Source organism: Ulvibacter sp. 2210JD10-4, from assembly GCF_058148525.1.
The window spans coordinates 229,963-460,648 of the sequence record NZ_JBYVJZ010000001.1; the positions used below are offsets into that span (position 1 = coordinate 229,963).

General features: G+C 36.5%; 230 protein-coding genes, 1 tRNA gene and 1 riboswitch (2 of these 232 running past the window's edge). Of the genes, 120 read left to right on the plus strand and 111 right to left on the minus strand.

From position 1 onward, the window contains the following. Both ACY2RT_RS01110 and ACY2RT_RS01115 read left to right on the plus strand, forming a co-directional pair. Nucleotides 1-613 carry the 3' portion of a hypothetical protein gene (locus ACY2RT_RS01110; protein WP_490154022.1) on the plus strand. 17 nt of this gene lie to the left of the window's left edge, so 613 of the gene's 630 nt are visible here — the last part of the coding sequence; the start codon falls outside the window, past its left edge; its stop codon occupies nt 611-613. Between the two features lie 9 nt (nt 614-622). Beyond that, nucleotides 623-1,282, plus strand: a complete 660-nt coding sequence (locus ACY2RT_RS01115) for a hypothetical protein (protein ID WP_490154023.1) — start codon at nt 623-625, stop codon at nt 1,280-1,282. Nucleotides 1,283-1,931: 649 nt separating this feature from the next. Here the strand turns inward: ACY2RT_RS01115 and ACY2RT_RS01120 are convergent. After that, nucleotides 1,932-2,180, minus strand: a complete 249-nt coding sequence (locus ACY2RT_RS01120) for a DUF1456 family protein (RefSeq protein WP_490154024.1) — start codon at nt 2,178-2,180, stop codon at nt 1,932-1,934. Nucleotides 2,181-2,257: 77 nt separating this feature from the next. Here ACY2RT_RS01120 and ACY2RT_RS01125 point away from each other — a divergent pair, with 77 nt between their 5' ends. Next, entirely contained in the window at nt 2,258-2,842 is a 585-nt protein-coding gene (locus ACY2RT_RS01125; protein ID WP_490154025.1) for a pseudouridine synthase, read from the plus strand. Between the two features lie 113 nt (nt 2,843-2,955). Then, complete coding sequence (locus ACY2RT_RS01130) at nt 2,956-3,588, plus strand: hypothetical protein (RefSeq protein ID WP_490154026.1); 633 nt, start codon at nt 2,956-2,958, stop codon at nt 3,586-3,588. Nucleotides 3,589-3,635: 47 nt separating this feature from the next. Here ACY2RT_RS01130 and ACY2RT_RS01135 read toward each other — a convergent pair whose 3' ends face one another. The 5 genes from ACY2RT_RS01135 to ACY2RT_RS01155 form a co-directional block, all read right to left on the minus strand. Beyond that, nucleotides 3,636-3,836, minus strand: a complete 201-nt coding sequence (locus ACY2RT_RS01135; RefSeq protein WP_490154027.1) for a helix-turn-helix transcriptional regulator — start codon at nt 3,834-3,836, stop codon at nt 3,636-3,638. Then, a complete protein-coding gene (locus ACY2RT_RS01140; RefSeq protein WP_490154028.1) occupies nt 3,836-4,285 on the minus strand; it encodes a hypothetical protein in 450 nt (149 codons plus the stop codon). The genes ACY2RT_RS01135 and ACY2RT_RS01140 overlap by 1 nt, the downstream gene beginning before the upstream one ends. Before the next feature lie 116 nt (nt 4,286-4,401). Further along, nucleotides 4,402-5,049, minus strand: a complete 648-nt coding sequence (locus ACY2RT_RS01145; protein WP_490154029.1) for a hypothetical protein — start codon at nt 5,047-5,049, stop codon at nt 4,402-4,404. A gap of 60 nt (nt 5,050-5,109) precedes the next feature. Continuing rightward, a complete protein-coding gene (locus tag ACY2RT_RS01150; protein ID WP_490154030.1) occupies nt 5,110-7,422 on the minus strand; it encodes a M14 family metallopeptidase in 2,313 nt (770 codons plus the stop codon). 131 nt (nt 7,423-7,553) lie between these two features. Further along, nucleotides 7,554-7,757 carry a hypothetical protein gene (locus tag ACY2RT_RS01155; RefSeq protein ID WP_490154031.1) on the minus strand — a complete coding sequence of 68 codons (204 nt, stop codon included), beginning with the start codon at nt 7,755-7,757 and terminating at the stop codon, nt 7,554-7,556. 242 nt (nt 7,758-7,999) lie between these two features. Between ACY2RT_RS01155 and ACY2RT_RS01160 the strand changes: the two genes are divergently transcribed. The 4 genes from ACY2RT_RS01160 to ACY2RT_RS01175 all read left to right on the plus strand — a co-directional run bounded on the left by ACY2RT_RS01160 (nt 8,000) and on the right by ACY2RT_RS01175 (nt 11,140). Then, nucleotides 8,000-8,842, plus strand: coding sequence for an OmpA/MotB family protein (locus tag ACY2RT_RS01160; protein WP_490154032.1), 843 nt, complete (start codon nt 8,000-8,002; stop codon nt 8,840-8,842). Between the two features lie 63 nt (nt 8,843-8,905). After that, nucleotides 8,906-9,523: a M15 family metallopeptidase gene (locus ACY2RT_RS01165; RefSeq protein ID WP_490154033.1), complete on the plus strand. Its 618-nt coding sequence runs from the start codon at nt 8,906-8,908 to the stop codon at nt 9,521-9,523. Nucleotides 9,524-9,599: 76 nt separating this feature from the next. Continuing rightward, the gene (locus ACY2RT_RS01170; RefSeq protein ID WP_490154034.1) at nt 9,600-9,878 is read left to right on the plus strand and encodes a DUF3817 domain-containing protein; all 279 of its coding nucleotides are present in this window, start codon (nt 9,600-9,602) and stop codon (nt 9,876-9,878) included. Further along, complete coding sequence (locus tag ACY2RT_RS01175; protein ID WP_490154035.1) at nt 9,878-11,140, plus strand: mechanosensitive ion channel family protein; 1,263 nt, start codon at nt 9,878-9,880, stop codon at nt 11,138-11,140. The genes ACY2RT_RS01170 and ACY2RT_RS01175 overlap by 1 nt, the downstream gene beginning before the upstream one ends. A 60-nt stretch (nt 11,141-11,200) precedes the next feature. On the opposite strand, the gene ACY2RT_RS01180 is transcribed toward ACY2RT_RS01175, so the two are convergent. Next, nucleotides 11,201-12,091 (minus strand): DUF72 domain-containing protein, encoded by an 891-nt coding sequence (locus ACY2RT_RS01180; protein ID WP_490154036.1) that lies wholly within the window; start codon nt 12,089-12,091, stop codon nt 11,201-11,203. 203 nt (nt 12,092-12,294) lie between these two features. On the opposite strand from ACY2RT_RS01180, the gene ACY2RT_RS01185 reads away from it, so the two are divergent. Continuing rightward, a complete protein-coding gene (locus ACY2RT_RS01185; protein ID WP_490154037.1) occupies nt 12,295-12,702 on the plus strand; it encodes a glyoxalase in 408 nt (135 codons plus the stop codon). Here ACY2RT_RS01185 and ACY2RT_RS01190 read toward each other — a convergent pair. The 3 genes from ACY2RT_RS01190 to ACY2RT_RS01200 all read right to left on the minus strand — a co-directional run bounded on the left by ACY2RT_RS01190 (nt 12,679) and on the right by ACY2RT_RS01200 (nt 14,885). Continuing rightward, nucleotides 12,679-13,410, minus strand: coding sequence for a DUF3307 domain-containing protein (locus ACY2RT_RS01190; RefSeq protein WP_490154038.1), 732 nt, complete (start codon nt 13,408-13,410; stop codon nt 12,679-12,681). The two genes, ACY2RT_RS01185 and ACY2RT_RS01190, sit on opposite strands and share 24 nt — an antisense overlap. After that, nucleotides 13,407-14,075: a hypothetical protein gene (locus tag ACY2RT_RS01195; protein ID WP_490154039.1), complete on the minus strand. Its 669-nt coding sequence runs from the start codon at nt 14,073-14,075 to the stop codon at nt 13,407-13,409. Before ACY2RT_RS01195 ends, ACY2RT_RS01190 begins: the two co-directional genes overlap by 4 nt. A 126-nt stretch (nt 14,076-14,201) precedes the next feature. Next, nucleotides 14,202-14,885: a DUF2461 domain-containing protein gene (locus ACY2RT_RS01200; protein WP_490154040.1), complete on the minus strand. Its 684-nt coding sequence runs from the start codon at nt 14,883-14,885 to the stop codon at nt 14,202-14,204. Between the two features lie 74 nt (nt 14,886-14,959). Between ACY2RT_RS01200 and ACY2RT_RS01205 the strand changes: the two genes are divergently transcribed. From ACY2RT_RS01205 to ACY2RT_RS01220, 4 genes are all read left to right on the plus strand, one after another. Next, on the plus strand, nt 14,960-15,391 hold the full coding sequence (locus tag ACY2RT_RS01205; RefSeq protein WP_490154041.1) for a hypothetical protein: 432 nt from the start codon (nt 14,960-14,962) through the stop codon (nt 15,389-15,391). Between the two features lie 249 nt (nt 15,392-15,640). After that, nucleotides 15,641-16,627 (plus strand): OmpA family protein, encoded by a 987-nt coding sequence (locus tag ACY2RT_RS01210; RefSeq protein ID WP_490154042.1) that lies wholly within the window; start codon nt 15,641-15,643, stop codon nt 16,625-16,627. After that, a complete protein-coding gene (locus tag ACY2RT_RS01215) occupies nt 16,624-17,199 on the plus strand; it encodes a helix-hairpin-helix domain-containing protein (RefSeq protein WP_490154043.1) in 576 nt (191 codons plus the stop codon). Before ACY2RT_RS01210 ends, ACY2RT_RS01215 begins: the two co-directional genes overlap by 4 nt. 1 nt (nt 17,200) lies before the next feature. After that, nucleotides 17,201-18,955, plus strand: a complete 1,755-nt coding sequence (locus tag ACY2RT_RS01220) for a sodium:solute symporter family protein (RefSeq protein WP_490154044.1) — start codon at nt 17,201-17,203, stop codon at nt 18,953-18,955. Between the two features lie 9 nt (nt 18,956-18,964). Here ACY2RT_RS01220 and ACY2RT_RS01225 read toward each other — a convergent pair whose 3' ends face one another. Both ACY2RT_RS01225 and ACY2RT_RS01230 read right to left on the minus strand, forming a co-directional pair. Continuing rightward, a complete protein-coding gene (locus tag ACY2RT_RS01225; RefSeq protein WP_490154045.1) occupies nt 18,965-20,458 on the minus strand; it encodes a sensor histidine kinase in 1,494 nt (497 codons plus the stop codon). Further along, complete coding sequence (locus ACY2RT_RS01230) at nt 20,455-21,165, minus strand: response regulator transcription factor (RefSeq protein ID WP_490154046.1); 711 nt, start codon at nt 21,163-21,165, stop codon at nt 20,455-20,457. Before ACY2RT_RS01230 ends, ACY2RT_RS01225 begins: the two co-directional genes overlap by 4 nt. Nucleotides 21,166-21,417: 252 nt before the next feature. On the opposite strand from ACY2RT_RS01230, the gene ACY2RT_RS01235 reads away from it, so the two are divergent. Then, nucleotides 21,418-22,326 carry an anti-sigma factor domain-containing protein gene (locus ACY2RT_RS01235; protein WP_490154047.1) on the plus strand — a complete coding sequence of 303 codons (909 nt, stop codon included), beginning with the start codon at nt 21,418-21,420 and terminating at the stop codon, nt 22,324-22,326. A gap of 89 nt (nt 22,327-22,415) precedes the next feature. Here the strand turns inward: ACY2RT_RS01235 and ACY2RT_RS01240 are convergent, their stop codons facing one another. The 12 genes from ACY2RT_RS01240 to ACY2RT_RS01295 all read right to left on the minus strand — a co-directional run bounded on the left by ACY2RT_RS01240 (nt 22,416) and on the right by ACY2RT_RS01295 (nt 34,375). Further along, entirely contained in the window at nt 22,416-23,231 is an 816-nt protein-coding gene (locus tag ACY2RT_RS01240; RefSeq protein WP_490154048.1) for a prohibitin family protein, read from the minus strand. 20 nt (nt 23,232-23,251) lie between these two features. Further along, nucleotides 23,252-25,285 carry a VWA domain-containing protein gene (locus ACY2RT_RS01245; RefSeq protein WP_490154049.1) on the minus strand — a complete coding sequence of 678 codons (2,034 nt, stop codon included), beginning with the start codon at nt 25,283-25,285 and terminating at the stop codon, nt 23,252-23,254. A gap of 3 nt (nt 25,286-25,288) precedes the next feature. Continuing rightward, a complete protein-coding gene (gene fabG, locus ACY2RT_RS01250; RefSeq protein WP_490154050.1) occupies nt 25,289-26,035 on the minus strand; it encodes a 3-oxoacyl-[acyl-carrier-protein] reductase in 747 nt (248 codons plus the stop codon). A gap of 110 nt (nt 26,036-26,145) precedes the next feature. After that, nucleotides 26,146-27,018, minus strand: a complete 873-nt coding sequence (gene sucD, locus ACY2RT_RS01255) for a succinate--CoA ligase subunit alpha (protein WP_490154051.1) — start codon at nt 27,016-27,018, stop codon at nt 26,146-26,148. Between the two features lie 71 nt (nt 27,019-27,089). Next, on the minus strand, nt 27,090-27,503 hold the full coding sequence (locus tag ACY2RT_RS01260; RefSeq protein ID WP_490154052.1) for a nuclear transport factor 2 family protein: 414 nt from the start codon (nt 27,501-27,503) through the stop codon (nt 27,090-27,092). Further along, the gene (locus ACY2RT_RS01265; RefSeq protein ID WP_490154053.1) at nt 27,500-28,438 is read right to left on the minus strand and encodes a UDP-3-O-(3-hydroxymyristoyl)glucosamine N-acyltransferase; all 939 of its coding nucleotides are present in this window, start codon (nt 28,436-28,438) and stop codon (nt 27,500-27,502) included. The genes ACY2RT_RS01260 and ACY2RT_RS01265 overlap by 4 nt, the downstream gene beginning before the upstream one ends. A 9-nt stretch (nt 28,439-28,447) precedes the next feature. After that, nucleotides 28,448-29,212 carry a class I SAM-dependent methyltransferase gene (locus ACY2RT_RS01270; protein WP_490154054.1) on the minus strand — a complete coding sequence of 255 codons (765 nt, stop codon included), beginning with the start codon at nt 29,210-29,212 and terminating at the stop codon, nt 28,448-28,450. A 10-nt stretch (nt 29,213-29,222) separates the two neighbouring features. After that, nucleotides 29,223-29,789 (minus strand): elongation factor P, encoded by a 567-nt coding sequence (gene efp, locus ACY2RT_RS01275; protein WP_490154055.1) that lies wholly within the window; start codon nt 29,787-29,789, stop codon nt 29,223-29,225. 30 nt (nt 29,790-29,819) lie between these two features. After that, nucleotides 29,820-30,605, minus strand: a complete 786-nt coding sequence (lpxA, locus tag ACY2RT_RS01280) for an acyl-ACP--UDP-N-acetylglucosamine O-acyltransferase (protein ID WP_490154056.1) — start codon at nt 30,603-30,605, stop codon at nt 29,820-29,822. Beyond that, nucleotides 30,606-32,012, minus strand: a complete 1,407-nt coding sequence (locus ACY2RT_RS01285) for a bifunctional UDP-3-O-[3-hydroxymyristoyl] N-acetylglucosamine deacetylase/3-hydroxyacyl-ACP dehydratase (protein ID WP_490154057.1) — start codon at nt 32,010-32,012, stop codon at nt 30,606-30,608. It abuts the gene before it with no gap. Then, complete coding sequence (lpxD, locus tag ACY2RT_RS01290; RefSeq protein WP_490154058.1) at nt 32,005-33,030, minus strand: UDP-3-O-(3-hydroxymyristoyl)glucosamine N-acyltransferase; 1,026 nt, start codon at nt 33,028-33,030, stop codon at nt 32,005-32,007. Before lpxD ends, ACY2RT_RS01285 begins: the two co-directional genes overlap by 8 nt. A 115-nt stretch (nt 33,031-33,145) precedes the next feature. Further along, nucleotides 33,146-34,375, minus strand: a complete 1,230-nt coding sequence (locus ACY2RT_RS01295; RefSeq protein WP_490154059.1) for an HD domain-containing protein — start codon at nt 34,373-34,375, stop codon at nt 33,146-33,148. Nucleotides 34,376-34,492: 117 nt separating this feature from the next. Between ACY2RT_RS01295 and porX the strand changes: the two genes are divergently transcribed. The 5 genes from porX to ACY2RT_RS01320 all read left to right on the plus strand — a co-directional run bounded on the left by porX (nt 34,493) and on the right by ACY2RT_RS01320 (nt 38,993). Continuing rightward, nucleotides 34,493-36,043: a T9SS response regulator signal transducer PorX gene (porX, locus tag ACY2RT_RS01300; protein WP_490154060.1), complete on the plus strand. Its 1,551-nt coding sequence runs from the start codon at nt 34,493-34,495 to the stop codon at nt 36,041-36,043. 92 nt (nt 36,044-36,135) lie between these two features. Beyond that, nucleotides 36,136-36,549, plus strand: a complete 414-nt coding sequence (gene tsaE, locus ACY2RT_RS01305) for a tRNA (adenosine(37)-N6)-threonylcarbamoyltransferase complex ATPase subunit type 1 TsaE (RefSeq protein ID WP_490154061.1) — start codon at nt 36,136-36,138, stop codon at nt 36,547-36,549. Between the two features lie 265 nt (nt 36,550-36,814). Beyond that, nucleotides 36,815-37,342, plus strand: coding sequence for a hypothetical protein (locus ACY2RT_RS01310; protein ID WP_490154062.1), 528 nt, complete (start codon nt 36,815-36,817; stop codon nt 37,340-37,342). 61 nt (nt 37,343-37,403) lie between these two features. Then, entirely contained in the window at nt 37,404-38,603 is a 1,200-nt protein-coding gene (locus ACY2RT_RS01315; protein WP_490154063.1) for an alanine dehydrogenase, read from the plus strand. 6 nt (nt 38,604-38,609) lie between these two features. Next, on the plus strand, nt 38,610-38,993 hold the full coding sequence (locus ACY2RT_RS01320) for a hypothetical protein (protein WP_490154064.1): 384 nt from the start codon (nt 38,610-38,612) through the stop codon (nt 38,991-38,993). Here ACY2RT_RS01320 and ACY2RT_RS01325 read toward each other — a convergent pair. The 4 genes from ACY2RT_RS01325 to ACY2RT_RS01340 form a co-directional block, all read right to left on the minus strand. Next, nucleotides 38,990-39,319 carry a helix-turn-helix domain-containing protein gene (locus ACY2RT_RS01325; protein ID WP_490154065.1) on the minus strand — a complete coding sequence of 110 codons (330 nt, stop codon included), beginning with the start codon at nt 39,317-39,319 and terminating at the stop codon, nt 38,990-38,992. The genes ACY2RT_RS01320 and ACY2RT_RS01325 overlap by 4 nt on opposite strands. Before the next feature lie 37 nt (nt 39,320-39,356). Further along, nucleotides 39,357-40,712, minus strand: coding sequence for a hypothetical protein (locus ACY2RT_RS01330; RefSeq protein WP_490154066.1), 1,356 nt, complete (start codon nt 40,710-40,712; stop codon nt 39,357-39,359). Nucleotides 40,713-40,748: 36 nt separating this feature from the next. Next, on the minus strand, nt 40,749-41,552 hold the full coding sequence (locus tag ACY2RT_RS01335) for a helix-turn-helix domain-containing protein (protein ID WP_490154067.1): 804 nt from the start codon (nt 41,550-41,552) through the stop codon (nt 40,749-40,751). Between the two features lie 336 nt (nt 41,553-41,888). After that, complete coding sequence (locus tag ACY2RT_RS01340; protein WP_490154068.1) at nt 41,889-43,061, minus strand: proline dehydrogenase family protein; 1,173 nt, start codon at nt 43,059-43,061, stop codon at nt 41,889-41,891. Nucleotides 43,062-43,073: 12 nt separating this feature from the next. On the opposite strand from ACY2RT_RS01340, the gene aroB reads away from it, so the two are divergent. Both aroB and ACY2RT_RS01350 read left to right on the plus strand, forming a co-directional pair. Beyond that, the gene (gene aroB / locus ACY2RT_RS01345; protein WP_490154069.1) at nt 43,074-44,204 is read left to right on the plus strand and encodes a 3-dehydroquinate synthase; all 1,131 of its coding nucleotides are present in this window, start codon (nt 43,074-43,076) and stop codon (nt 44,202-44,204) included. Nucleotides 44,205-44,283: 79 nt separating this feature from the next. Continuing rightward, nucleotides 44,284-44,577, plus strand: coding sequence for a hypothetical protein (locus ACY2RT_RS01350; RefSeq protein ID WP_490154070.1), 294 nt, complete (start codon nt 44,284-44,286; stop codon nt 44,575-44,577). Nucleotides 44,578-44,605: 28 nt separating this feature from the next. Here ACY2RT_RS01350 and ACY2RT_RS01355 read toward each other — a convergent pair whose 3' ends face one another. The 3 genes from ACY2RT_RS01355 to ACY2RT_RS01365 form a co-directional block, all read right to left on the minus strand. Continuing rightward, nucleotides 44,606-45,121 (minus strand): DinB family protein, encoded by a 516-nt coding sequence (locus tag ACY2RT_RS01355; RefSeq protein ID WP_490154071.1) that lies wholly within the window; start codon nt 45,119-45,121, stop codon nt 44,606-44,608. 62 nt (nt 45,122-45,183) lie between these two features. Then, entirely contained in the window at nt 45,184-45,663 is a 480-nt protein-coding gene (locus tag ACY2RT_RS01360; protein ID WP_490154072.1) for an Lrp/AsnC family transcriptional regulator, read from the minus strand. A gap of 65 nt (nt 45,664-45,728) precedes the next feature. After that, nucleotides 45,729-46,874, minus strand: a complete 1,146-nt coding sequence (locus ACY2RT_RS01365) for a M14 family metallopeptidase (RefSeq protein ID WP_490154073.1) — start codon at nt 46,872-46,874, stop codon at nt 45,729-45,731. Nucleotides 46,875-47,168: 294 nt separating this feature from the next. Between ACY2RT_RS01365 and ACY2RT_RS01370 the strand changes: the two genes are divergently transcribed. The 5 genes from ACY2RT_RS01370 to ACY2RT_RS01390 all read left to right on the plus strand — a co-directional run bounded on the left by ACY2RT_RS01370 (nt 47,169) and on the right by ACY2RT_RS01390 (nt 50,344). Further along, nucleotides 47,169-47,582 (plus strand): helix-turn-helix domain-containing protein, encoded by a 414-nt coding sequence (locus ACY2RT_RS01370; protein ID WP_490154074.1) that lies wholly within the window; start codon nt 47,169-47,171, stop codon nt 47,580-47,582. Nucleotides 47,583-47,625: 43 nt separating this feature from the next. Then, entirely contained in the window at nt 47,626-47,997 is a 372-nt protein-coding gene (locus ACY2RT_RS01375; protein ID WP_490154075.1) for a DNA topoisomerase IV, read from the plus strand. Then, nucleotides 47,998-48,822, plus strand: coding sequence for a TerC family protein (locus tag ACY2RT_RS01380; protein ID WP_490154076.1), 825 nt, complete (start codon nt 47,998-48,000; stop codon nt 48,820-48,822). 11 nt (nt 48,823-48,833) lie between these two features. Beyond that, nucleotides 48,834-49,301 carry a PaaI family thioesterase gene (locus tag ACY2RT_RS01385; protein WP_490154077.1) on the plus strand — a complete coding sequence of 156 codons (468 nt, stop codon included), beginning with the start codon at nt 48,834-48,836 and terminating at the stop codon, nt 49,299-49,301. Between the two features lie 128 nt (nt 49,302-49,429). Further along, nucleotides 49,430-50,344: a hypothetical protein gene (locus ACY2RT_RS01390; protein ID WP_490154078.1), complete on the plus strand. Its 915-nt coding sequence runs from the start codon at nt 49,430-49,432 to the stop codon at nt 50,342-50,344. On the opposite strand, the gene mscL is transcribed toward ACY2RT_RS01390, so the two are convergent. The 4 genes from mscL to ychF form a co-directional block, all read right to left on the minus strand. Further along, complete coding sequence (gene mscL, locus ACY2RT_RS01395) at nt 50,345-50,773, minus strand: large conductance mechanosensitive channel protein MscL (RefSeq protein ID WP_490154079.1); 429 nt, start codon at nt 50,771-50,773, stop codon at nt 50,345-50,347. A gap of 8 nt (nt 50,774-50,781) precedes the next feature. Then, nucleotides 50,782-53,460, minus strand: a complete 2,679-nt coding sequence (locus ACY2RT_RS01400; RefSeq protein WP_490154080.1) for a DNA gyrase/topoisomerase IV subunit A — start codon at nt 53,458-53,460, stop codon at nt 50,782-50,784. A gap of 2 nt (nt 53,461-53,462) precedes the next feature. Then, on the minus strand, nt 53,463-55,313 hold the full coding sequence (locus ACY2RT_RS01405) for a DNA topoisomerase IV subunit B (RefSeq protein ID WP_490154081.1): 1,851 nt from the start codon (nt 55,311-55,313) through the stop codon (nt 53,463-53,465). 156 nt (nt 55,314-55,469) lie between these two features. Beyond that, nucleotides 55,470-56,564: a redox-regulated ATPase YchF gene (gene ychF, locus ACY2RT_RS01410; protein WP_490154082.1), complete on the minus strand. Its 1,095-nt coding sequence runs from the start codon at nt 56,562-56,564 to the stop codon at nt 55,470-55,472. A 133-nt stretch (nt 56,565-56,697) separates the two neighbouring features. Between ychF and ACY2RT_RS01415 the strand changes: the two genes are divergently transcribed. After that, complete coding sequence (locus ACY2RT_RS01415; protein ID WP_490154083.1) at nt 56,698-57,183, plus strand: hypothetical protein; 486 nt, start codon at nt 56,698-56,700, stop codon at nt 57,181-57,183. On the opposite strand, the gene ACY2RT_RS01420 is transcribed toward ACY2RT_RS01415, so the two are convergent. Then, nucleotides 57,180-57,977, minus strand: a complete 798-nt coding sequence (locus ACY2RT_RS01420; protein ID WP_490154084.1) for an alpha/beta hydrolase — start codon at nt 57,975-57,977, stop codon at nt 57,180-57,182. The genes ACY2RT_RS01415 and ACY2RT_RS01420 overlap by 4 nt on opposite strands. A 1-nt stretch (nt 57,978) precedes the next feature. Further along, the gene (locus ACY2RT_RS01425) at nt 57,979-58,839 is read right to left on the minus strand and encodes an alpha/beta hydrolase (RefSeq protein ID WP_490154085.1); all 861 of its coding nucleotides are present in this window, start codon (nt 58,837-58,839) and stop codon (nt 57,979-57,981) included. A 292-nt stretch (nt 58,840-59,131) separates the two neighbouring features. Between ACY2RT_RS01425 and ACY2RT_RS01430 the strand changes: the two genes are divergently transcribed. After that, nucleotides 59,132-59,656: a hypothetical protein gene (locus ACY2RT_RS01430; RefSeq protein ID WP_490154086.1), complete on the plus strand. Its 525-nt coding sequence runs from the start codon at nt 59,132-59,134 to the stop codon at nt 59,654-59,656. A 60-nt stretch (nt 59,657-59,716) separates the two neighbouring features. Here ACY2RT_RS01430 and ACY2RT_RS01435 read toward each other — a convergent pair whose 3' ends face one another. Continuing rightward, nucleotides 59,717-60,067, minus strand: coding sequence for a 4Fe-4S dicluster domain-containing protein (locus ACY2RT_RS01435; protein WP_490154087.1), 351 nt, complete (start codon nt 60,065-60,067; stop codon nt 59,717-59,719). A gap of 64 nt (nt 60,068-60,131) precedes the next feature. Between ACY2RT_RS01435 and ACY2RT_RS01440 the strand changes: the two genes are divergently transcribed. From ACY2RT_RS01440 to ACY2RT_RS01475, 8 genes are all read left to right on the plus strand, one after another. Continuing rightward, on the plus strand, nt 60,132-61,184 hold the full coding sequence (locus tag ACY2RT_RS01440; RefSeq protein ID WP_490154088.1) for an acyl-CoA reductase: 1,053 nt from the start codon (nt 60,132-60,134) through the stop codon (nt 61,182-61,184). 65 nt (nt 61,185-61,249) lie between these two features. Beyond that, nucleotides 61,250-62,317 carry a 3-phosphoserine/phosphohydroxythreonine transaminase gene (gene serC, locus ACY2RT_RS01445; protein ID WP_490154089.1) on the plus strand — a complete coding sequence of 356 codons (1,068 nt, stop codon included), beginning with the start codon at nt 61,250-61,252 and terminating at the stop codon, nt 62,315-62,317. A gap of 28 nt (nt 62,318-62,345) precedes the next feature. Then, nucleotides 62,346-63,302: a D-2-hydroxyacid dehydrogenase gene (locus tag ACY2RT_RS01450; RefSeq protein WP_490154090.1), complete on the plus strand. Its 957-nt coding sequence runs from the start codon at nt 62,346-62,348 to the stop codon at nt 63,300-63,302. Between the two features lie 44 nt (nt 63,303-63,346). Next, complete coding sequence (locus ACY2RT_RS01455) at nt 63,347-63,982, plus strand: DUF937 domain-containing protein (protein ID WP_490154091.1); 636 nt, start codon at nt 63,347-63,349, stop codon at nt 63,980-63,982. A 117-nt stretch (nt 63,983-64,099) separates the two neighbouring features. Next, a complete protein-coding gene (locus ACY2RT_RS01460) occupies nt 64,100-64,501 on the plus strand; it encodes a DUF6146 family protein (protein WP_490154092.1) in 402 nt (133 codons plus the stop codon). Next, a complete protein-coding gene (locus ACY2RT_RS01465) occupies nt 64,498-64,800 on the plus strand; it encodes a DUF6787 family protein (RefSeq protein ID WP_490154093.1) in 303 nt (100 codons plus the stop codon). The genes ACY2RT_RS01460 and ACY2RT_RS01465 overlap by 4 nt, the downstream gene beginning before the upstream one ends. Next, entirely contained in the window at nt 64,801-65,127 is a 327-nt protein-coding gene (locus ACY2RT_RS01470; protein ID WP_490154094.1) for a hypothetical protein, read from the plus strand. 50 nt (nt 65,128-65,177) lie between these two features. Then, the gene (locus ACY2RT_RS01475) at nt 65,178-67,409 is read left to right on the plus strand and encodes a TonB-dependent receptor (RefSeq protein ID WP_490154095.1); all 2,232 of its coding nucleotides are present in this window, start codon (nt 65,178-65,180) and stop codon (nt 67,407-67,409) included. Between the two features lie 24 nt (nt 67,410-67,433). On the opposite strand, the gene ACY2RT_RS01480 is transcribed toward ACY2RT_RS01475, so the two are convergent. Genes ACY2RT_RS01480 through msrA form a run of 3 tightly spaced genes read right to left on the minus strand, consistent with a single transcriptional unit; the run spans nt 67,434 to nt 68,938 of the window. Next, nucleotides 67,434-67,742 (minus strand): hypothetical protein, encoded by a 309-nt coding sequence (locus ACY2RT_RS01480; protein WP_490154096.1) that lies wholly within the window; start codon nt 67,740-67,742, stop codon nt 67,434-67,436. A 52-nt stretch (nt 67,743-67,794) separates the two neighbouring features. After that, nucleotides 67,795-68,394 (minus strand): GTP cyclohydrolase I FolE, encoded by a 600-nt coding sequence (gene folE, locus ACY2RT_RS01485; protein ID WP_490154097.1) that lies wholly within the window; start codon nt 68,392-68,394, stop codon nt 67,795-67,797. Next, complete coding sequence (gene msrA, locus ACY2RT_RS01490) at nt 68,381-68,938, minus strand: peptide-methionine (S)-S-oxide reductase MsrA (protein ID WP_490154098.1); 558 nt, start codon at nt 68,936-68,938, stop codon at nt 68,381-68,383. The genes folE and msrA overlap by 14 nt, the downstream gene beginning before the upstream one ends. Before the next feature lie 138 nt (nt 68,939-69,076). Between msrA and ACY2RT_RS01495 the strand changes: the two genes are divergently transcribed. From ACY2RT_RS01495 to ACY2RT_RS01535, 9 genes are all read left to right on the plus strand, one after another. Next, nucleotides 69,077-71,518, plus strand: a complete 2,442-nt coding sequence (locus ACY2RT_RS01495; protein WP_490154099.1) for a DUF5916 domain-containing protein — start codon at nt 69,077-69,079, stop codon at nt 71,516-71,518. 114 nt (nt 71,519-71,632) lie between these two features. Beyond that, on the plus strand, nt 71,633-74,062 hold the full coding sequence (locus ACY2RT_RS01500; RefSeq protein WP_490154100.1) for a DUF5916 domain-containing protein: 2,430 nt from the start codon (nt 71,633-71,635) through the stop codon (nt 74,060-74,062). A gap of 59 nt (nt 74,063-74,121) precedes the next feature. Further along, on the plus strand, nt 74,122-74,781 hold the full coding sequence (locus ACY2RT_RS01505; protein ID WP_490154101.1) for an ABC transporter ATP-binding protein: 660 nt from the start codon (nt 74,122-74,124) through the stop codon (nt 74,779-74,781). A gap of 2 nt (nt 74,782-74,783) precedes the next feature. Continuing rightward, nucleotides 74,784-75,548, plus strand: coding sequence for a TIGR02757 family protein (locus ACY2RT_RS01510; protein WP_490154102.1), 765 nt, complete (start codon nt 74,784-74,786; stop codon nt 75,546-75,548). A 58-nt stretch (nt 75,549-75,606) separates the two neighbouring features. After that, on the plus strand, nt 75,607-77,529 hold the full coding sequence (locus ACY2RT_RS01515) for a BatA domain-containing protein (protein ID WP_490154103.1): 1,923 nt from the start codon (nt 75,607-75,609) through the stop codon (nt 77,527-77,529). Further along, nucleotides 77,526-78,782: a dihydroorotase gene (locus tag ACY2RT_RS01520; RefSeq protein WP_490154104.1), complete on the plus strand. Its 1,257-nt coding sequence runs from the start codon at nt 77,526-77,528 to the stop codon at nt 78,780-78,782. Before ACY2RT_RS01515 ends, ACY2RT_RS01520 begins: the two co-directional genes overlap by 4 nt. Next, nucleotides 78,782-79,093, plus strand: a complete 312-nt coding sequence (locus ACY2RT_RS01525; protein ID WP_490154105.1) for a hypothetical protein — start codon at nt 78,782-78,784, stop codon at nt 79,091-79,093. Before ACY2RT_RS01520 ends, ACY2RT_RS01525 begins: the two co-directional genes overlap by 1 nt. Nucleotides 79,094-79,142: 49 nt before the next feature. Continuing rightward, complete coding sequence (locus tag ACY2RT_RS01530) at nt 79,143-79,484, plus strand: DUF4870 domain-containing protein (RefSeq protein WP_490154106.1); 342 nt, start codon at nt 79,143-79,145, stop codon at nt 79,482-79,484. Nucleotides 79,485-79,548: 64 nt separating this feature from the next. Further along, nucleotides 79,549-80,208 carry an alpha/beta hydrolase gene (locus tag ACY2RT_RS01535; RefSeq protein WP_490154107.1) on the plus strand — a complete coding sequence of 220 codons (660 nt, stop codon included), beginning with the start codon at nt 79,549-79,551 and terminating at the stop codon, nt 80,206-80,208. On the opposite strand, the gene ACY2RT_RS01540 is transcribed toward ACY2RT_RS01535, so the two are convergent. Together ACY2RT_RS01540 and ACY2RT_RS01545 are read right to left on the minus strand one after the other, a co-directional pair. After that, nucleotides 80,205-80,702, minus strand: a complete 498-nt coding sequence (locus tag ACY2RT_RS01540) for a hypothetical protein (protein WP_490154108.1) — start codon at nt 80,700-80,702, stop codon at nt 80,205-80,207. The two genes, ACY2RT_RS01535 and ACY2RT_RS01540, sit on opposite strands and share 4 nt — an antisense overlap. Nucleotides 80,703-80,704: 2 nt before the next feature. Continuing rightward, nucleotides 80,705-81,481 carry an MBL fold metallo-hydrolase gene (locus ACY2RT_RS01545; protein WP_490154109.1) on the minus strand — a complete coding sequence of 259 codons (777 nt, stop codon included), beginning with the start codon at nt 81,479-81,481 and terminating at the stop codon, nt 80,705-80,707. 83 nt (nt 81,482-81,564) lie between these two features. Between ACY2RT_RS01545 and ACY2RT_RS01550 the strand changes: the two genes are divergently transcribed. After that, nucleotides 81,565-83,022, plus strand: a complete 1,458-nt coding sequence (locus tag ACY2RT_RS01550) for a TonB-dependent receptor (protein WP_490154110.1) — start codon at nt 81,565-81,567, stop codon at nt 83,020-83,022. Here ACY2RT_RS01550 and bcp read toward each other — a convergent pair. After that, complete coding sequence (gene bcp, locus ACY2RT_RS01555) at nt 83,015-83,467, minus strand: thioredoxin-dependent thiol peroxidase (RefSeq protein WP_490154111.1); 453 nt, start codon at nt 83,465-83,467, stop codon at nt 83,015-83,017. The genes ACY2RT_RS01550 and bcp overlap by 8 nt on opposite strands. Before the next feature lie 31 nt (nt 83,468-83,498). Between bcp and ACY2RT_RS01560 the strand changes: the two genes are divergently transcribed. Further along, nucleotides 83,499-84,155, plus strand: a complete 657-nt coding sequence (locus tag ACY2RT_RS01560; RefSeq protein WP_490154112.1) for an endonuclease III domain-containing protein — start codon at nt 83,499-83,501, stop codon at nt 84,153-84,155. A gap of 49 nt (nt 84,156-84,204) precedes the next feature. Here the strand turns inward: ACY2RT_RS01560 and ACY2RT_RS01565 are convergent, their stop codons facing one another. Both ACY2RT_RS01565 and ACY2RT_RS01570 read right to left on the minus strand, forming a co-directional pair. Further along, nucleotides 84,205-84,357 (minus strand): hypothetical protein, encoded by a 153-nt coding sequence (locus tag ACY2RT_RS01565; RefSeq protein ID WP_490154113.1) that lies wholly within the window; start codon nt 84,355-84,357, stop codon nt 84,205-84,207. Between the two features lie 58 nt (nt 84,358-84,415). Beyond that, nucleotides 84,416-85,000, minus strand: a complete 585-nt coding sequence (locus ACY2RT_RS01570) for an RNA polymerase sigma factor (RefSeq protein WP_490154114.1) — start codon at nt 84,998-85,000, stop codon at nt 84,416-84,418. Between the two features lie 256 nt (nt 85,001-85,256). Between ACY2RT_RS01570 and uvrA the strand changes: the two genes are divergently transcribed. The 4 genes from uvrA to ACY2RT_RS01590 all read left to right on the plus strand — a co-directional run bounded on the left by uvrA (nt 85,257) and on the right by ACY2RT_RS01590 (nt 91,147). Beyond that, complete coding sequence (uvrA, locus tag ACY2RT_RS01575) at nt 85,257-88,034, plus strand: excinuclease ABC subunit UvrA (protein ID WP_490154115.1); 2,778 nt, start codon at nt 85,257-85,259, stop codon at nt 88,032-88,034. Between the two features lie 25 nt (nt 88,035-88,059). Beyond that, complete coding sequence (locus tag ACY2RT_RS01580; RefSeq protein ID WP_490154116.1) at nt 88,060-88,965, plus strand: T9SS type A sorting domain-containing protein; 906 nt, start codon at nt 88,060-88,062, stop codon at nt 88,963-88,965. A 124-nt stretch (nt 88,966-89,089) separates the two neighbouring features. Then, on the plus strand, nt 89,090-89,701 hold the full coding sequence (locus ACY2RT_RS01585; RefSeq protein WP_490154117.1) for a hypothetical protein: 612 nt from the start codon (nt 89,090-89,092) through the stop codon (nt 89,699-89,701). Between the two features lie 204 nt (nt 89,702-89,905). Continuing rightward, nucleotides 89,906-91,147 carry a hypothetical protein gene (locus tag ACY2RT_RS01590; RefSeq protein ID WP_490154118.1) on the plus strand — a complete coding sequence of 414 codons (1,242 nt, stop codon included), beginning with the start codon at nt 89,906-89,908 and terminating at the stop codon, nt 91,145-91,147. A gap of 69 nt (nt 91,148-91,216) precedes the next feature. Here the strand turns inward: ACY2RT_RS01590 and ACY2RT_RS01595 are convergent, their stop codons facing one another. The 3 genes from ACY2RT_RS01595 to ACY2RT_RS01605 are packed head-to-tail and all read right to left on the minus strand — an operon-like array spanning nt 91,217 to nt 95,238. Then, a complete protein-coding gene (locus ACY2RT_RS01595) occupies nt 91,217-92,497 on the minus strand; it encodes a glycosyltransferase family 4 protein (RefSeq protein ID WP_490154119.1) in 1,281 nt (426 codons plus the stop codon). Between the two features lie 5 nt (nt 92,498-92,502). Further along, complete coding sequence (locus ACY2RT_RS01600) at nt 92,503-94,944, minus strand: YfhO family protein (RefSeq protein WP_490154120.1); 2,442 nt, start codon at nt 94,942-94,944, stop codon at nt 92,503-92,505. A gap of 30 nt (nt 94,945-94,974) precedes the next feature. Further along, on the minus strand, nt 94,975-95,238 hold the full coding sequence (locus tag ACY2RT_RS01605) for a DUF4834 family protein (RefSeq protein ID WP_490154121.1): 264 nt from the start codon (nt 95,236-95,238) through the stop codon (nt 94,975-94,977). 107 nt (nt 95,239-95,345) lie between these two features. On the opposite strand from ACY2RT_RS01605, the gene ACY2RT_RS01610 reads away from it, so the two are divergent. Together ACY2RT_RS01610 and ACY2RT_RS01615 are read left to right on the plus strand one after the other, a co-directional pair. Continuing rightward, nucleotides 95,346-96,398, plus strand: coding sequence for a transporter (locus ACY2RT_RS01610; RefSeq protein ID WP_490154122.1), 1,053 nt, complete (start codon nt 95,346-95,348; stop codon nt 96,396-96,398). 11 nt (nt 96,399-96,409) lie between these two features. Next, complete coding sequence (locus ACY2RT_RS01615; RefSeq protein WP_490154123.1) at nt 96,410-97,528, plus strand: GTP cyclohydrolase; 1,119 nt, start codon at nt 96,410-96,412, stop codon at nt 97,526-97,528. A 12-nt stretch (nt 97,529-97,540) separates the two neighbouring features. On the opposite strand, the gene capB is transcribed toward ACY2RT_RS01615, so the two are convergent. The 3 genes from capB to ACY2RT_RS01630 all read right to left on the minus strand — a co-directional run bounded on the left by capB (nt 97,541) and on the right by ACY2RT_RS01630 (nt 102,186). Continuing rightward, a complete protein-coding gene (gene capB / locus ACY2RT_RS01620; protein ID WP_490154124.1) occupies nt 97,541-98,800 on the minus strand; it encodes a cysteate-C-fatty acyltransferase in 1,260 nt (419 codons plus the stop codon). 135 nt (nt 98,801-98,935) lie between these two features. Beyond that, nucleotides 98,936-99,973 carry a cysteate synthase gene (gene capA, locus ACY2RT_RS01625; protein WP_490154125.1) on the minus strand — a complete coding sequence of 346 codons (1,038 nt, stop codon included), beginning with the start codon at nt 99,971-99,973 and terminating at the stop codon, nt 98,936-98,938. Between the two features lie 77 nt (nt 99,974-100,050). Continuing rightward, complete coding sequence (locus ACY2RT_RS01630) at nt 100,051-102,186, minus strand: S9 family peptidase (protein ID WP_490154126.1); 2,136 nt, start codon at nt 102,184-102,186, stop codon at nt 100,051-100,053. Between the two features lie 65 nt (nt 102,187-102,251). Here ACY2RT_RS01630 and ACY2RT_RS01635 point away from each other — a divergent pair, with 65 nt between their 5' ends. Next, a complete protein-coding gene (locus ACY2RT_RS01635) occupies nt 102,252-102,575 on the plus strand; it encodes a YbaB/EbfC family nucleoid-associated protein (RefSeq protein WP_490154127.1) in 324 nt (107 codons plus the stop codon). A gap of 3 nt (nt 102,576-102,578) precedes the next feature. On the opposite strand, the gene ACY2RT_RS01640 is transcribed toward ACY2RT_RS01635, so the two are convergent. Then, nucleotides 102,579-103,040 carry a thioredoxin family protein gene (locus tag ACY2RT_RS01640; RefSeq protein ID WP_490154128.1) on the minus strand — a complete coding sequence of 154 codons (462 nt, stop codon included), beginning with the start codon at nt 103,038-103,040 and terminating at the stop codon, nt 102,579-102,581. Nucleotides 103,041-103,152: 112 nt separating this feature from the next. After that, nucleotides 103,153-104,256 (minus strand): OmpA family protein, encoded by a 1,104-nt coding sequence (locus ACY2RT_RS01645; protein ID WP_490154129.1) that lies wholly within the window; start codon nt 104,254-104,256, stop codon nt 103,153-103,155. Nucleotides 104,257-104,495: 239 nt separating this feature from the next. On the opposite strand from ACY2RT_RS01645, the gene ACY2RT_RS01650 reads away from it, so the two are divergent. Next, entirely contained in the window at nt 104,496-104,813 is a 318-nt protein-coding gene (locus tag ACY2RT_RS01650) for a YegP family protein (protein WP_490154130.1), read from the plus strand. Nucleotides 104,814-104,864: 51 nt separating this feature from the next. Here ACY2RT_RS01650 and ACY2RT_RS01655 read toward each other — a convergent pair whose 3' ends face one another. The 3 genes from ACY2RT_RS01655 to ACY2RT_RS01665 are packed head-to-tail and all read right to left on the minus strand — an operon-like array spanning nt 104,865 to nt 108,937. Continuing rightward, entirely contained in the window at nt 104,865-105,887 is a 1,023-nt protein-coding gene (locus tag ACY2RT_RS01655) for a threonine aldolase family protein (RefSeq protein WP_490154131.1), read from the minus strand. An 8-nt stretch (nt 105,888-105,895) separates the two neighbouring features. Then, nucleotides 105,896-106,516 (minus strand): hypothetical protein, encoded by a 621-nt coding sequence (locus ACY2RT_RS01660; protein WP_490154132.1) that lies wholly within the window; start codon nt 106,514-106,516, stop codon nt 105,896-105,898. A gap of 12 nt (nt 106,517-106,528) precedes the next feature. Continuing rightward, the gene (locus ACY2RT_RS01665) at nt 106,529-108,937 is read right to left on the minus strand and encodes a zinc-dependent metalloprotease (protein ID WP_490154133.1); all 2,409 of its coding nucleotides are present in this window, start codon (nt 108,935-108,937) and stop codon (nt 106,529-106,531) included. Nucleotides 108,938-109,097: 160 nt separating this feature from the next. On the opposite strand from ACY2RT_RS01665, the gene prfB reads away from it, so the two are divergent. The 5 genes from prfB (at nt 109,098) to ACY2RT_RS01690 (ending at nt 114,798) form a co-directional block, all read left to right on the plus strand. Beyond that, nucleotides 109,098-110,205, plus strand: a protein-coding gene (prfB, locus tag ACY2RT_RS01670) for a peptide chain release factor 2 (RefSeq protein ID WP_490154134.1) whose coding sequence is annotated in 2 segments (ribosomal slippage) — nt 109,098-109,160 and nt 109,162-110,205 — 1,107 coding nt in all. Because the reading frame shifts where the segments join, the coding sequence is not laid out codon by codon here. Nucleotides 110,206-110,276: 71 nt separating this feature from the next. Continuing rightward, nucleotides 110,277-111,365 carry an amidohydrolase family protein gene (locus tag ACY2RT_RS01675; protein ID WP_490154135.1) on the plus strand — a complete coding sequence of 363 codons (1,089 nt, stop codon included), beginning with the start codon at nt 110,277-110,279 and terminating at the stop codon, nt 111,363-111,365. 38 nt (nt 111,366-111,403) lie between these two features. Then, the gene (locus ACY2RT_RS01680) at nt 111,404-111,880 is read left to right on the plus strand and encodes a hypothetical protein (RefSeq protein WP_490154136.1); all 477 of its coding nucleotides are present in this window, start codon (nt 111,404-111,406) and stop codon (nt 111,878-111,880) included. Between the two features lie 10 nt (nt 111,881-111,890). Beyond that, on the plus strand, nt 111,891-112,232 hold the full coding sequence (gene arsC, locus ACY2RT_RS01685) for an arsenate reductase (glutaredoxin) (protein ID WP_490154137.1): 342 nt from the start codon (nt 111,891-111,893) through the stop codon (nt 112,230-112,232). A gap of 85 nt (nt 112,233-112,317) precedes the next feature. Continuing rightward, the gene (locus ACY2RT_RS01690; RefSeq protein ID WP_490154138.1) at nt 112,318-114,798 is read left to right on the plus strand and encodes a TonB-dependent receptor; all 2,481 of its coding nucleotides are present in this window, start codon (nt 112,318-112,320) and stop codon (nt 114,796-114,798) included. A 69-nt stretch (nt 114,799-114,867) separates the two neighbouring features. On the opposite strand, the gene ACY2RT_RS01695 is transcribed toward ACY2RT_RS01690, so the two are convergent. Next, nucleotides 114,868-115,035 (minus strand): hypothetical protein, encoded by a 168-nt coding sequence (locus ACY2RT_RS01695; protein WP_490154139.1) that lies wholly within the window; start codon nt 115,033-115,035, stop codon nt 114,868-114,870. A 154-nt stretch (nt 115,036-115,189) separates the two neighbouring features. Between ACY2RT_RS01695 and fumC the strand changes: the two genes are divergently transcribed. Together fumC and ACY2RT_RS01705 are read left to right on the plus strand one after the other, a co-directional pair. Beyond that, entirely contained in the window at nt 115,190-116,584 is a 1,395-nt protein-coding gene (gene fumC / locus ACY2RT_RS01700; protein ID WP_490154140.1) for a class II fumarate hydratase, read from the plus strand. A 214-nt stretch (nt 116,585-116,798) separates the two neighbouring features. Continuing rightward, nucleotides 116,799-118,055, plus strand: coding sequence for a 7TM diverse intracellular signaling domain-containing protein (locus ACY2RT_RS01705; RefSeq protein ID WP_490154141.1), 1,257 nt, complete (start codon nt 116,799-116,801; stop codon nt 118,053-118,055). Nucleotides 118,056-118,118: 63 nt separating this feature from the next. On the opposite strand, the gene ACY2RT_RS01710 is transcribed toward ACY2RT_RS01705, so the two are convergent. Together ACY2RT_RS01710 and ACY2RT_RS01715 are read right to left on the minus strand one after the other, a co-directional pair. Then, nucleotides 118,119-121,292, minus strand: coding sequence for a cytochrome c biogenesis protein (locus tag ACY2RT_RS01710; RefSeq protein WP_490154142.1), 3,174 nt, complete (start codon nt 121,290-121,292; stop codon nt 118,119-118,121). A gap of 73 nt (nt 121,293-121,365) precedes the next feature. Continuing rightward, the gene (locus ACY2RT_RS01715; protein WP_490154143.1) at nt 121,366-121,758 is read right to left on the minus strand and encodes a group III truncated hemoglobin; all 393 of its coding nucleotides are present in this window, start codon (nt 121,756-121,758) and stop codon (nt 121,366-121,368) included. 77 nt (nt 121,759-121,835) lie between these two features. Between ACY2RT_RS01715 and ACY2RT_RS01720 the strand changes: the two genes are divergently transcribed. The 8 genes from ACY2RT_RS01720 to ACY2RT_RS01755 all read left to right on the plus strand — a co-directional run bounded on the left by ACY2RT_RS01720 (nt 121,836) and on the right by ACY2RT_RS01755 (nt 130,756). Then, nucleotides 121,836-122,603, plus strand: a complete 768-nt coding sequence (locus tag ACY2RT_RS01720; RefSeq protein ID WP_490154144.1) for a Rossmann-like and DUF2520 domain-containing protein — start codon at nt 121,836-121,838, stop codon at nt 122,601-122,603. Beyond that, complete coding sequence (locus tag ACY2RT_RS01725) at nt 122,587-123,120, plus strand: KdsC family phosphatase (protein ID WP_490154145.1); 534 nt, start codon at nt 122,587-122,589, stop codon at nt 123,118-123,120. Before ACY2RT_RS01720 ends, ACY2RT_RS01725 begins: the two co-directional genes overlap by 17 nt. 16 nt (nt 123,121-123,136) lie before the next feature. Further along, on the plus strand, nt 123,137-124,048 hold the full coding sequence (locus ACY2RT_RS01730; protein ID WP_490154146.1) for a geranylgeranylglycerol-phosphate geranylgeranyltransferase: 912 nt from the start codon (nt 123,137-123,139) through the stop codon (nt 124,046-124,048). Nucleotide 124,049: 1 nt separating this feature from the next. Next, nucleotides 124,050-124,637, plus strand: coding sequence for a Maf family nucleotide pyrophosphatase (locus ACY2RT_RS01735; protein WP_490154147.1), 588 nt, complete (start codon nt 124,050-124,052; stop codon nt 124,635-124,637). A gap of 34 nt (nt 124,638-124,671) precedes the next feature. Continuing rightward, nucleotides 124,672-125,610 carry a septum formation inhibitor Maf gene (locus ACY2RT_RS01740; protein WP_490154148.1) on the plus strand — a complete coding sequence of 313 codons (939 nt, stop codon included), beginning with the start codon at nt 124,672-124,674 and terminating at the stop codon, nt 125,608-125,610. Between the two features lie 75 nt (nt 125,611-125,685). Continuing rightward, nucleotides 125,686-128,184 (plus strand): PIG-L family deacetylase, encoded by a 2,499-nt coding sequence (locus tag ACY2RT_RS01745; RefSeq protein ID WP_490154149.1) that lies wholly within the window; start codon nt 125,686-125,688, stop codon nt 128,182-128,184. 113 nt (nt 128,185-128,297) lie between these two features. Beyond that, the gene (locus ACY2RT_RS01750; RefSeq protein WP_490154150.1) at nt 128,298-129,992 is read left to right on the plus strand and encodes a sodium:solute symporter family protein; all 1,695 of its coding nucleotides are present in this window, start codon (nt 128,298-128,300) and stop codon (nt 129,990-129,992) included. Between the two features lie 245 nt (nt 129,993-130,237). Beyond that, nucleotides 130,238-130,756, plus strand: a complete 519-nt coding sequence (locus ACY2RT_RS01755) for a hypothetical protein (protein WP_490154151.1) — start codon at nt 130,238-130,240, stop codon at nt 130,754-130,756. Between the two features lie 94 nt (nt 130,757-130,850). Here the strand turns inward: ACY2RT_RS01755 and ACY2RT_RS01760 are convergent, their stop codons facing one another. Continuing rightward, nucleotides 130,851-131,696, minus strand: coding sequence for a DUF2911 domain-containing protein (locus tag ACY2RT_RS01760; protein WP_490154152.1), 846 nt, complete (start codon nt 131,694-131,696; stop codon nt 130,851-130,853). A gap of 113 nt (nt 131,697-131,809) precedes the next feature. Between ACY2RT_RS01760 and ACY2RT_RS01765 the strand changes: the two genes are divergently transcribed. The 4 genes from ACY2RT_RS01765 to ACY2RT_RS01780 all read left to right on the plus strand — a co-directional run bounded on the left by ACY2RT_RS01765 (nt 131,810) and on the right by ACY2RT_RS01780 (nt 134,837). Continuing rightward, a complete protein-coding gene (locus ACY2RT_RS01765) occupies nt 131,810-132,472 on the plus strand; it encodes an MIP/aquaporin family protein (protein WP_490154153.1) in 663 nt (220 codons plus the stop codon). Between the two features lie 42 nt (nt 132,473-132,514). Then, nucleotides 132,515-133,819, plus strand: coding sequence for a cryptochrome/photolyase family protein (locus ACY2RT_RS01770; RefSeq protein ID WP_490154154.1), 1,305 nt, complete (start codon nt 132,515-132,517; stop codon nt 133,817-133,819). A 109-nt stretch (nt 133,820-133,928) separates the two neighbouring features. Next, a complete protein-coding gene (locus ACY2RT_RS01775) occupies nt 133,929-134,165 on the plus strand; it encodes a (4Fe-4S)-binding protein (RefSeq protein ID WP_490154155.1) in 237 nt (78 codons plus the stop codon). 90 nt (nt 134,166-134,255) lie between these two features. After that, a complete protein-coding gene (locus tag ACY2RT_RS01780) occupies nt 134,256-134,837 on the plus strand; it encodes a hypothetical protein (RefSeq protein ID WP_490154156.1) in 582 nt (193 codons plus the stop codon). 23 nt (nt 134,838-134,860) lie between these two features. Here ACY2RT_RS01780 and murA read toward each other — a convergent pair whose 3' ends face one another. From murA to ACY2RT_RS01795, 3 genes are all read right to left on the minus strand, one after another. Continuing rightward, nucleotides 134,861-136,174: a UDP-N-acetylglucosamine 1-carboxyvinyltransferase gene (gene murA / locus ACY2RT_RS01785; protein WP_490154157.1), complete on the minus strand. Its 1,314-nt coding sequence runs from the start codon at nt 136,172-136,174 to the stop codon at nt 134,861-134,863. Between the two features lie 16 nt (nt 136,175-136,190). Next, on the minus strand, nt 136,191-136,835 hold the full coding sequence (locus ACY2RT_RS01790; protein ID WP_490154158.1) for a DUF4290 domain-containing protein: 645 nt from the start codon (nt 136,833-136,835) through the stop codon (nt 136,191-136,193). Nucleotides 136,836-136,899: 64 nt separating this feature from the next. Beyond that, entirely contained in the window at nt 136,900-137,190 is a 291-nt protein-coding gene (locus ACY2RT_RS01795; protein WP_490154159.1) for a DUF493 family protein, read from the minus strand. Between the two features lie 83 nt (nt 137,191-137,273). Here ACY2RT_RS01795 and ACY2RT_RS01800 point away from each other — a divergent pair, with 83 nt between their 5' ends. The 5 genes from ACY2RT_RS01800 (at nt 137,274) to ACY2RT_RS01820 (ending at nt 141,817) form a co-directional block, all read left to right on the plus strand. Next, the gene (locus ACY2RT_RS01800; protein WP_490154160.1) at nt 137,274-137,813 is read left to right on the plus strand and encodes an AAA family ATPase; all 540 of its coding nucleotides are present in this window, start codon (nt 137,274-137,276) and stop codon (nt 137,811-137,813) included. Between the two features lie 2 nt (nt 137,814-137,815). Beyond that, nucleotides 137,816-139,717 carry a RecQ family ATP-dependent DNA helicase gene (locus ACY2RT_RS01805; protein ID WP_490154161.1) on the plus strand — a complete coding sequence of 634 codons (1,902 nt, stop codon included), beginning with the start codon at nt 137,816-137,818 and terminating at the stop codon, nt 139,715-139,717. Beyond that, the gene (gene fmt, locus ACY2RT_RS01810) at nt 139,714-140,661 is read left to right on the plus strand and encodes a methionyl-tRNA formyltransferase (protein ID WP_490154162.1); all 948 of its coding nucleotides are present in this window, start codon (nt 139,714-139,716) and stop codon (nt 140,659-140,661) included. The genes ACY2RT_RS01805 and fmt overlap by 4 nt, the downstream gene beginning before the upstream one ends. A 184-nt stretch (nt 140,662-140,845) precedes the next feature. Beyond that, complete coding sequence (locus ACY2RT_RS01815) at nt 140,846-141,118, plus strand: HU family DNA-binding protein (protein WP_490154163.1); 273 nt, start codon at nt 140,846-140,848, stop codon at nt 141,116-141,118. A 138-nt stretch (nt 141,119-141,256) separates the two neighbouring features. Continuing rightward, nucleotides 141,257-141,817 (plus strand): YqgE/AlgH family protein, encoded by a 561-nt coding sequence (locus tag ACY2RT_RS01820; protein ID WP_490154164.1) that lies wholly within the window; start codon nt 141,257-141,259, stop codon nt 141,815-141,817. On the opposite strand, the gene ACY2RT_RS01825 is transcribed toward ACY2RT_RS01820, so the two are convergent. After that, entirely contained in the window at nt 141,814-142,659 is an 846-nt protein-coding gene (locus ACY2RT_RS01825; RefSeq protein WP_490154165.1) for an aminotransferase class IV, read from the minus strand. The genes ACY2RT_RS01820 and ACY2RT_RS01825 overlap by 4 nt on opposite strands. Nucleotides 142,660-142,717: 58 nt before the next feature. After that, a complete protein-coding gene (locus ACY2RT_RS01830; protein ID WP_490154166.1) occupies nt 142,718-143,104 on the minus strand; it encodes an START-like domain-containing protein in 387 nt (128 codons plus the stop codon). A 147-nt stretch (nt 143,105-143,251) separates the two neighbouring features. Here ACY2RT_RS01830 and ACY2RT_RS01835 point away from each other — a divergent pair. From ACY2RT_RS01835 to ACY2RT_RS01845, 3 genes are all read left to right on the plus strand, one after another. Continuing rightward, nucleotides 143,252-143,325, plus strand: a tRNA-Met gene (locus tag ACY2RT_RS01835). A gap of 32 nt (nt 143,326-143,357) precedes the next feature. Next, nucleotides 143,358-143,618: a GIY-YIG nuclease family protein gene (locus tag ACY2RT_RS01840; RefSeq protein ID WP_490154167.1), complete on the plus strand. Its 261-nt coding sequence runs from the start codon at nt 143,358-143,360 to the stop codon at nt 143,616-143,618. An 84-nt stretch (nt 143,619-143,702) separates the two neighbouring features. After that, on the plus strand, nt 143,703-143,834 hold the full coding sequence (locus ACY2RT_RS01845) for a GIY-YIG nuclease family protein (RefSeq protein WP_490154168.1): 132 nt from the start codon (nt 143,703-143,705) through the stop codon (nt 143,832-143,834). Between the two features lie 76 nt (nt 143,835-143,910). Here the strand turns inward: ACY2RT_RS01845 and ACY2RT_RS01850 are convergent, their stop codons facing one another. Then, complete coding sequence (locus tag ACY2RT_RS01850; protein WP_490154169.1) at nt 143,911-144,636, minus strand: T9SS type A sorting domain-containing protein; 726 nt, start codon at nt 144,634-144,636, stop codon at nt 143,911-143,913. A gap of 274 nt (nt 144,637-144,910) precedes the next feature. On the opposite strand from ACY2RT_RS01850, the gene ACY2RT_RS01855 reads away from it, so the two are divergent. Both ACY2RT_RS01855 and ACY2RT_RS01860 read left to right on the plus strand, forming a co-directional pair. Then, a complete protein-coding gene (locus tag ACY2RT_RS01855) occupies nt 144,911-146,143 on the plus strand; it encodes a peptidase U32 family protein (RefSeq protein ID WP_490154921.1) in 1,233 nt (410 codons plus the stop codon). Next, nucleotides 146,143-146,373 carry a ferredoxin gene (locus ACY2RT_RS01860; protein WP_490154170.1) on the plus strand — a complete coding sequence of 77 codons (231 nt, stop codon included), beginning with the start codon at nt 146,143-146,145 and terminating at the stop codon, nt 146,371-146,373. Before ACY2RT_RS01855 ends, ACY2RT_RS01860 begins: the two co-directional genes overlap by 1 nt. A 98-nt stretch (nt 146,374-146,471) precedes the next feature. On the opposite strand, the gene hppD is transcribed toward ACY2RT_RS01860, so the two are convergent. The 5 genes from hppD to hisS form a co-directional block, all read right to left on the minus strand. Next, entirely contained in the window at nt 146,472-147,629 is a 1,158-nt protein-coding gene (gene hppD, locus ACY2RT_RS01865) for a 4-hydroxyphenylpyruvate dioxygenase (protein WP_490154171.1), read from the minus strand. A 23-nt stretch (nt 147,630-147,652) separates the two neighbouring features. After that, nucleotides 147,653-148,813: a homogentisate 1,2-dioxygenase gene (locus ACY2RT_RS01870; RefSeq protein WP_490154172.1), complete on the minus strand. Its 1,161-nt coding sequence runs from the start codon at nt 148,811-148,813 to the stop codon at nt 147,653-147,655. Nucleotides 148,814-149,098: 285 nt separating this feature from the next. Then, complete coding sequence (locus ACY2RT_RS01875; RefSeq protein WP_490154173.1) at nt 149,099-150,190, minus strand: hypothetical protein; 1,092 nt, start codon at nt 150,188-150,190, stop codon at nt 149,099-149,101. A gap of 57 nt (nt 150,191-150,247) precedes the next feature. Further along, nucleotides 150,248-151,051, minus strand: a complete 804-nt coding sequence (locus ACY2RT_RS01880) for a helix-turn-helix transcriptional regulator (protein ID WP_490154174.1) — start codon at nt 151,049-151,051, stop codon at nt 150,248-150,250. A gap of 217 nt (nt 151,052-151,268) precedes the next feature. Further along, nucleotides 151,269-152,642: a histidine--tRNA ligase gene (gene hisS, locus ACY2RT_RS01885; protein ID WP_490154175.1), complete on the minus strand. Its 1,374-nt coding sequence runs from the start codon at nt 152,640-152,642 to the stop codon at nt 151,269-151,271. A 95-nt stretch (nt 152,643-152,737) separates the two neighbouring features. Here hisS and ACY2RT_RS01890 point away from each other — a divergent pair, with 95 nt between their 5' ends. Next, nucleotides 152,738-153,976, plus strand: coding sequence for an ABC transporter permease (locus ACY2RT_RS01890; RefSeq protein ID WP_490154176.1), 1,239 nt, complete (start codon nt 152,738-152,740; stop codon nt 153,974-153,976). Here the strand turns inward: ACY2RT_RS01890 and ACY2RT_RS01895 are convergent, their stop codons facing one another. From ACY2RT_RS01895 to rpsF, 4 genes are read right to left on the minus strand one after another with little or no spacing between them, the layout of a single operon-like run. After that, entirely contained in the window at nt 153,977-154,453 is a 477-nt protein-coding gene (locus tag ACY2RT_RS01895) for a DUF6495 family protein (RefSeq protein ID WP_490154177.1), read from the minus strand. Between the two features lie 59 nt (nt 154,454-154,512). Beyond that, nucleotides 154,513-154,968, minus strand: coding sequence for a 50S ribosomal protein L9 (gene rplI, locus ACY2RT_RS01900; protein WP_490154178.1), 456 nt, complete (start codon nt 154,966-154,968; stop codon nt 154,513-154,515). A 15-nt stretch (nt 154,969-154,983) separates the two neighbouring features. Then, nucleotides 154,984-155,280, minus strand: coding sequence for a 30S ribosomal protein S18 (gene rpsR, locus ACY2RT_RS01905; protein WP_490154179.1), 297 nt, complete (start codon nt 155,278-155,280; stop codon nt 154,984-154,986). A 3-nt stretch (nt 155,281-155,283) separates the two neighbouring features. Further along, nucleotides 155,284-155,625, minus strand: a complete 342-nt coding sequence (gene rpsF, locus ACY2RT_RS01910) for a 30S ribosomal protein S6 (protein ID WP_490154180.1) — start codon at nt 155,623-155,625, stop codon at nt 155,284-155,286. A 225-nt stretch (nt 155,626-155,850) separates the two neighbouring features. On the opposite strand from rpsF, the gene ACY2RT_RS01915 reads away from it, so the two are divergent. Beyond that, nucleotides 155,851-156,564: a LytR/AlgR family response regulator transcription factor gene (locus ACY2RT_RS01915; RefSeq protein WP_490154181.1), complete on the plus strand. Its 714-nt coding sequence runs from the start codon at nt 155,851-155,853 to the stop codon at nt 156,562-156,564. On the opposite strand, the gene priA is transcribed toward ACY2RT_RS01915, so the two are convergent. The 4 genes from priA to nadC all read right to left on the minus strand — a co-directional run bounded on the left by priA (nt 156,561) and on the right by nadC (nt 161,450). Then, nucleotides 156,561-159,011, minus strand: a complete 2,451-nt coding sequence (gene priA, locus ACY2RT_RS01920) for a replication restart helicase PriA (RefSeq protein ID WP_490154182.1) — start codon at nt 159,009-159,011, stop codon at nt 156,561-156,563. The genes ACY2RT_RS01915 and priA overlap by 4 nt on opposite strands. A gap of 66 nt (nt 159,012-159,077) precedes the next feature. Then, on the minus strand, nt 159,078-159,641 hold the full coding sequence (locus tag ACY2RT_RS01925) for a chalcone isomerase family protein (RefSeq protein WP_490154183.1): 564 nt from the start codon (nt 159,639-159,641) through the stop codon (nt 159,078-159,080). Nucleotides 159,642-159,672: 31 nt separating this feature from the next. Then, complete coding sequence (locus tag ACY2RT_RS01930) at nt 159,673-160,593, minus strand: YihY/virulence factor BrkB family protein (RefSeq protein ID WP_490154184.1); 921 nt, start codon at nt 160,591-160,593, stop codon at nt 159,673-159,675. Beyond that, on the minus strand, nt 160,593-161,450 hold the full coding sequence (nadC, locus tag ACY2RT_RS01935; protein ID WP_490154185.1) for a carboxylating nicotinate-nucleotide diphosphorylase: 858 nt from the start codon (nt 161,448-161,450) through the stop codon (nt 160,593-160,595). Before nadC ends, ACY2RT_RS01930 begins: the two co-directional genes overlap by 1 nt. A gap of 108 nt (nt 161,451-161,558) precedes the next feature. Here nadC and rlmH point away from each other — a divergent pair, with 108 nt between their 5' ends. Next, nucleotides 161,559-162,032 carry a 23S rRNA (pseudouridine(1915)-N(3))-methyltransferase RlmH gene (rlmH, locus tag ACY2RT_RS01940; protein ID WP_490154186.1) on the plus strand — a complete coding sequence of 158 codons (474 nt, stop codon included), beginning with the start codon at nt 161,559-161,561 and terminating at the stop codon, nt 162,030-162,032. Here rlmH and ACY2RT_RS01945 read toward each other — a convergent pair. The 10 genes from ACY2RT_RS01945 to ACY2RT_RS01990 form a co-directional block, all read right to left on the minus strand. Next, nucleotides 162,029-162,796, minus strand: coding sequence for a class I SAM-dependent methyltransferase (locus tag ACY2RT_RS01945; protein ID WP_490154187.1), 768 nt, complete (start codon nt 162,794-162,796; stop codon nt 162,029-162,031). The genes rlmH and ACY2RT_RS01945 overlap by 4 nt on opposite strands. Before the next feature lie 59 nt (nt 162,797-162,855). Then, nucleotides 162,856-163,170 (minus strand): DUF6122 family protein, encoded by a 315-nt coding sequence (locus tag ACY2RT_RS01950; protein ID WP_490154188.1) that lies wholly within the window; start codon nt 163,168-163,170, stop codon nt 162,856-162,858. Further along, nucleotides 163,171-164,427, minus strand: a complete 1,257-nt coding sequence (locus ACY2RT_RS01955) for an RNA polymerase sigma factor (RefSeq protein WP_490154189.1) — start codon at nt 164,425-164,427, stop codon at nt 163,171-163,173. Beyond that, on the minus strand, nt 164,427-164,774 hold the full coding sequence (locus tag ACY2RT_RS01960; RefSeq protein ID WP_490154190.1) for a YciI family protein: 348 nt from the start codon (nt 164,772-164,774) through the stop codon (nt 164,427-164,429). Before ACY2RT_RS01960 ends, ACY2RT_RS01955 begins: the two co-directional genes overlap by 1 nt. Before the next feature lie 183 nt (nt 164,775-164,957). After that, complete coding sequence (locus ACY2RT_RS01965) at nt 164,958-165,734, minus strand: carboxypeptidase-like regulatory domain-containing protein (protein WP_490154191.1); 777 nt, start codon at nt 165,732-165,734, stop codon at nt 164,958-164,960. A 76-nt stretch (nt 165,735-165,810) separates the two neighbouring features. Beyond that, on the minus strand, nt 165,811-167,640 hold the full coding sequence (locus ACY2RT_RS01970) for a DEAD/DEAH box helicase (protein WP_490154192.1): 1,830 nt from the start codon (nt 167,638-167,640) through the stop codon (nt 165,811-165,813). A gap of 169 nt (nt 167,641-167,809) precedes the next feature. After that, nucleotides 167,810-168,382 (minus strand): non-canonical purine NTP diphosphatase, encoded by a 573-nt coding sequence (locus tag ACY2RT_RS01975; RefSeq protein WP_490154193.1) that lies wholly within the window; start codon nt 168,380-168,382, stop codon nt 167,810-167,812. A 5-nt stretch (nt 168,383-168,387) separates the two neighbouring features. Beyond that, nucleotides 168,388-168,759, minus strand: a complete 372-nt coding sequence (locus ACY2RT_RS01980; protein WP_490154194.1) for a VOC family protein — start codon at nt 168,757-168,759, stop codon at nt 168,388-168,390. A gap of 16 nt (nt 168,760-168,775) precedes the next feature. After that, nucleotides 168,776-169,300: an SRPBCC family protein gene (locus ACY2RT_RS01985; RefSeq protein WP_490154195.1), complete on the minus strand. Its 525-nt coding sequence runs from the start codon at nt 169,298-169,300 to the stop codon at nt 168,776-168,778. Between the two features lie 30 nt (nt 169,301-169,330). Beyond that, nucleotides 169,331-169,990, minus strand: a complete 660-nt coding sequence (locus ACY2RT_RS01990) for a TrmH family RNA methyltransferase (RefSeq protein WP_490154196.1) — start codon at nt 169,988-169,990, stop codon at nt 169,331-169,333. A 40-nt stretch (nt 169,991-170,030) separates the two neighbouring features. On the opposite strand from ACY2RT_RS01990, the gene ACY2RT_RS01995 reads away from it, so the two are divergent. From ACY2RT_RS01995 to purB, 3 genes are all read left to right on the plus strand, one after another. After that, the gene (locus ACY2RT_RS01995) at nt 170,031-170,711 is read left to right on the plus strand and encodes an SIR2 family NAD-dependent protein deacylase (protein WP_490154922.1); all 681 of its coding nucleotides are present in this window, start codon (nt 170,031-170,033) and stop codon (nt 170,709-170,711) included. Nucleotide 170,712: 1 nt separating this feature from the next. Beyond that, the gene (locus ACY2RT_RS02000) at nt 170,713-171,273 is read left to right on the plus strand and encodes an adenylosuccinate lyase (RefSeq protein WP_490154197.1); all 561 of its coding nucleotides are present in this window, start codon (nt 170,713-170,715) and stop codon (nt 171,271-171,273) included. A 67-nt stretch (nt 171,274-171,340) separates the two neighbouring features. Continuing rightward, on the plus strand, nt 171,341-172,684 hold the full coding sequence (gene purB / locus ACY2RT_RS02005; RefSeq protein WP_490154198.1) for an adenylosuccinate lyase: 1,344 nt from the start codon (nt 171,341-171,343) through the stop codon (nt 172,682-172,684). 71 nt (nt 172,685-172,755) lie between these two features. On the opposite strand, the gene ACY2RT_RS02010 is transcribed toward purB, so the two are convergent. Genes ACY2RT_RS02010 through ACY2RT_RS02025 form a run of 4 tightly spaced genes read right to left on the minus strand, consistent with a single transcriptional unit; the run spans nt 172,756 to nt 174,832 of the window. Then, a complete protein-coding gene (locus ACY2RT_RS02010) occupies nt 172,756-173,313 on the minus strand; it encodes a DUF4252 domain-containing protein (protein WP_490154199.1) in 558 nt (185 codons plus the stop codon). Nucleotides 173,314-173,315: 2 nt separating this feature from the next. Continuing rightward, complete coding sequence (locus tag ACY2RT_RS02015) at nt 173,316-173,849, minus strand: DUF4252 domain-containing protein (RefSeq protein ID WP_490154200.1); 534 nt, start codon at nt 173,847-173,849, stop codon at nt 173,316-173,318. Between the two features lie 16 nt (nt 173,850-173,865). Further along, the gene (locus ACY2RT_RS02020; protein WP_490154201.1) at nt 173,866-174,339 is read right to left on the minus strand and encodes a PG0215 family putative anti-sigma factor; all 474 of its coding nucleotides are present in this window, start codon (nt 174,337-174,339) and stop codon (nt 173,866-173,868) included. Further along, nucleotides 174,326-174,832, minus strand: coding sequence for an RNA polymerase sigma factor (locus tag ACY2RT_RS02025; protein WP_490154202.1), 507 nt, complete (start codon nt 174,830-174,832; stop codon nt 174,326-174,328). The genes ACY2RT_RS02020 and ACY2RT_RS02025 overlap by 14 nt, the downstream gene beginning before the upstream one ends. A gap of 146 nt (nt 174,833-174,978) precedes the next feature. Between ACY2RT_RS02025 and ACY2RT_RS02030 the strand changes: the two genes are divergently transcribed. After that, complete coding sequence (locus ACY2RT_RS02030) at nt 174,979-176,376, plus strand: S41 family peptidase (RefSeq protein WP_490154203.1); 1,398 nt, start codon at nt 174,979-174,981, stop codon at nt 176,374-176,376. Nucleotides 176,377-176,460: 84 nt separating this feature from the next. On the opposite strand, the gene ACY2RT_RS02035 is transcribed toward ACY2RT_RS02030, so the two are convergent. Continuing rightward, nucleotides 176,461-178,395: a TonB-dependent receptor plug domain-containing protein gene (locus tag ACY2RT_RS02035; RefSeq protein ID WP_490154204.1), complete on the minus strand. Its 1,935-nt coding sequence runs from the start codon at nt 178,393-178,395 to the stop codon at nt 176,461-176,463. Between the two features lie 87 nt (nt 178,396-178,482). Continuing rightward, nucleotides 178,483-178,677: riboswitch (cobalamin riboswitch) on the minus strand. A gap of 48 nt (nt 178,678-178,725) precedes the next feature. Between ACY2RT_RS02035 and ACY2RT_RS02040 the strand changes: the two genes are divergently transcribed. The 5 genes from ACY2RT_RS02040 to ACY2RT_RS02060 all read left to right on the plus strand — a co-directional run bounded on the left by ACY2RT_RS02040 (nt 178,726) and on the right by ACY2RT_RS02060 (nt 183,524). After that, nucleotides 178,726-179,862: an ABC transporter substrate-binding protein gene (locus ACY2RT_RS02040; protein ID WP_490154205.1), complete on the plus strand. Its 1,137-nt coding sequence runs from the start codon at nt 178,726-178,728 to the stop codon at nt 179,860-179,862. 35 nt (nt 179,863-179,897) lie between these two features. Then, a complete protein-coding gene (locus tag ACY2RT_RS02045) occupies nt 179,898-180,893 on the plus strand; it encodes an iron chelate uptake ABC transporter family permease subunit (protein WP_490154923.1) in 996 nt (331 codons plus the stop codon). Then, nucleotides 180,893-181,687, plus strand: a complete 795-nt coding sequence (locus tag ACY2RT_RS02050; protein WP_490154206.1) for an ABC transporter ATP-binding protein — start codon at nt 180,893-180,895, stop codon at nt 181,685-181,687. Before ACY2RT_RS02045 ends, ACY2RT_RS02050 begins: the two co-directional genes overlap by 1 nt. 118 nt (nt 181,688-181,805) lie before the next feature. Further along, nucleotides 181,806-183,128 (plus strand): DNA recombination protein RmuC, encoded by a 1,323-nt coding sequence (locus ACY2RT_RS02055; RefSeq protein WP_490154207.1) that lies wholly within the window; start codon nt 181,806-181,808, stop codon nt 183,126-183,128. 27 nt (nt 183,129-183,155) lie between these two features. After that, nucleotides 183,156-183,524, plus strand: coding sequence for a 6-phosphogluconate dehydrogenase (locus ACY2RT_RS02060; protein WP_490154208.1), 369 nt, complete (start codon nt 183,156-183,158; stop codon nt 183,522-183,524). 33 nt (nt 183,525-183,557) lie between these two features. On the opposite strand, the gene ACY2RT_RS02065 is transcribed toward ACY2RT_RS02060, so the two are convergent. The 10 genes from ACY2RT_RS02065 to rpmH all read right to left on the minus strand — a co-directional run bounded on the left by ACY2RT_RS02065 (nt 183,558) and on the right by rpmH (nt 194,698). Next, nucleotides 183,558-184,385, minus strand: coding sequence for a T9SS type A sorting domain-containing protein (locus ACY2RT_RS02065; RefSeq protein WP_490154209.1), 828 nt, complete (start codon nt 184,383-184,385; stop codon nt 183,558-183,560). A 54-nt stretch (nt 184,386-184,439) separates the two neighbouring features. After that, nucleotides 184,440-185,324 (minus strand): DUF5777 family beta-barrel protein, encoded by an 885-nt coding sequence (locus ACY2RT_RS02070; protein WP_490154210.1) that lies wholly within the window; start codon nt 185,322-185,324, stop codon nt 184,440-184,442. Between the two features lie 8 nt (nt 185,325-185,332). After that, the gene (locus ACY2RT_RS02075; protein WP_490154211.1) at nt 185,333-185,710 is read right to left on the minus strand and encodes an OB-fold protein; all 378 of its coding nucleotides are present in this window, start codon (nt 185,708-185,710) and stop codon (nt 185,333-185,335) included. Between the two features lie 13 nt (nt 185,711-185,723). After that, nucleotides 185,724-186,269: a YceI family protein gene (locus tag ACY2RT_RS02080; RefSeq protein WP_490154212.1), complete on the minus strand. Its 546-nt coding sequence runs from the start codon at nt 186,267-186,269 to the stop codon at nt 185,724-185,726. 11 nt (nt 186,270-186,280) lie between these two features. Next, complete coding sequence (locus tag ACY2RT_RS02085) at nt 186,281-186,646, minus strand: hypothetical protein (protein WP_490154213.1); 366 nt, start codon at nt 186,644-186,646, stop codon at nt 186,281-186,283. Between the two features lie 101 nt (nt 186,647-186,747). Then, complete coding sequence (locus tag ACY2RT_RS02090) at nt 186,748-187,326, minus strand: T9SS type A sorting domain-containing protein (RefSeq protein ID WP_490154214.1); 579 nt, start codon at nt 187,324-187,326, stop codon at nt 186,748-186,750. Between the two features lie 104 nt (nt 187,327-187,430). After that, complete coding sequence (locus ACY2RT_RS02095; RefSeq protein ID WP_490154215.1) at nt 187,431-189,605, minus strand: DUF3858 domain-containing protein; 2,175 nt, start codon at nt 189,603-189,605, stop codon at nt 187,431-187,433. Between the two features lie 22 nt (nt 189,606-189,627). Beyond that, nucleotides 189,628-191,547: a transglutaminase-like domain-containing protein gene (locus ACY2RT_RS02100; RefSeq protein WP_490154216.1), complete on the minus strand. Its 1,920-nt coding sequence runs from the start codon at nt 191,545-191,547 to the stop codon at nt 189,628-189,630. 36 nt (nt 191,548-191,583) lie between these two features. Then, the gene (gene carB / locus ACY2RT_RS02105) at nt 191,584-194,436 is read right to left on the minus strand and encodes a carbamoyl-phosphate synthase large subunit (RefSeq protein ID WP_490154217.1); all 2,853 of its coding nucleotides are present in this window, start codon (nt 194,434-194,436) and stop codon (nt 191,584-191,586) included. Nucleotides 194,437-194,539: 103 nt separating this feature from the next. Next, the gene (gene rpmH, locus ACY2RT_RS02110) at nt 194,540-194,698 is read right to left on the minus strand and encodes a 50S ribosomal protein L34 (RefSeq protein ID WP_114492135.1); all 159 of its coding nucleotides are present in this window, start codon (nt 194,696-194,698) and stop codon (nt 194,540-194,542) included. A gap of 156 nt (nt 194,699-194,854) precedes the next feature. Between rpmH and ACY2RT_RS02115 the strand changes: the two genes are divergently transcribed. Next, a complete protein-coding gene (locus ACY2RT_RS02115; protein ID WP_490154218.1) occupies nt 194,855-195,427 on the plus strand; it encodes a DUF2892 domain-containing protein in 573 nt (190 codons plus the stop codon). Between the two features lie 115 nt (nt 195,428-195,542). After that, entirely contained in the window at nt 195,543-196,241 is a 699-nt protein-coding gene (locus ACY2RT_RS02120; protein ID WP_490154219.1) for a TlpA family protein disulfide reductase, read from the plus strand. A 22-nt stretch (nt 196,242-196,263) separates the two neighbouring features. Here the strand turns inward: ACY2RT_RS02120 and ACY2RT_RS02125 are convergent, their stop codons facing one another. Beyond that, nucleotides 196,264-197,196 (minus strand): lytic transglycosylase domain-containing protein, encoded by a 933-nt coding sequence (locus tag ACY2RT_RS02125; protein WP_490154220.1) that lies wholly within the window; start codon nt 197,194-197,196, stop codon nt 196,264-196,266. Nucleotides 197,197-197,257: 61 nt separating this feature from the next. Then, nucleotides 197,258-197,920, minus strand: coding sequence for an alpha/beta fold hydrolase (locus ACY2RT_RS02130; protein ID WP_490154221.1), 663 nt, complete (start codon nt 197,918-197,920; stop codon nt 197,258-197,260). A gap of 95 nt (nt 197,921-198,015) precedes the next feature. Here ACY2RT_RS02130 and ACY2RT_RS02135 point away from each other — a divergent pair, with 95 nt between their 5' ends. Next, a complete protein-coding gene (locus tag ACY2RT_RS02135; protein WP_490154222.1) occupies nt 198,016-198,732 on the plus strand; it encodes a pirin family protein in 717 nt (238 codons plus the stop codon). A 15-nt stretch (nt 198,733-198,747) separates the two neighbouring features. Continuing rightward, complete coding sequence (locus tag ACY2RT_RS02140) at nt 198,748-199,047, plus strand: GNAT family N-acetyltransferase (protein ID WP_490154223.1); 300 nt, start codon at nt 198,748-198,750, stop codon at nt 199,045-199,047. Here the strand turns inward: ACY2RT_RS02140 and mtaB are convergent. Next, the gene (mtaB, locus tag ACY2RT_RS02145) at nt 199,044-200,378 is read right to left on the minus strand and encodes a tRNA (N(6)-L-threonylcarbamoyladenosine(37)-C(2))-methylthiotransferase MtaB (protein WP_490154224.1); all 1,335 of its coding nucleotides are present in this window, start codon (nt 200,376-200,378) and stop codon (nt 199,044-199,046) included. The two genes, ACY2RT_RS02140 and mtaB, sit on opposite strands and share 4 nt — an antisense overlap. 61 nt (nt 200,379-200,439) lie before the next feature. Between mtaB and ACY2RT_RS02150 the strand changes: the two genes are divergently transcribed. Together ACY2RT_RS02150 and ACY2RT_RS02155 are read left to right on the plus strand one after the other, a co-directional pair. Further along, nucleotides 200,440-202,059 carry an ABC transporter substrate-binding protein gene (locus ACY2RT_RS02150; RefSeq protein WP_490154225.1) on the plus strand — a complete coding sequence of 540 codons (1,620 nt, stop codon included), beginning with the start codon at nt 200,440-200,442 and terminating at the stop codon, nt 202,057-202,059. A 114-nt stretch (nt 202,060-202,173) separates the two neighbouring features. Further along, nucleotides 202,174-202,452 carry a hypothetical protein gene (locus tag ACY2RT_RS02155; RefSeq protein WP_490154226.1) on the plus strand — a complete coding sequence of 93 codons (279 nt, stop codon included), beginning with the start codon at nt 202,174-202,176 and terminating at the stop codon, nt 202,450-202,452. Here the strand turns inward: ACY2RT_RS02155 and ACY2RT_RS02160 are convergent. Beyond that, the gene (locus ACY2RT_RS02160) at nt 202,449-203,624 is read right to left on the minus strand and encodes a GlmU family protein (RefSeq protein ID WP_490154227.1); all 1,176 of its coding nucleotides are present in this window, start codon (nt 203,622-203,624) and stop codon (nt 202,449-202,451) included. The two genes, ACY2RT_RS02155 and ACY2RT_RS02160, sit on opposite strands and share 4 nt — an antisense overlap. Nucleotides 203,625-203,708: 84 nt before the next feature. Then, nucleotides 203,709-203,987 (minus strand): type B 50S ribosomal protein L31, encoded by a 279-nt coding sequence (locus ACY2RT_RS02165; RefSeq protein ID WP_490154228.1) that lies wholly within the window; start codon nt 203,985-203,987, stop codon nt 203,709-203,711. Between the two features lie 166 nt (nt 203,988-204,153). Here ACY2RT_RS02165 and ACY2RT_RS02170 point away from each other — a divergent pair, with 166 nt between their 5' ends. The 7 genes from ACY2RT_RS02170 to ACY2RT_RS02200 all read left to right on the plus strand — a co-directional run bounded on the left by ACY2RT_RS02170 (nt 204,154) and on the right by ACY2RT_RS02200 (nt 211,246). Further along, complete coding sequence (locus tag ACY2RT_RS02170) at nt 204,154-204,684, plus strand: DUF4199 domain-containing protein (protein ID WP_490154229.1); 531 nt, start codon at nt 204,154-204,156, stop codon at nt 204,682-204,684. Between the two features lie 12 nt (nt 204,685-204,696). Continuing rightward, on the plus strand, nt 204,697-205,650 hold the full coding sequence (locus ACY2RT_RS02175) for a glycosyltransferase family 2 protein (protein WP_490154230.1): 954 nt from the start codon (nt 204,697-204,699) through the stop codon (nt 205,648-205,650). Nucleotides 205,651-205,689: 39 nt separating this feature from the next. After that, complete coding sequence (locus ACY2RT_RS02180; RefSeq protein WP_490154231.1) at nt 205,690-207,399, plus strand: phospho-sugar mutase; 1,710 nt, start codon at nt 205,690-205,692, stop codon at nt 207,397-207,399. Continuing rightward, on the plus strand, nt 207,399-209,222 hold the full coding sequence (locus ACY2RT_RS02185; protein ID WP_490154232.1) for an ABC transporter ATP-binding protein: 1,824 nt from the start codon (nt 207,399-207,401) through the stop codon (nt 209,220-209,222). The genes ACY2RT_RS02180 and ACY2RT_RS02185 overlap by 1 nt, the downstream gene beginning before the upstream one ends. A gap of 498 nt (nt 209,223-209,720) precedes the next feature. Then, nucleotides 209,721-210,272 (plus strand): RNA polymerase sigma factor, encoded by a 552-nt coding sequence (locus ACY2RT_RS02190; protein WP_490154233.1) that lies wholly within the window; start codon nt 209,721-209,723, stop codon nt 210,270-210,272. A gap of 24 nt (nt 210,273-210,296) precedes the next feature. Next, complete coding sequence (locus ACY2RT_RS02195) at nt 210,297-210,803, plus strand: hypothetical protein (RefSeq protein ID WP_490154234.1); 507 nt, start codon at nt 210,297-210,299, stop codon at nt 210,801-210,803. A 2-nt stretch (nt 210,804-210,805) separates the two neighbouring features. After that, nucleotides 210,806-211,246: a sensor of ECF-type sigma factor gene (locus ACY2RT_RS02200; protein ID WP_490154235.1), complete on the plus strand. Its 441-nt coding sequence runs from the start codon at nt 210,806-210,808 to the stop codon at nt 211,244-211,246. Between the two features lie 76 nt (nt 211,247-211,322). Here the strand turns inward: ACY2RT_RS02200 and ACY2RT_RS02205 are convergent, their stop codons facing one another. Then, entirely contained in the window at nt 211,323-212,366 is a 1,044-nt protein-coding gene (locus tag ACY2RT_RS02205) for a WD40/YVTN/BNR-like repeat-containing protein (protein WP_490154236.1), read from the minus strand. Nucleotides 212,367-212,443: 77 nt separating this feature from the next. Between ACY2RT_RS02205 and ACY2RT_RS02210 the strand changes: the two genes are divergently transcribed. The 11 genes from ACY2RT_RS02210 to ACY2RT_RS02260 all read left to right on the plus strand — a co-directional run. Further along, complete coding sequence (locus tag ACY2RT_RS02210) at nt 212,444-213,658, plus strand: RsmB/NOP family class I SAM-dependent RNA methyltransferase (protein ID WP_490154924.1); 1,215 nt, start codon at nt 212,444-212,446, stop codon at nt 213,656-213,658. A gap of 93 nt (nt 213,659-213,751) precedes the next feature. Then, nucleotides 213,752-217,414: a phosphoribosylformylglycinamidine synthase gene (gene purL, locus ACY2RT_RS02215; protein WP_490154237.1), complete on the plus strand. Its 3,663-nt coding sequence runs from the start codon at nt 213,752-213,754 to the stop codon at nt 217,412-217,414. Nucleotides 217,415-217,476: 62 nt separating this feature from the next. Then, complete coding sequence (locus ACY2RT_RS02220; RefSeq protein WP_490154238.1) at nt 217,477-219,873, plus strand: M14 family metallopeptidase; 2,397 nt, start codon at nt 217,477-217,479, stop codon at nt 219,871-219,873. 108 nt (nt 219,874-219,981) lie between these two features. Further along, nucleotides 219,982-221,763 carry an AMP-dependent synthetase/ligase gene (locus tag ACY2RT_RS02225; RefSeq protein ID WP_490154239.1) on the plus strand — a complete coding sequence of 594 codons (1,782 nt, stop codon included), beginning with the start codon at nt 219,982-219,984 and terminating at the stop codon, nt 221,761-221,763. Nucleotides 221,764-221,934: 171 nt separating this feature from the next. Beyond that, nucleotides 221,935-222,387, plus strand: a complete 453-nt coding sequence (locus ACY2RT_RS02230) for a MarR family winged helix-turn-helix transcriptional regulator (RefSeq protein WP_490154240.1) — start codon at nt 221,935-221,937, stop codon at nt 222,385-222,387. A 1-nt stretch (nt 222,388) separates the two neighbouring features. Beyond that, on the plus strand, nt 222,389-224,797 hold the full coding sequence (locus ACY2RT_RS02235) for a 3-hydroxyacyl-CoA dehydrogenase/enoyl-CoA hydratase family protein (RefSeq protein ID WP_490154241.1): 2,409 nt from the start codon (nt 222,389-222,391) through the stop codon (nt 224,795-224,797). A gap of 72 nt (nt 224,798-224,869) precedes the next feature. After that, complete coding sequence (locus ACY2RT_RS02240; protein WP_490154242.1) at nt 224,870-226,060, plus strand: acetyl-CoA C-acyltransferase; 1,191 nt, start codon at nt 224,870-224,872, stop codon at nt 226,058-226,060. Nucleotides 226,061-226,108: 48 nt separating this feature from the next. Next, nucleotides 226,109-227,917 (plus strand): acyl-CoA dehydrogenase FadE, encoded by a 1,809-nt coding sequence (locus tag ACY2RT_RS02245; RefSeq protein WP_490154243.1) that lies wholly within the window; start codon nt 226,109-226,111, stop codon nt 227,915-227,917. A 124-nt stretch (nt 227,918-228,041) separates the two neighbouring features. Further along, the gene (locus ACY2RT_RS02250) at nt 228,042-228,908 is read left to right on the plus strand and encodes a TolB-like translocation protein (protein ID WP_490154244.1); all 867 of its coding nucleotides are present in this window, start codon (nt 228,042-228,044) and stop codon (nt 228,906-228,908) included. An 87-nt stretch (nt 228,909-228,995) separates the two neighbouring features. Beyond that, nucleotides 228,996-230,327, plus strand: a complete 1,332-nt coding sequence (locus ACY2RT_RS02255) for a M28 family peptidase (protein ID WP_490154245.1) — start codon at nt 228,996-228,998, stop codon at nt 230,325-230,327. Between the two features lie 27 nt (nt 230,328-230,354). Beyond that, nucleotides 230,355-230,686, plus strand: partial view of a M1 family metallopeptidase gene (locus ACY2RT_RS02260; protein ID WP_490154246.1) — the 5' end (the start) only. 1,297 nt of this gene lie beyond the right edge of the window; the window shows 332 of its 1,629 coding nt (coding positions 1-332); it begins with the start codon at nt 230,355-230,357; its stop codon lies off the right edge, out of view.

The window sequence follows — 230,686 nt, forward strand, 5'->3', positions numbered from 1 at the left end:
TCTTTTATTATTGCTATTATCTACTTACCTGGTTCAAGCTCAGGTAGGTATTGGAACAACTACCCCTGAAACAGATTTACATGTTGCAGGTGATATGTTAGTTCAAGATTCCTTTGCAACCAGTTCTCTTGGAGTTGTTTCGGGAACCGATGAAAACTTTAAATTGATCACACGGTCTACCAGCTCAGATCCGGTAGGTGAAATTGCAGTATTGGATGTTAATTCATTAAGTGTAGCCCCTGTAAATGTTGTAAATTATACTTTTACGAACATATCACTTGATAATCTTACAGATCTGGATCTGCAATACGATGACAGCAAGTATGTAGTTGGAGTAGCTAATTTCCAATATATAGGAGACGCGATCAAAAAAGTAAACAGCCCCGATACAAAATCCATAGGAAATTTTGTAGTGCGTACTTTTACCAGTGGAGGAACCTGGCACTTAGAAATAAAAAACAGAACCTTAGACCTGGATTCAGAAGATTCTGTAACTTATAAGGTTACATTGATCGTGTATGACAAATCTTATTATAGAAACCTGACTCCTATTACTTCAGATCTTGGAGGTAGTAATACAGGAGTAGCTTCTTCTATACCTAACCTATATTAATTTACAGTTATGAGAAATTTTAATATTACTATTCTTACATTATTAATAAGCTCTGGTGCAATATTGGCCCAGGTTGGTATCAATAATCCTTCACCAACCAGTACTCTGGATGTTATAGGCGATGTTAAAACAGATGGAAGTTTGTTCCTTGAGGACCCGGGTACGTATACCGAAATTAGAGGCTCAAAGTTATTGATCCTATCACCTACAGATAATATTATTGAATATGATATCACCGCGAGTAAATATGGCCCTATTAATTATGCTGAATTTGTTTTTAGAAACCTTTCAACAGATGGTTTACAAGATTATGACACTAAAATTTCGACAGATAACTATATTGTCACTGTACAAGGATACTATTATTTGGAAACAGTAACAGACAATACAAGTGTAATGACACATAGTAACATTACAGATGATAATATCGAGGGCTATCAAATGTATGCATATGCAAACCCCGCAACTCAGACCTGGTTTTTAAGAGCATTTGTAAATAATTCAGAATTTCACACAAAACAAGGCTCTAATTTTTCGAGCACAGCTGTAGATATGTATTTAAATTTAATTATTTACAGAAAAGGTTTTATTACTAAAGGGCTAAATTCTGTGTCTATAGATATGGCAAACTCCGAAACCGGTACCGCCCCCCTACCGGCAGGGTTCTAGAGTATTCTATAAACCAAATTAAACGGCCTCCGGCAAATTACCGGAGGCCGTTTTTTTATGTATAAAGCTCCCCGTTCAATTTCTTAAAGGTTAAAAAATAGTTAAAATAGTACTTTGCATTACACAGTACTGTAACAAAATCATATTTGTGTCGTCTATTAGATATAACAACAAAAAAACTAGAAATTATGAGAACATTAGATAGCAATCAGTTAACAGAAAGAGTAAGCACATCAAAAGCTTTTACCTGGAACAACAAAAGACGTTATAGATAGTCTTTTAAATTTATCAACCGCAAAACTAAACTAAAATGAGAACATTAGACAGCAACCAATTAACAGAAAGAATAAGCACATCAAAAGCTTATACCTGGAACCACAAAAGACGCTATAGATAGTCTTTTTAGAATTCATCAATTATAAAAAACGAACCAAAATGAGAACGCTACGAAATATTCAGAAGAGAAAAAAGATAAGTTTGCAGAATCGACCTAAACTACTTCACTTTGTAGAAAGCATTCACAATATGCACGAAGACGCTATTCCCATTAGAATTAAATGGAGCGCTCTCTAGAGAATTGTTTAATTAATGGAAAAAGCCGGCATCAAAAAGTATCTGATGCCGGCTTTTTATTTTAAATTATTTACTATTAATTTTCGGTTTTCTTCTTTGGAGGCATTGGCCCTCTAAGATGTATAACCAATCCATTTAAGAAATTTCGCAAAAACTGGTCTCCACAATCCATATATTTGGGGTGATTAGGGTTTCTGAAAATAGCACCCAATTCGCTTTTTGATACTTTAAAATCAACCAGGCTACATATTTTTACAATATCTTCATCCCGGAGCTTATGCGCCACACGTAGCTTTTTCATTATATCGTTATTGGTCAATCCCATGCTTAAAGTTTTTTGATTTAATTTTTTCTGAAAGATCAAAGATACATTTTAATTATAGGGTACATTAGCACCTATCAATGAAAGTAACAATTCACAAACATTTTAAGATACACAAGCCATGTGGTTATTTAAGTCAGTTTTTAACAAATGATGTAAAAGGCCACCGTAAAAAATTATTGAATGAATTGCACCATTTTCCGAAAGGAATTATGGCAATAGGAAGATTGGATGAAAAAAGTGAAGGCTTATTGCTTCTTACCACAGATGGAAAACTTAGCAACCTTATAAATAGCAGTAAAATAGAAAAAGAATATTATGCTCAGGTTGATGGTATAATTACAACTGAAGCTGTCAATGCATTGGAAAAAGGTGTAGAAATAGGTTTCAGCGGAAAAAAATACATCACAAAACCATGTAAAGCTGTTAAAATTGATACTCCTAACTTTCCGGAAAGGTCAAAAAAACTGAGAGATGACAGACACGGCCCCACATCCTGGGTCTCTATTTGTTTAACCGAAGGTAAATTTAGACAGGTCCGAAAAATGACTGCTGCAGTAGGGTTTCCAACACTTCGGCTTGTGAGGGTTCGAATAGGTAACCTACTATTAGGTGATATGAAATCCGGTGAGATAGAAGCATTGGAAGACATTAAAGTAAACTAAAATCCACTTTAGACCTTCAAATTACTTCAATATTTTATAGTATTACCACTGCTAACTATTTCAATTGACAAGTAATATTCATATATTGAACCCGAAAAGAAAAACTCCAAATAATGCTAAAAAAAATTGTTTTTGTCCTGTTCATAATTGTATCTCAGGCATATGCTCAAGAAGGCCCCGTTAAAATTGTTGAAGAAAAAATTCCAAATCGATTAGCTTTATACGCTGTAAATGAATCTGAAACAGATTACGATGTTATGATCACTGTTACAGGTAGTAATTTCAGACAAAGAGCCGGAAAGCCTCGACTCATGAGAGTTCCCAGTGCAACCAAAGTACTTGTAAAAACACTGATTTTAGCAAGAGGGAAACATCCAAGCTATACATATGAGTTGGTTTTAAACGACAGTTTGTCCAGACGTGCTTTACGTAAACAAGCGATTCCGATAAAGATCAAACCAAAAAAACAAATTACTCTTTATATAACGGAAGGTTGCAGAACTTGTGATACTATTGTAAATAGTCTTGAACAAAGTAAATATATATATACCTCCCATACCTTATCTGAAAAACCGGAAATTCGTAAACAAATTGCTATGGCACTTGCCAATACAAGGACACCTCTGGATTCTGTTAGCAACCCGGTAATAAGTTTAGCAGGAAAGCTATATACCGAAATAGAAGATTACGAGGCACTACTTGAAAAACTTCGTAGTAAAGAAGAAGAATCTGTTATAGAAGATTAAGCCGGAGAATAATCAACGTAATGATCAGTGTTATATAAAAGATAATACTAATCATTATCTTCTAAGGTAAAGAAATGATTTACCGGCTTACCAAATAATCTTGATAATTTCAGGGCCAATACTGTAGATGGCACATATCTGTTGGTTTCAATTGAATTAATTGTCTGCCGTGAAACCCCAATTTTTTGTGCGAGTTCATCTTGTGTAAGGTTTAATATGGCCCTCTCTACTTTGAGTGTGTTTTTCATTATTGACACTTTTTTAGCATCATCCTAAAGAAATAGATCTGCATAACCAACATAAAAAAAAGAACCTCCCAAGTACTTGTTCTAAAATCCAAAACTTCTTTTTGTAATAAAATGTCTACAATATAATTTACAAACGGAAGCAATGCTATAGAATAAATTACACCAAGTACAAATGCTATCTGATATGATTGCTGCCGTAAGTGTACAATACGCTCATCTTCAATTTTCTCTTTTGAAACCGATATTATAAGCAGTCCGACAAGTAAGCCACTTTTAATTATAGTCTTTAATAAAGCCGGTTCATTTTCAATAAATTTAAGACCAATAAGAGTAAAAAGTAGAATTAAAAAAAGGAATACTCCTATTTTTTTAAAACGATGATGTAGTTGAAATCTTTTTAATCTTTCAAAATTCCGTTTGTCCCATTCCCAAATATTCTTTAAAATCATTTTATAATAAGTATAAGTTTATTTAACAATATGGCAAATATAGTTATTATTTTGTAAAATATATTTTACATTTAAAAAATAATTATTCTAAAAGCTTATAGTAAGAATAAAACTATTTATTGCTTTACGATAATGACAGTTGCCTTATCACCGGTTAATAAGTTCCACTCATAAGCTGAAACTAATTTTCCTTCATCATCATACACATGAAGCTCGGCTGTATTAGGACCTGAGGAACCTTGATTTAGAGCCTGGAATTCGACTCGGTTTATTCCGCTTTGTAGAGGAAGATTAAAACCACGGAAGTCACTATTTAAGGTAATTCTGGATTGTACAATATCCTCATTCACAAAAACCCTAATTTGATCACCGTCAACAAATTCATGATCTCTATATTGCACATTTACTGTACCTGAAGTAGTTTTAAAATCTCCTAAATATTGATCTCCACCAACATCTTCGGTCACCGCTTTATCTTTGGTAAAATATTTTGGAGCCTTTCCGGAGTTATATTCTAATAATCCATCCCCTTTTGTAATATCCAATGGCTCCGGTTGTTCTTCTCCCAGATCTGAATATTTATCAGGGTCATTATTGGGTTTGGTTAAATTTGGTGTTTTAATTGCCGGTAACTCTAAGCCTGTAGATTCTTCAAAATTACTTTCCGAAGTTTCAAAAAGCACAGTATTATTGGGATTCTCTATTTGTGAAAAAAGGGATGCCGTACTATAAATACATATAGCAAATACCAGGAAGTGTTTCATTTTCATAGCAAATTTAATTCAGAATCTTTATAACAATAATTACACCAAAAACCAGATATTTTATTTCTTTATCAACTTTTTAACAACGCCTGCACCGCTATCATTTTCTATCTTCAGAAAATAAATACCTTTCATTAATCCACTTATATCTGCTATACGATATCCATTTGTTTTGTATACCACTTCACAATTTAATCTTCTTCCATTCAGGTCATACAGATAAAAAACAGCATTCGGTCCTTTGATCCCGGTGATTAAAATGTCTGTATCAAAGGGATTGGGGTATATTCTAACGTTAGATAGTACATCAAAATCCTGGTTACCTAAAATTCCTGTTGTGTAATCTGAAACCTCAAAATCATCAAAATAGAAGCCATCACCGGGGATGAAATTATTAGTTTGTAATGCAAATCGAAACTCAACATTTGTAAATGCCTTATAAGCAGATAGGTCTATAGAATTTATATGCCAGGATTCATTTGATGTAAATGTTCGCAGTATATCCCAATTATTTCCACCATCTGTTGATACTTGAAATGTTACATTATCTCCGGCTTCTATGGAGTATTTACTTGCAAATGATACCTGCGGATTATTGGTAGCTGTAAGATCAAATCCATTATTCAACATAAAATAATTGATCGTACTATTTAATGAATTTCCACCATTCGAATCACCAAAAGATTGAGCCCCACTATACGAATCATCAGTATTAGTGCCCCAGGAAATTCCATTGCCGGAAGCCGTCCAATCAGAATCTCCACCTTCGGCATCATCCAAAAAGATAACACCTTTCGTTCCTATGCGTACCGTTATTTCTGCGGTTTCATTTGGTACCCCATTTTGAATTGTAAAAACTGTTAAGACAAATGAACTCCCAGTAAAAGAGGGATCAATAGAAATTGAAAACGGACTCGCACTATTATCCTGTCGGGATCGAGGTGGGATATCACCATATCCGGTTGCCGTTGGCACATTTACTTCGGGTACAGAAGCCTGTATAATCACACTTGAATTGACTGCGGTATCTCCCACTCCAACATTTTTAACTTCTACTACAAGCTCAAAAGATGCTCCGGGAAGGGCATCACCAATTTGTGTGTGGGATTGTACATCCAGATAAGCACCCGCAATCCATGATTGATATAGCATTGGACGAACATTCTCCTCTACGAGACCAAAAATTTCGCTTTGCTGAGGCCAGAACCCACTCCCGTCTATTTCCGGTGTCCATCCATAAATCCCTTCAGAGTGTAAGAAGTCACGGGTAGTTCCACAAGAGGTATATCCAAGCATTTGAAAAGTAACTCCATAAGGATAATCTACTTCATCTAAAAAAGAAGAAGCCCATTCAGAATAAATTTCATAATCCGGAGGGGTTACATCAAAGCCGTATGGCATTAAATAGCTTCCGGCAGTTGAATGTATTGAAAAAGCTGTATTGGGCTCAATAAGTGCCATTAGATCGCGAACAGCTATACTTTCTAATTCTGAAAAAGGGGTTCCGCCATGGTATGTATTGGAGCATGGATCCGTACTTGCACAAGAACCATCATGAGCAAACTCATAACTATAGTTTCTATTTAGATCAACTCCTACACATCCACCCGGATCTACTTTTCGATTTTTACGCCACAAGCCTCCTCCATTAGGGTTTGTAGATTCATTGTATTTGTAACCGTCCGGATTTACAACCGGGACAAAATACAGCTCTCTGTTGTTTATGAGGAATTCAACATCGGTATCAGTAGCATAGTGTTCAAGCAGCCAGAACATATAGTTTATATTTGTTGCCATAGATAATGGCTCTCTGGCGTGATGCAAGCCATCAAAATATACTGCCGGTTCTGCTTCGTCAACATCCGGGTTGTCCGAAATTTTAACCATCCAGATCGTATTCCCTTCTATAGTTGTACCAATACTGGTTTTAGCGGTTATAAGATTCGGGTAATCGGTTTTCATTTCGTCCAATTTATCTACTACTTCATCATACGTATAAAACCCACCCATTGAACCAAAATCAAAGCCGTTTGCAACATTTCCGGATCTGGTAATACCATCTAGATTTGCCTCATCCAATAATCGCTGCTGGTTATAATATTCGTCAAAATTTGGTATGGTCACTTCAGTTGTGAAACCATACGATCGCAATCTTTGGAGTTCTTCCTGAGTGACATAAAATGAAATTCCGGATTGAGGATCTGCTTCATAGTGGTCAATATCAAAGTCCAAAGAAGCCAATCTTTGTATATCTTCTTTATCTTCAATCTGGACCCTGACTTTACTATATATTGTTTCCTGAGCCAACATTGGCAGGGTACAAAAAAATAGGAAGTAAAGAATAAGTTTTCGGGATGTATTTTTAATAACCATAAATTTTTAGATTTTTTATACAAAGAACAGGACTGCTAAAGGCAAACAATATAAGTAATTCATCTTTGAGTAGTTGGACATCCATAGAGAAATTAACAAGAAAGTAATAGGTTAATAGGTAAAAAGAGTTACTACCTCTGTTTTAGCTTTCTGCCTGTAACATATAAAACTGCAAAAAGGATTGGTATCACTATATAAATGATAACATCCACAGGATTACTAAGATCTAATGGTGAATTGTTATGTGGTTTCGGTACTCCTTCGGGAATCTGAGCTGTTACATTTAAAGAACAGAATAGCAAAAGAAGTACACGGTTAAATTTATAATTGCTCATTTCAATTTTAGTTTTAAGATACTTAAAATAAGTAAGGTGTGTATAAATTTTAACAGATATATTTTTAAACAGAGATGCTTCAACCCTTTAAACTTGGCTATTTCGCCAACATCCGATTGGCAAGCTATTTAACACTATCCAGAGAAACCACTTTTTATTTAACAAAATAATAGCAATCCATAAAGAATATTTTGGTAATTGAGTAAGCTATCTTTGCATGACAAACCTAAAAACTTATTAAAATGAAAAAACTTATTGCACTAACCCTGCTTTCCGGACTTGTAGTCACCACATCATGTGTTTCAAACAAAAAATATGCTGAATTAGAAGGACAGTATAATGATACACGGTCTGCACTGGCTAAAACTCAAATGGAAAAAGAAGAGATCGAAGCCAAGTATGCTAAAATTGAGGAACGGGTTGCCAGTTACAACTCTAAGATCCAATCACTTACAGATTCAAATAATAGCAGACTACAGCAGTTTGAAAATGTAGTCCTATCCAAAGATGATAAAGAAAAAATGAAGGCCGCCTTAAAAAATGTTGACCAAGACGAGTTGGCACAGGCAAGAACACTTGAAGATTCAATGAATCTTATTATCTCCTATAACCTAAAAAGAAATTTAGATTCAAATTTAGTAGCTGAAGGTGAAGAAGATGAAATTTCAATAGATATTGATGAGACTGTAGTAATGATAACTATTTCGGATAAATTATTATTTAAATCCGGAAGTTATCGCGTAAATCCTGATGCAAATAACCTATTGGAAAGACTGGCAAATGTTATTAACAGTGAACCAGCTCTTGAAGTAATGGTTGAAGGGCACACAGATGCCCAAACTGTAAAAAAAGGTTCTTATATCAAGGATAATTGGGATCTGAGTGTTGAGCGTTCTACTGCTGTAATTAGAGTCTTACAAGATACGTATGGTGTCGCTCCGGAAAAATTGATCGCTGCCGGAAGAAGTAGCTTCCACCCTTTGACCGAAAATGAAACTAAGGAAGGACGTGCTACCAATCGTAGAACCAGAATTGTTATATTGCCTAACTTAGATAAATTTTTGGCCTTACTTTCAGCCAATTAAAAAGAAAGTACACAATTATCAAAAAAGGGTTTTCGATGAAAACCCTTTTTTTTATCTTTCAGAATGGAAAAGTATATATACATTCCTCTTTTACTTTTGATTTTTAGCTTTTCTTCTGAAAAAAATACACAAAACGATTTGGTGGATATTTCGGAGATCTCTTCAGAATTCGAATACGAGATCAGATATGCCACACCTAATAATTTTATAGGAGAAAAGCTATACGATTGCCCTAAATGCCTATTGCGACCTAAGGTAGCTAAGGCATTGTTAGCTGCAAATCAATATTTCTGTGAACGTGGTTACCGTATAAAGATCTATGATTGCTACCGCCCTTTGGATGTACAAAAAAAAATGTGGGCCAAAGTTCCGCGTGCAACTTATGTTGCCAATCCTTATGAAAAAGGCTCCATTCACAACAAAGGAGCTGCTGTGGATATTACTTTGGTTACTTTGGAAGGCTGCTATTTAGACATGGGCAGTGATTATGATTTTTTTGGCCGTGCTGCACATATAGACAATCAAAATTTTTCAGAAGAAATACTTGCTCGCAGAAAATTGTTATCTGAAGGAATGCAAAAACACGGCTTTAAAACTGTTCGTACCGAATGGTGGCATTTCGGTTTCAAAAAAAATTGGAGCTATGAAACTTTAAACACTCCCCTACCATGTAATCAATGAAATAAAAAGATTAAATTCTTCTTAAAAGTTATTCAGCTTTAATACATAGCTTATCTTTGCAGCAAAATTTAATACGGTGGATATTTCAATACGATCATTTAAAATTATTAGCACGCTTGAAGCTATTTCATTTTTGGTATTACTGGGTATAGCCATGCCTTTAAAATATATTTGGGATATGCCACAAATGGTACAAATTGTTGGAATGGCTCATGGAGTTTTATTTATCATATACCTCATTGGTGCTTATTATATGTATGAAAAATTAAATTGGCCAATAAAAACCCTTTTAATTGTAATGGCTTGTTCTGTACTGCCTTTTGGGCCATTTTATGCTGAACGGAAATATTTATAATGGATAAACAAACAATAGAGTATTATAGTGATTGGCTACAACAGTTCTTTACAGATAAAGGAATGGAAGCCGGTTTGGCTACAGCCATTAACACTCTTTTAAAAATTGTGATTGTTTCTGCTGTTGTGACCCTGCTGGATATAGTAGTGCGCAAGATCGTAGTGCAGACATTTAAAGCCTTTAGTAACAAGACGGTAACTTCTTTTGACGATTATTTGGTAAAAAGTAATTTCCCAAGATATATTGCTCATTTTGTTCCACTATCTATTGTTTGGTACATTACTCCTTTTATTTTTTCGGCCTATCCGTTGCTTAAAGATATTGTATTTATAGTCATTGGAGTTTATCTGGTAGTCCTTTGTGCACTTGTAGTAAGAAGTATATTACGTACTACCAAAAATTATTTACAAAGTAAGGAGAAGTATAGTGACAAGCCTCTTGAAAGCTACCTTCAGGTTCTTATGATCTTTGTCTGGGGTATTTCTATTTTCTTTATCATCAACTTACTAACTGGTTACTCTATAGCAAGTGTAGCTACTTTAGGGGCAGTTTCTGCAGTGGTCTTACTTATTTTTAAGGATACTATTTTAGGTTTTGTAGCGAGTGTTCAGGTTTCGGTGAACGATATTGTACGTATTGGTGATTGGATCACATTTAGTAAATATGGCGCAGATGGTTATGTTACCGAAATAAGCCTTGCAACAGTTCGTGTTCAAAACTTTGATAATACTTTTACAACGATCCCTACGTATAGTTTGATTTCAGATTCTTTTCAGAATTGGCGTGGAATGCAGGAATCGAAAGGGAGAAGAATAAAACGATCTGTCTTTATCAAGCAAAATTCCATAAAGTTTCTCTCTCCGGAAGAAATTGAGGACTTAAAAAAAATTCAACTTATAAAGCCTTATATAGAGCATCGCCAAAAAGATATTGAAAAATACAATCAGCAAACTGAAGCAGATAAGAGTTTGTTGGTGAATGGCAGAAACCAAACAAATCTTGGTGTCTTTAGAAAATATGCTGATGCTTTTCTACATGAAAACCCGGCCATTAACAAGGATCTGTTTTTAATGGTACGGCACTTAGCTCCTACAGATAAAGGCATCCCTCTGGAAATATTTTGTTTTAGTTACGACAAGAGCTGGGTGAACTACGAGCATATCCAGGCAAATATTTTTGACCACTTATTTGCTGCTATTCCTTATTTTGGACTGGAGATTTTCGAATTACCAACTGGAAACGATTTTACAAAAATCAACTAACGGCCAAAGCTTAATTACATTTTTCCGTCTCGTTGAAATTTTCATTATGTGAAAATTTTATTAAAATAATGTTGGTTGCTTGTCTAGTACCGGTATTTTTAATTCAGTTCCAAAACGTTCATTCGCTTTTTTAATAAAATGAGCAGATAATAACGGAGATGCTTTTTCTATGTTCTGGTGTACAAAAAAGTAAATATTCTGTAATCCTTGATCCAGCCATTCCTCCAGCCTGTCTATCCAGTCGTCCAGGCGGATATAGTCGCTTTCATGATTTGCTCCGTTATAGCGTATAAAAGCAGTATCACTTGTCATTCGCATGTGTAAAAGGTCTCTCCTTCCGGCAGTATCGACAACAATATTTGTGATATTGTATTGCTCCAAAATATTATACAATTCGTTGGCAACTGTTTCATCATTAAACCAGTCTGTATGACGAAATTCTACTGCCAGGTCAATATCTTTGGGGATAGCTTTAAAAAAAGGAACAAGTCTGTCTATATTCTTAGGAGAAAAATTGCCGTGCAATTGTAAAAAAGGCATTTGTAGTTTTTCTTTCAGATTAGAAGCATTTAAAATATATTCGTTTAGGTAGGCTTCAAAATCATTCAACCGTTTCCAGTGACTTACGCCTTGAAATATTTTAGGGAAAAATCGAAAGTGATCCGGTGTTTTCTCATACCATCCTGCAAAGGTTTCTGCAGGAAAAATTCTGTAAAAAGTAGCGTTGAGCTCAATGCTGTTGAATTGTGTTGCGTAGTATTGCAACTCGTCCTTTGTTCCTCGTGGGTAAAAACCCTTTAGGTCTGCCCTATTCCATTTGGCACATCCTACATAAAGTGCAGGCGGCTTAATTTCTTTTTTAGATTTTGAGAGTATTTCCCTGGTACCCGGATGATCTTTAGGCAATGTAAAATCAATTTCTCCTGGATTGTCAACTTTTCCAAAATTCATAATGCATCAGTAATTATAATTGATATTGAATATAAACAAATTTTGTTTCTCCCAAATTTAGAACTTTAATGAACCTGCTTTTATCAAAAGCTCAAAAAAAGATATTAAGAACGAAAAAATTGTTGAAAACAACGTTTATAACTATGCTGTGTTCAGAAAAAAGCTACAAGGCAATTTATTATTTTTAATAAAACCAAAAGAACATGGACGCACGCGATACCGCTCTATTGAGTTTACGCCCCCAAATACCTTCAGCACAGTTAAATGATTCAATGTCTTCTGAAGAATCTTTTCAAAACAGAACCTTACGGCCTATTAGCAAACTGCAAAATGATTTACTTGTTGCGGTTTTTAAAAATTATGTCCGGAAGCATAAAAATGTATTTTATGACCTTTCTATTGAAAAGCGGCTTGATTATATTGAAAATGCCATTCATAAGGACATGAAATTCCGTAATTCTTTAAAAGGGATCATTATTGGCCAATTTACCATTGAAGAATACGCACTTTATATAGAGAACTCTTCAGCACTAAACAAGCGAATGATGAACATTGTAAAGGAGCGACTTAAGAGTAATATTCAACTTTTAGATTACGAGTACGCTCATTAAGAACCCAATAATAATAGTAAGTGCAAAGCTCATAAGTGTCCCAATCAACACATACTCTGTTTGCTTACGAGCCCCACTTTTGTTTTTATCGCTAAACCGTAAAATGGATTTCGCTGCAATTAAAAACCCAATGGCCGAAAAATTATGGGTAAGGATAAATGTGAGGACCAAAATACGTTCAAAGATACCTATATAACGCCCGGCTTTTTTTAGACTTGTTAATTCTCCTTCCCTGGCAATTTCATCCTGCCATCGTTGTGTTGCTTTACCAATAATAAAACCAACAGGAAAAATAACTACTAAGTATCCGGTAATGATCACTAACGTATTTTTTGATGCAAATACCGATGCCAAAAATGGAAATACTTCTTCACAATTCTCTGTGAGATACAACCAAACAACTAATAGAACTATTAAATGAAACAGTTGATCTAGCAAAAAGTATTTTAAAGAATCTTCTTTCTGGTATAGTTTCCACAGATCAATAAAGAAGTGAGTAACACTAATAATAATTGGTATGACCCACATGCTCCAATCCTGAACAATAAGAAAAGTAAGCAATCCCGCCAATAAAGCATGAACGTACAGAAACCATGACCTTAGCTTGCTTTCTCGTTTTTGAGATACAAGGCCCTGCGTTTGTAAAACAAAATCTGTAAGAATATGTGCCAGCAGTAATTGTAGCGCTAAAACTGTTTCCGGATTCATACAAAGTACTTTTGAGCTACCTGTTCATAGCGTTTTAATAATAGTTGAATTTCTTCCCACCCGGCCGCTTTTTTACGCAAATGTATAGCCGTTTGGCTTCGCTTTAACTCATCTGCAATTTGTTGTTCGGTGTAGCCTTTTAAGAGATAATAAACTACTTCTGCAGAAGCTGTTGACCACCGGTCTGTTATGGAATCCAAAAACTTGAAACTGACTTTAAACTCTTCATTGACCTCATGATTTGAAGTTGTAAGTGCCATTTTGGAGCTTTCAGATTTCATAGCGTCCAAGGTCCTGCCGGAAAACTGAAATGCCTCACCATTACTCTCCTCTAAAACTCTTTTTTCGTAAATAGCTTTTCCTATTCCAATTGAAATTCTAATATCTGCGAATGGTGCTTTGTTTTTAGAATTTTCTTTTTCAGCAACATATTTTGTGACAGCAGTTTTTATTTGCATAGCTGCCATTAGTGCAACCATTGGATCTTCTATCACTCCCTGGAAACTGTCTCCGCGATATATAGAAAATGTAATATTCGTTTTTGGATGATGATTAATAATATCCTGAAACTCTTGTTTTAAAAGCTTTATTACTGCTCTAAGTAATGATGCTTCATATTGAGAAGAATTTATAAGATCTCCACTAAGTACTGCAATTGTTTTCATAATAATTTCAAATTATAAGCCAAATGGCTTATAAAATATAATTATAAGTTTAAAGACTTATAAAAAGCAATTATAAGTTAAAAAGCTTATAATTACAAATTTTACAGCATTAATTTTTGTTAAACATCAACTTTTCAGCATTGAAACACCGTTAAGGTCGGTGGTCAATACCTCACTCATATAATCAAAATAAGGGCGAAGTAGTTCGTAATGATACAATAGATTATCTTTAAAATCTTTGGAAAGAACCTCGGCATCAGTAAAGTTATGCACTACAAAATAGCTCTTCAACCTGATAAGGTCAATATTAGGGTCTTCCTTATTAAAACCTTTCGGAGCAGTTTTTACAGCATATTCTTGAATAAAGCCATCAAATGCTTTTTTAAAATCTTTCTGATTTAAAATTTTTCGAATATCTGAAGCATCCATTTCAAATTCTTTCCGAATTCGCAACAAATCGGATGGCTCAGGGCTAAAAAAACCACCGGCCATTGCCGATTTTCCCGGTTCCAACCGTAAATAGTAGCCACCTCTCCTGTCTTCTCCTGCTCTACTAAAACTAGCGCTTCTATGAACATTATACGGTGTTCTGTCTTTACTAAAACGTATATCACGGTTGATACGGAATACTTTTAGTTTTGCAATTTTATCTGTTTTATTCAAACCTTCTTCAACCTCAGCATAAAAAGCCTTCAGTATTTTTTCATTAGCCTGATATTCCTTTTTATGTTCCTGCATCCAGTCACGGTGGTTATTTTTCTTCAGATTATTTAAAAAAGTAAAAACAGTTTTTGGAATTATAGTACTCATCTCATTTTATTTAGGAAGATAAAGATAAATTAAAAATATGTACATTTATAAGGTTCAACTTTAAACCAATCGATATGACAACAACAAATAAACCCAATACAGGATTTTGGATAATCGCTGTAATTGCTCTTATCTGGAACATTATGGGTGTTTTTCAGTATTTGTCTTCTACACTTATGAAAGATGAAATGAGGGAGCTAATGACCGAAGACCAGCTGGCATTAATGGACTCATTGCCTTCATGGTATACAGCAGCTTTTGCTATTGCAGTTTTTTCAGGGCTTTTAGGCTGTTTATTGCTATTATTAAGGAAAAAATGGGCAGTTCCGGTTTTCTTAGTATCGTTATTGGCAGTACTTGTCCAAATGGGATACTGGCTATTTGCAACAGACGCTATGGAAGTTTATGGCACTCAGGCAGTAATAATGCCATTAATAGTGATCATTGTAGCTATTTTCCTTTATTTCTACAGTAAAGGGGCATCTCAAAAAAATTGGTTGAGATAGTTAATATCATATATTCAATGAAAAAAGGCTGAATAGATTTTCAGCCTTTTTTTGGTAAATCTACAATACCTATACTTTACCCCTCTTTGTATAAAGAAATAATAAGTTATAAATGAGATCAAATTTATGTTTAAAATAATGTGGAAAAGATGTGAAATTTTGTCAATGTAAAGCCAATAATTTTTATAGATTTGTTAAGAATGCTTATATAAACCCTAAATTCATTATAAAACCGCCCTCCGCCACAAAATGAAAAATTTTTTAATTGCTTTTGCTGTATTTCTGGTGTGGTCGTTTTTTGGGTTATGGTTATATTCTAAGTTTCAACCTAATAGTACTGAAATAGCAGATAATAATTTGGATAAAGATTCTCTTATAATAGAAACTGAAAACCGTACTTCTATGGAAGATTCTGTTTTACCAATTATTACAATAGAGGATTCTTTGTTTGTTGCTCAAGAAAACCAAATTGAAATCACAGAAACTGCTTCCGGTTTAAAAGCAATTACAAATGATGGAGATATTATCTTTCTTTTCACCGAAGGTATTATAATTACAAAGAATAGTCCGGAAGTTAGTATTCCTGAGAATACAATTGATTTTAAATACAAACTGAACACATATATACTTGAACATCCCGACCGTGAAATTCATATTTCATCCATATACAGTGCCGATGAAAATATTGAATCTCCAAATCTAGGTATTCAAAGAGGGAGAAAAATTAAAAACATACTTGTACAAACTGGTATTCCTTCTGAAAAAATAGTGATAAAGCCCTTCATTAAAGAAATTGATTTTAAAGAAGACCAAACCTTTACCAATAGCTTCTCATTTCTATTTAAGCCATTGGATACCACAAGAATTGAAGCTTTAAAAAACAAAATCCCTGAATCCAGAATTGTATATCCAAGCTTTTCCACAACCGGAATTCTGGTTAATGAAAATTTAAAAACACTATTGACTGAAGTGATTCAGATTGTTAATGAAAATCCCGAAATCAAGATTGAAGTTATTGGACATACAGATAATGTAGGGAATGCCACCGATAATTATATTTTGGGGCTCCAGTTTGCAAGGCAGGTAAGGTGGTATTTAGTAAATAGAGGCAATATAGACCGTAAGAAAATAAAAGCTGTTTCAAAAGGGGAATCAGAACCTTTGGACACAAATAATACAGATTCAGGAAGAAAAACTAATAGACGAATTGAAGTAAAATTTTATATGAACAAATGAAAGACCCAATAGATTTTATAAGTCAGCACCCGGAGCTCTTAGGCATTTTCATTTTAATGTTGAGTGCATTTCTTATTGGCTATTTTTCATCTTTGTTGTTGCATAAATCAAAATACAAACAAACTGTAAAAAGACTAAAAAAAGAAGTTAATTCTCTTAGATCTCCTAAAAAGGCTCACGATATTGAAACCCTATTTACTGAAATAAAACCAAAAATCATAGAAGTAGTTAAAGAGACACAAGAAGAAATCACTCCTACACCCGCTCCACCTGAAAAGATTATTGAAAAAGCAAGAACCAGCTATGTAACCTATACAAAATCTACTCCCGAGTTAAATTTTGACAATTTTGGCTATGCTACTGCTGAAGACAGTGATGATCTTACTCAAATAAATGGTATTGGCCCTTATATTGAACAAAAACTCAATGAAATTAATATATATACCTACGATCAGATAAGTCGTTTGACCGATAGAGATATTATGACCATTACAGAGCTTATCGATTTTTTCCCGGGAAGAATCGAACGCGATAATTGGGTTGGTCAGGCCAAAGCACTTAAAGTCCATTAAGATGAAGTTAGCCTCCCTAGACTGGATTCTCATCCTTTCCTTTTTTGCAGTTTTTTTAATTATTGGGATCATTGTTGCAAAACGATCCGGTAAGGATACAAAAGAATTTTTCCTTTCCGGGCGAAATATGCCTTGGTGGTTATTGGGTATTTCCATGGTAGCTACTACCTTTTCGGCAGATACACCAAACCTGGTCACTGACATAGTACGCCAAAACGGGGTTTCAGGGAATTGGGTTTGGTGGACCTTCTTAATTACCGGTATGTTGACTGTTTTTGTGTATGCAAAGCTCTGGCGCCGGTCAAAAGTATTAACAGATCTTCAGTTTTATGAATTACGCTATAGTGGAAAAGAAGCTGCTTTTTTAAGAGGCTTTCGGGCCATTTACCTGGGTGTTTTTTTCAATGTAATGATTATGGCATCCGTATGTCTAGCAGCTATAAAGATTGGAGGGATTCTTTTTGATCTGGCTCCGTGGGAATGTGTATTATATGCTTCGATCGTAACTGTTTTGTATAGTTCAATTGGCGGCCTTCGTGGCGTTATCTTTACAGACTTTTTACAATTTATTGTAGCCATGATCGGCTCCATCTGGGCAGCATATTATATAGTGACCATGCCGGAAATTGGAGGACTTGAAGGCTTGCTCACTCACGAAAATGTTTCGGGGAAACTAAATTTTCTTCCGGATTTTAATGATACAAAATCTTTGCTCGTCTTATTGATAATTCCAATTGCTGTTCAATGGTGGAGTGTATGGTACCCGGGAGCTGAGCCCGGTGGCGGTGGTTATATTGCACAACGAATGCTTTCAGCTAAAGATGAAAAGAATGCGATAGGTGCCACCCTCCTTTTTAATGTGGCTCACTATGCGCTACGCCCCTGGCCCTGGATCATCATCGCGTTGGCATCTTTAATATTGTATCCACAACTTTCGGATATTGGAAATGAATTTCCTAATGCTGTATTGGGTCACGATCTAGGGTATCCGGCAATGCTCACCAATTTACCGGCAGGCTTACTTGGATTGGTGGTAGCATCATTGATCGCTGCATTTATGAGTACCATTTCTACACATCTGAATTGGGGTTCCTCATACATTTCTCTCGATTTCTATAAGCGTTTTGTAAAACCTGAAGCCTCCGAAAAAGAATTGGTAAATATTGGAAGACTCTCAACTGTAGTTTTAATGATCCTGGCTGCATTAATTGCACTGGCGTTGAGTAGCGCTTTAAGTACTTTTGCTATCTTATTACAAATTGGAGCCGGAACAGGACTTATTTTTATTCTAAGATGGTTTTGGTGGCGTGTAAATGCTTATAGTGAAATTACCGGAATGATCGTTTCTTTTGTGGTGGCTTTGTTTTTTGAATTTACTGAATTAGGCCTCGAAGACTATGAAAAGCTAGTCTACGGAGTAGCTATAACTACTATAAGCTGGATTGTAGTTACTTTGTTAACCCGCCCGACAGATTCCAGGACTTTAGGAAACTTTTACAATACGGTAACTCCTTATGGAAATGGCTGGAAGCCCTTTAAAAAAATCGCTTCACAGCAAAATATTGAATTAAAAACAACCAATGACGTCTTTACGATTGATCTGGCTTCCATGCTTTTGGGAATTTTGTTTGTTTATGCTTCCCTTTTTGCAACAGGTTATATTATTTATGGGAATATGACCGGAGCAATTATCCTGATTGCTATAGCTGTAACTTCTGCTTTCATTATTTTCAGGCTTTGGAAAAAGAAAAACTAACTAAATAGGTCAACTTACTGAGTATGCCGGTAAATAAAATTCGAATATACTTCCTTTATTGGGTTCACTACTAATTTTAATATTAGTCCCATGCAATTCTATTATTTTCTTTACAATTGCCAATCCCAGACCAATACCCGTTTTCTTTTCTTTTGATTCGGTTTGTCTAAATCGTTCAAAAATAAATTTCTGTTCTTCTTCGCTAATACCCGGACCAGAGTCTTTTATTTTGATAGTAACATTTTCATAATCATGATTTACGATCATATCAATTTGTCCATTCTCTGGTGTAAATTTGATGGCATTGTCCATCAAATTCTGAATAACTCGTTCTACAAGTCCTATATCTGCAAAAACTAAGGGCGTATTACCTATCACATTAGCATCCAAGTGAATATTCTTTTCCTTAGCGATAACTTTATATTTTGATTGCACATCATAAATAAGGTCGGTTATAGCAAAAGGTTCTTTTTGCGGCTTTATTTGTTTAGCCTCCAGCTTGGAGTATTCAAACAGTTGTGAAACTAGTTTTGTAAGTTGTTTAATGTTCTTTTCAATAATTTTGATATACTCCATTTCTTCCTCATCGTTTAAACTTTCTTTTTTGATCTGGAGCGTTTCAATATAACCCTGCATTATTGCCAAAGGAGTACGCAAATCATGAGACACGTTGGCTATCAATTCTCTACGAAGTACATCTACAGATTTTATTTCCTCTATATTTTGTGAAATAGTATCTGCCATCTGGTTGTATGTAATCGCCAATGTCGACAAATCAGATTTCTCCGGATTGGCAATTCTACTGTTTGTATCTCCTTCTCTGAATCGATTTACATGATAAATAATGGATCGTAGGTTCTTAGTTAAAAACCAAACACTCAGCCATCCAATTAAAATTGCGAAAATCATTGTAAGAACAGATGCTCCAACACCTAATTTCATAAAATAGCTGGAAACCAGTGAGCTATTAACTGCTTGGTACACCTCACCGGCTAAAACAATATAGATAAAGCCTTCCTGTCCATCCTTTTGAAAATATGCAGCAGAAAATATCTTCTCTTCACCAGGGTTTCGAGGGTCATTACCACGAATGTATAAGTTTCCTTTGTTTGAAATAAACTCGTTAATAGGTGTTAAGTCTACTTTCTTGACCGGTTCATTTGGATTTGAATGATCCAGAACAACAGAATATAAAACTTCTCCGTTCATATCCAACAAATACACTTCAATGCCCCTATTTACGGCCATCATATCATGCATAATATCCCCAAACAGAGGTTTATTTACACTTCCATCTTCCAGGAAAGGAGATGCATTCTGAAATTTTTCTTCGATCAGGTGATTGGCGACATTTGCATTTAATTTTTGTGCCGTTTCTTCGTAGAACTTATTACTGAAGTAAAGCGAGATCAATACATATGTGATTCCCATTAATACAATAATTAACAGAAATGAAATACTCAACTTTGTTATTAGTTTATTTGAAAGCGTTTTATTTTTCATCCTAGCATCTCTATATCTTCGTTAAATTTATAGCCAACACCCCAAGTAGTTATAATATAGGTGGGTTGTGCCATTTCGGGTTCTATTTTAGCTCGTAACCGGTTGATATGTGAATTGACCGTGTGTTCATAGCCTTCAAAATCATATCCCCAAATAAGGCTCAGTAAGTTTGATCTGCTATAGCTTTTCCCGGGGTTAGAAGCCATTAGAGTAAGTAATTCAAATTCTTTTGGGGAAAGCTCAATTCGTTGGCCATTTTGCATCACTTTTCTTTTTTCTACATTAATGGTAAGTCCCTTAAACTTTAATTCGGGACGGATTCCTTTTTTAGTTTCATCACGGTCCATTTTAGTTCTTCTGAAAACTGCCTTTACTCTTGCAATAAATTCCCGAACACTAAATGGTTTTGTTATATAATCGTCAGCACCTATTTCTAATCCAAGTACCCTATCAATCTCTTCACTTTTTGCAGTTAACATTATAACCGGAGTACTTTGCTTAGCTCTTATTTGCTTGCATACTTCAAAACCGTCCATTACCGGCATGGAAATATCCAGAATTACAAGATCCGGGTTTTCTGTAAGAGCCAGATCTAATCCATCTTTACCATTGTAAGCCTTTATAACCTCACAATCTATATCTTTAAGGTGAATCTCAATTAAATTGATGATCTCCTTGTCGTCTTCTATTATTAAAACCTTTTTCATTTAAATACGAAATGACTATTTAAGTATCACAAAAGTATCACAAAATGGTATGTTTTAGTTCAAGTTTGAAATCATTGAGAAGCCTAATATACTGGCAAAGCCCTGTAAATACAAGCTATATTGCTTCAAATCTTTCTTAAAATCTATCACAAAAAAGTTATGTTTCTGTGAACCTATCGCAATACTCCTTATGGTACTTTGTCGTAACATATTTGAAAAACAACAATAAACAATTATTAAACTATGAAAAAGATGAAAAAACTTGTTTTATTATTAATGGTAATTACAGTTGGATTTACCACCAGCTGTTCTAGCGATGACGATGGCACTCCACAAGACACAACATCTAATCTTGTATTAAGTTTATCGGGATTAGAAGATGTAGGTTCTGGATTTGCATACGAAGGATGGATATTGGTGAATGGATCACCGGTATCTACAGGGACGTTTACTGTAGATGCATCCGGAACCCCTTCTGCTACTTCTTTTGAAGTACTAACCGAAACCTTAGACGCTGCTACAAAGTTCATTTTAACTATTGAGCCTAATCCAGACCCGGACCCTGCTCCTTCGGCGCAAAAACTAATTGCAGGAGATTTTAGCGGAAACTCAGCTGCAGTATCTACAAGCGTTGCTCCTGCAATAGGTGATTTTAGTAATGCTGCCGGGACTTTTTTCCTCCGTTCCCCTACTGATGAAGCACCAGGTAGTGCAAACAATGGTAATGACGAAAGTGGAATATGGTTTGGAACACCGGGAGCTCCTCCTACTCCTAATTTTACTTTGCCCACACTGCCGGATGGATGGATCTATGAAGGATGGGTAGTAGGAGATGCAGGGCCTCTATCTACAGGAACATTTTCTTCCTTTGATACTATGGATGATAATACTGGAGCAAGTACAAGCTTTGGTGGAACAGAACAATTAGGCCCTCCAATTCCGGGAGAAGATTTCTTTAACAACGCTCCTTCCGGTGAAACATTTCCTCTGGATATACGTGGAAGAACTGTTGTAATTAGCATTGAACCGGTGCCGGACAACAGCCCAGCTCCTTTTGTACTAAAACCACTTGCTGTAGTAGCAGGAAATGGTACCGCTCCGGATATTCATACATTTAACCAAAACTTAGGTTCTTTCCCTACAGGTACAGTTACCAGATAATTTGTTTGTTTTGTCAAGTGTTGGTTAACTAAAAAGCTTCAAGGTTCCCACCTTGAAGCTTTTGTATTTATTCATAAAAATTTCTTTGTCTAATTGTTTCCTAAGATCAGAGGCAATCCACTGTCACCGGATCCAACTACCACTATTTTCGAATTTGGTGACTTTGCTAATTCCAAAGTAGCATCGATCCCTTTATCCTGTAAGATCTTATCAGTAAGAGAAGCACTCAAAATCCGGTTTGCATCTGCTTTTCCTTGTGCTTCAATGATTACTTTTTCTGCTTCTTTAGCAGCAGTTACCAACCTAAATTCGTATTCCAGAGATTCTTGTTCTTGCTTTAGTTTACGCTCAATAGCATCTTTTATAGTATTTGGTAAGGTAACATCACGCACCAGTACTTCGTTTAATTGAACAAATTGCTTATCAAGTATCTTCTTGGTTTCTGCAAAGATTTCTTCCTGTATAACATCTCGTTTGCTGCTATACAATTGTTCCGGAGTATAACGTCCTACAACACTTCTGGCAGCACTGCGAATCGCCGGCTGTATTACACGTTGTAAATAGCCTTCTCCAAGTGTTTGATGTAAGTTTCCCAAATCATTATAAATCGGTAGAAACCACGCAGAAGCATCAATTTGAATTTCAAGTCCATTGGAAGAAAGTACTTTCATTTGCTCAAATAGTTCCTGTTGCCTTACTTCATATATATAAACTTTGTTCCAGGGAGCTACAAGATGAAAACCTTCACCTAATGGTGGTTGATCTGTTACCACACCTCCACTAAAAGTTTTGTAAAGTACTCCGGCTTCTCCGGAGCCAATGGTAACGGCAGATTTTGCAATTACTACAATTAGAATGATAAGGACGATAATTACGGGGATTCCTATTTTTGGTAATTTTTCCATGAGATTACTGTTTTTTAAGGTTATATAAGTCCATTATATTTTCTAATGAACCACTCCGAAGCCAGCACAAAAACGATGAGTGCCAACAGGTATTTCCAATCGATTAAAGGTACTACTTTTTGTTCGCTTTTTTGTATTTGCTGAAACCTTTCGTCTCCAAGAAGTTCTTCTACTAATTTTTGGGTTTCGGTAATGAAAAAGGCTTTTCCGCTTGTATTAGTCGCTACTCTACCAAGTTTTGTTACGTTCGCATTTAAAAACTGTTGTTCAACATTGAAATCTAAAATTGTAAAGTTGCCACTACGTGCTACGGTTTCGTCCTGAACGGAAACGGTATATTTATATTCCCCTGCCGGGAGGCTGTTTAGGTCTACTTCGTAAAAGTTATTCTTTAACAGCATCGGGAAAACAGTACGTGTATTGTTCTCCGTATTAACCACTGTAACATTTAGTGAAGCACGAGAGTCAAACACAAAGTTTTGATCGAAATATTGGGCCGAAATCCGAATCGGATTATTATTATAATAAAAGGTTTCGCTTGTTACTTCCAGTCTGCTACGACGCTTGTTGGACGCTAGATATTGAACTAATTTCCCAACGAAATTGTCAAATTTCTGAAAATCATTATGTTCCAGGAAAGATTGCGCTCTCCATTTCCAAAGCCCTTCCCCATCCCATATAGCATCTCTCTCCCCATCTATTTCCATAGTGGCCAGCATTGTGCTTTCACTCAAAAAACCGTTAATGGATTGCTCCAAAAGTACTTCATGAGGAACTAAAATTTCCAGATCTCCAAAAAGTGTTTTTATAGGTCTGAACTCATTAAATCCAATATCCTCAACAGCAAAAGTACCGTAGTTAAGATTGAGTTCTCCGGAAACATCTTCAGCTTGATTGGTTACATTTTTACTATAGTTCTTTTGAATTGAATTTAAAAAGTTCCAGTCTGTCTGAAGGCCGGTAATTACAAAAGTATTTTTCTTTAATTTTTCAATCTCTCGATATACAGAAGAGAAGCTTCTATCCGGTTGATATAGAAGGATCAATTGATAGTCATTAATTACTGATGCTGCTTCACTTGGTCTTTTTACAGTAATTGTTCGCTGTTCGTTTGAGGTAATTGCCTTTTTTAATGCGCCCAGATCCGGATGAATTATTTTACTTACTATTAGCACATTTGTAGCCTGATCAATTACTTCTACGGCAAAACGCTTGCTATTATTCACTTTATTCTTTTCGTCATCTAAAGGAACTATCTGTGCCGTATACTTTAAAAGTCCAACACTCGAAGCCGGTAGTGTAAAGGACAATGTTTTTGTATTATCAGTTTCAGAAAAAGTAACATTTTGCCGATACACCATCGTTGCTCCCTGTGAAACTATAAATTGAGAGTTTGCCGTACTGGTTCCATTGTAAACTAAAATTGCTTCTACAGGAAACTGATTCTTTAAAAACGCATATCTATTGGTATTGAGTTGTTCAATTTTTAAATCGGTGTATTTAATAGAATCTCCAAGAATTACTGGATATACAGGGTTTTTATTTGTTACGACTGAAAACTCATAATCATTCCCCAGTGTCTGGTTGCCGTCGGTGATCAATAAAGTGGGAGCAATTTCATTTTTGAATAATTGATCTACCGAAGAAAGTGCTTTTGAAATATTGGTATTGATCTCTGTAAAAGATAAGGAGTCATTATCTCTAAAATCGCTTCCAAAGCTAAAAAAAGAGAGGTCGAACTTATCATTAAGGTCAGAATTATCCTTTAGTTGAGTAACCAATGCTGAAACATTTTGTGCTTGACCCAACTCCTTTACCGATACCGAATTATCGACCAATACAGGTAATTTTGGTTTTTGGACCGTATAGGTAGTACTTTTAAATTTTGGATTGATTAGCAGCAACAAAATAGAAAATAAAGCTATAAAACGAAGAATTCCAAACAACCATCGTAAGGCCCCTTTATACTTTGTTTTATAAACGTACATAAATAAAGCCAGCGAGAGGGAAATCACGCCGGCAATTATTATATATAGTATTGTTTCTGCGGTCATGTATTAGGTAAGCATTCCTCCATCAACATTTAAAACCTGTCCTGTTATATATGCAGACAGATCACTCGCCAAAAATACGCATGCATTAGCAATGTCTTCGGGAGACCCGCCACGCTTTAACGGAATAGCTTCTCGCCATGATTGTACTGTAGCTTCGTCCAGTTTCCCGGTCATTTCAGTTTCTATAAATCCGGGAGCAATAGCATTACAACGAATGTCTCTTGAACCTAATTCCAAAGCAACAGATTTTGTAAATCCAAGAATTCCTGCTTTAGAAGCAGCATAATTGGTCTGCCCTGCATTTCCTTTTAAACCTACAACAGAACTCATATTAATAATGGAACCTTTACGCTGTTTCAACATGGTACGTTGCACAGCTTTGGTCATATTAAAGACAGACTTTAAATTCACTTCAATTACTTTATCAAAGTCTTCTTCAGAAATACGCATCAACAGATTATCTTTAGTAATTCCTGCATTGTTGATCAATATATCAATACTGCCAAACTCTTCCAGTACTTCAGCTGCCAGTTCCTGGGATTGTTCGAAATTGGCTGCATCACTTTGGTAAGCCTTCACTTTTACACCTTCATTAGAAACTTCTTTCGCTAAAGCTTCCGCAGCTTCTGCCGAAGAGCTATAAGTAAACGCCACATTAGCGCCATGCTTTGCAAATACTTCTACAATTCCTTTACCTATGCCACGACTCCCCCCTGTAATAATCGCTGTTTTACCTTCTAATAATTTCATTGTTTGTCTTAGTTTTTGAATACTTTCAAATATAGGAAATCACTTCGGCTTTGCCATAAAAAAAGCCTCTCAACTTTGTTAAGAGGCTCCTAAATATTTTATAGCATTGTTTATCCTAAAACTTCTGCTATTTTTTTGCCTATTTCTGCGGGAGAATCTACAACGTGGATGCCACATTCACGCATAATTTTCTTTTTTGCCTGAGCCGTATCATCACTTCCTCCTACAATTGCTCCGGCATGGCCCATAGTACGCCCTGCAGGAGCAGTTTCTCCTGCGATAAAGCCAACAATTGGTTTTTTACTTCCGCTATCTTTGTACCAATTTGCAGCATCGGCTTCCAATTGTCCGCCAATCTCTCCAATCATTACTACAGCTTCAGTTTCTTCATCGTTTATCAATAGCTCTACAGCTTGCTTTGTAGTAGTTCCTATGATAGGGTCTCCCCCAATTCCTATTGCTGTAGTTATTCCCAATCCTTGCTTTACTACCTGATCTGCAGCTTCATAGGTAAGTGTTCCGGATTTAGAAACAATTCCCACCCGGCCTTTCTTAAATACAAAACCAGGCATGATACCAACTTTAGCCTCTCCGGGAGTAATTACTCCCGGACAATTAGGGCCTATTAAGCGACAATCTTTGTCTTTCAAATAGTCTGAAGCCTTGATCATATCTGCCACAGGTATTCCTTCGGTTATGGTAATGATCACTTTAATTCCGGCATTGGCTGCTTCCATAATGGCATCTGCTGCAAATGCAGGTGGAACAAAAATAATGGTGGTGTTCGCCCCCGTTTCTTTTACAGCTTCTTCTACTGTATTAAAAACAGGTTTGTCCAAATGCTCTTGACCTCCTTTACCGGGCGTTACACCTCCTACTACATTGGTTCCATACTCGATCATTTGTTCGGCATGAAAAGTACCTTCACTACCTGTAAAACCCTGTACAATTATTTTTGAATCCTTATTGACTAAAACACTCATGTTTTTTATTGATTTTTTATGATATAATAAGGCTGCAAATGTAGACTTTTTACTGAAGTTTTTAAAGGAAATTACACTTTAACCTTATGGTAAGATTCATTTGTATCGTCTTTATCCGTTACCGGTTGACTTACCTGATATCCACGATACAACTTATCGTCTTTTACTTCCCAAATCGCAATGAAATGAGCTATTCCCAGTTCTTCATCAGGGTTTTCGATAGTGCGAATATAGTATTTGTAACGAATGGTTACATGGTTATCATCTGCCAATAAATGACTTACTTCAACACGAAGATCGTGATATGTGCGGCGAATCTCGGAAAAGAAGTTTATAATGTCATCAAAATTCATGATGGTAAGTCCATCGGTACTATTCCAGATCAGTACTAACTCAGGATGAAAAAAATGTTCTAAGACTGAATCGTCCTTTAGAATATTAGAACTATAAAAATTTCTTACTACTTCTTTCGCCCTATTGCTCATTGTATCTTATCAAGTTTATCAATTATGTCAGGAATCAATCGTATAGAAGCTAATTCCTTATATTTTTTTCTGAATTCGTCTGCAGGTGTACCAAAATAAGATTTGTGTCCAGGTAAAGACTTGCTTACGCCGCTTTGTGCAGAAATAATTGCTTTCTCTCCAATTGTGATCCCACTGGTAATACCTACTTGTCCCCAAATGGTAACAAAATCCTCTATTAAAACGCATCCGGCGATTCCAACCTGAGAAGCTATTAAACAACGACTTCCAATAACAGTGTCATGACCTACATGTACCTGATTATCCAGTTTGGTCCCCTCTCCTATTATTGTGGAAGCGCTTACTCCTTTATCAATGGTACATAAGGCACCAATGTCAACATTATCTTTAATGACCACATTACCCCCACTAAGAAGTTTATCAAATTTTTCCGGGCGATTTTTATAATAGAAAGCATCGGCACCTAAAACACTTCCCGAGTGTATGGTCACATTGTCACCAATGATCGTGTGGTCATAAATACAAACATTTGAATGAATTATACAATTATCCCCTATAACAACATTATTCCCTACAAAAGCATTGGGTTGTATCACTGTGTTCTTTCCAATCACGGCAGATTCTGAAATAACTGCAGCCGCAGCTTTAAAAGGTCTAAAGTAGTTTGTTAATGTATTGAAATCCCGGAAAGGATCATCTGAAATCAATAGAGCTTTCCCTCTGGGGCAATCTACTTTTTTATTGATAAGGATAACAGTAGCCTGGGAATGCAGTGCTTTATCATAATATTTAGGATGGTCTACAAAAACAATATCCCCGCGTTGTACTACATGGATCTCATTCATCCCCAAGACAGGGAAATCTGCATCTCCCACATAATCACTCCTTATAATTGTGGCTATTTCTTCAAGTGTATGTGGATGTGGAAATTTCATAATATAAAACTACCTTTTTTTTCCGTATATGATAACTCTTGCAAATAAAAAATGTAAAAAAGGAATTTTTGAAAAAAATACATCCAAATAGTACCCAAATCTATTGATCCAATTACCATGGTTTTTATCACCGTAGATTTTTAATGCAATATAGCCAAAAATAACACTAAAGAAGTCAAAAAAATAATGGTCGAATGTAAACTTTTCTCTAATTAATTTAAAATCTTTTGAAACCAAAGCATGTTCATCGGGAGTACGCTCTTTAGGGTTTAATTTCCTGTAGATCTTATAAATAGGGTTTATGTTAAGTGGTTCGGTAAACAAGATATAACCGCCTGGTTTTAGTACTCTGTGGATGTGGCCTACGGACTTTTCGATGTCTAAATGATGAAGTATCGCACCTCCGTAGACAATATCAAAAGAAGCATCCGGAAATGTAAGGTTGTTGGCATCCATTAAATGGAAGTCAATCTCAAAAGGAAGGCTTTTAGCATTTATTGCTCCTTTATCCAGTTCTACTTCAGAAATATTGATACAAGTAATCTTCCCGGGAACTACTTTGTTTTTAATCCAGGCCATCCAGGAGTGAGAACCAATTTCTAAAAGTTCTTTATCTGTGAAGGTTTCAACAATCTCATCAATGATCTTCGCTTCACGTTTGTAAGAGTAATAAAAAGCGTGCCTTCTAAGTTTTTTAATTTTTGTACGCTCTAACTTATTTTCATTCCAGTACTCTGCTTCGGTTTGGGCAATTTCTTCAATGCTCTTTTTCATTACCGCTGCGTTATTCTTTTATACGCTCTTGGTATTGCCCCTTTTCGGTATCGATACGTATTTTATCCCCTTCATTTATAAAAAGAGGGACGTTTACTTCGGCTCCGGTTTCAACCTTAGCAGGTTTTGTAGCATTTGTAGCAGTATTTCCTTTAACTCCCGGTTCTGTTGAAATTACTTCTAAAATAACATGTGGAGGCATTTCTACAGAAAGTGGTGCATTGTCTTCAGAATTAATAATCACAGTTACCACTTCGCCTTCTTTCATTAGTTCTGGTGTGTCCAGTGTGTCTTTTTGAAGCTGTATCTGCGAATAGTCCTCTGTATTCATGAAATGATAGGTATCGCCTTCATTGTACAAATACTGGAATTTGTGAGTCTCCACACGAACATCATCAATTTTATGCCCTGCGGAAAAAGTATTATCAATAACTTTCCCAGAAGTGACACTTTTTAGTTTTGTACGAACAAAAGCAGGGCCTTTCCCTGGTTTTACATGTAAAAACTCAATTATTTTATAAATATCATGATTGTATTTAATACACAATCCTTTTCTAATATCTGAGGTAGTTGCCATATTCTTATTTCTGTTTTTTGGTGAAGTTTTCTAGTTAGAGCTAAAATACCCTTTCATAATTCCGCGCTTGGAATTTTTAATGAACTGAAGTATTTCATCTCGTTCTGGAGTTGCTTCCATTTCAGCTTCAATGATTTCAGCTGCTTGTGTATTGTTATAATTTCTTTGATACAATAATCTATAGATATTCTGAATCTCCCTGATCTTTTCAGGACTAAATCCTCTTCGGCGTAAGCCAATAGAATTGATCCCCACATATGAAAGAGGTTCCCGAGCTGCTTTTACATAAGGTGGTACGTCTTTACGGACTAAAGATCCTCCGGTTACAAACGCATGATTACCGATCATACAAAACTGGTGTACAGCAGTCATTCCTGCTAATATCACAAAATCTCCTACTGTAATGTGGCCGGCTAAAGTACTATTGTTTGAAAAAATACAATTATCACCTACAAAACAGTCATGTGCAATGTGGCAGTATGCCATGATAAGGCAGTTTTTACCAATCACAGTCTTTCCACGGTCTATGGTACCTCTGTTTACAGTTACATATTCACGAATGGTTGTATTGTCGCCTATTTCGGCAGTAGTTTCTTCGTCTTGAAATTTTAGATCCTGTGGGATTGCAGAAATTACCGCTCCGGGGAAAATATTACAGTTCTTACCTATACGAGCTCCTTCCATAATCGTCACGTTAGAACCAATCCAGGTTCCCTCGCCAATTATCACATTACTATGTATAGTAGTAAAAGGTTCTATTACTACATTTTTGGCAATTTTTGCGCCCGGGTGGACGTATGCTAAAGGTTGATTCATTTACGTGTTTTTTGTTTTAACAATTTGAGCCATTAGTTCTGCTTCAGTGACTAAACGGTTATTTGCATAAGCATTACCTTTCATATGTACAATCCCTCTGCGGATGGGTGTGATCAATTCTAGAGTAAAGATCAATGTGTCACCCGGATTTACCTGTTGTTTAAACTTTACGTTATTGATCTTCATAAAGAAAGTAAGGTAATTCTCCGGATCCGGTACCGTACTTAAAGCCAAAATACCTCCTGTTTGCGCCATAGCTTCAACAATAAGGACCCCGGGCATAACTGGTGCACCAGGGAAATGCCCCATAAAGAATGGCTCGTTCATGGTAACATTTTTAAGTCCTACCACATGTGTGTCTGAAAGTTCTAAAATCTTATCCACCAATAAAAAAGGAGGTCTGTGTGGCAACATGTCCATTATTTGGTTCACGTCCTTTACCGGAGGTATTGTCACATCGAAATGTGGAATTTTATTTCTGCTTTCAATTTTTATCAATTTTGAAAGCTTCTTGGCAAATTGAGTATTTACATAATGTCCCGGTTTGTTAGCAATTACCTTTCCGCGTATACGCGTACCAATTAATGCCAAGTCTCCAATAACATCCAATAGCTTATGCCTGGCCGCTTCATTAGGATAGTGTAAGGTCAGGTTGTCCAAAATTCCATTTGGTTTTACAGAAATTTCATCCTTTCTAAAGGCCACCCGTAGCTTTTTCATGGTCTCCGGAGAAAGTTCTTTATCTACATATACTATCGCATTATTAAGATCTCCTCCTTTTATTAAGCCATGTTCCAATAGCATTTCAATTTCATGAAGAAAACTAAAAGTACGTGCATCTGCAATTTCTTCTTTAAAATCTGAAAGATGTTTCAATGAGGCATTTTGAGTACCTAAAACTTTAGTGCCAAAGTCTACCATAGTAGTAACCTGATATTCTTCTGAAGGAATAACGGTTATTTCACTACCGGTTTCTTCATCTACATATGTAATAACTTCTTTTACAATATATTCCTCTCTGGGAGCATTTTGCTCTACGATCCCTGCCTTATCAATAGCTTCTACAAAAAACTTCGAAGATCCATCCATAATAGGTGGTTCGGAAGCATTTAGTTCTATTAAGCAATTGTCAACTTCCATACCAACCAGTGCAGCCAGCACATGCTCTGAGGTTTGTATTTTTACCCCCAATTTTTCCAGATTAGTTCCTCGTTGTGTATTAACAACATAAGAAGCATCAGCTTCGATCACGGGGTTTCCTTCCAGATCAACTCGTACAAAGGCATAGCCATGATTTTCTGGGGCAGGTTTAAAAGTTAAGGTTACCTCTTTTCCGGTATGTAATCCAACACCTTTAAGGGTTACTTCTTTATCTATCGTACGTTGTTTTACCATACAATCAGTCATTATCTATATTTTTTTCAAAAGTATTAAATCGCTCTATGATCTTGGGAAGGTTCTTAAAATGCACATAGCTCTTATTATAGTCACCGTAATTAAGTGCCGGAGAGCCTTGCAATGTTTCATTATCTTTTACATTTCTACCTATACCACTTTGAGCTTGTATACGTACATTATCACCAATAGTTAAGTGTCCTACAATACCTACCTGCCCGCCAATCATACAATTTTTTCCAATTTTAGTAGAACCAGCAATGCCTGTCTGTGCTGCAATTACAGTATTTTCACCTATCTCTACATTATGTGCAATCTGGATCTGATTATCCAGTTTCACCCCTTTTCTTATCACTGTAGAACCTAAAGTGGCCCGGTCAATTGTTGTTCCGGCCCCAATATCAACATTTTCCTCTAAAATTACATTTCCGGTTTGTGGTACTTTAGTATACTCCCCTTTGTCATTAGGGGTAAAGCCAAAACCATCTGCACCTACTATAGCTCCACTGTGGATGACACAATTTTTTCCTATAATACTTTCCGAATAGATTTTAGCACCGGCAAAAACCACCACATTGTCCCCTATATCTACATTATCTCCAATGTAAGCATTTGGAAAGATCTTTACATTGTCCCCTATTTTTACATTTTCACCTATATATGAGAAAGCACCTAAATATGTGTTCTCTCCATAGGAAGCACTTTCGGAAACAAAAACGGGTTGTTCTATTCCCGTTTTATTCATCTTTACTTGATTATAATATTCCAGAAGTTTTGAAAATGCGTTATATGCGTTCTCAACTCTAATTAAAGTTGTTGAGACAGTATTTTCCAGAACAAAATCTTTATCTACAATTGTAATAGAGGCCTGTGTTGAATAAATATAATGTGTATACTTTGGGTTTGCAAGAAAAGTAAGACTTCCGGCTGTACCTTCTTCGATCTTCGCAAGTTTAGACACTTCAACGTTTTCATTTCCGTCAACTTCACCTTCTAATATACCTGCTATCTGGGCTGCTGTAAATTTCATTAAAAAAAGTTGTTACTATTTTCAGAACGCAGCCAGACACAACTTAACCAAAAATATAGTATACTATAATGTACTTTGTGTTTTACCTGCATCCTGCAAAAATAGAAAAAAAGGTTTAGTATTTAGGTTTCGGATAGCAGAGATAATATTTAACCACTGTTTTAGAAAGTGCCTTCAAGTTTAATTGATCGCTTGCTTTTGCTACGTCCACTAACTTTCCACTTTTCGTAAAAAGATAAATTGCATCCTTATCCATCCTATAGGCAAGGTTTTCGATTTCTCCGTCAAAAACAAAATAGGACGCTTCTGCCTCTGTGAGTTGATACTTTTTACTGAGTACCTCGCGTTTCTCTTTTATTTTATCTAAACCGAATGGTTTCTTTTTAATTTTTATTTTCAGTAAGTCTCTGCTTAAAAGCATTTCCGAAATATTTCGTAGTACAAAATCCTCATGTGAGGTCCATGTTTTCATTGCTGACACAATATCGTAATCGTCCAATTTTGAAAAAGTATTTAGTACATCTTTATTAAAGTCTTCTTTTGTTATAGTGGTATTCAGAAAAAATGCCAATGCGTCACTTGCCGCCAAGGCTGCTCCTTTATGAGTAAGCTCCTTCGCACGCTTCAACAAATTCATTAATAATTGTTCTGCTACTATCCCGGTCTTATGCAGGTATACCTGCCAATACATAAAACGCCTGGCGATTATAAATTTTTCCACAGAATATATACCTTTCTCTTCAACAACTAAGGTATCCTGGTATACGTTAAGCATAGCGATAAGTCGCTGAGAGTTTACGCTTCCCTCCTGCACTCCCGTATAAAAACTATCTCTGCGTAAATAATCAAGACGGTCCATATCCAACTGCCCTGAAATAAGCTGGTGTAAAAACTTTCGTTCGTATTCATTTTTAAAGATCGTAATAGCAAGTGTCAATTTATTATCAAATTGGCGATTCAATTCTTCCATGAATAATAAAGAAATATACTCATGACTAACACTTTCTACAATACTGTGTTCCATTGCGTGAGAAAAAGGTCCATGCCCAATATCATGCAACAATATAGCAATACACAATGCCTCTTCTTCTGCCTCAGAGATCTGAACATTCTTTAAACGCAATACATGTACTGCTTTTTGCATTAGAGACATGGCCCCCAAGGCATGGTGAAAACGTGTATGGTGCGCTCCGGGGTATACCAAATAAGACATTCCCATCTGTGAAATTCTTCGCAACCGCTGAAAATAAGGATGTTCAATTAATTTAAAGATTAAGGAATTGGGTATGGTAATAAAACCATAGATAGGATCGTTTATTAACTTGAGTTTGTTGTTGGAATTCAAACTTTAACTTTTAATTAATAGTGTTACGTATTTTTATGGGGTATTTCGGAACTAATTTTGATACCAAATAAAAAATTCAGGGACATAATACACCTCCACAATAACAAATATACATATATGAGCGACATTAAAGTACTTTGGGTAGACGACGAGATAGATTTATTAAAACCACACATTATTTTTCTTGAAAATAAAAACTATAAAGTGACCACTGCCCAAAGTGGCACCGAAGCTCTAGTTGAAATAAAGAATCAGAATTTTGACATCGTTTTTTTAGATGAGAACATGCCGGGGCTTACAGGTTTAGAAACTTTGGCAGAAATAAAGGAACAAAGAGCATCACTTCCCGTAGTAATGATCACAAAAAGTGAAGAAGAATATATTATGGAGGAAGCTATTGGGTCGAAGATTGCTGATTATTTGATTAAACCAGTAAATCCGAATCAAATTTTATTGAGTTTGAAAAAGAACCTGGATCACTCAAGATTGATTTCAGAAAAAACAACTTCAAACTATCAGCAAGAGTTTAGAAAGATAGCTATGGATATGTCTATGATTAATAGTTATGAAGGCTGGTCAGAGTTATATCAAAAATTGGTGTATTGGGAACTGGAACTTGAAGATATTGAGGATAGTGGGATGTTTGAAATTTTAGAGTCACAGAAGACCGAAGCAAACAATCAATTTTGCAAGTTCATTGATAAGAATTATCCATTATGGTTTGAAAACAACAACGATGCGCCTATTATGTCGCATACTTTGTTTAAGGAAAAAATAGTTCCGCAGATAAAAGACAGGCAACAAACACTTTTAGTCGTTGTGGATAATCTGCGCTATGACCAATGGAAAGCCTTTGAACCCTTTATAAGTGGTATCTATAAAAAAACAAACGAAGAATTATTCTATAGTATTCTCCCTACTGCAACTCAATATGCCCGTAATGCAATTTTTTCGGGTTTAATGCCAAGCGATATGGAAAAATTGCATCCAAATTACTGGCTTAATGATACAGAAGAAGGTGGAAAGAATATGTATGAGGATAAATTTTTGGAAGCACAGTTAAAACGCTTAGGACTTAATTTAAATTGGAGCTATCACAAAATTTCAAGTCTGAAGCAGGGAAGAAGATTAGTCGAAAACTTTAAAAAGCATAAAAATGAAGATCTTACAGTTGTAGTATACAATTTTGTAGACATGCTTTCTCATTCAAAAACAGAGATGGAAGTGATCAAAGAGCTAGCATCAAATGATAAATCATACAGGTCTTTAACTCAAAGCTGGTTTAAAAACTCTCCTTTAATGGAAATAATTCAGCAAGCAGCTCAATTAGGATTTAAATTGATTATCACGACCGATCATGGAACGATCAATGTGAAAAATCCTTCGAAAGTGATTGGTGATAAGAACACCAGTTTAAATTTAAGGTACAAAACCGGTAAAAGTTTAACCTACGATCAAAAAGATGTTTTAGCAGCTAAAGACCCTAAAACAATACACTTACCGACAATAAATATGAGCAGCTCCTATATTTTTGCAAAAGGAGATCTGTTCTTTGCGTATCCAAATAACTTCAATCATTATGTAGGGTATTATAGGAATACGTATCAGCATGGTGGAGTGTCTCTGGAAGAGATGGTCATTCCATTTGCAGTGTTAGAGCCTAAATAAATTTGTAAGAATATTCTTCTCTTTATGCAGATAAACGGAAATTTTTGTTAATAATCGAGAAATTATTATATATTTGCTCGTAACCCAAGGATATGCAATTAACCTATACGCTTCAAGATTTACCAGATGTAGCCGGAAGAGTGCTATCAGGATTAACTAATAAGACCCTTTTACTTTACGGTGAAATGGGAGTAGGTAAGACTACGCTTATAAAAGAACTTGCAAAAAAACTTGGCGTTAAAGAAGTGCTTAATAGCCCGACATTTTCTATTGTAAATGAACATCAAACAGAAGATGACGTATTATACCACTTTGATTTTTATCGTTTGAATAATGAAGAAGAGGCAATGGATATTGGAATAGAGGATTATTTTTTTTCCGGGCATTGGAATTTAATTGAATGGCCACAGAAAGTAGAATCCCTGTTACCAGAGGAAGGCACAGCAATAAAACTAACAAAAAACTTAAACGGAAGTAGAACATTAAGTATAATGCCAGTGAAATAAATTGTAACGAAATTTCATAAAAAACTAAGTCAACTTTTAAATACTCGTCCCAAATCGCAGTACTTTTTAAGAGGTTTTTATTTGCCAAAAAGGTAACTTATAAAGATACGGAGAACTTAGTTTAAATACTTGTCTTTTTTAATACTAGGTTTGTATGATAAACCTCACAAAAAAACATGTATTATGAAATTAACTAAGTACTTTTTAATCGTTGCAATTTTCGGGGCTGGACTATTTATTTCTTGTACTCCGGAAAGCGTAGAAGATGGACAAACAGAACAGCAAGTCGATAAAAACCTCAAGCCGTTACAAAACGGATAGGAAATCATTAGTTGTTGGAGGTATAATTGTTTTACTAGTAGCAATTTCTCCATTTTTGTTCTACTCATATAAAAGTCTCCCTACTTCAAAAGTATGGGAGACTTACCTATTTACCATAACTACAAGTTTTCCTGACTGGTACTCATTTGCATGGTATTTTACAGGTAAGGCAATTCCTCTTTATTTACTTCTTTTATGGTTTTTTACTTGCAGACACTGGTGGCACTGGATCATTTTGGTCCCAATCGCCATGTATGCCTTCCAGTTATGGGGTGTAATTAACGAAAGTAATAACTTAGATGAATTAGAGCTATACTATCTCGTTCCCCTGATGTTAGTTATTGTTCCTGCAGTTTATTTGATCCGTGCTAAATTATTTAACAGAATAAGTGGTAACGATTTAACAACCTTTGAAGAAGAACTCATGGAAAAAAAATCTACCTGGCAGCAGATCAAAGACCTGTTTCGTTAATAGTTACTTTTCAAAATTCAGAATTAAATACGTAACTTGGTGCTACCAACCTTAATATCCTATGGCAAAGCCTAAGTCACCCTTTACCAAAGCACAACTCCTTCCGCAAGAAGAAACATTGGAAATTTCAAGACAAAAAGGAGAACTCTTTATTGGCATACCCAAAGAAACCTATTTTCAGGAAAAACGTATTTGCCTTACCCCGGATGCAGTAGGTGCCATTGTAGCTCATGGTCACAAAGTATTACTTGAGAGTGGCGCAGGGAATGAAGCCGGATTTAGTGATAGAGATTATAGTGATGCCGGAGCCCAAATAACAAAAGACACAAAAAAGGTATTTGGATGCCCTATCATCTTAAAAGTAGAACCCCCTAAACAGGAAGAGCTCAAACTTATCAATCCCAAAACGGTCATAATTTCTGCCATACAACTTAAAACACAGCAAAAAGAATATTTTCAGACATTGGCAAAAAAGAAGATCACAGCACTTGCGTTCGAATTTATAAAAGATGAAGACCATAGCTATCCAGCTGTCAAAGCTTTGAGTGAAATTGCCGGGACAGCTTCGGTGTTGATCGCCGCAGAACTGATGGTAAATGCCGAAAAAGGAAACGGCCTTCTCTTTGGAAACATTAGTGGTGTTCCACCGGTAGAAGTGGTAGTCATTGGAGCCGGGACTGTTGGAGAATTTGCAGTCCGTTCTGCTTTAGGATTGGGTGCTAATGTAAAAGTTTTTGACAGTTCCATCACTAAACTTAGAAATTTACAAAGCAATGTGGGGCGTACACTCTATACATCTACTATTCAGCCAAAGAATTTAATAAAAGCTTTAAGACGTTGTGATGTTGCTATTGGAGCTGTTAGAGGGAATAACCGCTCTCCTATTGTTGTTACAAAGACCATGGTAGAAAACATGAAAAAAGGAGCTGTCATCATAGACGTAAGCGTTGATATGGGGGGCTGTTTTGAAACCACCGAAATGACTTCTCACAATGAACCCACACATATTAAATACGATGTGATACATTACGGTGTACCCAATATTCCGGCACGCTACCCTAAAACCGCTTCTATATCCATAAGTAATATTTTTACTCCTTATTTGCTTGAAATTGCAGAGTGTGGAGGGTTAGAAAATGCTATACGTTTTGACAATGGTTTAAAAAATGGTTTGTATTTTTACCGTGGTATTTTAACCAATAAGGCCGTAGCCGACTGGTTTGATATGTCGTATAGCGATATTAACCTACTCATTTTTTAAAATTATATGAAACTTATTTATCGTATTGCCTACTATTTGGGAGGTTTTACTATTGGCCTAATTATCCTTTTTTTCTTTTTAGGAGGAAAAAAAGCTTCCTGCGATTACAGCCCTAATGCACGTACCCTTAAAAACATTAGGATCAAAGAACGCCATTTTTCGAAAAACACCCTACAGGTATTAGCTGACAATCAACTGGATACTTCATCCATCTCAGCACTACTTCGTGAGGGAGATGTATTATTTTCAGAGAGCAATACCCAACTGGATTCATGTAAACTATATGTTATCAAAGGAGAGGTCTTACAAAAGAACTTAAAAATTGTTATAGAGAACTGTGAGGCAAAAGCTACGGTCCAGGATGTACAGATACAGAAAGAAGGAAATTAGGCCAACTTCTTCTTAAGGCTTTTTATGTAGAATGAAGGGAATATTCCATATTTTTTATAAAAAGCTCTCGAAAAAGATTCGGCTGTTTTAAAACCACAATCATACGCAATGGCTTTAATAGAGAATTTTCTAAACAAATGATTGTTCCCAAGCTCCTTAAACGCATATTCAATTCGCAGGTCGTTAATATAATTTGAAAAATTTTTTTCCTTTTCAAGATTGATCACCCTGGAAAGATACCGGGGATTGGTTCCAAAAGACTTCGCCAGTTCCGGAAGTGAAACATCATGAGACAAAAATTCTTTTTCAGATTCAAAAGTATCCAATTTATCTAAAATTTCATTGGTAGATTCTGAAGATATCTTAGTAGTAATGATTTTTTTTTTGTTTAGCAGGTTTATCCTTTTGGAGCATCAAAACTTCGAACCTTTTCTTAAATATGTATTGTCGTCTGGCATAATAGGCCAACCCGGCTAAACTAACAACCAAAAAGAATAAAGCTACCCATCCCAGATTTTGAGATTTTTTATTCTTCTGTTCAAGATCTGCAATAAGTCTTTCTTTTTCTGCAAGTAGCCTTGGGGTTTCAAGTGTTTTTATCATGGTAGGCTCAAAATATTGATAATTGACCTTAAAAATACTGTCTACTTGAATCAATTTGTTTAAATACTCAACCCTTTTTTCTGCAATATTCTTCTTAGTATAATACTCGTATAGTTTTTCAAATAGCTTTCTATCAAAAGGCTGAAATATTAATTTAGAATTACTAAATATTGAATCTGCCTTTTTTAAAGAGACTATTCCTTCTGACTCCTTCCCTAATTCCAATAAAGAAAGCCCTTTTATTAAATGCAGATTCATTTTTGTGTCTAAATACAGGTTCTTAAAATTGGAAAACATTGTATCCGTTAAATCAATTGCTTTATAATATTCTTTATTTTGATAATACAGCTCTATTCTAGCTTCTGACAACCATCTCAAATGGTCACTTTTATCTATCCAATTATACTCCTTTATTTCTGAAGTTGCCTTTTCAAGGTAATAAGCTGTTGAATCAGTGTTTTTTATATTTAAGTAACAAAATGCAAAATTCTCTAATGAAGATATTTTCTCAATTAAATACAACTGTTCCAAATCTATTTGAGCATCTTTTCTTGTAGAATTTTTCAATTCACTTATATAATTTTCTCCTATAATGATTTCATGTCTCTTCTTTTGAAGATTTAAAGCTTCTCTCTTATTCCCCCATATAGCCTTTAAATAAATTAAGTAATACAGCATAAATACTTGTTGCTGTATATTTTCATTTTTGACTGCTAAATTATATAACTCTAAAAAATTTTCTGTAGAAAATGGTAAATTATTTAAGAGATAATATTCATGTCCTTTTATCATAAAAGCTAAAGCAGGATATGTAATATGATCCATATCTTTGGTGAGTGCAATGACACTGTCCGCAAACTGTATATTTTTTTCCGGATGGAATATTCTTGCCAATCGGTCATACCCCCTGGCCATTTTAATAGTGTCTTTTTCTTTTCGGGCCCGGTTTAAATAGGCTCTGGCTATTTTTTCCTGCTTGACAGAGTCTTCACCAACTTCGTTGAAAAAGGTCAGCAACTCTTCGTACTCCATTTTATTTAAACGTTCTTCAGAGAAATCCTGAGCATAAATCGTTATAGAGATTAAAGCTAAAACCAGGGCTAGCGTAAATTTCATAGATGTAGATTTTCTCTATAAAAATATAAAAGAACTTTAAATTGAATTCTTTTCCAGGCCTTTTAAATAATTAGAAGGGAATATTCCATATTTTTTATAAAAGGCTTTAGAAAAAGATGCATCGGTTTTAAAACCACAATCATATGCAATCGCTTTAATAGAATACTTTCTAAACAAATTGCTGTCGGCAAGCTTTTTATATGCAAATTCGGACCTAAGGTCATTAATATAATTTGAAAAGTTCTTTTTCTTTATCAAATTAATAACTCCGGAAAGATACCTGGAGTTTGTTTTAAAAGACTTCGCCAATTCCTGAAGTGAAACATCATGAGATAAAAAGCCTTTTTCAGATTCAAAAACATCTAATTGATGCAAAATTTCCTCGATTATTTGTTCCGGAATTTTATTCTTATAGGTATTGCGGGGCTTGTTAGCTATAGTAGCCTGGCTTTCACTTTGTATGATCAATTCTTCAAACCTCTTTTTATACAATAGCTGTGTTCTAAAGTAATATAACAAGCTCAAAACACTTGTAACTAATAAAATAAGTATGTTCAAGCTTATCACCTTGAAGTCTTTATGTTTCTGCAAAAGACTTGCAATCAATTTTTCTTTTTCCTCAAGAAGTTTTGGTGTTTTATGTTCTTTAGCCGGATTTATACCAAAACTGCGATCGTAGTTTTCATATGTATCGTCTATTTCAAAAAGGGTGTTCCCGGCTCTATTAAGAGAGAGAAGTATTTCTTTATCCTCCTTTTTGACTAATAAATCTTCCGGAAGACCTTGAACTTGTATCACTATAGGTATAAAAAAAATAGCTAATACCAGAAATAGTTTCATTGATATTTATTTTCCAATTAAAATTAGAAAATTTCCTTAAGGGATTTATCCATTCCTTAGGGCAAACAGGCTATTTGCGACGAACTACTCCTTAACTTCTGTTTATCTGATAATTATAAAGTATTTAAGAACTCGCCATTCATGAATTACGACTATTAATTCATGAATGGTCGGCAACTAAGCTTGTGTATACGGGAGAAAAGCAGAATTTTTGACCCGTTAAATTAATGAAAAGACAGCTAAGGGCTTTTGTAAATATAAACTGGGGAGTTCATTAAGCAAAAGCCTATTAGTTGTTGAACTTATTGTTATACTATTCTTGTTAACGTACTATATTTATAATTTCCTTCTTTCCTTCTCTTTTTTAAGTAAAGTTAACTCTCTACTAGTCTGTCCCGCTACAGAAGTATTCTCTTCGGCACGCCTTATTAAATATGGCATTACATCTTTTACAGGGCCAAACGGAATGTATTTAGCAACATTGTACCCTGCTGCTGCTGCATTATAACTAATATGATCACTCATACCGTATAATTGCCCAAACCATACCCGGGGATCTTTTTTAAGTAAACTTTTAGCATCCATAATTTCCATAGCCAAATAGCTGCTGGCTTCATTATGGGTCCCCAGGAACAAGGAAATATCTTCGAGGTTCTCAAAGATATAACGCATCACAGCATTAAAATTATCGTCTGTGTTATTTTTACTTTTGCAAATTGGTGTTGGATAGCCCTCCTCTTCGGCACGTTCATTTTCTTTTTCCATATAAGCACCCCGAACGATCTTAAATCCAAGTTTATAACCTTTAGTTTTGGCTCTCTTATGCAATTCTTTCAAATAATCCAACCGATCCCAACGATAGCATTGCAGCGTATTAAAAACAATAGCTTCTTCTTTATTATATTTCTCCATCATCTGTTCACAAAGGTCGTCTGCTGCATCCTGCATCCAGGATTCTTCTGCATCGATCAGTAATGATATACCACACTCGTATGCGCTCTTGCATACCTTATCATATCTGGCTATAACCTTCTTCCATTCAATTGCTTCTGTTTCGGAGAGGGTTTCTTTCCCCGTAACTTTTTCCCAGATTTTGAAACGTCCAAAACCGGTAGGCTTGAATACGGAAAATGGCATTGCAGATTTTTCTTCAGCAAAACGGGTAAGTTCGATAACTTTTTCAACAGTGGCATCAAATTGAGCATCTTCTTCTTTGCCTTCTACCGAATAGTCCAGTACAGAATGTACCCCTGCTCCTTCCAAATTATGTACTGTCGTCATGCAATCCTTTTCGCTAACACCACCACAAAAATGATCGAACACAGTAGATCGAATCAGGCCTTCTACCGGTAAGTGCAGGTTAAGTGCAAACTTTGTCGCTGCCGTACCAATGCGAACCAGAGGTTCATTGGCTATCATTTTGAAAAGGAAGTATGCACGCTCAAGTTCAGAATCGCTTTTAAGCTTAAAAGCAGTTTCAGTATTATCGAAAAGAGATTTTGATATCATAAATTGAAAATAATGTTCACAAATATAGTTAGATTTGACATCTCTTTAAACAACTACTTAAGTTTCACACCAATGAAAGTGATAAGAAAAGATCGTGGCTCGGTATATTGTAATGATGGTGTTTGGAATGCCTTGAATGCACAATTGCTTGAGCTACAGCCTTCCAGTTTTTTTATTCTTACAGATACCAATACAAAAAAATATTGCCTTCCATTTTTTTTAGAACGACTTACCACTAAAGGAGTTGTAGAAGTTCTTGTAATCCCAAATGGAGAAGCACATAAGAATATTGACACTTGCTTACAACTTTGGAATGAGTTATCACAAAAAGGAGCGGATAGAAAAAGTTTGATGATCAATTTAGGCGGTGGCGTGGTGACAGACCTGGGAGGCTTTGTAGCCAGTACGTTTAAACGAGGGATTGAGTTTATCAACATCCCTACTTCCCTACTCGCCATGGTAGATGCTTCCGTGGGAGGTAAAAACGGTATAGACCTGGGGCCTGTAAAAAATCAGATTGGAGTTATTAAAGATCCTTATTCGGTTTTTATTGATACTATTTTTTTAAAAACATTGCCTGAAGCCGAAATTACTTCTGGATTTGCAGAAATGTTAAAACACGGCTTAATCACTTCTGAAGATTATTGGGAACGAATACAACTGTTCGACCTTTTGAAACCGCTAGAGGCTTGTGAACTTATCTGGGAATCTGTCGGAATCAAAAATAAAGTGGTTACCATCGACCCTTTAGAAAATGGATTGCGTAAAACACTGAATTACGGGCATACATTGGGCCATGCCATAGAATCATACTTTTTGGAAACTTCAGAAAAGGAAACCTTGCTGCATGGTGAAGCAATAGCCATTGGGATGATCCTCGCAACATATATTTCTTCTGAATTGGTATTATTCCCTAAAGAAAAACTTCAGAAAATAACTGAAACCATTCTCTCACATTTCCAAAAAGTATATTTCAATACAGAAGATATTAATGCTATAGTAATGTTGCTTAAATACGACAAAAAAAACAGCAATGGAAAGGTTAATTTTGTCCTTTTAAAAGATATAGGTGAATACAAAATCGATTGTGAGGCTTCTAATAATTTGATTTTCAGTGCATTTGATTTCTATAAAAAATTTTAAAAGTTTACGTTTAAATAATTTGACATTTTTTATTTTTTAGTAGATTTAGAGTACAAAACACCAAATTACTAACCAACTTATGAAACGCGTTATTGTAGACTTTAAAAAGCTTACTCCGGAAATTCTGTCGTTGCTTGTAGAAAAATACCCGGACGGTTATGATGATGACCACATAATTACGTTTAAAAATACAAGGAATGAAACAGTAGAAGCTGTAGAGGTGCGCACGGAAGATGCCATATATTTAGTAAAAGTAAGTTCGAGATTAGAATCAACAATGGCTAACTACGATGAAGATGATTATGACAGTGAAGACTTCAACGAGCCGATTGTAGAAATTCCAGATAAAAAAAGCCTGGATGAAGAAGAATAAAAACAGCTACACTTTCTATTATTGAACCCTATAAATATCTCTCGGAGATGATACGGCAATGATGCTTTTCATGCCCTCCTATGATAAAACCGGCAGCTCGAACAGAAAGCACACTACCGTTTGCCTTTCCGGTACGTTGCAGAGACTCATCACTTAAACTGCTGAGCAATGCAATAGAAGCTTTGCGTACTGAAGTATATTCTTCAAGAATATCATCTAAACTACGTGTGTTTGCATTAGCGTTTTCAGCAAAGGTATTTTCGTCAAAACCTACAAGTTCAGCATCATTGGAACGAGCAAAAAACAGGGCTCTATAACAAAAGACTCGCTCTGCATCAATAAGATGTACTAAAATTTCTTTCGGGGTCCATTTACCATCCTCATATCTGTATTCCAATTTTTCTTCCGAAATACTTTCAAAAAAACTTCGGGTTTCCACCAGGCCATTAACCAGCGAATCTATCAAAGATTCTTCACCAACCAGGTCAACATACATTTTGTAATAAGGATTGAATTCAGTTGCGGACATTTCAGAAATTTTCATAGTATACGATTTTGATCAAAATTAAATGTTTGATTACAGACAGACCAGAATATTTTCAGAATTTAAATGTTTTTAAAAACCGAATGCATTAGTCGTTTCTTATCGTTGATACTTTCTTCTAAGGAGATCATAGTTTCCGTACGTGTAACGCCTTCAATATCATCAATTTGATAAATAATATCTTTCGCATGGCTTGTGTCCTTAGCACGTATCTTACAAAAGATATTGAATTTCCCGGTAGTCACGTGAGCAACAGTAACATAGGGAATCTCATTGATACGTTCCAATACAAATTGTGTTTGTGAAGTCTTGTTTAAAAAAACACCTACATAGGCAATAAAGGAATATCCCAGTTTTTTATAATCGAGTGTCAAGGAAGATCCGGTAATGATTCCGGCCTCTTCCATTTTCTTAACACGTACATGCACTGTACCGGCGGAAATTTGCAATTTTTTTGCAATATCGGTAAAAGGTGTTCTTGTATTCTCAATAAGCATATCAAGAATTTGATGATCGGTATCGTCTAATTTAAATTTTGCCATCGCCGGGGAAGTAAGATTGTTTTACATTGTAAAAATAATACGTTTTTAGTATTAAAAGAAGATTTTTACGGAAAAATAACAATAGAATTGTCATTTTTATTAGTAATAGTTAAAATTTTCTCTCCTTCAGAAACATATCGTTGAGAATTTATCAAAACCGATGCCCCTCCTCCGTCGATCTCTCTATGGCCGTGAAAATCTTTTAGACCTCCCAAGGTATCTATCACTGGTAAAAATATTATGGAATTATCTTCCAATACTTCGGAGTACTGTATAGCGATTGACCCCACTACATCGTTGTCGTTGTATTTTACATTTCGGATAATACAATCCTTATAGTTCACTTTATTCTCCGGTATATTGAAATAATCTTTGTAATTGACTGTAGTTTCAGTACCCCTTGTAATTTCAAATAGCTCCAGAAAAGCATAAAAAATAAGTCTCCGGGTTTCCTCTCGCAAGTAATCATTCTGGTAATGCCCTGCTTCAAATAAGATGGTTGCCACTTCTTTAGATTGGAATGTATCTCCTACACAGTTTTCGTTATACGTATCATCGTAACGCCCTATCTGACCGGGAATATATTTCTGTAGCGCCCTAGACATCCCCACGATAGCCTCCATAGAAGTTTGACGGGAAGGGGTTACACTTCTATCTATATCTGCTGCAGGTGCCAAAAAAGAAACGGTGGCGGGTAGACCGTTATCCAGACCATAAATGGTCCGTTGGTCGTGTAGATTAAGGCATAAATCCGGTTTTACATCATTAAAAAGAGTATGCAAAATTACACTTTCACGTTGTGACAAATCTTTAGCATCTCTATTTAAATCTACAGAATTAGCATTTTCACGCGTATAGAGCTGCGCACCATCAGGATTGAGCATAGGTATTGCAAAAAGTGTAAACGTATCTAAAAACTGCTTTATTTCATCTTGAAAAAAATCTTTCTGAGTCAAAAACTTAAAAAAATCGAATAATGCTTTCGTTGTTGTGGATTCATTTCCGTGCATTTGAGACCATGCCAAAACCTTCTTTTTACCCGTACCCAATTTTAGTAAAGGTATTTTTCTTCCCATTTCTGATTCGCCAAGGAACGAAATTTCGCAGATATCTGTATACGTATCCAGCAACTGAAAAATGTCTTCGTTGGTAATAAACCTGCCCTGTAATCGGGATTCAAAATACGAAGAATACCATGCGCTTATATCCATGAAGTTTAGAATCTAGTTACAAAGGTAAACAATGGCGAGTTTACAAATGTCAACAAATAAAGCATCTTATTTTGTATACTTAAGTAAACAAAGCCATGCTTATATAAAGCTAAAACTGCATTGAGAAATAAGAAATACTATATTTGTTATTTAAATATTTTATTTTCATATATTTGGATAACTCTATATAAAGTGTTAATAAAATTAATTTATATGTATTTACAGAATATTTTTGCTTTATGAAGCATAATAATTTACATTTGTAACCGTTATTTTTAAAAAGCGAATGTTACAATGGTAAACAGCCTTGATTTTGCAAAAAGACTCAAAAAAATACTCGATTATTATGGGTTATCTGCTACTGTATTTTCGGAAACCATTGACTTCAACCGCTCCACTATTTCACACTTACTTTCCGGAAGAAATAAACCCAGTTTGGAATTTGTCATGAAGGTGGTGCAAAACTTTCCGGAAGTAGAACTGTATTGGCTGCTAAATGGAAAAGGGGTGTTTCCTTCCGAAGAAAACAAAGCCACCTCTCCTACTATGCAAAAACCTGAAAAATCATCTCTGGTGGAATCTTTGTCAAAAAAGCAAAAAACTGTCGATCTTGATACATTATCTTCAGAAGTCCGGAAAATTCATTCTGATATTGAGCGTATTGTTATTTTTTACAAAGATGGTAGTTTTAAAACTTACGAAAACTGATCTATTTCCCTAAAATTTCAGAAATTCGCATAAAATTTACTCCATGCGAACTATTTCATCTCTCTTTTTACTGCTCTTACTGATAAGCTGTTATCAACCCGAACGTGATTGCTCCAAATTTAAAACTGGGACATTTGAGTTTGAAGCTGTTGTAGGCACTGAAATACTCACCACTACCTTTGTACGTAATGATTCTATAGAAATTGACTATTTTCGGGGGAAGGCAGACACTTCATCGATTCGATGGATTAATGATTGTGAATATATCGTGAAAAAACTGAAGCCTAATAATCTAGCTGAAGAAAAGGCTATTCATATGAAAATTCTAACCACCAGCGATAATGAGTATGTTTTTGAATACAATGTGGTTGGAGAAACACAAAAACAAAAAGGAACCGCTAAAAAAGTACACTAAATGTTTGAAATTTTAACCTCTCCGGATGCACTTGTCGCCCTGTTAACACTTACCTTTTTAGAAATTATTCTGGGAATAGATAATATTATATTTATTTCTTTGGCTGCAAGTAAATTACCTGCCAGACATCAAAAAAGAGCGACCAATATCGGGTTGTTCTTAGCCATGCTGATACGTATTATATTGTTGTTTGGTATTTCCTGGCTTGTTGCTATGGAAGCCCCATTCTGGCATATCAATCTATCATGGATCAAAGCCGGTGTTAGCGGGCAAGGCCTGATTCTTTTTATAGGGGGACTTTTCCTTCTGTATAAAAGTACCAGTGAAATTCATGAAAAGGTAGAAGACAAAGGCCATGATGAAAGAGAGGTGAGAAAAAGCCGTGCAACCTCTCTTAACAAGGCAATCATTCAAATATGTCTTATCAATATTGTATTTTCTTTTGATTCTATCCTAACAGCTGTAGGGATGACCAATGGTATTAGCAGTGACCCTAATGATGCACTGGTTATCATGGTCATTGCCGTAGTGATCTCTGTATTGATCATGATGATATTTGCTGCCCCTGTAGGTAAATTTGTAAATCAGCACCCTACTGTACAGTTATTGGGACTTGCATTTTTAATTTTAATAGGTTTCATGTTGATTGCAGAGGGTGCCCACCTGTCACATCTTGTAGTTTTTGGCAATGAAATTGGAGTGATTCCTAAAGGGTATCTATACTTTACCATTGCATTCTCATTGTTTATCGAATTTTTAAATATGCGTTATCGCAAAAGAACAAGTGAAATAGTAACGACGGTACCTCTGGATGATGATGAATAAGATATATGATTATGAAATTTGAACCAGATTCTTCCAATTTTAAAAAGAAGGTTGAAGATAGCTTTAACCGTCAAGAGTTCATGAAGCTCATCAATGCAAAATTAGTTGATGTAAAGCCCGGCTATTGTGAGATTCATGTCCCATATGACCGAAAGTTAACCCAACAGCATGGCTTTTTTCATGCAGGGATTGTAAGTACTGTTGCCGACAATGCAGCCGGGTATGCCAGTTTTTCTTTAATGGATGAGAACTCTTCCATATTGACCGTTGAGTTCAAACTTAATTTGATCTCTCCCGGAGACGGTGATGTACTTATCGGCAGGGCCAATGTTCTAAAAAGAGGAAAGACTTTGACCATTTGCAGGTCAGAAGTATATGTGGTGAAAAATGGAAAAGAAAAACTTTGTGCCGCTGCCCAGTCTACTTTGATAGAGCTTAAGAACAGATCTGATAAAAACGAATCTACCAATCCAAAGTAGCATTGTTAAATCAGATATTAATTCAATTTTAGTAAGAATTATAAATTAATTAAAAATAAACTTCTTCGAAGTGTAACAAACTGTTTATAAAGTTATCTTTTCATAAAGTCAATCATTAAATCGAACATATGAAAGGTATCTATAAAACATTTAATCTATTCTTTTTATTTATATCAATCCCTTTGGTCCTATCTGCTCAGGAAGGAACACTCATGAACGGTATTCAACTGGATCAATCTTTAGAAACCGTTAAAGAAAAACTAGCATCTATTTCAGAATCACACAAAATTATAACAGTAGACTCTCCCAGATTTCCTTTAGCCGAGCATAAAGAAGAACACCTTATATGCTCAAATGTTACTACTGCTAATGGCATTATCGATAAGATGATATTCACTTTTGCAGATGATAAACTTAGTTATGTGGAAGCACACGGAAATGTGACAACTGCTTTAACAAGTAAAAGAAAAGACACGGCAAGGTCCTATATGGACTATAAGTTCTATGCTAAAGATATGCTGTTTATCAATCCCAAAAAGGATATTGCCTGGGTCATGAATGAAGAAGCTTCGCATGCAAACCTGTTTACCTGGGAAAATCCATATTTAAATTTGGATTATACTCCGAAACCTATTGCTTCAACTGAAATACCGGGTTTTCTGAAAATGGGAGCTTCATTGGAGGAGTTGAAATCTCAATTGGAAGCCAATAGTAGTTTTACAACTGCTCAAGAACTGGATGGTTCAGATCCTAATGCACAATTACAAATAAACTGCTTTGGAGTAGATTACCTTGGGTTTCCCAGAAAAGTGGAAGCCCGGTTTGGGGACGGCCAACTCAACACTGTATGGATTCTGACGGCAAAAGGAGAAGAAGACCGTATTCGAAAGGCCCTCATTAAAAACTACGGAGACCCTATTTTTACAAATGATACCTGGGAAATATTTAATAATTGGCAGGTAGGTTTACGTAAGGATAAGCCGGAGATACTATTACTAACTCAAAAACTGGGTTTGCACTATAAGAACGAGTTTTCTAAGTGATCAATCTTTCTTTTTAAGTAGGTCATTTTGCTCTTCCATTAATCTTTCGATATTGGACAGCAGTTCAATGTTCTTAGGAGTTTCCACCTCAGCATTTTTAGGGTCTTCAGCCTTAGTTTTAAAACGATTCATGCCTTTGATTACCACAAAGATAGTCAGGCCTATAATCAAGAAATCAATGACTGCTTCGATCAATTCACCATATCCAATGGCAATTTCTTCAATTTCTCCTGAAGCTTCTCGGAGTACATATTTCTGCTGGGAAAAATTTACCTGATTTGTTAAGATAAGTAAAGGTGGCGTAAATATCTTTTTAACCAGAACATTGATCACCTTATTAAAAGCGGTACCCATAATAATACCTATGGCCATGTCGACCATATTTCCTTTTATGGCAAAATTTTTAAATTCCTGAAAGAAGTTTCTCATTTCAATTCTTAAAATAGTAAGGTCTGCCCTTCCTCATCTGTAGGAGGTTCTTTTTGGTTATCAATATCCTCCGGGGTTTTTTCAGAAGGAGTTTCAGCTACAATAGCTTCTTCATCAATCACATCCATTTCTTTTATGGGAATAGGCTCCGGTGCTTCATAAGGTAATGCAGGTAGTGAGTTGATTTCTAGCACTTTCTCTTTGGTCAACTGATTTCCCATAGCAGTGATTCCTTTTATAGAAATAAACTCTTCCAGATTCACTTCCAGGTTCTCCTTGCGATCCTTACCTCTTTCTTTAACAAATACAACTTCAGCCATTGGGCGGTATTCTGTAAATACACGCTCTAAGTAAGACTTTGGATGTTCTGTTATGATAGATTCATCTTTATCGGGATTGTCAATTAAAAAACGCTTTACATAAAACAATTCTTTTTCACCTTCCCAGTAAATGGCCGAAATAGGTTTTTTAGGATCCCATTTTTCAAGGACAATCATATCGTCGTCAAATCGGAGTGTTAACTCGGGAATCACAGTTTTTATAATTCCTTTCTGATTGATGATCAGCAAACGATCCTCGCTGGTAAATTCTCCTAACAGCTCACCTCGCTCATCAACGTTTAAACGTTGTACCGTGTCATCAAACCATATCTTACGTGGTTTCAGGGTAGAGAGCCCTTTTTCTTTCAGCTCAATACGCTTTACTGAGTATTTGGTGACAATATTCCCTTTAGACGCCCGGCCTTTTACCAACAGATCCGCAAAATCCAAGTCGAATTTTAATTTCTTAATACTCCCCGATTGACGTAACAATACTGTAACAACTTCTGCTTCGCCATTGGGATTAGCAGTGAAATAAAATACCTTAGATCCTTTAGTACCTGCTGTCAGGTCATACTCTTTATCTCTTGTAATGGATGTTACTGCAAAACGTTTTACATAGGTCGCACCACCGGTTCCGTCTTTGTAGATCATGTTATAGATCGTGCGTTTATCCTTCTTTTTAAAAACCGCTACATGAAGGATTCCTTTACCAACAAAGGTTTTAGAATCTACTTTGGTGACCATCATTTTACCTTCTCCTGTAAAAACAATGATATCATCAATATCACTACAATCGGTTACGTATTCATCCCGGCGCATGCTGGTACCTATAAAACCTTCTGCCCGGTTCACATATAACTTTGTATTGCGGATCACTACTTTTGTAGCTTCAATATCATCAAAAACACGGATCTCACTTTTACGTTCTTTCCCGGCTCCATAGTCTTTCTTCAATCTTTTAAAGTAATCAATGGCATAGTTGATCAAATTCGCTAAATGATGCTTCACTTGGGCGATCTGTTCTTCTAACGAATCGATCTTTTGCTGCGCTTTATCAATATCAAATTTTGAAATACGTTTGATCCGAATCTCCGTTAACCGTACAATATCTTCTTCGGTTACGGCCCGTTTTAAGTGTTTAATATGTGGCTGAAGGCCTTTGTCTATTGCTGAAATAACACCTTCCCATGTTTCTTCTTCTTCGATATCTCGATAAACTCTATTTTCAATGAAGATACGTTCAAGAGAAGCAAAGTGCCATTGTTCCTCTAATTCATTCAATTGAATTTCCAACTCGCTCTTCAACAATTCAACGGTACGGTCTGTTGACCTTCGAAGCATTTCGGAAACACCAATAAATAAGGGTTTGTTGTCTTCGATCACACAACCCAATGGTGAAATAGATGTCTCACAGGCAGTAAATGCATATAAGGCATCGATCGTTTTATCCGGTGAAATTCCACTGGGGAGGTGAATTAGTATTTCAACTTCTGCAGCAGTATTGTCTTCGATCTTTTTGATCTTAATCTTTCCTTTGTCATTCGCCTTTAAAATAGAATCGATCAAAGAGGATGTATTGGTTCCGAAAGGAATTTCGGTTACGACAAGTGTATTCTTATCCAGTTGATTGATACGTGCACGGCTTCTTATCTTCCCTCCCCGTAAACCGTCGTTATAGTTTTCTACATCTACGATACCACCAGTAGGGAAATCGGGGTATATTGTGAATCGCTTGTCTTGTAAATGCTTAATGGAGGCATCGATCAACTCAATGAAGTTGTGTGGGAGTATTTTTGTGGAAAGCCCTACAGCAATTCCTTCTGCTCCTTGTGCCAATAATAATGGAAACATCACCGGAAGATTGATAGGTTCTTTCTTACGACCATCATAGGAAGCTTGCCAACCGGTTATTTTGGGGTTATATACTACGTCTAAAGCAAACTTGGATAAACGCGCTTCTATATATCTTGAAGCCGCTGCCCTGTCCCCTGTAAGAATATTTCCCCAGTTTCCCTGTGTATCAATAAGCAGGTCCTTCTGCCCTATTTGCACCATTGCATCAGCTATACTGGCATCTCCATGGGGATGGTACTGCATGGTGTGCCCTACGATGTTGGCCACTTTGTTGTAACGACCATCATCGAGATCCTTCATAGAATGCATAATACGCCGTTGTACAGGTTTAAAACCATCTTCGATAGCAGGAACAGCCCTTTCCAAAATTACGTAACTGGCGTAGTCTAAAAACCAGTCACGATACATTCCTGTTACTTTGGTGATCGTATCGCCGGTAGTATCTTCATTTTCCCCAAGATAATCGGGGCCTGTATTTAGTTCTTCGTTGTTGTCAGGCTCTTCACTCATTATTATTCCTCAACTTTATCCAATTCAACTTTCAGGTTATTTATAATAAATTGTTGGCGGTCCGGTGTATTCTTACCCATATAAAAAGACAAGAGCTCTTCAATGCTCATAGATTTATCCAACATGACCGGGTCCAAACGAATATCTGCGCCTATAAAATGTACAAATTCATCCGGGGAAATCTCACCTAGTCCCTTAAATCGAGTGATTTCAGGTTTTGGCTTTAGTTTTTCAATAGCATTCTGGCGTTCTTCTTCGGAATAGCAATAGATGGTTTCTTTTTTATTTCGAACACGAAACAAAGGTGTTTGTAAGATATATAAATGTCCCTCTTTGATCAATTCTGGAAAGAACTGAAGAAAGAATGTAATTAACAACAAACGAATGTGCATTCCGTCCACATCGGCATCGGTTGCGATCACAATGTTATTGTATCGAAGGTCTTCCATTGATTCCTCAATATTCAAAGCTGCTTGCAACAGATTGAACTCTTCGTTCTCGTAAACGATCTTTTTTGAAAGACCGAAGCTGTTCAGTGGTTTTCCCTTTAAGCTGAAAACTGCCTGTGTATTCACATCCCGGCTCTTGGTGATGCTCCCGCTTGCAGAATCTCCCTCGGTAATGAATAAGGTTGTTTCCAGGTTTCGTTCATTCTTTAGGTCTCCCAAATGGACTCTGCAATCTCGCAATTTCTTATTGTGAAGATTCGCTTTTTTAGCACGATCCTTTGCCAATTTTCTAATTCCGGATAGTTCTTTTCGTTCCCGCTCAGCCTGCATGATTTTTCGCTGGATCTTTTCGGCAGTATCTGTATTTTTATGAAGATAATTGTCCAGTTGGGTCTTTACAAAATCATTGATGAAGGTTCGTACGGTAGGTAATTTACCTCCCATGTCTGTAGAGCCAAGCTTAGTTTTTGTCTGACTTTCAAAAACAGGTTCCATCACCTTAATACTGATAGCAGAAATGATAGATTTTCGTATATCACTGGCATCATAATTCTTACCGTAAAATTCTCGTATGGTTTTTACCAAAGCTTCCCTAAAGGCAGCAAGATGTGTTCCTCCCTGGGTAGTATTTTGTCCGTTTACAAAGCTGTGATATTCTTCGCTGTACTGGGTCTTACTATGTGTTATGGCTACTTCAATATCATCTCCCCTAAGGTGAATTACGGGGTAAAGCATGTCTTCGGAAGAAGTATTGTCCTCCAACAGATCTTTTAATCCGTTTTCTGAAAAGAATTTTTCTCCGTTAAAATCTATGGTCAGTCCCGGATTGAGATAGACATAATTCTTAAGCATTTTTGCTACATACTCACTTCTGTATTTGTAGTTCTTAAAAATACTTTCATCCGGAATAAAAATTACTTTCGTTCCTTTTCGTTTGGTAGATGTTTCAATTCCGGAATCTTCGGTAAGTTCGCCTTGATTGAATTCGGCGTATTTAATTTGATTATCACGAACCGATTCAACCCTGAAATAAGTTGATAATGCATTCACGGCTTTGGTCCCTACTCCATTGAGGCCTACAGATTTCTTGAAAGCACGGGTATCGTACTTTCCGCCGGTATTCATTTTTGAAACCACATCCACAACCTTCCCTAATGGAATTCCTCGCCCGTAGTCACGTACTTTCACCTCTTTATCCTTGATACGGATCTCAATGGTCTTACCGGATCCCATAACAAATTCATCAATACAATTATCTATTACTTCCTTAAGTAGAATATAGATTCCGTCATCCGGAGAAGAGCCATCTCCCAGTTTGCCAATGTACATTCCGGGACGCATACGAATATGCTCCTTCCAATCCAGTGAGCGTATGTTCTCTTCGGTATATTGTGTCTTTGCCATAAAAGCTTGCGAATGGTCGATAAATATAGAAGTTCACGCACAAAATTGAAACCCAAAACAGTTAAAGTAATTAACAATTGAAGGGTAAAAATTGTTAGTAAGATTAGGAGTACAAAAGTGTATGTAGAAGGTGATTAATTATGAGATACTTAAGATCTATACATTAAACCGGAAATGCATCACATCTCCGTCCTGTACCACATATTCTTTCCCTTCTACTCCAAGCTTTCCGGCTTCGCGAACTTTAGCTTCACTGCCAAAGCTCACAAAATCCTCATACTTAATAACTTCGGCGCGAATAAACCCTTTTTCAAAGTCTGTGTGGATCACACCTGCAGCCTGTGGCGCTGTAGCACCCACGGGAATGGTCCATGCTCGTACTTCTTTAACTCCGGCTGTGAAATAGGTTTGCAAATTCAATAAATTATAGGCTCCGCGAATGAGCTTTGCAGAACCAGGTTCTTCTAATCCCAGATCCTCCAGGAACATCTGGCGTTCTTCAAAAGTTTCTAATTCGGTAATATCTGCTTCAGTACCAACTGCCAATATGATGACTTCTGCATTTTCATTTTCAACAGCTTTTTTAACTTTTTCAACATATTCATTTCCGGTAGCAGCAGCATTTTCATCTACGTTACAAATATACATTACCGGCTTATCGGTAATAAATTGCATCTGGTTGATGTATTCTTCTCGCTCAGTTTCGGTAAGCTCAATCGCACGCACAGAGACACCTGCTTCCAGCCCGGACTTCACTTTCTGCAATGCAGCTTCTTCTTTCATGGCTTCTTTATTTCCGGTTCTGGCCGCTCGTTTTACCTTTTCAAGTTTCTTTTCGGTTGTTTCAAGATCCTTTAACTGTAATTCAATGTCGATTGTTTCTTTATCTCTAACCGGATCTACGCTTCCATCCACATGAACAATGTTGTCATTGTCAAAACAACGCAATACATGTAGAATAGCATCGGTCTCACGGATATTTCCAAGAAATTGATTTCCTAATCCTTCTCCCTTACTGGCACCTTTTACCAATCCGGCAATATCTACAATCTCAACGGTAGCAGGCAAAACACGTTCCGGCTGTACCAATTCTTCCAATTTAACTATACGAGCATCTGGTACATTCACCACACCAATGTTAGGCTCAATCGTACAAAAGGGAAAATTGGCACTTTGTGCCTTTGCATTAGATAAACAATTAAAAAGAGTAGATTTTCCTACGTTTGGCAATCCTACAATACCTGCTTTCATCCTTTGAAAATTTTGAGGTGCAAATATACATCTTCAAAGAAATATATAACATCTTTTATGGTAGCATTTCAGAAAATATTGAGAATATTTCAGTAACTTTATAAATGACTGTTTAATCATAAAAATTTACATCATGAAAAAAATAATTACACTAACCTTACTCGCCTGTTTTACTTTTGTTTTTACGACGCAATCTCAGGAAAATAAGACAGTTAGAGAAGAATCTACTGTAAAGCGCGTTGTTAAAAAAGAAGGCAGCAATGTGATCGTGAAAGAAGTTGAGGAAGTAAAAACCGAAACAGGTGCCGTTATTGTTGCCGGGAATGAAGAAGAAAACCAGACATTTAGCGAGGCTACCGAAAAAGATGATAAAGAAAATGTGCTGGTAGATGAAACCAATGTTGACATGAAAAATGAAGCTTTGATAGAAGCTGAAAAAAAACGTCAGGAAGACGAGCTTAAAAAATCCATAGAAGCTGCTAAGGCTGAAGCTGAGGCACAACGGAAGCTACTTGAAGAAAAAAATGCACAGCGCCTTAAAGAGTTGGAGCAAAATAGAAAAAAGCTTGAAAAGCGCAGTAAGGGAACCGGAAAACTTCAAAAAAAGAAGGATAACTAGTTGAGTAATTTGGCGATCTTCTTTTGATAAGCTGAAAATTCCATCAAATTATTATGATTCCCATGGGGAATAATAACTAACTCCAATTGCTGAGTAGGAATAAGTGCCGTAAGTTTTTTACAGGATTCTAGTGGTACTACGGTATCATCTGTTCCATGAAAAATTGTTATGGGGCAATTCACTTCTTCTATATAATTGTGAGTCGCAAACTTATATTTTAATAAATATTTTACCGGGAGAATAGGAAACCTGCTTTTAGCAACGTCTTCCATACTGTAGAAAGGGGTTTCCAGAATGAGTTCTTTTGGATTGTTCGCTGAAGCTATAAATGTTGCAAGACTAGTGCCTAATGACCTCCCGTAGATAATTATTTCATCTTCCCTATAGTTTTTTAACACATAATTGTAAAATAGCTGAGCATCTGTATAGAGTGCTTTTTCAGATAATTTTCCATTGCTTTTCCCATAAGTCCGATAATCCATTACTACAACGTCATAGTTAAACTGAGAAAAATAAGACGTGATTATACCCCAGCGCGATAAATCTCCGGCATTACCATGAAAATAAAGAATTACTCCTTTTGGGTTTTCCGTTTTAAAATGAATAGCGTTCAATCGTGCACCATCATCGGCTTCTATAAAAAATTCTTCAAAAGGCTGTGTAAAATTATAGGTATAATCTAACGGCAGTTTTGTTGGTAAGAATATAAGCTTTTCCTGCATAAAATAGGTTAATGTTAGAACAAAGGCAAACACAAAGCCAACAACTAAAATGCTTTTTTTGAGGATTCTCATGCTATCTTTTAGCTGAATGTTTTACGTGCAAACTCGTAGTGGAAAGGTCTATTTCAGTTTCTTTAGACGTAATGATCTCTTCCAGTATCTTATGATATTCTTCAAAGTTGTTTAAATTTTTATGACCACCGCCAATCACAGGATACAAACGTGTTTGTTTCGGCTTTATTTGAGATAATTTCACACTGCTTTTAAAAGGAATGAGTTTATCTTGTGTTCCATGAATGATCCGTACCGGGCAATTCACATACTTAAGCCATTTATAGGTTGGCATGGGATATCTCAAAATAACAGATAGTGGCATAAATGGCATATATCTGCCGGTAACTTTTGTGAGACTGTAGTAGGGAGCATCCAGAATAAGCATTTTTGGATTGTTCATAGAAGCCAGCTTGGTAGCAAAACCGGAACCTAAAGAACGTCCGTAGAGTATTATATATTTTTCCTGTACGCGCTCCCTTATTTTATTGTAGATATACTGAAGGTCATGTTTAATAGCTTTTTGAGAACGCTTTCCTGTACTTTTCCCAAAACCACGATAGTCTACCATAATGACGTCATACTTGTTTCGAGTAAAATCTATTGCAAACTTCCCCCATCCTTTTATACTTTTTGAATTTCCTTTCAAATACAATACAACACCCTGTGGATCCTCTACCCTGAAATGAAGCCCATTAATAATGGCCCCGTCCCGAGTCTCAATATTATACTCTTCTACAAGTTGATTTTTATATAAGAACTGAAAGTCTTTTGGAAGTTTTTCCGGTTTGAATAAAAAATATTCCTGCAAATAATACAACAGGATACTGATAACAATATAAATTACCAGAACAATAAGAAGAATACGTAACCAAACAGGCATCTGTTGCTTTTGCTTTAAAAATACAAAATTAAATAGATGTACACCTATATGTTAGAAATACAAACAAGCCAGTTTTTAGCACTTACGAAATTTAGCTAAAGTTAAATGTTCTATATAATGCAAATACAGCTATAGCCAGTGGGAAATAAGCTGAAACAGCTCTTGTTTTAAGAATCTTTAAGTTAAAAACTGTTAAATAGGCAAAGATTTAGGATAGGTTTATATAGGTGTTATCACTATTTAACACATGTTTTATATACTTTTGATCATACTAATTTAAAACATACCAAAAATGAAAAAGATTTTAATAATACTAGTATTGGCTGTAGTTCCTAATGCATTTGCACAAGAGAATATAAATGAGAAAAAGGAAACCACCATTACAAAAACCATTGTTAAAGATAGTAAAGGAATGGATGTTTCTACAAAAGCCGTGACCGAAACCGAAAAGCAAGCAATTGCGATCGAAGGTCAGGTGGACAGAACAAATTTTAATACTTCTATGACTCCTGCTACTGTTAATACAGAGGTTAATTATTTAAAAGACGGAACTAATTATAGTTTTGCAAATGAGAATAAGGGATACAAAATGCTTGAAATGACAGAAAATGGTAAAAGTGAGTTTGCCTTATTGAAACCAACCTCAAGGAATGGATATTTTATCCTTTCTCAAAAAGGAGATAACTCTTTTGGATATTTTGATGATGGTGGGAATTTTGTAGTAGAAAGTTATGATACTGAAAATGATGTTATAATTACAACTATTTACAAACTGGAAGTGAAGGAGAAAAAAATTGAAAAGAAAAGTAAAATGTAATTATATACACTCCCCCGTTATATAAAAAACGCTTCAGATAATCTGAAGCGTTTTTTGTTTCTACTCACGGTGCATGAACTTCTGTTTTCCTAAAAGTGTTTCTTCACTCTCTACGTTGTCTTCATCGGGAACACAACAATCTACAGGGCATACGGCCGCACACTGGGGTTCGTCATGAAAACCTTTACACTCGGTACACTTATCCGGTACAATGTAATAGATCTCATCACTTACGGGTTCCTGGGTCTCATTTGCATCTACAGCCTTTCCATTAGGCAAAACTACTTGTCCTTCCAGATCGGTTCCATCTGCATAGCGCCAATCATCTGCTCCTTCATAGATAGCAGTATTGGGGCATTCGGGTTCGCAGGCACCGCAATTAATACATTCATCTGTTATTATAATTGCCATCGATTTTTCTTTTTCTAACTTTGTTGCAAATTTAATGCCTACAAAGGGCATCTCCAAACTTAGTATGCAATTACAACAAAGAATTAACGCATTTGTTACTTTGGGTCGATTTTTAAGGCAATTTGCTTCAGAAAAAAACACAAAACAAATTGAGATCCCTCACAATGATTCCTTCTATGAAGGTATGCTTCAGCAATTAGATTTGGCAAAAAACCATAATGGTTGGTTCACTCATGAAAATTTAAGATTTGCCTGTAAAAGTTGGTCTGAAGTTCTTTCTGAAGAGAAACTTCAGCAATGGATATCCAGTTACTCCATACCCGAAAAAGAACCTAAAACCATCGCAGTCATTATGGCGGGAAATATTCCTTTGGTGGGATTTCACGATTTTCTTTCGGTATTGATCACCGGAAATAAAGTACTGGGAAAGTTATCTTCCAATGATGGGCAACTCCTTCCCTACCTTTCCAAATATCTGATAGCTCTGGAACCCGAGTTTGAAGAGTTCATCTCATTTACAGAAGAGAAACTGGAAGGTTTTGATGCTGTTATTGCTACCGGAAGCAACAATACGGCTCGCTATTTTGACTACTATTTTGGGAAATACCCTAACATTATTCGTAAAAACCGAAACTCTGTCGCAGTGCTTACTGGAGATGAAACCCCACAGGAAATGGAATCTCTGGCTGATGATATTTTCAGATATTTTGGATTGGGATGTCGTAATGTTTCAAAGATCTACATCCCGGAGGGTTACAACTTTGATAACTTCTTTAATGGAATGTTTTCATGGAAAGAGATTATTAACAACAATAAATACATCAACAACTACGATTACAATAAAGCTGTGTATTTAATGAGTTCTGTTGCGTTGTTGGATAATGAATTTCTTTTACTGAAAGAGGATACAGGCTTTTCTTCTCCTATTTCTGTGGTTTTTTATGAATACTACAAAGACTCTTTAGCTTTAAACAAAAAGCTTCTGGAAGCAGAGAGTCATATACAATGCATCGTTTCTAAAGACAAAATTCCTTTTGGCAGTACACAAACCCCACAACTGGAAGACTTTGCAGATGGTATTGATACTATAGCTTTTTTGATGAATTTGTCTAAATAAAATTCAATTATTTAACCAAATTTTCTTGTATAATTTACATCTTTGCAGTTAACTAATTTAGTCAAATGAAAAAACATAATTTTAGCGCAGGGCCTTGCGTCTTACCTCAATCTGTTATGCAAAAAGCTTCAGAAGCTGTAATCAATTTCAATGGCCTGAATCTTTCTCTTATAGAGATCTCCCACAGAAGCAAAGATTTTGTAACCGTAATGGAAAGTGCCAGAGAATTGGCCTTAGAACATTTAGGGCTTCAAAATAAAGGCTATAAAGCATTGTTCTTACAAGGTGGGGCCAGTATGGAGTTCTTAATGACTGCATACAATCTGTTAGAGAAAAAAGCTGCTTATTTAAATACAGGAGCTTGGTCTGATAAAGCAATTAAAGAGGCTAAGACATTTGGAGAAATAGTTGAAGTAGCTTCATCTAAAGATCATAATTTCAATTATATACCTAAAAACTACACAATCCCTGCAGATGCGGATTATTTCCACTGCACCAGTAACAATACTATTTTTGGAACACAGATGCAGAATTTTCCTGAAACCCATGTTCCATTGGTTTGTGATATGAGTAGTGATATTTTTTCACGTCGGTTAGATTTTTCAAAATTTGACCTTATTTATGCAGGAGCGCAAAAAAATATGGGGCCGGCAGGAACCACATTGGTTATTGTAAAAGAAGCAATTTTAGGAAAAGTCTCGCGAAACATTCCATCAATGCTAAATTACAAAGTACATATAGATAAAGACAGTATGTTTAATACACCAGCTGTGTTTCCCGTATATGTATCTCTGTTAACTCTGGAGTGGTTAAAAGAAATTGGAGGGGTTTCGGCGATCGAAAAAATAAATAATCAAAAAGCTGAATTATTGTATTCAGAAATTGATAGAAACCCATTATTTAAAGGTTTTGTAGCTAATGAGGGGGATCGTTCAAAAATGAATGCTACCTTTAATTTGATGAATGAAAACCACAAAGATCGTTTTGACATGTTATGGAAAGAAGCAGGAATTAACGGTTTGAACGGCCATAGAAGTGTTGGAGGTTACAGAGCGTCTATGTATAATGCACTGTCTTTGGAAAGTGTTGAAGTATTAGTAGATGTCATGAAAGAATTTGAAAGAAGAGCATAATTAAAAAACTAAATATTTAGATTATATAATGAAAGTATTAGCAAACGACGGAGTTTCACAATCGGGAATTGATGCTCTCGAAAAGGCCGGAATTGAAGTTATAACTACAAAAGTAGCTCAGGAACAACTCATTAATTACATCAATGAACATGAAATAGATGTGGTGCTGGTACGCAGTGCAACTAAAGTCCGCAAAGATGTTATTGATGCATGCCCAAGCTTAAAAATAATTGGCCGTGGCGGAGTTGGTATGGATAATATTGATGTGGAATATGCCCGCGAGAAAGGATTGAAGGTTATTAATACTCCTGCAGCATCTTCTGCTTCTGTTGCCGAACTGGTCTTTGCTCATCTATTTGGAGGAGTTCGTTATTTACACGATGCGAACCGTAATATGCCTTTGGACGGTGATAGCCGATTTAAAGATCTCAAAAAGAACTATGCCGGAGGAAATGAATTAAGAGGAAAAACAATAGGGATCATTGGTTTAGGACGTATTGGGCAGGAAGTTGCAAAAATAGCTCTTGGCTGCGGCATGAGAGTTATTGCAAGTGACAGCTATGTAGGCGAAGCAAATATTACTCTGGAGTTTTACGATGGACAAAAAGTAACTCTTAGAATTAAAACCGAGCCCATTTCAGAATTAATTAAACACAGTGATTTCATTACGCTTCACGTTCCGGCACAAAAAGATTATATCATTGGGAAAAAAGAAATTGAACAGATGAAGAATGGAGCTGCGATCATTAATGCTGCACGTGGAGGTGTTATTGATGAAGTAGCACTTATCGAAGCTTTGGATAGCGGAAAGCTTTCTTTTGCAGGTTTAGATACTTTTGAAGAAGAACCTACTCCCGCCATTAAAGTGTTAATGAACCACAAGATATCCTTAAGCCCGCATATTGGTGCTGCTACACAAGAAGCCCAGGATAGGATCGGTACAGAACTTGCAGAGCAGATCGTATCTATTTTAAATCAGGCTTAGTATATAATTTTATATATTTAGCTTTTAACACTCAAAACGAAAAAATGGCAGGATTATTAGATTTATTAAACAGTGACTTAGGAAAACAAATTATTAGCGGTGTAAGTAATGACACGCACCAACCTGAAAATAAAACGGCAGAAGTAGTATCCATGGCACTTCCCCTTTTAATGGGAGCAATGAAACGAAATGCTTCGAAGCCAGAAGGAGCGGCAGGGCTTATGAATGCTCTGAACAGCAAACACGACGGAAGTATTCTCGATAATCTGGGAGGCCTTTTTGGAGGAGGAGTCAACGAAGAAGTTAAGGTAGATGGTCTGGGGATATTGGGCCACGTATTAGGAGGTTCGCAAGACAATGTTGTAGGAGCCCTTTCAAAAAAATCCGGAATGGATAGCGGTTCGGTAATGCAGATCCTTTCTGTCATAGCTCCAATAGTACTAGGCTATTTGGGGAAACAAACAAAACAACAAAACGTACAATCACAATCCGGCCTTGACGGACTCTTAGGTGGAATGCTGGGTGGAGGCCGTAAACAACAAAATAAGCAACAAAGCCTTATCGAAACCCTTCTGGATGGAGATGGAGATGGTAGTGTTGTTGACGATATTGCCGGAATGGTTTTAAACAGCGGTTCTAAAAAAGGAGGCGGATTACTGGGCGGATTATTTGGAAGATAATACTCTACACCAGCTACAATTTTGTAAAACCACGTTTCTACGTGGTTTTTTTGTTAAAGGCCGTTAAAAAAGTACATCAAAAATGAATTGTTTTGTAACTTTATGAAAATTGATGCCATGAAGTATTTAATAGCTCTTTTAATTGTTGCTCTTGGGATTTATAGTTGTGAATCCGGCAAATCTACCATGGAGGGTGATGCAAAGATAGCAGCAACGGACACCTTGCGTATTGCAAATGATAGCTTGGAATACGAAATATTGATCATTGAACCGGGGTTTAGTTCCTGGGTACTTACACAACCTCCCAGAGGTTATAATGGAATAAGTTATCTGGAAACCAGAAACTATCAGTATGTATTGGAATATAACAACAGAGTTCGTAACACTTCTTTTTCCAGAATCTTATATCCTCAGGAAATAAATTACGATCCTTCCATTCATTACGGTTTAGAGGTAAATTATTTATTATACAACTATTTTAAATATTTTGAACAAAAATATAAGCAGAAGCTACGATGAACAAACTGAAACTTCGTTGGGGTATTGACTCCAACTGGCAACTTTTTGTGATTTTCCTTGTTTTCGCCATTACGGGAAGTACTTCTGCTAAATTTGCTGCGCCGGCAACAGACTTGGTAGGTATCACTGCAGAGATGGGATGGTATATCTATTGGCCCGTACGAATTTTAATTATTTTTCCTCTCTACCAGATATTATTAATTATTTTTGGGTGGTCATTTGGAGAATATCAATTTTTCTGGAACTTCGAAAAGAAAATGCTTCGTACTATGGGATTAGGTTTTTTGATCAAAGAATAAATGAGTTATAGGAAACAAATACTGCATAGTCTTTCAGCTTTTCTATTAACGTTGGCATTGTTGCTGCCTGCAGCTATTCAGTTTTCACATATTCTTGAAAGCCACCAGCACACTGTATGTACTAATTACACTATACATTTACACGAAAAGAAAACAGATTGCCCTATTTGTGACTTTCAGATTTCAACCTTCAATTTTAAACCGTTAGAGCCTCTTGATTTTTCAATTGTTAGTTTCTTCAATGAAATTGAAGTTACTTATACTTCCTCATTAAAAAAACAGCTTCTTACACATCCTAATTTAAGAGACCCTCCTCTATCATCTTAATATACAGATAATTATATCAGTTTATTAATATATTAAGAAGTTTATAGAAAATGAAAACCTATTATTTCCTGCTATTAGCAATATTGACCATTGCTAAAGCAAATTCGCAATATACCCTCTCAGGTACTGTAAATACAGAAAGCAACGAACCGTTATCTGCAACCGTATATTTACCACAATTGGAAAAAGGGACTGTAGCAGACCTAGACGGAAAATATGTTATTAATAATATCCCTAAAGGAACTTACACAGTAATTTATTCTCTATTAGGGTATGCCACACTTTCAAAAAAGATAAGCTTTTCAGAAAACGAAACAGTTATTGAAAACATTCAGCTAACGGAAAGTGCTGTAGAGATCGAAGAAGTGATTATCTCAACGCCCTTCCACAAGTTACAAAGTGATAATGTAATGAAAGTGGAGCGTGTATCTGTTGACCAATTAAAAACCAAGGGAGCTATGACCCTAGCCGATGGAATCACTAACATAGCAGGCGTGGAATCCATTAGCACAGGCGTAGGTATTGGAAAACCTGTAATACGGGGGCTAAGTGCAAACAGGGTGTTAACCTATTCGCAAGGAATCCGCTTAGAAAATCAACAATTCGGTGATGAACATGGTTTAGGTGTCAATGAAGCTGGTATTGAAAGCGTCGAAGTCATCAAAGGACCTGCTTCACTTCTTTATGGAAGTGATGCATTGGGTGGGGTTTTATACTTAAATCCAGAAAAATTTGCTTCCTTTGGAGCTACAAAGGCAGATGCAGGTAGTACTTTTTTCTCTAATACGCTAGGAACTGCGTCAAGTCTTGGTATTAAAGCTTCTTCAGAAAAATTTAAATTTTTGGTTCGTGGAGTATATGTAACGCATAGTGATTATAAAACCGGAGATGATCTTAGAGTAACCAATACCCGTTTCAATGAAAGTGATTTTAAGACCGGTGTTCGTTTTCAGAATTCAAAAATTAAGTCTACACTTCGATACAATTACAACCGTTCTAATATTGGTATCCCCGAAGAGATTGGTGAACAGAGTACAAATAAAGATTTGTTGCAACCGTTTCAGGAAATTGATAACCATATTTTAAGCTGGGACAATACACTTTTCTTTACCAATTCCAGTCTAAATATTAAAGCCGGCTATTTATTTAACGACCGCAGAGAGTATGAAGAAGAAGAAGAAACGAGAATAGCAGTCACAGAAGACCCGGCACTTCGGCTAAAACTCAATACTCTTAACTATGATGTAAAGTACAACCTCCCTTTGTTAGGTAAGTTTGAAAGCATTGTAGGTGTACAGGGTATGTACCAAACCAATAAGAATTTTGGTGAAGAGATCTTGATTCCTGATGCTACAACTACAGATATTGGAGTTCTCGCGACCACACATTATCATTTGGAAAAAGTGGATATTCAGGCAGGTATTCGTTTTGACACCCGGACCATTGACAGTGAAGCTGCAAGCCCTATTACTGCAGAAGACCACATCGCTGCGATCAATAAAAGTTATAATAGCTTCAATGCGGCTTTGGGTGCAAAAATAGACATCAATAAAAATATAATAGGTCGGTTGAATTTAGCGAGTGGTTTTCGGGCACCTAATCTGGCTGAATTAACTTCCAATGGAGTGCATGAGGGAACCAACCGATATGAAATTGGAAATCCAAACCTCAATAATGAGCAAAATTTTCAAACAGATGTTTCATTAGAATTCAGGAATGAACACTTTGAAGTTGTCGCAAATGGATTTTATAATTTAGTAAATGACTATATTTTTATTACCCCTACCGGAGAAGTGATCGAGGATAATATTGTCTACAATTATGTACAAGGAGATGCGAACCTGTTTGGTGGCGAGTTTGGATTGCATGTACACCCACATCCTCTGGATTGGTTGCATTTTGAGAGCAATTTAGAAACTGTAACCGGGAAATTAAAAGACGGAGGGTATTTGCCATTAATTCCCGAAAACTCCATTAGAAATACTTTTAGAGTTGAATTCAACAGTAATGAAAGAATAACAGACACTTATGCTTTTATAAGGCTCAAAAGTACTTTTGATAAAAATAATGTTAGTGAGTTTGAAACAGCCAATAAAGGGTACAATTTATTGAGTCTGGGTGCCGGAAGCAGTTTTGTTATTGATAAATTTCTTTTAAAAGCCGGTATAAATGTGACCAACCTAACCAATCAAAATTACATTTCGCATTTGTCACGGCTTAAACCGGATGGAATTGCCAATATGGGGCGGAGTATTAATGTAAATATAAAATTAGAGTTATAAAAAAATGCCCTAACGGGCATTTTTTTATTCATTAACTTCAACTTCAATTGTTTGAGGAACAGGTTTTTTTTGTGATGAGAATACATAGGTATATATCCACATTAAAGTAAACGTTGGAATAAAATCAGTGCCAGGCAATAGCTCTTCAATGAAAACTACCACAGAAGCTATTTTCCCTTGTGTCCCTTGATACATTTCACTCATCTTCTTTGCGGCATAGGGTGCCCAAAGTATATCGAGAAAAGGGCCAATAACTGGTATCAGCATTGTTAGCATACCAATAACATCGTAAATGATCCCCTTACGTAATAATTTATATTTAGTGTCTTTCATAATAATTTTCGGTTATAATTCTAAAAAATATAACGCAATAAGCCTGCCAAAATTATGCCAGATCACTACTGATAAGTTTCAGGAATTCATTTCGGGTCTCTATCTTTTCAAACTGTCCCCTGAAACCGGAAGTAGTCGTTACACTGTTCTGCTTCTGGATTCCGCGCATCATCATACACATATGAGAAGCCTCGATCACAACAGCAACACCTCTTGGTTTTAGAGTGTCATTGATACATTCCAGAATATTATGTGTTAGGCGTTCCTGTACCTGTAACCGACGTGAAAAAACATCTACTACACGAGGTATTTTACTTAATCCAACAATATGTTCATCTGGAATGTATGCAATATGTGCTTTACCAAAGAAAGGCAGCATGTGATGCTCACATAATGAATACAATTCAATATCCTTAATGATTACCATATCATGATATCCTTCTGCAAACATAGCACTACGCAATATTTCTGAAGGGTCCTGACAACTTCCCGAAGTTAAGAACTGCATGGCTTTGGCTGCTCGTTCCGGTGTCCTTAAAATTCCTTCGCGGTTTACATCTTCACCTACTCCTTTCAATATATCTGAAAAGTTATTCTTTAGATCCTCTGTAACCTCATGATTGTATTCTTCGAAAAATTTATAAGATCCCATTGGTTTTTTTTAGTTTTTCTGAATAAAATTTCTTCACTTTTTCAACCTTAGGGGTTATAATAAACTGACAGTAAGGTTGCTGCGTATTATCATTATAATAATTCTGATGATCTTCTTCGGCATTATAAAAAACATTCAAAGGAGTCACCTCTGTAATGATCGGATTCTCAAAAACCTGATTGTCCGATAATAACTTTATAAACGTTTCAGCCTTTTGTTTTTGGACATCTGTTCTATAAAAAATCGCACTTCGGTACTGAGTGCCTTTATCATTCCCCTGACGGTTTAGAGTTGTAGGATCATGTGTAGCAAAGAAAACTTCCAGTAATGTATCTGTATTCACTACTATTGGATCAAATGTAATTTCAATGGCTTCAGCATGACCGGTTCTTCCTGTACATATTTCCCGATAAGATGGATTTTTAACAGTCCCCCCGGTATAACCGGATACAACTTTTTCAACTCCGTTAATTTGTTGAAAAACTGCTTCGGTACACCAAAAGCATCCTCCTGCAAAGACAATTTGTTCTAAATTTTTACTCATTCGTTAAACAATATTACAATTTTAATACTTACTTTATAATTATGCTTCTTCTTTTTAACTTTTTGTTAATAGTTGTGCCTAAAAGAGTACGTTAGCTTTGCTATACACCACTTTCAATTCATCAATCAAATTAATCTAATGGGCAACAATTACAACTCAAAACCACACTATTTTCTTTTCTTATTTCTACTCTCATTTTCTGCACTCCATTCACAAGATAAAAAAACTATTGAAGCTGTTAGAATTGATAACACTCCAAAAATAGACGGAATCTTAGACGATGCCATTTGGCAATCATTACCTGCTTACGGAAACTTTTTTATGTACGAACCCGGGAATGAAGGAACCATTCCTGAAACGTACAAAACTGAAGTGAAAATGGCATACGATAATAAAGCGGTATATGTTGCCGCTTATATGTATGATCCTGCTCCCGAAAATATTTTGAGTCAATTCTCGCAACGAGATGAAGTCTTTGTACAGGCAGACCATTTTGCAATAGCACTAAATACCTACAATGATGGCATTAATGAAACACACTTTTTTGTAACCAGTGCAGGAACTATTGGAGATGCGAAGGCGAGTCAAAACAGATTTGATTTTAGTTACAATGTAGTCTTTGAATGTAAAATTTCTAAAGATGAAAAGGGTTGGTATGCCGAATATAAAATCCCTTACAATGCATTGCGCTTCCCTGAAGTAGATGTTCAGGATTGGAGTGTCAATTTTTATAGAAGATTAGTTGCGAAAAATGAAACCCACTCCTGGAACTTCATAGATAATAGTATGGGGCAAGAATCTCAGTACAGTGGTTTAGTGAGCGGGGTTCGGGATATAAACCCCCCGGTGCGCCTGGCGTTCTTTCCCTTTGCTCAGGGAGTAGTTACAAATTTTGACGGTGAGACCGAAACTGATTTTGCTGCCGGGTTAGACGTAAAATATGGATTAAGTGATAGCTTTACCCTTGATGCAACCTTAGTTCCTGATTTTGGCCAGGCTTCTTTCGATGAAGTTACACTCAACCTGGGCCCTTTTGAACAAACTTTTGGGGAAAACAGACAATTCTTTACTGAAGGGACAGATCTCTTTAACAAAGGAAGAATATTCTTTTCCCGAAGAGTTGGTGGAGGGCCTTCCGGAGATGTTGAAGATCTTGCAGATCATGAAATTGTAAGCGAATCACCTGAGAAAGTTAATTTATTGAATGCTTTAAAGATCTCAGGAAGGACAAAAGACAAATTAGGGATTGGTTTTTTTAACGCCATCACCGAAAAGACCTATGCTACTGTTGAAGATACAATTACGTTAAATAGACGAGAGGTTTTAGTAGAACCTCTTAGCAACTATAACATTGTAGTCTTAGACCAACAGTTCAATGACAACTCTTCTATTTCATTGATCAATACAAATGTAACACGAGATGGCCATTTTAGAGATGGAAATGCCTCAGCCTTTGTTTTTGATATTGCAGATAAAGGCAATCATTTTAGAGGCTCCGGACGTGCCATAGTTAGTAATGTAAATTCTGTTGACGGTACTAAAACCGGGTTTCTTTCAGAATTGGATATTTTCAGAATAAAAGGAAAGTTCAGATACCGGATAGGCCACGATTTTGCAAATACTACTTATGATATTAATGACCTGGGCGTAAATTTCACAAACAATTTCAATAATTTTGTAGCCGGAGTATGGTACCAGATCTTTGAACCCACAAAAACATTTAATACTTACAGAATAGAGTTTACCGCCCGTCATCGTCGTCTTTATAAACCGGACGTGCAAACTGCTAACAATTTTAACCTGGATGCGTGGTTTGTTTTAACCGAACGTTTTGCTTTTGGTACCAATATAAGTTATAACACCAAAAATGATGACTATTTTGAACCTCGTGTGGCAGGCAGGCATGTAACATATGGATCTAATGTAGGAGTGAACTCATGGATCTCTTCAGACTATAGAAAAAAATTCGCATACGATATAAATTTTGGCTATAGGGATTACTATGACGGAGACCTTCGGGAAAATTTTTATCTCGAAATTGAACCCCGTTACCGTTTTTCAGATAAGTTCCTACTTATTCTTTCTTCCGAATTCTTTCTGAGAAAAAAAGATTTTGGATATGTAGATGACACAGATGATGCTATTTTCTTTGGCCGGCGAGAAAGAACCAATATCGAAAATACTATTCAGGCCAGTTATAATTTTGACCCCTACAAAGCAATTGATTTGCGTTTCAGGAATTTTTGGAGTACCGCGGATTATAGCGAGGATGCTTTTTTTACGCTTAATGATGATGGGAGCCTACAAGAAGCTGAGTATGATATCTCTGAAGAAGACCCCAATGCAAACTTTAATATTTGGAATCTTGACCTGAGTTTTCGGTGGCGCTTTGCTCCGGGAAGTGAAGCTACCCTACTCTACCGTAACCAGATATTTAATTTTGACGAATTATCTTCCTTGAATTACGGGGACAGTATGAAGAATCTTTTTGACCAACCACAACAAAATACTTTATCACTACGCATAACCTATTTTGTGGACTACAATAATATAAAAAGTGTTTTTAGTAAAAAATCATGATTCTAATTTGTTGATCTTAAATAATATCAAAAACATAGAATCTTGTTTTGTTGATTCATCTGTAACAATTCTATAAAACACAGGTCTTTAACAAAACAACTAAAACTACCATAAATGAAGCATTCCATCATTATTCTTTTACTGTTTGCTTGCAGTTCTGTTCTTGCTCAAGAGAAAAAAACATTAGTTATAAGAAGAGTAGATAATGCCCCTAAGATCGATGGCGTTTTAGATGATGAGGCTTGGGTGAATGCTGATGAAGCCAAGGATTTTACTCAGTTTAGACCGGAAATGGGTGTTAAGGAGTTAGCACATCAAAAAACAATAGTTAAGATGGTCTATAACGACAATGCAATCTTCATATCTGCTTATTTGCATGACAAGCCTGAAGATATTATGAAACAATTTACTAGTCGCGATAATTTTGGTCAGGCCGACTTTTTCTTAGTGGCTATTAACCCTAATAACGACGCACAGAACGATACAGAATTAGTAGTATTTAGTTCCGGAACACAGGCAGATGCTGTTGCTTCCCCCAGCAGCGGTGAAGATTTTGGGTGGAATGCGGTCTGGGATAGTGCCGTTAAAATAGTAGAAGACGGGTGGATCGTTGAAATGAAGATCCCGTATTCTGTTCTTCGTTTTTCAAATAAAGAAGTACAAACCTGGGGAATTCAGTTCCATAGAAGATTTAGAAAAGATAACTCACAATATTCCTGGAACCCAATTGATCGCACTAAAGGAAATATAGGATTATACCATGGAGAGCTTACCGGTATTGAAAATATTAAGCCGCCAACACGTTTAAGCTTTTATCCTTTTGCCTCTTCTGTTGCAAAAAGATTTGATGGAGAAACAACAGATGACTATAGTCTGGGGCTGGATGTAAAGTATGGAATTACTGAAAATTTTACGCTTGACGCAACTTTAATACCAGATTTTAGTCAGGCAGGATTTGACAACATTCGGCTTAATTTAGGGCCGTTTGAACAACAATTCTCAGAACAAAGGCAATTCTTTAAAGAAGGAGTAGATCTTTTTTCTAAAGGTAATTTGTTTTACTCCAGAAGAGTTGGAGGGCGCCCTTCCGGTGAACTTGAAGTCGACGATACACTTGAAGAAATTGTTGATGAACCTAACAAGGTGAAAATGCTCAATGCGGTAAAGGTATCCGGCCGGACCAAAAATGGACTTGGTATAGGGTTCTTTAATGCTATTACAGAAAAAACGTACGCAACTATAGAAAATCTGGAGACCGGAGAAACACGTAAGGAAGTAATAGAACCTTTGGCAAATTATAACATCTTTGTAATAGACCAGCAATTCAATAAAAATTCGTCCATAAGTTTAGTGAATACGAGTGTATTAAGAGATGGTAACTTTAGGGATGCCAATGTTACAGCTGCTGTATTTGATATCACTGATAAAACAAACAAATGGAATGTAGATGGCTCCCTAAAAGTGAGTAGCCTAAATCTTCCTGATGAAACCCAAACAGGATTTAGTTCACAGATCGAGATCGAAAAAGTAAGCGGTAAGTACAGATATGGTATTGAGAATACCATAGCAGATACCAAATACGATATAAACGACCTGGGAATATTATTTAGAAATAATTACAACAATTTTAATGCTTTTGGGTCCTACAGGATCTTCGAGCCTACCGAAAAGTTGAACAATTTCAACATATATGCCTGGGCAGAATACCAAATGCTATATGACCCCAGTACCTATACCGGAAATAATTTAGGTGTTAGCATCTATGCACAAACCAAAAAATTATTGGAATACGGAGGGCATATAAGCTATCAGGCAGGGAAACAACATGATTATTTTGAACCAAGGACCGAGGGGTGGTTTTTTACCTTTAAAAATCCCTTCAACTCAAACGTCTGGTTTTCGACAAATAATGCAAAACAATTTTCCCTATTCGGAAATACCGGCTTCGTAACTTTATTTGATACGGAGCGAGACCTATTTGAATATTGGGTGGGTATAGAGCCTACTATGCGGTTTAACGACAAGTTCTCTCTTGGTTATGACCTTTTCTATCAGGACGGAAAAGGAAGCAGAGGTTATGTGGAAGATATTGATGAAGACATTGTATTTGGGCAACGGGCACAAACAACAATTGTAAATAGTATTTCAGGAAACTTTAGTTTCAATTCATTTCATACATTATCACTGTCATTTAGAAATTACTGGGCTACTGTAACCTATGATAATGGATTATTTACTTTACAAGAAGATGGCACAGTTTCTACGAATGATAATTATACGTTAGCCGATCTGGAAGATGACCCTAATGTAAATTTCAATACATGGAATCTCGATTTTGGATATTCATGGCAGTTTGCTCCCGGGAGTCAATTAACTGCTTTGTATAGAAATTCATTGTTTAATTCGGATACTGCTTCATCAGACACATATTTCGACAGCCTTGAGACCTTATTTAAACAACCTATCGAGCATGTTTTTTCGCTTCGCTTGGTATATTTCATAGATTACAATAGCCTAAAAAGTGTATTTCGTAAAAGCTCTTAAGCAACTTCTGTTGTTTTATCAATTCTAATATATTACTTTCACGTTGAAATTCAATTTGCATGATAGTAGCTAAAAATATTCACAAGCACTACGATGAATTACACGTCTTAAAAGGCGTGGATCTCCAAATCAATAAAGGAGAGATTGTATCTGTTGTAGGGGCCTCCGGGGCTGGAAAGACCACATTACTTCAAATATTGGGTACTTTGGATACTTTTGAAAATGCAATAGGTTCTCTCCAAATAAATGCCACAGATATTTCTACTTTAAATAGACGACAGTTGGCAAAGTTCAGGAATGAAAATCTGGGCTTTATTTTTCAGTTTCACCAACTATTGCCTGAGTTTACTGCTCTGGAAAATGTTTGTATTCCTGCATTCATTAAAAATACATCCAAAGCCGAGGCTGAAAAAAAAGCTAAAAGTCTTTTAAGTTTTTTAGGACTGTCCCATAGAGAAAGCCATAAGCCCAATGAGCTTTCGGGGGGAGAACAACAACGTGTTGCTGTTGCCAGAGCACTTGTCAATGACCCATCTATTATTTTGGCCGATGAGCCCAGCGGAAATCTGGATACCGAAAGTGCTGAAAACCTTCACAGCCTGTTTTTTAAACTTCGGGATGAATTTGGGCAAACCTTTGTTATCGTTACTCATAATAAAGAATTAGCCGCCATGGCAGATCGTAAATTAGTGATGCAAGACGGAAAAATTATTCAATAGGTATGAAACAGCGTGAGCTGAAAGAATTTCTCGATGAAAAGGCTACTTTTTACAATCATCCAAAATTTATAGAAAGTGACCCGATCCAGATCCCACACCGGTTTTCAAAAAAAGAAGACATAGAAATTGCTGCATTTCTGGTGGCAACCATAGCATGGGGAAATAGAAAAAGTATTATTAAAAATGGCGCCAGATTAATGCAAATGCTTGGGAATTCTCCTTATGATTTTGTAATCAATTTTTCTGAAAGAGATAAAAAATACTTTTCCGGTTTTGTACACCGAACCTTTAATGACATCGATCTAGACTATTTTATAAGGTCACTTCAAAATATCTACTTGAATATGGATGGTCTTGAAAATGCATTCTCCACACATGCCAAAAAAGAAACCCTCCAACCGGCAATTCATAGCTTTAAGGAACTCTTTTTTAGCCTTCCGCACCCCGCCAGAACAGAAAAGCACCTAAGCGATCCACTAAAGAATTCTGCTGCCAAGCGAATTAATATGTTCCTGCGGTGGATGGTAAGAAATGATAATGCAGGAGTAGATTTTGGAATATGGAAATCCCTTTCTCCGGCACAACTCTCCTGCCCTCTTGATGTGCATAGTGGCTCTGTTGCAAGGAAACTAAATCTCCTCACACGAAAGCAGAATGACGGAAAAGCACTGCTGGAATTAGATACCTCATTACGAAAATTAGACAAAAATGATCCTGTAAAATATGATTTTGCTTTATTTGGATTAGGTGTCTTTGAAAAATTTTAGGAAAATTTATAAAAAATCATATCCCTACTTTACATATCTTTGAATAATTATTTTTGGAATGCAGTTTAAACACCCTGAATTACTTTACGCACTTTTCTTATTAGTCATTCCAATTATTATTCACCTTTTTCAGTTAAGGAAATTCCAAAAGATCGATTTTACCAATGTTGCTTTTTTAAAGAAAGTGACCATCCAAACACGTAAAAGCTCACAACTAAAAAAATGGCTGACGCTTTTTACACGACTACTTGCTTTTGCTTGTATTATTATTGCTTTTGCACAACCTTTTACTGCTTCAAATTCTGCATTAAATACACAAAAAGAGACCGTGATCTATGTTGATAACTCTTTCAGTATGCAAGCTAAAGGGGCACAGGGTCCTTTATTGCAACGAACACTACAAGACCTATATACAAAAGTAGACGGAGCTGAAAAAATAAGCTGGTTTACCAATGATCTTGACCGAAAGAACACATCGGTACAGGATTTTAAAACTGAAATACTTTCTGTTTCCTATACTCAAAAACAATTAGACCCTTCTGAAGTGCTACTGAAAGCAAATCAATTATTTTCAAAAAATGAGAATAGTGAAAAACGACTGATCTATATTTCAGACTTTCAATTAAAAGGAGCATTCCCGGATGTACAGCAAGAGCTATTGATAGATGCCGTTCAATTAAAACCGGTCAATGCTTCCAATATTTCAATAGACTCAACCTATATCTCCTCAAAATCTGCAGAGATCATTAAGCTGAATGTGGAACTTTCTTCAACAGGAGAAGTGCCGGAAAATATCCCGGTATCTCTTTACAATGGCAATACGCTTATCGCAAAAAGCGGGATAAATTTTTCAGAAAGTAATAAAAATACACTCACGTTTGATATTGAGAACACAAGTGATTTTAGAGGTAGGCTGGAATTGAATGAATCTAACCTCCCTTTTGACAATATCCTCTATTTTAGTATTAATACACCTAATAAAATCAAGGTACTGAGCATCAATGAAGCAAATGCAAATTATTTGCAACGATTATTTGGGCAACCGGAATTTGAATATACCCAACAAGCATTCAACCAACTGAATTACAATGTAATTCCGGAGCAAAACTTTATCATTTTAAATGAATTAAAAACCATTCCGGCATCACTTACCACAGCTCTTAAATCCTTTAGTGACAATGGAGGAAATATATTGGTAATCCCTTCTAAAGACGCAAACCTTTCCGGTTATAATTCATTGCTTACAAATTTCAGGGTTGGAAGTTTTTCAGAAAATATTGAGCAGGAAAAGAAAATCACACAAATTATCTTTGACCATCCATTATACAATGAAGTTTTTGAAAAACAGGTAGTCAATTTTGAATACCCCAAAGTCAATTCATATTTTGGTACGAACTCCAATGCAACACCAGTATTAAATTTTGAAGATGGAAAACCGTTTATTCTACAATCTGAAAACATATATGTGAGTTCTGCCCCCTTCAATACCGAGAACTCTAACTTTCAAAGTTCTCCGCTTATTGTACCAGCATTATACAATATGGCACAACAAAGCCTGCAGCTTCCAAAGTTGTATTATACTATAGGGAAAGCAAATAATTTTTCAGTCCCTGTTCAATTAAAACAGGATGAAATCTTAACATTACGAGATAGTACTATAAATTTTATTCCACTGCAACAAACAAAGGCAAATAAGGTAGATATTGCTACTGTAGATGAACCCGCAAATGCCGGAACCTATCAAATTGAAAAAGAACAACAGTTCATTGAAAACATAAGTTATAATTACAGTCGCAATGAAAGTGTATTACAATATGTAAATCCGGAAGATTGGCAAGGTGTTAAGATACATACCAATGTTGAAGAACTGTTTGATACTATTGCCGAAATAAATTCAATTAACAGCTTTTGGAAATGGTTTGCTATTTTTGCATTATTATTTCTCATACTGGAAATGCTTATCTTAAAATTCTATAAATGAACGTACTACTAAAATCAGCCATTATTGTTGACCCTACAAGTGAGCATCATTTAAAAAAGAGAGATGTGTTTATTGAAAATGGAAATATCTCAAAAATTGCAGCTTCCATTTCAAATTCAAAAAAAGTAAAGGAAATTTCATTAAAAAATTTACACATTTCACAAGGGTGGTTTGATTCCAGTACTTCTTTTGGAGAACCGGGCTTTGAAGAACGTGAAACTATAGATAACGGTTTAAAAACAGCTGCTCATAGTGGTTTTACACACGTAGCGGTTAATGCAAATACATTTCCGGTAATCGATAGCAAAGCGACCATTAAATTCTTAAAATCAAAAGCAGAAGGAAACCCGGTAAACCTCTACCCTGTTGGCGCACTAACTTTAGGAAGCAAAGGAATAGATCTGGCAGAGTTATACGATATGAAAAATGAAGGAGCCATCTCCTTTTATGATTATAAAAAACCTATCGAAAATGCCAACCTGATGAAGATCGCATTACAATATTCTCAAAATTTTGACGGACTGGTACAATCGTTCCCTTTTGAAAAATCTGTTGCCCGTAATGGAATGGTGAATGAAGAGATTAACAGTACCATGTTGGGCCTAAAAGGAATTCCAGCGCTGGCCGAAGAGCTTCAGATTACCCGTGACCTCTATATTCTGGAATACACCGGAGGTAAACTACACATTCCTACAATTTCCACTAAGAAATCGGTTTCGTTGATAAAAGCTGCAAAAAAGAAAGGACTGAATGTGACATGTAGCGTGGCTATTTCCAATTTATTTCTAACAGATGATACCCTGGAAAGTTTTGACAGTAATTATAAACTGATGCCCCCCTTAAGAACTAATGAAGATACCAAAACATTATTAAAAGGTCTTAAAGAAGGTGTTATTGATGGCGTGACAAGCGACCATGACCCTATTGATGTAGAAAACAAAAAGACAGAGTTCGACCATGCCAGTTTTGGCAGTATCGGCCTCGAGAGTTGTTTTGGGGCTCTCAATAAATTGACGGGTGTCGAAACATCTGTGGAAGCATTAACAAGACTAAAAAATGTATTTGGCATTGCTTCAGCTACAGTTGCAGAAGGTACTCCGGCTAACCTTACACTCTTCAATCCAGCCCATGAGTGGATTTTCTCTGATGAAGATATTGTCTCCACTTCAAAGAATGCAGCACTTTTAAACTGTGAGTTGAAAGGAAAAGTCTATGGTATCTATGCTAACAAAAAACTGGTCCTCAATAACTGATGAGTAAAATACCTCCCGGAAAGAACAAAGCCATAATAGCATACATCACCTTTATTGGGATGTTGATCGCTTATTTCATGAATAGAGATGAAAAACATGAATTTGCCACATGGCACATTAAGAATATGTTTGGGTTAGTGATCTTGTTATTTTGTTCACTTGCACTTCAAAATTATGCCGTTGGGTTTTATATTTACTGGATATCGGTGGCTCTATGGGTCTTCTCTTTGCTAATGGCTTTAACAAACAAACGACAAGCAATTCCTTTTTTAAGTGAGAAATTTCAGACGTGGTTTACATTTTTGGATTAGATATGGTATCTTTAAGAAATCTAACTTAATACTAACGTAAATTTTTATTATGACAGAAACTTCTTCAGACAACGGAAAAACAGTAGGTATTATCGCTTATTTGACTCTAATTGGATGGATCGTCGCTTTGGTGATGCATAATGGCAACAAAACCGAATTTGGAGCCTTTCATATTCGACAAATGTTAGGTATACTAATATTAGGGTTTGCTTTATACATTCTTAATATGGTTCTTACAATAACTCTTAACATTGGACTTTTGGCGTGGATTATTCAATTGGCCATATTTGTACTTTGGCTACTTGGGTTTATTGGTGCGGTTCAAGGGCAGAAAAAGTTAATCCCGGTTCTTGGAGCGCAATTTCAGGATTGGTTTAAAGGAATTGGATAAAAATTTATAAAACATTTAATTTGAAAGATGCTGCTTTTTAAGTGGCATCTTTTATTTTTGGGCCATGGAAAAACAGACCCTGCTTTTAGAGCATAATTATAAAGCTCCTGAAAAAAATTCTGAAAAATCACCGGCTATTATTATGCTACACGGATTTGGAAGTGATGAGAACGACTTGTTTTCGTTTGCAGCTGAGTTACCTACCGATTATCATATCATTTCATTAAAAGCCCCCATTCCAATGCAGCCTTATGGAAATGCCTGGTACAATATCTATTTTGATAACACCAACGGGAAATTTAGTGATACAGAACAAGCCATTAACTCTCGTGACCTTATTGCAAACTGTATAGACGAGATAGTATCAAAATACAATGTCAATAAGAACAATATCACTTTATTGGGCTTTAGCCAGGGAACTATTTTGAGTTTTGCAGTAGCACTCAGCTACCCGGAAAAAGTTAAAAATGTAATAGGATTGAGTGGTTATATAAATGGAGACCTGCTAAAAAAAGGTTATGAAACATATAACTTCAACCATTTGAATATTTATTCTTCGCACGGAAGCGTAGATCAAGTGATCCCTGTAGATTGGGCACGCAAAACGAAACCATTTTTGCAAAAGCTAAAAATTGATTGCTCGTATTCTGAATTTCCTGTAGGCCACGGTGTTGCTCCACAGAATTTTTATGAATTTAAAGAATGGCTAATACAACATTCTTAGTACGATGGATATAATAATGAGGCTAATGTATTTAGCTCCATTTTATTCTCATCATTAAATGTGTATTCCAGCACCATTTCGCCCCAATAAGTACCGTCTGTGAAGTCTGCCAGTAACCACTTATGATTTAAAAACTTAACTTTATTTATCCGCATTTCACCTTCCATTCCTTCAAAAGGTACCAAAGGATTTCCTCCTTTTACAATATTCTGCTCGTATATGGCATCGCTTACTAATGCTTCAACTGCTGCTGCTTCATACCCCGAACTTTCCAAATAGACCATCGCATTTTCGTTGCCCTGTAAAGTAAAATAATCAAGTTCTGCCACTCTTTCTGAAAGTGTGTTGATAGAGTCTTTGAATTTTGTAACTTTTCCGGTAAGTGAATTAATCTTCTTCTCTTGCGATTCGAAAATAGTTTTCTCATTCATGTATTGAAATAGAATATACAGAAGAGCGAAAAAGAACAGGTACATAAATATTTTATTCTTCATAATTACAGCGTTATTTTAAGTGTGTCATACGCTAAAAATACATTTTTAGGCAATTGCTTAGACACTTCGTCGTGAAAGCCCAACAAATGGCTTATATGCGTTAAATAGGCTTTTTGAGGGTTTACTTTCTTAATAAAAGCCAATGCTTCAGATAAACTAAAATGTGAATGATGCGGTTGTTCGCGTAGTGCATTTACTACCAGAACTTTTGTGTTCCTTATTTTTTCAATCTCTTCTTCAGCCATTGTTTTTACATCGGTCAAATATGTAAAACCATCTATACTAAACCCCAAAATAGCTAATGTATTGTGAAAGGCTTCAACTGGGATCACTTTCTTTCCTCCAATAGTAAATGAAGTTTCCTTATCTATTTTAACTTCAGTAATAGTAGGAGCCCCAGGATATTTATTTTCAGTTTCAAAAATATAGGCGAAGCGTTGGTGTAATGACCTGAATACTCTCTCATGTGCATAAAACGGAATATCTCCATGCTTAAAATAAAATGGGCGGATATCATCAATGCCGGCCGTGTGGTCACTATGTTCATGTGTGAGCAATACGCCATTTAAACTTGTACAATGCTCTCGTAACATTTGCTGGCGAAAATCCGGGCCTATATCAATTACATAATTAAATTCATCCCAACTCAACAAAACAGAAACCCGTAAGCGTTTATCCTTTATATTATCACTTTTACAAACCGGATGCTCGCTTCCAATTACCGGTATTCCCTGCGAAGTTCCTGTACCTAAAAAAGTAATAGTGAGTGGTGATTTCATTGTCACAAAAATAGTAGTATTTTTTTTGTTTGCCTATTGTATTTGTTACCTTTGTTATCAAAGATATCTAATAGAAAATTGCTATGCCGGAACACATTTTAGGAGATAAAGATTTTGAAAATATCCCTTCCATAAGAAGTAAGGCCCTTCGAATTAATCTTAACGAAAATATCTACGGAACTTTTGCTGAAATTGGTGCCGGGCAAGAGACCGTACGTAATTTTTTTAGGGCTGGTGGCGCTTCCGGAACTATTGCAAAAACAATGTCTGCTTACGATAAAGATTTTAGCGATGCTATTTACGGGGAAGAAGAGGATGGCCGTTATGTTACGGAGTCTCGCCTTAAAAAAATGCTTTCGCATGAAATGGAATTAATAGAAAAGCGTATTAATAGGGAAAAACACCCCAATAAGTTATTTTTTGCCTATGCCAATACAGTAACTACTATAGATTTTGCTAAAAAATACAAAGGCCACGGCTGGATAGGAATTCGGTACCAGGTAGCTCCGGACGAAGATTATAACGAAATTATACTGCACATTCGTTTTCATGAAAATGATGCGGTTACACAGCAGATCACACTTGGAATATTAGGTGTAAACTTAATATATGGCGCTTATTACAAATACGACGCCCCTAAAAAACTACTTCGCTATTTGTACGATCATATTGATAAGGACAAAATTGAAATTGATACTATTAATTTTTCCGGACCACAGTTTGAAAAGGTTGATAATAGGTTAATGAGTTTACAACTTATTAAAAATGGAATGACTGATGCCGTTATGTTTGGACCGGATGGAAATAATATCCTTGCAGCTCGTATCCTTTACAAGAAAAACATTTTAGCTCTCCGGGGAAGTTTTCGCCCCGTAACCAAAGTAAATATTGACATGTATGAGAAGTCATACGAAATGTTCTTAAACGAAAATAAGGTAGAAAAAGAGCGTACTGAAGTTATTTTTGAGATCACACTCTCTAACCTTCGTGCAGAAGGCGAAATAGATGAAAAAGACTTTATGAACCGGGCCAGGTTACTTTGTTCTCTGGGACACACTGTAATGATCTCCAATTTTCAGGAATATTATAAACTGGTTGAGTATTTCTCTCGCTATACCAAAATGCGCTTAGGACTTGCGATGGGTGTCAACAACTTAATTGACATTTTTGATGAAAAATACTATCGCCATCTAAGTGGTGGAATTCTGGAGGCTTTCGGAAAACTATTCTTTAAAGACTTAAAAGTGTATCTATACCCAATGAAAAACATTGGAAGCGAGGGTTATACCGATAGTGAAAACCTTAAGGTACATCCTCGTATGAAAGAATTGTATAAATTCTTTAAATACAACGGAAAAGTTGTAGATATTAAAGACTATAACCCGGAAACACTGAATATTTTCTCTCGCGAAGTACTCACTATGATAGAAAAAGGAGAAAACGGTTGGGAAGAAATGGTTCCTGCCGGAGTTTCAGAAATAATAAAAGAAAAACGTTTATTCAGCTATACTTCTAAAGAAGCCAAACAAGCATCTAATTAAGAATTTGTGCCGCGTGTTCTTTGCTTTTTACTTTGTCGATAACACGAGTAACTATACCTTCTTCATTTATAACAAAAGTTATACGGTGAATTCCATCAAAGGTCCTGCCCATAAATTTTTTAGGCCCCCAAACACCAAAGACATTGATAACTTCTTTATTAATATCTGCTAAAAGAGGATACGGAAATTTGAACTTTTCTCTAAAATTATTCTGTTTTCTTTGTGTATCCTTACTCACCCCAAGTATTTCATACCCCTCATCTTGCAATTCCTTATAATTATCTCTAAGATTACAGGCCTCTACAGTACAAGTAGGAGTATTTGCTGCCGGATAGAAAAAAACAATTAATTTCTTTCCAGAATAGTCTGACAGTGATATTGTATTCCCGTTTTGGTCTGTTGCTGTAAAATCTGGAACCTTATCTCCTGCTTTTAATGTTTTCATTTAGCTTATTTTTGCGTAAAAGTAAATAAAAATGACCAAGCAGGAAAAGGTAAATTTTGTTATTACAACATTAAACCAATTATATCCGGAAGTTCCGGTTCCATTAGAACATAAAGACCCCTATACCTTACTGATTGCAGTACTCTTATCGGCACAAAGTACAGACGTACGTGTAAATCAAATCACACCCCTATTATTTAAGATAGCAGATAATCCCTATGATATGGTAAAGTTATCTGTAGAAGAGATCAAAGAAATTATAAAACCTGTCGGGTTATCTCCTATGAAATCAAAGGGAATTCATGGTCTTTCTAAAATTTTAATCGAAAAATACGATGGAAAAGTTCCGGCCAATCTTGAAGCTCTCGAGTCATTCCCTGCTGTCGGTCATAAAACAGCAAGTGTCGTGATATCACAAGCTTTCAATATTCCTGCATTTCCGGTGGATACACATATTCACAGGTTAATGTACCGTTGGGGTCTTTCTAACGGTAAGAATGTGGTTCAGACTGAGAGAGATGCAAAAAGATTATTTCCAGAAGATTTATGGAATAAATTACATCTACAGATAATTTGGTATGGAAGGCAATATTCACAAGCTCGCGGGTGGGATCTGGAAAAAGATATCATCACAAAAAAAATTGGACGGAAATCTGTTCTTAATGAATATTACAAAAAGAAAAAATGAATTTTTTGATAAAAAAACCCCGAAAATATTTTCGGGGTTTTTCCAAAGTTTAGTTTAGAAGTGCTTCAAACTTCAATTTATTATAATCTATAACACTTAAAGCCTTCGAATAATCCAGAAGAAATCTAATTGTTTCCTCTTTTGGAAGCATTTCTTTATTCACGCGCTCCAGACGTGAGGTTTCAGAGTACATTTTTTGCATAGAACGTAATTTTGAGGTTAATGTTACCTAATAACGCCGCAAAAAATGGTTTATTGTATTAATTTGTTAATATAATATTGTGTTTATCAATAACTTTGCGTAGGTTGATAAGTGCATATCGCATTCTACCCAGCGCAGTATTAATACTCACTCCTGTTTGTTCACTAATTTCCTTAAAACTCATGTCTTTGTAAATACGCATTACAAGCACTTGTTTTTGGTCTTCGGGCAGCTCTTCTATTAAGCGCCGCACATCACTTTCAACCTGTCCTTTTATCATCCTTTTCTCTACATTTAAAGCACCGTCTGAAAGCACCGAAAAGATATTGAAATCATCATTGTTTTCAAATTTCGGCATGCGATTGTTCTTTCTGAAGTGATCTATTACCAAATTATGAGCTATACGCATTACCCACGGAAGAAACTTTCCTTCTTCATTGTAAGCACCGCGTTTTAAAGTTTTTATAACCTTAATAAAGGTATCCTGAAAAATATCTTCAGCAACATCGCGATCAAATACTTTAGAATAGATAAAACTGTAAATTCTTTGTTTGTGACGGGTAACCAGTTCACAAAGAGCAGATTCATTGCCATTCATATAGGCGCTTACTAAAAGCGCATCTGTAGTGGGACTTTGCTTCATATCAATACTTTTTAAAAATAAACAACTATCGTTTTTTGGTTGCTTAGTTGTTATGTTTTTAGAATTTTAAAAGTAGTAATATGCTATAGGCGATTTCTTTTATAAATGACGTTAAGTGGGGTAAATATAACAACAAAGAATATACAATTCCAAAAAAAAGGGCGTTTTTTCTTAAAAAAAATATAATATCCAGAAGTGTGTATTCCCGAAATCTATATAGTATCTTTGCAAAATTCTACCAAATAACTAGGGAAAATTGAATACCGATACAATAGATACAAAAAAAAACATCCTGGTCCAGGGTGCAAAGCTTCATAACCTAAAAAATATTACCGCTGTCATTCCGCGTAATAAATTAGTTGTTATAACAGGACTTTCCGGAAGTGGTAAATCAAGTTTGGCTTTTGATACACTATATGCTGAGGGACAACGAAGATATGTAGAGAGTCTATCTTCGTACGCGCGTCAATTCTTAGGAAGGTTAAATAAACCAAAGGTAGATGCCATAAAGGGTATTGCTCCCGCAATTGCTATAGAACAAAAGGTAAATGCTACAAATCCACGTTCTACAGTAGGTACTTCTACAGAGATCTATGATTATCTGAAACTCCTGTACACACGTATTGGACGTACTTATACCCCTGTTTCAGGTAAAGAAGTGAAAAAAGATACGGTAAGTGATGTAATGAATTACATCAAACAATTTCCCGAAAATGAAAAACTTCTCCTCCTTACCCCTATTCATCTAGAGGAAGGCCGCACTATGGAAAACAAATTGCAGGCTCTTGTACAACAAGGATATGCGAGGGTAAAAGTGGAAAATAAGGTTATTCGCATTGATGAACTGAAAGGAAAATCATTTCCGAAAAATCTCCAATTAGTGATCGACCGTGTAATCACCAAAAACGATGAGGACTTTTACAATCGTTTAGCCGACGCTACACAAATTGCTTTTTTTGAAGGAAAAGGAGAATTATATATCGAAAAACTTTCGGATAATAGTATACAAGAATTTAATAATAGGTTTGAGGCGGACGGGATCACATTTGTAGAGCCTAATGTACACTTATTTAGCTTTAATAACCCTTATGGAGCCTGTCCTACCTGTGAAGGCTATGGAGATGTAATAGGTATTGATGAAGATTTGGTCATTCCTAATACCGCACTTTCAATTTTTGAAAATGCGATCTTCCCGTGGCGTGGAGAAAGTATGAGTTGGTATCGTGACCAATTGGTAAACAACGCTTATAAATTTGATTTTCCTATTCACAAACCCTGGTTTGAACTTTCGCCAGAACAAAAACAACTGGTTTGGGAGGGGAATAAGTATTTTGAAGGTTTGAATAGTTTCTTTAATTTTTTAGAATCGAAAAGTTATAAAATTCAGAACCGGGTGATGCTATCCCGCTACCGTGGAAAAACTAAATGTAGTACCTGCTATGGCAAAAGATTACGTCCTGAAGCCAGTTATGTGAAAATAAACGGAAAAGCAATTCAGGAACTGGTAGAGCTTCCGCTTGATAAAGTAGCTCATTTCTTTGCCAATTTGAAATTAACCGAATATGAACAAAAGGTCGCTAAGCGGCTTTTACTTGAGATCAATAACCGACTTTCGTTCTTGATGAACGTTGGCTTGAGCTACTTAACTCTAAACCGAAAATCGAATACACTTTCCGGAGGAGAATCCCAGCGAATTAATTTAGCCACTTCGTTGGGAAGTAGTTTAGTAGGCTCTATGTATATTCTTGACGAACCTAGTATCGGCCTGCACCCAAAAGATACCGAAAGACTGATAGGCGTTTTAAAATCTTTACGAGATATAGGAAACACTGTCATTGTAGTTGAACACGATGAAGATATTATGAAAGCCGCTGATGAGATCATTGATATTGGCCCCGAAGCGGGAACATTTGGCGGTGAAGTAGTAGCTACAGGAAGCTTTGATGTAATATTAAAATCCAATTCCTTAACTGCTAATTACCTAAATGGAACCATGGAAATTGAGGTCCCCGAAAAACGTAGGAGCTGGAAAAATGCAATTGAAGTAAAAGGTGCCCGGCATAATAACTTAAAAAATATTGACGTTACTTTCCCTCTGGGAGTATTTACTGCTGTCACCGGGGTATCCGGAAGTGGAAAAAGTACTCTGGTCAAAAAGATCTTATATCCGGCAATGCTTAGAGAGATTGGTGGTTATGGCGAAAAGCCCGGACAGTTTACAGCACTGGAAGGAGATTTCAGTACCATAAAAAATATTGAGTTCATAGATCAAAATCCAATTGGCCGTTCCAGTCGTTCCAATCCGGTAACCTATATTAAAGCATACGATGATATTCGTAATTTGTATGCTTCACAAAAAATATCGGATATAAGAGGCTATAAAGCCAAACATTTCAGTTTTAATGTAGACGGAGGACGTTGTGAAACATGTAAAGGAGAAGGCGAGGTAACTATTGAGATGCAGTTTATGGCCGATGTGCATTTGGAATGCGATACCTGTAACGGAAAACGTTTCAAAAAAGAAATTCTGGAAGTTACTTATGCCGATAAGAATATCAATGACCTGCTTACTATGACCGTTGATGAGGCCATTGCTTTCTTCAAAGAAAATAATGTATCTAAGATTGTAAATAAGTTACAACCTCTGCAAGACGTAGGATTAGGATATGTTCAATTGGGGCAAAGCTCCTCTACTCTTTCCGGAGGTGAAGCACAGCGTATAAAATTAGCTTCATTTCTGGTGAAAGGAATTACAAAAGAAAAAGCGCTTTTTATTTTTGACGAACCTACCACCGGACTGCATTTTCATGATATTAAAAAATTATTGGCCTCTTTCTATGCCTTGCTCGACAAAGGACATACGGTCATTGTGGTAGAGCATAACCTGGACTTGATCAAGTGTGCAGATCATATTATAGATCTTGGGATAGATGGTGGTGAAAATGGAGGTCAGGTAATTGTACAAGGTACACCGGAAGAGATAGTAAATAATACCAGGTCCTATACGGCAGCCTATTTGAAGGAGAAAATTTAGTATCTTTATAGGAAATGCTATTCCTATGAAAAGATTAGTACTGCTTTTCACAATTATATTTTTGAATTTCTGCTATGCGCAGCCCTACCTTCCTATGTTGGAAGAAGATCATACCTGGAGCGTAGATGTTTACTTTAACCCTTTTTCTATTCCTCCTGAGCCTCCTCACACGGTTACATATCAGATAAACGTATCTGGGTCCTATGAATTCAATGGTAAATTATATAAAAGAGTGTTTTCAGACGATTCAGCAACTTTCTGTTATGTTCGAGAAGAAAATGGAATTGTTTACAGATATGAAGAGTCTGGCAACCAAGAGTTTGTTCAATATGATTTTAATCTTAATATTGGTGAGTTTTTCTCTTTTCAAAATATTAGGTATTGCTCTTATGGGGGTGATAATAATACCGGTGTGGATCTTCTCGAAGTAGTTAATGTTGAAACACAGTTTATTGCTGGAGAGAATAGAAAAGTAATTGAGTTTGAGTTTCAGTCTACCGATAACCCTACACATTTTCCGGAAGTTTGGATAGAAGGAATTGGTTCTATCCGAGGTTTTGATCCTTTGGGAGAAACTGTTGATATTACAGATGGAACTGCTTTGGTGTGTTTTGATATAGCAGGAACGAATTACTTTTTTAATAATGCTACTTCCTGCGATAATACTACTTTAGGAGTAAATGATGTTTCTTCGGAAGAAATTATCCTCTACCCTAACCCGGTGGCCAATACATCAATTCTTAAATTGCCGGAAGCAGCTTCAATAGATCTGTTAAAAGTTTTTGATCTAAACGGAAAGCTGATCAAAGAAAAAACTATTACCAAAGATCATGCTACCATCAATCATATGGATTACGCATCAGGACTTTATTTTTACCGGGTTTTTTCAGAAAGTAAGCTCATTAAAACTGAAAAGTTTGTTATAAAATAATTCATAGGCTTTCATCTTTTTCATAATCAAATACTTACGTTTTTGGCACGTCCTTTGGTTTATACAAATCAAATAGCGTAAGCCAGCACCGCTAATGTGTGGCATAACCCAAATACATTTTATTATGAAAAAAGCAATTCTATTAGTAGCTGTTTTCCTTATTGGAAGCACTACGCAGACTTTTTCTCAACGTAACCACAATGTAGTTACAAAAAAGGGTGAGAAACATCGCTATTACAATTCGCAGGAAGTTCGTTTTGTAGAAAATGGTGTTCTCTATTCTGTTACTACAGATGGAATCTTTGATTTCGAAATTAGTAACGAATCATACCGATACAATAGGGGTAGAAGAAACCACAAAGTGATCTACTATCCAAGTACCCCCGGAGCAGTGCAATACAAAAGAGAGAGACATATGTATCGCCCAAATATTGTTTTAGACCGATTTGGAAGAGTCCGTTCAGTAGGTTCAACATTTATTACTTATAAACGCAATGGAAAAGTAAAATCTATTGGGTCTGTTACTCTGAAATACCAAAAAGGTTTGCTGAAACAGGTTGGTAACATGTATATATTATATAATCGTTTCAGAGAAATAAGAGATACTCATGGTTATGTAAATCGTTACAATAAAAAATATTGGCACGATGATTGGTATATACAATATGAATACGATTGTGAACAAGAAGATGTGTATGAAGAATGGGGCAATCGTAAACGAAAAAGAAATATTTAATAATAGTTTTTTGGTTGGTTAGTTTAAAATCCGTCACACCGGTAAAATGGTTAGGCGGATTTTTTTTGAACACATCAAATTCTAATTTTAATATGATTATACTGAAAACCAGTTATTTACATTTTTGGCACGGTCGTTGTTTTAAGTAAAGCTGTACAGAGCTGACCAAAAAGATAAAGCAAGTACAACCTAAATTTTAGTATTATGAAAAAAATAACAGCATTAGTAATCACCATCCTTTTGATGGGTTTTACAAACAACACAACCGCTTCAGTTTCTGAAGGGCCATCTAACTATTCGTATGACGGTTCTGCGTACATATTTGTAGAAGGTGGTGTGGAATTTTCGGTGTTTCCGGATGGTCAGTTCGATTTTGTGTATTTAGGTCACGATAGCAACGGAAATGTAAACGTGAACATCAATACTCCTAACGTGAGTATAAACTTTAACTCAGGACATGATTATGATACCTATGTCCAGTACGATGATTATGGTGCCGTTATTCAGGTAGAAAATGTAGAGATATACTACGATGAGTATGGACGTATAGTTCAGGCTGGTAATACTGAAATACGCTACAATGACAGACGTATTGTTCGTGTAGGAGGCCTACGGGTTTTCTATAATCATTATGGGTATTTCTCACATTGTACAGGATATATAAATCTTTGGACTCCACGATATATTTACCGTCCATGGCATGTATATTATGCCCGTCCTTATTACTCAAGTTGTATAGTGTATGATTATCCGTACAGAAGATATTACACCCCATACCGTTACAGCTATCATCATCACAGACAATACTATAATAACAGATATCGTGTAGCTTATGCCAACGGAAGGAGAAGTTTCCACAGACCCGGAAGTCGTGTACATTACAAAGATGGCCGTGTTGCAAAAAGAAGAGATTATAATCCCAATCATAGAAATTCTTTTGCCTCTGCAAATCCTAGAAGAGATAAAAGTACATCCAGAGTTCGTAATACCAGAGGAATTGCTAAAACAGACCGTACAATTTCAAGCAACAGAAAATCTAACTCACGAGGTATTGCTAAGAGAAATGATAAATATACCAGCAATACAACCTCAAAAGGAAATGCCAAAAAGGGCAATACGATTTCCAGTAACAAAGGGAAGCCAAATACTTCTCGTGGAATTGCTAAACAAAGAAGTAGCAAAGTCTCAAATACTAAGGCTAAGTCGTCAAGTTCACGTGGTATTGCAAAAAGAACCAAACCGAAAGTTTCATCACAACGAGGAATAGCCTCAAAAGGAAATTCGGTAAAACGTTCTCAACAGAAAAAGAAAACATCTGTATCAAATAAGAGTAGATCTAGAAAGCAGATCGCTAAACGCAGTAACACATCAAGATCTTCTTCAGGAACCAGAAAAGGGAACTCCAACTCCCGTGGTTCATCTTCAAGAAGTGGAAGGGGATTATAAAAAGTTTTTGGTTGGTTAGTTAGAAATCCTCGTAAGGCATTATGTCGGGCGGGGGTTTCGCTTTTGTATTTATAGCTTCTTTATCAAGTTTGCCATTTTTGAAGTGAGCTCCCTCCTACTGTATTTTTCAATTTTTGAAGAAACGGCAATAAGTGAACCGTTTGTGTATTTTATATAATACTTAAGAATTTGTTCTTTTAGCTCTTCTTTATCACCATAGGTAAAATAGCTTCCGCTATAGGTTTCAGAAATAATCCCCGAAATATCACTCCCTTGAGGGCCCAAAGCAACAATAGGACGTTTTGCTGCCAAATATTCAAACAACTTACCCGGAATTATAGAACGTGTTTCAGGGCGGTCCATTTCAACCAGTAATAATATTTGGGCATTTTGCTGTAGCTGTAACGCTTCGGAATGAGAGACATATCCTGTTAATTCTAAATTATCGTACAATCCAAATTTTGTAATACTGTCAATTACATCCTCACTTACCGTTCCGACAAACTTTAACTGCAGGTCATTTTTAAAAGTCTCATTTTCCGAGGAGATCTCAGAGAGTACTTCCCACAATACTTTTGGATTGCGTTCACTTAATAAGGAGCCAATGTGAGCAATAGAAAATTTCTTATCTAAGATTGGTATAATTTTTTCAGAAATTTCGTAACCGTTTGTAATTACCTCAATAGGTATATTGGTAATCAATTTAAACTCTTTTTTTGTTGTAGGACTCGTCACTACTACTATATCTGCACCGGTAAGCACCTTTCTCTCTAGTTCTTTATGCTTTCTTTTGGAACTTTTTGTAAGTCGCAATGAATCATGATAGTGAATTGTAGTCCATGGATCTCTAAAATCTGCTATCCATTTAATTTGCAATAGGTGTTTTAAATGCAATCCTATAAGATGTAGACTATGAGGTGGTCCCGTAGTAACAATTGTATCGACAGGGTTTTCAGAAAGATATTTGTGTAAAAAAATTACAGAAGGTTTTACCCAGCCTATTCGAGCATCCGGAATAAAATAATTACCGCGAATGTATAATAAAAGCTTTTCGGTAAAAGAAGGTTTTTTTTTGGTAATTATCCCGCTACTTATTTGTTTGGTCTTTTTTTTAAAGAGAAAACCTGCAAATCGATAGGGTTCTTTAACAGGAAACTTCAGAATTTCAATATCAGATGGTACTTCATCTAAAAAACTATTGTCCTCTAAAGGGTAATACGGATCTTTTGGAATATACACTACCGGATTTATTCCAAATTCCCGAAAATATTTTACAAAGTTAAGCCAGCGTTGTACTCCAGGGCCTCCAGCCGGTGGCCAATAATAGGTAATAATAAGTACACGCTTCATCCGGATTATGCTTTAGCTTCTGTTCCTTTATTTCGGTACGTATAAAAAATTACACCTAATATAACCAAAAGCAAGAGGATACTACTTGCTAGACTAATGGTACTCCCGGTTTTTACAACAGATGGTTCGAACTTAAATTCAATTTTATTATTGCCAGACGGAACTGGGATTGCTCTTAAAACATAGTTCACTCTAATGTGTTCTGCCGGCTCACCATTGATATAGGCATTCCAACCTTTTGGGTAATATATTTCGGAAAATACAGCAAGTTGCGCCGTTTTTGTAGAAGCTTCGTATACTAAATGGCTAGGCTGTTGTTGTACCAACTCAATGGTAGCAGTAGAGTCTCTTTCAATTTTTTCGAGTGGGATTTTATCAAGAAAGTCATTATGAATTACTGCGGTTTTTTTAGTGTTCAAACTATCTAACAACCTGATTTCTTCATCAGCATTCTCAGCCAACATCACATTTTCGACAAACCAGGCATTACCATTGGCATATGGGTTACGTTGTGCCACAGCTCCTCCGTTTTTCCCTTGCGTAATGATATAGCGTACATTCATCATATTTAATATCCCAATATCTCCCTGACTTAAATAAAACTCATCTATATCCTGAATTCTACCCGGTTTGGCAGCATGGTATCCTCCTAATGCATTATGGTAATAGCTGGCTCGTCCACTGGTAAAAGGATTGGTTGTGGCATCATATACCCTAAAATGTTCGTCATCTTCCAAGATCTGAATATCTGCTCCATTTTTTTGAAAAGGCGCATCAACCATTCTGGCAGATACAAAATTGTCATTATTAACATAACGTTTATTTACACTTACCAGATCAATAACAACTAATAGAGTAAGTACAACTATAGCAGCAGTTTCTTTTATTTTTGCTTTTAGGAAAAGCCACAAGGCTCCGGCAGTTAAGAGTACAAAAACCAAAGAACGAAGGGTGTCCATGGTCATTAAAGACATTCTGTCTTCACGAACAGCTTCAATAAATGGGAGTCCCAGTTCTTCGATGAAAAATTTATCGTAAGGGCTGGCAAAATCAAATAATGTTGACTTAAAAAGAATAAAAATTATAGCAATACCTGCAGTAATCCCGGTTGTATATAGCAACGCTTTCTTTTTGACCTCTTCTTTTTCAAAGTTGCTGAAAAATTGGTGTAAGCCTACTACAGCAAGAATAGGTAGCACCAATTCGATAATTATCTGAATAGAAGAAACTGCTCTAAACTTGTTGTATAAAGGAACATAATCAATAAAAAAATCGGTTAAAAAACTAAAATTTTTACCCCATGATAAAAACAAACTCAATAAAAAAGCCACAACAGCCCACCATTTTAATCGGCCTTTCACCAAAAATAAAGCCAACAAAGCCAGAAAAATGACTACAGCTCCAATATATGCGGGAGCAGCAACAATAGGCTGATCTCCCCAATACACCGGTACTTGATTTAATATTTGATTAGCATCCTGAGGGGAAGCCCCGATGCGGATTAATGCATCAATTGTTTCAGAATCTTCAGGAAGTGGGTCACTTGAACCTCCTCCCATAAAACGAGGGATAAACAGATTAAAGCTTTCCAGCTTTCCATAACTATACTCGGTAATATAATCATAATCAAGCCCGGTAGTTTCTGCTTTTGGAGTTCCGTCGGGGTTAATCGTTAATTCTGTTTTACCACGCGTGGATGCATCGGCATATTCTTTAGTAGCCATGATATTCGTAGCATTTAGACCTACTGCAATTAGCACTCCTAAAGCCATTATTGCCACAGATTTGAAGAAATGTGGCAGTAATCCTTTTTTAAATGCATCTATAAAGTAGACTATCCCAATTACAATCACAAGCAATAAAAGATAATAGGTCATCTGAAAATGATTTGCTACCAGTTCCAAAGCCAGTGCTATTGTCATTAGAATAAATCCATAAGCATATTTTCTACGGAAAGTGAGTATAATTCCGCTTAAAACCAAAGGCATATAAGCAATTGCATGAGCTTTTGCATTATGCCCTACCCCCAGAATAATAATAAGGTAGGTAGAAAAACCAAAGGCCAAAGCTCCAAGAAAAGCCAGTTTATAATCAACTTTCAACACCAAAAAGAGTATATAAATTCCTATAAAATATAGAAAAAGGTAATCTGCTGGTCGAGGCAGAAAACGTAAAGTAAGATCTAATTTCTTTATGTAATTGTGAGGGTATTTGGCACCTAATTGATAGGTAGGCATCCCCCCAAAAGCTGCATCTGTCCAGTAGGTTTCTTCTCCGGTGGCTCTACGGAAATCATTCTGTTGTTTTGCCATACCTGTATACTGGACAATATCACTTTGAAAGATCTTTTTTCCCTGTAGAACCGGACTAAAATAGGCCAATGAAGCAATTATAAATAATAAAAGAACAACTAGATGTGGAAGAAAATCCTTAAATGAACGCTGCATAGGCTGTAAGTGAATTATGAAGTTTGAAAATTAATCAATTTCTTCGTAATCCACATACTCACCAACCGTAGACTTGGATTTATTTTTTGTGGAAGGCATTTTATCAATACTTATACTACCTTCTTTTTGTGTTTTGGGAGATTGGTGCGAAGCATTACCAAAGGCTTGTTCAAACTTCTGTCCGGCTTTCTTAGCAATATACCGCATAAAATAAGGTGTTAAAAATTTTACAAGAAACTTTAACCCGTAATATACCAGAAGGATGATTAATAACGTTTTTAAAAATGTCATCATAGTGATAGCAATCTTTGTCAAAAGTACAAATTGAAGTAGAAAAAGACGAAAATCAACTATTAAATAAATGATAAAATCTTATATCTTTGAACTAAACTCAATATTCTATGAATACCCGAAACTACCTCCTATTTTTTCTCCTTCTATTTCCTTTCTTATATGTTTCGGCTCAATATACAGACGAACTAAATTCTAACAGGCCCGGTGCCTCACAAGGTGCGTTTTCAGTAGGAAAAAATGTACTTCAGTTTGAAGGTGGTATAAGTTTAGGGAAAGAAAAACATAGTCTTTTACAAACAGAGACCAACGCCTTTCTATTAGATTACAGTGTACGTTATGGCTTTTTAAAAGAAGAATTAGAGGTAAGTTTGATTGGAGAATATCAATCAAACACAAATACGTTTCTACAGTTTTCTCCTGTTGAAGAAAGAAAAGTGAGTAACTTTAGAAGTAATACTATCGGTGCCAAGTATTTAATTTATGACCCCTATCGAAAGATGGAACAAGAAGGGCCAAATTTATACAGTTGGAAGGCAAATTTCAAGTTTCAATGGAAAGACTTAATTCCCGCTGTTGCTGTCTATGCCGGGGCCAATTTTGATTTCACTGAAAACCCGATAGATAAACTCACAAACCCTTTTTCCACTTCTTTAGACGATATGACCATTAGTCCCAAGCTAGTTCTGTCTACACAAAATAATTGGATTGGAGGTTTTGTATTTGTAACCAATATCATTGTTGATAGAGTGACTACAGACGAACCTCTATATTCTTATGTTCTAACTTTGACCCATACTCCAACTGACTGGTTTTCTGTATTTGTAGAGAATCAAGGTATTAAAAGTGATTTTTATGCAGATCAATTATTTAGAGGTGGAGTTGCAATCCTTGTCAATGAAAATTTTCACGTTGACGCGTCTGTAATTGCTAATTTTAAAGATACTCCTTCCCGCCTCTATGGAAGAATTGGAGCTGCTTATCGTTTTGATATGCACGACACAGACGAATACATCGAAGAAAAAGGAAAGGCAGGGCGCGAAAACAGAAAGCAAAGAAAAGGAAAAGCGAAAGAGAAGAAAGAAAAGAAGAAGAAAAAGAACAAACGAAAAGATGGTTTTGAAGATGACGGTGGTGAAGAGGGTGGCAATGGTGGTTTTTAGCAGATTAGCGTATGATTAAAATAATACAAGTAACCAACAAAAAAGAATTAAAACAGTTTGTAACCTTCCCGTTCCAACTGTACAAGGGTAGTAAATACTGGGTTCCGCCGTTAATAAAAGACGAAATGGAAACCTTGGATGCTACAAAGAATCCGGTGTTTAAAAATGCCGATGCTTCTTATTATTTAGCCCATAAAGATGGGAAAATAGTAGGTAGGATTGCAATTATTATCAATCATTTAGAGGTAGAAGAAATAGGGAAGAAAAAAGTTCGCTTTGGTTGGTTGGATATGATAGATGATATTGAGGTTACTAAAGCATTACTTGAAGAAGCTTTTGAAGCTGGTAGAACTAATAATCTGGAATATGTGGAAGGCCCTGTGGGTTTTTCCAATATGGAAAAAGCCGGAATACTTACAAAAGGTTATGATGAGCTAAATACCATGATCACTTGGTATCATCATCCTTACTATGTCAGGCATATGGAGCAATTAGGCTTCAAAAAACAAGCCACCTGGGTGGAATACAGCCTTAGCATTCCAGATGAAGCTTTCGAAAAAGTAAAGAAGTTTTCAAAATTAATTCGTGAACGTTATGAATTGACCGTTATTCGGTTTAAAAATAAAAAAGAGATCTTGCCTTATGTAGATGCAATGTTTGGTCTATTGAACAAAACATATAATACCCTCCAGACATTTGTTCCTATTCAACAATATCAAATTGATTATTATAAAGAGAAGTACTTCAGTTTTATACATCCTGATTACATCACTTGTATTAAGGATAAAGAAGGAAAGCTAATTGCTTTTTCAGTAGTGATGCCTTCTTTTTCCAAAGCACTTAAAAAAGCCAATGGAAAACTAATTCCTTTTGGGTGGTATCATATTTTACAAGCTCAGAAGAAGAATCACAAAGCTGCATTTTATTTAATAGGTATTGATCCCGAATATCAGGGAAAAGGTGTTACTGCCGTCATTTTTGAAGAAATGCAACAGCTGTTCAATGCTAAAGGAATTCATACGGTAGAAACTAATCCAGAGCTTATTGAAAATACTGCTGTACAACTTTTGTGGAAAGATTATAGCCCTGTACAACACAAAGAGCGCAGTACTTTCAGAAAAGATATTTAGAAAAAGTATAAACTATTCTCCCATTGCAGCTGCAACAGCAGCGGAAAGTCTTTTATAAGTTCCATTTTCCAAACGTTCACGTATAGCTGAAAATGCATCTAAAGTTTCAGATACATCTTGTAAAATATGAGATGCGGTTGGAATCATACGAAGTAAAATAAGTCCTTTTGGAATTACGGGATAGACCACGATCGAACAGAAAATTCCATGGTTTTCACGTAAGTCTTTCACTAATGCCATTGCTTCAGGAATACTTCCTTTTAAGTATACCGGAGTAACACAACTTTGTGTAGTTCCAATATCAAAGCCACGTTCTTTTAAACCATTTTGTAGTGCATTGACATTCTCCCACAATTTCTCTTTTAACTCTGGCTTTGTACGGAGCATATCCAAACGCTTTAATGCACCTTTTACCAATTGCATTTGCAATGATTTTGCAAACATTTGTGAGCGTAAATTATATTTTAAGTAATTTATAATTTCTTCATCTGCAGCAATAAAAGCACCGGTACTAGCCATTGATTTGGCAAAGGTTGCAAAATATACATCTATGGCATCTTGTACACCCTGCTCTTCACCAGCTCCGGCTCCTTTTTTACCAAGTGTTCCAAAGCCATGTGCATCATCAACAAAAAAGCGGAAATTATATTTTCTTTTTAAAGCAGCTATTTCTTTCAGTTTCCCCTGCTCTCCCCTCATTCCAAAAACACCTTCAGAAATCAAGAGGATTCCACCACCGGTCTTTTGAGCTACCTTTTCTGCACGTTTCAGGTTTTTCTCGATACTTTCCATATCGTTGTGCTTATAGGTAAAACGTTGCCCTAAATGCAAACGAACTCCATCGATAATACAAGCATGTGCATCCACATCATATACAATCACATCATCCTTTGCGACCAGAGCATCTATAGTGGAGACCATACCTTGGTATCCAAAATTTAAAAGATAAGCAGCTTCTTTATTAACAAAAGCTGCTAATTCCTCCTGCAATTGTTCGTGAAGGTCTGTATGGCCACTCATCATACGAGCTCCCATTGGATAAGCCGAACCATATTCTGCGCCTGCTTCTGCATCTACTTTTCGAACTTCAGGGTGATTGGCAAGACCTAAGTAATCATTAATACTCCAAGTGATCACTTCTTTACCTCTAAATCGCATTCGGTTTGAAATAGGCCCTTCCAGTTTTGGAAAAACAAAATATCCTTCTGCTTGTTCTGCCCATTTACCCAAAGGTCCTTTATCCTTGTATATCTTATCAAATAAATCTTTCATCAATACAGCTTGTTTCTTTGTAAGGGGCAAAAATACTTAATTTTACTATGAAAACATATAAATTTTCTTTCAGAAGATAGAAATAAAAAAACCGTCACTTTATGCGACGGTTTTCAATATGTTAGTATTCTGTATTTATTTAATATATTCTATAGATGCTCCTTTTTCAGTTTTAGCATCAAAAAATCCTTGTTGGCTCATCCAATCATCACTGAAAACTTTGCTCATATAGCGTGATCCGTGATCCGGAAAAATAACAACGATATTACTATTTGTCATAAATTCACCTTCTTCTTCCAGTTGCTTAAGCCCCTGCATTGCTGCACCACTGGTATATCCTACGAATAATCCTTCGGTTTTTGCAAGTTCACGGGCTGTATGCGCACTACTTTCGTCTGTTACTTTAATAAACTTGTCAATAACCTCAAAATCTGTCGCAGTAGGAATTAAATTTTTTCCAAGGCCTTCAATACGATATGGGTAAATTTCGTTTGCATCAAACTCTCGGGTTTCATGATATTTTTGTAACACCGAACCGAATGCGTCTATTCCAATGACTCTTATATCCGGATTTTGCTCTTTCAAAAATCTAGCTGTTCCTGAAATAGTTCCTCCGGTACCACTACAAGCTACTAAATGGGTTATTTTACCATTTGTTTGATTCCATATTTCAGGCCCGGTAGTAGTATAGTGGGCATCCATATTCAATTCATTAAAATATTGATTGATATAAACAGAACCTTTAGTTTCATTGTGGATCCGCTTTGCAACTTCATAATACGAACGTGGATCATCAGCACTCACATGGGCAGGGCAAACATATACTTTTGCTCCCATGGACTTCAACATATCAATTTTGTCATTTGAAGATTTTGAACTTACGGCCAGAATACATTCATACCCTTTAAGAATACTTACCATTGCAATACTAAAACCGGTATTTCCGCTGGTAGTTTCAATGATAGTATTGCCGGGTTTTAATATACCTTTTTTCTCGGCTTGTTCTATAATATAAAGTGCAATACGGTCTTTGGTAGAGTGCCCCGGATTAAAAGCTTCAACTTTGGCGAAATAGTTGCCATCCATTTGTGAGGTAATGTTGTTGAGTTTAATTAATGGTGTGTTACCAATAAGATCCAACACATTATTATGGGCTTGTATTCCTTCTTTCATATAAGGGAGTTTTTTATAAAACTTAAGCGATTATTCTTAAATTTAAAAACCGTACAAAGTTACATTAAATATTTTAATTACTCTTCTATACCTTCCAGATCGAGTAAAAAAGCATAATCCATCGCGACTTCCTTTAAAGCCTCAAAACGTCCGGAAGCCCCACCATGACCAGCATCCATATTGGTATGAAAATATATATGGTTATCTCCTTTATTTAATTCACGTAATTTTGCCACCCATTTTGCAGGTTCCCAATACTGAACCTGTGAATCATGATAACCTGTTGTTACAAAGATATTTGGGTATTCTTTTGCCAAAACATTATCGTAAGGGGAATATGATTTCATATAATTATAATATTCCGGTTCATTAGGGTTTCCCCATTCATCGTATTCACCCGTAGTTAATGGTATACTATCATCTAACATGGTAGTTACTACATCTACAAAAGGGACCGATGCGATTACCCCGTTATAAATTTCGGGAGCTATATTCAATACTGCTCCCATTAACAAGCCTCCGGCAGAACCTCCCGAAGCATACAAATGGTCTTTGGAAGTATATCCTTCGGAAATTAAAAATTTTGAAGCATCAACAAAGTCTGTAAAAGTGTTCTTCTTTTTCAATAATTTACCATCTTCATACCATTGTCTTCCAAGGTACTCCCCTCCTCTAACATGAGCAATAGCAAATATAAAACCACGGTCCAAAAGACTTAATCTTGAAGATGAAAAATAAGGGTCTATCGTAGCCCCATAGGATCCATATCCATAAATAAGCAATGGGTTGCTACCATCTTTTTTAATTCCTTTACGGTATACCATTGATATTGGTATTTTAGTACCGTCTCCTGCTGTGGCCCAAACGCGTTGTGATTCATAATTATTTTTATCAAATTTACCTCCTAAAACCTCAACTTCTTTTTTGATCGTCTTATCACGAGTCTCCATATTGAAATCTATCACAGAAGCCGGTGTTGTCAAAGAATTATACCTGTACCGAAGTACTTTTGTATCAAACTCAGGGTTTTGTGTTGTATATGCTGTATAAGTTTTATTATCGAACGGTAAATAATAATCATCTGTATCATCCCATCGCATAATGCGTAGTTTGTTCAATCCATTACTACGCTCACTTACAACTAAATAGTCTTTAAAAATATCAATGTCCTCCATTAAAACATCATCTCTATGCGGAATCACATCTTTCCAATTCTCTTTTAAGGTGCTTTTTTCCGGAGTTTTCATCAACTTAAAATTGGTAGCATCATCTTTGTTTGTAAGAATGTAGAAGCTGTCTCCATAATGCGAAATGCCGTATTCCAAACCTCTTTCACGAGGTTGGAAAATAGTAAACTTACCTTCCGGAGTGTTGGCATCTAGTATTTGAAATTCTGAAGTTAAAGTGCTATAACAACCAATTATCAGGTATTTATTAGATTTTGATTTGTATACATAGGTACTAAAAGTCTCATCGTCTTCCGTAAAAATTAATTCATCTATAGACGGATTTGTTCCACGTGTATGTTTAAATATCTGATTGGAACGTAGGGTCTGTTCATCTTTTCGGGTATAAAACAACGTTTTATTATCATTTGCCCAAGTAGAACTTCCGGTAGTAACCCCTATTGATTGTGGTAAGATCTCACCCGTTTCTAAGTTTTTTATGTAGATCGTATATTTTCTCCGGCTCAGGGTATCTATTCCAAAAGCTGCCCATTTATTATCCAAACTTATATTGATGCCTCTAAGGTTATAAAAGGAATGGCCTTCGGCCATTTCATTGACGTCGAACAGCACTTCTTCTTCTGCATCTAAAGAACTCTTCTTACGAGTATAAACCGGATAATCCTTTCCGGTTTCAAAGCGTGTAATATAATAATACCCATTATAGAAATAAGGTACAGATTCATCATCTTCTTTTATACGGCTTTTCATTTCTTCAAAAAGGTCTTCTTTGAATTTCTTAGTGTAAGCCGTCATTTTATCGTAATAATCATTCTCTCGTTCCAAATAATCGATTACTTCAGGTTCGTCTTTTTGATTGAGCCAGTAATAATTGTCAACACGTACATCGTTGTGTATCTCCAGGTGTTTGGCAATTTTATCGGCTTTAGGAGGAGTAATATCCATAGTTGGCTTTGAAGTTTCTTTAGTATTGCACGAAGCAGCAAAAATAGTAGAAACAATGGAAATAGCTATTAAATTTTTCATATACGAAAGGTTGATTTGTATAATTGCAAAGTAGTAAATTTGCACCGAATAAAAAATACAAAACAATGTTTGGAGATCTTATGGGAATGATGGGTAAATTAAAAGAAACCCAAGAAAAGGTAACGTTAACAAAAAAAAGGCTTGATACAGTATTAATTGACGAACAAAGCAATGACGGGCTACTAAAAATAACACTCACGGCAAACCGTGCTATTAAAGAGATTAGTATAGATGATTCTTTGTTAGATGATAAGGAGCAATTGGAAGATTATCTTATTCTAATACTAAATAAGGCTATAGAAAAGGCAACAAGTATCAATGAAGCTGAAATTGCATCAGTTGCCAAAGAGGGAATGCCTGATATCCCGGGTATGGACCTGTTTAAATAGGGTTTATCTATAGTTTTCTAGGTGGTGGTCGACAAAAGCAAAATGATTGCTGGTATCTCTCAGGGAACTGTAACCGGAGAGTCTCCCTTTTTGTTTTCCATTGGAATTCAAAATCATTAATTTAGGAAAGGTTTTCTCTTTATTGTATTTGGCGATGATCTTTTTATTATAGGCTAGTTGTTCTTCACTAAGTATATCTATTCTGCGTGGCAGGTCGATCATTACAAGTACCATTTTCTTTGCACGTGATTCAAATTCCGGATTGTGAAAGAAATCTTCTTTTAGCATTTTGCAGGGACTGCACCAGTCGCTTCCCGTGAAATAAACAAGTATGGGCTTATTTTGTTCTTTTGAAGTCTTTTTTGCTTCCTGAAGGTCTGTCAGCCAGTTAAGTTTTGCAGCATCATCTTGCGCATAAGATATACCGGTGAGTAGTAAAAAAGTAAAAATCAAAAAGTGCTTCATACCTAATTTATTTTGATCTCTAGCAGCATAATTTATGCCAAAGATCCTAAAAATAAAAGAATTCCCAAAAAAGGGAATTCTTTTAAAATTGTTAATGGTCTTGTGTGTATGTTTAGTTATTTATCAATCTAAACTCCGTTCTACGATTAACCGCATGCTCGCGTTCTGTACATGATACTCCGTCTGCACATCTGTTCTTTAATCTATTTTCTCCATATCCGTTTGCGACTAACAAACTACTGTTGATGCCCTTTGTCTTAAGGTAATTAACAACTGCTTGAGCTCTTCTTTCAGAAAGGTCTTGATTTGAAACATCTGTACCTCTTGAATCCGTATGAGAAGCAATCTCTAACTTCACTCCCGGATTTTGAGCCAATACAGGTAATAAACGTGTATCAATAAGATTTCTTGCCTGTGCAGTTAAAGTAGCACTGTTTAAATTCCAGTTAATAGGTAGTGCCTGGTACTCTACTAAAGCACACTCAACTTCTTTCCAGGTAGTTAAGCCTCCTTTGGTTTTTAAAACTTCTTTTGTAACCGTTTTGTATTCAGCCGGAACAGTTTCTTCAATTACCTGAGCATCTTTTACCATTACTGTTTTTGTAATAGTTGCATATTCAGCAGGAATTTCTTCTTCAACTACGCGGGCAGGTTCTGTAACTACCCTTTTGGTATAAGTTCCTGCTTTTTCCGGAATAGGATTTCTGTTAGTAGAAGCATCGTTTGCCAAACGTGTAACATTTACAGTAGTATATTCGGCTGGATATCCTTTATAACACCAGTAACGACAATCATTTGGGTCACTGGAAGCGCAATCCGGTGCAGGAGCACCTAATTCCCACTGGGCATAGGCCGGTTTAATTTCAATGGTTTCTGAATCATTTGAAAAGGAAGCGGGTATTACATTTAAAGTTGAAGCACCTTGTTTTTTGACGTAAGTAATAGTTTCTGTTCCCCATTTTTCAGGAATGACTCTTAGTTTTTTTCCTGTAGCTTTTACCATTACTCGTTCTGTTTGAGTTTCGTACTGTGCAGGAACAGTTCTCAACTTTTTATAAGCAGGCTTCGTCATGACTTGTACTGTTTCATTTACATATACGTCTGGAGTAGTACAGCGCACATAACATTTACCAGGCTCTGGGTTTGCAGGAAGGTCCTGTGCAAAAGCTACTGAAGTAACTAATAGTGAAAGACCTAAAAGGAAAAATTTTTTCATGTTTGTTAATGTTTAATTATAAATATTTCGAGGACAAAACTAGTTGATGGGTTTCTAATTCTGTTAAAGTTTTGATAGCAAATTCTTAAAGTGACCCTGTGTTTTCGACAACTAATTGCAATTATCCGATGAAAAACACAAAAAATTCCAAAATGAAGTAAGCATAAAATTTATAGACAATTATTTTTTTGCGATCTTTAACTTCTGAAATTTCAAGTCTAACTTTTAAACTTAAAAATATGTTTGAACTAAAGAAGAGTGGTGATAAATATCACTTTGTTTTAAAAGCCGCGAATGGCCAAGTAATCCTTTCCAGCCAGATGTATGCTACCAAAGCCTCTGCTATGAATGGTATCGAATCTGTAAAGAAAAACTGTGGTGATGAGAAATGTATTGAAAGAAAAACGGCAAAAAACGGTAAATTCCATTTTAATGTGAAGTCCACCAATGGTCAAATTGTTGGTAGTAGCCAAATGTATGCAGGTGAATCCGGAATGAACAATGGGATTACTTCTGTTGCAAAAAATGCACCCGGAGCAGAAGTGAAAGAAGTATAAAGTTTTGTTTACTTTTTAAAAATAAAAAACCTCCTTACTTATGGAGGTTTTTTATTGATATGACATTAATACATCTAAAAAGTGTTGGTGCATTTCATTTGTATAATCCAAATGCGTCACTATACGAAGCTTTCCTTGCCCCATATTACTAATTTTAATATTTTTTTGGAATAGATCATTTATAAATTTTTCTTCGGAATGATTCTGGGCTAGGTAGAAAATTACAATATTGGTCTCTGTAGGTTCCACTTTCTCTACATAAGATTGTTGCATTAACACCGAAGCAATTTCCGAAGCTTTTTTGTGATCCTCCTCCAATCTATTTACATGATGTTCCAGTCCATATAATCCGGCAGCTGCCATATATCCTACTTGCCGCATTCCCCCACCTAAAATTTTTCGAATACGTATGGCATTCTTCATGAGTTCTTTCTTTCCTAACAATACGGTCCCCAATGGAGCTCCTAAGCCTTTGCTTAAACATATAGAAACTGTATCAAATAATTGCCCGTATTGCTTTGGTTCTTCATTTTTTGCCACAATAGCATTCATTAACCGCGCACCATCTAAATGCATCCCTAAATGATGTGTATCACAAACCTTTTTAATTTTTTTTATTTCATCCATATCATAACATGCCCCGCCTCCTTTATTAGTAGTATTCTCAATACAGACCAGAGAGGTTAACGGGCTATGATAAAAGTCGGGTGGATTAATAGCTTCTTCAACTTGAGATGCGGTAATCATCCCATGTTTTCCATCCAGTAACTTGCATGAAACTCCACTATTAAATGAAACACCTCCTCCTTCATAATTATATACATGTGCCCATTTATCACAAATTAATTGTTCTCCCGGTTGTGTATGTAATTTTATAGCAGCTTGATTTGCCATACTCCCGGTAGGAAAGAACAACGCATCATCCATCCCAAACAATTCAAGTAAATACTGCTCCAGCTTATTTACGGTTGGGTCTTCTTTATAAACATCATCTCCGGTTTGGGCATTTAGAATAGCTTGTAGCATTCCGGGTGTAGGCTTGGTAACCGTATCACTTCGCAGATCAATAATCATATATTCTATTAATTTTGTCTTCGGAATTTGGGTTCCATCTCCGCTATAAAACTATCCAGTAATTTATCAAGCCTTACTACTTCAAGGTTATTATTGTATTCAAAGTGTGTATTGGGGCTTTCAGAATCATTGGTAAGATCAAATAAATTATAGCTCTGTCCAAAAGAATTTTCTTCTATGGTAAACTCAAAATCCCGAAAACAATTATGTACTTCGGTTCTTAATTTTGGTATGCCGTCCAAGGATTCTGAATTGTATTTTTTTACAATTCCGTCTTTGAGTTCAGAAGCATTAGTATGCATAAACTCCATAGCTTCGGCATTACTCAACTCCAAAGAATAATACATCCCGCAATTGTCAAATTTTTTAATCATTGGCTTACCATCATCATTCCAAAATAAATAGGCTTCAACATAGGTCCCTTTTGAAGTACACATACTACCATCCTCTAATCGAAACATTTCAATAGTACCGGAACAGTATCGTTTATTTACAAACCAGGAATTGATATTTCGGTTTTCTAATTTAGATGTAAATTCCGAAACCAGACTTTCTACATAAGCCTCATCGTTTTGAGCCAAACTCAATGTAGAGAACACAAGTGCAAAAACAATAATTACGTTTTTCATTTTTAAAAATTTTTACGGGTCTACCTTAAAACACTGGTAACTCCCTATTGGGCTTCCATCTGGAATTTTTGGTGCGGAAATTACCTTAAACTCTTCAGGATCCTTCCTAAAAGTAGTGATTTCTCTTGTTAATTGTCTGGAAAAAACATCCTCTTTTCCGGACAGGTCTTTTGCAAGGTCATCTATAGTTTGATTTACAATACCTTTAGTTTGTGGAATACTTTGTTTACTTAGTGCCAGATTCATTAAATGCTGTAATGTTTCAAACTGAATGGTCCTTTGCACTTCTTTTACATAAGAGGAGTTTTCCGAAGTACTAAACGTAGTTTTCACTAACTCATCTAAAACTTCTTCTAATCCAAGGTTTTTAGAATCTGTCGCTTTTTGTTGCACCAGACGATTGGCCCTGTAAGGGTGAAGCAATAACTTTAATGTCATATCACTTGCAGTCGCAGCAGCTCCCAGAGCATCAAACGCTACACTCATATTACTTTTAAAAGATTCTCTTGATCGCCAATAGCTATATGCACGTGGTGGGAACAATTTCAATTTATCTTCGGGAATCGCAAGGGTTTTGGAATCTAATGTTTTTAATACCGCTTCTAAAGCATCTTTTTGTGTTTTCTTCGGAAGATTTTTCACAATAAGACCATTACCTCCTTTTACAGCATAATTATAGTCTAGTCCCCCTATGAGCTTTACAGCTGCCTCTGTTTGAAAACGATGATAAAAATACAAAGGGACAAATACATCTTCCAATACTGTATATGCTTCTCCTGTACGGATATTATCTTCCGAAAAATTAGCCAATGCAACTTCTCTTATTTTCAAGAGGTTTTCTAATTCTTCCGAAGCACTTGCACCATTATCCCACAAATGTGCTTTCGCATGTGCGCCTCCCTGTGCATGAGCATCTCCATCAGATATATACCGAAGCCCTTCTGCAAAAGCTGCATCCAAAATAGAACTCAAGGCTTTTTTTTCTGCAACTCCATCAGGAATATCACTATAGCTGTATGCGACCGTTACCTTATCCCACTCTCCTATTCCGGTAGCATAGGCATTACTAAAATCCAGTTGTCCATCCTTTAAAGTCAAAGTCGGGTGAGGGTAGTCCATTACACTTGCCCTGTGATTGGTGCTCGCTGCAAAGTTATGAGCAAAACCAAGTGTATGTCCAATTTCATGTGCAGATAATTGTCTAATTCGCGCCAGGGCCATATCCAACATTTGTTGATGATTGTCATCTCTTTCGGCAAAAGGCTTGTTCATTAAAGCCTGTGCTATCATAAAGTCTTGCCGGATTCTAAGGCTTCCCAGGCTTACATGCCCTTTAATGATCTCACCGGTTCTTGGGTCGGTAATAGTAGATCCATAGCTCCAGCCACGTGTAGAGCGATGTACCCATTGTATCACATTATACCGAACATCCATAGGATCTGCATCTGCAGGTAAAAGCTTTACCTGAAATGCATCTTTATAACCTATAGCTACAAAGGCCTGGTTCCACCAGCTGGCACCTTCCATTAATGCAGAACGTATGGGTTCCGGGGTTCCGGGGTCCAGATAATATATGATGGGTTCTACAGCTTCACTAATGGCTTCGTTTTTATTCTTTTTTTCTAAATAATGCCTGGTAATAAAACGTTTTGTAATAGGTTCCCAAATAGGCGAACTATAATCCATATACATCATAGGGTACGAACCACATCTAGGATCAAATACACGTGGTTTGTAGTCATTATCCGGTAATGCTACAAAGCTGTGGTGTTGTATTACCGAAATTGAATTTGGGTTTGGCGCAACACTACTTAAATTACTACCTGTAGGTTCACCTACAAAAGTGAGCATAGCTTCAAATTCTACATTTTTCGGGAAAGCCTTGGTGCGTTCCAACCATAGCGCATTTCGGGTTTCATCTAATTTATAGCTGCCTTCTTTATGATCTTTCAAGCTTTTAACTACTCCATGAGCATCTAACAATAAAAAAGGGGACAGATCTATTATATATTTGTTAGCAATGGTTTCCTTTATTTCAAACCCGAAGAGTACGGAACGTGCAAAAGCCTCATTAATTGATTTTTTTTCCAGTTCATTTTCAGTATTTGCACGATATTGTAAATTTGGTTGAATAAGTAACAATTTGTTTCCCGCTTTTACGAATTTTACAATCTCTCCTCCTCCCAATTGCCCTCTGTCCAGTCCAATGTCATTAGAACCCAGACCAGTACGCAACGAATGAACATATAAAAACTCAGTATTGAGCTTGTCTACTTCAAGATAAATGTTTCCTTCTGCTTCGGAATAGTAGAAGTCGAATAAACCTTCAAACTTCAAAAGGTTTTTCTTTTCAGATAAAAATTGTGCAGACATTGCAAACACTCCGAAGAATGCTGCTACCATAAATGTAACATACTTCATAAGATTTATTTTATGTAAGAAGTTCTCCCCGTGAGCTTCCTTTTTAAGGTTGCATTTAGAACTACTATACAGTTAGTTAGCCCTAAATCTATAAAATTCGTTTAAAATAGTTTCAGTTTGTAAAGGTTAATTCTATTTTTGTTGAAAATTCTTACCCACTATGATTACACATGATCAGTTAAAAGATCTTAGAGATCGCCTGGATGCGTTAAGGAGGTATCTTTGACGTTGCTGGTAAACAAATAGAAATTTCTAACGACGAAGAAAAGACATTCGACCCCAATTTTTGGAACAATCCGCAAGAAGCCGAAGCTTTCATGAAAGTACTTCGGAATAAAAAGAAGTGGGTCTCCGATTACGAAACTGCTGTTTCCCTAACCGATGATGCCGAGGTCATTTTTGACTTCTTTAAAGAAGGTGAAGGTACTGCCGAAAATGTAGAAAGCCGTTTTAACAAAGCCATTGAAGCCATTGAAGCGTTAGAATTTCGCAATATGCTTAGTGAAGAAGGTGATGATCTTAGTGCTGTATTGCAAATAACTGCCGGTGCCGGAGGTACCGAAAGCTGTGATTGGGCAAGTATGTTAATGCGTATGTACTTGATGTGGGCCGAAAAAAACAACTTCAAAGTAAAAGAATTGAACTACCAGGCCGGGGATGTAGCCGGTGTAAAAACAGTTACTCTGGAAATTGAAGGCGATTATGCCTTTGGCTGGCTAAAAAGTGAAAATGGTGTGCATCGTCTGGTTCGTATCTCTCCTTTTGACAGTAATGCCAAACGCCATACCAGTTTTGCAAGTGTATATGTGTATCCCTTAGCAGATGAGAGTATTGAGATCGATATCAATCCAGCTGATATCTCTTGGGATTTTGCCCGCAGTAGCGGTGCCGGAGGACAAAATGTGAATAAGGTAGAAACCAAAGCCATCTTAACACACCACCCCAGTGGAATTGTCATCCATAATTCTGAAACACGTTCACAGCTGGAAAACCGTGAGAAAGCCATGCAAATGCTAAAATCGCAGTTATACGAAATAGAGCTTCGTAAACAACAGGCACAACGTGCTGAAATTGAGGACGGTAAAATGGCGATAGAGTGGGGTTCTCAGATCCGTAATTATGTACTCCATCCCTATAAATTAGTGAAAGATGTACGTACAGGTTACGAAAGTGGTAATACTGATGCCATTCTCGACGGAACTATTGATGAGTTTCTAAAAGCCTATTTAATGATGACAGGGCAAAAAGAAAAGAGTGACGAATTATAAGTTAAAGGCATGCTAAAATATATGCAGACCTTGTACAACTTTTTATCTTTATCAGCTACAAAAATCATACTATGTCAATCAATACTCCTATCCTATTCATCATTACTATCTTATTTGGTCCTTATATATACAGTCAAGACCTTTCTTTTGAAGAATATAACCCAAAATCTACACTGGTCGTTCCTGGGGAGACCGTAAAAAAAGCAAAGTTTACATTTATAGATGTGCATGGTCATCAATATAGAATGCCTACTCAGGATCTGGCTCCCGTCGTTGCTGCCATGGATACCCTAAATATGGGCATTATGGTGAACCTAAGTGGCCGCTCCGGTGCAGATCTGCAAAAATCGGTACAAAATATAAAGGATCATTACCCCAATCGTTTTGTAGTGTTTGCCAATGTCAATTTTGAAGGTGTTGGAAAAGCAGGCTGGACAGAAGCAGCTGTGAACCAGTTAGCCGAGGATATTAAAAATGGAGCACGTGGGTTAAAGGTATACAAAAGCTTAGGCCTTAGAAATGTAGATGTAAATGGCAAGAGGATTCCAATTGATGACCCGCGCCTGGACCCTATCTGGGCCAAATGTGGCGAATTAGGGGTTCCCGTCTTGATCCACTCTGCAGACCCAAAACCATTTTGGGATGAATTTAACGGAGATAACGAACGGTGGCTGGAACTAAAAACGCATCCTCGCAGAAAACGTGGTGATGATGATCCGGCACCATGGCAACAGATAATGGATGAACAATATCGCATGTTCAAAAAACACCCTAATACCCGTTTCATTAATGCACATATGGGTTGGCTGGCAAATGACCTTGGAAAACTGGGAAAGTTACTGGATGAAATGCCTAATATGCATGTAGGGATTGGAGCCATTATTGCCGAACTGGGGCGTCAACCTCGTTTTGCAAAAGCTTTCTTTATAAAATACCAGAACCGTATCCTGTTTGGAAAGGATAGTTGGAAACCTGAAGAGTTCCCTACCTATTTCAGAGTTTTGGAATCTGATGATGAATATTTTCCATACCACAAAAAATACCATGCATTTTGGACGATGTACGGCCTCGACCTCCCGGACGAAGTACTTAAAAAAGTGTATTATAAGAATGCGTTACGAATCATCCCGGGACTGGACAAGGGTTTGTTTCTTAATTAGATTAGAATAGGTATTTTTACCATTCAACCAGATCACATATGAAGCCAGCCAGTCTTGCACAACTTAAAAAAGAACTGAAATACAAATCAAGCGAAGAACTCAAAGCTCTGGTACTTAGGCTTACAAAGCACAAAACTGAAAATAAAGAGCTCCTTACCTATTTATTGTTTGATGCTGATGATGAAGCCGGTTTTATTGAAAGTGTAAAACAAGATCTTAATGGCTTATTTGAAGAAATAAATACCACTAACTATTATTACATAAAAAAAAGTATCCGTAGAATTTTACGGACATTGAAACGCTACATCCGGTATTCACAAAACAAAGAGACCGAAGTAGAACTATTGCTCTATTTTTGTGAAAAGATGGCGGTCTTTTCTCCCTCCATACAAAATAACAAAGCCATGATGTATGTTTATGAAAAACAAAAGGAGATGATCGCTAAAAAAATTGCTGTATTGCACGAGGACCTGCAATATGACTATACACAAGAACTAAAACAACTAAGCCTTTAAATATCTAAAAATGATTACAATATACCACAACCAACGCTGTAGCAAATCAAGAGAATGTCACAATATCTTAGAATCACAAAATGTAGATTTTGAAGTTATAAAATACCTGGAAGAGCCACTATCCAAAACTAAACTTCAGAAAATTATAAAGATGCTAAATATCAAACCTATAGATCTGGTGCGAAAAAATGAAGCCATTTGGAAAGAATTATATAAAGGTAAAAAAATGGATGATGAAGCAGTCGTGAATGCCCTTGTAGAACATCCAAAATTAATTGAAAGACCTATTGTTATTAACGGCAATAAAGCAGTGATTGGAAGGCCCCCGGAAAAGGTTCTGGAGATTTTATAGTTTGCACTTCTATTTTTAACACAAATTTGGCAGATGTAGGTTAAACCCAAGCTTATTTTCGTAGTCTAACAGGATAAAACCAACTATGAAAAAAAATATTTTCCTTCTTTTCCTCTTTACTGCTACACTTACTTTTGCACAACGACCCCAAAACGATACGCCTATAATTATTACAGGAAAAATTGCAGAAAGCGGTTCCAATTTACCGTTGGAATATGCTACGGTTGCTTTTATAAATAAAGACAACAAAATTGTCACGGGAGGAATTACGGACGAAAAGGGAGAGTATAGTATCGAAATTCCCAAAGGATTGTATACGGTACAATTTGAGTTTATTTCCTATAAAACCACAAAACTTTCTAATCAAAGACTATTTAAGAACACAAAACTTCCAACAGTCTCTTTAGAAATAGATAGTGAAAGCTTAGATGAGGTGATTGTCCGCGCCGAAACTACCGAAGTTCAGGTGCGTCTTGATAAAAAGATATATAACATAGGAAAAGATCTTACTACCAGTGGTGCAACAGTAAGTGATGCCCTTAATAATGTACCCTCGGTAAGTGTAGATGTAGAAGGTGCGATTAGCTTGCGGGGAAATGAAAATGTACGCATTCTCATTAATGGAAAACCTTCGGCCATTGCAGGATTTGGCTCTACCGATGCTTTACAGCAACTTCCGGCAGAAACTATTGACAGGGTCGAAGTGATTACTTCTCCTTCAGCACGTTATGATGCGGAAGGTACGGCGGGTATTATCAATATTATTCTTCGAAAAGAAAAAACGCTGGGGCTTAATGGTTCCTTTCAGACTAATATAGGCTGGCCGTTAAATAGTGGTATTACCGGAAATATCAATTTAAGGACCGACAAATTCAATATATTCAATACTACCGGTATCCGTTATAGTGATGCTCCCGGAAATGCGTTTTTTGAAAATCTTTATTTTGATGAAGATCGTGAGAATCCTTTAGTAATTGAAGACCGTGATTATGACCGCTTGCGAAAAGGATTCAATACGAATTTAGGTATTGAATATTATCTAAATGAAAAATCCTCACTAACTGCTTCGGGGTTTCTTAGGTTAGGAGATAATGAGACCATTACCACAAATAATACTAATGAGTTTAACCAATCCAATGACCTGGCACTTACCCGTGTTAGAACCGAAAGCGAAACCGAAGAAGATACCAGCTATCAATTATCATTGAATTATGAAAATAATTTTAGTAATGACGGTCATAAGCTTACTGCCGATTTTCAATATGAAAATGACAAAGAAACCGAAATATCCTTTATTGAAGAACTAAACACCTACCCTACAAGTGAGAGATTATCTTCTGAAGACATTACTTCAAAAGAAGATCAAGAAGAATATCTTGCACAAATAGATTACGTTCTTCCCATAGGTGAAAATGCACAGTTTGAAGCCGGTTACCGGGGTAATTTTGAAGAAACCGTAACTGATTATGTATTGTTAGAAGAAGACGGCACTACAGGAGTCTTCATAAAAAATGACAGCCTTTCAAATCTCTTCACATATAATGAAAATATAAACGCGGTATACACTCAATACGGCAATAAGTTTGGTAAATTTTCTTTTTTGCTAGGACTACGTTTGGAGAACACTCAGCTAAAAGGAGATGTAGATGCCGAAGATGTAACATCGGACGAAGATGATGAATTCAATATCAATTTTGATAAAAATTATACTGGCCTCTTCCCCACTGTAAACTTGATTTACGAAATAGGAGAACGTGAAAATATTACTTTAGGATACAACAGAAGGATCAATCGACCCAGACACTGGTTCATTAATCCATTCCCCTCGCGTTCCAGTGAAGCAAATGTATTTCAAGGAAATCCCGATCTGGACCCTGCCTACGCAAGTGCTTTCGATTTGGGGTATTTAAAACGATGGGATAAAATAACACTCTCATCATCTGTATATTATCAATATGAAACCGATGCTTTCGAACGCATTAAGGAAGACACCGGAGAGCTTACATCTAACGGTGTACCCATTATTAGAACTATACCCATAAACCTTTCTACAAATCAACGCTACGGATTTGAAGCCGGAATACTGTACAATCCAATGAAATGGCTTCGTTTGAACGGAAGCTTTAATTTTTACAAATTTGTCACTGAGGGGGATTTCAACGGAATAGATTATGGAACCGAAGATACCAGCTGGTTTGCCCGTGGCAGTGTAAAAGTAACGTTACCTACAAAAATTGATTGGCAGACCAATGCATTTTACAGGGGCCCGAGAAACAATTCACAAACAGAATCAGATGGGATCATTGTATTTAATTTAGCTTTCAGTAAAGATATCATGAAAGATAATGGCACAATTGGCCTCAATGTACGCGATCTTTTGAATTCAAGAAAAAGAAAATCGCTAACCGAAGCAGAGACCTTTCGAAGTTATAGCGAATTTCAGTGGAGAGAACGTCAATTCAGTCTGTCATTTACGTATCGCTTCAACCAAAAGAAGAAACGACAAAGAGGAAACGGCTCTGGAGGTGGTGATTTAGAATTTGAAGGTGGTGGTGCAGGGATGTAATTGTTAAGAGATAAAATAAAAAAAGGAAGCTGACAGCTTCCTTTTTTTGTATATAATTAATTCTAAATATTATTCTCTTTCTTTTTTTCTGGCTTCACGCTTTAACTTCCAGTTTTCATACAATGCTCCACCTATCCAATACGGGATAAATGAAATTAAGAAGATCATTAACCAAAAACCAATGGTTAAAATAGTTAAAAATGCTAAAAAGCCCAGATATTGATCAAAATCGAACATAATAAACACGTTTTTTAAGATGCCTCAAAGATACTAGGATTTTTTCAAAAAAAGCAATAAAAAAACCTGAATTATTCACATGAAATTAACCACAGGGATGGTTGAGTAACTTTTGGGTTTTAAGTACCTTTGTATTGCGTTAGAAATTACCATTATGGAATACAGAATAGAAAAAGACACTATGGGGGAAGTAAAAGTCCCTGCCAACAAACTTTGGGGTGCACAGACCGAGCGTTCCCGTAACAACTTTAAAATTGGTGCCCCGGCATCTATGCCTCTGGAGGTAGTATACGGCTTTGCCTATCTAAAAAAAGCAGCTGCCTACACTAATTGTGAATTGGGAGTACTTGCGGAAGAAAAACGTGACCTTATAGCATCTGTCTGCGATGAGATCTTAGCAGGAAAGCATGATGACCAGTTCCCACTGGTTATATGGCAAACAGGAAGCGGTACCCAAAGCAATATGAATGTGAATGAAGTAATTGCAAATCGTGCACATCAATTAGCTGGGAAAACAATTGGTGAGGGTGATAAGACATTACTCCCCAATGATGATGTGAACAAGTCACAATCCTCTAATGACACTTTCCCTACGGGAATGCACATTTCTGCTTATAAAAAATTGGTTGAAATTACAATTCCGGGAATACAACAATTGTATAAAACACTTTTAGCCAAGTCGGAGGCATTCAAAAATGTTGTGAAAATTGGCCGTACACACTTAATGGACGCAACTCCTTTAACTCTTGGACAAGAATTTAGTGGTTATGCATCACAACTGGAGCACGGACTTATTGCACTACAAAACACTTTACCTCATCTGGCTGAACTTGCCCTAGGAGGAACTGCTGTGGGTACAGGAATCAATACACCAAAAGGATATGCTCCTAAAGTAGCCGAGTACATTGCAGAATTTACAGAACTTCCATTTATAACTGCCAAAAACAAATTTGAAGCCTTAGCTGCTCACGATGCCATTGTAGAATCACATGGCGCTTTGAAACAATTAGCAGTTTCTTTAAATAAGATCGCAAATGATATTAGAATGCTAGCCAGTGGCCCACGAAGTGGGATAGGCGAAATTATTATTCCTGCTAACGAGCCGGGATCCTCTATTATGCCTGGAAAGGTGAACCCAACACAATGTGAGGCATTAACTATGGTATGTGCTCAGGTAATAGGGAATGATGTTACCATTTCTGTAGGAGGAATGCAGGGTCACTACGAATTAAACGTCTTTAAACCAGTAATGGCAGCTAATTTTCTGAATTCTGCACGACTTTTAGGAGATGCCTGTCTGTCTTTCGATATTAATTGTGCCCAAGGTATAACACCAAATACAGAAGTCATCAATAAGCAATTAAACAATTCCCTAATGTTGGTCACTGCATTAAATACCAAAATTGGATACTACAAAGCTGCTGAAATTGCAAATACCGCCCATAAAAATGGTACTACTTTAAAAGAAGAAGCTATTAATCTGGGCTATCTCACTGCTGAAGAATTTGATGCCTGGGTCAAACCTGAAGATATGGTTGGTGATAATTAAGTAGTTAGAGAATTTTATATCATATAAGTTTGAAATGGCTGACACCTTTGTCAGTCATTTTTTTTAAAAATATCGATAAAGTGCAAAAAAAATAGGTGAAATGTAATTTTTATGTATATTGGAGTACCCAAATTATTAAAACCTATTTATTATGAGGCTACAATTTTTACCCCTCGCGTTGTGTCTTTTGTTTGCTTTTTCCGTAAAAAGCAGTATGGCTTTTTCAGAAAAAGTTGTTTCTATAGAAAGTGCTAAAAGTCTTGATTTTAAGGCTGTTTCAAAAAAAGTAAAGGTTAAAAATAATCTGACTAAGATTATCAAAACCATTAAAGAAGATACACCTAAAAATTCCCCTAAAAGCAGTACGGTAAATTATAATATCGCCAGTGCTTCAAATTTCCAGTTTTCTACTTTTGAAGAAAATTCCTACAAAAATATTACATTGACCCCTGTAGGAATTACAGAAAATTTAAAAGGCGGTATTACAACTATTAATACAGCCTCTCAAAATGCAAATTTGGCTACTTCCTTTAAAAATGGAATGTTTTATGGATTTGCGATTATGGTTATCCTTCTTAACCTGATCTGTTACTTCTTATTCGATGAAAAAATATTTATGGCCTATTCATTAGCGTTAGCAGGTATTACTACTACACTCTTCTTTAGTGACGGTTTATATATGTTTTTAGGTATAGATGACCTGCAAAATGTTGAAGCTATACAATCCACATTACTCCTCATAGCTGTTGGTTTTAGTGCCTGGTTTGCTTCAAGGTATTTAACATTGAGTGAGTTTTTTCCAAAACTGCGTTGGGTAACGATGACATTGTTAGGTATTTCTATGATAGTAGTTGCTATGGCATGGGTGTCGAAAGAAATACTATTTGCTACTATTGCTAATACCATTTTACTCAGTATAATAGCATCTTATTTTTTAGCCAGTGTTTTACTTTTCAGCAGTAAGAATTATCCAAAATTCTATGTAATTGCTTGTGGTATTCCCCTACTCTTTGCTATTGATTTCTTTGTATTAAAGAACTTTGGAATAAACTTTCTGAGTGTTCAAACGGTCCACCTTAAGACAGCTATTCTTGTTGAAATGTTATTGATCACTTATGCTATTGTGTATCGTATGCGGGCAATTAAAGAAGAAAATCTGTTACGACAAACAGAACTGCGGATCTTCCTGAAGCGACAGGAAGTTATGAATAGAAAAAATGCTGCAAAATTGATGGAAGATGTTTACTTAGAGAACCTCATTATGCATTATGACCTTGACGGATTGGAAATTAAGCTACTTCAATACATTTCTGAAGGAAAAGATAATTCTAAGATCGCCCGAAAGTTAAAAACCACTGAAATTGAAGTAGAAAGTCTCACAAAAGAACTATATCATAAGCTTGAAATAAGTGAACACATTCAGGAAGACTATCGAATGGTTGACACCCAACCCGATTATATATACAACTAACTCCCAAATCTATCCCCAAATCTATTCCAACTAAATAGAGAAAAGAAGGTAAGCCTTAAAAGCTTATCCTTTTTTTTTGTAAAATTTTCGGTATCTGAAGTAAGCAGCAATACTCAATACAATAGCAAAAGCCACAATATAATATACAAATGTCGGCGTTGCCGGTGCATCACCACTTGCATATGAGTGAAGACCACTTAAGTAGAAGTTCACCCCAAAATAGGTCATCATAATAGATGCATAGGCGAACATTGCCATTACATTGAAGAACCATCTACCGCGTAATCCCGGAATCAATCGCATATGGATCACAAAAGCATAAACGATAATACTAATAAGCGCCCAGGTTTCTTTAGGGTCCCAACCCCAGTATCTTCCCCAACTTTCATTGGCCCACATACCGCCTAAAAAGTTACCAATGGTCAGCATGACCAGACCAACTGTAAGAGTCATTTCCGTAATTACTGTCAGTTCTTTAATATTCAGGTCCATCCTGATAAAATTCTTTTTAGAAGTTAACAGCATTAATAATAAAGAGGTAGCTCCCAGGATCATACCAAGTGTAAATGGTCCGTAACTTGCAACAATTACTGCTACGTGTATCATTAACCAATAACTATCCAATACCGGTTGTAGGTTAGCGATTGCCGGATCCAACCAATTTAAATGAGCAGCCCATAAAATTATTGAGGCAACAAATGCAGTAGAAGCAATTGTGAGGTCACTTTTTCTTCCGAAGGCAAGCCCAAAGAAAACTGTGGCCCAGCCAACGTATATAACGGATTCGTATGCATCACTCCAGGGTGCATGGCCACTAATATACCAACGTACTATAAGGCCTGTGGTCATTAAGATGAAAAGTACCCAAATCAAATACTTAAACAATTTAATAATACCATTGACAACTTTGGCTTGAGTAAAAATTTGTAGAATGATAAACAGAAACATCAATGCTCCTATACCTGCAAAATAAGTATATAAACGATTAAAAAGGTCTACTCGATTATTAATGATCTCTGCTTTAATCCTGTTTTCTGAAGGCATTACATCACTTCCATACTTTTTTTGGAATTTGGTGATTCCTGCTAAAATTTCTTCCGCTTCGGTATAATCTCCTGTTTTACGGGCTTCCCTAAGTGTTTGAAAATAAATAGGAAGAATGGTTCGTGTTACCGTAGAATCCATTCCCGTAAAATTAGCTTCATTCAATTCCGGGTAGGAAACCCATTTATTATTCTCATCATAAGGGATAGGGAATATTCTAAGAATGCTTCCACTCAAAGCTTGATTTAGTATATAAAAATTTTCATGGGCCTTTATAAAGTCTTTCTCAAACTGATTGGGATTCGTTTTCGAAGTTGCAGCCTCTAAAAAGGGTTGCAATTTATAATTAGCATTTTCATCAAACAGATCCAACAAAGCAATAAGCTTAGTGTCTCTTGAAACACCTACCACATCTCTAATACTGTCATTACCTCTTTTAAGAGCAATAATTGATGCTTGAGACCATAGAGCAGGGAATTCGGTCATAGATATAAAAACCTGATTAGGATCCAAGCCTTCATAACTGTTTTTATGGCTAACCTTGCGAAGTAATTCACTGGCAAAAGTATTTACCGGTTTCATCCTCCCGTTATCCTGAATGATCAATTTTGCAAACTTAGCAGCATGTTCCTTACTTACTGCATTTGCCATAATTACCGAATCTATCTGTGTTTTAGTTGCTTTTTGGTGCTGAGGGTTTGTATTGGAATGCTGTGCAAAAGCTGAAAAAGAGAATAGGATGAGTGCAATGGTCATTAATTCGGATTTCTTCTTTTTTATTTTATCTAACATTCTTTTTAAAGATCCAAAACGGGTATTTCTATCAAATAAAATGGCCATCAACCCAAAATATAGCAGAAAATAACCAATATACGTAACCCAGGTACCCCAGAAATCTTTATTCACAGAAAGCACCGTTCCTTTTTCATCTGAATCAAAAGAGGCCTGGAAAAAACGGTATCCTTTGTGATCTAAAACATGATTCATATAGATCTCATAATCAAAAAACTCTGTTTCAGAATCATTAACAGTTATCTTACTTCTGAATGCCGAATAGCTTTTTTCCGTTCCCGGGTACCTATCAGCAATAAAATCATTAAGCGTTATGCTAAAAGGTAAATCATAGGTTTTGCTTCCGTAGGAAAGATATACATCCAAGCCCCCTACTTCAGTTTTGGTAGGATTAGGCAAAGTTCCTTTACCACCTAAAAGTGCTACGGTTTTTGTCTCTCCTCCTGTAGAAATATCCAGCATCAACGCATTCTGGTTGGTCTTTTCATTTTTAGGAGCCTGTATAACTCCGTAGCTGCCTTTAGTGACCGGCTCCGGAATTACAAAGGCCATTCCTGCCAATTGATATAAAGAACGAAGCATTAAAGGTTGTGTACTGTCCCTAACAACTCTTCCCTCCATTTGGTCCGCCATACGCATAAAGCTACCTTCAAAAGGAGTCTCTAATGTATAGCTTCCGTCGTTGCTATACGTAATATTAATCGCTCCGGGAGTAGCCTTATTCACCGCGAATATTATATTATGTATGGAGGTCACTTCCCCGACCTTTATCCAATGGTCATGCCGATTTCCGTCTCCGGCCTCTACTAACTTCAAATATTCTTCACCATCTTCAGAAGCAATTAATCCTTCCTTTGCATTTTTTATAAAATTCTTATAAGTAATTATTACTTCTTGTTTATTATAGTCTGTAGTAATTGTGAAATCATTATCTAAACGTTCAGAAAGGCGTAGTTTTTTGGGAGATACTTTTCTACGTTGCGGAACACCATCAATTTGATAATCCCCATCTATAAAGGCAGTTAGATATGTATCTTCAGAAAGCATTACATTCTCTGTAGCTCCCTCACGAATACTCATTACTCCTTCATATCCAATATAACGTGTTATAAAAGCACCTACAAGTATTAAGATAAAAGACAGATGAAATAGCAACGTAGCCCATTTTTCTTTTTTATACAGCCTATATTTGAAAATGTTCCCTGCAAAATTGATCACAAAGATTACCATGATGGCCTCAAACCACCATGCATTGTAAATAAGTTCTCTGGTATAAGGTGTAGGTGATGTTTCTTCAAATCTGTCCAGCCAGGTACCAATTGCCATAGCAATAGCAAAAACGATAAATAAAACAGCGGTTAAACGAGTGGAGAAAAGGAATGCAGCTATTTTCTTTTGCATTATGCGAATTTTGGTGCAAATTTAGGTAATTACTACCATTTTAGCTACTTAAATTTGTTAATCCGTATGAATATTATTCCATTGACTTTTTTCGGGATTCAAACATCTTTATATGAATAAAGGTTCCCATGTTTCGGGCTCTGTTTTTAGCAATTTGGGCAGTATCCCCTACAAAGAGTTCATCAATAGTGAGATACCATAGGTTTATCCAGGTTCCAAAATGAAGTTCATTAATTCCTTCATTAAAAACCCTGTCAACCCCAATATGCTTTCCTATTGGGTCTCCCTGGTAGGTCTTTTTAAAGAAAAGATTGGACTCCCAGAAATCTGTTAAATGCTCTAAATGGTGATCCCAGTCCTTTATGATACTATTAAAGACAGGGCCTAAAAGATCATCCTTTCTTACTCTGCTGTAAAAGGTCTTTACCAAAAGATTGATATCTTCTCTGGATTTAATATCATGCATAGCGGTACTACAATTGAATCTGTAAAGTTATTGTATATTTTAAAATAAAAATCATTAAAAAGTTTTTACTTTGCCTTATGATTCAGGTTGTTTTTTTGGGTTTTGGAAATGTAAATTATCATTTATGTAATGCTTTACGTAAAAATAAGTATATATCTGTAAATCAGATATATAACAGAAATGAAATTTCACTTTTTTCTGAATTAAAAAAGATCCCATTTACGAAGGTACTTTCTGAACTTAAAAAAGCTGACGTCTATATCATTGGCATTCCGGATGATGTGATTACCCCTTTTTCTGAAAGATTATCATTCAAAAACAAACTGGTGGTACATACTTCCGGTGGTGCAGAAATGAATGCACTGTCTTCAAGTAATCGAAAAGGAGTTTTCTATCCCTTGCAAACTTTTTCAAAAAAGAGCGAGGTAGATTTCAAAAAAATACCCATTTGCATAGAAGCCGAAAATGTTTCGGATCTGGCGCTTCTTAAAGAATTAGGTGAAACCATTTCGGAAAAGGTAGTGGAAATCAATTCCGAAGAACGCGCAAAGCTGCATCTGGCAGCTGTTTTTGTAAATAACTTCGTAAACTACCTATACTATATTGGTCATGAAATTGTCTCGGAAAATAATATTCCATTTGATCTACTAAAACCACTCATTGCTGAAACTGCTCGTAAAATAGAAAATATCCTACCTGAAGAAGCTCAAACAGGACCGGCAAAGCGAAATGACCTAAAAACAATCGAAAAACATTTACATTTGCTGCAAGACAGCCCGTACAACCAATTATATCAACAACTAACTAAGGCCATACAAACTACCACCAATGGAAAAAAGCTATAAAGAATACTTACAACATATTACTACTTTTGTTTTTGATGTAGATGGTGTGCTTACAGATGGTACCATTGTGATCACAACCAATGGAGAAATGTACCGCACCATGAATACCAAAGATGGATTTGCACTAAAAACTGCTTTTGAGCAAGGGTATAAGGTATGTATCATTTCGGGAGGGACAAATGAGGGAGTTCGCAAACGTCTGCAAGGACTTGGGCTAACAGATATTTATCTTGGAGCGCACCATAAAACTGAAACTTTGAATGAGTACCTGAAAGCTTCCAATATCAAAAGAGAAAATGTTTTGTTTATGGGGGATGATATTCCGGACTTGTATGTGATGCAGGAAGTAGGGCTTCCTTGTTGTCCACAGGATGCCGTCCCTGAAATTAAAGACATCTCCAAATACGTTTCTCATAAAAAAGGAGGAAAGGGCTGTGTGCGCGACATCATTGAGCAGGTCCTCAAAGTTCAGGGAAAATGGATTAGTAATGGCAATACAAGTGCTAAATATGATTAAACCTGGGATATAAACAATGAACGTCCTCAAATTAGTCCGTCCTCTCAATTTATTATTTATTATTTTGGTCCAAGCCTTTGTTAAATATGGGTTATTTGATCCGCTTGAGGCAGAAACCACCTTAAATGATTTTGATTTTGTGCTATTGGTGATCGCCACAATCTGTATTGCAGCAGCAGGCAATATTATTAATGATATCTACGATGTTGAGATCGACCGCATCAATAAACCCAACAAAGTACTCATTGGTAAAAATATCTCGGAAAAAAAAGCAAATCGATGGTTTATAGCTTTTAATGTGATTGGTGTTGGAATAGGTTTTTATCTTTCGAATAGTATTGAAAAGTCAAATTTTGCAGCATTGTTTATTGTAATTTCGGCGCTCCTGTATTTGTATGCATCCTACCTAAAAGGAATGCTGTTGGTGGGCAATTTTCTAATTTCGTTATTAGTAGCGATGAGTATCCTTATCATAGGTCTTTTTGACCTGCTCCCAGCAATCAATGCACAGAACCAGGCCTCACAATTTGCTGTTTTCAGGATACTGCTGGATTATGCTTTATTTGCTTTTCTTCTCAGTTTTATACGGGAAATAGTAAAAGACATACAGGATATTAACGGGGACAAAAATGGAGGAATGAACAGCCTGCCCATCGCTATTGGCAGGAAAAGAGCCACTACCATTGTATTTGTTTTAGGTGTATTCACTACCATATCCGTAATACTTTACAGCTACACCTATCTTTATCATACACAAATAGTAGTGTTATATTTCCTGTTTTTAATTGTAGCACCTCTACTCTATTTTTGTATAAAAGTATGGAATGCGGAGCAATTTAAAGACTACGTGTTTTTGTCAAAACTTTTAAAGCTCATTATGTTCTTGGGAATGTGTTCTATATTATTATACCCACTTGTAAATAAATAAAATGCTAAAAGAGAAGTTAAAAGATTACAATATTATCCTTGCATCAGGATCTCCCAGACGACAACATTTTTTTAAGGAATTGGAGCTGGATTTTGTTATTGAAGTACGTGAAATTGAAGAAACTTTTCCGGACAACTTAAAGGCTTCTGCAATTACCGATTATTTGTCGCAATTAAAAGCTTCGGCATTTAATGACCTTTCTAAAAAGGATATTGTGATTACAAGTGATACCATAGTATGGAAAAATGAGAAAGCTATTGGAAAACCAAAAGATAGAAAAGATGCCAAAAAGATGCTTCAAAATCTAAGTGGCAGTATGCATGAAGTGATTACGTCGGTTTGTTTTACGGGAAAAGATTTTCAGAAAACAGTCAACGACACTACCAAAGTATGGTTTAAGGAACTTACAGAAGAAGAAATTGATTATTATATACATACATATCTGCCCTTCGATAAAGCAGGAAGCTATGGCATACAGGAATGGATCGGTTATATAGGCATTGAACGTCTGGAAGGCTCGTACTTCAATGTCATGGGACTGCCCACCCGACTTGTTTACAAAACGTTAATAGAGCTTGTAACGCTGTAATTTTGTAGTATTTTTGCTTTAAAATGCTTCGAAAATGAAAATTGCCCTGAGTAAACTGTTTAGTGTATTATTAATCTTCTTATTTCTATCTTCCTGTGAATCTAAAAAGGATACACCCGATGTCTCAGTTTCCAAAAAAAGTATTGAAAAAGAAAATGTAAAAAAACGAAAACTGAATTCCGAATTTAAAGACTATTGGTATACCGGAAAGGCAGAAATAACTTCCTACCAATTACTACAAGAAAGATATGGTGAACTTCGGGAAGGAACAGTAGTCAATGTTTTTGTAACGGAAGACTTTTTACCTTCGGCACAGGTAAAGGCAAACAACTATTCCGAAGAGAATGTTCCGGTATTAAAAATGAACAGTACCAAAAAATTTCTAACCGGTATTTATCCGTATTCTATCATGACAAGTACTTTTAATCCGGTAAATACAAATGAACATGCCCTGAAAATAAGTCATTCGGTACAAGAATGGTGTGGTCAGGTCTATGCACAACTCAACAACCGGGATGATTTTGAGGTGAAATCTCATTCTTATTTTGAAGGTGAAGCCGATCAGGAAGTTTCACTTCTCAAAACCTGGCTTGAAAATGAGCTTTGGAATTTAATCCGGATCAATCCGGAAAACCTCCCGACCGGAGACATTTCTATTATTCCCGCTTTCGAATATCTTCGACTACGCCATAAAAAACCAGCCGCACATCCAGCTTTTGGGAGTTTAAAACAAGGAGATTCACTCACTACCTATTCTATAAATTACCCTGGATTACAACGCCAGTTAACTATCTACTTCAACAGTACTTTTCCTTACGAAATTGAAGAGTGGGAAGAAACCAATGCGAGTAACGCTAAAGATACGCTTAGGTTAAAAACAACTGCTGTAAAACTGAAACGTATCCGTTCTGCTTATTGGACCCAAAACAGTAATAAACATATTGCATTGCGAGACTCTTTAGAATTGCAATAAAGTGTTAAAGAACTGCTAATAAAATCGGACGGTTTTCTATTTTGGGTATATTTGATTCTCATCAAAAAACAGTCCATGCGCAAATTATTCTCACTAGTATGTATCCTTCTTATTAGTTCTTTCGCATCATTTGCACAACAACCACAAAAACCAACTGCTTCCGAAATATTTCACAACCTCCAAAAACTGAATTTTTTAGGTTCTGCCCTTTATATTGCGGCACACCCTGATGATGAAAACACGCGGCTCATTTCCTATTTATCTAACGATGTAAAAGCCCGTACAGCGTATTTATCACTTACCAGAGGCGATGGAGGGCAAAATTTGATAGGGCCCGAAATTCGTGAGTTATTGGGAGTGATAAGAACACAGGAATTACTGGCCGCAAGACGTACTGATGGCGGACAGCAATTCTTTACACGCGCTAATGATTTTGGATATTCCAAACACCCAGATGAGACATTGGAAATATGGAATAAAGAAGAGGTATTGAGTGATGTGGTCCGAACCATCCGAAAATTTAAACCGGATATTATTGTAAATCGGTTTAATCATCGTAATCCCGGAACAACACACGGGCACCATACCTCATCTGCCATGTTAAGTTTTGAAGCCTTTGATCTGGTAGACGATGCTTCAAAATATCCTGAAACGGCTAAAGATTATGGAACCTGGCAACCCAAGCGCTTATTTTTTAATACAGGTTGGTGGTTCTATGGAAGCAGAGAAAATTTTGAAAAAGCGGATAAAACAAACTTAATTGAAGTAGAGACTGGAAGCTACTATCCGGCTTTAGGGCTGTCTAACGGAGAAATAGCTTCCCTAAGTAGAAGTATGCACAAATCACAAGGTTTTGGAAGTACAGGCTCTCGTGGAAGTAGAATTGAATACTTAGAGTTTTTAAAAGGAGATTTTCCTGTAAATAAATCCAACCTCTTCGATGGTATCAATACTACCTGGTCCAGAGTGAACGGAGGTGCCCCTATCGGAGCTATTTTGCTTGAGGTAGAGAAGGATTTTGATTTCACAGACCCGTCAGCAAGTATCCCTCAGCTGTTAAAAGCATATGATCTCATTCAACAACTTCCGGAAGGGTATTGGAAAACGATAAAATCCAAAGAGATCATTAATGTTATATCAGATTGCGCGGGAATGTATCTTGAGGCAGTGGCCAATGTACAAAGTGTGGCTCCGAAAGGAGATTTAAAAGTTATTATTGAAGCCATTAACAGATCTTCGGCAGATATTAAACTAAATTCTGTAACCTCTTCGGTAGTTACCTTCCCTACAACAGCAATAGCTACTCCTTTATTAAAAAATAAGAAACTCACGCTTGAAAGTATTGAAGGGACTTTTTCGAATACAGAACATAGTGCTCCCTATTGGCTCAATCAAAAAGGATCCTTGGGAATGTACCGTGTGGATGATAAAAATTTGATAGGATTACCAGAACAAACTCATCAGTTTCCGGTAACTTTTAATATTTCCATAGATGGAAGAAATATTTCTGTAATAAAAAACATTGTCTACAAATTCAACGACCCTGTAGCCGGAGAGGTGTACCGCCCCTTTGAAGTTTTACCGGAAGTTACATCCGGTATTCCGGAGAAAGTACTCATTTTTGCCAATAGCGAAGCAAGAGAAATCCCGGTAATTATTACTGCCGGAAGAGATAATGTAAGTGGTACTGTGACCCTGCAACATCCAAAAGGATGGGTAGTATCCCCTTCACAACAAGTGTTTTCCATTGCAAATAAAGGACAGCAGCAAACACTTAAATTTACAATAAAGCCTCCTATGGAGCAAAATGAAGGAATTCTTAAGCCTTTAGTACATGTTGGAGATAACTTCTACAATAAAGAGTTAGTAACTATTAATTACGATCATATTCCGTATCAAAGTGTTTTAATGCCTTCTGAAGCTCGTATAGTACGAATTGACATTCAGAAAAAAGGACAAAACATTGGTTATATAAATGGTGCCGGAGATGCTATTCCCGAAAGTCTGAAACAGATCGGATACAATGTTACTACAATTCTACCGTCTGAAATCACTTTAGAGAATTTACAAAAATTTGATGCAGTAGTGATAGGCATCAGGGCTTATAACACGGTACCGGAGTTGGCCTTTAAACAAACAGAGCTCAATAGTTATGTAAACAATGGCGGAACCTTGTTACTGCAATATAATACCAGCCGTGGAATGGCAGACAAAAGCTTTGGGCCCCTACCCCTTACCTTATCCAGGGACAGGGTCACTAATGAAGATAGTGAGGTAAGAATACTTGCTCCCAATCATACCGTATTGAACTCCCCTAACAAGATCACTCAAAACGATTTTAAAAATTGGGTTCAGGAACGAGGTCTCTATTTTCCTAATGAATGGGCACCGGAGTTTACTCCAATTTTAGGTATGAACGACAAAGACTATCCGGAAACTAAAGGATCACTCCTGGTTGCCGAATATGGAAAAGGGTATTATATCTATACCGGTTTAAGCTTTTTTAGGGAGTTGCCTGCGGGAGTTCCCGGGGCCTATAGACTATTTGCTAATTTACTCTCAATAGGAAACTAAAATGATCGAAGAAAAACAAAAATTTGTTTGGAAATGGAAATACACACTTGTATTAGTATTTAATGCAATCTATATTCTATTGTTTTATTATCTAATGCAACACTACTCATAATATGCAACAAATAGACTGGATTGTACTTGGGGGCACCCTTCTTTTTATTGTTCTCTACGGAACTTATAAAACTCGCGGCAGTAAAAATGTAGTTGATTATTTAAAAGGTGGAAACGATTCTAAATGGTGGACTATTGGCCTTAGTGTAATGGCAACACAGGCAAGTGCCATCACATTCTTGTCAACTCCCGGACAAGCCTTTCACGACGGAATGGGCTTTGTACAATTTTATTTTGGGTTGCCTATCGCAATGGTAGTTATCTGTTTGGTATTTATCCCTATTTATCACAAGCTGAATGTATTTACAGCTTACGAATATCTGGAAACCCGTTTTGACCTAAAGACACGTACGCTAACGGCAGTTCTGTTCTTAATTCAGCGTGGGCTGGCAGCAGGAATTACTATTTTTGCGCCGGCGATTATTCTGTCAGCAGTTCTGGGGTGGAATCTTATTTACCTTAATATTATCATTGGGGTCTTGGTCATTATCTATACGGTTAGCGGAGGTACTAAGGCTGTGAGCGTTACCCAGAAACAACAAATGGGAGTGATCTTTGCAGGAATGCTAATCGCTTTTTTATTAATACTGAATTACTTACCTCTTGATATCACTTTTTCCAAAGCATTGGACATTGCCGGTGCAAGTGGGAAAATGGAAATTTTGGATTTTTCTTTCGACTTTAACAATCGCTATACTTTTTGGAGCGGTATCATTGGCGGTAGTTTTCTTGCCCTTTCCTATTTTGGGACAGACCAAAGCCAGGTACAACGTTATCTCTCTGGTAAAACTGTAAAGCAAAGCCAAATGGGATTGATTTTTAATGGACTGCTTAAAGTACCTATGCAATTCTTTATTCTGTTAGTAGGAATAATGGTTTTTGTTTTCTATCAATTCAATGCCTCCCCCCTACATTTTAATCCTGCAGCAGAAGCCGATGTTTTACAATCGGAATATGCTTCAGAATATCAAGTATTGCAAGCTGAAAAACAAGAACTGGATGATCTGCTAATTACAAAGCAACTGGCATATTCACGTTCGGAAAGTACTTCTGAAAAAGAAGTTCTGGCTTCTGAAATAAAAACCTTAAATACTTCCGAAGATAAACTAAGGGCACAATCCAAAGAACTAATCAAAAAAGCTAATCCTGCAGCTGAAACCAATGACAAAGATTATGTATTTGTACATTTTATTTTAAATAACTTGCCAAGGGGATTGATTGGCCTACTGCTTGCAGTAATTTTAAGTGCAGCGATGTCTTCCACGGCTTCAGAACTAAATGCATTAGGTTCTACTACTACGATGGACCTATATGCCCGTAATGTTACCATAAAAAACGACAGGCATTATGTACGTGCTTCCAAATGGTTCACTCTTCTATGGGGTGTCCTTGCAATTTTGGTAGCCTGCGTTGCTAATTTATTTGATAATTTAATTCAATTAGTAAATATTATTGGTTCTATTTTCTATGGAAATGTTTTAGGTATATTCCTACTCGCTTTCTTCATTAAATATGTAAAAAGCAAGTCTGTATTCATAGCTGCTATTATCACTCAGGTAATCATTATCTATGTGTGGTGGATCGACCTAATGCCATATCTCTGGCTGAATTTAGCTGGATGCGCTTTGGTAATGGGAATAGCGGTATTATTACAGGCGACTATATACAAAGGAGAAGAAGATCGTTCTATTGATTAATAAACTGTCAAGAGAATAATTGGTAATCTATGTTTGAAATAGTTGCGAATACTGAGCAGAATTGAGCTTTAAGTATTTGATTTTCAGAAAATTCCTACAATTAAATTAAAAGGAAAAGAATGATTCCATCCATTTTTATTTATCTTCGTAATGCCCAATCTACTCTGTTTATTTACTACTTATAAGGTGTAATGCCTTTTGAATGTTTGCAAATAATGCTATTGGTATTGTTTAAATCATTAGTAGTGAAAAAAATTACGTTTATACTGTTTTTCTTTTTTTTAGGGATTTGCTTCAGCCAACATGCCGGCAATGAGGTTTGTTCTTTACAACCTAAAAATAAAGCCTGGATTCATCAGTTTAAGAATGCAGATGATCTGGATGCACAGATCGATCTGGTAATAAACAAAATTATTTTAGATACTGATTATTTGGGTGAAGATATGGTAATGGCAAGTCTTAGTGATAACAGTGTCTTTAACAAAGTCCCTTGTTCTTTGGTCTGCTCCATTCGCTTTGGATTAATTTATGCGAAGAATAAAGGAATTATACTTGACCTTAAAAAAAATCCCGAATTGGAAGACCTTATCTTCGAATTTACTTCTGAAAATATAAACCGTATCGAACTTAATGAATATCAGGAAAAAGATATCTATAACCCCAGTGCACTCAAACGCTCCGGAGTTGTATTATATACAGACAATAAAGAACTCAGAAAGAAAGTAAGACGTGCGATCAAGAAAGGCATGGATAATAAATCATAACCTTTTTACAGATACTTCTCACAAAAGAAGTTAAGTTAAATAACATTAAAAAAGCCTCGAAAATCGAGGCTTTTTTAATGTTATATGAAGACTACTATTTTGCACCCCACTCTTTTAAAGATTTTTGGTTTAAAGCAATATAATCATCATTACCAGCTGTTTTTGCCAGTTCTAAAGATTTTTGAGCAGCTTTTATTGCTCCTTTCTTGTCCCCTGCTTTTGCATAGATTAACGATTGCTGTCTGTGATACCAGAATGCCGGTTTCTCACGTAATTCAATAGCTTTGTCTATCCATTTTTTGGATTTATTAATGTCTTTACCAGCTTCCATATAATAAACAGCCGCTGCATAATAATCGCCTGCAGAAGGTCCATTCATTGCCTTATCGATACTTGCCGAAACCAATTTATCAGTGCTAAATTTAATTGGAACCCCTACGTACGATTTTTCCCAAAGCATCCCGAGGTTTACAGAATTGTTAGTGACATCATCAAAAGTCATTGTAAAAGATTGGATTTCCATAGGTAAAGGTTGAACCTTTGTTTTAACAACAGCAGCTACCTTAGCATCATCCCATTTCTGAGGAGTTCCCCAGTTATTCGCATCACTGTAAAAGTATACTTCCCAAACTTCAGCATTGGGTTTTGTATAGATAGCGTAGCTTCCTGCCTCTAAAGTCTTCCCTCCTATAGTTACATCATCGCTAAAAGTGATCTTTGTATTTGCATTTGCTCCGGTACGCCACATCTTTCCGTAAGGTACTAATCCACCAAAGATAGTTCTGTCTCGCATAGCTGGCCGGGAGTATTCTAAAGTAACATCCGTTAAGCCAACTTTTTGCTCTATTTTTTGAGAGGGGCTGGCTGCAGGAGTTTCCACTTGTGCATATGCCCCAAGAGAGATTAACGCCACGCAAGCTAAAAGGAATAATTTTTTCATATGTTTAAAGTTTTAAGGTTTTTATAAAGTGTTACGAAGTTACAACAACAACACTTTCTTATTAGTTAACAAAAACTTAAAAAAGGTTTAAGAACTAATAGTACCTTTGCGGTATGAAAAGATTCATCGCTGAAACTATAGGCACCTTTGCTTTGGTCTTTTGTGGTACAGGTGCAATTGTAATAAATGAATATACAAATGGAGCTGTAACACATCCCGGGATTGCCATCACTTTCGGGTTAATTGTCATGGGAATGATCTATGCTTTTGGTGATATTAGCGGTGCACATATCAATCCGGCAGTGACAATTGCATTTGCCTATGCTAAAAAATTTCCTTGGAGAGATGTGCCTCTATATGCATTAGCTCAATTAACAGGCGCTTTTGCTGCAAGTGGGCTATTGCTTTTTCTATTTCCAGAAAGTGAAAACTTAGGAGCTACCCTGCCACAATTGGATATTTTACGGGTTTTTATTTTTGAAATAATCCTTTCCTTTTTTTTAATGGTGGTTATTATAAATGTTTCAACAGGATCCAAAGAAATAGGTGTTATTGCCGGAATTGCCATTGGTGGAGTTGTATTGTTGGAAGCAATGTTTGCCGGACCCATTACCGGGGCTTCTATGAATCCTGCACGATCTATTGCCCCTGCAGTTGTTTCCGGAAATCTTCAGGACCTGTGGCTCTATATTGCAGCACCTGTAATAGGTTGTTTGTTAGCCGTGGTAAGTTGCAAATTGGTAAAAGATGAACAATGTTGTGATAGTAATAATTAACCTCTTAACTGATTTACATAAACAAATGCACTTTTATAATTCTTGAAGCAAGCTGTAAACATATTTTGGTTCCGTAGAGACCTGCGAATCGACGACAATGTAGGTTTTTTTAAAGCTTTACGCGGAAAACTTTCTGTACTGCCCGTTTTTATTTTCGATACTGAAATATTAAACGAGCTTCCTGTAAATGATGCAAGGGTTACCTTCATTTTTGAAGAACTTCAAAAAATGAGGAGAGAGTTTCAGGAATACGGTAGTAGTATTGCTTTATATCATGGTGCGCCAGAAATTATATTTAATCGGATCACCTCAGAATTTAAAGTACAAAATGTTATCACCAATCATGATTATGAACCCTACGCCAAAAACCGAGATACTCAAATAAAAGAATTTCTTTCCGCAAAAGGTATTGGCTTTTATACCTACAAAGATCATGTCCTTTTTGAAAAAGACGAAGTCATTAAGGACGATGGTAAGCCATACGTAGTCTACACACCTTATATGAAAAAATGGAAAGCAAAGTTTAAAAATGAATATACGTTAAGAACTTATAATACTTCACAACATCTACACAATTTATTGAAAAATACCAACCTACCCGATCTTAGTCTGGAGCTTATGGGTTTTCAAAAATCTTCTATTAAAGTCCCCGAATATACTATTAACCCTGCTCTTGTCAGAGAGTATGAGAATATGAGAAATTTTCCTGTAGAGGAAGCTACTTCACGTTTGGGGCCACATTTGCGTTTTGGAACACTGAGTATTCGTAAACTGCTAAAAAATATAGTTTCTGAAAAAAATGAAACCTTTTTACAACAACTCATTTGGCGTGAATTTTTTATACAGATTTTGTGGCACTTCCCAAAAACAGCAAATAATGCCTTCAGAAAAAAATATGATTTTATAAAATGGAGAAATGACGAAACTGAATTTGAAAAATGGAAAAGAGGAAAAACCGGCTATCCTTTAGTTGATGCCGGAATGCGTCAATTGAATACTACCGGTTATATGCATAATAGGGTACGTATGTTGGTCGCCAGTTTCTTATGTAAACATTTATTGATAGACTGGCGGTGGGGAGAAGCATATTTTGCCCAAAAGCTATTGGATTATGAACAGGCAAGTAACGTTGGTAACTGGCAATGGGCTACCGGAAGTGGTGTTGATGCTGCTCCCTATTTTAGAATATTCAACCCAACTACGCAGGCCCATAAATTTGACAAAGAACAGAAGTATATTAAAAAATGGATTAAAGAGTTTGGAACTAAAACATATCCGGATGAAATGGTTGTCCATAGCGAAGCCCGTGAACGTGCCTTAAAAGTCTACAAGGAAGCTATTTATTAAATATTTGTAAGAATTTTCTATATAATTTATTAATATTATCGTTTATTTACATATATTTATCGATGTAATTGAATATAAGGTACTTACATAACCCCCCAAACTTATGCTTATGGAGCCCTACAACAATGAATTTACAAATGGAGAGATTACAGTTACTTTCGAACCAAAGAAATGCATTCATGCAGAGAGGTGTGCAAAAGGACTTTCAGAAGTTTTTAGAACTTCTGTGATTCCCTGGATCGACCTGGAAGGTGCAGATACCCAAAAAATTATTAGTCAGATCAAAAAGTGTCCTTCGGGTGCGCTTAGCTTCTGCTATAACAACGAATTGGTTTCTGTTAAATAAATTTTAATTCAGTCCTTTTTTTGGGAAGTTTTATACAATTTTTCTACTCTTGCAGTGTTAAGTAACGATAACAAACCTAACTCTGAAATAATGAAAAGAAAACTAACATCCCTACTTCCCCTATTCTTTATTGTGCTTACTCTTTCAGCGCAAGAAACCAATACCAACACTTTAGAAGATCAATTTGTTGATGTGATCGACAAATCCAATAATTACCAGGAGTATAAAGTGATCAAAAAATCAAAATTAAATAGCTTACGTAAAAATATCTTAGACTCTGTAGCTGCGTTGGAGACTATAATTGGTGAGACTAAAGCAGAAGTTTTGCAACAAGAAAACCAAATTGCAACTCTTACAAACAATTTGAAAACAACTCAAGGAGATCTAACCACTTCAAAAGAAAAAGAAAATGGCATTGAATTCTTTGGAATATTAACGAACAAGTCTACTTATAACACTATTATGTGGTCAATCATAGGTATTCTTTTGTTGAGCCTGGGATTCTTTATCTATAAATTCAGAAACAGTAATTCGATTACCAGAGCAGCGCGGTTAAAATTGACCGAAACTGAAACTGAATTTGAAAGCCACCGACAAAGAACACTGGAGCAACAACAACAATTGAGAAGAAAGCTTCAGGATGAGATCAATAAAAACAAGAAGCCTCAATAATAAAAACCTGTTCAGAAGGTTTTTTATGGTTCTATTCTAGTGATTTTTGCACCAATGGCCTGCAATCTTTCATCAATATTTTCATAACCTCTATCTATTTGTTCAATATTGTGAATTGTACTGATCCCTTTTGCTGAAAGTGCAGCGATTAGTAGAGATATTCCGGCTCTTATATCCGGGGATACCATAGTGGTCGCTTTAAGAGAAGATTCAAAATTGTGACCTATTACGGTAGCTCTATGCGGGTCACATAAAATTATTTTAGCTCCCATATCAATTAACTTATCCACAAAGAACAAGCGGCTTTCAAACATTTTTTGATGTATTAAGACACTTCCTTTTGCTTGTGTACAAACTACCAAAACAATACTCAATAGATCCGGAGTAAATCCCGGCCACGGAGCATCTGCCACCGTTAAAATGGAGCCATCTATATATCCCTGAATTTCATATTCATCTTGGGAAGGAATATAGATATCATCGCCTCTTTTTTCTAGAGTAATCCCTAATTTTCTAAAAGTATCCGGAATCAAACCCAAATTATCCCAACTCACATCTTTAATGGTGATCTCGCTTTTTGTCATAGCAGCCAAACCAATCCAGCTACCAATTTCAATCATATCCGGTAAAATACGATGCGTGCAGCCACTTAAGTTTTCAACACCTTCTATAATAAGCATATTGGAACCAACTCCACTGATTTTGGCTCCCATGGCATTTAGCATTTTGCATAATTGCTGCAGGTAAGGTTCGCAAGCTGCATTATAAATTGTGGTTGTACCTTTTGCTAAAACAGCTGCCATTACAATATTTGCAGTTCCTGTTACCGAAGCCTGATCAAGTAACATATATGTTCCTTTTAGGCCATCAGGTGCTTCTACACCGTAAAAACGTTCCTCTTTATTATATCTAAATGTAGCTCCTAATTTTATAAATCCTTCGAAATGGGTATCCAGTCTTCGTCGACCAATCTTATCTCCCCCGGGACGAGGAATATATCCCTTTCCGAAGCGCGCTAATAAAGGACCAACGATCATAATTGAGCCCCGTAGAGAACTCCCCTCTTGTTTAAACAATTCAGATTCTAGATAATTCAGCTTCAGGTTATCAGATTTAAAAGAATATTTTCCTTTGCCTAATTTTTTAGTCTTGACACCTAAATTTCCCAGAATCTCTATCAATTTATTAACATCACGAATATCCGGTATGTTTTCAACTATAACTTCTTCCGGAGTCAGTAAAACGGCACATAGAATTTGCAGGGCTTCGTTTTTAGCACCTTGCGGCCGAATTTCACCTTTTAGTTTATGACCACCATCAATTTGAAAAGTTCCCATATTGTGGTTGCTAATATTAGTACCGCTTGCGGTTTCGGTTACTCTTGAAGTTCTTTTTGTTCGAGCTGCTATTGCTGCTAAATCTTTTCTTATTCTTTAAAAGATCATGTGCTTTAGAAAGATCTTCGTTACTATTCTTGAGGTTGATCTTTCCTCCTGAAAGTTCAAATAAATGTTCAAAGATGACAGCATCTTCAACAGTATCTTTGTTCCAATTCAAGAAACATTTTTTCATGTGATTGGCAATGGTTAATACCAACCCGTCTTTCATATCACCATCTTCCCATTTGTTCGCAACATCTATCATTCTTTTTATATTGTTTCCGTAAAAACGATATTTTGGATGGTTTTGAGGATATTCTAAAGGCTCCGGGCGTTCCATTAATTCTTCACGAGAAGGAATATCATAGGGAGAGTCTGCATCCAATTTAAAATCTGAAATAATAAAAAGCTGATCCCACAATTTGTGCTGGAAGTCCGGGACATCACGTAAATGGGGGTTTAAATTTCCCATCACGGCGATAATGCTCTTTGCAATTTTATTGCGTTCTTCCTTGTCTTCAATGGAAACCGCATGGTCTACCATCTTTTGTATATGGCGGCCATATTCAGGAATAATTAAATGCGGTCGTTCTGTGTTGTATTCTAAATTATCTATCAAAATATATTAATTAAAAAAGGAGGTTTGTATTACTGAAGTGATTATATCTCGCAAAATACTAAATTTATAAAGAAATAACTCCTTCAACTTTAGAAACTTCCAGATATTTGTTAATTACAGCATCCGGTGAAGCCATCTTCACTTTTATGGAAACACTTGTATAGGTTCCTTTTGAAGAATCCCGGGTATTAATCACAGCATCCATCTCGTTGAATATAGCTTCAATTTCTGCAATTTTTTCCAACTCGGCCGGAACAATGAATTTATACAGGTACTGAGCCGGCCAGGAAGTATCATCTGTAAGTTGCTGTCTTAGCCGCTCATAGAATTCTTTAGTGTTTTTGTCTTGCTTCATTAGGTATTAATCGATTATAAACGGCGCAAAGATACGCTTTAGGTATCAATAATATTTACGTACTTTGTATAAAATTGTAACGCTTGAAAACAAAAAGAATTGTTATTTCCGGAGGTCCCGGCTCCGGCAAAACCAGTTTAGTGTCTCATTTAGAACAGCAAGGCTATACCTGTATGCATGAAATCTCCCGAGACGTCATCAAAGAAGCTCAAAAAAAAGGTATCGCACAACTATTTTTAGAAAACCCAATACTCTTCAGTAAAAAATTACTGGAGGGCAGGTTGCAACAATTTGAAGATGCTGTTTCATTTAACATTCCGTTTTTGTTCTACGACCGTGGGATGCCGGATGTAACTGCTTATATGGATTATATTCAGTCGCATTATCCTAAAAAATTTTCAGAAACTTGTATGAATAACAGGTATGATACTATTTTTCTATTGCCTCCCTGGAAAGAAATATACAAGCAAGACAATGAACGCTACGAATCTTTTGATGAAGCCGAAAAGATTTATCATTACCTCTTTCAAGGTTACCAAAAATATGGTTACTCGATACATGAGGTTCCTGTGGGTAGCATTGAAGGCAGAAGCGAATATATACTTTCTAATTTGAATAAATAACCTTGGACCAGCCGTTACAAATTCTTGAAAAATACTGGAGTTTTTCTTCCTTTAGGCCTCTCCAGGAAGAAATTATTTCTTCTGTATTGGACGGGAAGGATACTGTAGCACTTTTACCTACAAGTGGTGGAAAATCATTGTGCTTTCAAGTTCCTGCAATAGCCATGGAGGGAATCTGTGTAGTAATTTCTCCATTAGTGGCTTTGATGAACGATCAGGTAAAAAACCTTCAGGAACGCGGCATTAAAGCTTTGAGTATTACCGGCGGAATTTCTTTTAGTGAGCTGCAAATTTTATTGGATAATGCATCTTATGGAAATTATAAATTTTTATACCTCTCTCCAGAACGACTTCAGCAGGAGATCGTTCAAAACGCCATACGACAGATGCATATTAATCTAATTGCTGTAGATGAAGCACATTGTATTTCGCAGTGGGGAAATGATTTTCGTCCGGCATATAAAAACATTTCCATAGTACGAGAACTGCATCCTTTAGTTCCCGTAATTGCACTGACCGCAACCGCAACTCCAGAAGTTTTACAAGACACTATTGCTCAATTAAAATTAGAACTTCCAGCCATTTTTAAAAGTTCTTTTGTGCGTGAAAAACTTTCGTATCAAGTTTATTTTGAAAATGATAAATTATATAGAATCCAACAATTATTAAAGAACAATACAGGTTCGGCAATTATATATGTACGCAGCCGAAGTACTGCTGTAGAAACCTCCAATCACTTAAACAATCTGGGGATTTCAAGTACATTCTACCATGGAGGTATTTCGAAAAGTGATAAAGATCAAAGATTAGAAGCCTGGAAAAGCAATTCGATCACAACCATTGTTGCGACAAATGCATTTGGAATGGGTATTGATCACCCAACCGTACGCTTTGTAATACATACACAGTTACCGGAAAGCTTAGAAAGCTATTTTCAGGAAGCCGGACGTGCCGGACGAGACGGAGATTTTGCAAGTGCAATTGTTTTGTATAATGAGTACGATAAGGTTTTAATTAAAAAACAATTTGTTGATTCACTACCTACTTCCAAAGACTTAAAAAAATTATATCGTACGCTTAGTAATTATTTTCAAATTTCGTACGGTGAAGGTGAATTTACGCAGTTCAATTTTAGTTTTACAGACTTCTGTCAAACCTATCAATTAAACACCTTATTGGCTTATAATGGATTGAATTCACTGGATTGCTTAGGGGTTATTCAGCTCTCAAAAGAATTCGGAAGAAAATCCAAACTACGCTTTTTGGTTTCGTCTGAAGTATTACTTTCCTATTTTGAAAAAGATATCGCACTATCGGTTATAGGAAAGACCATTCTGCGCCTGTATAGTGGAATATTTGATACCCCTGCTTATATTAATTTGGATCTCGTGGCCAAAAAATGTGGGCAACCTATAAAAAAAATTGTTGAGGCTCTTAAAATATTTGAACGCGATGAATTACTGGAACTCACCTTATACGAAACCGACGCTACACTTACATTTTTAGTTCCAAGAGAAGATGATAAGACAATCAACGTTATAGCAAAAGAAGTAGATGGGCTAAATCGGAAAAAAGCAAATCAAGTGGCTTCGGTTTTACAGTATATTGAAAATACGAAAGTGTGTAAGAGTCGCCAGTTAGTGCAGTACTTTGGGGAAACCGAGGGAATACCCTGTGGGATCTGCAGTGTATGTGCAGCTCAAGAAACTACGGCTACTAAAACGGAGGTGAAGTTAATTTCTGAAAAAATCCTTCAGCTATTGGAAGAATGTGAAATGAATTCGCGGGAAATTTCAGAAAGACTTACTTTTACAGAGTCTAAAATTGTATATGTTTTACAACTATTACTGGATTCGGAAAAAGTAAAAACCAATACAAAAAAACAATTTTACAGAAACGAATGAGAGATATACGGATTGTATTTATGGGTACTCCCGACTTTGCCGTTGGTGTATTGAAAAAGCTTGTAGAAGAAAAGAAAAATATTGCAGGAGTGATTACTGCTCCCGACAGGCCGGCCGGACGTGGACGTAAATTAAGGCCTTCCGCAGTAAAAGAGTATGCCATAGCACAAAAGTTAACCGTTCTACAGCCCAAAAATCTAAAAGACAAAGATTTCTTAGAACAATTAAAAGAGTTAAATGCCAATGTACAAATTGTAGTTGCTTTCAGGATGCTTCCAAAAGTAGTTTGGGAAATGCCAGAATATGGTACCTTTAATCTACATGCATCTCTCCTGCCCCAGTATCGTGGTGCAGCACCAATTAATTGGGTAATCATCAACGGAGAGACCAAAACTGGTGTCACTACTTTTTTTATAGATGAAAAGATAGATACCGGTGCAATCATTTTAAGGTCGGAAATTGATATTGAAAAAAATGAAACTGTTGGTACACTGCATGGCAAACTTATGGAGTTGGGTAGTAAATTAGTAATAGAAACTGTTTCTTTAATTGAAAACGGCTCTATAGCCACACAGCCACAACCGGAAGTAGATGATCTAAACGAAGCACCTAAGCTTACTCCAGAGAATACCAGGATTGATTGGGACCAACCTACCGAAAAGATAGATGCCTTTATTAGAGGACTATCACCCTATCCGGTTGCCTGGACGATATTACAAAATGATGAAGACCAATTGAAGACTAAAGTCTATGCTTCTTCTCCTGAAAAAGGGTCACACAAATTAAAACCGGGTAGTATTATTACAACTAAGAAAAATATGAAAGTGGCTGTAAAAGACGGTTACCTATATATTAAGGAAATACAATTACCCGGAAAAAGAAAAATGGTAATTAGCGACCTCTTAAATGGTTATACATTTAGTAAAGATGCAAAAATGTTGTAATCCCTTGCTGCTATTGATTTCTTTAAAAAACGATAAAATGCAGCTTGGTTTATTAACAAACACTCTAAGTTATCAACAAAAACGGGGATTTACCCCGTCATTCCTTGCGCGAACCGATAATCCGATTAAATTTGTAGAGCAATTAATTGAAGTTTAACCAACAATTTAATCTAAACATTAAACTATGAACAAATCAGATTTAATCGACGCAATGGCAGAAGATGCCGGAATCACAAAAGCCGCTGCTAAAAAAGCATTAGAATCTTTCTTGGGTAACGTAGAAGGATCCCTTAAAAAAGGAAACAGAGTATCATTAGTAGGTTTTGGATCTTGGTCAGTTTCTAGAAGAGCTGCAAGAGACGGAAGAAACCCTCAAACAGGAAAAACTATTAAAATCGCTGCTAAAAATGTAGTTAAATTCAAAGCAGGTTCAGATCTGTCAAATAGTGTAAACTAATTTTAGTACATACCGTATTTATTTGACCCTCTTCAATTTGATTGAAGAGGGTTTTTTAATGGTGAAATATTAGTTTAAAAAACAATATGTTGTTTATTATGAAATTAATACTTAGATTTAATTAACTAAAACCCAAAGATGACTTCATTAAAACCGACCAAAGGAGTACTTCTTGTTGCCGAACCATCCATCATTGGTGATGTTTCTTTTAACAGATCTGTTGTATTATTGGCAGAGTATAACGAAAGTGGGTCTGTAGGTTTTATACTCAATAAGCCTCTGGAATATAAATTAAAAGATTTTATTCCGGAAGTTAATTCTAATCTAACGGTTTACAATGGTGGACCTGTTGAACAAGATAATCTTTATTTTATCCACAGAATTCCTGAAATGGTTCCAGACAGTATTGAAATATCCAACGGAATTTATTGGGGTGGTGATTTTAAAGCAATTACGGGACTATTACAGGAAGACGCTCTCAGAGAAGACCAAATACGTTTCTTTTTAGGTTATTCGGGATGGGCTAGTGAACAACTGGAACAAGAGCTTGAAGTAAATAGTTGGGTTGTAGTACCCAATAATTATAAAAATGATATCATTGGAAAATCCTATGATAATTTTTGGAAAGAAAAAATGATCGAATTTGGCGGTGACTATGTAATATGGTCAAATGCCCCAGAAAACCCGATCTACAACTAACCCAGACGGGCCTTTACATTTAATTTTCCCAGCAATTCTTTTGTAACTGTGTTTGTATATTCTTTTTTTCTATAATTGGTTACAGGTTGAATCCCTATAATTGTATTGGTGATAAATAGTTCATCGGCTTTTTGAAGCTCGAATGGAGATACCGAAGTTTCTTCCAGTACATAGTCCGGAAGTTGTCCAATAATTGCAATTAACTGTTTTCTTAAGATTCCGTTTAAACAGCCATCTTCGATAGGCGGTGTTTTAATTTTATAGCCATTCACCAAAAATATATTCCCGTTAAGAGCTTCAACAACCTGTTTGTTCTCATTAAGTAACAGACAGTTATCATAACTATTTTCTTTTGCAAAAATACTACCCAAAATATTGATCGTTCTGCTTGTGGTCTTTAAGGTGGAAAGTAAGCCGGAATTTATGAAATGATCTTTAAACAACTCAATAGTGTATGGCTCTTCATTTAAAGTGTAAAATGGGGTATTGAGTGTTTCGCAAGTGATCAAATACTCAATATCATTGGTTTCCGGTGTGTATTTTCCACCCGTTTTTCGCCATACCAAAAGCTTTACCCTAAAAGAATGTACAGTTTCATTATAAGCAGCAATTGTTTTATGGATTTCTTCTTCTAGAAATTCAGGAGTAAAGTTCATAGGTATTTCCATTCGTAAAATACGCATGGATGCCATCAACCTAAAATAATGGTCTTCCCAAAAGAGGATCTTTCCGGCAGATACCTTTATGGTTTCAAAAACCGCATCTGCATATTGCAATCCCCTATTTTCAGAAAGAAGAAGTGTTTTGGGAGTTGTACTGATTTTTCCGTTGAAATTGAGCATAAATAAACCGTCTCATTTTAGTGAGACGGCGCAAAGATACTATAAATTGATTCGATATTTAGGTGGAACCTAAGATCTGTTTCAGGTTAGAAACCATATTTTCCCACAGCATTTTTCCTTCTTCAACTTCATCTTCTTCGGCAAAGTCTGTCACCATTAAAGACACGTCCTTGGTGATCTCATCTACCTGGATACGCATTTCAAAGTAGTAGTCGGTGTCTTCATCTTCCACCCATTTGAATTTGATTCGTTCCTGATTTTTCTTTCCTAGAAGTCTCGCTTTTTCTTCACTTCCTTCCCATATAAAGGTGAAATATTCGCCTCGGGAATTCACATTATCTGCATACCATTCGCTCATCCCACTGGGGGTAGAAATGTATTGATACAAAAGAGAAGGAGACACCTGTATTGGAAACTCCATCTCATATTTTATTTTATCCTCCATAATTTGTTTGCTGAAGCCCAATATATATATTTTAATTTTAAACTGTAAAAGAAACCGTAAATTTTTTTATAGAAATTTATGCTTAAAAAAGTGTATCTAATCTTTGCGCTACATTATTTTGTTTCTATCTTTGCCTCCGCAAAATACGGCGAGGTAGCTCAGGTGGTTAGAGCGTCGGATTCATAACCCGGAGGTCAGGAGTTCAAGTCTCCTTCTCGCTACAGGAACTCCCCTAAAAAAGGGGAGTTTTTTTATGGAGGAATTTGTTACATATGTTCTTTATTCTAAAAAGTATGACAAAATTTATATAGGCTATTCTTCCAATCTAATTCAGCGTTTTTACTCTCATAACCAATTTGCCTCTAAAGGATATACCATTAGGTATCGCCCATGGATAGTTGCAGAAGTTGAGTTTCACATTTCCAAAGCAGATGCCCTGAAGCGAGAAAAATTCTTAAAATCAGGAATAGGAAGAAGGTACATTCATGAAATAATTTTGTCTCAATTTACATAGTCGGATTCATATCCGCCTGAGGCGGACTAGAGTTCAAGTCTCCTTCTCGCTACAGGAACTCCCCTAAAAAAGGGGAGTTTTTTTATGGAGGAATTTGTTACATATGTTCTTTATTCTAAAAAGTATGACAAAATTTATATAGGTTATTCTTCCAATCTAATTCAGCGTTTTTACTCTCATAACCAATTTGCTTCTAAAGGATATACCATTGGTTAATGTTAATTAGCCCCTCAACTATAGAAGCTTGAGAGGCTTTTTATTCAAAAACTATATCTTAATAAAATAGATATAGCTACAGCTTTACGAACTTATGTATATATTTCCTACTATCCTGAAAAGTCATCTCCATGAAATATATCCCGGATTTCAAAAATGAAACGTTAATTGGAGTTCCTTCATTGGTTTTTATTTTGAGAGCATCTTTTCCCAGTATAGAAAATATCCGTACTTCTTCAATAGGTAATTCTTTGGAGGATACGTTAAGATCATTCCCTACTGGATTTGGATAAAGAGTTATCTGTTCTTTATCAAACGAATCAGTGGATAGAATATAATTACCATGTACGGCAGTATTTCCTTCCGGGGTTGTGATAATTAATGTTTTGCTATTATTGGATCCATCTATTATTTCATAGTCATAAGTTCTGTTTTGCATGAAATCACCCGCTAAAACAGTACCTAAATACTGTCCCTCAAGTTCACAATAAGGGAAACAATCACCTAGGGTCACACTGGGAGACTGTACTGTAAAAGTATCCGTATCAATAATGACTGGTCCCAGAGAGTCGAAAAAGTAATTGAAATGTATAATCCCATTTACTTGATAACCATTTGAGGTCTCAAAAAAATCAATCCCCGGATGATAATCAGGGTCCCCTCCTGTTGGCTGGGAAACATTATACGTTATTCCATCTATAATCATATAGTGTAGTGTCCAATTATTGTCTATCAACTCTTGCTGGGCTGAACTCTGGATGGAAAGTATTAAAACCAGAGTAAGGAGTATAATTCTTTTCATAGCACATTTTTTTATTATATTAAAATACAAAATAATTTTGTTATATTTTGAAAAATAGACACTTATAATCAAAAAAACTCTGGCAAGAAGTAGCAAATTTATGTCTGTTATCTTTTAAACCAAACGGATAGTAATTGGATTCTTCAATGATAATTCCATTCATAAAACCTAACTCGATCACACTAAAGTAAAACGCCAAGTCCGTATTTTAATTTACTAAATGCTTCAAAATAATGTATTTTTGCCGTCTGATTCTAAATTAGATAAAATACGTATGGCAGGAATGGAACTAATGGCACCGGCTGGGAATTTTGAATCCCTTCAAGCAGCAATAGATAACGGAGCAGATTCTGTGTATTTTGGTGTAGATCAACTAAATATGCGGGCAAGGGCCAGTATAAATTTTACTATTGCAGACCTACCTGAAATAGTACGTCGTTGTAATGAAAAAAATGTAAGGACCTACCTAACCCTTAACACGATCATTTATGATCATGACCTGTCCATTATAAAAACTTTGTTGGATGCCGGGAAAGTAGCCGGAATAACTGCGGTAATTGCCATGGACCAGGCAGTAATAGCATACGCAAGGCAGATACAGATGGAGGTTCATATTTCCACACAAATAAACATAACCAATATTGAAACGGTAAAATTCTATGCGCTTTTTGCAGACACGATGGTTATGAGCAGGGAATTAAGTTTGCGGCAGGTAAAGAAGATCTGTGAGCAAATAGAGCGCGAACAAATTACAGGGCCTTCAGGGAATCTGGTAGAAATTGAGGTCTTTGGGCATGGAGCACTATGTATGGCTGTATCCGGGAAATGTTATTTGAGTTTGCATTCACATAACTCATCTGCAAACAGAGGTGCCTGCAAGCAAAACTGCAGAAAAAAGTATACTGTTACCGACCAGGAAACCGGCTTTGAAATTGAATTGGATAATGAATATATGATGTCTCCAAAAGACCTGTGCACACTGGATTTTTTGGATCAGGTAATAGACACAGGTGCAAAAGTATTAAAAATTGAAGGCAGAGGAAGAGCACCGGAATATGTAGCCAAAGTGATAAAAACATATCGTGATGCTATAGACGCCTGTAATGAGGGTAATTACACTCAGGAAAAGGTAACTGCCTGGATGAATGAGTTGGAAAAAGTATACAACAGAGGTTTCTGGAGTGGTTATTATTTGGGGCAAAAGCTTGGAGAATGGAGTGATGGTTCCGGATCCAAAGCCACTCAGAAGAAAGTATATGTTGGTAAAGGAGTGCACTTTTTTCCAAAGCCCAGTATCGCAGAATTTAAAATTGAGGCCTATGATATTAAATTGGGAGATACTCTTTTAATTACCGGGCCAACTACAGGAGTTGAAGAAATGAAGTTAACCGAAATGATGGTAAATGATGAACGGAACGACATTGCAAAAAAAGGAGATTCCTGTACTATACCTACAAATTTCAGAACGCGACCTTCAGACAAACTTTACAAAATTGTTAAGGAATAATGGTAGTTGTAACATTGCAACGCAAAAAGTGTATAGGCTGTAATTATTGTGTGGAAGTGGCTCCCGGTCAATTTCAAATGTCGAAGAAAGACGGAAAAACTGTACTGTTACATGCCAAAGATAAAAAAGGATTCTATACTTTAAAATCGTTAGACAATACCATTTACGATGAATGCCTTCTTGCAGAAAAAGCCTGTCCGGTAAAAATAATAAGCACAAAAATGATCTAATAGAGAAAAGGCCGGCTAAAAAATGTCTCCAAGCCGGCCTTTCTTACAAAGTTGCTATTCCATAACTTTTGGTTAGTTTATGTAACTCTATACTTACACTATAATGTTCCTCGCCTTCTTTGTTCAGCTTCGATCGATTCAAACAAAGCTTTAAAGTTTCCTTTTCCAAAGGATTGTGCTCCTTTTCTTTGAATAATTTCAAAAAATAAAGTAGGCCTGTCCGTTAATGGTTTGGTGAATATCTGCAACAAATAGCCTTCATCATCTCTATCGACCATAATGCCGTGTTGTTTTAGAACAGCCATATCTTCAGCAATCTCTCCTACTCTATCCTCTACAGTATCATAATACTCTCCCGGAACATACAAGAATTCTACTCCGCGTTTTTTCATTTCTGAAACGGTTAATACAATATCGTCTGTAGCTACTGCAATATGTTGACATCCTGCTCCTCTGTAGAAATCTACATATTCTTCAATTTGAGATTTCTTTTTTCCTTTTGCCGGTTCGTTAATTGGAAACTTAATTCTTCCATTACCATTGGTCATTACCTTACTCATCAAAGCGGTATATTCTGTAGAGATATCCTTATCGTCAAATGAGATTAATTGTGCAAATCCCATAACTTCGCGATAAAACTTACTCCAAACGTCCATTTGCCCCCAATCTACGTTACCTACCATATGGTCAATATATTTTAGACCGCAGGGTTTTGGATTGTAATGTGATTCCCATTTCTCAAATTTGGGCATAAAGACTCCATGATAGTTTTTGCGTTCTACAAAAATGTGTACTGTATCTCCATATGTATGAATACCGGCACGTACTATTTCTCCATCTTCATCTTTTTCTACTCTCGGTTCAAAATACGATCGGGCTCCTCTTTTAATGGTTTCTTCCCAGGACTTACGTGCATCTTCCACCCAAAGTGCTATTACTTTTACACCATCACCATGTTTTGTTATATGTTCAAATATTTCTGTGTTTTCAGTGTTAGGCATAGGTGTAGTAAAGACCAGTCTAATTTTATCCTGAACCACCACATATGAGGTTCTGTCTTTCATCCCTGTTTCCAATCCGGCATATGCCAGTGATTGGAATCCAAGAGCTGTTTTATAGAAATGAGCTGCCTGCTTGGCATTACCCACATAATATTCTACATAATCTGTTCCCATTATAGGTAAAAAGTCTTCTGCTTCAGGGAATATTTTCTCTAAGCTGTAATTATAATTTTCTATATTTTTTAAATCAGTCATTTTTTAAGTTTTTAGTGGAATATTTATTCTTTTTTCCAAGATTTGTAATAGTCATCTACCTGAAGGTTCATTGCTTCTTCAGTAATCATAATTGGATTGAAAGGGTCTATCATAACAGCAAGTTCTTCAGTTGCTTTCTTACCAATACTCCGTTCAATTGCACCCGGATGTGGTCCGTGCGGAATTCCCCCAGGATGTAAAGTGATCTGTCCTTTTTGGATGTTATTTCTACTCATAAAATCTCCGTCAACATAGTATAGTAGTTCTTCAGAATCTATATTACTGTGATGGTAAGGAGCCGGTATGGCTTCCGGATGGTAATCATATAGTCTCGGGACAAAAGAGCAAACCACAAATCCTGCTGCTTCCCATTGCTGATGAATTGGAGGTGGTAAATGCACACGACCTGTAATAGGCTCAAAATCAAAAATCGAAAAAGCGAATGGGTAATTAAATCCGTCCCAACCAACTACATCGAATGGATGGTTGGAATAAGTATATTCCCAAAGTACATCTTGTTTTTTTGATATGATTTTAAATGCTCCTTTTTCGTTATACGTCTTCAGGTCTTGGGGTAGCCTAAAATCCCGCTCACAAAAGGGAGAGTGCTCTAAAAACTGCCCGTAATTGTTTCGATAACGATTTGGTGACTCAATAGGGCTGGATGATTCAATAAGCAAGATTCTATTGTTCTCATCAGAAAAGTCTATTTGATAAGTAGTCCCTCTGGGGATAATTAAATAATCTCCATATTTAAAGGGGATTTCTCCATACATGGTTTTTAGAACTCCCGAACCTTCATGAATGAATAACATTTCGTCAGCATCACTATTTCTGTAAAAATAGTTCTGGTCAAATATTACAGGAGTTGCCAACCCTATCTTTAGGTCGTTATTTGTAAAGAGTATTTTTCTGCTTTCTAGAAATTCTTCCCCTTTTGGTAAAGAAAACCCTTGAAAACTCATTGCCTTCATGTTTTTATCGATTGCAATTTTAGGCGCAACATCTTTTCCTCTTTTTACTTCTGAAACTACTGTGGGAGGGTATATATGATAAATAAGTGAAGACATTCCTACAAAACCTGCTGTTCCAAATAGTTCTTCCTGATACAGCCCCCCTTTTGGATTTTTAAATGTAGTATGTCTTTTATGTGGGATAGTACCCAATGAATGATATCTAGGCATAAACTGTGTATTAATAAGTTATTAAATAGAATGATTGAACGGTAAGAATAGTAAAGACTACTCCGGATCTCTCTTAATAAGAAAGTGCAAATAGATAAGAAGATATGTCCATATGGAATTCACAACACGAATAAAAATAATTTGAATAAGAAAAAGTATGACAAATGTCATGTTATTGCCAACTATCATTTTAGCTTTGGAAATATCGCAGTGCAGATCGACCTTTAATAATTGAGCTTACAGTACCAAAATAGATGTCTTATTCTAAAATCCGGAAAAGATGCATTAAAGGATACAGGATTCTACTGTAGCGGCTCCTTTTTTGTTTAATTTAGCTGTGTGCTCTTTGAGAAGTTTATTCCCTATTTTGTTTATTTTTTTTATCGGGAGCTTTTTCCACATATCTATATCTGACACATAACTACTATTAAATAACGTATTAGATAAATTCTTAATTACTAAATAATTAGCATAAGCATGTGCATTTGTTTTATCGTTCTTAGCGTTTGTAATGAATTTTTTAATTATTTTCACAGAAGACGTTTTAGCCAAAGCGAGCTCTGTTAATTTGGCCCTATATTCAAGATCTGCCTGTTTAAGTTTAGGATAGGTTTTTATATCGGCAAAATGTTGTCCTTCGTGGGCTACATAACTTATTTTAAAATTCTCACTGGAAAGATCATATGCATCTTCAACACAATAGAGCTTATCAGGTAAGGTCCACCCTCCACTATAGCTATCGCCAAAAGTTGTATAATGTGACCATCCATTTGAAACAAAGTTTTTCATAAAGACCACAGGTACTTTGATCTCGGTTTCCGGTAGCTCAATATCATAAACTTCTTCTTTTTCATCTTTCCATAAATATAAATCGAAAAGATGGCCTGTTTTACCCATAACTATCCCATGAAATCCATTAGCTTCAAGGAATTCCTTAAACAATGAAAAATAATTCTGTTCTATTTTGTCCATACTTTGGGTTAAATTATATTCTCTTTTCAGAAAAGCCAGCATCTCATCAAAGAACAGTTTATCTGCAAGTTCCGGGTCAACTTTTTCTATTAATATGGATCTCCAATAATTCTGAAACCTTTTAAACATATCAATCATTAGAGAGTTGCTGGTATTATATTCAAAATTTTCTGCATTAGTGATAAATCTATCGTAATACTTTTGCTTAATCTCTTGCTGGTCTTTAGTTAAATACTCATCATTTGAAGTGTCCAGAATAGAAAAGACCTCATCCATTTCCCCTCTTAGTGCATAGGGATAAATTGTATCAAAATTTGTGCTGTCAATAACTTTAAGAAGCTTGTCTTCATCTTGACTATAGGATAAACACGACAGGAGTACAATTAAAAAAGAGATATTTTTCATTTTTTTAAAGTTATGCTACAAATCAACGTATATCACTTCAAAAAAAATTGTACGGAACTAACTTTTTGTAATTTCAATATAATCTGAGGGAGTAATATTAAATGCTTCCTTAAAGCGTCTAATGAAATGGCTCTGGTCGTAAAAACCAGATTCTAACGCTACAGAAGTAAGGCTTTTGTTTGAATGATGAATTAGATCGATCGCTTTACTAAGCCTGTTACGAATAAGAAACTCTCCAAAAGTATACCCTGTTAATTCTTTAAACTTCCTTACAAAGTATATAGGGTGTAGATGTAATGTATTTGATACCTGGTCGATTGTATATTTTAGTTCGGGATTAAACTGTACTTCTTCTTTTATTTTATTAATCCACTGTGTGCGTTCTGTTCTGTCACTAACCTTTCCTCTGCTTAATAACAAATATGTATTTTCTTCTATAATTAAGTTCAATAATTCTTTTGAAAAGTTTCGCTTATAGGCTAAAAACATTCTTATTACTTCAAGGCTGTTATGTTCAAACTTAATATAGTCACCGTTTGTGTTTTTAATTTTATCTGTAAAGATATTCTTCTTTATTTCAAGGTTGAAACATAAGCTTTGTGAAGGCCCAATTTCATTTTTATGTTCATAACCACTTGGCCTGAATAATGACGCCCCCGGAATAATGCTATGATCAGTTATCATTGATTCTTCATTATAAAAACCACGTAATAATAAACTGATATATGGATGTTCATGTTCATGTTTTGGTACATCCAGATTTTGGTCATGCTCTGTGATAGAAAGAATATACCCGTCTAAAACTTGAGAAGTTAAGGTTTCTCCGGTAAATGTTCCTGCTTTTAGTATATGTTTATTCATATTTGTCTATCACTATGGCACATAAATGTAATAAAAGAATTCCCTAAAAGAAGGACTTTCCAAATTCTATGATGTTACAATGACATAAAATAATTTAGACAACTATCTATTGTATAACTGGTTTTAGATAAAAAGAATTACAATAATAAAAAAACAAAAAAGGTTTTAGATAAACTCAAGTAGCCGTGTTACAAGGTCCAGATAAAATTTAGCGTTACTACTCTTTCAATATTTCTCTTAAACCATCAAAACCAAGTGTCTGCTGCTCCCCGCTTTTCATATTTTTGAGGGTAAAGGTTTGAGAGTTCATTTCATTTTCTCCGGCAAGAACAGTGAAAGGAATAGTACGTTTGTCCGCATACCCCATCTGCTTGCCTGTTTTTGTGGCATCAGGGTATAGTTCTGCAGCAATACCTTCCTCTCGGAGTTTTGTAATGGCTTGCATAGCGTAGAAAGCTTCTTTTTCTCCAAAGTTGATAAACAATACCTTGGTGTTTTCTGAAACTGTGTCAGGAAACAGGTTTAATTCTTCCAAGACCAGGTAAATTCTGTCCAGACCAAAAGAAATTCCAACACCGCTTACATCTTTTAAACCAAAGATGCCCGTTAGGTCATCGTAGCGGCCACCACCACCAATACTACCCATATTCACCTCTTTTGGTGCTGAAACTTCAAAAATAGCTCCGGTATAGTAGTTCAATCCCCGGGCAAGTGTTACATCAATTTCTAGGAAAGCGGTCTGCAAACCTAATTCTGAAATAGTATTAATTATAAACTCTAATTCCGAAACACCTTTCAACCCGGTTTCTGAAGAAGCCAACAATTCTTTTAGTAATAAAAGTTTTTCTGAAGCAGTTCCTTTGGCTTCAAACAAGGGCTGTACTTTTTCAATCGCACTTTCTGAAATTCCCTTGGATAACATTTCAGTTTTTACACCTTCTTCACCTATTTTATCCAGTTTATCCAATGCAACCGTAAAATCGATCAGCTTATCTTCGGCACCAATCACTTCAGCAATACCACTTAGAACCTTGCGATTATTAAGTTTGATAATGGTTCCTTTTAAATTCAGTTTTGAAAAAACAGCATCATACAATTGCACCAACTCTATTTCCTGCCATAGTGATCTACTACCTACCACATCCGCATCGCATTGATAGAATTCCCGGAAACGTCCCTTTTGAGGACGGTCCGCCCGCCAGACCGGCTGCATCTGGTAACGCTTAAAAGGGAGTGTGATATCATTCTGGTTTTGTACTACGTAGCGTGCAAATGGTACTGTGAGATCATAGCGAAGGGCTTTTCCAGATATCTTAGCTGTTAATTTTCGACTATCTTTTTCAGTATATGTCGTATCGTCCACCTTCCGAAGAAAATCCCCACTATTTAATATCTTAAAAATAAGGCGATCCCCTTCTTCCCCATATTTCCCCATAAGTGTCTCACTATTTTCAAATGAAGGGGTTTCAATAGGCTGAAAACCGTAGGTGGTAAAACAACTTTTTATGACATTCATAATGTAGTTACGTTTTACAACTTCGGTGGGAGAAAAATCTCTCGTTCCTTTAGGTATGGAAGGTTTTTGTGCCATAATTTTTCGTGTTGTGCAAATATCTTAAATTATTGGGGAAATTGTAACTTTATGATCAGATTATAGTCTAACGATAAACCGCACACCCAAAAACTATGTTTTCACTCTTTAGGGAAAATGTTCGCATCGCACTGGATTCTATTAAAAGTCAATTACTTAGAACTATCCTGACCATTGTTATTATTGGAATTGGTATCTGGGCACTTGTAGGTATTCTGAGTGCAGTAAAAGCATTGGAAAATACTATTTCCAGTGATTTTGCCTCTATGGGAGCCAACACCTTTAATATTCAGCGGTATGAGTTTGAAGTAAACCGTCACGGAGGAGAAAGGGAAAAGGTAAATCCTATTATCAGCTATGATAATATTCGGGAGTTCATTGATGTATATAATTATCCTTTTACCCAAACATCGGTTTCGTTTAGAGGAACCAATAGAGCCGAAATAAAATTTGAAAACGAAAAAACAGACCCTGAGATACAGGTGTATGGTGTGAATGAAAATTACCTTCAGAACACCGGAACAAAAATAGACCGCGGGCGGGAGTTCAATATTTTTGATATTGAAAATAGCAATAAAGTATGCTTAATCGGCTCGGATTTCCTGAAAAGTATCTTTAAAAATGATGATCCTTTAAACAAAACGATTAGTGTTCGAGGGGTAAAGTTCAAAGTGGTTGGCATTCTTGAGTCAAAAGGGGCCACCTTCGGAAACAACCAGGACCTAAAGGTACTTATCCCAATACAGGTAGCACGAAGTATCTTTACCAATCCAAATATAAACTACACCATTAGTGTGATGGTAGATAATAAAGAAATGATGCAAGGGGCCCAGGATGCTGCCATTGTTTCTTTTAGAAATGTTCGCGGCCTAAGCCCCATAGAAGATAACAACTTTGGACTGGAACGCAGTGATGACCTTATCAACAGAATTAGTGAAATTACCGGTGTATTGGAAATTGCTGCCTGGATTATTAGTATTATTACCATTTTAGGTTCTTCCATTGCCTTAATGAATATCATGCTGGTATCGGTCACCGAGCGAACCCGTGAAATTGGTGTGCGAAAAGCAATGGGCGCAAAACGTTCTACTATTTCCACACAGTTCTTTATGGAAACGATCGTGATAGGTCAGTTTGGAAGTATTCTGGGAATCTTACTGGGTGTTCTTACCGGTTTCGGATTTGCAAAGTTTTTTGAATTTGACTTTACATTACCCTGGAGTGCCATGTTATGGGCAACCCTGATCACCTTTTTGGTAGCTGTAATTGCAGGTTCTTATCCTGCCTCTAAGGCAGCGAAACTCGATCCCATTGAAAGTTTACGATACGAGTAGTTAGGACGGATCCAGAATATTTTCAAAGAATCGGTACAATTCTCCTTTTGTAATGACTGAACCTTGTTGGATTAAACCAAAAATATCTGCATTTTTGTCTCCCGAATAGTCTTTTGACGCACGTAAGAATTCTACCTCATCTGAAGCAAAATTTTCCTGTAACCATTTGTAACCTTGAGAAGTAGTAATATCTTTTGATGTATTAGTTATTTTTACAACGATCAATTGCATACCGGCATCTCCAAGTTTAAATAGAAATAATTGCTGTGGAGAAATATTTTCAAGATAACCTGCTTTCTCTAAAACACCTTCCCAAATAAGGTCGCTAAATACATCCAATTCCTGTTCAGCCACTTCAGGTTGTTCGGCTTTAATCTTTGACCACTCTTCTCCTGTTATAGATTGGGCAGCTAAAAAGTTTATGAATTCGGGGTGCAATTCGTCCAGTTGTTCTTTTGTGAGTCTTATGTATTTCATTATTCAGTAAAAAGAAACCCCGACGTTGCCGGGGTTTTACTTATTATTTTAATGCAAGTTTACTTTTTTGCTTCAGCAACCACATCGAATGTGAGATTTGAGATCACATCTCTATGAAAACGAATCGTTGCTTCATATTGCCCGGTACGTTTTACACTACCACCTGCAATAGAAATAAATTTCTTCTCTATAGAAACATCTTCTTTTACAAGTGCTTCAGCAAGGTCAGCATTAGTGACAGATCCAAATAATTTGTCTCCTTCACCGGCTTTTGCAGAAATTTTGATCTCTAATCCGTTTAACTTGTCTGCTTCTTTTTGAGCATCCTCAATAACTTTCTTTTCTTTAAAGGCACGTTGCTTTAAAGTTTCAGCCAAAACTTTTTTTGCAGAAGGGGTAGCCAATATAGCATGTCCTCTTGGAATTAAAAAGTTTCTTCCGTAACCGTTCTTTACAGTGACAACGTCATCTGCAAAACCTAAGTTCTCTACGTCTTTCTTTAATATAAGTTCCATAATCCTATCTGCTTTTTATTTTAATAAATCGGCTACATAAGGCATTAACGCCAGGTGACGTGCTCTCTTAACAGCTACTGCCACTTTACGCTGGTATTTCAAAGATGTACCTGTTAACCTTCTAGGTAGAATCTTGCCTTGTTCGTTTACAAACTTCAGTAAAAAATCCGGGTCTTTATAATCTACATACTTAATGCCAGATTTTTTAAAACGACAGTATTTTTTGTTCTTAGTAGTCTCTATATTAAGCGGAGTTAAATATCTAATTTCTCCGTCTTTTTTTCCTTTTGCTTGTTGTTGTAAAGTTGACATGATTTATGCAGTTTTTTTGTTATCGCGAATTCTTCTTCTTTCTGCCCAGGCAATTGCGTGCTTATCCAGGGCAACAGTAAGATAACGCATAATGCGTTCATCTCTTCTAAACTCAACTTCCATGTCGTTTATAGCTTCACCGGTAACGGTGTACTCAAACAAGTGGTAGAATCCACTTTTTTTGTGTTGAATTGCGTAGGCTAGTTTTTTTAGCCCCCAATCTTCTTTCGATATCATCTTAGCACCTTTAGAAACAAGAATATCTTCGTATTTCTTAACTGTTTCCTTTATCTGTTCTTCAGATAAAACGGGATTTAAGATGAAAACAGTTTCGTAATGATTCATAAAAAATCTGTATTAAAATTAAATTCAAACTCTGGCACTTTGCCAAGAGCGTGCAAAAATACTATTTTAATTCTAATATTCAAACCCTATTTTTACATCTTTCAAAACATAGATTTTTTCCTACAGAAAATGATGAAGTGCATAATTTTCACGACAAATGTTAAAAAAACTTGTCATTCATCGATTTTTTACTTATAATTGCTATATTATAAAAACAATCTACTTGTGGAGAAACCGATACTTAAATGTGCGATTGTAGATGATTCTACGTTACAGCGTCTTTCTATCGTTAAACTAATAGAGAATCACCCTTCTCTGGATTTGGTAGCAGAATACAACAATGCTATTGAAGCCAAAATGGGATTAGCAACTACCGAGATTGATCTTATTTTTTTAGATATTGAAATGCCCATCCTTTCAGGTTTTGATCTATTGGATGACCTAACTCACAAACCACAGATCATTTTTGTTACCGGAAAAACAAAATATGCCTTTAAAGCTTTCGATTATGATGCTGTTGATTATTTGCGTAAACCTATCTCAAAAGAACGCTTTTTAAATGCTGTACACAAAGCAATTACCAATTACAAACTGAAAAACGATGATGGTTTTGATGAAGAAGACTTCATTTTTGTAAAAAGTAATCTTAAAAAACGTAAAGTATTTTTAAATGAACTTCGCTATATTGAAGCTTTAGGTGATTATGTAAAGCTGGTAACTGAGCACGATGCTCTGGTTGTTCTTTCTACCATGAAGGCTTTTGAATCATTACTTCCAAGTGACCGGTTTTTGCGAATTCACAAGTCCTATATTGTAAATCTGGACAAAGTGGAACGCTATAACAGTAAAGTGATCGAACTGGATCAGGAACAATTACCACTAAGTCGAAACCGTAAAGCAGACTTGGTAGAAGCTCTTGCTGCAACAATGCGCTCTTAATAATTATCTACATCTATAGTAAGCCGTACCGTAGAAAATTCTTTTATAGCATTAAAACTTCTATTTACACCGTAAATAAAATCCTTTGTTTTCGATACGGAAAGCTTTTTAGGGATCTTCACCAGTATATTAGAAATGTATTGATTTCTGATACGGGCAACCGGTGGTGCTTCCGGGCCTAACACATATTCTTCCAGCTTTAACTGTAATGCCTGCCCAAACCAAACAGCTGCTTTTTGCATTTTTTGCTGGTTCTTATCCCTGAATGTAATTTTTATAATACGATAAAATGGTGGGTACTTGTACTGGTATCGCTCTTCTACCTGCTGTTTGTACATTCCTTCAAAATCATTCACACTCACTTGCTGAAGAATTTGATGATACGGATTGAAGGTTTGTATTAAAACCTTGCCACGCTTTTGCGTACGACCTGCCCTTCCCGAAACTTGTTGCAATAACTGAAAACAACGTTCATGGGCCCTAAAATCAGGAAAGTTTAAAAGGTTATCGGCATTCATTACTCCAACAAGGCTTACATTTCTAAAATCCAGACCTTTCGCCAGCATCTGTGTTCCTACCAGAATGTCAATTTCCTGATTTTCCAAACCATCGATCAATTTAGCATACGCATGTTTCCCTTTGGTGGTATCCTGATCCATTCTTGCAATACGATGGTCCGGAAAGAATTCTTTAACTTCCATTTCTATCTGCTCGGTACCAAACCCCTTATTATCTAATGTTTCGCTTCCACACGCCATGCAAGACTGTAGCATCATCATATGATACCCGCAATAATGACAACGCAGTTCATTTTTGTATTGGTGATAGGTTAAACTTACATCACAATTTGGGCATTGTGGTGAAATACCACAAGTAGTACACTCCACTACAGGTGAAAAACCTCTTCTATTCTGAAATAGAATTACCTGCTCATTATTTGTTAATGCTTCGGTCATTTCTGCCAGGAGTCTATCACTAAAATGGCCTGTCATCTGTTTTTTCTGGTGCTTCTCCTTGATGTCTACCAATTCAATTTCAGGCATCAGAACATCTCCAAAACGCTTCTTTAAAGTAATGATCCCGTATTTATGTGACCTGGCATTATGATAACTTTCCAAAGCAGGTGTAGCAGAACCTAATAGCGTCTTTGCTTTATGGAGATTCCCCAGAACAACAGCACTATCCCTTCCATGATAACGTGGCGCAGGACTGTATTGTTTAAAAGAAGGCTCATGCTCTTCGTCTACAATGATCAATCCCAGATTTTCAAATGGGAGGAATAACGAAGACCGCGCACCAATCACAATCTGTGCTTTGGGCTTATTTTCCAAAACATTGTTCCACACCTCCACGCGTTCATTGGTTGAATATTTTGAATGGTATACCGAAACTTTTTCACCAAAATAGTTTTGAAGTCGGCTGATCAATTGTGTTGTCAGTGCAATTTCCGGCAACATATACAGAACTTGTTTCCCGGTCTCAATAATTTCTGAAATGAGACGAACATAGATTTCTGTCTTACCACTGGAAGTAACCCCATGCAACAAGGTCACATCATATGTTTCGAATGAAGTGGTGATCTCATTGAAAGCTAACTGCTGTGCTTCGTTGAGTTCTTTTATATCTGAAGCCGCCTCTCCTGTGTATTCAATCCGGTCTTTCCGGATAAAGTATGCTTCCAGAATTCCTTTATCTATCAATGTTTTTAATACTGCTGAAGTTGCTTCACTCTTTTTCTGAAGTGTTATTGAATCAACCGGGGATCGTTCTTGTGAAGACAACATAAACAGGGTCATTAGTAACTGTCGTTGTTTCGGAGCTCTGGACAAAGTATCTAGCAGTGTGCGAAGACTATCTTCCTGAGTATATTGTGCTGCAAGTTTTATGTAACGTTTTAGTTTTGGTGTGTACTGTTCAAAAACTTCTTCCTGCACTTGTATTATTCCTCTTTGAAGCAATTTCTGAAGCACTCGTACTACATTCTTTCGGTCCAGGATCGACCTAATATCATTAATATGTAATGAGGACTGATGTTGTAATGCCTCAAAAACCAGGAACTCTTCATCGGTGAAGCTCGATTCATCTACATTTTTTTCCGAAGCTAACATAACAATTGTTTCACTCTCCAGTAAAAAAGCGCCTGGTAACGCAGCTCTAATCACTTCACCCAACGTACACATATAATAGGAAGCCATCCATTCCCAGTGCTTCAATTGCAAAGGTGTAATCAAAGGCGTTTCATCCAGGATCTGGTCAATAGATTTTGTTTCGTAAGCAGGTGGTGCAACATTGTGAACCTGATAGACGATCCCAGTGTAGATTTTAGTTTTTCCAAAAGGCACCGCCACTCGCATTCCTTGTTGTAAAAAAGCAGCTTCGTCTTTATTTACACTGTAAGTGAATGCCTGTTTTAAAGGGATGGGAAGGATTACATCTATAAAATACACCTGCTGAAAAAAATTAGGCTGCCCGATATTTCGGACAGCCTAAAGATAGTATTTATATATATTTTGTTATTTACCCAGCATCGCTTTTTTAAGCTTACTGTCAACCGGATCATTTCCTAACCAAATCCCGAATAGTGCTTTTTTAAATTTCATTCCCGAAATCGTCCCCAGCTCTTTTCCATTCTTATAGGCAACAACTCCTTTCCCTGATTGATAAGTAATATCAAACGTATCATCCTCTACGATCTCATCACTGAAAAAGCTAATGAATTCATTTATTTCTGAAGAAAGTGAAGATGTATCTCCATTCATGGAAGCATCAAAACCATCACGTACAGCTTCGCTCATAGCATCGCTAGACACAAACCCTGAAGTAATTACCAACTTTATTGCCATTGTTTTATCGGCATTTATAATGCCTTTTGCATCGTTTGACTTTGATGCCAGATATAATCCTCCGGAGTATAATTTCAATACAATCGCTTTTTTACGAATTCCGGCTCCGTTCAAGGCGAGCTCTTCGCTGCCAAAATTCACAGTGTTGGGCAGGGTAACACTACCTACCTGTGTTTGTGCTACAGATATGTTTACAGTCACCATTGCAATAATAAGGAGTACTAGATTTTTCATTAGATAGTAAGTTATAAATTAATATTATGTATTAGCATTTATCTTTTAATCGTTGCAGGGAAATATTCAACTCAAATCCCAGCAATAACAGGTTTGCATTGATCCAAATATATAACATCATGATCAAAAGTGCACCAATAGAGCCATACAACTCGTTGTAATTTGAAAAATTATTTATATAAATACCAAACAAATAAGTGGTTGCTATAAATAATAATGTTGTAACTAATGCTCCAATAGAAAAGAACTTTGATTCTTTTCCTTCTTTAGTACCATAATAATAGAGTGTTGCTATTATTATATAGACCATAACAACAAAGACCGAAAGCTGTAAAGCCGAAATCCAAAACAAGTCATTTTGTATGTATTCATTCCCTTTTAAGCTATTAATAGCATACTCACCATACAATATAACTCCTACCGTAATTAACAACAACAATGCCAAAAAGACGGATACTACCAAAGCTATTAGATACTGTTTAAAAAAGGAACGGTTAATGGTTACGTGAAAAGAATATTCAAAACCGCTAAAAATAGCATTCACACCATTAGCAGCCAGAAATAAGGATAGAAAAAATACAAAGGATAGAAACCCTCCCTCTCTGGGGTTTACTGCAATATCTGCAATTGTGGGGTAAAAGAATTCGGCCGTTTGAGGTGGAAGTAACTCCTCTACAAATATCAGAAACCGGGTTTGAAACCCTTCTACCGGTATTAAGGGTATCAGGTTAAGTATAAAGATAAGAAAAGGAAACAGCGCTACAAAAAAGCTATATGCAATAGAACTGGCTCGGGAAGAAAAAGTTCCTTTTATAATACCTGTTCCGTACATTTCCAATAAATCGAAAAGGGAGAGCCCTTTAAAGCCGGGTAATTTGATCTTTCTACTGAACTTTACCAGATTTCGTACAATAGGAATATTGGTATTATTTTCTTCAACCTCCTCTGCCATTAAACAGCTTTTAAACTTAGGTCCATATTGTAAACAGAATGTGTCAAAGCGCCACTGGAAATATAATCCACACCGCATTCAGCATATTTTCTTACTGTGTCCAGAGTAATTCCGCCACTGGACTCTGTAAGGCAGGTATCACCAATTAATGCAACCGCTTTTCGGGTATCTTCGTAATTAAAATTATCAATCAAAATACGGTATACGCCTTTGTTCTTTAAAATCTCTTCAATTTCCTGAAGGTTTCTGGCCTCTACGATAATTTTCAGATTAAGGCTATGGTCCTTTAAGTATTCACGGGTTGTCTCGATTGCTTTTGTTATGCTTCCGCAAAAATCAATGTGATTGTCTTTCAGCATGATCATGTCATATAATGCAAAACGGTGGTTCTCCCCTCCTCCAATTTTTACCGCCCATTTTTCCAAGGCACGAATTCCTGGAGTAGTCTTCCGGGTATCAAGGATCTTAGTTCCGGTCCCTTCCAATAATTTCACATATTCGTTGGTCTTGGTCGCAATGGCACTCATTCTTTGCATTGCATTGAGGACCAGACGCTCACTTTTTAAAATTGACTGTGATAGTCCTGAAACATAAAAACAAATATCTCCGTGTTTTACAGGTGTTCCATCTTCTATCTTAATGTCCATCTTCAATCCGGGGTCTACATATTCAAATACCTGACGTGCAAAATCAACCCCTGCTATAATACCTTCATCTTTTACCAATAATTTTGCCTTTCCGGTAGCATCTTCGGAAATACATGCCAAAGAACTGTGGTCACCGGCTCCTACATCTTCTCTAATAGCATTGGATATAATGCGGTCTATTTCCTTATTGAATTGTTTCTTTGAGATCATGAGGTTCAATTTTAAGCTAAAATAATCTAAAAAGTTTGAAGACCGAAGGCTAAAGCGATAAGTCAACTAACTTTATCTTTGTATTTTTAAATTCTGAATAAAAACCAAATGAAGATCACCCTTTTTGCTATTGGAAAAACTGATAACAAATCACTCAAATCGCTTACCGAAGAATATATAAAACGACTGGGGTTCTATGTCCCTTTTTCCTTTGAGATCATTCCGGACATCAAAAACTCAAAGAATCGCTCCGAAACACAGCAAAAACAGGCTGAAGGTGAAGAGATACTGAAACGTATAGCTCCAAGTGATACGTTAATACTCCTCGACGAAAAAGGGAAATCCTTTAGTTCTTTAGAATTTAGTGGATTCTTACAGAAAAAAATGAATAGCGGACTTAAAAACCTGGTCTTTGTAATTGGTGGCCCCTACGGTTTTAGTGATGCGGTTTATCAACGTGCCAATGGAAAGATTTCACTCTCTGCCATGACCTTTTCCCACCAGATGGTACGATTATTCTTCGCAGAACAACTTTATCGTGCTTTTACCATCTTACGGAACGAGCCTTATCATCATCACTAAATTTTTGAAACGATCAACTTCAACGCACAGGTAAAGCTTTTCATTTTTCTATGTGCTCCGTATTTCCGGTCCCACTCACCTGAATTTAGATCATCAGCAAGTCTTTTCACCAAAGCATCTTCCAGTCCGGCAGGCAGAAACCCCCATGCAGACTGATTTGTTCTTACTTTTTTCTGTAAAAATGCCTCGGGCCTTCCATAAAAAGCTTCCTGGAATCCATCAATACAATCAAACGGTACCGGAATTGATATAATTTCGCAATTCCCTCCCAACGAATTTATAATGAGTTCAATTTTAGGATACCTCTGTTTTTCAATTGCTATCAGTTCGGGAAAATAATCTGCGTTCCAGAAATCATCCAGACAGTCCGGATCAAATGTCATGATAATCGCTTTTTGTTTTGTAACCCGTTTTAGTTCTTTTAGCCCTTTTTCTATATTCGGCCAATGATGAACCGTCACCATTGCCATGGAAGCATCAAAAGAATGGTCATCAAAAGGAAGTGACGCTGCTGTTGCGTTTATAGCCGGTATCTTGTTTTGTTGTAATCGCTGTTTCCGCATTTCTGCAGAAGGTTCCACTGCTGTCACATATTTATCTTCCGGTTCATATGAACCTGCCCCCGCTCCAACATTGAGTATCGTTTTCATGCCTTCAAGTTCCCTGAAAACATAAGCTGCAATCCTGGGGTCGGTCTGGCGATACCCGGAATATTGCTGCCCGAATTTGTCGTAATCAAATGCCGGATCGTGGATTGTTGTCATAAGTATTTCTATAGCATGTTAAGCGAATTTAGAATAAAATCTTGTTACTATCATTATTATTACTGGTTCATCCACCAACAATCGATCCCATCGGTAAGCATATGCAGTAATAAGCCCAGAGCAATGATACGAGTCTTTTTAAAGAAAAATAGCACAAAGTATACAGCTATCGCTATATAGGTATGTAAAGGGTGGAAATTGATACTGCAACGATTTGGAGAAAATACAGGGTCTGCAAAAAGATGATCCACATCTACCAGCATGGTTGCCAACATTACGAGCCACGCTTTTTTCCAGTGTTGCCTAAAGAAGAGCCAGGCGATAAGCCCAGGAAATAGAAAATGAAGTGAATAGTGAATAAAGACCTGTAGCATTTAATTTTGTTCTATTTTCATATTCTGAAGTGTAGCTTTCTTCCTTAATAAATAGTTCTTTTCTGCCTCATTTTGAACAACACTCAGGGCAAGATCGAGGCAGGAAATCGCTTTCCTATATTCCCTTTTCTCTTTGTAGAACTCTACCTGAACTCCATAATAAAGATAGGCTCTTTGCCCCAGGTCTACAGGCTGGATATCTATAAGTAATTGGCTGGCAGCTTCAAAATCTTTTAATTGTAGTTGGACAATTGCCATATGCAATGCTGTGATAGCCGAAGGTTGTATTTGATAAAGGTTTTTATACCACAAAAGAATCTTGTTCCATTGCGTATCTTTAAAAGAGGGAGCACTTAAATGTTCTGCTGCTATTGCAGCTTCATAGTGATAATATGAAAATTGATTGCTTGCCGTAGCTTTATTCATAGCTTCATTCCCCAAATACATTAGAGGAAAATGCCATTTGGAGCGATCCTGGTTTTTGAGATCTATAATTTCTCCTTTTGAATTTATTTTACTGTCCAGGCGTGCAGCATGAAAACACATAAGTGCAAATAAAGCGTAACCGTTCTCTGAGCGAGTGAGTTTATTTTTTAAGATCATTTGGCAAAGCCGCATCGCTTCGCCACAGAGTTCTTTTCTTATGAGTATGTCTGTTCTGTTAGAGTGGAATCCTTCATTAAATATCAGGTATAGTACTTCATGTACACTTGTTATTCTCTCATATAGTTCTTTATCTACAGGTATTGCAAATAAAATATTTTTGGCCTTAATCGTTTTACGTGCACGACTTAATCTCTTTTTAATGGTTTCTTCTTTAGCTAGCAATGCTGAAGCAATCTCTTTGCTACTAAATCCCGAAATTGTTTTTAAAGAAAAGGCGATTCTGTCTGCCTGAGACAATAAAGGGTGGCATGCCGTAAAGATCATACGTAATTGACTGTCCTCTATTTCATTTTCCAGAAAGAGGTCATTCATATTCATTGCCTCATGGCTTGCTGTAATTTTAGGAATTCTTTTCCGTTCAGCATTCAGTTTACGGAATATATCTATGACTCTATTTTTTGCAGCTTTTGTAAGCCAGGCTTCGGGGTTTTCGGGAGGGTTATTTTTCCATGAAAGAGTTGCTTTAATAAAAGTATCCTGAACAGCATCTTCTATAGTTTCGAGATGTGCCAATCCAAATATTCTTGTTAAAACAGAGACCATCTTTCCATAATGATGCCGGAAAAGATGGTCTATTAATTTTTGTTCCATTATTTATCAAATACCATGATCTCACGTATCTCTACAGTTCCTCCCAGGTCATAATCCGGAAAATCCTGAGCAACTTCTTCAACTTCGTCAAAATCTTTCGCTTCAATAATGTAATAACCGCCTACAATTTCCTTTACTTCTGCAGAAGCCATATCTGTAACGGTACGTTCTTTGCCGATAATACGTCTCACATCTGAATGCAATGCATTACCACTTCTTAAGATTCCGGCTTTTTCCATTTTTTCACTCCAGGCAAACCATTTACCCATTCTGCCTTGCAGTTCTTCCGGTGAAAGCCCAAGTGCAGCATAATCTGCCCCAATAAAGATCATCATAAATTCTTTCATAATTTTAGTTTTAAATTAAACAATATACACTTATAGAACGAAGCTGAAATGATAAAGGGGGACAATCATATTCAAAATTTATTTTTGACTAAAGTTAACGAAAAAAGAGAAAGCTTAAAGTTTTGACAACCTTCTTATAAAGGCATCAATAATTTAGATCTAAAAGCTTGTTTTGAAGAATAATCACTTCTTATCCCTGTTCAATACCCGGTACTCTTCGTAGCATTCGCTGATAGCATCCAGTATTTGCAGGTCGTTCGCAGTATTTATAAAGTCTTTTGAGTAGTTACACTTATTGAGTATCTCATCTATATCTACGCGTTCCAATTGCAATACCGCCATGAGGGTTTCCCGATCGAACTTACTTTGCAGCAGGTTTCTAATCTCGTCATCTTCCTTCATTTTACGCAATTTTCGCATCTGTTTCGGCCGTTTGCCAAAAACATTATAGAGAAAATCCGCCGGATTAAAAATAGCACTCAGCACTTTATTGACAGCACCGGGCTGCTGGTTCCCTCCTTCGTAACCTGTATTGACTCCGCTAATCCGATAACGGTAATTATCATAAATAGGGATCGTTTTTGCATCTACTTCAACATAACCTGTCAATTGCACCGGACGTACGACCACTTCTTCCAAAGCGATACCCAGTTCGGTCATTTTGATCTTGATCTCTCCAAACTTCATCCAGTCATTGGTTACCCGTACTCTAATCGATTTAAAGCCCAGGTAACTAAAATAGAGCGTATCGTTTACAATAGCTCGAATCTCGAAATCTCCTTCTTTATCGGTTGTAGCCCCAACAACACTATTCAGGTTCACAATATTCACATTTTCCAATGGAACATCATTAGCATCATTGAGCACCTTTCCTTTAATTAAAGGAGGTTGTACAAGGGATTCTTGTGACCAGGCGGTCACCGAAACGATCAATAGTAAAAATAACAGTAGGTTTTTCATAGCAACTTATATGGCATAAAAATACATAATATAGACGTTAATTTCATGCCAAAGTTTAACCTGAACCAAAATTTATTTAATTTCTACGACGACGTTTTCCTCCTGTTCCACTATTTTGAGGTTTTTCGCTTCTTCTACGGCTTTTACCTGCAAATTTTGGACGATCGTCTCCAGACCCGCTACTGCGTTTTTTGAAGCCTCCTTTATCACTTCCGCTTTTGCCTTTAAAACCTCCACGGCCTCTGTCACGACCTCCGCGGCCTCTGTCACGATCTCCTCTTCCTCTTCCACCGCCTCTTCCGCGACCTCCTCTGTCTTTAGATATCTCTATGGAAATATTTCTTCCGTCAAGTTTAAAGTCATTAAAAACACCCATCACCAGTTCCTGGTGTTTGGTATCTGTATTAAAGAATGAGAAACTGTCCTTTACGTCAACTTTATAAACATCGTCTTTCCCTAATTCTAATAGGTCACGTAAGAAATCCTTTAAACTCATCCAGTCAAAATCATCCTTCCCACCAATGTTTATGAAATAACGCACTGTATCTTTATGATCACTCTCTGAATAATCTACACTACCACCAGAAGCATTAAGGTCCTTTGCATTCTTGTAGTAATTATAGAAACGTGTAAACTCTACCGAGAATACTTTTTTGATCAATTCTTCTTTACTGAAATCGGTAAGTACTTCATTGATGTTAGGCAAGTACATATCGATCTCGTGATTGATCTCTGTATTCTTAATACTATTCGCTAAATGAAATAATTGTACTTCACAGATCTCCATTCCACCCGGAATGTCTTTCTTTTCAAATTTCTTCTGAATCTTTTTCTCTATTGAACCAATCTTTCTTACTTCACTTTTAGAAACGATCACCATGGAAACTCCACTCTTGCCGGCACGTCCTGTACGGCCACTACGGTGGGTATAGGTTTCAATTTCATCGGGTAACTGATAGTTGATAACGTGAGTAATATCATCTACGTCGATCCCCCGGGCCGCAACATCTGTTGCTACTAACATTTGTATCTGACGGTTTCTGAAAGATTTCATCACAATATCTCGCTGATTCTGACTTAAATCTCCATGTAAAGCACCGGCACTATAACCGTCTGTAATGAGTTGCTCGGCTACTTTTTGTGTATCTCGTTTTGTACGGCAAAATATCACCGAAAAGATATCTGGATTCGCATCTGCCAATCGCTTTAGTGCCAAATAACGATCACGGGCATTCACCAAATAGTATTCGTGAGACACACTATCTGTACTCACATTTCTAGAACCTACTGTAATTTCAATAGGTTTGTGCATAAATTTTTTGGCGATCGAAGCTACTTCTTTTGGCATGGTGGCACTAAACAGCCATGTGCTTTTATCTTTTGGAGAATGTGAAAGTATTTCGGTAATATCTTCATAGAATCCCATATTCAGCATCTCATCGGCTTCGTCAAGGACACAGTATTCAATTTTAGAGATATCGATCATTCTGCGACCGATCATATCTTTCATTCGTCCCGGTGTGGCTACAATGATCTGTGCACCTTTTTTAACCTGTTTGGCTTGATCTGTAATACTTGCTCCTCCATAAATAGCTACTACATTCAAGCCCTTTATATACTTTCCATAGTTTACTAATTCATTCGTGATCTGCATACACAACTCACGTGTAGGCGACAGTATCAAGCCTTGTGTGGTGCGACTATCCGCGTCAATCTTTTGTAACATCGGAAATCCGAATGCTGCAGTTTTTCCGGTGCCGGTTTGTGCCAGAGAAACAATATCGGTTTCTTCCTGTAAAAGGATTGGAATTGCTTTTTCTTGTACTTCCGAAGGGGTTTCAAAACCCATATCGGTAATGGCCTGAAGTAAATTCTCGTCTAGGCCTAACGATTTAAATGTAGACATATGATTTTCTAAAAGTTTATTTGTACTTACTGAAGCAAACACGACAAATAAACCTTATCACTTCTTGCAGTACTACCTCACCCTGAGGATTTTCAAGCGGCAAAGATACTCTTTATATTCAGTTAGGAGTTGTTTTGGGAGTTTTTTATGAATTGCCGGAAAGGTATAATCATTCTGAAAGGTACACAATCAATTGCCTCATTGCTTTTCCACGGTGCCCTATCTCGCTTTTTTGAAGGAGTGTCATTTCTGCAAAGGTTTCAGTAAAGCCCTTGGGTTGAAAAACCGGATCATACCCAAATCCTTTTTCGCCGCGTAGTGTTTCTGTGATCTCTCCTTCACAAATCCCTGTAAATAAATTAGTGATGCCGTTTAAGGTAAGGGCGATCGTAGTTTTAAAGCGGGCAGTTCGGTCTTCTTTTCCTTTTAGGTTAAAAAGCAACTTGTTGATATTGGCTTCCGCATTATTTCCCGGTCCGGCATAGCGTGCGCTATACACTCCGGGTTCATTGTTCAGGGCCACAACTTCCAGGCCTGTATCATCTGCAAAACAATCATAACCGTAATGTTCTTTTACATAGGAAGCCTTTAAGGCTGCATTGCCTTCGATTGTATCTGCTGTTTCGGGAATGTCTTCATGACAACCAATATCTGTAAGGCTGAGCAGCTCCAAATGAGAAGGTAGTAAAGCTTTTACTTCTTTGAATTTATTTTGATTGTGGGTCGCAAAGACGAGTTGCATACTTACTAGTTAGAATACAACCCAATCCGGTTCCCTTCGGTATCTTTTAGTACTGCCATGTAACCGTGTTCCGGTGAGATCATTGTTTTTTCCTGTAGAATATTTCCCCCGGCACTCGTCACTCTGTCCAATTCGGTTTGTACATCTTCAGAATTAAAATATACCAATGTCCCTTCCTGGCTGGGTATGTAGCTTTCCTGTTGTATCAAAGCACCTTCTGCTCCCGGTGCTTCTCCCGCACTGGGAAACCAGCCCATTAGTATGCCTTGGAAATCCTGTACTGTGATCTCTATGGCAAATACTTCTTCGTAAAATTTTTTGGCTCGGTCCATATCATTTACAGGAATCTCGAACCAGGCCACCATATTTTGTTTCATATTATTAATGTCTTAATTAGTTTTCCAGTACTTTTTTTAATGTATCCAACCCTTCTTCAAAATCTTTTCCAACTGCCTTATCCATATTGAAGAACATCATCATCACATTCATTGGAACCTTGTGAGTGCCATAAAATCCCCAAACGACTTTAGTTCCACCTCCATCTTCATGGGTTTCCATATATGCATTACTTTCACTTTTCCAAGGTTTTAGAAAACGTAAAGCAGTATCTATTCTTTTATTTTCGTCCAAAGCTAAAACCTCTTGTTCTCCATGGCCTACATTTTTGTGGTCACTTTCCCATCGCGAAATAAATCCTATGGTACCATCTTCTCCGGTAAAAGTTTGTTTCATTCCCGGGTCCCTTTTTTTCCAGGGTGACCAATGGTCCTGATTTTTGATATGCATGAGGTATTGATAGACTTCCGATACGGGTTTATTAACTGTAATGCTTCTATGTACATTGTACTTCTTTGGAGCCACAAGTACCAGAATGATCAAAAGGGCCAAAATTGCTAAAAGAATGTAAAGAAATATCATATTGGTAAGGTTTAAATTAGGTTTATAAATCTACAAATTTTTCTCTTTGTTATAACGTTCGATGATCTCTGCTGAACTTTTAATGGTTTTTTGTGTCCAGATCATTTCTATTTCCAGCTTTTCTGTTTCAGAAAGTTGCCAGTCTACTTCGGTATCTTTCAATTTGGTGACCACATGCTGAAGAATGATCGCCACAGAAACCGAAATATTCAAACTCTCCGTAAAACCATACATTGGAATTTTTAAAAAAGTATCTGCTTGTTGCATGACCACATCACTCAATCCGTCATTTTCTTTTCCGAAGAAAAAAGCACTCTTTTTTGTGACATCAAAGTCCTGTAGCAAAGAAGAATCATTATGAGGTGTAGTTGCTATAATCTGATAATCCTTCTCTTTCATGACCGAAATACAATCATTAATAGTATCATAGCGATGCAAGTCGACCCATTTTTGTGCGCCCATCGCTATTTCTTTGTCTATTCTTTTACTTTCCAATTCTTCCACAACATGCAGGTCCTGTATACCAAAAATATCACAGGTACGCATTACGGCACTGGTATTATGCAACTGGTAGACATCTTCGGTTACAACAGTAAAATGTCGTGTGCGCTGAGATAATACTTTTTTGAAAAGATCTTTGCGGCGTTCAGTAAGTAATGATTGTAAATATTCAAAAAGTTGTAAATCCAATGGAAATAAGTAATTTTAAAACGAAGATAAAAAATTACTAATAATGAAGATCGCAGTTCTTACCGGAGCGGGAATGAGTGCCGAAAGCGGACTTAAAACCTTTCGTGACAGCAACGGCCTGTGGGAAGGGCATGATGTGATGAAAGTAGCTTCTCCACAAGGTTTTGCAAATGATCCGGCTTTGGTTCTGGATTTTTACAATCAGCGCCGCAGGCAATTGCTGCAGGTAGCGCCTAATGTGGCACATATTGCTTTGTCTGAGCTTGAAAAAGAACATGAGGTGGTTATTATTACCCAGAATGTAGACGACCTGCATGAACGTGCCGGGAGTAACCATGTGGTTCATCTACATGGAGAATTATTAAAAGTACGCAGTACGTTTGATGAAAGTCTGGTTATGGATTGGAGAAATGACCTCAACGTAGGAGATCTTTGTGAATACAAACATCAATTACGTCCACATATTGTTTGGTTTGGCGAGGCAGTTCCTATGATGGATACAGCTATTCAATTGATTTCGGAAACCGATGCTGTTTTAATCGTAGGCACATCAATGCAGGTCTATCCGGCAGCCGGTTTGATACAATATGCTCCATTGCGTGCTCCAGTATATTTTGTAGACCCCAATCCGTCAATATCTTCTTCGGAAAGAATCACTGTTTTTGCTGAAAAAGCAACCACAGGAGTTCCAAAAGCGATTACCGCTATAAAGACCATTTGATATGAATTCCGCCTTATTTCAGAAAATAAATTATGACAAAGCCTATAGAAAGAATAGATACGGAGCTGCGGTATGGATATTGGAACATCCTGAAAGTATTCCGGAGCTATTGAAGTATTGCTTTAAGAATGATGATGACATATCTTATAAAGCCAATTGGTCTTTGGAATTTGTATGTTTGGAAAATTTGGAATTACTCTATCCTCATTTCGATTTTTTCTTCAAAAACCTGCCTGGCGCATATAAACATCAATCTGTACGACCTCTATCACATATCTGTGAAATGATCTGCACTCAATATTATAAGAAAAAAGATCCTTTGTTGCTCAAAACACTAAATACAACACATAAAGAAATTATGGTCGAACGCTCCTTTGACTGGCTTATTACCGACCAAAAAATTGCCTGTCAGGCACGTGCAATGCTTTGTTTGTATTATTTAGGGGCAGAATTTGACTGGATCCATGAAGAATTGGTTCAAATATTAGAACGAAATATTCCTTCAGGAAGTGCTGGTTACAAATCCAGAGGTAAAAAGATCCTGAGTAAAATTAAGAGGTAAATCTTCGAAAGCTATGCTTTATTCTTCTTGTGATAAATAGTATCTTTGCACTTTCAAAATTTCTAGTATGGCTACCAACGCATTACAGGCTATTTCACCTATAGACGGCAGATATGCCTCCAAAACTGCATCGCTTATTCCTTTCTTCTCTGAAGAAGCCCTCATACGGTATCGTGTTCAGGTAGAGATTGAGTATTTTATTGCTTTGACAGAGCTTCCGTTACCCCAGTTAGCAGATTTTGATAAGAGCTTGTTTTCGGAGCTAAGGAATTTGTATTTGGAGTTTTCCGTACAGGATGCTCTCCATATAAAGGATATCGAAAAAGTAACTAATCACGATGTAAAAGCAGTAGAGTATTTCATTAAAGAAAAGTTTGATGTCCTGGGACTTCAGCAATACAAAGAATTCATACATTTCGGTCTCACCTCTCAGGATATTAATAATACAGCTATTCCTCTTTCGCTCAGAGACGCTATCAATGAAGTATACGTGCCTCAACTATTTGCAGTAAAAGACAAACTAAAGGAACTGGCCACTGAGTGGGCAAATATACCTATGCTTGCCAGAACACACGGGCAACCGGCTTCCCCAACTCGTCTGGGGAAAGAAATAGAAGTTTTTGTTGTACGTCTGGAAGAGCAATTTGACCTGTTAAATGATATAAAAAGCGGGGCGAAATTTGGAGGTGCCAGTGGAAATTTCAATGCGCATAAGGTTGCATATCCTGCTATAGACTGGAAAGCATTTGGAACACAATTTGTGCAAGGAAAGTTAGGGTTACACCATTCTTTCCCTACTACACAGATCGAGCATTATGACCATATGGCTGCTTTATTTGACAGTCTGAAACGCATCAATACAATCTTGATTGATCTTGATCGTGATATCTGGGCATATGTTTCTATGGATTATTTTAAACAGAAGATCAAAAAAGGGGAAATAGGCTCCTCTGCGATGCCACATAAAGTGAATCCCATCGATTTTGAAAACAGTGAAGGAAATCTGGGAATCGCCAATGCTATATTTGAACATCTGTCCGCAAAACTTCCTGTAAGTCGTTTACAGCGAGATTTAACAGATAGCACTGTACTGCGAAACATAGGTGTTCCCATTGGACATACCATTATTGCATTTCAGTCTACACTAAAAGGATTGAATAAATTATTACTGAATGAATCCAAATTTGCGGAAGACCTTGAAAATAACTGGGCGGTAGTTGCGGAGGCCATACAGACTATTTTGCGTAGGGAAGCATATCCAAATGCATATGAAGCCCTTAAAGGGTTGACTCGTACAAATGCTGCTATTACACAAAAATCTATTGCAGATTTTATTGAAACTCTGGACGTTTCGGAAGTAATAAAAGATGAAATGCAAAAGATAACTCCTTCAAATTATACAGGAATATAGTGTATTGATATTTCCAGAAAACAAAAAAGACTCCAAAATGGAGTCTTTTTTTTGTTTTTAAATATCATTAACTAAAAACTACCGGAACCCATATCAAACAGGTCACCTATACTTTTCAACCTAGAAGCATCAATATCACCTCTATCAATAGAGTTCATTAGCTTTAGTATTTCATCAGGGCGCATATTATCTCCTAATAAGCGAAATACAGCAAATCCTCTTTCACTATCACTTGCAAATACGATCAACTCATCAATAGCATCTTCTTCACCTAAATATTTTAAGGTAGCTCCTTTGGTATTGGATCCCATTTTCATAAGTGTTTTGTATTTCTCTTGCTTAATGATCTCTTTCACTTTGGTTTTTTCAGCTTCATACTCAGCTGTATTACCGTTTTTTATTGGATAGGCCACCACGTTTATTTTCTTTACCGTGTTTAGGACATCCATCTCTTCTTTTGAAAAGTTTGCACTTTCACTTTGTAAAAGGCTTGTTGCAAGGTCTACCTTGACAAAGTTATTATCATCCTGCTTGTCTACTAAATATCGTTGCAGGGATTGCTCATTACTACACCCGTATAAAGCAAGGGCAGCAAGGGCTAACGCAGTTATATACTTTAAGAGTACCATAGTTATGATTTTTTCTTTTCAATATTCTTTAGTTGCTCACTACCAGGAACCTTAAGGTCGTGTGTAAGCTTAGAGATCTTCTTTAGGTCAATGTTTCCGGTAATGCTCATAATTACGGTCATCTCCTTACCATCTACATCTCCTTTAAGATGCATTAATAATTCGCTCACAAAGTTTTCATTCTTCCCTTCTTTAGAGTAAAACTTTATGTTTTTACCATCATCCTTTACGCGCATTAATTCGCTTAAGTCTTTGGTTTTTCCAACATAATTTGCCACAGCACTATTCATTCGCTGGGCAACCTCAGGGTTTTCTGTAGTATACACCTTAATATTATCAAGATTGTTTACCAGCTCCATATATTCCTGAGCTTCAGGGTCATCCGATTCCAAATCTATTTTGCTCAATAACTTGAACATATTTTTGGTAACTATCACCGAGCTTACATCTTTTTCGTCTTCAAAAGAGTCAAAGGTTTGAGCAGATGTAACCATTGGTGCGAATATGATTGCTATTAAAATTGCTAACTTTTTCATGTGTCTGTATTTAAGATTATTTTAAAATTTTGTTTTTACTATTTGTGAATTGATTGATATGTGATATTGTTGACGTTCCTTTAGAAAATTCATTTAAATGCGCTATACTGGAAGTGCCTTTATTAAGGTTTTCAGAAAGCAATAGCATTGTCTCCTTTGCTTTTTCAAAAGCAGCTATCGCCTCTTTTTCTTCTTGCGTCAATTGAGGCTGTGAGAACATAAAACTTCCAATAGTTACACCAACTACTAACATTGCTGCTATACCATACCACCACTGATTTAATTGAAATGATGTTTGTGGTAGCACAACTTCCTGTTTTGAAACTTCTTCACTTGCGCGTTCCAGGCCCACAAAAAGTGGTTGGTACATTGCCAGATGCGGTGCTACGTCATTCTCCGTAAAATAATTACGAAGGGTGGCTTCCTCATCAAGTGTAGTGTTACCTTCAAAATAGGTCTCTAATAGGGTTTCTATATTAGCTAACTCCATAATTGTACTGTTTTATTAATTGTTCTCTTACTGTTTTCCGGGCGCGTGATAATGCTACGCGAACCGCTGTTTCATTGCTTTCTAGCATCTCGGCAATTTCAGCGAACTCAAATTGCTCAACATCCCGAAGCTGAAGGATCATCCTTTGTTGTTCCGGCAGGGTTTCCATTATCTTAAAAACCAAACTAACTCCATCATTTGCTTCAACAGCTTTCTCAATATTCTCAGAATTCTGATAATTGCTGTGTACAATTTTCAAATTACCTGCTTGTTTCGATTTTAGTCGGTCCAAACAATAATTCTTCGTCATTGTAATGGCAAATGCTTCGGGATTCTTATAGTTTTTAATTTTTTGTTTCCCATTCCATAATTTCAAAAAAACTTCCTGAACGGCATCTTCAGCTTCTTCACTAGATACAAGGAGCCTCTTAGCAAGCCTGTAAAGCTTATCTTTAAAAGGTAATACGGTTGTTAAGAACTCCTTTTGTTTCATTAGTCTGGTGGTTAGTGAACTTGCAATTGCTATGCCGTTCTTTAATTACGACGAGGTACTCAAAATTTTGTTACAATTTAGTTGATGTTTTACAATAATGTATATACTTTAGGGGTTTACAAGTTATGTTCCGTTTAAAAAATATTATGAAAAAGAACCTTCTCCTACTACTTTTAGCCATTTCAATTACATTTACCTCTTGTTTTGAAGACAGAGATGACAACCTGCAAGTTGCATCTACAGTAGATATTCAAAATTTCATATACCGCGCTCTTAATTTCTTTTATTTATACAAAGCAGATACTCCCGAACTTGCTAATGATGCATTTGCAAACCAAAGTGAACTGGATACCTTTTTAAATACGTTTGATTCTCCCGAAACTTTATTTGATTTTTTAATATCATCCCAGGATCGTTTCAGCATATTGGTAGATAATTATATTCAACTGGAAAATGAGTTAAATGGCATCACCCTTAATAACGGGATGGAATATGGTGTAGTACTTTATCCTGATGGAAGTGGAAACGTTTTTGGATATGTTCGCTATGTGATCCCTAATACAAGTGCTGCTTCGGAAGGACTACAGCGAGGTATTATATTCAATACGATTGATGGCCAGCAAATTACAGAAAATAATTTCAATGAGCTTTTTGCTCCTAACAGCTATACTATTGGGCTTGCTACTTACGATGGACAGTCAGTAACTCCTACAGGAGAGTCAGTTACACTCTCTAAAGCAGAAGTCACCGAAAATCCTGTTCACATTGCTAAGACCCTAACAGTAAGTGGACAAAAGATCGGTTACTTAATGTACAATGCTTTTACCGCGGACTTCAATCAACAATTGAATGCAGCTTTCGGGCAGTTTCAGGCAGACGGAATCACTGACCTTATTTTGGATCTACGTTATAATGGTGGCGGTTCAGTACGTACAGCACAAGACCTGTCCAGCATGATCACCGGGCAATTTGCTGGTGACCTTTTTTATACTGAAATATGGAATGAAGATCGGCAGGATGAATATGCGAACCCGGGAGTCTTTAATACTAGTCTAAGTACAGGCGAAGCTATTAACAGCCTGAATTTAACCAGAGTATATATTCTTACTACGAGTAGATCTGCTTCAGCCAGTGAATTGGTCATTAACGGATTAAACCCGTACATTCAAGTGATACAAGTTGGTGGAACGACCACAGGGAAATTTCAAGCATCCTTTTTATTATATGATGCTCCTGCTCCCGGGTTTAGTAGAAGTCAGGCCAATCCAGGTCATACATATGCGATGCTTCCTCTTGTATTTAAAACAGCAAATGCAACAGGAAATACAGATTTTGTAAATGGGCTTACTCCGGCAATAGAACTAAATGAAGATTACAGCAACCTTGGCGTATTAGGTGATACGAATGAGCCTTTCCTTGCTGCAGCTTTAAATGATATTATTCCTGCTCCTGTTCCATTGCGAAACAACTTTAATGTACTGGAAGAGATTTCGGAAAGTAAAGCTTCTTCACTTCTTTATCAATTAATGGTAGTCGAAAAATAGTTTTTGTATCCTTTTGAATCAAAAAAAAGGATGACAAGTATCTTTAATGATACTTGTCATCCCAATAATTACTAATAAGGCAGCCTAAAACTCTAAAGTAAAACCTCCCCTAATATTTCGTCCGCGGGTTTGGTATCTATACAATTCCTCATACTCTTCGTTCAACAGATTGCTCACATTTGCAAATAGAGTAAGATTTTTTAGAATCTTCGTGGAAGCAGAAATATCTACCAACCCATAGCTGTCAAGAGTTATAGCCTCACTTTCAAAGGTTTCAGGGTTAAAAAAGGAATCTTCACGTTCACTGTTGTATTGATAGTTAACTCCTACAAATGACTTCGAATTAATTTGATATCCTATGGATGCATTCGCCTTATGTTCTGGAATACGCAATGTAAATCTTTCATCTGCCTGGGTATTCGTATAATTAGCGGTAACATTTACTTTCTTACCAAACTTTTTTGAAATTTCCACTTCTACTCCACTGGCATCAAATGTATCTGAAATGTTTTGATACTGAAAAATAAACAGGTCAGGATCCACTGTAACAAAGTCTACAAAATTTTCTTCATTTCTGGTAAAATACAAAGCACTTATACTGAAGTTGTTTCCTGAAGAAAAGGCTAAACCTCCTTCAATACTAGTATTTTCTTCAGGCTGTAATGCTTCGTTTCCGTATAGTGGATCATATAATTGAAATAGTGACGGAGTAATGTAGGCGGTACTATACGAACCCAAAATCTTTAAAGTATTCCTTCCAAAATCAAATCCATACGAAGGATTTATATTGTACACCAAGTGTGAATCGTATACACTATGAACATTCATTCGTGCCCCTGCATTTATATTCAGCCCAAAATCTGAAATATAAACCAGGTTTATGTAAGGGTCAACATAATTAAATTTTGCAGTGTCTTCATTTACAGCTTCTACAAAATCAGTTTCTCCAAATGGTACGGTATACGAATTAAAGCTACTTGTGTTAAAGTTTACTCCTAACAATACACTTATTTTCTTTGTAAAGCTATGGTTTAAATAGGCATCTATTGTATGTGATTTCGAATCATATTTAGCTGGGAAAGAAGATTCGAATTCGCGTTCTATCCAAGTCTGGCTATCGTTAAAGACAAAAGTGCCTTTATTGTATTTCCACTCAAAATGTCCACCTCGTTTTAGCTGTTTTGAGATGGATCTGTTTTCAGCATCAATGTATCCAAAATCATCGTAATCAGCTTCAAAGCTATCAAAGCTAAAAAATTGGCTTATCTTAATCTTTTTTGAAATTTGATAGCCTAAGTTGATACGCCCATCGAATCGGTTAAATACATCTTCATTAAAACGTTCTTCTCCTTCCGGAGCAGCAATGGCAGATAAACCGTTGACAAAACGATTACTAAAACTTGCGTTATAGAAGAATCTATTTAGTGTTCCATTCAAAGAAGCAAAGTTGGTGAATTCTTCTATAGTATTCGCACTATCATTCTCTTCGGCTGCACTGTTAGTTCCCAAAGTAGATGTAAAAGTTGCAGCAATTGGTTTTTCCGAAGCTTTCTTTGTAGTAATACTAATTACTGCTGTGGATGCACCACTTCCATACATAACACTGGAAGCTCCTTTGATAATTTCTATGCTCTCAATAGATGCCGTTGGAATCAGCCGCAAATCATAATCGTTGGAGATTTGTGAAGGATCATTTAATTGAACCCCATCTACCATGATCACTACCTGACGATTTCTACCTCCCCGAACATAATAACCAAGGTTTTGACCGTCATTGCTTCGGCTTCCGTTAATCTCTATCCCGGAAACTTCATTCACCAATTGTGCTACAGACTTCCCTTTACTGTTCTCAAGGGTTTCCGCAGTGATTTTTGTTATTACTTTTCCACTATTTTTTTTTGCTAATGGAACTTTTGTAATAACTGTCACCGAATCTAACTGCTCGATGTTTTCATTTTCCTGAGCAACAGTAAATCCTGTTACACAGAAACATAATAATGCTAGTACTTGTTTTTTCATTTTAAAAAATTTAAAACGGAAAAAGTAAGAAGAGTTTAAATGCTCTAAGGCACTCAATGTATCTTCCCAAACCTTTATCCCGAAAGTTTGACAATAGTGAAAATGGCAGGTCTCCTGGCTCGCCTGTGTACAACCTTCCCGCTTGCGCAGTGGTTTTTGAAGTTTTGTACGATCCGCCAAAGGCGGACGGCTTACAGTTGCGGGTACAGCTTCGGTTTTTAACCGAATTCCCTTTTAAGAAAAGATCTTTCTGATCTTTTCACCAAAATTCAAAGCGAAAATAAGGTTTTAAATTGATAGCTAAGCAAACAAATTCCATTATTTTTGAGGATGCAAAAATTCTCAGTACTCATAAGTTTTCTAATTCTATTCACTTCTTGTAAAGAAATCCAAAAGTCACCTTCTATTGTTAAGAAGAGTGATCAAAGAACTATAGTTAACTATGCTAAAGGGTTTGAGATCAATCATTTTGAAGGTTACAAGACCATTACTTTAAAAGACCCATGGCCGGGAGCTAAAGATACTTTTACATATGCTTTGCTTGAAAAAGGCAATAGCCTGAATACTTCAGAAAAATTTGATGCTGTCGTAGAAGTTCCTGTTTCTAATATCGTGGTAACTTCAACAACACATATCCCATCTTTAGAAATGCTAGGTGTTTCGGATGCTTTGATAGGCTTTCCCAACTTAGGTTATATTTCTTCTGAAACTACACGGAAAATGATTGATGAAGGTGCTATAAAAGAGCTTGGTAAAAATGAAGATATCAACACCGAAGTACTTATTGACCTATCTCCGGATGTTGTGGTCACTTTTGCCGTTGAAGGAAATAATAAAGCAGTATCGACTATTCAAAAAACTGGAATTCCGGTAATGTATAATTCGGATTGGACCGAAGTTTCTCCTTTAGGAAAAGCAGAATGGATTAAATTTTTTGGGGCTCTTTTCAATAAAGGAAAAGAAGCTGACAGTATTTTTAAAAATATTGAAACGGAATACCTCTTAGCTACAGAAATAGCTTCGAAAATTTCTAAAAAACCAACCGTTTTAAGTGGCGCAATGTATCGTGATGTCTGGTATTTACCACAAGGAGGTAGTTGGGCTGCTCAGTTCATTGCCGATGCCGGTGGTGACTATTTGTGGAAAGATAGCGAAGGTACCGGTAGCCTTTCTTTAAACCTGGAAGCAGTATTGGAAAAAGGAAAAACTGTAGATTTTTGGATAGGACCCGGACGTTTTACAAGTTTTCAACAGTTGGAAGATACGCATAATGTCTACAAGGAGTTTGACGCTTTTAAAAATGAGAATGTTTACAGCTTTACTACAAAAAAAGGAGCTACAGGAGGTGTGATCTATTATGAATTGGCACCTAATCGTCCTGATCTGGTTTTAAAAGATATTATTAGGATTTTACATCCCGACCTGCTTCCTGATCATGAATTATTTTTTTTCACTAAACTTGAATAGTGGAAAGAGCCTTAATATATCGTGGTTATTTTATAATGCTAATCATTCTGTTAATAGTAACATTCTTGATCAATATAAGCTTGGGGTCTGTTTCCATACCTATAGATGAAGTGATCTCCGGTCTGTTTGGAGGTACTACTTCCAAAGAATCCTGGCAATACATTCTTATCGATTACAGGCTGCCTAAAGCGATCACTGCTGTTCTCACAGGCAGTGGATTGGCCGTTTCCGGTTTGTTAATGCAAACAATGTTTCGCAATCCACTGGCAGGACCTTTTGTTTTGGGGTTGAGTAGTGGTGCAAGCTTAGGTGTCGCGGTCTTAATTTTAGGCGCAAGCGCTTTAGGAGGTTTTTTCGGAGGGCTTTTAGCAAGTCAATGGAGCCTGGTGATTGCTTCGGCAATAGGAACTTTTCTGGTGCTACTGGCAGTTTTGGCTGTGACTTTTAAAATTAAAGATACCATGGCGATCCTTATAATCGGGTTGATGTTTGGAAGTGTTACTGCAGCTGTAGTTGCTGTACTTTCTTATTTCAGTAATGCGGAACAGTTACAACAATACATTTTTTGGAGTTTTGGGAGTCTTGGGAACCAATCATGGAATAGCATTTTAATTTTGAGCATTTGTTGTTTCGCCGGATTGTTACTGAGTTTTCTGAGTAGCAAATCGCTAAATGCTTTGTTGTTAGGAGAGAATTATGCAAAAAGCATGGGCCTTCGTATTAAGAGAACCACTTTTCTAATAATAATTGCTACCAGCATTTTAGCAGGAAGCATTACTGCATTTGCTGGCCCCATTGCTTTTGTAGGACTGGCGGTGCCACATCTTACACGGCAGGTTTTTACCACTTCTAATCATTTGGTATTGTTGCCGGCCGTCTTGCTTTTTGGAAGTATTTTAATGCTCATTTGCGATACTTTAGCACAACTGCCGTTCGTTGAATATACACTGCCAATAAATGCCATTACATCGCTTGTAGGGGCGCCGGTGGTAATTTGGTTATTAGTGCGAAAACGTAAATTGTTATTTTAATGGCTTCGGAAGGAAAACATATTATTTTAGAAGCCAAAGACCTGGCGATAGGCTATTTCAGTAAAAGAAAAGTAACAACTGTTTCAGAAAAAATCAATTTTTCAGTACATAAAGGCGAACTTGTAGGTTTGGTAGGCGCTAACGGTATAGGAAAATCTACTTTGTTACGCACACTTGCCTGTATGCAATTGAAAATTGCCGGAGAAATATTCCTGAAAGACAAGCCCCTCTCTTCCTATTCAACCTTACAATTGGCAAACCAGTTAAGTGTTGTTTTAACTGAAGCACCGGCTTCGAAGAATTTAACTGTTCTGGAATTAGTCTCCTTGGGAAGGCAACCGTATACCAATTGGATGGGTAGTCTGTCTTTAACAGATAAAAAAGCTATACAATTTGCATTGCAGTCCACCGAAACCGAATCCCTCGCCCGGAGAAAATGCTTTGAATTAAGTGACGGCCAATTACAACGTGTATATATAGCAAGAGCCCTGGCACAGGATACTCCGTTAATAATTTTGGATGAACCCACAACACATCTGGACTTATATCATCGTGCTTATGTGTTGAAGCTATTGAAAAAGCTAGCTGTTAAAACCAAGAAGTCAATTTTATTTTCTACTCACGAAATTGATCTGGCGATACAATTAAGTGATAAAATGCTTGTGATGGCCCCGGAAGAAACCTATTTTGATCAACCCTGCAACTTGATCGAAGCTGGCCGGTTTGATGCACTCTTTCCAAAAGAAACAATAGCATTCAATGCAAAAACAGGTCGATTCAGTATTAAGAAATGAGTGTAGTTAAAATTTCGGTACAAGCCGAAAAGTATAATCAACGAATTACATCTGACCTATAAAAAACAGTATGCATAAACAGATGAAATAAGTATATTTACAGGAAACTAATATTCTCATGAGCGAAACCTTTCTTTTTTTACTTCTGGCTGCTATTTGCCTGCTAATTGGAGCTTTTATAGGCAATTTGTTTGCTCGTTTAAAATTTAAAGGGGAAACAAGTAAGTTGGAAACAAAACTGGAGCAACAAAATGAGGTAGAAGAAAAACTGAATGAACAATTTGAAAAAGTATTACAAGAACGTGAGGTAATTAGAAAAGAAAAAGACTTTTTAAACCTGGAACTTGCCAAGCGAAATGCAGACTTTGAAAATCTGGAACAAAAAAACCGTGAGCAGAAGGAAGAAGTAGAAAAGTTACAGGAAAAGTTTACTAAAGAGTTTGAAAATCTTGCTAATAAGATACTTGAATCTAAGTCAGAAAAATTTACAAAACAGAATAAAGAAAATCTGGATGGTATCTTAAAACCACTTCAGGAGAAGATCGATAAATTTGAGAAGAAGGTAGAAGATACTCATAAAGAAAGTATAGACCGTCATGCTATGCTCAGACAACAGATTATTGGTTTAAAAGAGCTCAACGAGCAAATGAGCAAGGAGGCCATAAACCTGACCAAAGCCTTAAAAGGTGATAGTAAAACACAGGGTAATTGGGGGGAATTAGTGTTGGAACGTGTCCTGGAAAAGAGTGGCCTGGAAAAAGACCGGGAGTATTTTGTGCAAAGCAGCTTTACAACAGATGAAGGAAAACGTGTTCTGCCAGATGTCGTTTTACATCTTCCGGACAATAAAAAGATGATCATTGATTCAAAAGTATCATTGGTTGCCTACGAACGTTTTATAAATGAAGATGATAAAGACGACCGGGAACAGTTTTTAAAAGAACATATCTCTTCTTTAAAAAAGCATATTGAACAGCTTAGTGATAAAAATTATCAGGATATCTACAAAATTGAAAGCCCGGACTTTGTATTACTTTTTGTTCCTATTGAACCTGCTTTCGCCATTGCAGTGAATCAAGACAGTAATTTATATAATTGGGCATTTGAAAAGAACATTGTCATTGTTACCCCTACTACCCTTTTGGCGACATTACGAACCATTGACAGTATGTGGAACAATGAAAAACAGCAACAAAATGCTTTGGAAATTGCTACACAAGCCGGTGCTTTATATGACTCATTTACCAATCTTACCGATGAGCTCATTAAAGTTGGCAAGCAAATAGGAACCGTACAGGGGAGTTATGAAAGTGCGATGAAAAAACTTACCGGAAAAGGAAACCTGATAAGAAGAGTGGAACGTCTTAAAAAACTTGGCGCTAAAGCCAGTAAAAATATTGACGAAAAATTATTGAAACGTGCCGAAGAAGAGGAAGGTTAAATTTATGAACGAATAATTTTTAGAAGAATGAAAAAAATATTATTCATCATCTTAGGGAGCCTTTTAGGGCTATACCTGCTTTATTTCACTTTTGTATATTTTGTACCGTATAGTGAAGGTACTCGCTCCGGAGAGCTTATAAAATTTAGCCATAAAGGTGTTATTGCAAAAACCTGGGAAGGAGAAATAAGTCAGGGAATAAGCGGTGCTCAGATCTTTCAGTTTTCTGTTCTGGACAAAGAGAAAGAAGTGATCGAAAAACTAAAGGAATATCAAGGCAGATATGTAAAGCTATCTTATATGGAACGTTTTGGTACTTTTTTCTTCTGGGGGGATACCAATTATTTTATAACAGATGTTAAAGAAGAACCGTCACCTCATTATAACAGAAATTAAAAAAAGCCCGCTCGATAGCGGGCTTTTTAATGATTATTTTTTAATGAGTTTTTGGATTTGTTTTGTATTGCCGGCATTCAGTTCTACCAGATAAATTCCTGTAGGCCTGTTACGCAGGTCTATTTCAAAAGAAAGTGCATTTACTTTAACTTCTTCAATAAGAGCTCCTAATACACTATATAGCCTATAGCTGTCAATTTTATCTTTAGCAGTAACTAAAGCAAAATCTTTTGCAGGATTAGGGAATAATTTCAAAGAAGACAATGCATTTTCGTTAAGTCCGAGTACTGTATCTGATATATTAATGTTATCCAAATGCAAAGTAGCTGCGATTGCATCAGCAGGAAACGAAGGATCCGGGTTATGAAGGATTCGTATCTCCTTAACATCGGCAAGTGTTTCTTCTATCGTATTTGAACCGTCATCGACTATAAAATCTACTGCAACAAGAGAAAGTAAATAGGAATTCCAATCACTGGAACCGGGTACGGTAACAAAGTCTGTTGTAACGATCTCTGTATCGTCACTTCCTCCTTTTATCCCAACACGCAAAAATAGATCATCACTGGTAGGTGTTTTAGCTTCAAATTCAATAGACAGAATTCCGGCAGCTGTATAATCGCCTGTTATATCGGCTCCAATATTGAAAACTGCCAATTTACTCCCTGCTCCATTACCTCCTGCACTTACTTCTTCTAAGAAATTATTTACATTGGTAGGTGGGTTGGGAGAGCCTGGCCCATTGGACCAACCTTGTGTGGTTCCGTCATTAAAATCATTTAAATGCGGATTAGTGATCTGACTTACTGCCGTGCCCGTAAAAAGTGCAAAGCAAACTAAAGAAAATAATAGTTTTTTCATGATTTCTTGAGATTGGTTAATAATCTATGTTATTTGTTGGGGAATTATATAAAACTAAAATACCCTGCTTAGATTAAATCCGAAAAAGAAGTCTCCATCTCCCCAGTCTCCTTCTCCTCTAACTATATAACCTTCTTCGAACATAGCCTGTGCATTGGTAAAATGCATTTGGAAAACGTGCCCACCTGTTTCCAGGTCAAAACCAATAGAAAGCGGGTTTTTGTAGACCGAATTATCGTTTCTGTTTAAATGAATGCCATAATCCACATTGATGCTCCATCGGGTTGTAAGTTTATATCTTCCTCCTACACCCACAGCAAATTGATCGTTCTCTTCGTCATAAGTAAAAACGTTTTCATCGTCGAGAACCACCGTGCTTCGTGTGGCTACATTTTCGTGTATATGAGTAGGTGCTATTAAAATTGAAAAATCTTCGGATACCTTTCTAGAAATAAGAACTTGTGTTGTATATACCAGCCGGTCACTAAACTCAAAATTATTAAAGAGTTCCTCTTCTAATGCTGTGTTTATAGTAACCAGATTGTACCCTACAATGGTAACCGGAAAACCTTCATTCTCTTGATTGACAAGCCTGTATTTGGCATGAAACCCATATTTTTTCTGAAATGAACTTCTGGCAACTCCAACATTTAACCATTCATTTACACCATAGATAAATTTTATTTGAGTAACCGCATTATCAAGCCCAAAGAAATCATCAATTCCATTTTTTACTGTTCCAAATCTATGTGACACTACTAAATAAAGGTCTTTTTTATTGGCGAGTTTGGTCGATTCAAAATTTACAACTTTTAAGCCTTTAAATGCAGCCGTAACAGTTTCATCAATGGTAACGTCTTTTTCAAGGTCATCTAAAAGGTCATCTTGAGCAAAGGTTAAAGCTGGGAATAGCAATAGAAAAAAGATAAAGTTCTTCATAAGTTTAGTTATTTAATAATACTAGATTGGTCCAGTTTTACAACTTCAAAAAGATCATCATAACCAATACAACGGCCCTTAATTTTAATTTCTTGATTATCCTTTAATCCGGTAAGGCCTTCATCAAAGTTACAATGTACACTATTGTTTATTGTAACCGCCATTTCTTCTATTTGAGAAACTGTTCCGGTTACTGTAATTGTATTGTTTAGTATTGATGTAGCAGCTCCATCCTTAAACTTTTGTAACAGATCTTCTGCAGTAATTTCTATGACTGAATCTTCCGTTTTAATATCACGATGGTCCTGGTACAAATAATTGTATGTAAAATATGCACCTATTAGCAACAAGATTATAACCCAAAAAAACAGTCTTCTCTTTTTCATAATCAATTAAAAATTAATCTGTAAGTGAAAAGTTAGCCGAAACCATAACTTCTTCTGCAATTTTATTACTTACTATTTTTGGTATCTTGATATTAAAATCTCCCGGGTTCAATACAAAATTTGTACTTACCAATAAAACTCCGTCTTGTAATTGTAATTGCAAAGGAACCTCAACAGCTTTAGTTTCTCCATGCATTGTCACTGCTCCCGAAATAATAAACTCTTTTTTACTTTCGGTCAATGAAGAAGCATCAAAATCTTTGATCTTACCCTTAAAGGTAGCTTTAGGAAATTTTGAAGACTCAACATAATTTTCATTGAAATGTTCTTCCATCAATGCAACTTTAAACCGGAACCCTTTTATAAGAGCCAATGCTGCAAAATCTCCTGTATCAACATTTAAAATTGCACTTACATTTGTGTTCTTAGCTTTTACTTCTTCAAATGAAGGGACCGAAGCTTCAAAATTTATCTCCCCGGTTTTAGTGCTATACTTTTGAGCAGTAATTGTTGTCGTAAAGCAAAAAAGTACGAGATATAAGATAATTTGTCTTTTCATAGCAAAGCGTATTAATTCTCCAAAAGTCCGTCAGTATTCCATTGTTTTATTAAATCAATTGTTTCCTGCGGTAAACGTGGCCCGCCAAAAGGCATAAGTCCGGGGTCGTTTTCACTACGGCTTATACGCTCCAGTAGTCCTCTGTTTAAAACTGCTTCTTTTACATTATCATAAGTTATTAGAGGCATAGGAGCTCCATTTTGAGGAGGGTCATTATGGCAAGCACTGCAAATATTATCAAATGTTGCCCTTACATCCTGAAATGTCACCAAATCCGGAATATTTTGCCCTACAGGCTCAAGATCATCAATAGTATTTGTTGTACATCCATATAAAAATGTTATAATGATAAGAGGAAATATGTTTAAAATTTTCATCTTCACTTTATTTAAAATGACTACTGTCTTTTATAACAAGAGCTTCCTCTTTCTATAGAGCAGTGACAAAGGTTGTTTCTTTAAAAATACGACTTTTAAATTTATCTTTTTATTAATTGAAGGGTTGTTTCTAAATCTCCTGAAGTAACCGTTACAAAATACATTCCTGTTTTCAGGTAAGACATTTGCAATTGAGTATACGTTCCTGTTCCGGCTCCTTCTCCTACTTTTCTTCCCGAAACATCGTAGATCTTAAACGTATCGAGTTGATACAATGAAGCAATGGTAAGTTGGTCTTCCACCGGATTTGGGAAGATCTGAACATTTTTGGCAAACTTATCTTCTACAGAAAGCACAGGAATTACTGTAATCGTTCCAAACATAGTTCCCGCATGTACATCGCACTGGTATGGGTTAGTCCCTTCCATAGTAAACGTATAAGAGAATTCTGTTCCCAATCCGGTAAGAATACCACTATCAAATGTTTCCTGACTTCCACCTTGATTGGTAACACTATGTGGTAAAGCATCTCCCCATGTCCAATGCATGGTATCTCCAACTTCAATTGTAAAACTTGCAGCAGCTCCGTTAACCCCTATTGTCCAATCAAGGTCAAAAGTTTGTTGTGCAGAAGCAACTGATACTGAAAGTGCAAAAATAAAAAGAGTAAATTTTTTCATAACGTTGTTTTTAAATTATTAAACATTTTAAATTCCAATAGGAACTTTTATATAAAACAACTGAAAACCTTTTTTACCCTACTTATTTAGTATACTAAGATTTTTTATGTCTTTTTAAACATTACTTTTTCCTGGCTAAAATCATAAGCAGCTCTTAGCCAAGGTAGCATTTGCGACCATTCTGAAGCCGTATAGGTTCTTTTGGCATATACTTTCTTGGTAGTATACTTTAGAACTCCATTTTCAATTTTAACATTGCTTATGAACGAACCTGTGCTATTGGATTCATTTCTTTGAAGTTTGTCCAAGCCTACCACCTCATAGCCTTCGGGGATTGCAATTTCAACTTCGTATTCAAAGGTTTTGGCGTAATTTAAATAAACACCCAGATCCCTATCCTCTTCATCATCTTCTATTTGGATTTGTCCACCAATAAACTTTCCAACTTCTATTAAAAAATTAGCGCCTGCCTTTTTAACAAATTCATCTTGTATAGTGAAGTTATCATTTATCGATAATGCTTCGTTTGAGTATCGTGCAGAATTTTCAACAGTATATGTATAATCTTTAATGTTAACTTCAAAATTAGAACTGACAACTTTCTCGAGATCTTTCTCTTTTTCTTCTTTATAGCTAACCATTAAAGCTTCCATTTTTTGCTGTGCACTGACATCACTTTTTCCTTGTCGCTTACGGCAATTATAAAAATGTTTGGTATTGTAATGCTCAAATTCTTCATCAAGAAAATCTCCAAAAAAGAGCCGTCTTGCAAGTTCTTTTGTCTTAAAATGCCCTGTATATTTCAAGTTTCTACGAATACTAAGTGTTTTAAAATCATTCTGAAATTCGATATTGATTTTCTCAACAGATTTATTTTCTTCAGTAGAAGTTACAGGCAATAGATCAAAAGTAACTTCGTCCAGTTTTCTATTTTTTTCAACACTCATTTTATACACTTTTGTCCCTTCTAAATTTTCTGGAAAAAAGTCTGCCTGTACATGAGGCGAAATGTTAAAAAAGTACAATGGGTCTGCAAAGTTAAAGCGTAGGCCATAGGATACATTGGAACGTAACAACAGATCCTCAATAGGGCCATTATAATCTGCCGTTGCAACAATGACATCATAATCAATACCCAATTGTTTTGCCAAACCAGCCATATAGTTTACAAATCTGCCTTCACTTAATACAACATAGTCTATATCACAGGGTACAGCATAATAACGTATTTGGTTGTCACGTGCCAAATACAGCTCAATAAAACGATTTAAACTCATATGGCGAATGTAATAGAGTCCCTGGACCATTTGTTCACGCTTATTTGTTATCCCTTTTTCTTCCAAATAGCGTATTACATCTTTTACAGTACTCTTACTATCTATATCAAAACGTTCTCCGTAATACTCAATAATTTCTTCTTTAGTGACACCTGTCTTTCTTTCGGCATCATTTTCTGAAAGAAATACACTGGCAGCTGCTTCATTTTTGGCTTTTAAAGCAAAGGTCACCTGAAATTTCAATGCCGGTAATTCGGTTAGTGGATAAAACCATCTTGGAAAATCACTTTTTTCAATATCCGAAGCTTCCAGACTGAAACGCCGCGTAGATTTTTTACCGGTTTCTATTTCTTTGATCTGTGGAGCACCGTTATATGACTCCATATTCAAAAAATAATCATTTTCTACAGTAACGTCCAACTTCCTGTATAAAATAGGGTATTTGGTGCTCAGTATTTTTTCTTCAGGTTCATAAATATGTGTTCCTGAAAAACTACGCAGATAATCATCTTCATAGATAAATATATCTATAATATCACCTACTTCAAGATTGGGGATCGCCACCTTATTTTCTTCATCTTGAGTAACTGTTTCCGCATCTATATCGAGAATGACTTCCTCTCCATTGGGTTTAATAACCTTAATCCCAATAATGGTTTCTTCCTGGTAAAAATTGATGAACCCTGCCCCTACCTGCTTGTTTTTTTCAAAAGAAAATTCAGAAAAATTATCAACAGAAGCCTTATCATGTAGCTTGACACGCTGATGGAAATAGGATGGGTTATACATTTTTTTACCATTATTGGTATACTCAAAGTTCTCTTCTCTATAAAGAATAACTGCACTTTCATTCTTCCATTTTTCAGGAATAGCAACAACATTCTTCTTTGGATCCTGTGACTCCCAAAACTGATTTCGAAGTTCAATTTCTTTCTTAGACTGTGCTGTAATTGAAGTAACAATGCATATAATGAAAAGCAGAGCGAGGTAATGTTTTATCATAATGCGGTGATGGTTTTCTATATTAATCTTTTGTAAGTGTAATTTGCTGATTCAAATTTTCTTTTAATGCTTCAAAACCTACGTTCCATACATTAAAATCTTCTTTTTTGATCAACCTCTTTTTGAAATTGATATCTTTTTTATATGCAATTGTAGTTCCACTTTGCTGATAACTCACAGTAATATCAATCAGGTCGTTATTTACTGATATATTCTCTGGCATTTCAACACTATATCCTTCAGGGATCTTTAACTTTACTTCAGTTATGATCCTCTCTTTGATCTGAAACATATAATCCGATTTTCGCTCTTCAAAGATCCAACCGGAAGCTGTCTTCACCGGGTCAATATCTATATATAGGTCTCCGTCAAAACTTGAAACTGCATTTTCAATAGCAACATCATACGAAACAGTTAAGTCATGATCTCTGTTTTCTTCATCAAAAGGAATAATTTCTGTTACATTATAGTTTGAATTCCCCGAAGCTAAATAGTTTGAAAGTACTTCAACTTGATTATCCTTTCCAAAACTGGTAAATGCATTCTGAAACGCAACGCGGGACTCACCTCCATAATGCCTGTTAGCAGTCCCAACCATTGTTTCGTCTTCAATTTTAAGATCGTAACTCGTTTTGTCAATATTAGCATCCCCTTTTGCAGCGGGAACAGTCAATATTTTAAATCCATCTTTATCCTGCAACAAGGCCTGTTTGTCCTGAATTCGGGTAGCATACTCCCCAAATCGGTTATATTTTTCGGTTCCGTCTAAAAAGATAGATTCTCCATTCAAGATTACTGAACAGATCATATGGTTATCAACAGATAAGGAAGGAATAGAATAATCATACGCCAAACGGTCCGTTCCTATCCATACCAAGCGTGAATCGAAACCTGCCTCTTCCAACATAGACTTGGTCAAGATTGCCATTCCTTTGCAGTCTCCGTAACGTTTGGTAAACACATTTTGTGGGCTATCCGGTTTAAATCCTGCTATTCCATCTTCAAAAGCAATGTACCGGATGTTATCCTGCACCCAATAAAAAATATTTTTTATTTTTTCTTCGTCTGTGGTTGTTCCTTCAATAAGCTCTTTTACTTTAGGTGCATATACAGAAGCGTCTATTTCGACACTCTTAACCAAACTATTGTACCATCCATATAAGTCATCTACTTTACTGAAAAGTGTTTTTGTGGTATTTCCATCATGATAAGATTTTGCAATAAAGAGAACATGAGGGTATGTATACGAAGGTCCGGGAGTATTACTTTCATTAGACTGTGAGGCAATATCATTAAACTCGTAGGTGATCGTTTTTTTATCTTTTTCTTTTGTTACCGATTTTTTAATATCATAGCCGTCAAAATTAAATTCCTTAATCTCCAGATCTAACCAGTTTGGAACATTTATAATAAGCTTACCCTCCAATATCCTGAATTGATCTGTAAAATATTCATTTGTAAAATACTTTACATCCTTATATTTCTTTTCGGTGATTACTTCTACCTTATAGCCCAATAAGGGAAAAGTAAGATTCGCAAATTTCACACGATAGTCTGTATGAAAAAGGTCCTGACTCTGTAAATGTTCATCATAAATTCTGGAAGAGCCTCCTGTTAAATCACGTCCCCGGTGGTCTTTTAAACGAAACACTTCTACTTCAGATTCAGAATCATAATATACCGGATATTGTAACCTTGAATTTGAACTAATATTAAGAAGTGCTATGTTTTGTTGCTTGACGGTTTCTACAAAACCTTCTCGCTTGTTTCGGTTGAATGAAATAGTTACTTTTTTTGAAAGTGCTACTATATCTTCTTCTTCATAGCTCTTCTTTAAATTTTTAGCATGCTCAATATTTTCGGGAGTCGGGTCGGACTTTCTTTGAGCAATGGCAGAAAAACTAATAAGTCCTACGAAAAATACCAGGAGTAATCGATTCATTCAGGAAAAATGTGTTTCATCGTAAATATAGAAATATTATTTACTTAAATACATTTTTCTTCGTGAATATAAATCGTAAAACTCATCATCTTTAAGGCTGTCTATAAACAAAATGCTTTCACCGGTACTTTTCATTTCGGGTCCTAATTGTTTATTCACATTAGGGAATTTGTTAAAGCTAAATACTGGTTGCTTAATGGCATATCCTTCCAATTGTGGATTAAAGTTGAAATCGGTTACTTTATTATGTCCCAACATTACTTTGGTTGCATAATTTACGTAGGGTTCTTTATACGCTTTGGAAATAAAAGGTACCGTACGAGAAGCTCTGGGGTTAGCTTCTATGATATATACCATATCATCTTTTATGGCAAACTGAATATTGATAAGCCCTACGGTCTTCAATGCCCTTGCAATCTTCACGGTATGGTCCTTAATTTGTTGCATTATAAACTCTCCCAGGTTAAAAGGCGGTAAAGTAGCATTTGAATCTCCGGAATGTATCCCACAAGGTTCAATATGCTCCATAATACCTATAATGTAGACATTTTCGCCATCACAAATTGCATCGGCTTCAGCTTCAATAGCTCCATCCAAATAATGATCCAGCAGTAATTTATTATTAGGGATTTTACGAAGCAGATCCACTACATGTTCTTCCAGTTCTTTCTTATTAATGACAATTTTCATTCCCTGACCTCCCAGAACATAAGAAGGTCTAATTAACAATGGAAAATCCAACTGATCTGCCAATGCCAAAGCTTCTTCGGTGGTTTCTGCAACTCCAAATTCAGGGTAAGGGATATCATTGTCTTTCAGTAATGCAGAAAAACTTCCGCGATCCTCTGCCAGATCAAGTGATTGATAACTGGTGCCTAATACTTTAATTCCGTAACGGTCTAGCTTCTCAGCAAGTTTTAGAGCTGTTTGCCCTCCCAGCTGAACAATAACGCCTTCGGGCTTTTCATGACGAATAATATCGTAAATATGTTCCCAGAATACAGGTTCAAAATATAATTTGTCAGCAACGTCAAAATCTGTGGAAACGGTTTCCGGGTTGCAGTTGATCATAATGGTTTCATAACCAACTTCGTTTGCTGCCAGTACACCGTGAACACAGCAGTAATCAAATTCGATCCCCTGCCCGATCCGGTTAGGACCTGACCCTAGAACAATAATCTTCTTCTTATCAGTCACTAAGCTATCATTTTCAGAATAAGGTGTACCGTTTGCAGTTTCCATTTCATTTTCAAAGGTCGAATAATAGTAAGGTGTTTCAGCCTTAAATTCCGCAGCACAAGTATCCACTAACTTATAGACACGCTGAATATGCATTTCTTCCCGTTTCTTATAGACCTGACTTTCCAGACACTTGAGCATATGGGCGATTTGACGGTCCCCATATCCTTTTTGTTTTGCTTCCAATAATAATTCCCGGGGAATTGTATCAAGTGTGTATTGGGAAATTTCCCGTTCGAGCATATAAAGCTCTTCATATTGCCTAAGAAACCACATATCTATTTTTGTGATTTCATGGATCCGGCTTAGTGGAATCCCCATTTGAATTGCATCATAGATAACAAACACACGATCCCAACTTGCATATTTCAGTTTGCTAAGAATCTGTTCATAATCTGTATAACTTTTCCCATCGGCTCCAAGCCCGTTTCGTTTAATTTCCAGCGATTGCGTAGCCTTATGTAGTGCTTCCTGGAACGAACGTCCTATTCCCATTACTTCTCCTACTGACTTCATTTGGAGGCCTAACGTTCGTTCTGAACCCTCGAACTTATCAAAATTCCATCGTGGAATCTTTACAATTACATAATCCAGTGTAGGTTCAAATAGTGCTGAAGTTGATTTTGTTATTTGGTTGTCCAATTCATCCAAATGGTAGCCTATTGCCAACTTGGTAGCTATTTTTGCAATAGGATAACCTGTTGCTTTTGAAGCCAGTGCGGAAGAACGTGACACACGCGGGTTAATTTCAATAGCAATTATATCTTCCTTTTCATCCGGACTTACAGCAAATTGCACATTACATCCCCCGGCAAAGTCTCCAATACTTCGCATCATTTTAATAGCCAGGTCACGCATTCTCTGGTAGCAGGTATCACTAAGTGTCATCGCAGGTGCAACTGTAATAGAATCCCCTGTATGGATTCCCATTGGATCCATATTTTCTATGGCACAAATAATTACGACGTTATCATTGCTATCCCGAAGAAGTTCTAATTCATATTCCTTCCATCCAAGTAATGCTTTGTCAATTAAAACTTCATGTATGGGAGATGCTTCAAGTCCCCGGGTTAATAATTCATCGAATTCTCCTTCTGTATGAACAAAAGAAGCACCGGTTCCTCCTAGTGTGAAAGATGGCCGGATCACTAAAGGAAAACCAAATTCCTGTGCTATTTCTTTTCCTGTTAAATAAGAGTTTGCAATTTTAGCAGGGGCTACCGGTATGCCAATTTTTGTCATTAGACCTTTAAACTGGTCGCGGTCTTCGGTAATGTTTATCGCTGCAATATCAACTCCAATAATTTCTACATCAAAATCATTCCAAATACCCTTTTCATCAGCTTCAATACAAAGGTTCAATGCGGTCTGGCCTCCCATTGTAGGCAGAACAGCATCAATTTGTGGATGCTCTTTCAATATTTTTATGATCGATTTTGTGGTAAGTGGCAACAAATAGACGTGATCCGCCATAGAAGGGTCGGTCATAATCGTTGCAGGGTTAGAATTAATAAGAATAGTTTCAATTCCATCTTCACGGAGCGATCGCAGTGATTGCGACCCGGAATAATCAAATTCACATGCCTGGCCAATGATAATAGGACCGGAACCAATAATTAAAACGGATTTTAGATTTGAGTTTTTTGGCATTTGTACAGTTACTTTTTTAGTGCGTTAAAATTACGATACGACAGGGTATAAAAAAAAGGTGTTGCTTTTAAAACAACACCTTTTTATTTATAACTTATCAACATTATTTTTTGTGACGAGTTTCAGAAGACACAGAAAGTTTCTTTCGGCCTTTCGCTCTACGTGCAGCCAATACTTTTCTACCGTTTACAGATGCCATACGCTCTCTAAAACCGTGTTTGTTTCTTCTCTTTCTTTTTGATGGCTGAAATGTTCTTTTCATTGTAAATTAGGTTAAAACTTCTGAAAAACTATACTTATTAGACCTTCTCTGAAAGTCGGGTGCAAATATACAATCATTTTTTACTTTCACAAACGTTAAACATAAAATATTTTTGAATGTTTTTACTACCTTTGACGCCCTATAAAAACCGAAGTTATGTTCAATAAAAATATAAAGCTTGTTTTAGCCATAATAGTAATGGCAGTAGCCGTCTGGCAGTTTGTAGAAGGGAATATTGGGAATGGTATCATGTACGTCCTGCTATCGCTCATATTTGTTTTTCTATATTTTAAGAATGAACTCATTTTATTGGCGTTTTTAAGACTTCGGAAACAAGACTTTCCAGGCGCAAAAAAATGGTTGGATAAGATCCGTAACCCTGAAGCAGCTTTGGTGACTAAACAACAGGGGTATTATAACTACCTTAATGGCCTAATGGTTTCACAGACCAATATCAACGAAGCCGAAAAATATTTCAAAAAAGCCGTAAGCCTTGGTTTATCAATGGATGCAGACATGGCTATGGCAAAATTGAATCTGGCGGGCATCGCAATGACCAAAAACCGAAAAAGAGAAGCCGAAATATTACTTTCCGAAGCCAAGAAGCTCGATAAACACAATATGATGGACGAACAAATCAAGATGATGAAGGAACAAATGAAACGTGCCGGACAGCCCAGACAACAGTACGGAGGCGGACGTACCGGGCGTGGTGGGCGGATGAGATAAGCATTTTGTTCAGAATCAATCAATTAAAATTATATTATAGGTAATTTTTTACGAATTTTCCCCTTCGTATCTGCTAAAATTTTTATTTTTACTCCAACCAATCACCAAACTGCGTATGGGTAAATTTTTACTTATTCTCTTCATGGTTACCTGCTTTTCTGCTCTTTCCCAAAAACCTGAGCCTAAAGATCTATTTTCACAAGCGGTTGGAAAAAACATCCGGAAATATCGAGTAGAATCCAGGCATGCATATAGAACCAAAGATGAAGAGCGTGCGCAATTCTTATTTGATTCTCTTATACAGAATGTAATTAATGGTACACACCTTGATAATTTTAAGGTTAGAAAGTTCTCCGGCAGAAAAATTGAACTCTATAAATTTGAAAAGCCCATATATTTAATTACCTACGCTTCCTGGTGTGTTCCGGGTATTGGAGAAATACCTGCTCTCAATGAGATTGCAGATGATAACTACAATGAAATAGACTTTGTTGTCCTATTTTGGGGTTCTAAAAAGAAAATTAGAAAATTCAAGAAAAAGTATTCAAAAAGAATCCATGTACTTTATATAGATGAAAGAGAAAATAGAAATGATTTTGCCATAAGGTCCATGAAACACAGTGTAGGCTTCCCTACTTCGTTCCTTATAAAAAAGGATAAAAAAATACTGGATGTGCGTAGAAATCATTTTGATCAATATGATCAAGACTATTCAGCTTCTTTCAATGCGAACTACCAAAGCTTTATGAGTGGTGTCTCTGCGTTAAAAAAAGAACTATTAATCATTAATAAAGAAGTTGAACCTAACTTCTAAAATACACTACATTGCAAGTTAGCTATTGCCCCAATGTATAATATCCCTTTTCAGGAATTTCAATAAAATATTCTTTACCGGAAGCATTCTTCAGATAGGTATCACGTAACCAGGGATTATGTATTTTTAATACTTTGTAACTAATTTCAAAGTGTTTGGCAAAATCGGCAAAATCTGTTACCGCCGTATCAACTTTCACTTTATAGGTAGGTATATTCTTGTACAGGTCCTTATCCCTAAAATTAAAGCCATATTTCTTAGGATTCGATAAAATTTCTTTAAAGGCCAGAATTCTAAATACATAACGACTGGTCTCATCATTCAATAACAAGTTGTAATAATTTTTGTTCGCTTTTTGGCGTTTAATCTGCTTACTTACACCCCCATTTCCTGCATTATACGCAGCAGCAGCTAATGTCCAGCTCCCAAAGCGCTCTTTGGAGCTTTTGAGGTACTCTGCCGCTACCCGGGTTGCCATTTCCAAATTGTAGCGCTCATCCACATAATCATTTATTTCTAGCCCGTATTCTCTCCCTGTACCTTTCAGAAAATGCCAAAAACCTGCAGCTCCGGCCGGAGAACGATTATTTTGCAATCCACTTTCTGCAACTGCCAAGTATTTAAAATCATCCGGTAATCCATGTTTTTCAAGCAAAGGTTCTATGATTGGAAAATATTTGTGTGCACGTTTAAATATGAGCAACCCGTTAGACTGCCAATATGTGTTCACCAGGAGTTCCCTGTCCATACGCTCTCTAATATCGGGGTTATCCAACGGAACGGGTTCCCCTGCAAAGTCCATAGATTCCGGTAATGGTAATGCATATACATTATAATCGTTGATTATTTTTTTCTCCATGGTTTCATCGGAAGGGGCTTCTTGTACGGCGTTTATACACAAACTACCTACCCCAATAAGTACCGTAACCAATCCTATTTTTGATAAAACACTCATAACATTAAATTTTCATTAAAGATAAAAAAATACGGCCGCTATCTGTTAAGCCTTACGTAAATTATTTTCCTATTATTTTTATTATTTCTTCAGAAAGCCTCTTTCCTTTATTTAATATCATGATATGGGTACCGTCTTTTATAATTTTACAATTTTCAATTTGTTTGATAGGAAATACAACATCTTTACTTCCATGAATGTGTACCACGCCCTTTACAGGAGTTTTTCGATCCCAGCAAACCATATTCTTTATTGCCCAATCTAAATATTGCTTATCTCTAACATTTAAATATTCCTGATAAACCTTTAACTTTTTTTCGGTTTTAGGTCCAATTGCAAATTTGGTAAGGTCCTCGGCACTTAATACCAGACTGGTAGGAATTAATTTATAAAAAAATGTCTTTCGGGCAAATTTTATACGCTTTGGCAGCTCATCCATCGTCTTAACACTGGATACTATTATGAGTTCTTTCAATTTTAAAAATTGACTCATCTCCTGCACAACTACACCACCAAAAGATACCCCAATTAAAACACTATCTTCCTCTTTTACGAGGGTTGCCATTCGCTTTGCATAGGCTCTCAGGGATTCTTTTTTCTCCGGTATCAACCATTGCAAAATATGAATGGTATAACGTTCTTCCGGTAAGGTTATATTTCTAAATATCTCTGCTCCTGCAGCCATTCCCGGAACAAAATATACATGTGTTTTTTTATTAGTCATAAGGCTTTAACAAGAGAAATAAGGTTCGCCCAAAGATTATTCGTAAATTTACAAAATAAAGATACTATTATCTAGTTCTAATTGGGGATATATTAATGAAGAAGATACTACATCCGGCAGCTACCAGAGGGAACGCAGATTACGGCTGGCTAAAAGCAAACTACTCCTTCAGTTTTGCAAATTATTTTAATCCGGACCGACTGCAATTTGGGGTGCTATGTGTTTTAAATGATGATGATATTGCACCTGCCATGGGATTTGGAAGACATCCTCACGACAATATGGAAATTGTAACGATCCCTCTATCCGGAGCCCTTAAGCATAAGGATTCTTTAGGACACGAAGGCGTGATACGGTCCGGAGACATTCAGGTAATGAGTGCAGGAAGTGGTGTTGAGCACAGTGAGGCAAATGCAAGTACAACCAAACCTGTAAAACTTTTCCAGATTTGGGTACTTCCGGAAACTGAAAATGTATCTCCCCGTTACGATCAAAAACAAATAGCTCCATTAATGATTCCCAATAGTTTTAGCACAGTGGTAAAACCTAAATCTGAAGCTGTTAATGGAGATTTATGGATCCATCAACAAGCCTATTTCAATATTGGTGAATTTTCTGAAAAAACTGAAACAACATATACTTTACACAATAAAAATCACGGTGCCTATGTTTTTGTAATTAACGGAACCATTTTTGTTGATAATGAAACACTTAGTAGTAGAGATGCTATAGCCATCTGGGACACTCAAAAAGTTGATGTCACTGCTGAGAAAGATAGTAAGGTATTGTTAATTGAAGTCCCTATGAATTAATTAAAATTAACTCCCATGATTGAAGATGTGCAAATAACCGACAACGAATTTTTGAGACAATTTGAACTTGAGGTGGGCGATAATATGGCACGTATCGAGTATGCCCTCCAAGATCGAAAAATATTTCTTACTAAGTATGATATGCCACAGGATATGGAAGATCAGGGCTTCCGTGATATTTTTATAAAAGCTGTTTTTGAAGAGGTAAAAAGTCGTGGTATCAGCCTTGTTCCTACCAGTCCGGAAATTGCAGGTTTCATGCGTAAGAACCGGAGAGTTTATAAAGACCTTCTGCCTGTTGGAATAAGCATTTAGACAAAGGCCTTTTCTTCCACAAAATTAAAACGCACCAATCCATCCTCATCTATTTCCGTGAGTTCTACAGTATGCAATGTATTTATTAGCTCCGGGTTCCAAGGTGCTTTTACTTTTATATAGTTTTCGGTAAAACCATGGATATAACCCTGCTTATTTTCGCTTTCAAATAATACGGCTCGGATGCTTCCTAACTGACTCTCATAAAATGCGCGTCGCTTTTTCACAGAAAGCCCTCGTAACATTTTGCTTCTTTTATTCCTTACGTTTTTAGGCACAACCCCCTCCATTGTTGCTGCAGGAGTATTATCTCTTTCAGAATACGTAAATACATGCAGATAAGAGATATCCAATTCATTTAAAAAATGGTATGTCTTCAAAAAATGTTCTTCGGTTTCACCCGGAAAACCTACAATCACATCTACACCAATACACGCATGTGGTAATACTTCGCGTATTTTGGCTACTCGGTCAACATATAATTCACTCATATATCGACGGCGCATTAATTTAAGAATGTCATTACTTCCGCTTTGTAACGGTATGTGGAAATGCGGTACAAATGTTTTTGAGTGCGAAACAAATTCAATGGTTTCGTTTTTCAGTAAATTTGGTTCGATAGAAGAAATTCGTAAGCGCTCTATTCCGGAAACTTCATCCAACGCTTTTACCAATTCTAAAAAAGTGTGCTCATGTTTTTTATTGCCAAATTCTCCTTTACCGTAATCTCCAATATTTACACCGGTTAAAACAATTTCCTTAATATCTTGTTTAGAAATCTCTTCAGCATTCTTTAACACATTTTGAAGGGTATCACTACGGGAAATTCCGCGTGCCAAAGGAATCGTACAATAGGTACATTTGTAATCACAACCATCTTGTACTTTTAAAAATGCGCGGGTACGGTCTCCAATAGAATAGGAACCTACATAGAAATCGGCATCTTCAATTTCACACGAATGAATCTCACCAAAATCATTCTTTGAAAGGTCATTGAGATAATCTGTGATCTTAAATTTTTCGGTAGCTCCCAATACCAGGTCAACACCATGAACGGCTGCTAAATCTTTTGGCTTTAGTTGAGCATAGCAACCCACCGCGATTACAAATGCCTCATTGTTAGCTTTCTGAGCCTGCTTTACAATGGTTTTAAAACGTTTATCTGCATTTTCGGTTACACTACAGGTATTGATCACATAGATATCTGCTTTTTCAGAGAAATCCACACGGTCAAAGCCTTCGTCCGAAAAACTTCGAGCAATCGTAGAAGTCTCACTAAAATTGAGCTTACAACCTAAGGTATAAAATGCGACTTTTTTTGTAGCGTTCATTCTTGTATTTTTGACAAACGTGGGCGCAAAAATACGAACTAAATCTGGTTTCCGAAAACGAATGATACACCTCTTTCAAAAACTAACCTATACACTTTCAATAGGTTATGCTATTATTTTAATTGCTGCATGCACCAATGACACCGATTCTAATCGCGACCACCTGGTATTTCGCTACAATGAACACGGTAACATTAGCTCTCTGGACCCGGCTTTTGCCAGGAATCCGCAAAATATATGGCCCGCTAATCAATTGTTCAACGGCCTGGTACAATTGGACGATTCCCTTAATATTCAGCCGGATATTGCAAAACATTGGATAGTAGATGATTCTACGTATACCTATACATTCTATTTACGGAACAATGTTCCTTTTCATAAAAATAAGGCCTTCGGAAATGACATGACGCGAAATGTCGTGGCTTCCGATTTTGTGTACAGCTTTGACCGCCTTACAGACGAAAAAGTTGCCTCTCCCGGAAGTTGGGTTATGAGTGCCGTGGATTACTATAGGGCAGAAAATGACACTACATTTGTAATTCAGTTAAAAAAACCTTTTCCTGCTTTTTTAGGATTGCTGTCCATGCGATACTGTTCTGTAGTCCCAAAAGAAGCGGTGGAATTCTATGGAAATGTATTCAGAAGAAATCCGGTAGGTACTGGTCCTTTTCAGTTTAAACTATGGGAAGAAAATGTAAAACTTGTACTTCGGAAAAACCCACTTTATTTTGAAACAGATGCAAAAGGTGAGCAACTTCCATACCTGGAAGCGGTAGCCATTACCTTTTTACCGGATAAGCAAAGTGAGTTCCTACAGTTTGTACAAGGTAAATTAGACTTTTTAAATAGCCTGGACAACTCTTATAAAGATGAGATCTTAACTACAAAGGGAGAGCTACAGGAAAGCTATCAGGAAGACTTTTATCTTATAAAAGGTCCTTTTTTAAATACAGAATATCTGGGATTCTTTATGGAAGCTAATTCACCAGAAATTAAATCGCAAGCCCTGCGAAAGGCTGTTAATTATGGTTTTGACCGAAACAAAATGGTAACCTACCTCCGCAACGGAGTAGGAATTCCGGCTGTACACGGGTTTATCCCAAAGGGACTTCCCGGTTTTACGAATATTGAAGGGTATACCTATAATCCTGATAAAGCCCGTGAATATCTCTCACAATACAAAACTGAAACTGCTGATGATAAACCACAAATTACCATTGGTACCAATAGCCAGTATCTCGATCTTTGTGAATACATTCAACGTGAACTTGAAAAGATTGGCATTAAAGTGACTGTAGATGTGATGCCTCCTTCTACGCTGCGCCAAATGAAATCCAGTGGAGAGTTGGATATCTTTAGAGCCAGCTGGATTGCTGATTATCCGGATGCCGAAAATTACCTTTCACTTTTTTATAGTCCCAACTTTACTCCCAACGGACCTAATTATACCCACTTTAAAAATGAGGTATTTGATAGTTTGTATGTGAAAGCACTCTCTGTATCTAATGTTGAGGAACGTAAACTGTTGTATACCCAAATGGATTCCATCATAATTTCTGAAGCACCTGTGGTTCCTCTCTATTATGATATGGCGGTGCGCTTTGTAAATAAAAAAGTAAGCGGTTTGGGAATCAACCCACAGAATTTCCTGATTTTGAAGAGGGTAAAAAAAGAAAAATGATGTCATTCTGAGCAAAGTGAAGAATCTTTCTAATAGATTTCTCATTACATTCAAAATGACATAACAATGTAACATTTCCATTCAATTATACGACAAATAAAGAAACCCTTTTCTATGAGCTTTGGTGGTATACAAGGGATGATTCAATCCTTACGGAACAATAAAAATCAATTATCAAAACGCGATAAGTATTTTGAGAAAGATTTAAATTCCAGTTATGGAGCTTATGGAAAGTTGGAAGACCATAAAAAAATGTCTTCCTATGAATTTAAAGTCTTCCAGAAAAAATTAAAAGAAAATGAACGACGCAGACAACGAAGAGTATTTATCACTTTTGGTAGTGTGATGCTGGTAATTATATCTGTTTTAGTCTACTTTTTATTCTTTGCTTAACTTCTACGCCATTGTGTTGTTTCTTCAAAAACATGCTCCAATATTTTGGCATCGGTTTCGGTAAACTCAATACCTCGTCTTGCCATCACTACTTTGGCAACTTCAAACGCCTTATTGGTTTTGTAAGTCGTTGTTCCAGCACTACCTCCCCAGCTAAAACTAGGAATAAAGTTACGTGGAAAACCGCTTCCGAAGATATTCGCGCTCACTCCAACCACCGTTCCTGTGTTGAACATAGTATTGATACCACATTTACTATGATCGCCCATCATTAAGCCACAAAATTGCAGTCCGGTACGGGCAAAACCTTCTGTCTCATAATCCCACAAACGAACTTCGGCATAGTTGTTCTTTAAATTGGAATTGTTGGTATCGGCTCCCAGATTGCACCATTCGCCTAATACCGAATTACCTAAAAATCCATCGTGCCCTTTGTTTGAATACCCAAAGATCACCGAATTGTTTACCTCTCCTCCTACCTTGCTATAAGGTCCCACAGTGGTTCCTCCATAGATCTTTGCGCTCATTTTAACAGTGGCTCCTTCACATAAAGCAAACGGGCCACGAATCATACAACCTTCCATAATCTCAGCATCTTTACCAATGTAAATGGGTCCATCGGTAGCATTTAAAGAACATAGTGGGAGTTTAGCTCCTTCTTCAATAAAGATGTTCTCCTTATTGAAAACAGGAGTCATTTCGGGGATAGGCCGGGAAGTTCTTCCTTTAGTAATGAGTTCAAAATCACGTTTAATGGCTTCATGATTCTTCGAAAAGATATCCCATGTATGTTCAATACGTAAAACGTCATCTTGTGAATACTGAATTACTTCATACGTATCAAAATCAACTTCTTGTCCTTCGCTTGTAAAGAAAGCAATGGGTTCGTCTTCCAGAAAGAGTGCTTGATTTTCAGAAAGTTCTTTTATCAGATTTGCCATGTTTTCTGAAGGGATAAAAGAAGCATTTATCAGGATATTCTTTTCCAACTCGACCATAGGGAACTTTTCAGCTAAATGATCTTCCGTCACGGTTGTTGTGGCAAACCCTAACAGTTTTTCCCATTTCTCCCGAATCGTTAAAATCCCCACGCGTAGATCTGCTACAGGGCGAGTAAAGGTAAAAGGGAGCAATTGATTGCGAACGTTTCCGTCGAAAAGAATATAATTCATAAAATAGGATCAGAATTTAATACCAAAACTAAACAAAAAAGCCTTCGATTTCTCGAAGGCTTGTAAAATATTGTAAACGTACTCTTATTCTTCTTCTTTGACAGCTTTTGTCTCTTTCTTGAATTTTGAGTATTTGTTCTTGAATTTATCAATACGTCCGGCAGTATCAATCAATTTAGATTTACCGGTATAGTATGGGTGCGAAGATCTTGAAATTTCTAACTTCACTAAAGGATACTCAACACCATCAACTTCAATATTTTCTTTAGTTTCTGCAGTAGATTTAGTTAAAAATACATCGTCATTAGACATGTCTTTAAAAGCAACTAATCTATAATTTTCAGGATGGATACCTTGTTTCATTTTATAATCTTTTAAATCCTTCTCAATTTTGAGTGTGCAAATTTAAGGAATAATACTAAATGAGCAACAAAATTGTTTACTTTTTTATTTGAAAACTAAAAAGGGAGGTAATGTAACGTTTTGCTATCTTTGTTTACTAACAAACCGAACCAAAAAACATCATCACATGGAAACAAAAAAAGCATCTGTTAAAAAAATTGCCCTGAACTACGGGCTTATGTTAGCGCTGGGGACCATTGTAGTATCTGTTATAGTGTATGTAATGGGAATGCATCTGGAACAGCCCTGGTGGCAGTCTCTGCTTAATTTCGTAATTATGACGACTGCAATTGTATATGGACTCAAAGCTTTTAAGAAAGACGGCGATGGATTCTTAACATTGGGAGAAGCTTTAAAGACCGGACTTGCCATATCTTTAATAGCCGGAATCATAGGATCTATATTCACATTCCTTTTTGTAACTGTAATCGAACCTGATTTTGTAACACAAATGCTGGAGGTAACACGTGAAAAAATGATCGAAGATAACCCTCAAATGACCGAAGAACAATTGGAAATGGCCATTGGTATGACCGAAAAATTCATGAGTCCATGGATTATGACAGCCTTTGGTATAATTGCCAGTTTATTTTTTGGCTTTATCATTTCTCTTATTGCCGGTTTAATTATGAAACAAAACCGACCACAAAATTATTAGAAAACATAATTAATGAACCTATCTATTGTAATTCCGCTTCTCAACGAAGAAGAATCAATTAAAGAGTTATACCATTGGATTGCAAAGGTGATGCAGTCCAATGGTTTTTTATATGAGTTAATCTTTATTGATGACGGAAGTACAGATGGTTCATGGAATATCATTAAACAACTTACCAAAGAACACAGCGAAGTTAAAGCGATTCGCTTCTTAAAGAATTTTGGAAAATCTCAGGCATTACATGCTGGATTTGCAAAAGCTGAAGGTGATGTGGTGATTACTATGGATGCAGACCTGCAAGACAATCCCGAAGAAATCCCGGAACTTTATAAAATGGTCTCTGAAAATGATTATGATCTGGTCTCCGGATGGAAAAAGAAGCGATACGACTCTGTGGTTTCAAAAAATTTACCTTCCAAATTGTTCAATTTTGCAGCCCGAAAGACCTCTGGAGTAAAATTACACGACTTTAATTGTGGTCTGAAGGCTTATAAAAAAGATGTGATTAAAGCAATTGAGGTGACCGGGGAAATGCACCGTTACATCCCGGTTCTGGCAAAAAATGCCGGTTTTAGTGTTATTGGCGAAAAAGTAGTATTACATCAAGCCCGAAAATATGGTACAACCAAATTCGGTGCAGAACGATTTGTCCGTGGCTTTCTGGACCTTATCACTATTTGGTTTCTCTCTCGTTTCGCAAAACGCCCGATGCATTTATTTGGTGCCTGGGGAGCCTTTACCCTCTTTGTTGGTTTCTGTTTCGCATTGTATTTGGGTATCGACAAACTTTTCATTAATCCCAGTGGGAGGCTCATTACCGAAAGACCCCAATTTTATATAGCCCTTACAGCAATGATCCTTGGTACACAGCTATTTCTTGCCGGGTTTTTAGGAGAACTGTTGCTACGAACAAAAAAGGATGCCAAAAATTACATCGTTAAAGAAGAGCAAAACTTCAGGCAATAACCGCTAAGTTTCATTATTTTTGCAGTCTAATTACACAGAATGATTTACGTAGATCCAGAGATTTTAGAGCGCGTCAACCGATGGCTCACTCCTGTTTTTGACAAAAATACTCAGCACACCATTAAAGAAATGATTGCCTACGACCCCGAGGGCCTGGAAGATAGTTTCTATAAGAATCTAGAGTTTGGAACCGGCGGAATGCGTGGTATTATGGGAGTTGGTGACAATCGTATTAATGAATATACATTGGGGAAAAATACCCAGGGACTTTCCAATTATTTAAAACAACAATACCCGGATCAAGACATTAGAGTAGCGATTGCATACGACTGTCGCCATAATAGTAAATCTTTGGCAAAAGTGGTCGCCAGTGTGTTCTCTGCAAACGGAATTAAGGTTTATTTGTTCTCTGACCTACGCCCTACTCCGGAGCTTTCTTTTGCGGTAAAATATTTAAATTGTCAATGCGGAATTGTTTTGACCGCTTCGCATAATCCACCCGAATATAACGGTTATAAAGTATATTGGGAAGATGGAGGACAACTGGTCCCGCCTCAGGATAGTGAAATTATTGCTGAAATAAATTCATTGGATTACAATGATATTAATTTTGAACCTAACGAGACTTTAATACAATTAATTGATGCCGAAATTGACGAAGCTTTTGCTGAAGCTTCTTTGCAAAATGGAAGTTTTGATACTACTCAAGAAGCTAAGAACAATTTAAAGATCGTTTTTACTTCCTTACACGGAACATCCATTACCATGATCCCGAAGGTATTGGAGAAAGCAGGATATAAAAATGTGATCATTGTGGAAGCTCAAGCCACACCCGATGGTAATTTTCCCACTGTAGCATCTCCCAATCCCGAAGAACCCGAAGCACTGAAAATGGCAATGGAAATTGCCGAAAAAGAAAATGCAGATATTGTAATCGGCACAGATCCGGATTGTGACCGCTTGGGAATCGCCGTAAGAGATACACAAGGAAAAATGACTATTCTAAATGGAAATCAGGCCATGATCATCAAAACCTATTTTTTATTGGACCAATGGCAAAAAGCCGGGAAATTGAATGGTAATCAGTTTGTAGCGAGTACTATTGTTTCAACACCTATGGTCCGTAAGATCTCAGCAAAATTTAAAGTTGATTACAAAGAAGGGCTAACCGGATTTAAATGGATCGCTAAAATGGTCAAAGACTTCCCTCAACAGGAATTTATTGGAGGAGGAGAGGAAAGTTTTGGGTATATGGTTGGAGATTTTGTACGTGATAAAGATGCTGTAACAGCTACTCTACTGGCTTGCGAGATCGCAGCACAAAAAAAACAATCCGGTTCCGGGGTATTTCAATACCTACAGGAGATTTATAGCGAAACCGGATATTATAAAGAGCATTTGGTCTCATTGGTAAAAAAAGGAAAAAAAGGAGCTGCAGAAATTCAGGAAATAATGGCGAAATTTCGATCAGATCCCTTTATTGAAATTGCCGGAAGTAAAGTGATCCGGATAGAAGACTATCAAACCGGGATAGCGAACAATATGGTTACAGGAGCTTCAGAAGTAATTGATATTCCAAAATCAAATGTACTTATATATTACACTGAAGATGGCAGTAAGATTGCAGCCAGGCCCAGTGGAACTGAGCCAAAGATCAAATTTTATATAAGTGTTCATTTGCCTTTCGAGGATGAAAAAGCACTTCAGCAAAAGATAGACGCTATCTTAGTATCCTTAAATATTAGCTAGTGAAGTACTTCAAAAAAATATTAAAATACGCACGTCCTTACAAGGGATATGCCTGGATGAACATTGTTTCAAATATATTTTATGCGCTGTTTGGAACATTGGCAATGATATCGCTATTTCCGATGTTGTCTGTGTTATTTGATAATACAAAGCGTTTAGATGTAAAACCTGTATGGGATGGTATCACTAACGCCAAAGAGTATATAGAAAATTACCTTAATTATTTTGTTACTCAAAAAGCAAATGAAGGCACGGATGATGTCCTAATCTTTATGGTAATTCTGGTGATAGCAATGTTCTTGCTTAAAAATTTATTTGGCTACCTGGCTATGTTCTTTATTACATTCTTACGCAATGGTGTGCTAAAAGATCTCCGAAATGATTTATATAAAAAGACCGTAGACCTTCCGGTTTCTTTTTATTCTGAAAAACGCAAAGGAGATACCATAGCACGTATTACGAGTGATGTGCTGGAAATACAACATTCGTTTCTTTCTATTTTGGAATTGATCGTTCGGGAACCGTTAACAATCCTTTTTGCAATTATAGCCATGTTGATCATAAGTGCTAAACTGACCATTTTTGTCTTTATTTTTATTCCTATATCCGGCTTTATTATTTCCAGAATTGGAAAAAGCCTTAAAAAGCATAGTGATAAAGTTCAGAAAGAGCAAGGCTTTTTTCTTTCAATCTTAGAAGAGACCTTAGGTGGCCTCAAAATTATAAAAGGGTTCAATGCTGAAAACATATTTAATAACAGGTTTAAAGAATCAACTTCACGGTTTTTTAGCTTCTCCAATTCACTTTTAAATAGACAAAACCTTGCTTCACCAATGAGTGAGTTCTTAGGCATTGTTGTAATAGCTATTTTACTATGGTACGGAGGGCAAATGGTGCTTGTTGAGAAATCACTTCAGCCTGAATTATTTATAGTATATATGGGGCTGGCATATCAAATATTAACTCCTGCAAAAGCCATTAGTAAAGCCAGTTACGGAGTAAAAAAAGGAAATGCAGCCGCAGAACGTGTTTTAGAAATCTTAGAAACCGAGTCTGCTATTCGTGATACGCCCAATGCTATCGAAAAACAAGGTTTTGAGCAACAAATTGATATTAATGGTATTTCATTTAAATATGAAGATGAGTGGGTACTACAGGATTTTTCATTAAAAGTACCTAAAGGCCATACTGTAGCGTTGGTAGGACAAAGCGGAAGTGGGAAAAGTACCATTGCCAATCTTATTACCCGTTTTTATGATGTAAATAAAGGCTCTATAGCAATTGATGGCCATGACATTAAAAAGATCACACAGCACTCATTAAGAAATTTACTTGGCCTGGTGACTCAGGATTCCATTCTCTTTAATGACACCGTAAAAGGAAATTTATTGGTAGCCAAGGAATCTGCAAGTGATGAGGAGATCGTAGACGCTCTTAAAGTGGCAAATGCATGGGAATTTGTCCAGAACCTGCCACAAGGTATCAATACTAATATTGGGGATAGTGGTAATAAACTCAGTGGTGGCCAAAAACAGCGATTGAGTATTGCCCGTGCAGTACTTAAAAACCCACCTATAATGGTTTTGGATGAAGCTACTTCTGCTTTGGATACCGAAAGCGAGCGGTTGGTACAGGAAGCTTTAGAGAATATGATGAAAAATCGTACTTCTATTGTTATAGCGCATAGGCTCTCTACTATTCAGAATGCCGATACCATTGTCGTCCTTTCACAAGGAAAGATCGTAGAGCAGGGAAAACACAAAGAGTTACTTGACAAAAAAGGTGCTTATTACAATCTTGTAGAAATGCAGTCATTGGCATAAAAAAAGAAAAGAGCGATTTGGGGCACCGCTCTTTTGCTTTTTTGTTATCGCATTTGGGGCACGCGATAACATTCTTTTACATAAGTATGGTTCAAATATATATTTAACTTTTCAATTGACCAAATAAAATTTACCTTTTATCTTAAAAATTTAGCACTTTATCGATTTTTTATTATCAAATGTTAATGAAATTCCTACAAGTTAAATGTCATTTCTTTTTAAAAAAAGAGCATAAAAAAAACGGACCAGCCCCCGCTTAGGTCCGTTTAATGCGTTCTTATTACAGTTGGGGCTAATAATAAAGAACATATACATAAGAAGTATGGTATAAAAGTAGTAAAAAAATTCCTACAAAAAAATTATTTTTACACTTAATCAATAAAAAATGTATTTCGTCGATGTTTTGTTGCTTTTTTTAAAATTAAATTGGAAAAAATACAGCTCACATTAAACCATTTCAATTTAAATTAGTCATACTTTCAAAGAAAATAAATCTTAGTGGTTGAAGAAAAATCTTTAGTAAGCGCATTACAATCGCAGCTACACAAGGAAACAGCTTTTAGAGAGTTAGTATCTCTTTACAAAGAACGCTTGTATTGGCATGTTCGTAAAATAGTTTTGGACCATGATGATGCAGATGATGTACTACAGAATGTTTTTATTAAAGTTTTCAAAAATATTGATTCGTTTAAAGGAGATAGCAAATTGTACACCTGGATGTACCGCATCGCAACTAACGAGTCCATTACTTTTATCAATAAAAAAGCAAAAAGGGCAAATATCTCATCAGAAGAAGTAAAAGAAAATTTAATTTCAGGCCTAGAAAGTGATGTCTATTTTGAGGGAAGTACCATCCAATTAAAGTTGCAAAAAGCAATTGCTACTCTCCCAAGGAAACAGCAATTAATTTTTAATATGAAATATTTTGATGATATTACCTACGAAGATCTTTCAAAGATACTGGAAACTTCAATCGGTGGTTTAAAAAGTAGTTATCATATAGCAGTTAAAAAGATTACAGCACATCTAAAAGAAAATGAAACCTTTTAAAGAAATTAGAGTCAAAAGATCGAAATGAAAGACGATAAAAAAAAATATGAACATGGTTTTACCACTCCGAATGACTATTTCGAAAGTTTTGAAGAGCACTTATTTGCAAAACTAAATAGTGATTCTCTTCCGGGAAAATCCGGTTTCAAGGTTCCGGATAATTATTTTGAGCAATTGGAAGAAAACGTAATGCAACAGGTAAGTGCTTTAGGTGAAAAACCTAAAGTAAGGACATTATTTACTGCCAAATATATTACTTATGCAGCAGCAATTGCAGCCAGTGTAGTATTAATTGTATCTATTGTAAACAATAATAGTTCCCCTATTGGAAGTATGGATGATATAGAGATTACTTCTATTTCAGAATATATAGACGATGGAAATATAGATATTGATACTTACGATATAGTTGCACTTTTAGAAGAAAATGAAATCGTGAATATGGATACAGAATCTCAGCTTTTTTCTGAAGAAGCCCTTGAAGAATATCTGTTGGAAACCTTAGATGAATCAACATTATTAATAGAATAAAAATGAAAAAAATACTCCTATTGGTCTTTTTTATTGGCGCAACTGTTATTGCACAGGAAGGAAACAGACATGAAAAAATAAAAGCACTGAAAATAGCTCATTTAACTGAAGCTCTAAATTTGTCTGCTGATGAAGCTGAAAAATTCTGGCCCATCTATAATGCCCATGAAGAAAAGATGGACAAACTAAGAAAAATGCGACGAGATGATATGCATATGCTTTTTAAAAATGGAGGTATTGATTTATTAAGTGATGAAGAAGCTAATGCACTTATAGACAAATTTATAGATATAAGAACAAAGGAGTTAAAATATGATTCAGATTTAATGAAAAACCTGAGAAATGTGATCTCTCCCAAAAAGATCATTAAGCTTAAAAAAGCCGAAGAAGATTTTAAAAGACAATTGCTTAGGCAAATTCGTCAGCACCGGGGAAAAAGATAGAGGTTGGTTTTTTTAATAAGTTGTCCGTTTTAAAAAGAAACGGCAATTCAAAAAAAGGAGTATAAAAGCTCCTTTTTTATTCACTAAATATCAATTTAGATATTTTATGCTGCCCGCTTGCAAAAGCAAGTGTATCGTTCACAAATTCAATTGCATAAAAGCCTTCTTCCGAAAGTTCTTTCCAGCTTTCACCCTGGTCATTACTATATGAAATTCCCGGTGATCCCACAGCAATAATACCATTTCCTTTTGTGTTTGGTACAAATCGTACCGAAGAACGATATCCCGGTCCCTTTCCATTGCTCAACAAATCCCAGGTCTTCCCTCCATCTTTGGTAATGGCTTTATTGCCTTCATTAAAGTCTTTATGCTCCCAATCACCACCAAATATAACACCCACAGATTCATTGTAAAAATCTACACTGTAAATACCGGTCATAGCTTTTCCCTGAATTATTGGAGTACTGAAAACTTCCCAGGTATTTCCTTTATCAGGAGAATGAAAAACACGTGCCCTTTTCCCTCCGGATACGATCCAAACATGGTCATTATATAAAGCGATATTAGAATTACTTGCTGCAAAAGCTGCTTCCCCTTTTTCAGTTTTTGGAAGTAGATCACAAGATAATTTTTTCCATGTATTTCCTCCATCATTGGTCATTATTACAGACAGGCAGTCCTCCGTCGGGTCTCCCATGGCAATACCTTCTTTTTCATTCCAAAAAGCCATAGCGTCGTAAAAGACTGCTTCTCCTTCTTCTACATATACCTCTTCAATTTGAGTAGCTTCAGTGCCATCAAAACCAATTTTATACAAAACACCAGGATTTGCCACACTTAACACAAAAACAGAATTTTTAGTGGTAGCAATAGCTCTAAAATGCAATAAAGAATCATTGTATTTTATAGTTGCCAACTTTGGAGTTGTACCATCGATAAGCCCTACTCTACCAGCATTAGCTGCAAACCACACCATATTTTCAGTAACAGGTGCAATAGCTCTAATACTCAGACTATCAGTAAATACAGTTTCTATTTTTACTGTTGTAAACTCTTTTGTAGCATCGTTTCCACAAGAAAAGAAAAGAGACGTAGCAATTAAAAGGAAGAAGGTTCGCATCTTAAAAAATTTTGTCAAAAGTAATCAAAACTATTCATTGTGATTGTAATACCTTTGCAGACCAATTTAATAAACAGATGAAACTACATCGTAATTTAGTATTCGCAACCATAGATTCGCTTCACATGATATTTAATGAAAAGAAGCCAGCTGATAAAGTTCTTAAGAATACTTTAAAACGGGACAAGAGATGGGGCGCACGTGATCGTGGTTTTATTGCTGAAACTACTTATGATATTGTACGTTGGAAACGATTATATGCAGAAATTGCTGAAGTAAAAGAGCCCTTTGATCGTCCAAACCTGTTTAGATTGTTCACTATTTGGGCCACACTAAAAGGAATTAAATTACCGGATTGGAAACAGTTGGAGAATACTCCTGTCAGACGTATAAAAGGAAAGTTCGATGAACTTTCAAAAATTAGAAGATACCGCGAATCTATTCCGGATTGGTTGGATGAATTAGGTGAAAAGGAATTGGGTAAAAAATGGGATCAGGAAATCAATGCATTAAATCAATTAGCAGATGTTGTTCTGCGGGTAAATCCTTTAAAAGCGACATTAAGGCAAGTCCAAAACGAGTTATCCGACCTCGAAATTGAAACCGAATCTATTAAAGGCCTTCCTCATGCCCTAAAACTAAAAGAGCGTACAAATGTATTTACCTCTGAGGCTTTTAAAAAAGGATGGTTTGAAGTGCAGGATGCATCTTCACAATTAGTTGCACAATTGCTGGACCCACAACCCGGGATGAGAGTAATAGATGCTTGTGCAGGAGCAGGTGGAAAGAGCTTACACATTGCTTCTCTAATGGAAAACAAGGGGCAGGTAGTTGCTTTAGATATTTATGAAAACAAATTAATTGAACTAAAACGAAGGGCCAAACGCAATGGAGCCCACAATATCGAAACCAGATTGATCGATTCTACCAAAGTAATTAAGAAGTTAATTGAAAAGGGAGATAAGGTACTAATTGATGCTCCTTGTTCTGGTTTAGGGGTTCTAAAACGTAATCCGGATACAAAATGGAAAACAAGCCCCGACTTTCTTGAAAAAGTAAAAAAGACACAATCAGAGTTATTGGATTCCTATTCGCGTATGGTGAAACCCGGGGGGCAACTGGTTTATGCAACTTGCTCTATATTACCTTCAGAAAACGATAAACAGGTAAAAGCATTTTTAAAGCGGGATTCCGGAAAAGGCTTCAGCTTGGTAAAAGATAAAAAGGTTTGGGCAAGCGAGTTTGGTTTTGACGGGTTCTATATGGCATTGCTTCAAAAAGAAAAGGCATAAAAAAGAGAGGAGGATCATCTACTCTTTTTGAAGTATATATCTTAAAAATTAATTACCTTTGTCCTTTAAAAAATTCACTCAAACTCTACAAGGATGATTCACTTTTTTGGAGACGTAAAAAACACTGTTTTTGCTGTCCAAACCGCTAGCGAACTTTCAGACAAAAACATCGAAAAATTACAGTGGTTATTTGGTAACCAACCTAAGATAAAGAAATCCGCACTGGCGGATTTTTTTGTCGGCCCACGTGCTGCAATGATAAGCCCATGGAGTACAAATGCCGTAGAGATTACCCAAAATATGGGAATTGAGGACATTATCCGAATTGAAGAGTTTTATCATGTGAATGAAGCGTTTACCGACTTCGACCCTATGTTGTCGCAAAAATACGCATCACTCGATCAGGATATATACACCATTGATATTAAGCCGGAGCCAATTAAGGAGATTCATGATATTGCAGCATACAACCAAGAAGAAGGTTTGGCTTTAAATCCTGAAGAAATTAATTATCTGGAGGATCTTTCAAAAAAAATAAACCGAAAGTTAACCGATAGTGAAGTATTTGGTTTTAGCCAGGTGAATAGTGAACACTGTCGTCATAAGATCTTTAATGGTACGTTTGAAATTGATGGAAAAGAAATGCCTTCTTCATTATTCAAACTTATTAAAAGAACATCTCAGGAAAATCCAAATGATATTGTTTCTGCTTATAAGGACAATGTTGCATTTGTTAAAGGCCCAAAAGCTATTCAATTTGCACCAAAAAGCCCCGATAAGCCGGATTTTTATCAGGAAACTGAATTTGAAAGTGTTATTTCTCTTAAAGCCGAAACACATAATTTCCCTACAACAGTGGAGCCCTTTAATGGTGCTGCAACAGGCAGTGGAGGAGAAATTCGTGATCGCCTTGCAGGTGGAAAAGGCTCCTTACCTTTGGCGGGAACAGCTGTTTATATGACATCCTACTCAAGATTGGAAGAAAACCGTCCATGGGAAAAAGCAATGAACGAACGTGAATGGTTGTATCAAACCCCACTGGACATTTTAATAAAAGCAAGTAACGGAGCTTCCGATTTTGGAAATAAATTTGGACAACCTTTAATAACAGGATCAGTACTTACTTTTGAACACAAAGAAGAAGCTAGAAAACTTGGATTTGACAAAGTGATCATGCTTGCAGGAGGAATTGGTTATGGAAAGGCAGACCAGGCCATAAAAGATACACCCTACACTGGCGACAAAATAGTAATTTTAGGAGGTGAAAATTATCGAATAGGTATGGGTGGCGCTGCAGTATCTTCTGCCGATACAGGAGAATTTTCCAGTGGAATTGAACTGAATGCCATACAGCGTTCTAACCCCGAAATGCAGAAACGTGCTGCAAATGCAGTACGCGGAATGGTAGAAAGTGAAGAAAATCCAATTGTTTCCATACACGATCATGGAGCTGGTGGCCACCTCAACTGTTTAAGTGAGTTGATAGAAGAGACAGGTGGTAAGATCGATCTCGATAAACTCCCGGTAGGAGACCCAACACTTTCTGCTAAAGAACTAATTGGAAACGAATCACAAGAACGCATGGGTCTGGTGATTGGTGATGAGAATATAGAAAAATTAAAACGTGTTGCAGACCGTGAACGTTCTCCCATGTATGAAGTAGGCGAAGTTACCGGTGACAATCGATTCTGTTTTGAGAGCAGTAGTACAGGTGAAAAACCAATGGATTTTGAACTGGCCGATATGTTTGGGAGTTCTCCACAAACCATATTAAAAGATCAGACAGTAACAAGAAATTATACAAATCCAAATTACAATACTTCTAAGATCAAAGAGTATCTCGTTCAGGTACTTCAACTGGAAGCTGTTGCCTGTAAAGATTGGCTCACCAATAAAGTAGACCGTTGTGTGACGGGCCGTGTGGCCAAACAACAATGTGCAGGCCCTTTACAATTGCCGCTAAACAATTGCGGAGTAATGGCATTGGATTATCTTGGCAAAGAAGGAGTTGCAACTTCTATTGGACATTCTCCCGTGAGTGCTTTGGTAGATCCCGTTGCAGGCTCCAGAAATTCTATCACTGAAGCCTTGACAAATATAGTTTGGGCTCCTTTGGACAAAGGCCTGAAAAGTGTATCACTTTCAGCAAACTGGATGTGGCCTTGTAATAATGAAGGAGAAGACGCCCGTTTGTATGAAGCTGTGCAAGGTGTGAGTGATTTTGCTATTGATCTGGGTATAAACGTGCCAACAGGAAAGGATTCTCTCTCAATGAAGCAGAAATACAAAAATGAAGAAGTAATCTCTCCCGGAACAGTGATTATTTCGGCAGCTGGGCATTGTTCTGATGTTAAAAAGGTTGTTGAACCTGTATTACAGAAAAATGGTGGAAGCATCTATTATATCAATATCTCACAGGATGATTTTAAACTGGGAGGCTCTTCTTTTGGACAAATTCTGAATGCCGTTGGAAAAGAGGTTCCTAACGTAAAAAGTGCCGGATACGTAAAAACTGTTTTTAATACAATTCAGCAATTAATCTCTGAAGAGCAAATTCTGGCAGGTCATGATGTAGCTTCAGGAGGGTTGATTACTACCCTTTTGGAAATGTGCTTTGCAGATAGAGACTTGGGAGCTTCCATGGACCTTTCAGAGTTGGGAGAAGACATGGTAAAGGTTTTGTTTTCTGAAAATTGTGCTGTGGTACTACAAGCTTCAGAAGACACAGTTATGGAGCATATTCTTTCAGAAAAAAATATTGATTTTGTAAAACTGGGAAAGGTTACCGAAACTGAAACGCTTCAACTAAAACACAATGAAGCAATTTTAGATCTCAACATTCCTGAAATGCGAGATGCCTGGTACAAGACATCATTTTTACTGGACCAAAAACAAAGCAGAGTTCAAAAAGCAAAAGAGCGCTTCAACAACTATAAAAATCAACCACTACAATTTACATTTCCCAAACATTTTACCGGAGAATTACCACAAATTGATGATAGTAAACCTCGTATAAAAGCAGCTATTATTCGGGAAAAGGGGAGCAATAGTGAACGTGAAATGGCATACGCAATGTATCTGGCTGGTTTTGATGTAAAAGATGTACATATGACCGATCTTATCGAAGGGCGTGAAACACTTGAAGATATTCGTTTTATAGCTGCCGTAGGTGGTTTCTCCAATAGCGATGTATTGGGAAGCGCTAAGGGTTGGGCAGGTGCCTTCTTGTACAATGAAAAAGCAAACAAAGCCTTAAAAGATTTCTTTGCAAAAGACAACACGCTTTCACTGGGAGTTTGCAATGGTTGCCAGTTGTTCATTGAATTGGGGTTACTTACTCCGGAACACGATGAGAAACCAAAAATGTTGCACAACGAGACCGGTAAATTTGAATGTAATTTTACTTCGGTGTTCATCCGGGAAAATAATTCGGTGATGTTATCAACACTAGCCGGAAGTACATTAGGTATTTGGGCTGCTCATGGTGAAGGAAAGTTTAGCTTTCCTAAGTCTGAAGAGAACTACAACATAGTAGGCAAATATGGCTATGATGCATTCCCTGCAAATCCTAATGGCAGTGACTTTAATACGGCAATGATGACCGACGCGACCGGAAGGCATTTGGTAATGATGCCACATTTGGAACGTTCAAACTTTCCATGGAATTGGGCGCATTACCCAAAAGACAGGAGCGATGAAGCTTCTCCATGGCTGGAAGCGTTTGTAAATGCACAAAAATGGCTTAAAAAAAACTGAGACAATATGTTAGCATCTCTAACGTTTTGAGACCAAGAGAAAAAATTAAATAAACAACCGCTATGAAAAAACTACTACTCCTTATCTTCTTATGTGCTACTATTGGCATAAGTCAAGAATCCCAGGAAACCTACCAACGTGCAAAAATTCACTATTCTTCTCCAAATGACCTTCAAAGATTGGAGAGCTTGGGTGTCCCTGTTGAACATGGAACACATAAGAAAGGATACTTTCTGATTTCCGATTTTTCTGTTACTGAAATTGCAGTTGCCAGAACTGCCGGTTTTACGGTAGATATCCTTATTGAAGACTCAAAAGAATATTTCCTTCAACAAAACAGATCTCCTTCGCCTCCACAGAGAAATCTAACCTGTAGTGGAGCCGGTATTACCGATTACCAAACTCCTGCTAATTTTGAATTGGGGAGTATGGGAGGCTATTTAACTTATCAGGAGCTTCTAGATGAACTGGACGAAATGCAATCACTATATCCAAATTTAATAACCCAAAAAGCCAATATTGGTAGTTTCCTGACCGAAGGTACTCCGGACAACTCTGTTACTCCTTCCATAGGGTCAAATGGTATCCAATGGGTTAAAATAAGTGACAATCCAAATACTGCAGAGGCAGAACCGCAAATACTATATACCGCAATACACCACGCTCGTGAACCTGCGAGTCTTTCACAATTGGTTTTTTATATGTGGTATCTGCTGGAGAATTATGATTCAGATCCTGAAATACAAAGTATTTTAGATAATACCGAACTCTATTTTGTGCCTGTTATTAATCCGGACGGCTATTTATATAACGAGAAAACCGATCCTAACGGAGGTGGTTTCTGGCGTAAGAACCGTAAGAACAGTCATGGTACAGATTTAAATCGAAATTACGACTATTACATTAATGGGGACCCTAATAATGGTATTTGGGGTGGTGCCGGGACTTCAAATGATCCTAATAGCAATGTATATCATGGTCCTGCACCTTTTTCTGAAGTAGAGAGCCAGGCTATTAAATGGTTTGTAGAACAACACGATTTTGTAATGGCCTTTAACAATCATACCTCGGGTGATCTGCTATTATATCCTTTTGGTTATATAGATAATGCTCCTACTCCCGAAAATGATCTGTATGTAGGAATTTCTGAAGAATTGGTTTCTCAGAATGGATTTAACAATATCCTCTCTTCTGAGCTGTACCCAGCTGCAGGAGACAGTGATGATTTTATGTATGGAACTGTTGGTACTCACGATAAGATCTATGCATTTACTCCGGAAATTGGGCCAAGTTTCTGGCCTCCGTCTAACCAAATTATTGGTATTTGTAAAGGAATGATGTACCACAATATCACTGCTGCAAAAATGGTGAATAACTATGCCAGACTAAAAGATACTGCGCCACTTTTTGTAGGTAACAATGTAGTTGCAGATGCCACTTTTGACATTAAAAGATTAGGGGTTGCAGGTTCCGGAGACTTTACGGTAAGTGTAAATGCAGTGTCTGCAAATATCACATCCGTAGGTAGTCCTGTGAGCTTTTCAAACATGAATGTATTAGATGAAGATAATGGTACCATTCAATATACACTTGCTACAGGTACTACAGCCGGAGATGCTATTACTTATGAATTGATAATTAATAACGGAAGTTTCGACACTTCAATTACGGTAGAAAAATTTGCAGGAAGCTTAGTTGCCGTTTTTGAAGATAATGGTGATAGTGCAACAGATAATTTCAATAACAATGGTTGGGGTAATACAATAGCAACCTTTGTTTCGCCTTCAAGCTCGATCACAGATTCTCCCGGAACTTTATATTCCGGTAATGCTAATGAAACCATTACACTTAGTAATTCTATAGATCTAACTAATGCTAAAGGTGCTAATGCTACCTTTTATGCAAAGTGGGATATTGAAAATAATTACGATTATACACAATTTGAAGTATCCATAAATGGAGGTAGTACCTGGATTCCTCAATGTGGAAAATATACTAACGAAGGAAGTTCCAATAATAATAGTCAACCAACAGGAGAGCCTTTATATGATGGATCTCAAACCGATTGGGTATTGGAAGAAATAAACCTTAGCGATTATTTAGGGGAAACGATCTTAGTTCGTTTTCAATTCCGTTCGGATGGTGGAATGGAACTGGATGGTTTCTACTTTGATGACCTAACGATCAATATTGTAGATGATGGAAATTTAGGTGCAGATGATGTTTCAGAAAAACAATTTGGTATCTATCCGAATCCGGTAAAGGACCTATTGAACATTACTACTCCATTAAGTAATTATGCTATTGAAGTATATACACTACAAGGTCAATTAGTTGCAAACACTAAAAACAATTCAGGTTCAATGACCTTTGACTACAGTAGTTATGCATCTGGTATCTATTTGATGAAGTTAACTTCTGAAAATACTTCACAGACATTTAAAATTGTAAAACAATAGGTATTAAATGTCTAAAATACATTTTGAACCACGGCAATTGCCGTGGTTTTTTATTTCAGAAAAACTAAATAATTTTTCATAATTTGCATATTCACAATACTACGAATTATGACAGACCCGAAAAGACTTTTTGACTTCCCATACTATCAATTAGAAAAATACCCACTTGAAAAATCACTTGTAAGTAAAGTGAATGGAGAATGGGTCGCTACTTCCACTCAGAAATATATTGATAAAGCTAATGCAATTAGCCGTGGCTTACTGCGATTAGGAGTACAACCCAATGATAAAGTAGCTATTATTTCAATGACCAATCGTACCGAATGGAATATCTGCGATATAGGCATCTTACAAACCGGAGCTCAGGATGTACCCATATACCCTACTGTTAGTGAAGAAGACTACGAATATGTCTTAAACCATAGTGAATCTGTATATTGCTTTGTTTCCTGTAGTGAGGTATATGCTAAAATCAAAAAAATAAAAGATAATGTACCTTCTTTAAAAGGTATTTATTCTTTCGATGAACTGGAAAACTGCGCTAATTGGAATGAAGTATTGAAATTAGGAGAGGACGAAAGTAATCAAGAAGAATTGGAAAGCCGTAAAGCAGCCGTAAAGGAAGACGATCTGGCTACGCTTATATATACTTCCGGAACTACCGGAAGGCCGAAAGGTGTTATGCTTTCACATAAGAATATTGCCAGTAATGCGGTACATAGTGAAGAACGGCTTCCTATTGAATTTGGAACTTCCAAAGCGTTAAGCTTTTTGCCCGTATGTCATATCTATGAGCGAATGTTATTGTATATGTATCAATACTGCGGTGTGAGTATCCATTTTGCTGAAAGCTTAGAGACCATTAGTGATAACTTAAAAGAAATAAAACCCGAAGTTATGACTGCTGTTCCTCGTTTACTGGAAAAGGTCTATGACAAGATTATCGCCAAAGGTTCCGACCTCACCGGAATAAAGAAAAAATTATTCTTCTGGGCAGTGGAACTAGGGCTACAATGGGAGCCCTATGGTCAAAATGGTTGGTGGTATGAAACCAAATTAAAACTGGCCCGTAAACTTATCTTTAGTAAATGGCAAGAAGCGTTGGGAGGTAACCTGAAAGCAATTGCTTCTGGTAGTGCGGCATTACAGCCACGTTTGGCAAGAGTATTCAATTCGGCAGGAATTCCTGTAATGGAAGGCTATGGTCTAACTGAAACTTCACCGGTATTAACTGTAAATGATATGCGAAACGGTGGTTTTAAAATTGGTACTGTTGGAAAACCCCTATCAAATACTGAAATAAAAATTGCCGAAGACGGAGAAATCCTGGCAAAAGGTCCGCAAGTAATGCAAGGCTATTATAAAGATCCTGAAAAGACAAGTGAAGTTTTAAAGGATGGCTACTTCCATACCGGGGATATAGGAGAGGTCGATGCTGATGGTTTTTTGAAAATTACAGACCGTAAAAAAGAAATGTTCAAGACCAGTGGCGGTAAATATGTCGCTCCGCAACTCTTGGAAAATGCTATGAAGCAATCGCGTTTTATTGAGCAGATCATGGTTGTAGGTGATGGTGAGAAGATGCCCGCAGCGCTCATACAACCTAACTGGGAATTCATAGCAGATTGGAATGAGCGTAAAGGAAAAAAACTATCTAGTGATCCAAGAGAGTTAGTAAATGATGAAACTTTAATAAAACGTATTCAAAAAGAAGTGGATAAGTTCAATGAACGCTTCGGTAAATGGGAAAAGATCAAAAAATTTGAACTGACTCCGGACGTTTGGGGCATAGAAAGTGGTCACCTCACTCCTACCATGAAAATGAAACGGAAAGTGATCAAAGAGAAATACATACATCTTTATAATAAGATCTACGAACACGAATCTTAATCAACCTATCTTCCTTTTTTAAAAGAAAAGTAAGTAAAAAGAGAAACATTAAAAAAAGACCTTTTCCTCAAAAATAAATTCTAAACTTAAAAATATCCTTTAGCAATAATTTTTCATTTTACTATGCATGCATAATAAATTTTCGTATCTTTGATATTCTAATCTTCCAAGATGAAGGAAAAGACAATCGATTATGTATTGCGTGCCACCTGGATGGGGGTGCAAAAAATGTACAACGAAGAAGCCAGTAAAAAAGGGAGTACTATGGCTACCGGCTTTGCTCTTATTAGTATCGACCCGGAAAAAGGCACCTCTTCCACTGCCCTAGGCCCAAAAATGGGAATGGAGGCTACCAGCCTTTCGCGTACCCTAAAATCTATGGAAGAAAAAGGGTTGATCGAACGTAAACCTAATCCGTTAGACGGCCGTGGTGTTATCATACATCTAACTCCTTTTGGTCTGGAAATGCGGGAGTTTTCTAAAAATGTGGTGCTTCGTTTTGATGAAGCAGTTAAAGAAACTGTTAGTATAGATGATTTAGAAACATTTAAAAATGTTGCACATACCATTTTAGAACTCATCAACAGTAAAAAGATATATATATCTGAAAATAATATACTATAAAATGTCAAAAAGAAGAATTAATAAAGTTGCCGTCATTGGCTCAGGGATCATGGGAAGTGGTATTGCTTGTCATTTTGCCAATATAGGCGTAGAAGTATTGCTACTGGACATTGTCCCTCGCGAATTAAATGACAAAGAAAAAGCCAAAGAACTTACCCTGAAAGATAAAGTTGTGCGTAACCGTTTGGTAAATGACGCATTAACTACTGCTATCAAATCGAGGCCGGCTCCTCTATATCACAATAGTTTTGCCAGCCGGATCACTACCGGAAACCTGGAAGATGATATTTCAAAAGTTGCGGCTGTGGATTGGATCATCGAGGTAGTTGTTGAACGTTTAGACATCAAACAACAAGTTTTTGAAAACTTAGAGAAACACAGAACTCCCGGAACATTAATTACTTCAAATACTTCAGGAATCCCCATTCAATTTATGAACGAAGGGCGAAGTGATGATTTTCAGGAACACTTCTGTGGAACACATTTCTTTAACCCTCCCCGCTATCTGAAGTTATTTGAGATCATTCCGGGACCTAAAACCAAGCCTGAAGTTTTGGATTTCTTAAATGGGTATGGTGAAAAATTCCTTGGAAAGACTTCTGTTATTGCAAAAGATACACCTGCTTTCATTGGAAATCGTATTGGGATCTTCGGAATTCAAAGTTTATTTCATTTGGTAAAAGAAATGGGGTTGACCGTTGAAGAGGTTGATAAATTAACAGGCCCTGTTATCGGACGGCCTAAATCTGCAACCTTCAGAACGGTAGATGTAGTTGGTCTGGATACATTGGTCCACGTAGCCAACGGTATCTATGAAAACTGCCCTAATGATGAAGAACACGAGATTTTTAAACTACCTGCCTTTATAAATACCCTAATGGAGAACAAATGGTTGGGAAGCAAAAGCGGGCAAGGTTTCTACAAAAAAATTAAAGGAGATGACGGACGAAGTGAGATCTTAGGGTTAGACCTGAAAACACTTGAATACCGAAAAGGCAAAAAAGCTTCCTTCTCTACTCTGGAGCTAACAAAAAGTATTGATAAGGTTATAGATCGATTTAAAGTACTGGTTAGCGGAAAAGACAAAGCCGGAGAATTCTATAGAAAAAGCTTTGGAAGTATGTTTGCCTATGTATCCAAGCGTATTCCTGAAATCTCAGATGAACTGTATAAGATTGATGATGCAATGAAAGCCGGATTTGGCTGGGAAAATGGCCCTTACGAGATCTGGGATGCCGTTGGAGTAAAAGAAGGAATTCAGCTAATAAAAGAGTTGGGGAAAGAACCTGCTCCATGGGTGAATGAAATGTTGGATGCCGGTATTAATACATTTTATACTGTAAAAGAAGGTGCTACCTATTATTATGATATTCCAAAAAAACAATATCTAAAAGTACCCGGGCAAGATGCATTCATTATTTTAAACAACATTCGTGAATCGAATGAAGTATTCAAAAACAGTGGTGTTGTTATTGAGGACCTTGGCGATGGCATCTTAAATGTAGATTTCCAAAGTAAAATGAACAGTATTGGAGGTGATGTACTGGCTGGATTAAATAAAGCAATTGATATTGCTGAAAAAGATTTTGACGGATTAGTAGTTGGTAATCAAGGAGCCAACTTCTCTGTAGGTGCTAACATAGGAATGATCTTTATGATGGCTGTGGAGCAGGAGTATGATGAATTGAATGCTGCTGTAAAATACTTTCAGGATAGCTGTATGCGCTTGCGCTACTCCTCTATCCCAACAGTAGTTGCTCCTCACGGAATGACCCTGGGAGGTGGTTGTGAAATGACCTTACATGCTGATAAAGTAGTAGCTGCTGCCGAAAGTTATATTGGCCTTGTGGAATTTGGTGTTGGAGTAATTCCCGGTGGTGGTGGTTCTAAGGAAATGACACTACGTGCCAGTGACACCTTCCAAAAAAACGACGTAGAGCTAAACAGACTTCAGGAATATTTTTTAACGATTGGAATGGCAAAAGTTTCAACTTCAGCGTATGAAGCCTTTGATACAGGCATTCTTCGGAAAGGAAAAGACATTGTTATTGTCAATAAAGACCGGCAAATAGCAGCTGCAAAAGCAGTAGCCAGAATGATGGCAGATCGAGGTTATACAAAACCTGTGAAACGAAAAGATGTAAAAGTATTAGGAAAACAAGCTTTAGGTATGTTCTTAGTAGGAACCGACTCTATGGAAGCTGCACATTACATTAGTGAACACGACAAAAAAATCGCAAATAAATTAGCTTATGTAATGGCAGGTGGAGATTTATCAGAACCTAGCCTGGTCAGCGAACAATACCTTCTGGACCTTGAAAGAGAAGCATTTTTAAGTTTATGTGGAGAACGCAAGACACTGGAAAGATTACAACATATGATCCAGAAAGGAAAACCACTTCGTAACTAAGTTACGAAGAGTAATGAGGTAACTGAAACCTAATTACTCAATACTAAAATCTAATTACTCAACACTAAACAGATGAAAACAGCATATATAGTAAAAGCATATAGAACAGCAGTAGGGAAAGCACCTCGTGGAGTATTCCGTTTTAAGAGGCCGGATGAGTTGGCTGCTGAAACCATTCAGCACATGATGAATGAACTACCTCAGCTAGAGAAGACCCGTATCGATGATGTAATAGTAGGGAACGCAATGCCTGAAGCCGAGCAAGGCCTCAATATGGCACGTTTAATCTCCTTAATGGGGCTTAAAATTGAAGATGTTCCGGGAGTAACTGTAAATCGTTATTGTGCCTCAGGAGTAGAAACCATTGCGATTGCTACTGCGAAAATCCAAAGTGGAATGGCAGATTGTATTATTGCAGGAGGGGCGGAAAGTATGAGTTATATCCCCATGGGAGGTTACAAGCCTACCCCCGATTATAAAATTGCAAAAGAAGGTCACGAAGATTACTACTGGGGAATGGGGCTTACTGCAGAAGCAGTTGCCAATCAGTTTAACGTATCCCGCGAAGATCAGGATGAATTTGCGTACAACAGTCATATGAAAGCCCTTAAGGCACAAGCTGAAGATCGTTTTCAGGATCAGATCATCCCTATTGAAGTAGAACACACTTTTGTAAATAAAGCCGGAAAAAAGGAAACAAAGAATTACACAGTAACAAAAGACGAAGGGCCGCGAAAGGGAACCAATAAAGAAGCTTTGGCGAAACTCCGTCCTGTATTTGCAGCCAACGGAAGTGTTACTGCCGGAAACTCTTCACAAATGAGTGATGGTGCTGCCTTTGTACTGATCATGAGTGAAGAAATGGTGAAAGAGCTAAATCTGGAGCCTATTGCGCGTATGGTCAACTTTGCTGCAGCAGGAGTCGAACCACGCATTATGGGGATTGGACCTGTAAAAGCAATTCCAAAAGCACTAAAACAAGCCGGTATGAAACAGGATCAAATAGATCTGATCGAATTGAACGAAGCATTCGCTTCACAATCACTGGCGGTAATTCGTGAATTGAACTTGAATCAGGATATCGTTAATGTAAATGGTGGAGCCATAGCATTAGGCCACCCTTTGGGATGTACCGGAGCAAAATTATCTGTGCAATTATTTGACGAAATGCGTAAGCGAGATATGAAAGGTAAATACGGGATGGTCACCATGTGTGTAGGTACGGGCCAAGGTGCTGCAGGAATTTATGAATTTTTGAATTAGAAGTTAGAGCCAAGAAACTTGAATCTTGATTCTCAAAATAGAAATACTATGAATACAGAAACAAATAACAAAGACATACTTAGAGGCGGCCAGTTTTTGGTAAAAGAAACTGCATGCGAAGATATATTTACTCCGGAAGACTTTTCCGAAGAACAAAAAATGATGAAAGAAGCTGTAATGGAATTCAACGACCGGGAGATCATTCCTTACAGAGATCGTTTTGAAAAAAAGGATTATGCATTTACAGAAGAAGTAATGCGTAAAGCCGGTGAACTTGGATTTTTAAGCGTAGCAGTACCTGAAGCCTACGGTGGCTTGGGAATGGGTTTTGTGTCTACCCTACTCACTTGTGATTATATTTCCAGTGGAACAGGATCCTTTAGCACGGCATTTGGTGCTCATACAGGAATTGGAACCTTACCAATTACTCTATATGGAACCGAAGAACAAAAACAAAAATACGTCTCTAAATTAGCATCCGGAGAATGGTTTGGTGCTTATTGCCTAACAGAACCTGGAGCAGGAAGTGATGCCAATAGTGGTAAAACAAAAGCGGTACTTAGTGAAGATGGTACTCATTATAAGATAAGTGGACAAAAAATGTGGATTTCCAATGCAGGGTTTTGTAGTTTGTTTATCGTTTTTGCGCGTATAGAAGATGACAAGAATATTACAGGATTTATTGTTGAAAACGACCCAAGCAACGGAATCACTTTAGGTGAAGAGGAACACAAATTAGGAATTCGCGCTTCATCTACCCGCCAGGTATTCTTTAATGACACTATAGTTCCTGTTGAAAATATGTTATCCACTCGTGGTAATGGATTTAAAATTGCAATGAATGCGTTGAATGTAGGTAGAATTAAATTAGCAGGCGCTTGTTTAGACTCACAAAGACGTGTTACTACAGGGGCTACCCAATATGCAATAGAACGTAAACAATTCAACACTCCAATTGCCGAGTTTGGAGCCATTAAATCCAAAATTGCCGAAATGGCAATGAATGCATATGTAGGAGAATCTGCTACTTATCGTGCAGCAAAGAATATTGAGGACCGTATCGCAATTAGAATTAGCGAAGGCAATACACATCAGGAAGCTGAATTAAAGGGTGTCGAAGAATATGCTATTGAATGTTCTATCCTGAAAGTTGCTGTTTCTGAAGACATTCAGAACTGTGCAGATGAAGGAATTCAGATTTTTGGAGGAATGGGATTCTCTGAAGATACCCCAATGGAAGCAGCCTGGAGAGACGCACGAATCGCAAGAATATATGAAGGAACCAACGAAATAAACCGGATGCTATGCGTTGGAATGCTGGTAAAGAAAGCTATGAAAGGACATGTGGACCTTTTAGGCCCGGCTACAGCAGTAGGGAAAGAACTCATGGGAATTCCTTCTTTTGAAACTCCGGATTATTCAGCGGTACTTTCCGAAGAAAAAGCAATGGTCGCAAAATTAAAAAAAGTGTTCTTAATGGTAGCAGGTGCTGCAGTACAAAAATTTGGACCGGAACTTGAAGAACACCAGCAAATGTTATTGGCTGCATCTAATATATTAATCGAAATCTATATGGCAGAAAGTGCAATTCTTAGAACCGAAAAGAATGCAAAGCGTTTTGGTGAAGATACTCAGAAAGAACAGATTGCCATGTCCAAATTGTATCTATACCATGCGATAGACATTATCGACACTAAGGCAAAAGAAGCTATCATTTCCTTTGCTGAAGGAGACGAACAGCGTATGATGCTTATGGGACTAAAACGTTTTACCAAGTACCAAAATATGCCCAATATAGTTGGGATGCGTAATACGATTGCTGAAAAAGTTATAGCGGAGAAGAAGTATCCGTTTTAAGAGTCAATTTTTTTAAGATTGAAAATTGGTTAGTTAGTTAGTTGAAAAGCCACCTCGTAACGAGGTGGCTTTTGTTTTTAAAACTTGGCTTAAACTTTGCTATATTTAAATCAAAATTATTACCATGCTACAAAGACTAACTTATATATTTTGTATACTAAGTACTTCACTCCTGGCCCAATCCAATACAGATGTATTCGTTATGGATATTGCTACTTCTGAAAACGGGCTGGAAATAACAAACTTTAAAAATATTTCAAACAATCCGGGATATGATAGTCAACCCTCATTTGCTTTTGGATTGATTCTGTATGCAGGAACCGAAGAGGATCAAACCGATATCCGGGCGTGGCAAATAAAAGCAGGCACTACAGAGACTGTAAATCAAAAGACCTCCGGAGGAGAATATTCTCCCCAACTGGCTGCAGATGGCGTTGGGTTTACCGCTGTCCGTCTGGACACTACAGGACTACAAAGGCTTTATTACTATGATAATAAAGGAAAATCACATCTATTGATAAAAGATCTGCAAGTTGCTTATTATACCTTCTATGATAAGAAAACTTTGGTGTCGTCCGTTCTTTCAGGTGATCAACTTGACCTTGTTATAACAGACCTGCCTACACAAGCGAATGATACTATTTTAAAAGGTTCCGGAAGGTCTATCCACAAAATACCGGATACCGATGCTGTGAGTTATACTGCTCTAAATGAAGAAGGTAATTATGACGTTTATCAAATTGACATGAAAAGCAGAGAGAGCTATTTTATTACCGAATTGCCAATCGGAATACAAGATTATGCCTGGTTAAATGATTCACAAATGATTTTGGGAAGCGGAACAAAACTTTTTATATATGATACGCTGGGAAATGCTAAATGGGAAAAGGTCGCAGATCTTTCAGAATATAAAATAAAAGATATCACTCGCCTGGCTGCCAGTCAACTTTTTAATAAATTGGCCATAGTGGCCGAACCACACAGTAATTAATTGACTTTCTAAGATCATGTAGAAAAATGTTCTTTAACAAGAACTAATAATAAATCTTTCGTTATTTTTATTGCAAACAATTGGACAATGAAGATTTGTATTTCTACTTTCGGTTTATTTTTTACAGTAATTTCATTTGCGCAAACCGATGCACGAATCTATGATATCATCAATGCCGTTTCAGCAGAAAGAATTGAAGCCGATATTACCAAACTTGTTGGTTTCGGTACCCGCCACACACTTAGCGACACCCTTTCGCAAACCAGGGGGATAGGTGCAGCCCGAAGGTGGATCAAATCTGAGTTCGATGCAATTTCAAAAGATTGTAATGGATGCCTTGATGTATTTTATCAGAAGGATCTGGTTAAAAAAGGGGAGAACAAGCGTATTGTAAAAGATGTTTGGGTCGTGAATGTAGTGGCTGTTCAAAAAGGAACCAAATACCCCAACCGCTATATAGTGATGAGTGGAGATATTGATTCGCGCGTGAGTGATCCTAACAATTTCACTTCAGACTCGCCCGGAGCGAACGATAATGCCAGCGGAATGGCAGGTGCTATTGAAGCGGCACGAGTCCTTTCCAAATATACTTTTGAAAGTAGTATCATATATGTAGGCTTGAGTGGTGAAGAGCAGGGTCTGTTTGGAGGTAAAGGTTTAGCTCAATATGCCAAGGACAAGGGTTGGGAAATTATTGGTGTTTTAAACAATGATATGATCGGAAACATTAAAGGTGTGAATGGCGTCGTTAGTAATCGTGATTTTAGAATATTTTCTGAACCTGTGCCTCCTACCGAAACAGAACAACAAAGAAGATCCCGCCGTTTTTATGGTGGCGAAGTGGATGGCATATCTCGCCAGTTGGCACGTTATGTGTATAAAACTACAAAAACCTATATGCCGGAAATGAATCCCACACTCATATATCGCTTAGACCGCTTTGGGCGTGGCGGGCACCATCGTCCGTTCAATGATGCAGGATTTCCGGGTATTCGAATCATGGAATCCCATGAAAATTATACACAACAGCATCAGGACATTCGTATGGAAAACGGTATTGAATATGGAGATAAGTTAAAATTTGTAAATTTTGAATATGCTAGAAAATTAACTGCTGTAAATGCCATTAATATGGCCAGTATCGCCTGGGCTCCTCCTACTCCTGAAAATTTAGCTATTGGAGGAATCGTAGAACCTTCGGTAAAATTAAAATGGGATAAGGTAAATGGCGCTGTAGGATACAAGATCTACTGGCGTGATACAACATCCCCAACATGGGATCATAGCCGTTTTGTAGGTGACATTTCGGAATATACATTGGAAGGTATCGTAATTGACAACTATCTCTTTGGAGTAGCTGCTGTTGGTGCAAAAGGCCATGAAAGTGTTGTTGTGTTTCCCAGTAAAATTTTTAGATGATGAAATTACCGTTAATACATTAAAGTAATGAAAAACCTTATAACTCTATTTACCATTGCTCTGCTGAGCATCTCTGCTTTTTCTCAAAACTTCACCCGTCAAGATACGCTTCGGGGAAGCATAACTCCAGAACGAGCCTGGTGGAATATCACTTATTACAATTTGGCGGTTGAAGTACAACCGGATAAAAGATTTATTCAAGGGAGTAACATTATAACATATACTGTTTTAGAAGAAAATGATGTCATGCAGATCGACCTTCAGGAACCTATGAAGATCGATAGAATTCTTCAGGGTGAAAAAGAACTGAAATTTACTTCGGAAGGAAATGCTCATTTTGTTCAACTTAAGGAAACACA

Excerpts from the sequence above, each read along its gene's own strand:
- aroB (WP_490154069.1), top strand. The coding sequence starts at position 43,074 with ATGTTCACAAATATAGTTAGATTTGACATCTCTTTAAACAACTACTTA.
- ACY2RT_RS02170 (WP_490154229.1), top strand. The coding sequence starts at position 204,154 with ATGGAAACAAAAAAAGCATCTGTTAAAAAAATTGCCCTGAACTACGGG.
- ACY2RT_RS01165 (WP_490154033.1), top strand. The coding sequence starts at position 8,906 with ATGGAAAAGTATATATACATTCCTCTTTTACTTTTGATTTTTAGCTTT.
- ACY2RT_RS01860 (WP_490154170.1), top strand. The coding sequence starts at position 146,143 with ATGGTAGTTGTAACATTGCAACGCAAAAAGTGTATAGGCTGTAATTAT.
- ACY2RT_RS01455 (WP_490154091.1), top strand. The coding sequence starts at position 63,347 with ATGGCAGGATTATTAGATTTATTAAACAGTGACTTAGGAAAACAAATT.
- ACY2RT_RS01330 (WP_490154066.1), bottom strand. The coding sequence starts at position 40,712 with ATGAAATTTACGCTAGCCCTGGTTTTAGCTTTAATCTCTATAACGATT.
- ACY2RT_RS01745 (WP_490154149.1), top strand. The coding sequence starts at position 125,686 with ATGCGCAAATTATTCTCACTAGTATGTATCCTTCTTATTAGTTCTTTC.
- fumC (WP_490154140.1), top strand. The coding sequence starts at position 115,190 with ATGGAATACAGAATAGAAAAAGACACTATGGGGGAAGTAAAAGTCCCT.
- ACY2RT_RS02045 (WP_490154923.1), top strand. The coding sequence starts at position 179,898 with ATGCTAATCATTCTGTTAATAGTAACATTCTTGATCAATATAAGCTTG.
- ACY2RT_RS01730 (WP_490154146.1), top strand. The coding sequence starts at position 123,137 with ATGAACGTCCTCAAATTAGTCCGTCCTCTCAATTTATTATTTATTATT.
- ACY2RT_RS01210 (WP_490154042.1), top strand. The coding sequence starts at position 15,641 with ATGAAAAATTTTTTAATTGCTTTTGCTGTATTTCTGGTGTGGTCGTTT.
- lpxD (WP_490154058.1), bottom strand. The coding sequence starts at position 33,030 with ATGAAATTTACAGCAGCCCAGATAGCAGGTATATTAGAAGGTGAAGTT.
- ACY2RT_RS01510 (WP_490154102.1), top strand. The coding sequence starts at position 74,784 with ATGAAACAGCGTGAGCTGAAAGAATTTCTCGATGAAAAGGCTACTTTT.
- ACY2RT_RS02080 (WP_490154212.1), bottom strand. The coding sequence starts at position 186,269 with ATGAAAAGACAAATTATCTTATATCTCGTACTTTTTTGCTTTACGACA.
- fmt (WP_490154162.1), top strand. The coding sequence starts at position 139,714 with ATGAGAGATATACGGATTGTATTTATGGGTACTCCCGACTTTGCCGTT.
- ACY2RT_RS01425 (WP_490154085.1), bottom strand. The coding sequence starts at position 58,839 with ATGCCTGTTTGGTTACGTATTCTTCTTATTGTTCTGGTAATTTATATT.
- ACY2RT_RS01225 (WP_490154045.1), bottom strand. The coding sequence starts at position 20,458 with ATGAAAAATAAAACGCTTTCAAATAAACTAATAACAAAGTTGAGTATT.
- ACY2RT_RS01640 (WP_490154128.1), bottom strand. The coding sequence starts at position 103,040 with ATGAAGCACTTTTTGATTTTTACTTTTTTACTACTCACCGGTATATCT.
- ACY2RT_RS01925 (WP_490154183.1), bottom strand. The coding sequence starts at position 159,641 with ATGAAAAATCTAGTACTCCTTATTATTGCAATGGTGACTGTAAACATA.
- carB (WP_490154217.1), bottom strand. The coding sequence starts at position 194,436 with ATGCCAAAAAACTCAAATCTAAAATCCGTTTTAATTATTGGTTCCGGT.
- ACY2RT_RS02050 (WP_490154206.1), top strand. The coding sequence starts at position 180,893 with ATGGCTTCGGAAGGAAAACATATTATTTTAGAAGCCAAAGACCTGGCG.
- ACY2RT_RS01215 (WP_490154043.1), top strand. The coding sequence starts at position 16,624 with ATGAAAGACCCAATAGATTTTATAAGTCAGCACCCGGAGCTCTTAGGC.
- mtaB (WP_490154224.1), bottom strand. The coding sequence starts at position 200,378 with ATGAACGCTACAAAAAAAGTCGCATTTTATACCTTAGGTTGTAAGCTC.
- ACY2RT_RS01190 (WP_490154038.1), bottom strand. The coding sequence starts at position 13,410 with ATGAATCCGGAAACAGTTTTAGCGCTACAATTACTGCTGGCACATATT.
- ACY2RT_RS01175 (WP_490154035.1), top strand. The coding sequence starts at position 9,878 with ATGGATAAACAAACAATAGAGTATTATAGTGATTGGCTACAACAGTTC.
- efp (WP_490154055.1), bottom strand. The coding sequence starts at position 29,789 with ATGGCAACTACCTCAGATATTAGAAAAGGATTGTGTATTAAATACAAT.
- ACY2RT_RS01965 (WP_490154191.1), bottom strand. The coding sequence starts at position 165,734 with ATGAAAAACCTACTGTTATTTTTACTATTGATCGTTTCGGTGACCGCC.
- ACY2RT_RS01355 (WP_490154071.1), bottom strand. The coding sequence starts at position 45,121 with ATGAAAATTTCTGAAATGTCCGCAACTGAATTCAATCCTTATTACAAA.
- ACY2RT_RS02000 (WP_490154197.1), top strand. The coding sequence starts at position 170,713 with ATGAATTCCGCCTTATTTCAGAAAATAAATTATGACAAAGCCTATAGA.
- ACY2RT_RS01815 (WP_490154163.1), top strand. The coding sequence starts at position 140,846 with ATGAACAAATCAGATTTAATCGACGCAATGGCAGAAGATGCCGGAATC.
- ACY2RT_RS01650 (WP_490154130.1), top strand. The coding sequence starts at position 104,496 with ATGTTTGAACTAAAGAAGAGTGGTGATAAATATCACTTTGTTTTAAAA.
- ACY2RT_RS01530 (WP_490154106.1), top strand. The coding sequence starts at position 79,143 with ATGACAGAAACTTCTTCAGACAACGGAAAAACAGTAGGTATTATCGCT.
- ACY2RT_RS01480 (WP_490154096.1), bottom strand. The coding sequence starts at position 67,742 with ATGAAAGACACTAAATATAAATTATTACGTAAGGGGATCATTTACGAT.
- ACY2RT_RS01750 (WP_490154150.1), top strand. The coding sequence starts at position 128,298 with ATGCAACAAATAGACTGGATTGTACTTGGGGGCACCCTTCTTTTTATT.
- ACY2RT_RS01610 (WP_490154122.1), top strand. The coding sequence starts at position 95,346 with ATGAATACCCGAAACTACCTCCTATTTTTTCTCCTTCTATTTCCTTTC.
- ACY2RT_RS01315 (WP_490154063.1), top strand. The coding sequence starts at position 37,404 with ATGGCAAAGCCTAAGTCACCCTTTACCAAAGCACAACTCCTTCCGCAA.
- ACY2RT_RS01360 (WP_490154072.1), bottom strand. The coding sequence starts at position 45,663 with ATGGCAAAATTTAAATTAGACGATACCGATCATCAAATTCTTGATATG.
- ACY2RT_RS02255 (WP_490154245.1), top strand. The coding sequence starts at position 228,996 with ATGAAGATTTGTATTTCTACTTTCGGTTTATTTTTTACAGTAATTTCA.
- ACY2RT_RS01180 (WP_490154036.1), bottom strand. The coding sequence starts at position 12,091 with ATGAATTTTGGAAAAGTTGACAATCCAGGAGAAATTGATTTTACATTG.
- ACY2RT_RS02205 (WP_490154236.1), bottom strand. The coding sequence starts at position 212,366 with ATGCGAACCTTCTTCCTTTTAATTGCTACGTCTCTTTTCTTTTCTTGT.
- ACY2RT_RS01240 (WP_490154048.1), bottom strand. The coding sequence starts at position 23,231 with ATGGAAAAATTACCAAAAATAGGAATCCCCGTAATTATCGTCCTTATC.
- ACY2RT_RS01585 (WP_490154117.1), top strand. The coding sequence starts at position 89,090 with ATGAAAAAAGCAATTCTATTAGTAGCTGTTTTCCTTATTGGAAGCACT.
- ACY2RT_RS01220 (WP_490154044.1), top strand. The coding sequence starts at position 17,201 with ATGAAGTTAGCCTCCCTAGACTGGATTCTCATCCTTTCCTTTTTTGCA.
- ACY2RT_RS01185 (WP_490154037.1), top strand. The coding sequence starts at position 12,295 with ATGGACGCACGCGATACCGCTCTATTGAGTTTACGCCCCCAAATACCT.
- ACY2RT_RS01560 (WP_490154112.1), top strand. The coding sequence starts at position 83,499 with ATGACCAAGCAGGAAAAGGTAAATTTTGTTATTACAACATTAAACCAA.
- ACY2RT_RS01595 (WP_490154119.1), bottom strand. The coding sequence starts at position 92,497 with ATGAAGCGTGTACTTATTATTACCTATTATTGGCCACCGGCTGGAGGC.
- ACY2RT_RS01400 (WP_490154080.1), bottom strand. The coding sequence starts at position 53,460 with ATGAGTGAAGAGCCTGACAACAACGAAGAACTAAATACAGGCCCCGAT.
- ACY2RT_RS02040 (WP_490154205.1), top strand. The coding sequence starts at position 178,726 with ATGCAAAAATTCTCAGTACTCATAAGTTTTCTAATTCTATTCACTTCT.
- ACY2RT_RS01720 (WP_490154144.1), top strand. The coding sequence starts at position 121,836 with ATGATTCAGGTTGTTTTTTTGGGTTTTGGAAATGTAAATTATCATTTA.
- ACY2RT_RS01660 (WP_490154132.1), bottom strand. The coding sequence starts at position 106,516 with ATGAAAAACGTAATTATTGTTTTTGCACTTGTGTTCTCTACATTGAGT.
- ACY2RT_RS02075 (WP_490154211.1), bottom strand. The coding sequence starts at position 185,710 with ATGAAAAAGAGAAGACTGTTTTTTTGGGTTATAATCTTGTTGCTAATA.
- ACY2RT_RS01475 (WP_490154095.1), top strand. The coding sequence starts at position 65,178 with ATGAAAACCTATTATTTCCTGCTATTAGCAATATTGACCATTGCTAAA.
- ACY2RT_RS02020 (WP_490154201.1), bottom strand. The coding sequence starts at position 174,339 with ATGGAGTTAGCTAATATAGAAACCCTATTAGAGACCTATTTTGAAGGT.
- ACY2RT_RS02060 (WP_490154208.1), top strand. The coding sequence starts at position 183,156 with ATGAAAAAAATATTATTCATCATCTTAGGGAGCCTTTTAGGGCTATAC.
- ACY2RT_RS01680 (WP_490154136.1), top strand. The coding sequence starts at position 111,404 with ATGAAGCCAGCCAGTCTTGCACAACTTAAAAAAGAACTGAAATACAAA.
- folE (WP_490154097.1), bottom strand. The coding sequence starts at position 68,394 with ATGGGATCTTATAAATTTTTCGAAGAATACAATCATGAGGTTACAGAG.
- ACY2RT_RS01230 (WP_490154046.1), bottom strand. The coding sequence starts at position 21,165 with ATGAAAAAGGTTTTAATAATAGAAGACGACAAGGAGATCATCAATTTA.
- murA (WP_490154157.1), bottom strand. The coding sequence starts at position 136,174 with ATGGGAACTTTTCAAATTGATGGTGGTCATAAACTAAAAGGTGAAATT.
- ACY2RT_RS01340 (WP_490154068.1), bottom strand. The coding sequence starts at position 43,061 with ATGATATCAAAATCTCTTTTCGATAATACTGAAACTGCTTTTAAGCTT.
- ACY2RT_RS01375 (WP_490154075.1), top strand. The coding sequence starts at position 47,626 with ATGCGAACTATTTCATCTCTCTTTTTACTGCTCTTACTGATAAGCTGT.
- lpxA (WP_490154056.1), bottom strand. The coding sequence starts at position 30,605 with ATGAATCAACCTTTAGCATACGTCCACCCGGGCGCAAAAATTGCCAAA.
- ACY2RT_RS02085 (WP_490154213.1), bottom strand. The coding sequence starts at position 186,646 with ATGAAAATTTTAAACATATTTCCTCTTATCATTATAACATTTTTATAT.
- ACY2RT_RS01635 (WP_490154127.1), top strand. The coding sequence starts at position 102,252 with ATGTTTGGAGATCTTATGGGAATGATGGGTAAATTAAAAGAAACCCAA.
- ACY2RT_RS01955 (WP_490154189.1), bottom strand. The coding sequence starts at position 164,427 with ATGGAACAAAAATTAATAGACCATCTTTTCCGGCATCATTATGGAAAG.
- ACY2RT_RS02140 (WP_490154223.1), top strand. The coding sequence starts at position 198,748 with ATGATTGAAGATGTGCAAATAACCGACAACGAATTTTTGAGACAATTT.
- ACY2RT_RS01440 (WP_490154088.1), top strand. The coding sequence starts at position 60,132 with ATGCAATTACAACAAAGAATTAACGCATTTGTTACTTTGGGTCGATTT.
- ACY2RT_RS01495 (WP_490154099.1), top strand. The coding sequence starts at position 69,077 with ATGGGCAACAATTACAACTCAAAACCACACTATTTTCTTTTCTTATTT.
- purL (WP_490154237.1), top strand. The coding sequence starts at position 213,752 with ATGATTCACTTTTTTGGAGACGTAAAAAACACTGTTTTTGCTGTCCAA.
- ACY2RT_RS02220 (WP_490154238.1), top strand. The coding sequence starts at position 217,477 with ATGAAAAAACTACTACTCCTTATCTTCTTATGTGCTACTATTGGCATA.
- ACY2RT_RS01765 (WP_490154153.1), top strand. The coding sequence starts at position 131,810 with ATGAAAAGATTCATCGCTGAAACTATAGGCACCTTTGCTTTGGTCTTT.
- ACY2RT_RS01850 (WP_490154169.1), bottom strand. The coding sequence starts at position 144,636 with ATGAAAAGAATTATACTCCTTACTCTGGTTTTAATACTTTCCATCCAG.
- ACY2RT_RS01975 (WP_490154193.1), bottom strand. The coding sequence starts at position 168,382 with ATGCAACTCGTCTTTGCGACCCACAATCAAAATAAATTCAAAGAAGTA.
- ACY2RT_RS01540 (WP_490154108.1), bottom strand. The coding sequence starts at position 80,702 with ATGAAGAATAAAATATTTATGTACCTGTTCTTTTTCGCTCTTCTGTAT.
- ACY2RT_RS01875 (WP_490154173.1), bottom strand. The coding sequence starts at position 150,190 with ATGAAAAATATCTCTTTTTTAATTGTACTCCTGTCGTGTTTATCCTAT.
- ACY2RT_RS02240 (WP_490154242.1), top strand. The coding sequence starts at position 224,870 with ATGAAAACAGCATATATAGTAAAAGCATATAGAACAGCAGTAGGGAAA.
- ACY2RT_RS01630 (WP_490154126.1), bottom strand. The coding sequence starts at position 102,186 with ATGAAAAATTTAATAGCTATTTCCATTGTTTCTACTATTTTTGCTGCT.
- ACY2RT_RS01450 (WP_490154090.1), top strand. The coding sequence starts at position 62,346 with ATGAAAGTATTAGCAAACGACGGAGTTTCACAATCGGGAATTGATGCT.
- ACY2RT_RS01690 (WP_490154138.1), top strand. The coding sequence starts at position 112,318 with ATGAAAAAAAATATTTTCCTTCTTTTCCTCTTTACTGCTACACTTACT.
- ACY2RT_RS02115 (WP_490154218.1), top strand. The coding sequence starts at position 194,855 with ATGTTCAATAAAAATATAAAGCTTGTTTTAGCCATAATAGTAATGGCA.
- ACY2RT_RS01830 (WP_490154166.1), bottom strand. The coding sequence starts at position 143,104 with ATGGAGGATAAAATAAAATATGAGATGGAGTTTCCAATACAGGTGTCT.
- ACY2RT_RS02125 (WP_490154220.1), bottom strand. The coding sequence starts at position 197,196 with ATGAGTGTTTTATCAAAAATAGGATTGGTTACGGTACTTATTGGGGTA.
- ACY2RT_RS02130 (WP_490154221.1), bottom strand. The coding sequence starts at position 197,920 with ATGACTAATAAAAAAACACATGTATATTTTGTTCCGGGAATGGCTGCA.
- serC (WP_490154089.1), top strand. The coding sequence starts at position 61,250 with ATGAAAAAACATAATTTTAGCGCAGGGCCTTGCGTCTTACCTCAATCT.
- ACY2RT_RS02235 (WP_490154241.1), top strand. The coding sequence starts at position 222,389 with ATGTCAAAAAGAAGAATTAATAAAGTTGCCGTCATTGGCTCAGGGATC.
- ACY2RT_RS01740 (WP_490154148.1), top strand. The coding sequence starts at position 124,672 with ATGAAAATTGCCCTGAGTAAACTGTTTAGTGTATTATTAATCTTCTTA.
- nadC (WP_490154185.1), bottom strand. The coding sequence starts at position 161,450 with ATGATCTCAAAGAAACAATTCAATAAGGAAATAGACCGCATTATATCC.
- rpsF (WP_490154180.1), bottom strand. The coding sequence starts at position 155,625 with ATGAATCATTACGAAACTGTTTTCATCTTAAATCCCGTTTTATCTGAA.
- ACY2RT_RS01350 (WP_490154070.1), top strand. The coding sequence starts at position 44,284 with ATGAAACGCGTTATTGTAGACTTTAAAAAGCTTACTCCGGAAATTCTG.
- ACY2RT_RS01600 (WP_490154120.1), bottom strand. The coding sequence starts at position 94,944 with ATGCAGCGTTCATTTAAGGATTTTCTTCCACATCTAGTTGTTCTTTTA.
- ACY2RT_RS01365 (WP_490154073.1), bottom strand. The coding sequence starts at position 46,874 with ATGGATATAAGCGCATGGTATTCTTCGTATTTTGAATCCCGATTACAG.
- ACY2RT_RS01615 (WP_490154123.1), top strand. The coding sequence starts at position 96,410 with ATGATTAAAATAATACAAGTAACCAACAAAAAAGAATTAAAACAGTTT.
- ACY2RT_RS01580 (WP_490154116.1), top strand. The coding sequence starts at position 88,060 with ATGAAAAGATTAGTACTGCTTTTCACAATTATATTTTTGAATTTCTGC.
- ACY2RT_RS01270 (WP_490154054.1), bottom strand. The coding sequence starts at position 29,212 with ATGAAAAAGAGCATTGAAGAAATTGCCCAAACCGAAGCAGAGTACTGG.
- ACY2RT_RS01705 (WP_490154141.1), top strand. The coding sequence starts at position 116,799 with ATGGCTTTTTCAGAAAAAGTTGTTTCTATAGAAAGTGCTAAAAGTCTT.
- ACY2RT_RS01960 (WP_490154190.1), bottom strand. The coding sequence starts at position 164,774 with ATGAAAGAATTTATGATGATCTTTATTGGGGCAGATTATGCTGCACTT.
- ACY2RT_RS01370 (WP_490154074.1), top strand. The coding sequence starts at position 47,169 with ATGGTAAACAGCCTTGATTTTGCAAAAAGACTCAAAAAAATACTCGAT.
- ACY2RT_RS02035 (WP_490154204.1), bottom strand. The coding sequence starts at position 178,395 with ATGAAAAAACAAGTACTAGCATTATTATGTTTCTGTGTAACAGGATTT.
- ACY2RT_RS01525 (WP_490154105.1), top strand. The coding sequence starts at position 78,782 with ATGAGTAAAATACCTCCCGGAAAGAACAAAGCCATAATAGCATACATC.
- ACY2RT_RS01335 (WP_490154067.1), bottom strand. The coding sequence starts at position 41,552 with ATGAAACTATTTCTGGTATTAGCTATTTTTTTTATACCTATAGTGATA.
- ACY2RT_RS01520 (WP_490154104.1), top strand. The coding sequence starts at position 77,526 with ATGAACGTACTACTAAAATCAGCCATTATTGTTGACCCTACAAGTGAG.
- hisS (WP_490154175.1), bottom strand. The coding sequence starts at position 152,642 with ATGGCACAAAAACCTTCCATACCTAAAGGAACGAGAGATTTTTCTCCC.
- ACY2RT_RS01265 (WP_490154053.1), bottom strand. The coding sequence starts at position 28,438 with ATGAAATTTCCACATCCACATACACTTGAAGAAATAGCCACAATTATA.
- ACY2RT_RS01385 (WP_490154077.1), top strand. The coding sequence starts at position 48,834 with ATGAAATTTGAACCAGATTCTTCCAATTTTAAAAAGAAGGTTGAAGAT.
- ACY2RT_RS01435 (WP_490154087.1), bottom strand. The coding sequence starts at position 60,067 with ATGGCAATTATAATAACAGATGAATGTATTAATTGCGGTGCCTGCGAA.
- ACY2RT_RS02070 (WP_490154210.1), bottom strand. The coding sequence starts at position 185,324 with ATGAAGAACTTTATCTTTTTTCTATTGCTATTCCCAGCTTTAACCTTT.
- ACY2RT_RS02160 (WP_490154227.1), bottom strand. The coding sequence starts at position 203,624 with ATGAATTATATTCTTTTCGACGGAAACGTTCGCAATCAATTGCTCCCT.
- ACY2RT_RS01570 (WP_490154114.1), bottom strand. The coding sequence starts at position 85,000 with ATGAAGCAAAGTCCCACTACAGATGCGCTTTTAGTAAGCGCCTATATG.
- ACY2RT_RS01515 (WP_490154103.1), top strand. The coding sequence starts at position 75,607 with ATGCAGTTTAAACACCCTGAATTACTTTACGCACTTTTCTTATTAGTC.
- purB (WP_490154198.1), top strand. The coding sequence starts at position 171,341 with ATGGCTACCAACGCATTACAGGCTATTTCACCTATAGACGGCAGATAT.
- ACY2RT_RS01845 (WP_490154168.1), top strand. The coding sequence starts at position 143,703 with ATGGAGGAATTTGTTACATATGTTCTTTATTCTAAAAAGTATGACAAA.
- ACY2RT_RS01535 (WP_490154107.1), top strand. The coding sequence starts at position 79,549 with ATGGAAAAACAGACCCTGCTTTTAGAGCATAATTATAAAGCTCCTGAA.
- ACY2RT_RS01390 (WP_490154078.1), top strand. The coding sequence starts at position 49,430 with ATGAAAGGTATCTATAAAACATTTAATCTATTCTTTTTATTTATATCA.
- ACY2RT_RS01840 (WP_490154167.1), top strand. The coding sequence starts at position 143,358 with ATGGAGGAATTTGTTACATATGTTCTTTATTCTAAAAAGTATGACAAA.
- ACY2RT_RS01470 (WP_490154094.1), top strand. The coding sequence starts at position 64,801 with ATGAGTTATAGGAAACAAATACTGCATAGTCTTTCAGCTTTTCTATTA.
- ACY2RT_RS01735 (WP_490154147.1), top strand. The coding sequence starts at position 124,050 with ATGCTAAAAGAGAAGTTAAAAGATTACAATATTATCCTTGCATCAGGA.
- ACY2RT_RS02180 (WP_490154231.1), top strand. The coding sequence starts at position 205,690 with ATGATTTACGTAGATCCAGAGATTTTAGAGCGCGTCAACCGATGGCTC.
- ACY2RT_RS01415 (WP_490154083.1), top strand. The coding sequence starts at position 56,698 with ATGAAAAAAATAATTACACTAACCTTACTCGCCTGTTTTACTTTTGTT.
- ACY2RT_RS01235 (WP_490154047.1), top strand. The coding sequence starts at position 21,418 with ATGAAAAAACTTGTTTTATTATTAATGGTAATTACAGTTGGATTTACC.
- ACY2RT_RS02250 (WP_490154244.1), top strand. The coding sequence starts at position 228,042 with ATGCTACAAAGACTAACTTATATATTTTGTATACTAAGTACTTCACTC.
- ACY2RT_RS02065 (WP_490154209.1), bottom strand. The coding sequence starts at position 184,385 with ATGAAAAAACTATTATTTTCTTTAGTTTGCTTTGCACTTTTTACGGGC.
- ACY2RT_RS01195 (WP_490154039.1), bottom strand. The coding sequence starts at position 14,075 with ATGAAAACAATTGCAGTACTTAGTGGAGATCTTATAAATTCTTCTCAA.
- ACY2RT_RS02175 (WP_490154230.1), top strand. The coding sequence starts at position 204,697 with ATGAACCTATCTATTGTAATTCCGCTTCTCAACGAAGAAGAATCAATT.
- ACY2RT_RS01950 (WP_490154188.1), bottom strand. The coding sequence starts at position 163,170 with ATGCTACAGGTCTTTATTCACTATTCACTTCATTTTCTATTTCCTGGG.
- ACY2RT_RS01605 (WP_490154121.1), bottom strand. The coding sequence starts at position 95,238 with ATGATGACATTTTTAAAAACGTTATTAATCATCCTTCTGGTATATTAC.
- ACY2RT_RS01895 (WP_490154177.1), bottom strand. The coding sequence starts at position 154,453 with ATGAAATACATAAGACTCACAAAAGAACAACTGGACGAATTGCACCCC.
- ACY2RT_RS01890 (WP_490154176.1), top strand. The coding sequence starts at position 152,738 with ATGTTTTCACTCTTTAGGGAAAATGTTCGCATCGCACTGGATTCTATT.
- ACY2RT_RS01140 (WP_490154028.1), bottom strand. The coding sequence starts at position 4,285 with ATGATTTTAAAGAATATTTGGGAATGGGACAAACGGAATTTTGAAAGA.
- ACY2RT_RS02245 (WP_490154243.1), top strand. The coding sequence starts at position 226,109 with ATGAATACAGAAACAAATAACAAAGACATACTTAGAGGCGGCCAGTTT.
- ACY2RT_RS01645 (WP_490154129.1), bottom strand. The coding sequence starts at position 104,256 with ATGAAAAAATTTTTCCTTTTAGGTCTTTCACTATTAGTTACTTCAGTA.
- ACY2RT_RS01125 (WP_490154025.1), top strand. The coding sequence starts at position 2,258 with ATGAAAGTAACAATTCACAAACATTTTAAGATACACAAGCCATGTGGT.
- ACY2RT_RS01260 (WP_490154052.1), bottom strand. The coding sequence starts at position 27,503 with ATGAGCAATAGGGCGAAAGAAGTAGTAAGAAATTTTTATAGTTCTAAT.
- ACY2RT_RS01285 (WP_490154057.1), bottom strand. The coding sequence starts at position 32,012 with ATGACTGATTGTATGGTAAAACAACGTACGATAGATAAAGAAGTAACC.
- ychF (WP_490154082.1), bottom strand. The coding sequence starts at position 56,564 with ATGAAAGCAGGTATTGTAGGATTGCCAAACGTAGGAAAATCTACTCTT.
- ACY2RT_RS01710 (WP_490154142.1), bottom strand. The coding sequence starts at position 121,292 with ATGCAAAAGAAAATAGCTGCATTCCTTTTCTCCACTCGTTTAACCGCT.
- bcp (WP_490154111.1), bottom strand. The coding sequence starts at position 83,467 with ATGAAAACATTAAAAGCAGGAGATAAGGTTCCAGATTTTACAGCAACA.
- ACY2RT_RS01130 (WP_490154026.1), top strand. The coding sequence starts at position 2,956 with ATGCTAAAAAAAATTGTTTTTGTCCTGTTCATAATTGTATCTCAGGCA.
- tsaE (WP_490154061.1), top strand. The coding sequence starts at position 36,136 with ATGCAATTAACCTATACGCTTCAAGATTTACCAGATGTAGCCGGAAGA.
- ACY2RT_RS02120 (WP_490154219.1), top strand. The coding sequence starts at position 195,543 with ATGGGTAAATTTTTACTTATTCTCTTCATGGTTACCTGCTTTTCTGCT.
- ACY2RT_RS02010 (WP_490154199.1), bottom strand. The coding sequence starts at position 173,313 with ATGGTACTCTTAAAGTATATAACTGCGTTAGCCCTTGCTGCCCTTGCT.
- ACY2RT_RS02200 (WP_490154235.1), top strand. The coding sequence starts at position 210,806 with ATGAAAAAAATACTCCTATTGGTCTTTTTTATTGGCGCAACTGTTATT.
- ACY2RT_RS02025 (WP_490154202.1), bottom strand. The coding sequence starts at position 174,832 with ATGAAACAAAAGGAGTTCTTAACAACCGTATTACCTTTTAAAGATAAG.
- porX (WP_490154060.1), top strand. The coding sequence starts at position 34,493 with ATGAGCGACATTAAAGTACTTTGGGTAGACGACGAGATAGATTTATTA.
- ACY2RT_RS01405 (WP_490154081.1), bottom strand. The coding sequence starts at position 55,313 with ATGGCAAAGACACAATATACCGAAGAGAACATACGCTCACTGGATTGG.
- ACY2RT_RS01675 (WP_490154135.1), top strand. The coding sequence starts at position 110,277 with ATGTCAATCAATACTCCTATCCTATTCATCATTACTATCTTATTTGGT.
- capB (WP_490154124.1), bottom strand. The coding sequence starts at position 98,800 with ATGAAAGATTTATTTGATAAGATATACAAGGATAAAGGACCTTTGGGT.
- ACY2RT_RS01930 (WP_490154184.1), bottom strand. The coding sequence starts at position 160,593 with ATGGCAGAGGAGGTTGAAGAAAATAATACCAATATTCCTATTGTACGA.
- rpsR (WP_490154179.1), bottom strand. The coding sequence starts at position 155,280 with ATGTCAACTTTACAACAACAAGCAAAAGGAAAAAAAGACGGAGAAATT.
- ACY2RT_RS01970 (WP_490154192.1), bottom strand. The coding sequence starts at position 167,640 with ATGTCTACATTTAAATCGTTAGGCCTAGACGAGAATTTACTTCAGGCC.
- ACY2RT_RS01115 (WP_490154023.1), top strand. The coding sequence starts at position 623 with ATGAGAAATTTTAATATTACTATTCTTACATTATTAATAAGCTCTGGT.
- ACY2RT_RS02230 (WP_490154240.1), top strand. The coding sequence starts at position 221,935 with ATGAAGGAAAAGACAATCGATTATGTATTGCGTGCCACCTGGATGGGG.
- ACY2RT_RS01500 (WP_490154100.1), top strand. The coding sequence starts at position 71,633 with ATGAAGCATTCCATCATTATTCTTTTACTGTTTGCTTGCAGTTCTGTT.
- ACY2RT_RS01590 (WP_490154118.1), top strand. The coding sequence starts at position 89,906 with ATGAAAAAAATAACAGCATTAGTAATCACCATCCTTTTGATGGGTTTT.
- ACY2RT_RS01145 (WP_490154029.1), bottom strand. The coding sequence starts at position 5,049 with ATGAAACACTTCCTGGTATTTGCTATATGTATTTATAGTACGGCATCC.
- ACY2RT_RS02135 (WP_490154222.1), top strand. The coding sequence starts at position 198,016 with ATGAAGAAGATACTACATCCGGCAGCTACCAGAGGGAACGCAGATTAC.
- ACY2RT_RS01980 (WP_490154194.1), bottom strand. The coding sequence starts at position 168,759 with ATGAAACAAAATATGGTGGCCTGGTTCGAGATTCCTGTAAATGATATG.
- ACY2RT_RS01855 (WP_490154921.1), top strand. The coding sequence starts at position 144,911 with ATGGCAGGAATGGAACTAATGGCACCGGCTGGGAATTTTGAATCCCTT.
- ACY2RT_RS01760 (WP_490154152.1), bottom strand. The coding sequence starts at position 131,696 with ATGAAAAAATTATTCCTTTTAGCTTGCGTGGCGTTAATCTCTCTTGGG.
- rplI (WP_490154178.1), bottom strand. The coding sequence starts at position 154,968 with ATGGAACTTATATTAAAGAAAGACGTAGAGAACTTAGGTTTTGCAGAT.
- ACY2RT_RS01135 (WP_490154027.1), bottom strand. The coding sequence starts at position 3,836 with ATGAAAAACACACTCAAAGTAGAGAGGGCCATATTAAACCTTACACAA.
- ACY2RT_RS01665 (WP_490154133.1), bottom strand. The coding sequence starts at position 108,937 with ATGAAGTATGTTACATTTATGGTAGCAGCATTCTTCGGAGTGTTTGCA.
- mscL (WP_490154079.1), bottom strand. The coding sequence starts at position 50,773 with ATGAGAAACTTCTTTCAGGAATTTAAAAATTTTGCCATAAAAGGAAAT.
- ACY2RT_RS01430 (WP_490154086.1), top strand. The coding sequence starts at position 59,132 with ATGAAAAAGATTTTAATAATACTAGTATTGGCTGTAGTTCCTAATGCA.
- ACY2RT_RS02055 (WP_490154207.1), top strand. The coding sequence starts at position 181,806 with ATGAGCGAAACCTTTCTTTTTTTACTTCTGGCTGCTATTTGCCTGCTA.
- ACY2RT_RS01880 (WP_490154174.1), bottom strand. The coding sequence starts at position 151,051 with ATGAATAAACATATACTAAAAGCAGGAACATTTACCGGAGAAACCTTA.
- ACY2RT_RS02195 (WP_490154234.1), top strand. The coding sequence starts at position 210,297 with ATGAAAGACGATAAAAAAAAATATGAACATGGTTTTACCACTCCGAAT.
- ACY2RT_RS01120 (WP_490154024.1), bottom strand. The coding sequence starts at position 2,180 with ATGGGATTGACCAATAACGATATAATGAAAAAGCTACGTGTGGCGCAT.
- ACY2RT_RS01550 (WP_490154110.1), top strand. The coding sequence starts at position 81,565 with ATGCCGGAACACATTTTAGGAGATAAAGATTTTGAAAATATCCCTTCC.
- ACY2RT_RS02155 (WP_490154226.1), top strand. The coding sequence starts at position 202,174 with ATGAGCTTTGGTGGTATACAAGGGATGATTCAATCCTTACGGAACAAT.
- ACY2RT_RS02030 (WP_490154203.1), top strand. The coding sequence starts at position 174,979 with ATGAAAAAGAACCTTCTCCTACTACTTTTAGCCATTTCAATTACATTT.
- ACY2RT_RS01150 (WP_490154030.1), bottom strand. The coding sequence starts at position 7,422 with ATGGTTATTAAAAATACATCCCGAAAACTTATTCTTTACTTCCTATTT.
- ACY2RT_RS01155 (WP_490154031.1), bottom strand. The coding sequence starts at position 7,757 with ATGAGCAATTATAAATTTAACCGTGTACTTCTTTTGCTATTCTGTTCT.
- ACY2RT_RS02015 (WP_490154200.1), bottom strand. The coding sequence starts at position 173,849 with ATGAAAAAGTTAGCAATTTTAATAGCAATCATATTCGCACCAATGGTT.
- ACY2RT_RS01795 (WP_490154159.1), bottom strand. The coding sequence starts at position 137,190 with ATGAAGCAAGACAAAAACACTAAAGAATTCTATGAGCGGCTAAGACAG.
- rlmH (WP_490154186.1), top strand. The coding sequence starts at position 161,559 with ATGAAGATCACCCTTTTTGCTATTGGAAAAACTGATAACAAATCACTC.
- ACY2RT_RS01775 (WP_490154155.1), top strand. The coding sequence starts at position 133,929 with ATGGAGCCCTACAACAATGAATTTACAAATGGAGAGATTACAGTTACT.
- ACY2RT_RS01825 (WP_490154165.1), bottom strand. The coding sequence starts at position 142,659 with ATGCTCAATTTCAACGGAAAAATCAGTACAACTCCCAAAACACTTCTT.
- fabG (WP_490154050.1), bottom strand. The coding sequence starts at position 26,035 with ATGAAATTATTAGAAGGTAAAACAGCGATTATTACAGGGGGGAGTCGT.
- arsC (WP_490154137.1), top strand. The coding sequence starts at position 111,891 with ATGATTACAATATACCACAACCAACGCTGTAGCAAATCAAGAGAATGT.
- ACY2RT_RS02210 (WP_490154924.1), top strand. The coding sequence starts at position 212,444 with ATGAAACTACATCGTAATTTAGTATTCGCAACCATAGATTCGCTTCAC.
- ACY2RT_RS02165 (WP_490154228.1), bottom strand. The coding sequence starts at position 203,987 with ATGAAACAAGGTATCCATCCTGAAAATTATAGATTAGTTGCTTTTAAA.
- ACY2RT_RS01715 (WP_490154143.1), bottom strand. The coding sequence starts at position 121,758 with ATGCATGATATTAAATCCAGAGAAGATATCAATCTTTTGGTAAAGACC.
- ACY2RT_RS02090 (WP_490154214.1), bottom strand. The coding sequence starts at position 187,326 with ATGAAAAAATTTACTCTTTTTATTTTTGCACTTTCAGTATCAGTTGCT.
- ACY2RT_RS01245 (WP_490154049.1), bottom strand. The coding sequence starts at position 25,285 with ATGACCGCAGAAACAATACTATATATAATAATTGCCGGCGTGATTTCC.
- rpmH (WP_114492135.1), bottom strand. The coding sequence starts at position 194,698 with ATGAAAAGAACATTTCAGCCATCAAAAAGAAAGAGAAGAAACAAACAC.
- ACY2RT_RS01695 (WP_490154139.1), bottom strand. The coding sequence starts at position 115,035 with ATGTTCGATTTTGATCAATATCTGGGCTTTTTAGCATTTTTAACTATT.
- sucD (WP_490154051.1), bottom strand. The coding sequence starts at position 27,018 with ATGAGTGTTTTAGTCAATAAGGATTCAAAAATAATTGTACAGGGTTTT.
- ACY2RT_RS01465 (WP_490154093.1), top strand. The coding sequence starts at position 64,498 with ATGAACAAACTGAAACTTCGTTGGGGTATTGACTCCAACTGGCAACTT.
- ACY2RT_RS01420 (WP_490154084.1), bottom strand. The coding sequence starts at position 57,977 with ATGAGAATCCTCAAAAAAAGCATTTTAGTTGTTGGCTTTGTGTTTGCC.
- ACY2RT_RS01505 (WP_490154101.1), top strand. The coding sequence starts at position 74,122 with ATGATAGTAGCTAAAAATATTCACAAGCACTACGATGAATTACACGTC.
- ACY2RT_RS01205 (WP_490154041.1), top strand. The coding sequence starts at position 14,960 with ATGACAACAACAAATAAACCCAATACAGGATTTTGGATAATCGCTGTA.
- ACY2RT_RS01655 (WP_490154131.1), bottom strand. The coding sequence starts at position 105,887 with ATGATTATTGATCTGCGAAGTGATACGGTTACCAAGCCTACACCCGGA.
- ACY2RT_RS01160 (WP_490154032.1), top strand. The coding sequence starts at position 8,000 with ATGAAAAAACTTATTGCACTAACCCTGCTTTCCGGACTTGTAGTCACC.
- ACY2RT_RS01380 (WP_490154076.1), top strand. The coding sequence starts at position 47,998 with ATGTTTGAAATTTTAACCTCTCCGGATGCACTTGTCGCCCTGTTAACA.
- ACY2RT_RS01820 (WP_490154164.1), top strand. The coding sequence starts at position 141,257 with ATGACTTCATTAAAACCGACCAAAGGAGTACTTCTTGTTGCCGAACCA.
- ACY2RT_RS01870 (WP_490154172.1), bottom strand. The coding sequence starts at position 148,813 with ATGCCTAGATATCATTCATTGGGTACTATCCCACATAAAAGACATACT.
- msrA (WP_490154098.1), bottom strand. The coding sequence starts at position 68,938 with ATGAGTAAAAATTTAGAACAAATTGTCTTTGCAGGAGGATGCTTTTGG.
- capA (WP_490154125.1), bottom strand. The coding sequence starts at position 99,973 with ATGAAAGAAGGAATACAAGCCCATAATAATGTGTTGGATCTTATTGGT.
- ACY2RT_RS01985 (WP_490154195.1), bottom strand. The coding sequence starts at position 169,300 with ATGATATTTCTTTACATTCTTTTAGCAATTTTGGCCCTTTTGATCATT.
- ACY2RT_RS01310 (WP_490154062.1), top strand. The coding sequence starts at position 36,815 with ATGGACAAACAGAACAGCAAGTCGATAAAAACCTCAAGCCGTTACAAA.
- ACY2RT_RS02100 (WP_490154216.1), bottom strand. The coding sequence starts at position 191,547 with ATGAATCGATTACTCCTGGTATTTTTCGTAGGACTTATTAGTTTTTCT.
- ACY2RT_RS01780 (WP_490154156.1), top strand. The coding sequence starts at position 134,256 with ATGAAAAGAAAACTAACATCCCTACTTCCCCTATTCTTTATTGTGCTT.
- ACY2RT_RS01945 (WP_490154187.1), bottom strand. The coding sequence starts at position 162,796 with ATGACAACAATCCACGATCCGGCATTTGATTACGACAAATTCGGGCAG.
- ACY2RT_RS01545 (WP_490154109.1), bottom strand. The coding sequence starts at position 81,481 with ATGAAATCACCACTCACTATTACTTTTTTAGGTACAGGAACTTCGCAG.
- ACY2RT_RS01200 (WP_490154040.1), bottom strand. The coding sequence starts at position 14,885 with ATGAGTACTATAATTCCAAAAACTGTTTTTACTTTTTTAAATAATCTG.
- hppD (WP_490154171.1), bottom strand. The coding sequence starts at position 147,629 with ATGACTGATTTAAAAAATATAGAAAATTATAATTACAGCTTAGAGAAA.
- ACY2RT_RS01725 (WP_490154145.1), top strand. The coding sequence starts at position 122,587 with ATGGAAAAAAGCTATAAAGAATACTTACAACATATTACTACTTTTGTT.
- ACY2RT_RS01460 (WP_490154092.1), top strand. The coding sequence starts at position 64,100 with ATGAAGTATTTAATAGCTCTTTTAATTGTTGCTCTTGGGATTTATAGT.
- ACY2RT_RS02225 (WP_490154239.1), top strand. The coding sequence starts at position 219,982 with ATGACAGACCCGAAAAGACTTTTTGACTTCCCATACTATCAATTAGAA.
- ACY2RT_RS02150 (WP_490154225.1), top strand. The coding sequence starts at position 200,440 with ATGATACACCTCTTTCAAAAACTAACCTATACACTTTCAATAGGTTAT.
- ACY2RT_RS02095 (WP_490154215.1), bottom strand. The coding sequence starts at position 189,605 with ATGATAAAACATTACCTCGCTCTGCTTTTCATTATATGCATTGTTACT.
- ACY2RT_RS01320 (WP_490154064.1), top strand. The coding sequence starts at position 38,610 with ATGAAACTTATTTATCGTATTGCCTACTATTTGGGAGGTTTTACTATT.
- ACY2RT_RS01565 (WP_490154113.1), bottom strand. The coding sequence starts at position 84,357 with ATGCAAAAAATGTACTCTGAAACCTCACGTCTGGAGCGCGTGAATAAA.